Here is a 206,473-nt window from a genome sequence, read left to right on the forward strand (position 1 = left end):
ATTTATTATTTTTGTTGATGACCTTTCCTTTGAAGAAGACGACGACGCTTTCAAAGCTTTAAAAGTAGTTTTGGAAGGCAATGTAACAGCTAGAACGCAAAATGTCGTGGTTTATGCTACTTCTAATCGACGGCATTTAATTCGAGAATTTTTTGCAGACAGACCTCGACCAAGTGATAATGAAGAAGTTCATGCTTGGGATACTATGCAGGAGAAACTTTCTTTTAGCGATCGCTTTGGCTTAACCTTAACTTTTGAACCAGCAGATCAGAAAACTTATTTAAAAATAGTACAACATTTAGCTAAGCAAGCTGCGATTAAATTACCACCCGAAGAAATAGAACAGCGGGCGTTACAATGGGCAACTCGTCATAATGGCAGGTCAGGACGTACTGCACGCCAGTTTGTAGATTTCTTAAGTGCAGAGTTGGCAATTTAAATTTAATTTTCGAGTTAATCCAAAGTCGCAACCCTAAAAGCAATGTGTTAAAGATAACATTCACAAAAAGTTCATAAAAATTTCTATCCCAGGTTAGTATTAAAAATTTGTCAACTCACGTAAGGTATTATAGTTTCTTTCAACAAGAATGAGCCATAACTGCCTTGAAAAACGGTGTCATCCTCAACGCAAATTACCGAAAATACCAACGCTACTTTGTGGCTATCGTTGCTAATGCGATCGCTTTAATTTCCACATGGTTGTTACAACCTATACTTACGCCAACGCTGTTTGCTTTGTTTTTTGCCTCAATTACAGTTTCTTCTTTGTATGGTGGAAGAGAATCTGGACTACTAGCTACACTATTAGCAGGAATTACCTTCAGCTATTTTTTCGTTCCGCCATTTTTCTCCTTAGAATTTGCCTCAACACGAGAAGTTTTTCGGTTAATTATTCTGTTATCAGTAGCTTTGTTATTGGCGTTTGTCAGTGCAGCTTTGCGAAGTGCGAAGTTACGAGTGGAAAAAAATTTCCAAAAGCTGCGGGAAACTCAGCAAATGTTTGAAAGTTTTATGAATCATAGTCCGGCGACGGCATTTATTAAGGATGAAGCCGGACGTTATATTTATGTTAATCAAACACTTGAGCGAATATTCGATCGACCGTTAAAAGATTATCTAGGAAAAACTGATTTTGATTTTTTTTCGGCAGATATGGCGCAACAATGGCGCGATAATGATTTAGCTGTTTTAGCTGCAAATCGGGCGATCGAATTTAGCGAAACTGTCTTACTAAAAGATGGAGAACATATCTACACTTCATTCAAATTTCCCTTTCCCGATGCTCAAGGGAGAAAGTTACTGGCAGGAATGTCATTAGATATTACTGAATCCCAGCGCATTAAAGAAGCATTGCATGAAAGTAACGAACGCTATCGGTTATTAGCAGAAGGTTTGCCACAATTTGTTTGGATTTCTGAAGCTAATGGTCAACTGGAATACTGCAATCAATATTGGTACGAATACACAGGTTTAAATAAAGAGCAGACTCTTAATTCAAGTTGGAGTACAGTTGTTTATCCTGATGATGTAGAAAGATTAACTCAACGATGGAATACCGCCGCAGCGTTGCAAGAAAGCTACGAAATAGAGTATCGTGTTCGCCAAAATAATGCACAATATCGCTGGTTTTTAGGCTCTGTTGCTCCGATTCATGATTATCGCGGTAATGTGATTAAATGGGTGGGAAGTGCGATCGATATTCACGATCGCAAACAAGCAGAAGCGGAACGGACAAAACTTTTAGCTGCCGAACAAACAGCACGTCAAGAAGCAGAACTAGCAAAAACTCAAGCAGAGGTAGAACGTTCTCGACTGCAAGAATTTTTCCGCAAAGCACCAGCATTAATTGCTGTAACTAAAGGACAGGATCATATTTATGAATTTGTAAATACCGCTCATCAAGAAGTAGTTGGTCGTTCGGAAGCAGAATTAATTGGTAAACCAATAAAAGCAATTTTCCCCGAATTGCGGGGACAGGGATTTTTTGAAGCATTAGACGAAGTTTATCAGACTGGAATTCCTTTTCTAGGCAATGAAATGCTTGCAGAATACGATCGCTACCATAACGGCACAATTTATCAAGGTTTTTTCAATTGTGTTTACCAACCTTTGTGGAATACTGATGGTGAAATTGAAGGGATATTGCTTCATGCAGTAGAAGTAACTGAACAAGTATTAGCTAGACGGCAAACTGAGGAATTACTGAGACAATTAGAATCGGAAAGAGCACTTTTAGAAGCAGTTTTACAACAAATGCCGGGAGGAGTAATTATTGCTGAAGCACCTTCTGGTAGGCTAATTTTAGGTAACAAACAAGTAGAAGAAATTTGGCGAACGCCCTTTATTCCTTCTGATAGTGTTAAACAATACCGTCAGTATCCCGGTTTTCATATTAATGGTAAATTGTATCAATCGGAAGAATGGCCTTTAGCTCGTTCTTTGGTTACAGGCGAAATTATTACAAGTGAAGAGATTAAGATATTACGAGGTGATGGAAGCTATGCTTTTATTGAAGTGAGTTCCGCACCAATTTGCGATCGCGCTGGTAAAATTGTCGCAGGCGTGGTAACTTTCCACGACATTACTGACCGGAAACAAGCAGAGAAAGAGCGAGAACAACTGTTAGCAAGAGAGCAAGTTGCTAGGGAAGAAGCGGAAGCCGCCAACCGCACCAAAGATGAGTTCTTAGCAGTGCTTTCTCATGAATTGCGATCGCCCTTAAATCCGATTTTAGGCTGGGCAAAATTATTAAGAACTCGGCAAATGGATCAAAACAAAACTGCTCAAGCATTAGAAACTATTGAGCGTAATGCTAAACTACAAGCGCAGTTAGTTGAAGACTTATTAGATGTTTCCCGAATTTTGCGCGGCAAGCTCAGTTTAAACATAACTGCTGTGGATTTAATCACTGTAATTGAAGCTGCGATCGAAACAGTTCGTTTAGCAGCAGTCGCCAAATCTATCCAGATTGAAACAATTTTTGCCAAGGATGTTGGCTTAATTACAGGCGATACTAACCGACTGCAACAAGTAATTTGGAATTTGCTTTCTAACGCCGTTAAGTTTACCCAAATTGGCGGCAAAGTAGAAATCAAATTAGAAGAAGTTAATCATCAAGCCCAAATTCAAGTAACTGACAATGGTAAAGGAATTAAACCAGAATTTCTCCCATTCGTTTTTGATTATTTCCGCCAAGCTGACAGTAGCACGACTCGCAAATTTGGCGGTTTAGGGTTGGGATTAGCGATCGTCCGTCAAGTAGTAGAATTGCATGGGGGAACTGTATTTGCAGCCAGCGAGGGAGAAGGTAACGGCGCAACTTTCACTGTTAAATTACCCCTATTAAACAAGGTAAATAAAATTATCAGTACGGAAAACAATGGTTCTTCCACAATTAATATTAATCCTTTGCCTCTAGCAGGGATGAAAATTTTAGTAGTAGATGATGAAGCAGATGTCCGACAATTAATTAGTTTTGTTTTAGAAGAATATGGCGCAACAATTACCGTAGTAGCATCAGCAAAAGAAGCCTTAACAGCATTAAAGCAATCCCTGCCAGATATTTTAGTTAGTGATATTGGAATGCCCGGAATGGATGGTTATATGTTAATAGAAAAAGTGCGTTCTTTACCACCAGAAAAAGGGGGAGAAGTTCCAGCGATCGCACTGACCGCCTACGCCGGAGATATTAATGAGCAAAAAGCACTTTCAAGTGGCTTTCAAAAACACATTGCTAAACCCGTAGAACCAGAAGTATTAATGCAAGCAATTACCAGTTTGGTTAAACCTAATAATCTCATTCAAAATATCCTTTAAAAAGGAGCGATCGCATATTAAAAAGGTACATGATGGCGCTGTCTTCACTCCTTATCTAGGAAAGACCGCGCCATCACGAACGTGAAAATTTATTAAGTATTATTGCTTGTCAGTCATTTTTGCGATCCCTCTAGAAAAATAACGGCTCGAATTGATGCAAAAGCTGTTCCGAGGTGCTACAATACTAAAAGAGAATTAAATATCGGTTGCAGCATTTGTTTTTAGTATTAACTAGTTTCTACGTTTTTCCATTGACAGACTTCTCTCCGAAATTTCACTCTCCACACCCCTTAAGTTTTGGAGTCAATCTATGTCAATCTATGTAGGCAATCTGTCTTACGACGTTACAGAAGCTGATTTAACATCTGTATTCACAGAATATGGATCGGTAAAGCGAGTTCAGTTACCTATTGACCGCGAAACAGGTCGGATGCGCGGCTTTGGTTTTGTGGAAATGGGTGCCGATTCTGAAGAAGCGGCTGCCATTGAAGCACTTGATGGTGCAGAATGGATGGGTCGTGATTTAAAGGTCAATAAAGCAAAACCTCGTGAAGAACGCGGTGGCTCATTTGGTGGTGGACGCAGAAATAACAACTTCTCCCGCAGCTACTAAACGCTAATACTAAATAGTATTTAGTATTAGCTCTCAAAAATAGACCATTAATAAGTCAAAAGGGTTCAGGAATTTATGTCTGACCCTTTTTTACTTTTAACTGCGAATAACTATGCAAAAGATGCTGAGGGATTTAGTTTAACCGGGAACCATCTGCACAATTAATGAGCCTTTATCTAAGGACTGAACTTTACCCGCTTGAGAGAGGTCTGTAACTATTCTCTCTAACAAGTCTAAGGCGCGATCGCGATTTTGATGTTCCCGTCCTCGTAAACGTACCTGAAATTTTACGGAATCACCTTTTTCTAACCATTCGATCGCTCTATTAATACGTAAGGTATAATCCGATTCACCAATATTAGGACGCAACCTTACTTCTTTAACAGTGGTTTTAGCACTAGATTGCTTACGTTTTTTCTGTTGATACAAATGCTTACCGTAGTTCAAAATTTTCGCCACTGGGATTTCTTTGCCCTCAGAGACGATCACCAAATCAAGCTCTGCACTTTCAGCAAGTTGCAAAGCTTCCTTGGTGTCTATTAAACCACGGTTCTGGTTCTCATGGTCAATTAGAAGAACCTGCGGGGATCTGATTTGCCGATTAATCAATTGTTTTGTAGCTATAATAATCTCCTCGTAAACTAGAAATAATTTGACTAACAATACTATATTAACAAAAGAATTACCAAAATGTCATATTATTCAAAAATAAATATTCAATTTTCTCTAAAAGCTCCCAATATTCAGCATAATTATATAATATCGAACCAAGATTACCCACCGGAAAGATAAATTAGTTACAATGTGGCAACCAAAAAGGAACTTTAATAACCATTTTCAGCTGTAATCCCATTAAATCGCTCAACAAAAAGTCATTTGAATAAACTCCAGTTCTTCTTGCAATACTGAAGTATGTATCCAGCCAACATATCCGCCAAACTGACAAACTTCGTGGCGATCAAAAACATAAACGTAATGAATATTTAGCTTATTTACAAACAATCTAATTGTACTTTTAGGGAATAAATTACGTTTTTTAAATTTACAATAGTATAAAGGAGTTTAAAAGCTGCAATTTTATTTAAAATTTAAGTTTCTGGTAAAAGCCTGAAATCTAGAATTTTTACCACAGATGAACACAGATGTATAGAGAAATTTTCTACTTTCGCAAAAGGTTTAATTATCAAGCTAACAATTTCCTAATTCCTTCAGACATTGATTTAGCTGTACCGCCGCGACGCACTAAAATTAATTCTGCACAAATACTAACAGCAATTTCTTCCGGCGTTAAAGCACCAATTTCTAAACCTATTGGCGCGTAAATATTTTTTAGTAACTCAGGAGATATTCCCGCTTCCTGCAACTTTTGATAAACTAGTTTTACTCGCTTTTCACTGCCAATCATGCCGATATATTGGCAGGGAATCGCACGATTTAACAGAATTTGCAAAGCTTCCAAATCATAAATATATCCTCGCGTCACCAAAGCTACGTATAACTGAGAAAATGCGACAAAATTATCGATAATTTCAGTAATTGGCTGGGTTAAAATTAAATTAGCTTGGGGAAATTTTTCTGCATTAGCAAATTCCGTTCTGTCATCTTGAATCGCAATTTCAAAACCAATCAAATGAGCAAATTTTGCTAATTGTTCCCCCACATGACCTGCACCTATAATTAGTAAAGTCGGTGGTGGGTTAATTTGTTCAATAAAGGCATTTTCTAATTCAGGAATTGGCGAAGAGTTATCTAATAAATATGGTTGTTTGTCAGGAGTGAAAGGAGTAATTAAAGTCACGGATTGACCAGCTTTAAGTAATTGTAGGATGTTTTGGGAGAGTGCGATCGCACTTTCCCCAGACCAACGTTCCAACCAAACTTGCATCCTCCCCCCACAAACACCTTGAGTTTCCCGTTGCGGCGCACCAGATAAATCAATTTCTACAAATTGTTTTTCGCCAGTTTCTAACACCTGCATCGCCTGACGAATCACCTTAGCCTCTCCCGCACCTCCGCCAATAGTATTAATAATTGCACCATCAGCGCCAATAATCATTTTTGCTCCTACCTCTCTAGGAACCGAACCTTTAATATTAGTCACAGTCGCTAAAACTGCTGAACCTTTTATTAGCACTTGTGCTAATTGCTGATAGCACTCAAAACTCATTGACAAAAAACTTTCCCATAAAACTACTTCCAAAAAGTCCGTTGTTCCCACTTCAGTAGGAATTGCGCTAAAGCGCCAACAACAAACTAAAAATTGGACTTCGGAAAACATCTCCAAAGTCCAATTAAAAATAAGCTTAAAAAAATGTCCTAAATGAATTACATTTGACCAGTAGCTTCTGCCTTAGTCAAACTACCATCGCTATTTTTGTCGAGTTGCTTGAACTTTTTCTCAGCATCTTCCTTGTTGAGTTTGTTAGCAGAAACAGCTTTTTCCGAGTAGTAAGTGACAAACTCTTCAGAACTAATTTTACCTGCTTTATTAGCGTCAATTTCTTCAAAAGCAGCGGCGGAAATAAACTGAGATGCACCAGTTTCGGGAGTGCTAGAAGCAGTTGTAGTATCAGTAGACGCAGCAGGGTTTTCTGTGCTAGCAGTTGTAGTATTAGCAGGAGTCTCAGTGCTAGCAGTTGTAGTATCAGCAGATGAAGTAGAAGGGGTAGCTGCTACGGTAGATGTAGCGTTGCTAGCAGTGGACTCGGCAGCGGGAGTGGCAGTGGCAGTATTAGCCGAAGCATCTGCTACAGGAGAAGCAGCAGCGGGAGTGGGAGAAACTGCTACTGGAGGGGTTTCGGTTTTCTGACCACAGCTGGACAATAAAGTAGCAGAAACAACCAAACCAAACAATGCCGTACCGACAAAAGAAACTTTACGCATCATATAATTAGCTTTTTTTCGCCTGGAATATCCTTAGTTGAAAAGCTTTAAGGCATGAGAATACTCACAAGCATTTTTGTGCCTCAAAGTCCAATAATGAATTAAAACATAACTTAACATAATTTATCAAATATATATATTTTTTCTAAGTAACTTTACTAGTCCTATAAATAAATCGTATAAATTGCCAGAGAAAAAGCAGACAAAGCCATCTTTATCAGCATTGTTTAGCTTTATTTAATGGGTATATGCTAATTCGCCAGCAATATAAGTTGCCTGAATCGTTCTTTCATCACCAAGCATCATCATCGCAAATGCTTTTTCGGCAATTTCCGCTTTAGTTTTAGCGGGTGGAGTTTGGGAATTACGTAATGCCATTAAAGGAGTTGCTTGTAAATCTAAAACGATAAAATCTGCTTCTTTTCCGACATCAAAATTACCGATTTTATCTTCTAAACATAGTGCTTTAGCACCGCCCAAAGTTGCTAAAAATAAGGCTTTAAAAGATGAAAGTTTTTTCTCTTGTAACTGCACTATTTTATAAGCCTCATTTGCAGTTTGTAACAGAGAAAAACTCGTTCCACCTCCGACATCTGTACCTAATCCAACTTTTACCGGGTTTTCTTTAGATTTGGCTTGAAAAAGTTTAAACAAACCGCTACCTAAGAATAGGTTAGAAGTAGGACAAAAGGCAATAGCTGATTTAGCTTCAGACAATCTTTTAAATTCATCATCTCGCAATTGGACTCCGTGAGCAAAAATTGATTTTTCTTTGACTAATCCGGCTCGATCGTAAACATCTAAATAACCTTTACTTTTCGGAAAAAGCTGAGCAACTAACTCAACTTCTTTCGCATTTTCTGATAAGTGCGTGTGTAAATAAACATCAGGAAATTCCTCTAATAATTTTCCTGCTACTTGCAGTTGTTCCTCTGTTGAAGTAACTGCAAAGCGAGGAGTAACAGCATAAAGTAGTCTACCGTTTTTATGCCATTTTTGAATGAGTTTTTTACTGTCTTCATAAGAACTTTCAGCAGTATCCCGCAAAAAACCTGGCGCATTGCGATCCATCATTACTTTACCCGAAATCATCCGCAAATTGCGGCGACTTGCTTCAGTAAAAAAAGCCTCAACTGATTGGGGAAAAACCGCAGCAAAAACTAAAGCTGTAGTTGTACCATTTTTAATTAATTCATCTAAAAAGAAAGAGGCAATTTTTTGAGCATAATCTCGATCTTTAAACTTTCCTTCTACAGGAAAAGTATATTTATTTAACCATTCTAAAAGTTGTTCGCCGTAAGCAGCAATCATTTCCGTTTGGGGAAAATGAATGTGAGTATCAATAAATCCTGGCATGATTAAGCAGTTGGAATAAGCAGTTATTGGCACGATTGCATATTTATCTTTTAGTTGTTGATATTCGCCCAATTCTTTAATGTAACCATTTTCCAAAATCAGTAAACCATCAGGAATATAGCGGGCGCTTTTTAATTCATCGGTGACAAAAAAGGGATCTTCGATAAAATCAAGAAAAGCTCCTCTAATGGCTTTCAGGGATATACTATAAGGTTGCGTTTGTGTGGAAATAGTAGACATATTGTGATTCAGTTAACAATAATTATTTGGCAAGGGATTGGATAATTTACAATATACCACTGATGAAGGAGTGTGTTTAAAGTAACAATTTTCAGTCAAACAAAGAAGTAGGATTAAAAATTTGTAATCTCAATTTTTTCGGGAGAAGTTTCAGGTAGTTGAAATGAGCAAAAATAAGGATGATTTGAGAGAAATAGAATTAACTAGGCACACAGAACCGCCAGAGGAAGCAGAATTAAGTGGATGGCAAGGTGCGATCGCCAAATTTTTCCAATTTAGAAAGTACCATACTAACTTTCGCACGGAAATATTAGCAGGGCTAACCACATTCATGACAATGGCATATATTTTAGTGGTTAACCCATTAATTCTTTCCGATGCAATTTTTCTCAGTCAACCGAGAGATTTATTTGCAGAATTAGTTGTTGCCACCGCTATTTCTGCCGCAATTGGTACTTTAATAATGGCATTATACGCCAACTATCCATTTGCAATGGCACCAGGGATGGGATTGAATGCTTTCTTTGCCTATTCTGTAGTTTTAACCTTAAAAATTGACTGGCGATTAGCGTTGTCAGCAATATTAGGTGAAGGGCTAATTTTTATTGCTTTAACTCTTACTAGCGTGCGACGGCAAATTGTTAACGCCATTCCCTTAGTAATGAAATCTGCCACATCGGTAGGGATTGGTTTATTTATTGCTTACATTGGATTATCAGGCGATCCAAAAGTGGGCGGCGCAGGAATAATTGTAGCTAATCAAGCTACTAAAACAGGTTTTGGTAACTTAAAAGAACCAGCAACTTTAATGGCAGTTCTCGGTATTTTTATTGCCGCTGCTTTTATTGCGCGACGAATTAAAGGTGCGTTACTTTGGGCAATTTTAGCAACGGCATTATTGGGGTGGATTTTAGGTGTTACTCCTTGGCCCCAAGGAATTGTCGAAATCCCCACATTTCCTAAAGATTTATTTGGGCAAGCATTCAGCGGAATTAGTCAATTGAATGCGAACAATTTTCTGGATTTTATAGCAGTTTTGCTAGTGTTTTTATTCGTGGATTTGTTTGATACAGTTGGCACTCTTGCGGGTGTAGGATTGCGGGCAGGTTATGTTAATGAAAGAGGCGAAATGGATCGAGTAGATGAAGCTTTGCTTGCTGATGCAGTTGGCACAACAGCAGGGGCAATTGTGGGGACTTCTACTGTTACGACATTTGCCGAATCTGCTGCTGGTGTCGAAGTAGGAGGACGTACAGGTTTTACTGCTTTAATTGTGTCCTTGTTGTTGATTGCTTCAATGATTTTCATCCCGATTTTTAAAGCAATTCCGCCTTACGCTACCACACCTGCGTTAGTAATTACCGGGGTGTTAATGATGTCTGCGATTAGTACTATTCGTTGGGGAGATCCAGCAGAATCAATTCCGGCATTTTTGACAATCTTTTTGATTCCTTTAACTTATTCGATCGCCACTGGTCTAGCAGCAGGTTTTATCAGTTATCCACTAATTAAAACCTTCCAAGGGAAAGTGCGGGAAGTGTCGATCGCCACTTGGATTTTAGCTGCCGTATTCGTCGCCAGATTTGCGTTTATGTCTAGCAAATTCGGTTGATTTTACTGCACTTTTAATCCATATTTCCGAAAGGTATTCATCACCGATTCTACTTGTTTTGGGGTCGGTGATTCAGTATTTTTTAGCTGATATTCATAACCCATTTGTTCCCATTTGTACTCGCCCATTTTATGAAATGGTAGGATTTCGACTTTTTCCACACATTTTAAAGTAGAGACGAATTTGGCTAAACCTTCGACGTTTTCCACATCATCAGTGAGGTTAGGAACTAATACAAAACGAATCCAAGTAGGTTTGTTAATTTCGTTGAGATGTCGCGCAAATTTTAGGGTTGGTTCAATGGAAACCTTAGTAACTTCGTGATAGATTTGTGGGTTAAAAGATTTGATATCTAGTAATACTAAATCGACGTAATCTAAAACGGGAATTGAGGCGTTAAAATCGGGAAAACCAGAAGTATCTAAGGCGGTGCGAATTTCTAACTCTTTACATCGGCGAAAGATTTCCCGAACAAATTCTGGTTGTAGTAATGGTTCACCGCCACTGATGGTAACTCCGCCGCCGGAAAAGTTCATGTAAGAACGATATTTTTGGATTTCGGAGATTATTTCATCGACGGTGATTTCTTGACCTCCGCAAGGGTTGCGAGTGTCGGGGTTGTGGCAATATTGGCAACGTAATAAACATCCTTGGGTAAAGATAACAAATCTGATGCCGGGGCCGTCAACTGTGCCGCAGGTTTCTATTGAGTGAATGCGACCTTTTTGGGTGGAGTGGAGGTTGGGGAGTGGTGGGTGGTGAGTTGAGATCATTTTTTTTGAACCGCGAAGACGCGAAGGGCGCGAAGGAAGAGAGAAGAGTTTTAAACCGCAGATGAACGCAGATAAACGCAGATGTGGGTGTACTGTAGGATGAAGAGATTTTTTATTTTTTGAACCACAGAGACGCAGAGGACGCAGAGGAAGAAGGAAGAGAGAAGATAGAGACAGATAAAATAGTATTTACCCACAGTAAACTTATATCTTCATCTGTGTTCATCTGTGTCCATCTGTGGATATCTGTGGTTCAAAATCAAAGTCTTTGCATCCCACAGTCAACCTATATGTACCATCTGCGTTCATCTGCGGTTAAATAATTAATAAGGTGAGAAATTCCCACCTTATTATCAATTAAACGTGCTCATGGAAAGTCCGACTAATCACATCCAACTGTTGTTCGCGAGTTAACTTAATAAAGTTCACTGCATAACCAGAAACTCGAATTGTTAATTGCGGATATGCTTCTGGATGTTCCATTGCATCAAGCAAAGTTTCCCGATCGAAAACGTTAATATTAACGTGATGACCGCCATCATGGAAGTAACCATCTAACATTCCAACTAAGTTAATAGTTTTTGCTTCTTCGGTTTTTCCTAATGCTTGAGGTACGATCGAGAAAGTATAAGAAATTCCATCTTGGGCGTGTTCGTAAGGTAGTTTAGCAACCGAAGCTAATGAGGCGATCGCGCCTTTTGTATCTCTTCCGTGCATGGGGTTTGCGCCTGGTGCAAAAGGTTCGCCAGCTTTCCTTCCGTCGGGTGTACTTCCGGTCTTTTTGCCGTAAACTACGTTAGAAGTAATGGTGAGAATTGATTGAGTTGGAACCGCATTTCTGTAAGTCTTTTGTTTGCGGATTTTGTTCATGAAATTCTTCACCAAGTTGACAGCAATACTATCAACGCGATCGTCATTATTGCCGTATTTGGGATAGTCTCCCTCTACTTCATAATCTACTGCTAAACCTGTTTCGTTGCGAATTACTTTGACCCTACTATATTTAATAGCAGAAAAAGCATCAGCGACGACCGATAACCCAGCAATACCACAAGCCATTGTCCGCAAAATATCGCGATCGTGCAAGGCAAATTCTAGCCTTTCATAGCAATATTTATCGTGCATATAATGGATGACATTTAAGGTATTGATGTAAGCTTTCGCTAACCAATCTGTCATCAAATCAAACTTCGCCATTACCTCGTTATAGTCTAAATATTCTGAGGTAATTGGTGCTAAAGCAGGGCCAACTTGCTCGCCAGCTTTTTCATCTTTTCCGCCATTAATTGCGTAAAGTAAGCATTTGGCTAAGTTAACTCTCGCCCCAAAGAATTGCATTTGTTTGCCAATTCGCATTGCGGAAACGCAGCAAGCAATACCGTAGTCATCGCCGTAATTTGTCCGCATCAAATCGTCATTTTCGTATTGGATCGAACTCGTATCGATCGACACTTGAGCGCAGTATTTCTTAAAGTTTTCCGGTAAACGAACTGACCACAAAACTGTTAAGTTTGGTTCCGGTGCAGGGCCTAAATTGTAAAGTGTATGTAAGAAGCGGAAGCTGTTTTTCGTAACTAAAGAACGACCATCTTCACTCATACCACCTATTACTTCTGTCACCCAAACTGGATCGCCAGAAAACAGCTGATTATAAGCAGGATCGCGTAAGAAACGCACCATCCGCAATTTCATTACAAAATGGTCGATTAATTCTTGGGCTTCTACTTCGGCTAAAGTGCCTTTTCCTAAGTCGCGTTGAATGTAAACATCGAGGAAAGTCGAAACTCTTCCTAATGACATCGCTGCGCCATTTTGTTCTTTAATTGCACCTAAATAAGCAAAGTAAGTCCACTGTACAGCTTCTTTGGCATTGGCAGCAGGACGGCTAATATCAAAACCGTAGTTAGCTGCCATTTCTTTAAGTTCTTTTAGCGATCGAATTTGTTCGCTAATCTCTTCTCTTTGTTGAATTACTGTTTCTACAATCGCATCAAATTCTAACGAATTCAATTGTTCTTGTTTGTCGGTGATTAGGCGATCGACACCATACAATGCTACTCGACGGTAATCACCAATAATCCGTCCCCGACCATAAGCATCAGGCAAACCTGTAATAATACCAGAGTGTCGCGCTAACCGCATTTCGCGAGTATAAGCATCAAAAACGCCATCATTGTGAGTTTTCCGATACTTCGTGAAAGTCTCAAAAGTACCTTCATCTAGTTCATATCCGTAAGCTTCCAAAGACTTTTTCACAACTCGAATTCCACCAAAAGGCACGATCGCCCTTTTCAGCGGTTTATCAGTTTGGAAACCAACAATTTGTTCTAAATCTTTGTCGAGATAACCGGGCGCATGAGCGGTAATACTGGTAGGAACTTTGGTATCAACATCTAAAATACCTTTTTCCCTTTCCTGTTTCATTAAATCGCAAACTTTCGCCCATAAATTTGTTGTGCGTTCAGTCGCATTAGTTAAAAAGGAAGCATCTCCAGTATAAACCGTGTAATTCTTTTGGATAAAATCTCTAACGTTTACTTCTTCAGTCCATTTACCAGAAGTAAAACCTTGCCATTCTTCACGAATTTCTTTGCTGTTTTGAGTGTCTGTAAGTGAAATGTTTTCTTTTACTGGAATTGCAACCATTGTAAAATTCTGTCGCTAAGACAGGAGTACGTAACTTGTTTGATGAAGTGGGATTAATTGCGATCGGAAGAGTTAGTTTTTAACCGCAGATGAACGCAGATGTAGGCGTAGCCTTCCCGTAGGGTACGCAGATGTATATGTAGGTTAATTGTGGGGTGCAGGAACTTTGATTTTTACCACAGATGTCCACAGATAAACACAGATGAACACAGATATTTCTTTCTTCTCTTCTTCTCTTCCTTCGCGCTCTTCGCGTCTTACGTGCTACGCACACGCTACGCGAACGCGGTTCAATAAAAAAAGCTCAGGCTAATACATTGATTCTCATCGGACAAGGGTAAAGGGAAGAGAAACTTTTATCAATCTACACTTCCCAATCCCCCATCCCCTAGCGTAGGACAGGCATCTTGCCTGTCAGTCAACGCTAATCACTAGAACACAGGTTGCGGATCTGGCTTCACATCCGCTACACCAATTACATGACCATTTCCATTAGTTGAAAACAGACTTTCATCAACCACTGGCGCACCTTCATAAGCATCTTCCAACAGTTGTTTCAAATCAGTAATTAACGGATAACGAGGGTTAGCACCTGTACATTGATCGTCAAAAGCTTGATCTGCCAAATGTTCTAACTTAGCGTAAAATTCCGCTTTGCCTTCCATAATTACTTCTTTGATCGCTACTGGAATATCTAACTGACGTTTCAAGTCTTCCACTGCTGCAATCAAACTGTTAACTTTCTCTTCTTCCGTTTCTCCAGGTAATCCTAAATAACTAGCAATCCGAGCATAACGCCATTTCGCATTAGGATATTTGTACTGCGAGAAAGTAGCTTGTTTGAATGGTGAATCGGTTGAGTTGTACTTGATAACATGAGAAATCATCAAAGCATTAGCTAAACCGTGAGGAACGTGGAAGACTCCTCCTAATTGGTGAGCCATTGAGTGACAAATTCCCAGGAAGCTGTTAGCAAATGCCATGCCTGCGATCGTCGAAGCATAGTGCATTTTTTCCCGCGCTTTTGGATCGTTTGCCCCATTTTTGTAAGCACTTGGTAAATACTTAAAGATTAACCGAATTGCTTCTAATGCCATGCTGTTGGTGTATTCCGAAGCTAACACGGAAACGTAAGCTTCTAAAGCGTGCGTTAACGCATCAATTCCACCGTAAGCTGTTAGTTTCTTGGGCATATTTAACACCAATTCGGGGTCAACAATTGCCATTGTTGGTGTTAAAGCATAATCTGCCAAAGGATACTTGATGTTGGTGCGGCGATCGGTAACAACTGCAAATGGTGTTACTTCTGAACCCGTTCCTGATGTGGTAGGAATCGCAATCATTATTGCTTTATCGCCTAAAGGTGGCAACTCATAAACCCGTTTGCGGATATCCATAAACCGCATTGCCAAACCGTCAAATTCGATTTCTGGATGTTCGTACAACAACCACATAATTTTGGCAGCATCCATCGGTGAACCACCACCGATCGCAATAATTACATCAGGTTGGAAGGTATTCATCAGTGCTAAACCACGTTGCACTGTTTCTAAAGAAGGATCGGGTTCGACATCATAAAAAACATCATATTTTAAGCCGATTTCATCCAATGTTTCTTCTAAAGAATTGGTAACTCCCAAGTCATACAATGGTTTGTCGGTAACAATAAATGCGCGGCGTTTTCCGGCTAATTCTCTAATTGCTACTGGCAATGCACCATACTTAAAGTAAACTTTTGGTGGAACGCGGAACCACAACATATTTTCCCGTCTTTCCGCAACAGTTTTGATGTTTAGCAGATGTTTTGGTTCTACGTTTTCACTAATTGAGTTACCGCCCCAAGTTCCGCAACCTAATGTTAATGATGGATCGAGACGGAAGTTATACAAGTCTCCGATCGCACCTTGCGAAGATGGTGTGTTAATCAAAACACGGGCAGTTTGTACTTTGTCTTCAAACCATTTGATATGTTCAACATTGGAAGGTGAAGTATACAGAACTGCGGTATGTCCTCTGCCTCCAAATAATACCAATTGTTCGGCTTTTTCTACCGCATCTTCATAGTCTTTGGCTCGATACATTGCCAAAATTGGCGATAACTTTTCAAAAGCAAAAGGTTCATCTGTACCGATTTTCTCAACTTCACCAATGATTACTCTGGTATCTTCGGGTAATTTAACTCCGGCTAATTCTGCTAATCTGCTAACAGGTTGTCCGACAATATCCGCGTTTAATCTTCCGTTGACGATGATTAATTTGGCAAATTTTTCCCGTTCTTCTGGAGTTAGGAAATATGCACCGCGATCGATAAATTCTTGACGCACTTCGTCATAAACATCATCTACAACAATTACTGATTGTTCGCTGGCGCAGATCATGCCATTATCGAAAGTCTTACTCAGAATAATCGAAGAAACTGCCATTTTTAAATGAGCAGAAGAATCGATTAATGCGGGGGTATTTCCGGCACCAACTCCTAACGATGGGTGCCCTGAAGAATAGGCCGCCCGTACCATTCCGGGGCCACCTGTAGCTAAAATTAAGTTAATGTCAGGATGCTGCATTAACGCTTGAGAAAGTGGCACGGTAGGTTCATCAATCCAGCCAATAATATCTTCCGGTGCACCTGCTGCAACTGCTGCATCAAGCACGATTCTTGCTGCTTCGATCGTGCAATTTTTCGCTCTTGGGTGAGGAGAAAAGATAATCGCATTACGGGTTTTTAAGGCAATTAAAGCTTTGAAAATTGCGGTAGAAGTTGGGTTAGTTGTGGGAACAATACCCGCCAAAATCCCTACTGGTTCGGCAATTTTTTGAATCCCAAATGCTTTGTCTTCTTCAATTACGCCGCAAGTTTTATCAGCTTTGTATTTGTTGTAGATAATCTCCGATGCAAAGTGATTCTTGATTACTTTGTCTTCCACTACCCCCATTCCCGTTTCGACAACTGTCATTTTTGCTAGGGGGATACGTGCGGTATTAGCTGCTAGTGCGGCTTTCTTAAATATGGTGTCAACTTGTGCTTGAGTGTAAGTCGCGTATTTTCTTTGTGCTGCTTTCACTCGTTGGATAAGTTGCTCTAGTTCTTCATTATTCGTGACTTTCATGGCTACCTCTGGGCAATGTCTCAAATCTAATTGATTCAATCTTGAGAGTTTTGTATTGCAGAAAACCTTTGAGATTAGAAAATACTAAGTAATCAGTTTTTAGTATTACTGCTTTTGCTTGATTCGGCTATACATCTAATTGAAAGATTTCCTTAAAATTTAGCTGGTGTCTTTTGTAGTGCTTGATGCAATCTCTTTAGTTGATATCTGTATAATACATTTCATCCTGTTTTCATAACTTCCTCTGATTGGTTCACCCAAAAGGATGAAGCCAAAGCGAATTTTTGAGAAACAAAAGTGAATAAAACTACTGTGGACAATTGGTTCTTAATTGGCAAAAGCGAACCTACTATACTTTATCTTCCCACCTCAAGGTTACAGCTAATTTTTCTGATTTCTTAAGAATTTCAATTACCTACTTGAATGAAGGGTAAAACTTTCAGTTTTTAACATCTCCAATGCAATAATCTTACTAATATTCGACTCTGTATTTGGCTAGTTGCAATTAAACTTTTATTCATCATTAAACCTTTTGCAACCTTTACTGCTTCTTGATTTATTCTAGCAGATTTCATTTTTTTCGAGGGCAAACACTGTGAGCAATAAAAGATACTTGCGGTAAGTTAATTACTGGTTGATTGTATTAGTTAGTTGCTTCTTTTGGGAAAAGCAAGTTGAACTTTTTCAGTTGAGTTTGGGAAAATATCTACGAAAACTATTTTTCATTTCCTATCTATTTAACTCGCTGCATTTATTCTATCTCTCTTGATTTAAACTTGCTGCCAAGTCTACTCCCTAAGAATGAGTCTTCAATATTACAAAAATGCAGAATTTAAATGGGAAGATTACTGAACTGTTAAAGTGCAACTAACTACACAAAATCAATTTTTTTACTTGTATTCTCTTACCGTTCTCTGGTAAGGGGTTGCTTTGTTTGCTGAGTGATTTTGTTAGGTAATTCTGAACAGTATTTTAGTGGTGCTTTACACTTTGACTATACTCAAAGGCTGAAGGGATGCCAGAATTAAGACGATCGCACCCAGTTAACATAACGTAATATAAGCCTAAAATAAAAAAAGGTGTTATCGGAAAAGTTACTATGTATCTGACCTGGCTGGACAGTAATTCTTGGTTAATTGAAATTGGTGGTAAGAAAATTTTAGTTGACCCTTGGTTGGTGGGGCCGTTAGTATTTGGTAATCAGGAATGGTTGTTTAAAGGTTCGCGGAAAAGCGATCGGCAAATTCCCGAAAACATTGACTTAATTCTACTCTCTCAAGGCTTGGAAGACCACGCCCACCCAGAAACTTTAAAACAACTTAACCGTAACATTCCCGTTGTCGGTTCTCCCAGTGCCGCTAAACTAGTACAAGAGTTGGGTTATCAGCAAGTAACCGCCCTAACTCATGACGAGATTTTCAACTTAAATAATAATGTAGAAATTAAAGCGGTTCCCGGTTCTCTCATTGGCCCAACTACTGTAGAGAATGGCTACTTATTGAAGGAGTTAGAAAGTGGTTTTACTGTATATTATGAGCCTCACGGTTCCCATTCTCCAAGTTTAAAAGAAGTTGCGCCAATTGATGTAGTAATTACCCCAATAATCGACCTAGCTTTACCTTTAGTTGGTTCAATTATTAAAGGAACAAAGAGTGCTTTGGAAGTCGCCCAAATGGTTAAACCACAAGTAATGTTACCCACAGCAGCAGGTGGTGATATCGAATTTGATGGGTTACTGCTAAAATTCTTAAAAGCTGTGGGAACTACAGAAGAGTTTCGGGCGAAGTTGGCGGAAAATAATTTGGCAACTAAGGTTTTAGAACCGCAACCAGGCGATCGAATTGAAGTACCTTTAGAACGTCGAGTTACTAATAGTTTTGCAGCTTAATTTATTATCTGTGTACTCTAATTTTTTTAGGGTACGCAGATGTTGGCAAAGTCTTCCTGAAGGGTACAGATATATAATTTTTTGAACCGCAGAGACGCAGAGGACACGGAGAGAAAAAAAGGAGAAGTTCAATAATTTCGACTTTCTTAGTTATAAAGATTATTCTTTCCCAGTCCCCAGTCCCTAGTCCCCAGTCCCCAGTCCCCATTTTTATAAAGGTAATTTACTGATGAATATTGCGATCGTTGGTTGTGGTTATGTCGGGTATAATGTTGCCCGTCTTTGGCAAAAAGATTTGGGTTTTTCGGTGACTACAACTACAACTAATCCTGAACGAGTTAAAGAATTAGAAGCTGTTTCTCAAAAGGTTTTTGTAGTTCGAGGAAATGACTCGGAAGGTTTGCAGAAAGTCCTAGAAAATCAGGAAGTTGTCTTGTTGAGTGTGGGCGCAAAGGGAGCAAATACTTATGAAGAAACTTATCTACATACTGCTAAAAATTTAGTTCCGCTTTTACAAGCAAATTCCAGCATCAAGCAACTTATTTATACTGGAAGTTACTCGGTTTATGGCGATCGAAATGGTAAGTGGGTAGATGAATCAATGCCGCTTTCACCTACTACCACAAATGGGGAAATTTTAGCGGAAACTGAACAAGTTTTACTGTCAGCATCGAATGATAATCTTAAGGTTTGTATTCTCAGATTAGGCGGTATTTTTGGGCCTAATAGAGAACTGCTAAAAATATTTGGGAGGGCGGCTGGTACGACTCGTCCGGGTACTGGCGAGGATACTACAAATTGGATTCATTTGGATGATATTGTGGGTGCGATCGAATTTGCTAGAAAGCATCAATTATCAGGTATTTACAACTTAGTAAATGATGCTTATTTACCTAGCCGAGAATTGCTCGATCGCTTATTTGAAACACATAATTTACCTAAAGTTTCTTGGGATGCTTCCCAAAAGAGTAACCGTGCTTACAATGCTAAAGTATCCAATCAAAAAATCAAACAAGCAGGTTATCAATTAATTCATCCAGAGATGAGTTTTTAATTAAGGTTCTGGCGGTTAAAACCGCAACTACACAAACAAAGTCCGCCTACGCGGACTGTAAAACCTGCGTAGGCAGGTTTTGTCTGTATAGCCTACGACTTTAGTCGTTGAGGCTATCTCATTCCCCACTAATTTGCAAAAAAACAGTCCTTTTCCTCGGCCCATCTAAATCAAAAAATAATACAGATTGCCAAGTTCCTAAAGCTAATTTTCCTTCGATAATAGGCACTACTTCGCTAGTACTTAAAGTCATCGACATTAAGTGAGAATGGGCGTTCATTGGTTCATCTTCTGGTACAACTCTTAGGTGTAGATCGTTATGCAAATACTTATCTGTTTCTGGTGCTAACTTTCTTAAATATACTTTCACATCTTCCAGCAATCTTTCCTCATTTTCATTAATAGCTAAAGCTGTGGTTGTGTGGCGCGAAAAAACTAAAACTTGACCGTTTTTTATCCCTGTATGTTGTAGGAACTCATTAATTTGAGGTGTAATATTAAAAATGCTAATTCCTTCGCTGGTTTCTACTTCAATTATTTGATGGATAATCGGCATAGAGAATTTATGTCACCGTGACTACATAGTTATTATCGCAGTGCTTGGTCACGGAAATTAATAATTAAAGTGAATTTGTCAGCTGAAGTCAGGAATTTTTGTAAAATGGGTAATAAGCGATCGCACAACTAAAATGTTTACACAAGTGTTATAGAATTCCGTTTTTTGATTATGGCTAACCAAGAAAGACTGCGCCAAGAATTAATTAGATTAGATGGACGTGGATACAAAGCTTTCCAAGATATTCAAGGAAGTTACGATTTTGCTGATTTTACTTTAATAATCGATCGCGTACAAGGCGATCCTTTTGCTAGCCCCAGCAACATTCGCGTTAAAGTTCCAATGACAGTCGCTAAATTTCCAGAAGAACTTTACCAAACTAAAAGCCGAGAAATCGCTTTACGAGATTATTTAACTCGCTATTTTGATGTTTGTACTCAGAAATTTAAGGAAAAAAGAGGTACAGGAAATAGTGGTTTAATTTCTATTTTACCAGTCGGTCAAGAAGTTTTAGAACGTAATTCTGTAATCATAAATAGCGAATTTGTCGAAGTACGTTTTGTGGTGGGATTACCTGCTGGAGGACGGAGAATTTTAGGCTATCAAGCGATCGAAATGCTGTGCGATCAAGTACCGCAACTTGTCAATTTAACACTCAAATATCCGAGGTTAGATGCCAAGAAAATTCAACGTCATGTAGAGATTGTTGAAGATGCAGATTGGTTAAGACAGGAATTAGCAAATAAAGGTTTAGTGGCTTTTGTTGCTGATGGGGCGATTTTACCTCGGCGTAGTGGAGTTGACGATCGACCTTTGGCGGAGAGTGCGATCGCTTTTCAATCCCCAGAATCTTTAAAAGTCGCATTCGATCGACCTAATCAAGGTTCAATTACTGGCATGGGAATTCCCGCAGGTGTTACCCTAATTGTCGGTGGTGGATATCACGGCAAATCTACCTTATTAAGGGCGATAGAAGTAGGAATTTATAATCATATTCCCGATGATGGTAGAGAGTTTGTAATTACTAATCCTGATGCAGTGAAAATTCGGGCAGAAGATGGCAGATCCGTTGCTAATGTTGACATTTCACCGTTTATTAGTAACTTGCCGCAAGACCGTTCAACCACTAACTTTTCCACCACAAATGCCAGTGGTAGCACTTCCCAAGCGGCGAATATTATGGAAGCTTTAGAAGCAGGTAGCAAAGTATTACTAATAGATGAAGATACAGCCGCTACAAACTTTATGATTCGCGACCATAGAATGCAAGCATTAATTGCCAAAAATCAAGAACCAATCACCCCATTTATTGATAAAGTTCGGCAATTGTACGCTGACTATAATGTGTCTTCAATCTTGGTAATGGGCGGTAGCGGTGATTATTTTGAAGTCGCAGATACAGTGATTGCCATGCAGAATTTTCAGCCGCAAGATGTGACAGAAAAAGCTAAAGAAATCGCCAATCAATATGCTAATCAAAGACAAGCTGAAGGCGGAGAAAAGTTTGGTCAAATTATGCCCCGTATTCCCATTCGTGAAACGATCGATCCTAGTTATCGCCAGAAACAAGTAAGATTAAAAGTTAGAGATGTTGATGAAATGGTATTTGGCGGCGAAGATATTGACTTATCCGCGGTAGAACAAATAGTGGATAAAGCACAGTCTAGGGCGATCGCAGAAGCGATGGTTTATGCAGTTCGTCAATATGCCAATAAAACTGCTACTTTACCAGAAATTCTCGATCGAATTATGGCAGATATCGAGTTGCGAGGATTGGATATTTTGACTCGTTTCCCGCAAGGAGACTTGGCATTTTTCCGTAAATTTGAGTTAGCAGCGGCGATTAATCGATTGCGATCGCTAAACTGCCAAAAATCAGAGAAAGCTTTAAACTCGCCAAAATAACCAAAGTTCACCCGAAAGTGTGAATCAGCCAAGAGCAACTTCAGGCTTTAATAAAGTACAGTAGATGCACCCTGATGACACCCCTCGCAAGTAAACAATAGCTTGCAAGGGGTTTTTTGTTTAGTAGGGGCGAAGCATTCTGGCAATAATTTCTCGGTTTGAACCAAAGATCGTTTTCAGAATGCTTCGCCCCTACAAGATATAATTCTGAAGCCAATTGATTTGATATCACACCAAACCTTACAGTTTAATTACAATATTTACTAACAACTAAATATCTTGCCAATATTGAATTAAGCAACATTAGTGATTTTTACTCAATAATTATGATCCAGTTCTTCCGTTTTGTACGCTTGACTTCCCCATTATTAGCAGTTCAAAGCCTAGCTTTGATGTCAATTCAAGTTCTAGCTGTTTCCTTTACGCCAACTGTAAAAACTCAAAATTCTCCAGAAATATTGTTAGCAAATAACCTGAGAGTTTTGCAGGTAATTCCTCAATTAGACGGTAATGCCTATTTAATGGGTAATGGTGGTACCTTCATCGGTTTAGTTTCTAGCGATCCCACAGCTGATAATTCTATTTGCAATCCTTCTGGCCCTTATGGTAGTGAAGATGGCATATTAAGTATTAGAAACCGTTCAGGAAATTTAGGTAGCTTGTACTCTGAAATAAGTGCCTATAATAGTTATGCCAACAATCCACCCATCTTAATTTATAAAGGAAAAAGGATAGTTTATTTGACTAAAAATAGAGAGTTAGACGAAACTCTCGATCCAGATCTACTATTGGATACTTTATGTCCTAGAAATTCTCTATAAATCAAACTTGGGTGGAATTTACCACCCAATGTTTAACTACTATGACTCTGAAAATATGCCTTTTACTTACAATCGTACCATTCGTTTTCAAGATACTGATGCAGCTGGTGTTGTTTACTTTGCCAATGTTTTAGCAATTTGCCATGAAGCTTATGAAGAATCCTTAAATGTATCTAACATCAATCTTCAGCTATTTTTTAGAAACAATGATTTTGCGATTCCCATTGTTCATGCTAGTGTAGATTTTTTGCGACCGATGTTTTGTGGCGATCGCATATTAATCAACCTATCCACTAACCAATTAAACCTCCAAAAATTTGAAATTAACTATCAAATTCTCACCCCAGAAAAGGAAATAATATCTAAAGCAATTACCAAACATATTTGTATCGATCTAAATACGAGAACCAGAAAAGAACTACCATCAGAAATCATTCATTGGTTACACAAAACTGATTCGTTGTAAGGACTTCAGTCCGATAATTTTGCTGTAAAAGTTGGCGATTAATCTTTCCCTGTACACTACGGGGCAAACTTTCTACAGCAATCCATTTTTTAGGACACTTAAACTTACTCAACTTATCTTCAATAGCTATTTTCAAATTACCAATATTAACATTAGAAGATTTAGGAACATAAATCGCAGTAACTATTTCACCCCATTGAGAATCAGGTAAACCAATTACACAAATATCCTCAACCATTTGAGTAGAAAGAATTGCCGCTTCTACTTCATTAGGAAATACATTTTCCCCGCCAGTAATGATTTTATTACTGTTACGTCCAACAATTTTTAAGTCTCTATTCTCATCAATAAATCCTAAATCATCTAGTTGAAACTCTTCTTGATTGGCAAACAATTCTGGATAATAACCTAACGCTAAAGAATCTGCTTTAATACTAATTGTCCCTGTTTGATTTGTTCCTAATATTTCCCCATTTTCACCTTTAATGACTACTTTGGCGTGAGGAAGAACTTGACCGATCGTATTATTTCCTGCTAAAAATTCTTCCGGTTTAAGGGTGGCAATTTGAGATGCAGTTTCTGTCATTCCATAAGTAGGGGCTAAGCGAATTCCGTAATTTCTAGAAGTTTCTAAAAGTTCTAACCAAGCAGGTGCGCCGCCTAAAAGTGCTGTTTGAAATCGAGATAACCAAGTAGTTAAATCAGGTTTTTCTAGTAAGCGTTGCAATTGAGTAGGAACCAAAGATATAAAAAATTCTTCGGGTTGAATCTCATATCTTTCCCCATTTTCTAGCAACTTTAAAGTAGAAATCACCAACTTACCACCAGTAGTAAAAGAACGCATAAATTGCATTAATCCACTCACATGATAAAGTGGTAAAATACAAAATGAGTTGACTTGTTCTAGACTAAAATATTGCTGAAATCCTCTAACTGATGCCATTAAATTTTTCCAAGTGTGCATAGCAAACCGGATTTTTCCCGACGTTCCACCTGTGGGAATCATGATTAAAGATGATGTAAACTTAGGGGTGAATTCCCTAGTGTCTTTTTGAGTTTTTTTATAGTCAATTTCTGGCAAATTCCCCCAAATTAAATCCGGTTTCACTAAATTAAAAACCTGTTCCCATTCAGCCTTTACCCAATTAGGATTACATAAAAAAACCTGACAATTAGCAGCAGTAGCAGCAATAAAACTGGCGATTAATTTTATTGGTTCTCGTTCAGCAATGATGATTTTTAGGGGTGTTTTTAAATTATTATTTTGAGTAAGTTCTGCATATAACTGTTTAGTCAATAAATAAAATTCACGGCTATCAGAACCAATTAGCCAATTATCATTAGCACCTTTCTCTAAATATACTAAAGGGTTTCCCATAGAGATGCTAGCCATGTTTTTTCATCTTCCTTAAACCAGTGGTTAATGCCAAAACCTAAAGCGCGATTTTTTGGGGAAAGTTCACTAGCTAATTTTAACGCAGCTTGTCTACCAATAGTAGTTTCAAATACAGAGGAAAAGACGACATCTAAGTTATTTTCTCGGCAAAATTTACGTAGGAGAAATGGCGAACCCACAATACAAGGTTTAATCACAAAAATTCCCGGCCAACCTAGCTGATAACAAGTTTTTAATTGAGTAACGGTAGCTACTGATTCATCTAATGCTAGAGGTGTAGAGTATTTTTTACTTAACTCTAACATGGCTTTTTCTTCACCTACTGCTAAGGGTTGTTCTAAAAATTCGATTTGCCAATAATCGCAGGTTTCTAGCCATTCGTTTGCTGTTTTAAAACTCAGTCCACCATTAGCATCTAATCTCAGTTTTGCTTCTTTAGGTAAGGCTTGAATTAGTTGTTGAAAAATGTCTCTTTCTGCGGCAATTGGTAAAATACCTATTTTCCATTTAAAGGTGCGATACCCTTGTTGCCAAAGATTCTGCCATGTGTCTAAGGCTGCTTCACCTGTAGGTAATAAACCACTAAATTTGAGGTTTAAATTGAGTTTTTGGGGATGTTTAATTGCTGACCAAGCTGACTGAAAACCGAATTGAGAAGCGGGTAATCGATCGGGAATTGAAAAAATATTTTCTCTGGTAATTTCCTTCCCTAGTTGGGAACAAAAATCTAAAGCTGCGGTTAAGGTTTCTGAACCAAACCAGGGAAGGGGGGCAATTTCTCCCCAACCTATTGCGCCTGTTTCATCAATTAATTTTAAGATGATTCCCTCTCTAGTTTTCCAGTTGCCGTGACTGGTAGAGAGCGATCGCACAAAGGAACGTTGATAGGGACGAAATTGCAATCGATAAACCATTAAAAACCCGGAATTACAAACCCTAAACCTAACAACAAACCACTCCAAAAATGAGTAGTAACTGCAATAAACTTACAATTACTAACTTTTTCTGGTTGATCGTGAAATTCAGCAACATGGCGAAATAGTTTCACCGCAAATGGTAAACTAATGAAAGTTAGCAAAGTCCAAATTGGAAAAATTTGCCAACCTACAAACATGATAGTTAGCGCATAAATGCTACCACCAAACCAAGGTAATAATTGCGAAGCTTTACTAGTACCAAGTCTGACAATTGGCGATTGTTTTCCCGCAGCTATATCATCTGCAACTTGATGAAAATGGGAACAAAATAAAATCAAACTAGTGGTAATTCCCACAATTACCGAAACTGCTATACTAGTGATAGAAAAGGTTTTTGTTTGGCTGTAGTAAGCTGCTGCTATTGCTAAAGGGCCAAAACAAATAAAACAGATAATTTCCCCTAAACCTTGGTATCCTAAACGAAAAGGTGGCCCTTGATAAGTGTAACCCAAAATACAGCAAAGAATGACTAGGCCAATTACAGTAAAATCACGTTGTAGCCAAGCGATCGCTAATATTCCCAAAATCCCTAAAGCTAAAAACCCGTTCCCTAACCAAAAAATTAACAATTTATTACCTGTTAAATTCACTAGAGAATGAGCTTTATTTTTATCAATGCCTGTTTCCGAATCAAAAACATCATTACTGAGATTAATCCAGGCCACAATTAAAATAGCTGATATTAAAAAAGTGGCAAATACTCCGGCATGAATTATTTTGGTTTCGCCAAAAGCTACAGCAGTACCTACCCAAATCGGGATAATGGCAACGCTATACATAGGTGGTTTAATTGCAGCGTACCACAACTTACTGTTTGTCAACTCGATCGAATTGGTAGTCATCAGACAAAATCAATTTAGGTTTCACAAGTTTAATCATTTTATGATTTTAATGGAGCAATGGTAAACTCAATTTGGAGCGTTTACCATGCAAGCATCAGCAAAATGCCTCCCGCCTAGCAATGCTGGGAACTTGAGGCAGAGAGCTTAACTTACTAGAGATACGCTCACAAATCCGGTTTTGGCAACCAAACTTTAAAAAAATTTGCAAACTTTTTTATCCATGCCAATCATACAGCATCATGCAAATCTGATTCAGGATTGTCAGGAACTAAATCAGTTTCTTTCTGCTTGTAAACAAACATTAAGTGAAAAAAGACCATCCAAAATAGTCAGTATTTCCTGGGAAGCAAAATCAATCGATCCCCTGGCAGTACTAGATAAAATTTGTCATCCAGGGGAAATCCATTTTTATGGGGAAAAAGCGAAACAAGGGGAAGCGATCGCTGCTTTTGGCACAGCAATCAAGCTGAAAATATCGGGAAATAATCGCTTTTTTCAAGTGCAGCAATTTATCGAATCATGCCTGACAAATACCACAGCGATCGGAGCCTTAGATTTACCATTTTCTGGCCCCCATTTCTTTTGTAACTTTACCTTTTTTGACGAAGATAATCACCGAGATTCCCCATTCCCCTCAGCAATGGTATTTCTTCCAAAATGGCAAATATCTCGTCAAAAAAATCGCTGCATAATTATTAGTAATATTCTCGTGAATCGGAATTTAAACATAGAAAAAACCTGTGAAAACACATGGCAAAAATACCAGGAAATTAACCTAACCAAAAGTTTTAAAATTTCCCATTTACATGATTATAAATTCGCCTTGGAAACCCAGGATGTTACCGATAAAAGAAACTTCAATTTATCAGTATTATCAGCATTAGAATTAATTCAGCAAGAGCAAATTAGCAAAATTGTTTTAGCTCATGCGATCGATGTCAAAGCACCCAGACCTTTTAATCTAATCGGTTCCCTAAATAACCTGCGGCAAAAATATCCTGACTGTCATGTATTTTCCCTCAGTAATGGCAAAGGTAAAAACTTCATTGGTGCAAGCCCGGAAAGATTAATTAAAATCCAAAATCAAGAATTAGAAACAGATGCTTTAGCTGGCTCGGCACCCAGAGGTAAAACTTTAATAGAAGACGCTTATTTTGCTGAAAAATTACTCACCAGTCAAAAAGATAGATCCGAACATGAAATTGTTAGTAATTTCATTGTTCAACGCTTATCAAATTTAGGTTTAAACCCACAAAAACTGCCCATTCCCAGCTTATTAAAGCTCTCCAATATTCAGCATTTATGGACACCAATTGTCGGTAAAATACCCATATCAATTCATCCCTTAGAAATCTTGGCTGAACTACATCCTACCCCCGCTGTTGCTGGCGATCCAAGAGACATTGCCCTGCAACAAATTCGTCGTTATGAAAACTTTAACCGTTCCGTTTATGCAGCACCATTAGGCTGGATAGATCATCAAGGAAACAGCGAATTTATAGTAGGAATACGTTCGGCATTAATTGAAAGCGATCGCGCCAGACTTTGGGCAGGTGCAGGAATTGTTGCTGGGTCCGATCCGGAAAAAGAACTAGCAGAAATCCAGCTAAAACTTCAAGCTCTTCTCAAAGCCTTAACTTAAAAAATCTCCCCTCTTCCTCTGCGTCCTCTGCGGTTTATTAAATATTTCCATGTCCTTAGACTTTCGTAACACCAACACACTCTGGGCTTCCATTATTACCGAAACCTTAAAACATCTCGGATTAACCACAGCCATTATTTGTCCAGGTTCGCGTTCTACCCCCTTAACTATCAGCTTCGCTCAAGAAAAACAAATAGAAACCATCCCCGTTTTAGACGAAAGATCGGCAGCATTTTTCGCTTTAGGGATCGCCAAAAAAACCAACTTACCAGTAGCATTAATCTGCACTTCTGGAACTGCTGGAGCTAACTTTTATCCGGCAATTATCGAAGCGAAAGAAAGCCGAATTCCCCTATTGATTTTCACAGCCGATCGCCCTCCCGAATTGCGAGACTGCCATTCAGGACAAACAATAGATCAAGTAAAAATGTATGGCAATTATCCCAACTGGCAAACCGAATTAGCTACCCCATCTTTAGAAATAAACATCCTCAATTACTTACGACAAACTATTATCTTTGGGTGGGAGCGATCGCTTTTCCCCACTCCCGGCCCAGTTCATTTTAACATCCCATTTCGTGACCCCCTCGCCCCCATTCCCGACAGCAATACTAATTACTTAAAATCCTCACTTTCCCTAGAAAACTTCTTCGATTCCCTCCAAATAAAACAGGTAGAATTACCAAAATATACTTCATATTCCATGTTTCCTTATTTACAAGAATGGCGAAACAGTGAACGAGTAATAATTATTTGTGGTACTGCCAATCCCCCATTACCGCAAGCATATTGTCAGGCAATTTCTCACCTTTCCCAAACCTTAAAATCTCCCGTCATTGCCGAAGGACTATCGCCATTAAGAAACTATCACCAACTAAATCCCTATTTAATTTCCACTTATGATGTAATCCTGCGAAATCAACAAATTGCCAAGCAACTAACAGCAGAAATCGTCATTCAAATTGGCGATTTACCCACCAGTAAAGAACTGCGAACTTGGTTAGAAACAACACAACCAAAAAGGTGGATAATTGACCCCAGTCATCACAACTTTGACTCACTGCACGGGAAAACAACTCATTTAAGAATTTCCGTAGAACAATTAGCTAATTATTGCCAACTAGAACCAAACGTTAAAAGTAAATATCTGCAAATTTGGGTTGATATTGAAGCCAAAGTTAGACAAAACATTAACCAAGAAATGATAACTAGAGAAAACTTATTTGAAAGTAAAGTTGCTTGGTTAATTTCCCAAACTTTACCACCAGAAACCCCAATCTTTATTGCTAATAGTATGCCTGTACGAGATGTGGAATTTTCCTGGCAACCAAATAACTCACACATTCAACCTTTTTTTAATCGAGGTGCAAATGGTATTGACGGCACTTTATCCACCGCTTTAGGTATTGCTCATCGGCAAAAAAGCAGCGTTATGCTAACAGGAGACTTAGCTTTATTGCATGATACAAATGGCTTTTTATTGAGAAATAAATTTGTCGGTCATCTAACAATTATCCTGATTAATAATAATGGTGGTGGAATATTTGAAATGTTACCTATTTCTCAATTTGAGCCACCATTTGAAGAGTATTTTGCCACACCGCAAGACATAGATTTCGCTCAACTTTGTGCCACTTACAATGTGGAATACGAATTAATTACTTCTTGGCAGCATTTACAGCAAAAATTGAACCCTTTACCCGAAAAAGGAATTCGAGTTTTAGAGGTACGCACAAATCGTAAAGCTGATGCTAAATGGCGACAAGAAAACTTAAGGAGATTTGCTCAAACTATTGAGAGAGAGTAGAGACGTTTCATAAAACGTCTCTGCTTCTTTCCTCTCTTCTTCTTCCTTCGCGCTCTTCGCGTCTTACGTGCTACGCACACGCTACGCGAACGCGGTTCAAATATAATAGTTTTTGTAAAACCGCAGAGACGCAGAGGAAACAGAGAGAAGCGGGAGAAAGGATACAAAAATTTATACTTTGGGTAACTTTGCTTGTTGAAAAACTTGCTCTGGAGTAAGTTCTAAACCGTCGAAAAGTGGATCGACTACTTGCATTTCCCCTGTGTAATTCCGTGGTCGAGAATCAGCATAAAATACAGTAATACTTCTTGTTTGATAGTCAACTAACCAAACTCTTTGCACTCCTGCTTCTAGGTAAGCGATCGCATCTTCCACCAACTCCCGAAAATCTTTTTCCCCAGGCATAATATTAATGATTAACTCTGGTGCGATCGGGCAAATATCATCTTTCAACAATTCCACAGGCAGATTTTCGTAACTAATAAAGCTTAAATCTGGTATTGATAACCAATCTTCACCATTACGACTTAATTTTATTGCCCATTTTATCCCTACTTCTCCTAATTCATCGCCCCATAAACTGATCGTTTTGTATAAGGTGCCAGTCACTCTAGAATGAAAAAGTTTCGGCAACATTTGTGTTACAGTTACTACTTGTTCCTGAGACTCAACTTTGCTTTCTGTTACAGGCAAAGACACTTCCTCCATCGCAGGAATAGGCTCTATATTGTAACCTCCTACTTCCAAATTTGACTCAGCAATTTCCTCATTTTCAGTTACTAAACTTTCCTGATTATCTAACTCCAAAACTTCCGGTTTATCCTCCAATAAAACACCATTTTGTATAGTTTCTTCAGCAACTTCAACTTTGGGTAACTCTGCAACTACTCCATTTTCCGAAAATTCTTCTTTGCCATTTTGTTGCTCGCTTACCAATGCCGAAGTTCCATTTTGAATTGGTTCTTGTATTGCCACAACTGCGGGTGACTCGGATAAGCGATCGCTATGTACTGTTTTAGCAACAGAATCTTTTGCAGAAGTATGAACTAATGGCGTATTCTTCTCTTTTTCTACTACTTCTTCCGCCTCTTTCCTTACTTCTACAGGTTTAACTTCTAAAGCTGGCGACTTAGGATTCTTCGCAGACTCTTTCGGCTCTTTCTTAAATTGAGACACTATCCATTGAATTAACTTTTGTCCTCCATTCAAATTCACTAATAAGAACACTAAACCTGTACCACCAAAATATAAACCAATCACTGCTCCTGCTAATAAACTTTGAGTTAAAGGATCGGTAGAAGGTGTTAAAACTGCTCCCAAAACTACCGCAGCAATCATCACATATCGCCAGCCAGAGAGCATTTGTTTTGCAGTGACAATTCCGATAAATCCTAAGATAATTTGAATTACTGGAACTTGAAAAGCTAAACCTGTACTTAATAACAGTAACAAGACAAATTCAAAGTACCTATCAATTGACCATAACTGCTCTACAACATCTTCCCCATAATTGATGAAAAAATTAATTGCAGCTGGAATTAATAGGGTATAAGCAAATACTAATCCAGCTAAAAATAGAAAACTAGAACCTAAAACTACTGGCCCTAAAATCTGTCTTTCACCACGAGTTAGCCCAGGTAAAATAAATAGGATAATTTGGTATAAAATAAACGGACTAGCTATTAACACACCGCTATATCCGGCAACTTTCAAAGATACAAAAAAGAACTCTCCAGGAGCCAATTGCAGAAATTTAATTCCTTGAGCCGGAACTTCTAACAATTGGACAATGGGCTTGACAAATACGAAACAACCTGCCATTCCCAACGCCACGGCAATCAAGGAATAAAAAATCCGTTGGCGTAACTCCTCCAAATGGTCAAATAAGGACATTTCCACTTCATCGGGGAGTTCCTTTAGGTATTGCTCCCGATCGCGATCGCTCTCAGCTGCAACTTTGCTACTGGCTGTTTCCTGAAAATCTTGCTCTACGGTACTTAACTCTGATAAAGGCATTGCGGGTTCTTTCTCGTCCAAAGCTTTAACTTATTTTATCGATCTTCCACAACTATGGGGCGCTTCCGCCCCGGAGAAACTTGAATCGAAAATCCAAATTCCCCAATCCTCGATCGATTGATTCTTATGAAAATTTATGTAACACTGCTCCGAAATGAGCGATTTGTCTAGTGAAGTTAGGACTTTAAATAATATGTTGCCAAATTCAGATTTAGCACTTATTAAGTTAAAATCACACAGAGAACTCAGACAAATTAACAAAAAGCTAATCAAGGAGTAGTCAAATGTTCAAAATTTGTTTGTACATGAAAGACAGCCATGAACAAAAGTCAAAGCAACAAATAATTGAATTTAACAGAATTCCTAATATGGGAGAATTTATCGATCTTGGTTATAATCTTTACCGAGTTTTTTTAGTTTGTCATAGCCCTTATAATACTGAATACCAAGCCACAGTAGCAGCAGTAAAAACTGAATGGCATAGTTGTGAGACATTAATCGATCAAAGCCAAAGATTATAATAAATACGATGGTTTAATTCTACCTTGTCTCTCAGATAAATATGAAATATCTGAAGTATGTATGAAGGAGAAAATTTTAATTCATCCTTCATACAAACGATCGGAATAATCAATGATTTTCCAGCCTAATTTTTCAACTAGGGATGGAATGACTGATGACCGTATTTAGTGAGCATTTGTGCTGTTTCAGGATTGTACAACCGTAAATAATTCCAGTAGTTTTCAAATACGTGCTCAACGTATCCCTTGGTTTCAGGAAAAGGAATGTATTCCACAAATTCATCTGGATCTGTAAGTCCTAACTGATCGATCCATTTAGACACATTTCCGGGTCCAGCATTGTAACTGGCAACTGCTAACAAAGAGTTATTTTTGTAAGTGTCATGGGTATGATCTAAATACCAAGTTCCTAACCTGATATTGTCGTTAGGATTTTCCAAGTTGTAATCTTTTACGCTGATTTGTTGAGCCACCCATTTCCCTGTAGTAGGCATGATTTGCATTAAACCTACTGCGCCAGCAGAAGAACGAATCTCCGTTTCAAATCGGGATTCTTGGCGCATTAAAGCAGTGACTAACAAAGGGTTTAATTGATGCTTTTGCGACCAAGCTTTTGTATAGCCCAAAAATGGGAAAGGATAGAGGGTGTGCCAATAAATTGGTTGTTGTTTAAAAGCGGTAATTTCTGCTTCTTCTTCGGGAGTATCGCGCCACCAACTCAGGCTTTCTATTTGATGAATTCCGCGAATATTTTCTCCCACAGCTAAGAGCAGAATTCCATCGGTGAATTGTTCTGCTACTGTGGGTTTAATGAAGTTGTCGAACTCAGTTTGCCAAAGTGTCCAAGCATCTCGATCCTGACCTAATTGATGCAGTTCTTGTAATGCTGGCGATCCAGTGGGTAACTTCGGTCTTTCTTGAGGACGAATTACTTGAGGTAACTTTTGGCGTACTGTGTTAAAATCCCCGACATCTAAGCCCAACATAGAAGCAGAACGCCAAGCGTAGAAAGACCCAGGATATTTGGAAAGCACAAATTCAAAGGCTGTTTTGGCATCTTGAGAACGTCCTAAACGCATTGCCCATTTGCCTACCCAAAAACCAGCTTCTGGGGCTAATTCATGGTCAGGATTTTGTTTAGGAATTGGTTCGGCCCACCGCCAAGCTGATAGGTAATCGCCTGTTTTAGCAATTTCTTTAGCTGCTTTCCAACGAAATTCGGTTACGGCATCAGAACTACCATATTTATCTAATGCTAATTTTCGCGTTTGAGCAGCTAATTTAGTATTTCTTAAGTTGTCGAGAATTTTGGCTTTTTCTAATAAAGCTTCTCCTGCATGATCGGGGTGTTTTTCGATCGCCCGATCCAGATAAAATATCGCATCCTCCGGCTTACTACTCAACTGCGCCATCCGAATCAAAGCTAAACCTGTATCTCTAGCTTCTGGGAATGTATTAATTAATCTTTGATATCCAGCGATCGCACCACTTCGATCGCCTCCCAATTGCCTTCCCCGTCCCGAACGGTATAAATTCATCGCTGTCGGTGGCGCACTAGCATAAGCTAATCCCGCCTTCTCATACAGTCTTTTTTCCCAATAGGTAAAAGCGATCGCTTCCCAATCTTTTGCTGTTAATTGATCGCGATAGTTATTTACTAATTGATCCAGCGCCCGACTCACCACTTTGTCATCGTGAGAATAATGCAATAATATCCTCCACAATGCCACTTGTTCCGGGTCTTTTTTCAAGCGTGATTCAACTATTTCTAAACTCCGGGGATGATTGGGAAATTTCTCGATCGCTAGATCCCAAAGTTTAGCATCCTGCCGCCCTAAAACAAATAGCGCCTCCGCTGCTACCGGACTATCGGGATATTTTTCCAGCAATTTTTTCCAAGCAGCATTAGCTTTCTTTTGATCTTTAACACTTTCATAAGCCTGTGCTCTTTTGAGCATCACATGAGCCGCTAAAACTGGATATTCTTTTTCTAAACCTTCTAACCAATCCAGTGCTTCCTTACCTTGCTGACGTTCAATTAAATCACTCGCCAACAAATAACGCGCCCGACTCCGATCGGGCGTTTGTACAGGTGCAAATGTTATTACTGGCGTAGAAGAATTCTGTGCAATTTCTATTAATTTGGTAACTCGTTGTTCTGGTGGTAAACTAACTAGGGGTAAAATTTCTGACTTCGGCTCTAACTGGTTAAACAACTGATGCTGCAACTGACCAGTCGTTGATCTAGACTGTTGCCAATCGCTCCATTTGCTTGTTATAACACCAACTCCTATGAGTAAAGCTGACATTCCTACACCAATAGCCATAGTAATTGGGTGGTTTCTCAGTCGCTTTCGCATCTTTAGTTCTCGCAGCCCACAATCACAGCATCTTGTTTTGATTCTATTATCCAAAACACAAGATGGAGTAAGTCTACATGATAATGGTTTGTTAGGGTAGGGAGTAAAGATACCTCAAGTTGATCGATACTGGTACAGGTACTAATTAGGTGGTATAAGCAGAATGGAATTTCGAGCTAGCGATACTCCGCGTTTAGATTGGTCTGGAGATGGACTGGCAATTGGATTTTTTGAAGATACGGTAGAGTTAACCGGGGATCTAGCCGATCTAGATCAAAAATTTTCTGGTGTCTTACAAGAATTAATTGCGGAAACTGAATTTAAGGGCAAGCTCAACACTAATGCGGCAACTCGCATCGGTAGCAATAGTCCGGTTCGTAAGTTAATTTTAGTAGGCTTAGGTAAGGCAGAAGAATTAGAATTAAATACCTTAAGGCTAGCAGCAGCAGCTATTGCTCGTTTAGCTAAAAAGGAAAAATGCAAATCTCTGGGAATTAGTCTACCAGTGTGGCAAAATAACCCAGATGCAACCACTGGTGCGATCGTCGAAGGAGTCGAATTAGCTCTCTACCAAGATCATCGTTTTAAATCCGAATCAGAGGATAAAGTTTTACTTCTCGAACAAGTAGACTTAATCGGATTAGCTGGTCAAGAAGCGGCGATCGATCGAGCTAAAAAAATTACTTCTGGTGTTAAGTTAGCACGGGAATTAGTCGCCGCCCCAGCTAATGCGGTTACACCAATAACTTTGGCAGAAACCGCCGAAAATTTAGCCAAGGAATACGGTTTAAATGTAGAAATTCTGGAAAAAGAAGATTGCGAAAAACTAGGTATGGGAGCTTTTTTAGGTGTAGCCCAAGCTTCCGATTTACCACCTAAGTTTATCCATCTTACTTATAAACCAGTTGGCACTCCGCGGAAAAAATTGGCAATTATTGGTAAAGGTTTAACTTTCGATTCTGGTGGTTTAAATATTAAAGGCGCAGGTAGTGGCATCGAAATGATGAAAATTGATATGGGTGGTGCTGCTGCTACTTTTGGGGCGGCAAAAGCGATCGCTCAATTAAAACCAGATGTGGAAGTTCACTTTATTTCTGCGGCTACAGAAAACATGATTAGTGGTCGTGCGATTCACCCAGGCGACGTTTTAAAAGCCTCCAATGGGAAAACTATTGAAGTTAACAATACCGATGCAGAAGGACGTTTAACTTTAGCAGATGCCTTAGTATTTGCTGATAAGTTGGGTGTAGATGCGATCGTTGATTTAGCCACTCTCACAGGTGCCTGCGTCGTTGCTTTGGGCGATGATATCGCTGGTTTGTGGAGCCTTGACGACAATGTAGCAAATCAGTTATTAGCAGCTGCTCAAACCACAGGCGAAAAAATCTGGCGAATGCCAATGGAAGAAAAATACTTCGATGGTTTAAAATCGATCGTCGCCGATATGAAAAATACTGGCCCGCGTGCAGGTGGTTCCATTACCGCGGCTTTATTTCTCAAACAATTCGTCAAAGAAACACCTTGGGCACATTTAGACGTAGCTGGCCCAGTTTGGACAGAAAAAGAAAGCGGCTATAACAACGCTGGTGCAACTGGATACGGTGTTCGGACTCTAGTGAATTGGGTGCTTAGTTAATTAATTTAGGGTGGGCTATGCCCACCTTGTTGTTAAACTTGCTACAGATAAACAAAAATTTAGAAAAAATTTTATCTAAAAATAATTCCAAACCACAACTTAATTAAATGCTAATCTTATCAGTAGCGAATTTCTGGAATATCAACCTGACCACTACTGACCTCATAGGTAAGTAAATTAATAGGGTGCAGATCTGATTAATAATCACTCAGTTTGATTTCTCAGTGAAGGACTCTTAAGTTTTACACTTCTACCCTCTTGCCTCAACTTTTAGTGCAACCAAACCCAACATTAACTCTTCAGCTTATGAAAAACTTCCCAGATTTTTCTAAACAAGGTTATCAAGTGCAGAAAGAGTTAGGCCATAATCGTTCCTGTGGTCGAGTAACTTATTTAGCAGTTGATACAAAAACTTATCTCCCTGTAGTAATTAAACAGTTTCAGTTTGCCCAGTTAGGTGCTAGTTGGACAGACTACGAAACAGTGGAAAAAGAAATTCAACTATTGCGTCATCTGGATCATCCCAGTATTCCCAGCTATTTAGACTCTTTCCAAACTCCTGCGGGTTTTTGTTTAGTGCAAGAGTACAAACAAGCACCATCTTTAGGTCAACCGCGTTACTTTAACCCCAAAGAAGTTAAAGAAATCGCTATTGCTATTTTGGAAGTTTTGGTATATTTGCAACAGCAAAACCCACCAATCATTCATCGGGATATTAAACCAGAAAATATTTTGGTCGATCGCCAAAATGAATTCAAAGTTTACTTAGTAGACTTTGGTTTTGCTCACATTGGTAGCGGAGAAGTAGCCATTAGCAGCGCCGTTAAAGGTACACTAGGCTTCATGCCACCTGAACAATTATTTAACCGTCAATTAACAGAAGCTTCAGATCTCTACAGTTTAGGTGCTACCCTAATTTGTCTGTTAACTCAGACAAAATCAACTCAAATTGGTAACTTAATCGACGATCATTATCAGATTAATTTTAAGCATTTGGTATCGCAACTAAATCCAGAATTTATTGAATGGTTAGAAGAAATAGTTGCACCAAATTTGAACGATCGCTTTAACAATGCCGAAGATGCCTTAGAAGTACTGCAATCTATTGACGCAGTGGTTCACGATTCTACCAAAGAAGCTAACACCACCCTAAAATTCCACAGAAAAGCAATTCCAGTACTAGCTTTTGGAGCCTTTTCTTTACTCAGCTTTTCCTTAGCAACTTATTCCAAAGTCACCACAGAAAACCACAAACTTAAACGGCTAAACGTTCAACTTAAAGATCAAGTATACAACAGCAAACAATCAATGATCGATTTGCTGTTAAAAACCCGTCAATGTCCCCAATGCGAATTAGGAAATACCTACTTAGTAGGGGCTAATTTAGAAAATGCCGCCTTAAAAGGCGCTTACTTAGTAAATGCTAACTTGGAAAATGCCAACTTAGAACGCGCTTCTTTAGCAGGTGCAAATCTCCAAGAAGCTAATTTGAAGGGCGCTAATTTAGAAAGTGCTAATTTAGGTTACGCCAACCTATTATCCGCCAAAATAGAAAACGCTGATTTAAGAAATGCCAATCTTTGGGGAGCTAAGTTAGACGGTTACGTTAACTTTAGAAGTGCCAATTTAGAAGGCGCAAATTTAGGTTATGCTCACCTTATAGGTGTGTACTTCGGCAATGCTAACTTGAAAAATGTTAGCCTTTGGGGTGCTAATTTAACAGGGGCTTTCTTAGGAGGTGCGAAGTTAGGTAATGCTAAGTTAAAAGACGCAAACTTAGCAGGTGCAAACTTAGCCGATGCTGACTTAGATGCTGCTTATTTAGAAAATGCAAAACTGGCAGGTGCAAAACTATTAGGGGCGTATTTGGAAAACGCAGATTTAAGCAAAGCTGACTTAGATGGTGCGGATTTGCGCGGTGCTAATCTCAAAGGTGCTAACTTAAGTGGCGCAAATCTCCGGGGCGCAAATCTCCGGGGCGCAAATTTACAAAATGCCAATTTGCAAGGTGCAAACGTCCGCGAAGCTAATTTAAAAGGTGCAACAATGCCTGATGGATCGACATATAAATAAGTTGCATTTTCTGTTTAATTAACTTTTTAAAAGCATCCTTTGAGGATGCTTTTGTTTTTGAGAATTACGGAAATTCGGGTGGGAATTGGGCAAAACTGTTTCTCACAAAAAATTATGAAAACAGAACGTTGGGATGACGAAAGATTAGATCGTTTGGCTCTCCCGTTACAGCGTCAGCTTAACGGGAGAGCCAGCAGTTAGCACATCAACTGTTAAGTTAAGTGATATAAGTCGTCGGTAATCCTGCTGCTACTGGAAAGAACCTTCTTCTACAAGGAGGAGTGTGTCAAACTGGATTTAAGGCAGCCTATTTTCAGTCGCGATTTGAGTTGGTGGTGTAATTCCTTGACAGAAGCGACTTACACTTAAGTGTATATAGATGTTTTTTGTGGCTGAACTAATTTGGCAAATAGCCGACTTAATTTGCAATTAGTTAGGATATTGCCAAAAGCCTGTTTTAATCGCCCCTTGTACACCCTTAAAGGAAAATTAAAGTTATGGGATTGTTTGATCGCATTAGCCGAGTAGTCCGAGCGAATCTTAATGATGTAGTCAGTAAGGCTGAAGACCCGGAAAAAATCCTCGAACAGTCAATTATTGATATGCAGGAAGACCTAGTGCAGTTGCGTCAAGCAGTTGCTCAGGCGATCGCTACTCAAAAACGCACCCAACAACAGTATAATCAAGCTCAAGCTGAAGCGAATAACTGGCAGCAACGGGCACAACTAGCTTTAAGTAAAGGTGATGAAAATCTGGCTAGGGAAGCATTAGTCAGGAAAAAATCTCAGAGTGAAACTGCTACTGCACTGAAAACTACTTTAGATCAGCAAACGGGACAGGTAGATACCCTGAAGCGTAATCTGATTGCTTTGGAAAGCAAGATTTCTGAAGCCAAGACGAAGAAGGATATGCTCAAGTCTCGCATTGCTGCTGCTAAGGCGCAGGAACAGTTGCAAAATGCAGTTGGTAAGCTGGGTACCAGCACGGCAATGGGTGCTTTTGAGCGCATGGAAGAAAAAGTATTAATGATGGAAGCTCGTGCTCAGTCCGCGCAAGAGTTGACTGGTAGCAATTTAGAGCAGCAATTTGCGGCTTTGGAAGCTGGTAGTGATGTTGATGATGAGTTGATGGCAATGAAGGCTCAGTTAACTGGCTCGGCTCCTAGCCAAGGGGCTTTGCCTGGTACTGCTCAATCTAACACTACTTCTTCAGGTACTCCATCAAATTCCGCAGTTGATAAGGATTTGGAAGAACTAAAAAGACAAATGGATCAACTATAAGTTAATCAGTTGTTTAACACATAGAAGTTTAGCCTGGGTAGATTGCAAATTCTACACCAGGCTTAATTTTATTTTCGTTACAATTTTGTTATTCTAAAATCTTCTCTGTTAATTTTGCCTGAATCCCAAATCCCAAATCCCCAATCTAAAATCGAGTGGCTTGCCTTATGCTCAATGATCTTTTTCCGTTTAGCTTTTCTGTAAATAGTACTGCGATCGCTGGTGCTGGTCTATGGTCGCTAGCTTTATATTTAGCTTTTTGGCAATTGAATGAATGGATTATGGAGCAATTGAAACGCTGGTTCAATTTTGCTGAACGCAGTCTCTATACTTCAGAAGCCGAATTTGAAAAAACTCGTCGGGCTAGGGAATCTCAAAACGCTTTTTACGCATCTATCTTTAGTATTATTCCTTTTTTACTGGCTGGTGGAATTTGTAATTATGGCGTTGAAGTTACTTTAGGTAGCAGTTGGGCAATTAGTGTGGGAATGTTGGCTTGTGTTGGTTGTGCAATTTATGAATTGGGTCGTCGAGATGGGATGAAGTAATACATCCCGATCCAGGGGGAAGAATTTTATAATATATATATATTTTGAGAGAATAAAAATGTGTTAGTTAAGCAATTATTTTGCTAGTGGTTAACTTGGGGAAATTTTCTGGATTGACCAGTAAGTTATGGAGTATAATTTAGCCAAGAGCGAATAAATTTAAGGTTCTGACTCAATTGATTGTTTAATTTGCGATCGCTAACCACTAAGCTAACTTTAAATTCTGAGCACCCCAAAAATTAGCAAAAATTTTCCTAGTTTTCTTTGCTTGTTTATTCTCTGAAAAAAGGTTGGATTTGATACCATTTTTTAATGTAAAAAGCTGATTTTCCTTGAGTGATTAACTAGCGCACCAAGGCAGAAATAATTCAGCAATTGAAAACTTTTTAAAAGCTAAATGAAAAAGCCTTCTTTGCTTCTGCTTTCTGACTTCTAGAACTAGTAAATTTCTGCCTAACCTAACAAACTGGTGATTAAGAATTCTTTGTTTAATCGGTAATGGCAAGCTGTTTATTAGGTAGGAGAAACCCAGGAACAGAGAAAATTTTCCAAATCTATTGAAAAACCTCTTTTATATTATGAAAAAACCGCAAAACAAACAACTTCCGAAATGCCCAACTGGGATTAAGGGACTAGATGAAATTACTGGTGGTGGCTTACCAAAAGGCCGCCCTACGTTAATTTGTGGCTCAGCTGGCAGCGGCAAAACTTTGTTAAGTGTTGAGTTTTTAGTGCGTGGTGCAACTGAGTTTGGCGAACCGGGCGTATTGATGGCTTTTGAGGAAACAGAGTCAGAATTAACTGAAAATGTAACTTCTTTAGGATGGGATTTAGTGCAGTTAGTTAAGGAGAAAAAGCTATCGATCGATCATGTTTACATCGATCCCCATGAAATCCTCGAAACTGGTGAATATGATTTGGAAGCTTTGTTTATTCGTTTGGGGTGTGCGATCGCAGAAATTGGCGCAAAACGAGTAGTTTTAGACACGATTGAAACTCTGTTTATGGGGTTATCTAATGCTAGTGTTGTTCGAGCAGAATTAAGACGCTTATTTTGCTGGTTGAAAAGCCAAGGTGTCACAGCAATTATCACGGGTGAACGTGGGGAAAATAGTTTAACTCGTCAAGGATTGGAAGAATATGTTTCTGATTGTGTGATTCGTTTGGAACAAAGAACTGCTGAGGAATTGACAACTCGCTATTTGCAAATTGTGAAATATCGGGGGTCTAGTCATGGGTCAAATGAATATCCGTTTTTGATTGAAGAAGATGGAGTTTCAGTACTACCAATTACCTCGATCGGATTAAATCATCAGGTTTCTAATGAGCGAGTTTCTACGGGAATTGAGCGATTAAATACGATGTTGGGTGGTCAAGGTTATTATCGGGGAAGTAGTATTTTGATTACGGGAATGGCGGGAACGGGTAAGAGTACGATCGCAGCTTATTTTGCCCAAGAAACCTGCCAAAAAGGAGAACGCTGTTTATATTTAGCTACAGAAGAAGCACCACAGCAAATTCTTCGTAATACCCTCTCCGTTGGGATTAATTTGAATCAGTTTATAGAAAAAGGTTTGTTGCAATTTGAAGCGGTACGTCCGACAGCTTATGGTTTAGAAATGCGGTTGGTAAAAATTCACAATTGGGTTAAGGAATTTCAGCCGCGATCGCTAATTATTGACCCGATGAGCAATCTAAATTTAAACGGAAATTCACAGCGAACCAAAGCCTTTTTCATGCGTCTGATCGACTTTTTAAAATCCGAGCAAATCACCGTTTTGTTAACCAATCTTACAGCAGGTGGCACAGCTTTAGAACATACAGACATTGGTGTATCATCTTTGATGGATACTTGGTTGGAAGTTCGGACTACAGAAACTAATGGAGAAAGAAATCGACTGCTTTATATTCTCAAATCTCGTGGTATGGAACATTCTAATCAAGTCAGAGAATTTCTCTTAACTAGTCAAGGTATAGAATTAATTGATGTTTACTTAGGTCAGGGTAATTTTCTCACTGGAACTGCCAGAATTGCCCAAAAAGCGAGAGAAGAATTAGAGCAAATTAATCGCCAGCAAGAATTTGAACAAAAAAAACGGGAGTTGGAAAGTCAAACTGAAATATTGCAAGCACAAATTGCGGCACTGCAAGTGCAACTAAAAACTCAGTATGAAATGTTAAATTCCATGACTAAACAAGCGGAAAATCATCAACAAAGATTGGTTGAGAATCAAGAGGTGATGATGAAGTTACGTCAGGGCGATTAAGTAATATCATTTGCCCCAATAATTGATACAAATAGAGTAGGGGCGGGTTTAGCCAAAAGCCTGGATAGCTAGCCATAAGATTGAAATCAAAACTCGCCCTTTCTCTTGCATCTATAGCAAAGATTTAGGTAATCAGCAAACGGAGAGAAAATAATGACAGATAGCTGTTCTGAACAAAGTAATATTTCCGACTCCGAATTTTGGCAACTCCGATTATATGTAGCGGGACAAACGCCGAAATCTCTGACTGCTTTTGCGAACTTAAAAAAAATTTGTGAGGAGTATCTTCAGGGACAGTATCACATTGAGGTAATTGATTTAGTCACACAACCCCATCTCGCTAAACAAGACCAAATTGTTGCTTTGCCGACTTTAGTCAAGAAATTACCTCCGCCGATTAAACAGATAATTGGTGATTTGTCGAATCAAGAAAAAGTGTTGGTTGGATTAGAGATCAATGGCATAAAACCTAACCAGCAAATTATCAAAAATTAGGAGTAATCCTCATGGTTAATGAAGAAGAATCCGAACGGGATATGACCGCAGCTTTTGAAAATGCGCTTTTCCAGGGAGATGAAAGATATTATGTGTTACGCCTTTATATTGCGGGAACAACGCCCCAATCAATTCAGGCATTACAAAACATCAAAAAAATTTGTGAAGAGTATCTCAAAGGGCGTTATGAATTAGAGGTAATAGATGTTTATCAAGCTCCTGAATTAACTGTTCCAGGCAACATTTTTGCCATTCCTACTTTAATTAAACAGTTACCGCTTCCTTTACAAACATTGATTGGCAATTTATCTAATACGGAGAAAGTTTTAGTAGGTTTAGATATTCATCCCAGACAACATCAGGTCTAAGGAAATTATGGAAGACCAAGAAAATACAATTGTTAAATTACACCAAATCGTAGATGAACTGCAAGCGGAAATAAGAACGCTTCGGGAACAAAAAACTATTGCTCAAGAAACATTACAAGCAATTCATCTTGGTGAAGTTGATGCTGTTGTTGTTAGTACCGATCGAGGCGAGCAGGTTTTTACCCTTCATGGGGTAGATTACGTTTATCGGCTTTTTGTGGAACAAATGGGAGAAGGATCGGCTACAGTTTCCTTGGAAGGATTTATTTTGTATTCTAATCAGAAGTTTGCCAAACTTTTAGGCTATCCTTTAGAAACTGTCATCGGTTCTCGGTTTACAAATTTTGTCGCTCCTCAAGATTTAGCCAAGTTTGAGGCTTTTTGGCAACAGTCGCAAAATCAGATAGAAATAAGTGAAGAATTATCGTTAATTAGTAGTCAAGGAAATCAAATTGCAATTCAGTTGTCTCTGACGCAATTAAACCTGGGGAATGTTTCTATTTACTGCTTGATTATTACTGATTTAACTGAGTATAAACGCAATGAAGAAGCTTTGCGGGAAAGTGAGGAGCGTTTCCGCAAATCATTTATTGATTCTCCGTTTCCGATGATTATCTATGCTGATAATGGAGAAATTATCGAAATTAATCAAGCTTGGAGGGAATTATCTGGTTATAGTATCAATGATATTCCGACAATGGGGAATTGGTTAGAGTCTGCTTTTGGAGAAAATCCAGATATAATGCTTTCTTTAGTGCAGCGAATTTACGAAATCGATCGCAAAGTTAACCAGGGAGAATATATCATTAAAACTCGTTGGGGAGAAAAGCGAGTTTGGAACTTTCATAGCTTACCTTTAAGTAAACTTCCTGATCAGAGAAGAACGTTTATTTCAATGGCGATCGACGTTACCGATCGCAACCGCGCCGAAGAATTATTACGTCGAAATGCTTTATATGATGCCTTAACAGGTCTACCGAATCGCATTTTATTAATGGATCGAATTGAACAAGCTATTCAACATTTAAAACGAGATCAAAACTATTTATTTGCCGTTTTGTTTTTGGATTTAGATCGGTTTAAGTTAATTAATGATACTCTAGGGCATGAAACAGGCGATAAAGTATTAATAGCCTGTGGCAAAAAGTTTAGTCAATCTGTCCGTTCTGGTGATACTATAGCTCGTTTGGGCGGTGATGAATTTATTATTTTGCTTCAAGATCTTAACAGTAGGGAAGAAGCAATTCAGATTGCAGAACGCATTCTAAATTGCCTGAATTTACCAATTTTGATTCAGGAGCAACAACTTTTTATTACTGCTAGTATGGGGATTGCTTTCTCTTCCAAAAAGATCGTTCATCCCACAGAAATTTTGAGTAATGCAGATTTAGCAATGTATGATGCCAAACATATTGGTAAAGCTTGTTATCGAATTTTTGAGCCAGCTTTGCACCAGCGAACTACTCGAAAGTTAGAGGTAGAAAAGATGGAATTAGAAGTGGCGCTGAGTGAAGCTTTGAAACATAAAGAGTTTATCCTTTACTATCAACCAATTTTCTCGTTAATCACCTCAAATTTGGTGGGTTTTGAAGCTTTAGTCCGCTGGAAACACCCAGAGAAAGGGTTAATTCCACCTAACAAATTTATCTCTATTGCCGAAGAAACTGGGTTAATTATTCCCCTTAGTGAGTGGATTTTAGCTGAAGCTTGTCATCAAATGAAAGCATGGCAAGAACAATTTGAAAATGCAGCTTCATTAAGGATAAGTGTTAATGTTTCAGGAAGACAGTTAAAAGAATCAAATAGTATCGAAAAAATTGATGAAATCCTCACTGCTACAGGGTTGAAAGGTAGTAATCTCAAACTAGAAATTACTGAAAGTTTGTTGATGGAAAATCGAGAGTCTTTCCGTTATTTTCTCAAGCAGATGAAACATCGGGGAATTGAGTTGAGTATTGACGATTTTGGTACTGGTTATTCTTCCCTGAGCTATCTGCATCGTTTGCCTTTTAATACTGTAAAAATCGATCGCTCTTTTATCACTAATATTTATAGTGAAGAAAATTCTATCAACATTGTACAAGCTATTATTACACTGGCTCATCAATTAAGTATAAATGTGATTGCTGAAGGGATCGAAACTGAACAGCAATTCCGAATATTACAAGGATTAGGTTGTGAATTTGGACAAGGCTATTTATTTGCTAAACCTTTGGATGTGGAAGCTGCTCAGGGTGTGTTGATGGCAATGGTTAATTCTTCTATATCTTAGGCATTAGAAGTTATGCAGTGTAGACCAAGAAACCCGGTTTTGTATTCTTACCCTGACGATAAAATAACATAATTACGATAGAAAACCGGGTTTATGCTTACTTTAGATATGGGGGGATTTTGGCAAAATCTTGGATTTTTTTCCCCTGCTACCCTGATATTTTAACTAGTAATTTCAATGTTTAAGAGCTTACTAACCTAATCGGGTGTATCCACTCTTGAGCGCATCAACCGGGTTAAGAATTGCCAGATCTGGATTTCCTTCAACTACTGCTACTAAATCATTTTGTCTACCTAAATTGCTGTTGGAAGTTGTGTAAATTAGGTAATTTCCTGTGGAACCTTCTGGCACTAAAATATATTGCGCTGGTGTCCCAGCCAAAACAATCGTATCTTTGCCATCCTCAAAGTTACGAATTAAAGCATAGTCATCACTACCACTATCCTTGGAATTAAGATAGAAAGCTTGCACGCCTGCAAAAGCTGTAGTGGTTTGAAGACGACCATAACCTAATACAAATTCATCTGCTCCTGCTCCTCCAATTAGGGTATCAATTTCGCCAGAACCATTACTGGTAGTTCTAATATCATAAGTTTCACCGGAATTGTCTACAACTACACTTGTAAGACCAATTCCATAGATTTGGGTTTTTGTGCCAAAGCTAGTCACAACATCACTAGCAGAAGAACCGTTAAAAAAGCCGATTCTTCCTTCAGCTTGTCCTACTTGTTGGTAATGATCCAAACCAGATTCGTAAGTGCCTAGTCTTACAGCGTTAGCGACATCTAGATTGCTGAGAATATAGGCTTTTTCGTTAAAAAACGTTACTGGATTTGGGCCTTCAATAGGAATACCAGAACGTCCTTCAGCTTCGCCTACTAGAATAAAGTGCTGCAACCCGGATTGGAAAACTCCATTGTTAACTGCTTCCGCTACATCTGGGTTTCTTTCTAAGTATGTTGCTTCGTTAAAAGCTGGAGAAATTAATGTCCGACCTTCTGTGATTCCTACTGTTCGGAAGTGAGCTAGACCAGATTCAAATACTTCGGCTTCAACTGCTTCTTTTACATCAGGGTAATTACTTAGGTAATAATCTTCGTTGAAAATTGCAAAACTCATCTTAATGTTTCCTCAAAAATATCTTTTGTTGCCAGAGTATGGCTCATTTAAAATGATAATATTTGTATTTTGTCAATATCGGTAGAATTAATTAAAATAGACATAGCTTAATAATTTGAATAAAAAAAGTATATTTTGGAAAAATTTTACTTAAATTTGCTAAGATAAAAATAAATTTATTTTTATTTTTCTAATTACAAGTTTTTTTAATAGTCTTTGGGCCAACTTTTTTATCTTAATCAAAGGATTAGGTATTTTTTGCTCGACTTTTGGATGTGAAACCTGCTAAGGTTGATTGATAGAAAGAATTAATTCTTCCTGAACGATTTGGGCGATTTTTTCCGCTGCGCCTGATTGACCGCGGACGGCACGAAGGCGATCGCTAATTTCCCTTAATTTCTCTGGATGTTCTAAATAATCTACAACCATCTTAGCTACTTTTTCTGGTTGTAGTTTTCCCACTAATTCCGGGACAATTTCAGCTTTTGCCCAAATATTAGGCCAAGCAAATAATTTTTTATTTTGTAATACTAACCAGTTAATTAGTTTAGCGAAGATTGAACCTAAAACTGGTGCATTTGCTAATAAACCGGGTAAGCCATCCCAACTTCGCATAGCATCTAATTGTTGGGTGGGAATTAAGACAAACATTGGCACTGCTAAAGCACCTAATTCTGCGGTGTTAGCTCCTACTGTGGTAAGACAGATATCGCATTGAGCTAATGATTTGTAGGCGGGAAATTCAGTACATAATTCTACAGTTAAACCGCTTTCAGTTTTGAGGAAATATTGGTTTGTTTCTGAAGGAAAGACTAATTTACCGCTTGCCCAACCTTGGTTTTTAATGATGGGATTTTCTTGGGGATCGGCAAATTTAGCTAAGGTTTGAATGTCTAAAGTTTGGGCTACGAAAATGATAAATTTTGTGGTGGGTCTAAGGGTGTGGATTTGTTGGGCGATCGCTAATCCCAAAGGCACACCTTGAGCCAATTTAGCAGGTTTCGATCCCGGCAACAACCCAATCAATTCAATCTTGCCCCTCTGCCCCTCTGCCCCTCTGCCCCTCTGCCCCTCTGCTCTCTGAACTTCTGCCATTAAATCGCCAACTACAGTAATTTTATCGGCATATTTCTGGGGAGAATTGGCGATAATTTTCGGTGTCATGGCGGCGAATCTGTCAATCCACTCATGCCAACGTGCGTCCCATTCGGCGTAAATTACGGTGCGATAATTTAAACGTTTGCCGATAATTACGGTGTAGAATTGATCGCCACCTAAAAAGAGAACTACACCGTTTTTGCGCCAATCCCAATTTTCGGCGGTTTTGCCTGTTAAGAGAAAGGAAAAAAAGTGTTTTGGGGATTGGATGCGATCGATCTCTGGGTAACTTTGGGCAATTTCTACTTCTTTGCCGCTGGCGTTGGGACAGGGGGATAGGATCAGGGAGATGCGGATTTTTGTGCGATCGTTTCCCAAAAGTTGCCGTAAAGATTTTACCACTGGACGCACCCAAGTCGCCAATTCTCCGGGGCCATTAGAAAGGATTAAAATATCAGATGGTTGGATAAACATTATTTAATTTTAAACAAATAAGTAGGCGGTGAGTTCTTCAGAACTCACCGCCTAACTAACTCGATATAAAATATCTGTTAGTAACTTTAGGTTACTAACCGAGTGAGAAAAAGCCGTCTGCTGAAGTAGAAACGGTAGTCAAAGGAGTATTTACTCCTTCCACAATACCAACAATATCTCCAGTGTTGGTAAAGATACCCAGATTTACACCATTTGTTTGTTGGATGTAATTATCGATCGAACCTATTAACTGGATAGTGTCAAGACCTCTTTCAAAACCTTTAATTAGAGCATAGTCAGAGTTGCCACCACCTACATATAATGGCACTGGGTTGGGATTTGTTTGGTTTCCTCTGAGGGCTAGCAAGAAAATATTGGCTTGTGCGCCACCAACAAGAGTATCGATCTCACCAAATCCGTTGCTTCCTAGCACGTAATCAAATGGGTTTGTAGCGGCAGATAAAGTTATATACTCAACGCCTGTTATTTCAACTGCGGTTTCACCAAAACTGGTGACAACATCATTACCTGGAGTACCAGTAAAGAAAATAACTCGGTTTTCAAACTGTCCGAAGGTAAGGTAATGCTCAAAACCAGAATTAAAATTCACAACACCAGTTACAGGGTCAGGAACACCGACTACTGCTGCTACATCTGGGTTAAAAATGAGATAATCCCGTTCGTTGAAAAATGTAGGCGATCGTCCTTCAAATTGCCCGTATTGTAGGAAGTGATCGTACCCGGAACGGAAGGCTCCTTGAAAAACTGCTTGCGCTACGTCAGGGTATTTTAATAAGTAAGTTGTTTCGGAGTCAAAAGTGCCTATGGGAGAGAAACGTCCTTCGTCGGCACCGGATAAGGCGAAATGTTCTACTCCAGAACGAAAGAACCCTGAGGCTACAGCATTTGCTACATCTGGATATAGTGCTAAATAGGCTCCTTCATTAAAAAACGGTGATACTGAGGTGCGACCTTCGTTGACACCGTAACGGGTAAAGTGTTCAAACCCAGAAATGAAACCTCTGGGCGTATTTACAGATGCGTTAACGTCTGGATAAAAAGCTAGATAAAATGGTTCAGAAAAGTGATTGAAATAAGCCATGCTTCCTCACACTCAAATTAACTAGTTAAGACTTGCTAAAGTTTATCCAAGCATACTCTGGCTTTAAAATACCTGATTCTAGATTATTTAGGGGTAATTGTGATGAAATATACCACAGCCTCTAGAATTATTCAGGTTTAACCAGTAAAATAGCACTTTCAGATATGAATGGTAAACCCTAACCAGAGCAAGTTAGTTTTGTAAACCTAGATTATCATAGCTTAAAGAAATCTTTGATTACAAATAATAAAATCTTGATTATGTTATTTTACAGTTAATGTCTAAAACTAGCAATTTGTCAATAGTAGAATAATCAAGAAAGCAGTTTGGCTTATATTTGAGTTTGATGATAGTTAAAACTCCTATTAAATTGTCAATAAATCATCCAGGGATAGGAGTTTTTAACCCAGTATAAAGACTGTTATCGATCGGGTCAATGGATTGCAGATTCGGGTTATTTCCCTCAGTGCCAGCACCCAAAATAAATATATTATCTTGAGCATGATTTTTAAGACAATTATAAGTCTTTTCGATCGACCTAATTAACAATTTTTATATAATCGATGGGAAATTTTCTTTTAAATTAATCAATAGTTACAAAAAAATTTTCTGATTTAGTTATAATTAACAAATTTTTTACGCCAAGAAATTAAGGTGAAAGCGCAAAAAAAAAGTAACTACTTCGGAAATTGTCAAGTTTTGTAACAAAAAATTACAAAATTTTTATCAATTTGTATCGGATGGGGGCCAAAAGCCGCATTTAGTAAGCATTTTTTGGTAAAACCAACTAATGTGCCTGTTTTAATGCTAGGCACTGAGACTTAGATTTCAGCGAGTCTGGGGTCTTGAAGTTGGGTGAGATGCCATTTAAGCCCGCTGCCCAACCGCCAAGGATTAGCTGATTAATGATTGATGACTAGCTAGCCCAAAATAAGGAGCCTAACTGAATGTTTACCCACGTCAAGTCCACCATTCGACGCATTACACCAGACAACCTCATGGGGCGGTCTTTACTCAAGGTGGTCTATGTCGTGCTTGAGCCGCAATATCAGAGTACACTATCAGCGGCAGTCAATTCGATTAACAAAAATAACCCTGATTTAGCAATTGAAATTAGTGGTTATTTAATCGAAGAGTTGCGCGATCGAGAAAACTACGAGGATTTTCAACGCGATATTGCTGATGCTAATGTCTTTATCGCTTCGTTGATTTTTATTGAAGATTTGGCGGAAAAAGTTGTTGCAGCTGTGGAACCACATCGCGATAATTTAGATGTCGCAGTTGTCTTTCCTTCGATGCCACAAGTGATGCGCCTAAATAAAATGGGCAGCTTTTCAATGGCACAGTTGGGACAGTCGAAAAGTGCGATCGCCCAATTCATGCGGAAGCGTAAAGAAAAGTCAGGTTCCGGTTTCCAAGATGGAATGCTGAAACTGTTGCAAACCTTGCCTAAAGTCCTGAAATATTTACCAATGGATAAAGCGCAGGATGCGAGAAACTTCATGTTAAGTTTCCAATATTGGTTAGGCGGTTCTGCGGAAAACTTGGAAAACTTTCTGCTAATGTTAGCAGATAAATATGTCTACAAAGGCGATCAAAAACTAAAATTTCAAGACCCTGTTACTTATCCCGATATGGGAATTTGGCATCCAATGGCACCGACAATGTTTGAGGATGTCAAAGAATATTTCAACTGGTATAACAGTCGGAAAGATATTTCTGCCGACTTAAAAGATCCTTTAGCTCCTTGCGTTGGGTTAGTGCTACAAAGGACTCACTTGGTAACTCGTGATGATGCTCATTATGTAGCAATTGTCCAAGAATTAGAAGCGATGGGTGCAAGAGTTATTCCGGTGTTTGCGGGAGGTTTAGATTTTTCCAAACCAGTTGATGCTTACTTTGGCGGAACGGTGAATGGAACTGCTGCTTCTGCAATAGTAGATGTAGTAATTTCCTTAACAGGTTTTGCTTTAGTTGGTGGGCCAGCTAGACAAGATCATCCGAAGGCGATCGACTCACTAAAAAGGTTAAATCGTCCTTATATGGTGGCGTTACCTTTGGTGTTCCAAACTACGGAAGAATGGCAAGATAGCGATTTAGGTTTGCATCCAATTCAGGTGGCGTTACAGATAGCAATTCCTGAGTTAGATGGTGCGATCGAACCGATTATTTTGTCGGGTAGAGATGGGGCGACTGGAAAGGCGATCGCCTTACAAGACCGAGTTGAAGCAATTTCCCAACGGGCATTAAAATGGGCAAAATTACGCCGTCAACCCAAACTAGATAAAAAAATTGCCATCACCGTTTTTAGCTTTCCACCTGATAAAGGAAACGTGGGAACCGCAGCATATTTAGATGTTTTCGGTTCAATTTATGAGGTAATGAAAGCCCTCAAACATAACGGTTACGATCTGCCAGAATTACCAGAATCACCCGAAAAGTTGATGCTGGAAGTTATCCACGATGCCCAGGCACAATATGCCACTCCCGAATTAAATATTGCCTATCGGATGTCGGTGCCGGAATATGAAGAATTAACACCTTATTCTGAAAGATTGCACGAAAATTGGGGCCCACCACCCGGACATTTAAATAGTGATGGACAAAACCTCTTAATTTACGGTAAAGAGTTCGGAAATGTCTTCATTGGCGTGCAACCAACTTTCGGTTATGAAGGCGATCCAATGCGGTTGTTGTTCTCCCGTTCTGCCAGTCCTCATCATGGTTTCGCCGCTTATTACACCTATCTAGAACAAATCTGGAAAGCTGATGCGGTGTTGCATTTTGGCACTCACGGATCGCTGGAATTCATGCCAGGAAAACAGATGGGAATGTCGGGAGATTGTTACCCAGATAATCTCATTGGTTCGATTCCCAATATTTACTATTACGCTGCGAATAACCCCAGCGAAGCAACAATTGCCAAGCGTCGGAGTTATGCCGAAACTATCAGTTACCTGACACCACCTGCGGAAAATGCCGGACTTTATAAAGGGTTAAAAGAACTAAGCGAATTAATCGGTTCTTACCAAACTTTAAAAGATACCGGACGAGGGATTCCGATCGTGAATACGATCGCGGATAAATGCCGTTTGGTGAATTTGGATAAAGACATTGAATTGCCAGAAAAAGATGCCAAGGATATGTCTGCTGAAGAACGGGATAATCTCGTCGGTTTGGTGTATCGGAAACTGATGGAAATTGAATCGCGGTTGTTACCTTGTGGGTTGCACGTAATTGGTAAACCGCCTAGTGCAGAGGAAGCGATCGCAACCTTAGTAAACATCGCCGCCTTAGACAGAAACGAAGAAGAAATCCTCAGCTTACCCCGAATTATTGCTAACAGCATCGATCGCGACATTGACGAGATTTATGTTAATAGCGACAAAGGCGTTTTAGAAGACGTTCAGCTATTACAAGAAATCACCCTTGCCACTCGCGCCGCCGTTGCTGCTTTAGTCAAAGAACAAACCGATGCTGATGGCAGAGTTTCCCTAGTTTCCAAGTTGAATTTCTTCAACATGGGTAAAAAAGAACCTTGGATCGAAGCATTACAACAAGCAGGTTATCCCAAGGTAGATCCCGAAGCAATTAAACCCTTGTTTGAATACTTGGAATTCTGCTTAAAACAAGTTTGCGCTGACAACGAATTAGGCGCATTGTTAAAGGCATTAGAAGGCGAATATGTATTACCGGGACCCGGTGGAGATCCAATTCGTAACCCCGATGTTTTGCCAACAGGTAAAAACATTCACGCCTTAGATCCCCAATCAATTCCTACAGCAGCAGCAGTGAAAGCTGCCAAAGTTGTTGTTGACAGATTGTTGGCAAGACAAAAAGAAGAACTTGGTAGTTGGCCCGAAACAATTGCCTGCGTACTTTGGGGAACAGACAACATCAAAACCTACGGCGAATCTCTCGCCCAAATTATGTGGATGGTGGGTGTAAAACCCGTTCCTGATTCATTAGGAAGAGTGAATAAATTGCAACTAATTCCTTTAGAAGAATTAGGTCGTCCCAGAGTTGATGTTGTAGTCAATTGTTCCGGTGTATTCCGCGATTTGTTCATCAACCAAATGAATCTGCTAGACCAAGCAATTAAGATGGCAGCAGAAGCAGAAGAACCATTAGAAATGAACTTTGTTCGCAAACACGCATTGCAGCAAGCAGAAGAAATGGGAATTAACTTGCGTCAAGCTGCAACTCGCGTATTTTCTAACGCTTCCGGTTCCTATTCTTCTAACATCAACCTAGCAGTAGAAAACAGCACTTGGGACAGCGAAGCAGAGTTACAAGAAATGTACCTCAACCGCAAATCTTTCGCCTTCAGTGCTGATAATCCAGGGATGATGGAAGAGTCAAGAAAGATTTTTGAATCTTCCTTAAAAACTGCGGAAGTAACTTTCCAAAACCTCGATTCTTCCGAGATTAGCTTAACTGACGTTTCCCATTATTACGATTCCGACCCGACAAAAGTTGTCGCTAAGTTGCGCGGTGATGGTAAGACACCAGTATCCTACATTGCTGATACCACAACCGCCAATGCACAGGTGCGGACACTATCAGAAACCGTGCGTTTAGATGCGCGTACCAAACTGTTAAATCCTAAGTGGTACGAAGGTATGCTTTCTCACGGTTATGAAGGTGTGCGGGAACTCTCCAAACGTTTAGTAAATACAATGGGTTGGAGTGCGACTGCTGGCGCTGTGGATAACTGGATTTATGAGGATGCTAACAGCACTTTCATCAAAGATGAAGAAATGCGTCAGCGTTTGATGAACTTAAATCCCCATTCTTTCCGCAAAGTTGTAACTACTTTGTTGGAAGCGAATGGTCGTGGTTATTGGGAAACAAATGAAAGCAATTTGGATTTATTGCGCCAGTTGTATCAGGAGGTTGAGGATCGAATTGAAGGCGTAGAATAGTAGTTGTAGGGGCAGGTATTTTGCCTGCCTCTATCAATTCCAGGTGTTCGATCGCATGAGGTTTAAAAAAGCTGTGATAGGGAAAATAGAAGTAAGAATTGAGATTCTACAAGAAGGTGATTTATATATAGGAATTTGCCCAGATTTAAATGTTTCTAGTTTTGGGGAAACGATCGAAGAAGCCAGACAATCTGTTCAAGAAGCTTTAGAAGCGTTTTTCGAGGAATGTGAGGTAATGGGTACGTTAACAGAAGTTCTTGAAGAGTCAGGGTATGTGCAACGAGATGGGAACTGGCTACCCCGAAAGCCGATCGCATCGGAATTAGTTGCGATCGGGTGAGTACAGTATATCTTACCCCCACTATTTAGGAACCCAAATTCCCATTTTTTCAAACTCTGTATCTTCTAATTCTCTACCTGCTTCAATCGCACTAACTAGAAAATCTAAATTTTTTACCCACCATTTCGATTCAGTATTTTCATTTAGCTTCTTGTTGATTCTTAATAAGCAAAATAATACCTCTTCACAAATTTTTTCAACTTGCTCGTTAAGTGATTTTGCTGGCGATATACCTTTATGAACATACTTACTCCGAGCATCATAAATCTTGTCAATTTCTGTTTTCTGAGCTTGAAAATCTTTACCAAACTTTTTATAAGTTACAATTGATACACGGCTAACTATTGATTTTGTTGCAGAATCTTTTTCCCCAAATATTAGATCTAAAGCAATTACAAAATGTAAAAACGATTCATCTATTCTTTCCTCCAAAAAGTGCCTTTTTGCTTTAGAAACAAATAAAGTAAATGTTTTAAGAGATGGAGAAATAACTGTATTTGCACCAACATCAAAATTTGATTTTAATTCACTGGCAATCTGAGGAATCTTTAAATCTGCACCTGCTAATACCAATTCTCCATAAAGATGCGCTTAATATTTCGTAATTATTTTTCCTGAAATCCTTGATAGACATAGTAAGTCGTGCAAGAAGTATTAAGCGCATTGTTACAGAGAAATGGTATAACTCAAGAACGGATTTTATATTAATTTGAATTGAAGAAACGTAACCGTAACTTCCCCCACCAATGTTTAAAAAGATACTCAATTTTTCAGTTAGAGGAAATTGTTGAAAGTTTCTTTCATGTAAATAAGGAGCACCTAACGCTATAAATAAGTGCTGTTCATCCAAAAAGCTTTTCCAAAAATCTTCAAATAAAGCATAGCTAAGGTTAGTAAAATAAGCATTACCTATATGTTTATAAGTATCGGAGGCAGAATAAAATTTTTCCTTAAAACTTATAAAGTTTATGACTTTTGTCGAGAAAAAATTTCTACAAATAGCCAACCTATTTTGTAGGTTAGATTGATATTTATCGAAAAAATTTGATTTTGCTTTTTTGCATCTATATTCTATCTTGCTTAGATCTAACTGGGAAATTTCAAAAGAACCTAATTTCAAGTAAAATTTGTCAACCAAAAGATCATCTGGTTGTTTGAACTTTGGAAAAATATAGTATTGCGTTAAATCAGCATTAGTTACCCAAGATAAAATTTCATTAAAAGAGTCTACTGGAAATTCATTCTTTTGCTTATGTAAAGAATATAAGCATAAAATAATTAGTACAATATCTCTACTAGCCTTATGATTTTTTGCTTCTAATTCTTTTTGAACTCTTATAATTAATGAATTTAATGTAAGCTCATTTTCCTGATACCACAAATCATATCTAGGTAATAACATCTCCTGATTTGAATCTATGGCTTCCTGAGAATCAATAGCCTTAATGGATTTATAATCTAATAAATCTTTAGGCTTATTTATAATTAAGCTTCTCAACAAATTCTCAAATGATTCTTTTGGTGGTAATGGCATAGGCAACTATAATACTCTTGAATTAACGTATTTTCCCCTAATTAAATTATAAAGACAATCTTAAACTTAGGCAAACTAACCGTAGCTGCCTAAAAAGTGCGATTACAAGACACCTATGTTCAGAAATAGACAAATTACTTCCTTATTACTGGATGGGTTTGTCTTCTATACATATAATTTGGAGGAAGAGATCAAATGTCTCCAACCAAGAAGTTGTTAGCTAAAATCCTAATGGGTTCATCTGATGCTAACATACCTTTTACTCAACTGTGCCAACTCCTAGTTAACCTTGGCTTTGAAAAACGGATTCGGGGTAGCCACCATATTTTTAGTAGAGATGGTGTTGAAGAAATATTAAATCTTCAACCCAAACGAGGAAAAGCCAAAGCTTACCAAGTTAAACAAGTCCGCGAAGTAATTCTGAAGTATCAACTGGGGAACCAAGATGAAGATGCGTTATGAAATTATTATTTACTGGAGTAACGAAGATGAGGCATTTATTGCCGAAGTGCCAGAATTACCAGGTTGTGCTGCTGATGGTGCAACTTATCAAGAAGCTTTGCAAAATGTAGAAATTGTGATGCAAGAATGGATTGAAACTGCTAAAGAATTAGGTCGTCAAATTCCTGAAGCAAAAGGTAGGTTGATGTTTGCTTAGTTGGTTAATTAGGAAGTGTGTTAGCTCAGAAAAGTGAACCTATTTCTAGCATTCCTAGAAGTCATGCAGAGTTTAAAAATCGGTTTGAGCAGATGCTAAGAAAATATGAGGGTTGGACTTTTAGCGATCGCCTAGAATTGTGGCGCTTTTGATCGATCGCACTCACTAAGTCGATGCTAACGTAGCATAGAGATGCGATCGCTCTTAATGATGAACATATAATCCAATCAATTAAAAGGGTTTAATACACTTAGTCGATCGATGCGTCTGAAATCATCAATATTACGAGTTACCAAAGTACATCCCTCTACGAATGCACAAGCTGCAATTAGGGCATCTGCTAAACCAACCCGATAATCGCGGCGGATTTCTGCTGCATAATTTAATATTGATTCTGTTAGTAAAACACAGCTAAGTCTCCTCAAGAATTCTCGCATTTCATTTGCTTGTTCTTCTGTCAACGCCGGGTAACAAAGCAACTCTACCCAACTGATCGGGCAGTACAATCCGGCTGCATTTCCTGCTTGAATTTCATCAAAAATTGGCTGGACTTCTGGTTCTGCGTTGAAGTAGTAAATCAGAATGTTAGTATCAAGTAAATATCTACTCATCCCATTCCTTTCTAAGTTGTAGCTGGAATTCCAAAGCATCTACACGCTTCGGCAAAAATCCCCGCCATCTATCTAAATTTTGCTGTGGCAATTGTTGGCTGTTATCCTGAGTTTTAGTTGTTACCCGTTGACGAGTTAGGGCTGCTAAATCTTTTAAGAGAAGCTCTTGTTCTTCAGGTGTTAAACTTTGAGCCTGACTGAGTACTTCGTTATAAGTAGCCATACAGTTTTTAGGAAGCTTTTAATCTGTTTATTATACAATAATTATACTTTTTCAGCAATCCGCATCATCTCTGCCAGAAAAGCCACTCGACAAGAAAGGAAAACCTTATATGATTATCTCACCGAAACGCCTTGAAGAATTAAAAAATATCCCAGAAGAAACCATTGATACATCTGATATTCCTGAGTTAGATGCTAATTTTTGGTCAAAAGCAAAGCTGGTGAAACCGATTACCAAAACAGCTATTTCTATCAGGATTGATAGCGATGTTTTAGATTGGTTTAAAAGCCAAGGGAAGGGTTATCAATCTTTGATGAATGCTGTTCTTCGCTCTTATGTTGAACATCAGAAGGATTAAGTAGATGCTAAAAAAATATGAGAGTTGTACAGAAGCGCGATCGCCTAGAACTGTGGCGCTTTTGATCGATCGCACTGACTAAGTTGATGCTAACGTAGCAAGAGATGCGATATGCCTACGGCAGGCTACGCCAACGCTCCCGACGATGAATGAGGATCTAACCCATGTCTACATCACAAACAACAGATTATTTCAACTTTACTAAGAACAGTTTATAAATAATGAAGGAGGTTAACAAGAAATTATGCAGACTTTCACATTTCATTCTCAAGTAAACTCAGATGGGATATTACGTTTAGAAATTCCTGTTGACACAATCAACACAGAACTACAAGTTACCGTTAAAGTTGAACCTGTTTCTAGCACTCCCAGAAGCCATGCAGACTCTAAAAATCGGTTTCAGCAGATGCTAAAAAAATATGAGGGTCGTACTTTTAGCGATAGTGTAGAACTGTTGCGCGAGGATCGATCGCGGTGAATAAATTTGTTGTTGATGCTAACGTAGCAATTAAATGGGTGCTGCCTGAAATTCATACTGATAGCGCCCTGCGTTTATTAAACAATAGTTACACACTTTTAGTCCCAGATTTCTTTTTCCCAGAAATAGGAAATATTTTTTGGAAGCAAGTCAGGCGTGGTGAGATGAGTTTAGCAGAAGCCCAAGAAAAATTTGCTGAATTAAGCCTAGTTGATTTTAAAATTTGTGCTTCTTTACCTCTAATGCCACTAGCTTTAGAAGTTGCAGTCCGAATTGACCAAGCAGTTTATGATTGCGTTTATTTAGCTTTGGCTGTCACGAATCAATGTCAGATGGTAACGGCTGATGAACGGTTTTATAATGCACTGCAAGGCGACGCACTAGCAAATCATCTGCGCTGGGTGGTAGACGTGCCATAAAAGTGCTAAATTTGCTGACTTGTCTATTCATATTTAATACTTTAACGATAACCCGAAACACTGCCAAAAGGAACACTTTGCTGGTGTGAATATCATTAATTGCGATAAAGTATTCCTTAAATCCAACTACATCAAAAACAAAATGAATCAAGGCATTTATGCTCAACAACTTGAATTGTTTGACTTATTTAAACCAACTTCTCTGATTGTTGGCGAAACCAAATTTACATTTGTAGACCTATTTGCTGGGATTGGCGGTTTTAGAATTCCTCTAGAAGAATTAGGCGGAAAATGTTTAGGCTATTCCGAAATAGATAAAGAAGCAATTAAAGTTTATCAAGCAAATTTTATTAAAGATGCTAATTCAGAAGAAGTAAATTTGGGAGATATTACCAAATTGAGTCAACTTCCTTTTATCGTAGATCTATTAGTTGGTGGAGTTCCCTGTCAACCTTGGTCTATTGCAGGTAAATTACAAGGTTTGGATGATCCAAGAGGTAAGCTATGGATGGATGTATTTAGAGTAGTAAAAGCTAATCAACCTAAAGCATTTATATTTGAAAATGTCAAAGGTTTAACCGAACCAAGAAACATCAACAGCCTAAAATATATAATTAATAATCTAACCGCATCTGGTTATGTGGTTAAATACCAAGTACTCAATTCTTACGACTTTGGATTACCTCAAGATAGAGATAGAACCTTTATTGTTGGGATTAGGAATGACCTAGAGAAATGCTGGGGATTTATCTTTCCTAAACCTCTAAATAAACAGTTAAAGCTGTATGATGTGATTCCGGGGATTCAACAGAGTAATTTTATTAAGAAAAAATTCTCGCCCAAGGTTTTATTTGATGGAAAAATTCCAGCTTCGAGAGGGAGATTTCAAAAAATAGATGAATTAAATGATTTCTTCTTGTTTAGTGATATTAGAGATGGACATACTACAATTCATTCTTGGGACTTAATCGAGACAACAGCAAGGGAAAAATTAATTTGTCAGACTATTCTGAAAAATCGCCGAAAAAAAATTTATGGAGATAAGGATGGTAATCCTTTAAGTTTGCTTGTTTTAGAAACACTGATTCCTGAGTTAAAGCTAGAAGAAATTGATAATTTAGTTGCTAAAGAAATTCTGCGAATCGTAGAAGGTCAAGGTTATGAATTTGTTAATTCTAAGATATCTTCCGGGATTAACGGAATTTCTAAGATTTTTTTACCTCATGCAGATGCGATCGCCACTTTAACCGCAACTGGAACTAGAGATTTTGTAGCAACAATCTCGATAGAATGTCAAGAACCAGAAGCATATAAGCAAACATTTATTAGAGAAATATACCAAAAGAAAAACTTTCGACCTCTAACAGCACAAGATTACGCCAGATTACAAGGTTTTCCCGGATCTTTCAAAATTGCTGAGAATGAAACTACAGCAAAACATCAGTTTGGTAATGCTGTTTCAGTTCCGGTTATTTACCATTTAACCAAAGCTTTACTAGAAGTAATTTTGTAATTTGTAGGTTAATTATGCCAGCTATTAGCGCAGAAAAACGGGAAATGATTAAAGGATATATTGAAGGTTTTATTCAGGGAATCTTAGATGAATATAAAGGGCGCATTATTGAAAAATCAACTACTGCAATAGAATACTTATCCCGTACTTCCACAAAAGGAGAATTGAAACCTTTTCAAGCGGCGTTAATTCCACCAGAATTAATACGTATAAATCAATTTGAGCGAGGTTTAAGTACCAGATTAGGAAACTCTTTGGAAGAATGTGCTCGCTTAATTGCTCTTGAATATCATCAAGATGCACGTCGAGGATATGATGTAACAGCAAAGGTAAGTATTGCAGCTTTTGCAGAAGCGGAACGCCAAAAAGAATATTATGAATCTGCTGCTAATAGAGGACAAGCTAAACCATCTTTTGAGCAGATGATAACAGCAGTACTTAATGCTAGGCGAACAGATGATTTAGTAAGCAAAACTGTACGTGCTGACATTTATATTTTGGCTGATAATGGAACAGAATACTTATTTGAAATAAAAGCTCCTAAACCGAATAAAGGACAGTGTTTGGAAGTTATCCAGCGTTTGTTAAGATTTCATTTACTGCGGGGTGCAAATCGTCCCCAAGTACAAGCTTACTATGCCATGCCTTATAATCCATCTGGCTTAACAAAAGCTGATTATAAGTGGTCACAAGCAAGAAGTTATCTACCTTTTAATGAAGCTGTAATTATTGGAAATGAATTCTGGAATATTGTAGGTGGAGCGACTGCTTATGAGGAGTTGTTGGAAATATATCTAGAAGTGGGAAGGGAGAAAAGTAAATATATGTTGGATGCGTTAGCTTTTGGGTTTTAAAGAAGTCGCGTATACTCTCACAAAACAATTATTTCTAGCATTCCCAGAAGTCATGCAGAGTCTAAAAATCGGTTTGAGTAGATGCTAAAAAAATATGAGGGTTGTACAGAAGCGCGATCGCCTAAAACTGTGGCGCTTTTGATCGATCGCACTGACTAAGTTGATGCTAACGTAGCAAGAGATGCGATCTGTAAATCCTCTATATCCTAATCAAAATCGTCGCTATTTATATACATCTCCACGAGAACCAATAGTCGTAACAACATATAGTTGATTCTCCGTATCTTCTCTAAACAATACGCGATATTTACCCACTCGCAACCGTAACTCAGGACGACCTTTTAGTGGCTTAATATCAAGTACAGTAGGATTGCTAATTAAAGTATCTAAAGCATTTATAATCCGAATTTGGTCATCTGGTTGCATCCGTTCCAGATAACGCTGCGCTGCTTTCAGGAGAATATAATCAGTCAAATTTTTCTCCTAACAGCCTTTGTTTTAGTTCTTTTGAAGATATACCGCGATCGCGCCCTGCCAAATAATCTTCCCAAGCTGCTTCGCTTTCTGCTATTTCTTCAGTTGTCATTACTTCATCATCTTCTTCCACTTCTTCAGAAACGTTGACTATGGTTTTTAATTCTTCTAATAACCTGAATTTGTCTGTAAGAGTTAGACTTTTAACTTGAGTGAGTATGTCTTCATAAGTAGGCATAATGCTCTAGCTGGAAATTTTATAAGTTGAATCTATTATACTTAAACATTGACCACGAAAGCAGATGCTAAAAAATATGAGGGTTGCACTTTTAGCGATCGCCTAAAACTATTGCGCTTTTGATCGATCGCACTGACTAAGTTGATGCTAACGTAGCAGGAGATGCGATCGCTCTTGATGATAAGGAGCAAACCCATGTCAACATCACAAATAACAGATTATTTCAACTTTCTCTCCCCTGATGATATTCGGCTCAAAGGAACAAGAATTGGCATCGAAACCATACTTTATGAATATATCGATCGCGGTCATAGTCCAGAAGAAATTGCCCAAACCTATCCCTCACTTACCTTAGAACAAGTTTATGCCACAATTCTCTATTACTTACAAAACAAAGAAACTATCAGCAATTACCTGAAAAATTGGATAGAACATGGTCACAGAATGAGAGAACAACAGCGCCTAAATCCTCCACCCGTCTCGGAAAAACTTCGGCAATTAAGAGCTACTAGACAAGCCCAAAAACAAACCAATGGCTCTAAAATACCTAATTGATGAAAACGTCAATCCTCTATATCCTAATCAAATCAGACGGCGAGAACCAGATATCGTTATCCAAGTAGTAGGAGAACCCGAAACACCACCAAAAGGCACACTCGATCCTGAAATTCTTTGCTGGTGTGAGGATCGTCAATTTGTACTGGTCACTAATAACCGTACTTCGATGCCAGTTCATTTGAACGATCATATTGCACTAGGTCGCCATATACCAGGGATTTTTATCCTCAATCCTAATTTAACTATTGGCGAAAATTTGGAGGAATTGATTTTAGCTGCCCTCGCTTCTGAGGATGATGAATATCAAGACCGAATTGTTTATTTACCTTTGCCATAAACTGTTTTGTTTATCGGTTTAAGCAGATGCTAAAAAAATATGAGGGTTGTACTTTTAGCGATCGCCTATAACTGTGGCGCTTTTGATCGATCGCCGTGACTAAGTTGATGTTAACGTAGCAAGAGATGCGATCGTATTAATAAACTTCACTACGATGAGCAATAATAGCGACAATTACCAGTTTTCGTTCATCATTGATTGAATAAACTACTCGATAATCTCCAATTCGATATCTATAATATCCAGCTAAATCCCCCTTAAGAGCCTTAATATTTGGATGACTGCGAGGATTAATTTTGAGCATCTCAAAGCATCTATCTAACTTGCGTTGCAATTGAGCCGATGCTGCTTCAAAAAACTCTTGCGCGTCAGAACTAACGACAACTGTATATAAATCAGTATTTTCGTTTGAGTTGGTCAACTGGAATCACCTTACCTGCTGCTATATCTTTTTTCGCCTTGGCAAAACTTTCTTGAAAACCAGGAATTTGCAATAATTCTTCCGTGGCTTCATTACTGTCTCGCTCTAATAAATAGGCTAAAAAGTCAACAGCTACAAGAAGTTTTTCTGCTGACAGTTGCTCTACATATTCCTTTGCTTGTTCGCGAATGTCTGTAGTATTCATAGTGACTAAGCAGATAACTATAACCTATTGTAGCTGAGATGCTAAAAAATATGAGGGTTGCACTTTTAGCGATCGCCTAGAACTGTTGCGAGAGGATCGATCGCAATAACTAAGTTGATGTTAACGTTGTGTAGGCTCTCTCATAGTTATAAAATCCAAGTCTGTATTTGATTAGTTATTAGGATTATCATCTTGATTACGTTGATTAAGTAGCATATCTAAAAGCCGATTTGTTTCCCTTCTTAAGCCGACAATTTCTGCTTGCTGTTGCTCCATTCTTTGAAATAAGCGATCGCGTTCTTCTCTCGCTTCTGCTGCGGCATTAGCTAATGCTAGAATTGAACGAGCATTACTTTCTACCAGACGAGCGTTATTTTCTACTATGCTTGCCAAACGATCTAATTTTTCATCATCCCAACGTTCTGTAGTCATAATTTTCGTTAATAATTATAGTAAGCTGTTACGTATTTAAATCACTTATTAAGCAGTAGGGTGCGTCAGACGGTAAAGCCTGATATAGAAAGGAAAATATCCCCTTCTGACGCACCCTACAATATGACTTTTAAAGGCGTAACAGGTTAAGTAATATTGTAGCTGAGATGCTAAAAAATATGAGGGTTGCACAGAGGCGCGATCGCCTAGACTAAAACTATGGCGCTTTTGATCGATCGCCATGACTAAGTTGAGGGTATCTGCTAAACCAACCCGATAATTACGGCGCATTTCTGCTGCACAATTTAAAATCGATTCTGTTAGCACAACGCAGCTAAGTCTCCTGAAGAATTCTCGCATTTCATTTGCTTGTTCTTCTGTCAAGGCAGGGTAACAAAGCAACTCTACCCAATTGATCGGGCAGTAATGTTTGAGGAGTTAGGAAAGATTAGCGATCGCTAAATCCAGCATTTCGGAAAGTTGTTGGCGCTGGGTGTCGGAAATGCCTTGAAAAGCTTCTTCGCGCAATTCCACAGCAATTGGTGGTAGGACAAATTTTAGCTCTTTTCCCGCATCTGTTAACCAAATTCGCCAAACTCTGCGATCGCGGGTGTCTCGTTCTCGGCGCACTAATCCGCGCTGTTCCATGCGATCGAGCACTCCTGTCAAAGTCCCTCCCACCTGTTGCAATTTTTCGCCTATGCTAGAAGTCGCTAAGCCGTCCTCCTGCCATAAGCAACACAACACAACCCAATGAAAGGGGGTTAAACCGTAAGGCTCCAATCGCTCTTGAAATTTACGTGCTAGCAGTTGAGATAATAGCTTGATTCGGTAGCCCATACCGTGCGGTGCCAAAACCTCTTGCCACCCCCTTGATAACTTCTGTTCCGCAGATGGAGTAGGCATTTAATTTAGCCTCCTAAGAATTACTTAGTGTGCTTAAATTAAGAATACGATCCATTTTAACAAAAGTCAAGCAAAACGCGAACCGCAACCAAACTGGTTAATTGCTGAAAAAAATCTAAAAGAAAATACTTTGGACTACACCAAGAGATTAAAGTCAAATTAAGTTAGATAAGTTTTACTTAAGTAGGTCAAGAAAATGAAATTAGTTTCGATCGCCAGAATAGCACTAGCAACTACTGTCGCTTTAACATATTTTAGTTTAGCAGAATCAATTGAGGCTGAAGAGACTGTTAAGAAAGACAACAATTTTGTCAATTTGTCCCAGCAAAGTAGTGGTAATTTTGAGTCAAAAAACAAACAAAGATATGATTACGATCGGGATAGATACCGAGATAGATACGATTGGGAGCGAAACCGGGATCGGTACGATCGAAACGATCGTTACCGATATTATGATGATATTAACAGACTTTATCGCCAAGTTTTAGGACGGAATGCTGATAATGAAGGATTAAGAACCTGGTCAAGACAGTTACAAAGAGGTCGTTCATTGAGTGATATTCGTCGCGAACTTGCCTACAGTCGAGAAGCTGGAGCTAGAATTAATGATATTTATCGGCGAGTTTTAGGGAGAAATGTAGACCGAAATGGTTTAAGAACTTGGCAATCAGAATTAGCTAGAGGTAAAAGCTTGCGTGAAGTCGAACGATCGATCGAACGCAGTCCAGAAGCTAGACGGAGAAGGTATTAAAAATTACACAGGCTAAAAAACCATGAAAGTTAAAAGTTTTACTAATTTACTAATATCTACTTCAACTTTTGTGGTAGGACTTAGCTTAGCCAACCCAGTTGAAGCACTCGACTGCGGTTGGCAAGAAATACTTTCTCCCATATTAAGAGGAAACCGAGAAAGGGAACGTCAGAGCCATTTAGGAAAACTTTCTGACATTGAACAGATTAATCAAATTTACATTGAAGTATTAGGGAGAGAAGTTGATTTTCCAGGGATTATAACTTGGACAAAAGAGTTAGATCGCTACAGGACTATTTGTGATATTCGCCGGGATATTGCTTATAGTCGAGAAGCCGAAGCAGCGATTAACCAAATGTATCAAGAAGTTTTAGGTCGTAACGTAGACCGAAAAGGTTTAGAAATCTGGAAAAATGTGCTAGCTAAAGGTACAACTTTGTATCGAATTCGCCTATATTTAGAAAAATATAAGGAGGAAATGGAGAAAAAATCCCAACCAAATCAATCATAATTTTCTTAAACCAATTTCTAAGCCAAGGCAAACTCCAGTGAGAAAATTTAAGTCTAGATTTTCTATGCGATCGCTAACTTGATGATAATGAGGATTTCGCAGAAAAGCTGTATCGGTAATCATCATCGATCGATAACCATTATCCCAAAAAGAAGCATGATCGCTCAAGCGAGTTTGCCGTACCATTTTACCTTTATTTGGCACAGGCAACCATTCCGCAGGAACACCACTTTTGCGGATATTTCGGCTCAGTTTAATTAAATCAGGAATAGTAGTTAAATTGCCAATTAAAGCAATAAAATTACCTGTATTTGGGTAAAACTTTTCCAATCCTGCTGGGTAACGTTGAGAGTTAGGAGCATGATTACAATAACCCAACATTTCTAAAGAAATCATCAGCCGCAAATGTTGTTTTTCTCGCCTTAATTTAGCCGCATATTCCTGACTACCAAGTAAGCCATATTCTTCCATATCAAAAGCAACTAATCGCACGGGATATTTCAAAGGTTTAGCGGCAAATACTTTCGCCAATTCCAATAATACAGCAACACCTGTGGCGTTATCATCTGCACCCGGACAATTTGGCACAGCATCATAATGTGCGCCAATTAAAATAGGTGGAGACTTTTCTTTGTTCCTACTTAAAGGTGGTAGATTTAAAATCAAATTTTGATGTGTTTGACCTCTAATAGCAAATTCATGAGTTTCCACATCACCGAATTGTTGGAATTGTTCGCGGATATATTGCTGCACGAAAAAGTGACCTGCTGAGGAGAGGTAGGGATCGCGATCGCGTACAATTTGAATTAAATGTTCTTGCAATCTTTCTGTTAAATTCATAAGTTGCTTCTCCTGAAGATTCTCGCAGATTGGAAATCTGGGGCTACACAAACTAAGTCCACCTGCGCGGACTTAGATTTTTGTTTATGATTGCTGAAGTTAACTGAGGTAGACTCGGAGATCGATCGCACTCTCGATACTCCCCATCTTCCAAATGCAAAATTACCAACCGCCCATCATCATAACGCCAAATTTCAGGAACACCTAAAGCTGTGTAAATGCCTAATCTATTCATTGAACTACAATAAGCTGTTACGCATTTAAATCACTTATTAACGAGTAGGGTGCGTCAGACGGTAAAGCCTATGTAGAAAGGAAAATATCTAAATCTGACGCACCCTACAATATGACTAATCTATTCATTGAACTACTAGTAATATCAATTTCAATTACTAAATCAGGAGGTGGTTACTGTAAATTATATGTTTTTGATTTTAACTCATCAAACTTCGCCACGCAATTGTTTATATCCTCCTAAAAACACCAACCAAACTACTACAACTAACCAATGAATAATTACTGGCAACCATAGAGAACCACTTTGTTCATAAACAATACTACAAACTATTCCTAAAACTGCCGCTAATAACAAAAAAACCGGATTAAAAAAAGTTTTGCGTCCGGTAGGAAAGAAAGTTACTGCATTTAGTGGATGATAAATAACAAAAAGCACTAAACTAATAATTACCCAAAAGCAGACTGTTGCGATCGTCCTATTTTCTTGAGGATGAGGAAGTAACAAAACTCGGAAAAATAGCTCTTCCGAAATACCAGGAAAGAACAGAGAACCTGCTATGATACTTAAAATTATTTTCTTTGGTGCTTTCATATTCTCAACTTTCAGGAAATTGCACCACAAACCAACAGGCAAGCAAAAGAGAGTTAGTATAAGTAACAATGCCGCAGCAATTAGCCAAGCCTTAATGGTCGGGAAAGTGAAAAAAGCCACATTAATTCGCCAAACCAGCTGATGAAAAAGATTTAATAAATCTAAAGAAAACATCAAGGGAATCTCCTAATGGTAAAGTGAGAAATAAAAATCAATTGACATTAGTTAGTTAATATAAATTAAATGGAAAAACAATCATCATCCGAAAGAGTCAGAGCGCACGTTTTTATTACTGGAAACGTTCATGGAGTAGGTTATCGCCTAGCTACTTGGGACAAAGCAAACCAATGGGGAATCGGTGGTTGGGTGGAAGAAATACCCGATGGACGGGTAGAAGCTGTATTTGAAGGAAATAAAGAACTTGTCGAAGCAATCATTCGTTGGTGTTACCGAGGGAGTCCTGATGCCGTAGTCAAAACTGTTACCACTAAATATGAAGAACCAGAAGGATTAAAGGATTTTATTATCCGGCGACCCAGCGACGTTAATATTAAAAATGAACCGAAAGAGATTAAAGTTAAAACTATTAATGCGATTTTATTTGTACATGGTGTAATTCCTCATGATTGTAACTTTTCGGAAACAAAATTATATGATTTACTTTGGGAACCAGTTAAGAAACATTATAATTTATCCGAACGAATTGATGAGATTATTTCAGTAAATTGGGGTCATTATTTAGCAGAGACAAACGAAGCAAGACTAGATGAGACATTGAGTAAAGCAGAAGAGTTTATCGCTAAACAAATTAACTTCCGATCGCCACCCCACAACACTACTAATAACTTTAGCTTACAACCTTGGTGGCGATCGCTAGTTCAACCCCTGCAAAGCCTATTATTTTCCCCAGAAATTGGTGCAGCTATTTACTATAATGGAATCGCAGGAAAAACAGCATTACAACTAGCAGTTTATCAACAAATCGTAGAATTCCTCGAAAAATATCGCCATCAAATAGAGAAAAATTTATCTAGAGAAGAAGTAAGCATTAAAATTAGACTACACGCGATTAGTAGCGGTTTAGGTGCAAGTATCGTTAACGATTTCTTGCATGGTTTATTTTTCCCAACTGGAGAACGAATTAGGAATTATCCTGAACAAGCTAAAGAACCAATAATTGCCAGCAGTCATATTTTAGCAGAAGAAAAGCAAGAAACAGTAGAACGCTATTTATTTTGGTGTACTGCTGCTCAGAAAAAACATTTAGAACTAGGATCTATTGTGAGCATGGCATCCCAACTTCCAGTTTTATTCCTAAGTTCACAACGGGTAATTAATACCTTTGCTAATCAAGAAACTTTATCGGTTGATGAAATTGGCATTCCTCAGCAAAGCCAAGAAATTATTTGGAAAGTTTTTTATGATATCGACGATCTCTCAGCATTTTCTATCAGTCCTTTATTTGGTAATCATCCAGCAATTGAAGATATTGCTATTCAGATGAGTAATAATTACAGTAATTATTCCAGTTATTGGGTAAACGGAATAGTTCATACTCATGTAGCAGAACTTTTAAATCGTAGAGTTGTGAGTTAAAAAATCATGACAAAAGAATCACAAACAAACCTAATTCGTGTTCATGTTTTTGTTTCAGGAAGCGTTCAAGGCGTAGGTTATCGCTATTCTACTTACAATCAAGCAAAACAGTTAGGTGTTAATGGTTGGGTGCGTAATTTAGCCGATGGTAGAGTTGAGGCTGTTTTTGAAGGAGAAAAAGCCGCAGTCGATCGAATAATTCTTTGGTGTCATCAAGGAAGCCGTTCAGCGGTAGTGAAAAACGTCGCCGTTCAATCCGAACAACCTCAAGGTTTAACAAATTTTGAAATAAAAGGACGAGATTGGTAGCTAAGAATGTAACTTATTTAACTGATTTTTTAGCTCAAATTAATAATGTATGGAAATAGAGTAGTTACTTCACTAAAAATTAATTTAAGTTAAGGAAAATATCCGAACATATTTTTTTGAAACTATGTCTTCAAAAATACCACTTTATTGGCAACTCACTTCAAACTAAAAATACGTGGGTCGATCGCTATTTTTGGAGTGACCGTAGGGAGTCATCAATGAATAAACTAGATGAATACTACAAAGTACTGGAACTAGAACCTGGAGCCTCCTTAGAAGAAATTCACCAGGGGTACAAAGATTTAGCTATGGTGTGGCATCCAGACCGTTTTCCCAACCATCCACGACTGCAACAAAAAGCTCATAAAAAGTTACAACAAATCAACGAAGCTCATCAACATTTACGTTCACATACTTACACTTCCGTTTCTCTGACTTCTCCAGCTAATCCCGATTACCAAAATCCCCCTTCTTCCTCGATTCAAAAAAACGGCAGCCACTTTCACCAACAACCTAAAACCCAACCAAAAACCGAAAATATGTACCGAAATAGAGATGACTGTTCACCGTTCAGTAATTTCAATCGTAAAGATATGTTTGTGTGGTTAGACTAGAATTCTCCTAGAGTATTTATAGTTTTAATTCTCTTAAATAATCAATCATGAATCTGGCATCGCTACTGAGATTAAACCGCACAATTCGTGTCATTGGTTTCGATGATGCACCTTTTCAGCGTCGCCGAGGAAGTCGTGTAGCGATTTCTGGAATTGTCTGTGCAAATACCCGTTTTGAAGGCATGATTTGGGGGTATGTTCGACAAGATGGTTGGAACGCTACCGACACAATTTGTAAGTTACTTATTGGCAGCAAATTTTTACCACAATTACATATTTTGCTACTAGATGGTATAGCTTTTGGTGGCTTCAACATAGTTGACCTGCCACTACTTTCCCAGCGACTAACACTTCCTTGTGTTTCCGTTATGCGCCATATCCCAAACTTGAGCGCAATGGAAACCGCCTTGCGTCGTCTTCCCCAACCAGAAAAACGCTTAAAAATACTGCAACGTGCAGGTACAATTCATGCTTTTCCACCTTTTTATTTCCAAGTTTGTGGCGAAACTCCAGAAATTACCACTGCGGTATTGCAAAGATTGACAGACTGCGGTAACGTTCCAGAAGCCCTGCGTCTTGCACATTTAATTGGTGCAGCTGTCATACAGGGCGAAAGTGGAAAATCCGCTTAAAACTGCTAGTAAGTTGTATTTCTTAAAAGTATATTTCCGAAATATTAAAAAATATTAAGTATGGTCAAAAACTGAACAATTGATAATTTTTTGGGGCATCTTTAGTATAATTAGTACAGCCATTTCCAGAGCAGAAGTAGTTTTTTCATCTCTAACAGTAGTTGGTAGGTGCGATCGGCAAAATCACCCACAACATTAAGGAGAAAGATCTATACTTAGTCACATCCTAAGTAGTAATTTTTTCTATTTTAAAGGAATTCTACTCTCATGACTAGAAGCCAAATTATTACAGCTGAAGAAGCTAATTTAACTAACTGCGAAAGAGAACCTATTCATACTCCTGGTTCAATTCAACCTCATGGAGTGCTATTAGTCTTGCAAGAACCCGACCTGACCATCTTACAAGCTACTGCAAACACTCATAAATTTTTCAACATAAAAGCTGAAAAATTAATTAACAAAAATTTGAGTGTACTAATTGAAGAAGCACAAATAAGTCATTTAAAAACCTGCTTATCAAGTGAAGAATTACAATCTTTTAATCCGATTAAATTATCTATAAAAACTAGCCAAGAAACTGCTTATTTCGACACAATTATCCATCGAATAGATAAAGTATTAATTTTAGAACTAGAACCAGCAATTTCTACAGATTATCTTCCATTTTTCAGCTTTTATCATTATATTAGAACAGCTGCTTCCAAGATTCAAGAGTCACCCACCCTACAACAACTATGTCAAAACATAGCCACAGAAGTACGGCATCTTTCTGGGTTTGATAGAGTCATGGTATACAAATTTAGCCCCGAAGGTCATGGAGAAGTAATAGCCGAAGATAAACGAGAAGACTTAACTACTTACTTAGGATTAAACTATCCAGCCTCAGATATTCCTAAACAAGCAAGAAAACTATATTGCTTAAATTGGATTAGATTAATTGCTGATGTTAACTATCAACCAGTACCGATTATATCTAACAATAACCCTATCTGCGATCGATCTATAGATTTAAGTTTTTCTGGATTAAGAAGCGTCTCTCCTTTACATATAGAATATCTACAAAACATGGGTGTCGGTGCTTCTATGTCCATATCCTTAATGAAAGACCAGAAACTTTGGGGACTCGTCGCTTGCCATCATTACGCACCAAAATATATTAGTTACGAAGCTCGGACAGCTTGCAAATTTTTAGGACAAGTAATGTCCGTAGAACTCTCCTCAAAAGCTGATAACGAAAATTACGATTATCAAATTAAACTAAAATCCCTGATTTCGAGATTTATCGAATATATGTACAGGGAAAAAAACGTAGTAGATGGTTTACTGAAACACTATCCCAACTTATTAGAATTAGTCAGCGCCGAAGGAGCCGCAATTTGTTTAGAGCAGGAATGTAGAATCATTGGTAAAACGCCATCATTAAGTGAAATTAAAAGCTTAATCGAATGGATAGATACCAACTTTAAACAAGATATTTTCTATACAGATTCCTTGCCAAAACTGTATCCACCAGCAGAAAAGTATAAAGATGTTGCTAGTGGCTTAATTGGAATTTCCCTTTCCCAAACCCAGAGTCATTATGTTTTATGTTTCCGACCAGAAGTTGTGCAAACAGTGAATTGGGCAGGTAATCCCAATGAACCAGCAGAAATCACTAGAATTATGGAAGATGGTACTTTACGTCTTTCGCCTCGCAAATCCTTTGAATTATGGAAAGAAATCGTTAAATTTAAATCATTACCTTGGCAACAATGTGAAATAGAAGCTGTACAGGAACTCAGAAATGCCATTATTAAAATAATTCTCCGTCAAGCAGATGAACTCGCTAAATTAAATGCAGCTTTGCAAAAATCAGAAGCCAGAGAACGAGAAAAAGCGGCTCAATTAGAACAAGCACTGAAAGAACTTCAACGTACCCAAACTCAGTTAGTGCAAAGCGAAAAAATGTCAGCTTTGGGACAAATGGTGGCTGGGATTGCTCACGAAATTAACAACCCAATTAACTTTATTTATGGCAATTTAAGTCATGCAGATGAGTATACCCAAGATTTGCTCGACCTGCTAAGTTTATATCAGAAATATTTTCCTACACCGGGAGACGAAATCACCGACAAAGCAGAGCAAGTAGAATTAGATTTTTTGGTGGAAGACTTGCCAAAACTTTTGGCTTCTATGAAACTGGGAGCAGAACGCATTCGGGAAATTGTTTTAGCACTGCGGAACTTCTCCCGACTTGATGAAAGTGAAATGAAGTTTGTCGATATTCATGAGGGAATAGATAGTACTCTGTTAATCTTGAGTAATCGCTTAAAATCTAGTCCGAATCGTAATGGAATTGAAGTGTTCAAAGAGTATGGGAAATTGCCAAAAGTAGAGTGTTATGCTGGTCAACTTAACCAGGTTTTTATGAATATTCTAGCTAATGCAATTGATGCTCTAGAAGAGGGAATGGAAAACTCTTCATTAGTAAGTTGGGACGAAGAAGATTCTCCATATTCATTACCTACGATCGCAATTCACACCAAAGTAGTTGATAATCATTATGTAATGATTCGGATTGCAGACAATGGCCCCGGTATTCCCGAAGAAATGCAAAACCGATTGTTTGACCCATTTTTTACCACGAAAAGTGTCGGCAAAGGTACAGGTATCGGATTAGCAATTAGCTATGCCGTTGTCGTCGAAAAACACCAAGGTAAACTTACCTGTAATTCTGTCAAAGAAAAAGGAGCAGAATTTATTATTCAGATTCCTATAAAAGCAACTAAAACTATTGCTTAAATTTCATTAATTTTGAAGACTTTAGTCTTGTTATTTAGCAAAACAACGACTAAAGTCGTCACTACAAACTGGGATAACTTATGCACAAACTTACTGCTAATTTGTCACTCTGCATTGCTATTTGGTTTTTGTTTGCCTCTACTACAAATTATAAAACTCCTCCCTCCTCGACTAAATTAACTACAGTGGTAAAACCCATTATTAAAAAACCTAAACTGATACCCAAACCTTTAACTCAAAAGCCAATTAAAAAGCCTTTAGTGAACCCCTTTCCTCGCCCCGTACCAATTCTTATGTATCATTCAATAGGTGTGAAGCGGAGAAACAACTTATTTGTAGCACCCGATAAATTTGCTCAACAAATTAAACATTTGCATAAAGCTGGTTATCAAACTATTTGTTTTCAAACTTTAGAGGAACATTGGAAATCAGGAAAACCTCTGCCAGCAAAACCGATTTTGCTAACTTTTGATGATGGCTATAAAGATAATTACACAATTGCTTTTCCCATTTTAAAAAAGTATAGATCTAAAGCGACAATATTTGTAATTTCTAATTTTGTCGGCGATGCCAATCATCTTTCCCAAAACCAAATCAAAGAAATGATTAAATCTGGTTTAATTGATATTGGAGCGCATACCAAAACTCACCCCGATTTAACAACTATACCTAGCGCAAAAATGTATCGAGAAATCTTTGGCTCCAGACAAATTCTCACTAAATATACAGGTAAACCAGTGATTGCTTTTGCTTACCCTATTGGTCTATACAATTATGAAGTTGTGAAAGCGACTGGAGCCGCCCGCTACAAATTTGCTGTCACTACTAAACCGGGATATGCTCATGCTAAACAAGGCTGGTTGACTTTACATCGAGTGCGAATTAATGGCGATCTTAGTTTAGCTGCATTTACCCGAATGTTTCCTTGAGTCACAGTGATTTTGGTAGGTCAGTTGGGGACTGGGGACTGATAATTAGTTATCAGATTTCGCTAAGTTGGCAAGTCTAATTTTTCTGTTGTTGTGGCTTTTTCTATGGCTGCTTTTTCCAAGGCGGCATTTTCTAAGGCGGCGGTTGTTAATGCTTCGTCTAAAGTTTTTCTGGCGGCTTCGGCTTCTGTTATTGATTCGCGGAATTGAATGTTAACTTGGGCGAAGTTTTTTAGGGCTTTTAATCCTTCTTTAATTTGTTGAATTTGTTCGATGCTGACTTCTCCGGCAAATAATAAATCAATTTGCGATCGCGCTTCTTGTGCCGCTGGACGTAACTCCTCAACTCGCTGGCGTAAACTAGCAAATTGGGTTAACACTTGCACCGCTTGTACTATCCCGGAATCTTCTCCAGTGCTATCTTTTAAATTGACATTTCCTTCAGCTTTAGTATCTTTTACCAAAATTAACTGATCTGGGCTAAAACCATCTTTTAAGTCTATGCTTAATTCTCCTGTATCCATTAATTCTAGTAATTTTTCTATAGCTGCTTCGCGATTTTTTTTGGTGTCATTCTTACCAGGTACAGTCAAAATTACAGTGGGATCTTCAGCTAAAGTATATTGCGGCATATTCAATCTCCCTCTATAGCGCAATTGCTCAAAACATCTATTTTTATTGCTTTAATTATACTAAATAGTGGCTAATAATGAATTATTTTTTTACCGCGTTAGCGCAGCGATTCACAATAGCGAATTAGACGCGAAGAGCGCGAAGAGAAGAGGAAAAAGTTTCAGGTGATAACTAACCGGAATTTGCTGTGAATATGAATTAAATTTTAAATTTAATCAGGTTGGTTGAATAGATATTACAATAGTAAATCAGCTTTTTTTCTAGTATCTGCCAGCGGGAATAGAAGGGTTTCATTCATCAGATAGAGATATTGTAATGAGCAAATCTGAGAACTTTATAACAATTGGAATCAGAATTATAAAGCTCTTTTGATTATGCGAGGAATCAATCAAATTAAAACAGCAGCTTTGCTGGGATTACTTAGTGGGCTATTAGTTTTAGCTGGGTATTATCCGATCGGTAACGAACAAGGACTTTACTTAGGTTTAGCTTTTGCGGCATTCACCAGTTTTAGTTCTTGGTATTATTCCGATCGCGCCGCACTAATGGCTTACCAAGCACAGCCTCTTGTCCGCGAACAAGCACCCGAACTCTATGATTTGGTGGCTTCTTTGTCAGCTAAGGCGGAAATTCCCATGCCGAAGCTGTTTTTTGTGCCAACTAAATCTCCCAATGCTTTCGCTACGGGGAGAGATCCCGAACACGCAGCCGTAGCAGTCACCCAAGGAATTGTCGATACTCATCCCCCCACCGCTGAAAGGATTCGCCGTCTTTTAGAAATCGCCAAACAGCAGCAAGAAACGGCTACTCCAGTCACAGCTTAATCTCTCAGATCTGCGACTTCTTGAAGAAGTCGCGGATCTAAAATAAAAAACTTCACGACTCAACTTTGTCTTTGACGGCAAAGTAACGGTGTTTATTCGTATTTTCATCGTCTGCTTCCGAATAGATTAAGCCTAAGCTTTCTAGTTTTTGCAGATGTTCGCGGGTGTTTGTCCGAGAGAGTTGGGCGATCGCCATAATCTCTCTTGTCGTCAAACCGGGATGCTCAATGATAGCGTTTAGAATTTTATCGCGGGTCTTCATGATTACCAACTCAAACAGTCGCCTCACTTAATGACGATCGTGAGGTAAATATTGTCCAGTACTTTGACGTAAAAAAATCAGGGAACTTTTAGTACGAGCAAACAGTAATACCGTGAAACAAGTTTAGCGTCACCAACGCCAATTTCAATCTCCTACAGATAGGAATATGTCTTCATAAATTCTCTGAGCCAGAACCTAGATCAGGATTTCTCCGTACTCTTTAATTATCAGGACTAGCGAAACGAAGACTGGGTAAGAAAGCCGCCCATTAATATGGGGGTTTTCCGCAAAGATGAACACCCTTCCCTGAATATAACTAACTGTTAAGCTTGTAACAGTTAGAAAGAATTTTGCTCAGTTGCAGGGCTTTAGCCCCAGAGTTGAGTCATGTTAACTCAATTTGAGTAGCTGGCTGCTAAACATTAGGTTATGCGACAGCTCGCATCAAAGGAGTATCAAGATTAATGGCAATTAAAGACCAGCCTCAACCTCCTCGTTCTCGCCAGATAGGGAATATTTTATTGCTAATTTCTGGTTTATTCCTCCTGGTGAACTTATTTTTACCAAATTTGTTTAGCCCTTCAGTACCACGAGTACCTTATAGCTTGTTTATCGACCAAGTGCAAGATGGGAAAGTGACAAGGGTTTCAGTTGGACAAAATGAAATTCGCTATCAACTGAAACCGGAAGGCGAACAACCAGGACAAGTGCTAGAGACTACTCCGATTTTTGATTTGGAGTTGCCCAAACGATTGGAGGAAAAAGGGATTGAGTTTGCTGCTGCCCCTCCGCCGAAAAATGGCTGGTTTACTAGTCTTTTAGGGTGGGTGATACCACCACTGATTTTTGTTGCCATCTGGCAGTTTTTCATTAGTCGCAGTGGTGGCGGGCCGCAAGGTGCGCTCTCGATCGGTAAGAGTAAAGCTAAAGTCTATGTGGAAGGCGAGTCGGCGAAAATTACTTTTGCTGATGTCGCTGGAGTAGAAGAAGCCAAAACTGAGTTAGTCGAAATTGTGGATTTTCTGCAAAATCCCGGTCGGTTTCGCCAAATTGGGGCGAGAATTCCCAAAGGCGTACTCTTAGTTGGACCTCCGGGAACAGGTAAAACTCTCTTAGCTAAAGCGGTGGCTGGGGAAGCTGGTGTTCCGTTCTTTAGCATTTCGGGTTCTGAGTTTGTGGAACTGTTTGTCGGCGTTGGTTCGGCAAGGGTGAGAGATTTATTTGAGCAAGCGAAAAAGCAAGCTCCCTGTATCGTATTTATTGATGAGTTGGATGCGATCGGGAAGTCTCGCAGCACTGGCGGTTTCTACGGCGGTAACGATGAAAGAGAACAAACTCTGAATCAGTTACTCACGGAAATGGATGGTTTTGCCGCAGGTGACGCGACGGTAATTGTTTTGGCTGCGACTAACCGCCCAGAAAGTCTAGATCCGGCTTTGTTACGTCCGGGACGTTTCGATCGTCAAGTTTTAGTCGATCGCCCTGACCTGTCCGGTCGGCAAGAAATCCTCAGTATCCACGCCCAAAAGGTGAAGTTGGGCCCTGATGTTAATTTGAAGGCGATCGCCACTCGTACCCCCGGTTTTGCTGGCGCAGATTTGGCAAACTTAGTCAATGAAGCGGCTTTGTTGGCGGCGCGAAATAAACGGGACGCTGTGGCACAAGAGGATTTTAATGAAGCGATCGAACGGGTTGTTGCAGGTTTAGAAAAGAAAAGCCGTGTCCTCAACGACAAGGAAAAGAAAATTGTTGCTTACCACGAAGTTGGTCACGCTTTAGTCGGTTATCTGATGCCTGGTAGCGGGAAGGTGGAGAAAATCTCGATCGTCCCCCGTGGAATGGCAGCTTTGGGTTACACGCTCAAATTGCCCACAGAAGACCGCTTTTTAATGGATGAAACTGAACTGCGGGGCGAAATTGCCACTTTGTTGGGTGGACGCGCCGCTGAAGAAATTATCTTTGGTAGCATTACCACTGGTGCTTCCAATGACTTACAACGGGCAACAGATTTAGCCGAGCGTATGGTGACATCCTACGGCATGAGCAAGGTTTTAGGGCCTTTGGCTTATGACAAAAATCAGCAATCTTTCTTGGGTAATGCTGATATGATGAATCCGCGGCGCATGGTTTCTGATGAAACTGCTCAGGCGATCGATCAAGAAGTCAAAGACATCGTAGAATCTGCCCATCAGCAAGCTTTACAGATTCTCAAGCAAAATCGCGAGTTGCTGGAAAGTATCTCCACGAAACTTTTGGATACGGAAGTGATTGAAGGTGATGATTTACACGATTTACTCGGACAAGTTAACCCTATCGATCATGCTCCTGTTCATGCTTAAGATTTTTTAGGTAAAACTTAATACTTGTACGAATCGGATTTCGCGAAGAAATCCGATTTTTTTGGCGTGATTTTAATTTAGCTTTACATTATTTAACAATTCTGTTACACTTCTTAACATAAATAGATAAAAAGACGGAGAGGTTAACTAGCCTCTAAACTAATTCCAATGTTTCATCATCTTTGCCATAACCGTTAAAAACTGAGTGCAGCATAATTCACTCAGTTTTTTTTGTGTTAGAGTAAAAAATTTAATATTTAATTAATAACGTTAGTTAAATTGTAGATTTCATTCTTTAGATAGAAGTTTTGCGTCTAATTTATTCCTATGATAGAAGTTAAAAATTTAAAACTGTTTTTCAAAATTTGTTACTGCTGCTGAAAAAATTTAAATTAGCTAGCAGCTTTGTGTACTTTAGTCAAGACAATTGATGATGCCACATATTTTATTAGTTGATGATGAAGAAGCCTTACGAGAAAGTCTCACTTACACTTTACAAAAAGAAGGTTATATGGTGACGACGGCGAGTGATGGAATGAGTGCAATTAAACAATTTCATAAAGAAGTACCAGATATTATTTTGTTAGACTTAATGCTGCCAGGAATAGATGGCATGGAAGTATGCTGGCGATTGAGAGCATTTTCGGATATTCCGATAGTAATGCTCACAGCTAAAGACCAAGATATTGATAAAATTTGGGGTTTAGAAGCAGGTGCAGATGATTATATTACAAAACCGTTTAGCACTCGCGAACTATTAGCCAGAATTAAAGCGGTTCTCCGTCGTCGTACAGGTGAAGAAACGGAAGATGCTAACTCTATAGCAGGGGAGCAAGGGAGCAAGAGTTAAGGCAAAATTCAATCAGAATTTGTTGATTTATATAGCGATCGGGATCTGTAAATTATGATCAAAAAATAAGGAGGTGGATAGGTAATTAGAATTAAATGGAATTCAATTCATACTAAGTTATTTACTACTTATTTAGCATTAACGGCTTTAGGTACATCAGTTTTAGCAAGTTATATTCTGTTTTCTTTTCAAGCTTATTTTATGAGGACTAGGCAATCAGATTTAGATGCCTGGACTTCTGCTCTTAGTGAAAGTGTGGCTGATTCATTAGAAAAAAATAATGTAGAACGGGTAGACATAATTGTAAAACGTTATGGTTCGCCAGATTCAATTACTTTGAGAATCTTCGATCCGCAAGGTCGGTTATTAACAACTTCTGCGCCTGATATTGACAAAAAAATAACTAATTGGTTGGAGTTTCCTGGGGTGAGGGAAGCACTGCAAAATCAAATTGTTCAAGGGAGAGCAAAGGGTATTCTATCTCAGGACGATCGCTTATATGCTGCTAAACCAATAGTTCGCAATGGTCGGTTACTAGGAGTGCTGCGAATGTCCATTACTATTGAACAGTTCCAGCGCCAGTTTGAAAAACTAATTTTGTCAGTTTTACTCACATTAATTGTCACAGTATTACTCTGTGCTGTAATTAGTGAATGTTTAACGCGGAGTATTGCTCGACCAATTCAATCAATGTGTAATTTTGCGGTGCGAATGGGTGGTGGTCATTTTGGAGATAAATTAACTATTCGTCAAGATGATGAGTTGGGACAATTAGCATTTGAATTAAATCGCATGAGTGAAAGATTGGCTTCGCTGGATAGTGAAAGGCGGTCTTTTTTAGCTAATGTTTCTCATGAATTGCGAACTCCGGTTAGTAATGTTTTTGTGACTTTGGAAGCTTTAGCAAGTGGTGCAGATGAAGAAGCGGAAATACGCGATCGCTTTATTAGTACTGCACAAGAAGAGGTAAAACGGTTATCTCGGTTAATTCATGATTTACTAGATTTAGGAAGATTAGAAGCGGGTGTAAGTCAACTAGAAAAAAATGTTTTTCGCTTAAAATCTTTGATTGAACGTGCTGTAAGAGCCGTAGAATTACGATCGCAATCTAATCAGGTGGGAATTACTTTAGATGTACCTGATGTGAAAGTAAGTGGTGATTCGGAAAAACTTTTACAAGCTTTGTTAAATATTTTAGATAATGCGATTAAGTTTTCTGTGGCAAACTCGGAAATTTCGATTAATGGACAGATAGAAGCGAATACAATTATTGTCAGAATTAGTGACCAAGGACCCGGTATTAGTGAAAGTGATATGCCGCATATTTTTGAACAGTTTTATACTGCCGATCGCTCTCGTTCCGGTAATGGTACAGGTTTGGGTTTGGCGATCGCAAAACGCATTGTCGAAGCGCACAATGGGACGATTACTGCTAACAGCAACTCGGATCGAGGAGCAACTTTTGCAATTCAGTTACCGATTTATAAAGCTTAGTCTGAAATTTTATCTTGTCCAAGATTTTAGAGTCAACTATTGAGGCACTTTTATGATATAATGTCGCACGCAAAGTAATTTTTAGCACAATAGTAAATAACAGTGGCTCTAGGCTAGCAGAATTCACTAATCCTTATAAAATCCTTATTTTTCTGCTCTAAAGTTCTTTGTAAAGATGCTTTAGAAAATGCTTTTTTAAACTAGGAAATTTTGTCATGCTCGGTTTTTACAGTGCTACAGGCGATCGATCTGACTCAGTGCAACTCTCTTTATGTCATTACAAAAATGCTTCTAACAAGTTACAAATTTTGCGAATTGCAAATGTCCCTAACTGGTATTTTGAGAAAGTTGTTTTTCCGGGAGAAGCTTTGTTATTTCAAGCTCCAGTCCAAGGTGTGTTAGAAGTTCATACTAGTTCTAAAGTAACGACAATTTTGGCAGATAGTATCAACTGCGATCGCTTGCGGGTAGAGTAAAAACTTTGTGTTACATCAGGTAACATTTTCGCTGAAAAAGAATACAATGTGGTTGAAAATTATGCCAGGATAGTAAATATCTCTTAGAGGTATAATTGGTATGAAAATCCTCTTAATAGAGGATGATGAAGCTACCGCCAGAACATTGGCAAAAATACTTACCGACCAAAACTATGTAGTTAACACCAGCAACAATGGAGAAACAGGATTAGATTTAGTCAAATCTTATGAATATGACTTAATTCTGTTGGATTTGGTGCTTCCTGGTTTGGACGGTATCAATTTTTGTCGTCAACTTCGTTCTCAGGGATATCAAATTCCGGTTTTGATTCTGACTGCGAAAGATAGTAGCAGGGATCGAGTGATTGCTTTAGAAGCAGGTGCGGATGATTATGTAGTCAAACCCTTTGATTTACCAGAGTTGTTGGCTCGCATCCGCGCTTTGCTTAGGCGAGGAAGAGAAATTGCACCTGTAGTTTTAAGTTGGGAAAATTTACAACTAAATTTACATAATCAAGAAGTAAGATACCAAGGTGAATTAATTCATTTAACTCCCAAAGAATATGGTTTACTAGAATTGTTTTTGCGAAATCCTAGCCGCATTTTTAGTCGTAGTGCAATCTTAGATCGTGTTTGGTCTTTAGGAGAATTCCCCGGTGAAGAAGCGGTGAGAACTCAAATTATGGGACTGCGACAAAAGTTAAAAGCCGCTGGGATAACTAATGATGTAGTTGAGACTATGTATGGTTTTGGTTATCGTTTAAAACCTGCATCAACAAAAGTAGATTCTTCAGCAAAAGTTAAGGGTAAACAAAAGAAGAAAAAGCCTAGTCAACAGGAAGAGTTAAAGTTAATGAAACCGCAAATGTCGCTAATTGAAAGTGAAGTTTTGGTGGGATTAGCTCAACTATGGGATACTTTTCAGGAGACATTTTTAGCAGATTTAGAATTATTTGAAGAAGCGATCGCTCAATTGAGCAGTGGAACTCTGGAGAGAGTAGTAAAAGAACAAACCAGAATGCAAGCTCATCGTTTTGTTGGTTCTTTGGGATCTTTTGGTGCGCTCAAAGCCTCAGAAATTGCGAGAAATATTGTACAATTACTAGATCGAGAAACTCTAAATAATTTAGATGATGCTATATACTTTCGCCAACTAGTAGAAGCACTTAGAGAAAGTATTTCTCAACACCAAGTTAATAACTCAATAATCAGTAATACCATTAGTTCCGAAAGTTCATTAAATTCAGTTTCCTCTAATGATAATCCTCATAAATTATTGGTGGTTGATGATGATTTAGAATTAACCAGTAAACTTATTAGAGAAGCGAAAAATAAGAATTTACAAGTGCAAGCAGTCAGTGGGTTTGCAGCTGCTAGAGAAACGATCGCCACCGAATCCCCAAATATAATACTGCTTAATCTTGGCTTAGCTAACAATGAAGAAAATGGACTGGGATTTTTAGCGGAACTAACTTGTAATTGTCCGGGAATTCCCATTTTAGTGATTTCGCAACGGAGCCAATTGAGCGATCGCATTGCAGTAGCACGCTTGGGAGGAAAAGCATTTTTTCAAAAGCCGATCGCTATAGAAGAACTATTTCAATCACTGGCTCAAATATTACAACAAAATAACCGAGAAGATGCCAAATTATTAATTGTTGATGATGATAGTTCTATGTTAGCTAATCTCTCGCTCTTGTTGTCACCTTGGGGTTTACAAATAACAACTTTAGCAGATCCTAAAAAGTTTTGGGAAATCTTAGAGGAATCAACCCCAGATCTATTAATACTAGATATAGAAATGCCTGGTTTTAGTGGATTGGATCTCTGTCAAGCAGTGAGAAACGATCCGCGATGGAGCGAGCTTCCTATTCTATTTTTGTCGGCTCACCAAGATACGGAAACAGTGCGTCAAGTCTTTGCTGTAGGAGGTGATGATTATGTAAGTAAACCTATTTTAGAACCAGAATTAATTGCTCGTGTCCTGAATCGATTAGAACGGTTCCATCATGGCAAACTGAAAAGGCAGTCTTTTAGGCTGTAATTATTGTTATTCACTTTTTTGGCAGTTTAATTATTATGCGATCGGCAACTTTTCCCAATAAAGTATTCCAATACTATCAACAAATATCCTTGCATTTCGTGCTAATAGCTTCATTGTTATTGCAAATTGCATTTTGGCTCACTGTAGTTTTAGTTATTCCGCTTTCCGGCTTTTTAGACCAAGTAAATCAGAATGTAGAAAAAGCAATTTGGCTTTTTGTTATTGCCGGAATTTCAATAACTACCGGAGAATTTATTATTGCTTATTGGGTAACTAAACAAATATTAAAATTGAAAATTTCTGCCCAAAAAATAGCTAACGGAGATTGGGAACAAACTATTAAAGTCGTTGGAGTGAGAGAAATTAAAAACTTGGCTGACTACTTCAATAGCATGGCAAAACAACTACAGATTTTGTTAGCAGATTTGATGAATTTAAATACAGATTTATCGCAAAATGAACGCCGATTAATCCAATTTTTAGAAGCTTTACCCTTGGGTTTATCAGTACAAGATACTGAGGGAAGTATTGTTTACCATAATCAAATTGCAAAGCATTTAACAGGTAAACAACTGATTCCTTATGTGTCAATAGATGAATTTACGGCAACTTATGAAATTTATCAGGCGGGAACTAATCAATTATATCCTACAGAACAATTACCCTTTATGCGAGCATTACGGGGAGAAGTTGTTGCTGTAGAAGATGTAGAAATTCGTAATAATGGCACAGCGATTCCTTTAGAAGTACACGCTCAACCAATCTTTGATGACCAAGGTAATATTATTCATGCTATTATTACATTTCAAGATATTAGCGAACGCAAAAAAGCAGAAAAAGTTTTAGCCGACTATAATCATACTTTAGAAACACAAATTGCTGAACGTACTCAAGCATTGAGGGAAAGTGAAGACCGATTTCAAGCTTTCATGAATAATAGCCCTTTTACAGCATTTATTAAAGATGAAACTGGTAAGTTAATTTATATTAATCGCCAAACTGTACAATATGGCAATAAAGTAGTAGAACCTTTGGGAAAAACCAGTTTAGAAATATTTCCGCCCTTAGTCGCTAGAGAAATTGACGCTAATGATTTAAGTGTAATGGCTACAGGTAAAGCGACTGAATTTGTGGAAACAATTCCTAATGAATTAGGCAAGAAGATCGACTGGTTGGCAATTAAGTTTCCTTTATATGACGGGAAAGGTAACAAATTTTTAGGGGGAATTGCTGTTGATATTAGCGATCGCTTACGCCTAGAACAAGAATTAGCCAATTCTCAAGCTAAACTGAATGATATTTTGAACAATGCTAGTGCTTCGATCTCTAGTTTTCGGATTTATCAAAATTACACTTGGGAAGCAGAATATTATTCATCTGGTTGTGAAACTGTATTTGGTTACAAGGCTGAAGAATTAATAGCAGATAAACAACTTTGGGTATCAAGAATATTACCAGAAGATTGGCAAACAGTGATTATTCCCTGCTTTCAAGGAATCTTTAATCAATGTAATCAAACTGTTGAATATCGGTTTTTACATAAAGATAATTCTTGGCGTTGGATTAGAGCCGTGTTCACTTCTCGGCGTGATGAAAATGCTAATTGCTGGATTATGATTTCCGTGGATACTGATATCACCGAGCGTAAAGAAATAGAACAGCAATTGCAAGCTGTTTCCGATGAATTAGAACATCGGGTAGGACAGCGAACCGCTGAACTTGCTGAAACTAATCAACTTTTAAAACGAGAAATTCAAGAGCGCAAACAAGCAGAAGAAGAATTAAGCCGCAGTGAAGAACTTTACCGCAATTTAGTAGAACTACAAACAGATGTTATTGTGCGTATTGACTTAGCAGGAAACCTAACTTTTGCTAATCGATCTGCTTGCCAAAGCTTTGGTTTTGAAATGCCAGAATTTATCGGTGAATCCCTAATTCAATTTGCTCATCCTGACGATCTAAAAGACGTTTTATCAAACATGGAAGCGTTGAAATTACCACCTTATCATTTGACAACAAAAGAGCAACGTGGTTTTACAGTTAACGGTATTCGTTGGTTACAATGGGACATTGCAGCAATTAGAAATGAAGCGGGAGAAGTAATTGAATTGCAAGCAGTAGGACGCGATATTACTAACCGCAAACAAGCCGAAGAAGCTTTAGCAGCAAGCCAACGTTTTATTGAAACAATTGCTGATACAATACCTAATTTGCTCTATATTATAGACCCCATTCAAAAGAGCTTTGTTTATTTAAATAAACAGTACGCGAAATTTTTTGGTCGTTCTACAGAAGAAATCAAACAAGCAACGAGTTTCTTTACTGAAGTCACTCACCCAGAGGATCTAATAAAAATATTTGAAATCTGCGAACGACTAAACCAAGCTGATGATGAAGAAATTGTTGAAAATGAATTTCGGGTCAGAAATGCTGATGGTGAATGGCGTTGGTTACATACAAGAGATATAATTTTCTCTCGCACTGCTGATGGTTTACCAGAGCAAATTTTAGGTACGGCAATTGACGTTACTGTTGCTAAAAAACTGGAAGAAGCAAGAATGCAAGCAGAACAACAAATTCATTTTCAAGCCAGTTTATTAGATGCTGTACATCAAGCAGTAATTGTTACTGATTTGTCAGGCACAATTATTTATTGGAATCGTTATGCGGAAACTATGTATGGTTGGACAGCAGAAGAAGCGGTAGGAAATTCTATTGTTGAGTTTGTTCCTGCACCTAGTTTACAACAGCAAGCTAGTGAAATTATGACTCAGTTACTATCGGGAAATAGTTGGTCAGGTGAATTTTGGGTACAGCGAAAAGATGGTACAGTTTTCCCCAGTATTGTTATTGATTCACCGATTTATAATGAACAGAGAGAACTTACAGGAATTATTGGGGTTTCAATTGATATTAGCGATCGCGTCTTAGCCGAAGAAGAATTAAAGCGCACTAAAGCTCAATTAGAAGTAAGAGTTGCTCAAAGAACCGCTGAATTAATTATAGCCAATCGACAATTACAACATGAATTAAACCAACGTCAGCAAGCAGAAATTGCTTTACAGGAAGAACTCCTAGAACGTAAACGAGCCGAAGTAGCTTTACAACAAAGTGAAGCTTTATTTCGTTCTTTAAGCGAATCTGCACCAATCGGAATTTTTAAAACTGATGCTGAGGGTAATTGTATTTATGCAAATCCCCGTTGCCAACCGATTTCTGGGATTAGTGTTGAGGAAGGTTTAGGTAGTGGTTGGATGCAATCTATTCATCCTGATGACTTAAATAATGTTCTAGCTCAATGGCGAGAAACTACAGCCGAACAACAAGAATTTGCTATAGAAATTCGCTATTTTCATCGGGATGGTACAGTCAGATTTGGGCGGACAAAAATTGCTCCAATTATTTCGGAAACAGGGGAAACAATTGGTCAAGTTGGGACGATTGAAGATATTACCGACAGTCGAGCGATCGAACAAATGAAAAGTGAATTTATTTCCATTGTTAGCCATGAATTACGAACTCCTTTAGCTTCGATTCGTGGCTCTTTGGGGTTAGTGGCTGCGGGTGTATTAGATGACGATGCAGAAGCGGCAAAACAAATGTTAGAAATTGCGGCTATAGAAGCCGATCGCGTAGTTCGTTTAGTCAATGATATTTTGGATTTGGAACGTTTAGAATTAAATAAAGTTACCCTGGATCGACAATGGTGTGATGCTTATACTTTAATGCAACAATCTGTGCAAGCATTACGACATCTCGCCGAAGAAAACCAAATTACTCTTCAACTAGAACCACTCTCTATCCAAATTTGGGCCGATCGCGATCGGATTATTCAAACTTTAGTTAATCTGCTCAGTAATGCCATTAAATTCTCGCCTCCAGAAAGCACCGTGACAATTTCTGCTCAAGAGCAATCAGACAGAATTTTATTTCAAGTCCAAGATTGTGGCAGAGGTATTCCAACCGAAAAATTAGAAACTATTTTTGGACGTTTTCAACAAGTTGATGCCTCTGATTCTCGTACCAAAGGTGGTACAGGGTTAGGATTAGCTATCTGTCGCAATATCGTGCAGCAACATGGTGGCAGAATATGGGTAGAAAGCGTTTTAGGAGAAGGCAGTACTTTTTATTTCACTCTACCAATACCTTGGGAGTAGAAAAATATGACAAGCAAATATATCCTATTAATTGATGATGAAAAACGCCTGAGTTCTGTAATTCAAATGTGCTTACAAAAGTTAGGTGGTTGGAAAGTATTAACTGCGGAATCAGGCCGGGAAGGACTAAGCAAAGCTGAAACTGAAAAACCTGATGCGATTCTGTTAGATTTAATGATGCCAGACATGGATGGTATGGCAGTACTTAGGGAATTACAAGCTAACCCGAATACTGCGGAAATTCCCGTTATTCTACTTACTGCTAAAGTCCAATCTGCAAATCAGAATCAATACGCTCAACTGAAAATTGCTGGCGTAATTGGCAAACCCTTCGATCCTCTGAAATTGGCTAGCCAGGTTGCCCAAACTCTAGGTTGGCAAGAAGACTAGTAAACCTCATAATTTCCTTATTTTTTTTTCTTACTCTAATTTATGGAGAGTACACAACGTAGAGGGTTAGCGAAAGCTAACCTCAACAAACCCCTTTAACCCCCCCTTTTTTAAGGGGGTGTTATTCCTAGAAATTAAAAATCAAATTTATTTAACAACTTAAGATAAAAATTTGTTTTTCTAGTTGCTTGCTTTCGGGTGGCAGCTTGTTTGGCTAATTTAACTAGATGCGATGTTTAAGGATAAAAAATCGTGGTTACTAAAACTAAACGAATTCTGATTGTTGATAGAGAACCCTATCACCAAAAGATCGTACAAACTTGCTTAAAAACTATGGCAGGATGGGATGTTATATTAGCAGCATCAAGTTCAGAAGGCTTACGCATGGCGGAGTTAGAACAGCCTGATGCTATCCTTTTGGAGGCAAGAATGCCGCAGATTAATGGTGTCGCTTTTTTGAAAATTTTGCGATCGAATCCAGCAACTAAGTCAATACCTGTAATATTTTTAACTATAGAGCCAAGTTTAACAGAAAGAGCTAAATTCCTCCAGGTCGGAGCAGTAGGAGCAATAGCTAAACCTTTCGACCCAATTACACTAGTAACGAAAATCACTGAAACTCTTGGTTGGACTAGAGAAGATTAAAGAAGCCATCATTTCTAGGTGCTACAATGATTAAATTTTTGTAACAAAAAATCTGATTTCTTCTAGTTAGTTGCGATTAATCATTGACGAAAGTTACTAAAATACGGAAAATTAATTTAAATGTTAAATTAATCAGAAAACTTCTGCAAAGGCTTGAGATAGGTAGTTACTCAAGCCAAATGGGTTCATCAGTAAGGAACTGAAGGAGTAAGAAAATGAAAATAAAGGATTTCGCAACTCCTCTACAAGCGATCGCCATCATAATTATGATGGAAATTTTTACCCTTTTGGGTGGACAGTTGGATGCAACAATTAATCAAAATAAGTGTAACTTTAGTTATTTTGGGATCGGTTATAACACAATTTTTAGTTCTGGTTTCATCGTTTTTTTCTTAGTAACTACTTGGTGGTGGCTTCAGGAATATCGTAAATTTACGCCAAATTTATCCCAAAATAAATTTTCTAATAAAAGTCAAATAAAAATTAGGAAAGCTTTTCGCAGAAAAGTAAGACAAGCATTACAAGAAAGTGAAAGTCGCTTCCAAGCTTTTATGGATAACGGCCCATTGCTAGCTTGGATTACTAATGAAAACGGTCAGGTAGTTTACTCTAATAAAAATTTAGCCCAGTGGTTCGGCAAAGAATTAGAACAAATAATTGGCAGAAACATCGCTGAATTACATCCAAAAGCACTAGCCAAAGCACACTTAGAAAATATCCGCGAAGTTATTAGTACCAAAAAAGTTCTCCAAACTAATGAATTAACTTACCGTTCAGATGGTAGCTGTGCTGAATTGTTAGTATATAAATTTCCCTTAATTAAAACTAGAGATCGGAGTTTAGTCGGAGGAATAGCAGTTGATATTACTGAAGAAAAACAAGCAGTAAACGTTGTGAAGTTGCAATATGAACAAGAACGATTACTGGATATTATAGTGCAGCATATTCGCCAATCTTTAAACTTGAAAGAAATTCTCGGAACTACAGTAACAGAAATTCAGAAGTTTCTCAATTGCGATCGGGTAATGATTTCTCGCATTAGTTTGCAAAATTCGAGTGCTGAAGTAATTGTAGAATCTCGCTCTCCCAATTGTCAGTCTCTTTTAGGCTGGAAAATTAAGAACAATCAATATCAGCAACCAACTGATTATCAAGTCCCCGAAAATCGCTTAAATCAGGTTAATGATATTAATCAAAACCTGTTACATCCCTTTGATGTTCAAGCACAATTGACAATTCCTATTTGGCAAAACAAACATATTTGGGGTTGGTTGATCGCTCATAGCTGTCAGGCTAAAAGACAATGGAAACCTCAAGAAATTAGCTTACTGCAACGTCTCAAAAATCAATTAGAAGTGGCAATTCACCAATCGGAATTGCATTACGAATTACAACAATTAAATGCTAACTTAGAGCGTCAAGTACAAGCCAGAACTTTAGAGTTTCAACAAGCTTTGACTTTTGAAGCAACACTTAAACGTATTACTGATAAAGTACGTGACTCTTTTGATGAAAGTCAAATTTTACAACAAGCAGTTGAGGAATTAGCGAAAGCATTGGAAGTTAACTGTTGTGAGACAAATTTGTATAATTTAGATCAAACAACGGCTACCATTCGCTATCAATCCATTAGTAATAGTAGCTGTCTGCATCAAATAAAAAACATAAATTCGAGAGAAGAATCAACAATTTATCAACAACTTTTATCCGGTCAACATTTTGCTTTTTGCTATTTAAAAACTAGCGGTGAAACCAAAAGTTATGCAATTCTAGCTTGTCCAATTGTTGACGATCGAGGCGTATTAGGTGACATTAGGCTATTCAAGCCGGAATTGTCCAGTTTTAGTGGTTTGGAACTCCGACTGGTGCAACAGGTAGCAAATCAATGCGCGATCGCCTTACGTCAATCTCACTTGTATCAAGCAGCGCAAAAACAAGTAGCAGAACTAGAAAAATTAAACCAACTAAAAGACGATTTTTTAAGTACAATTTCCCATGAACTACGTACACCTGTATCTAACATTAAGATGATTGCTCAAATCCTAAAAATTGCATTAGCAAAACCTGAAAACTTGTGCGATCGATCTCAGGAAATAAATCGTTATTTGCAAATCATCAAAGAGGAAAGTCAAAGAGAAATGAATTTAATTGACGACCTCTTAATATTAACACAAATCAGTGCTGACACAGAACCTTTATTTTTAAATACAATTCAGCTACAAGCATTAATTCCCCATATTGCAGAAATATTCAATGAAACAATTTCTCAGCAACAACAAAAACTCTACATTAATATTCCAGAGAATTTACCCGCTGTAACAACAGATACCAACTTTTTAGAAAGAATTTTTATAGAATTACTTAATAATGCTTGCAAATATACTCCTCCAGGGGAAACAATTACAGTTACCGCTAAAGCACTTAAAGACAAATTACAAATCAGCATCAGCAATACCGGAGTAGAAATCCCCTTAATCGAAAAAGAGAGAATCTTCGACAAATTTTATCGAATTCCTAGCAAAGATCCTTGGAAACAAGGAGGTACAGGACTAGGTTTAGCTTTAGTAAAAAAACTCATAGAACATTTAGGAGGAACTATTGAGTTAGGTAATAATAATGGAGAACTACAAACAACATTTTTGCTGTCATTTCCTTTAGTTGCTAGACTTCCGAAAAACAGCTACCTTTCTGAAGCGATTGCTAGCTGAAGTCCCTTAATTCTACTTCGATCGATCGTTTACTGGGTAACTTGACTAAACATTACAAAGGTGAGGAACTCAGCTATAAATAGAATCATTACAATTAAGATGTAATACATCTCCCAGAAGAATGATTTTTTTTATTTTCTTTGGGGAGATCGAGAAATTTTCCGCATAAAGTCGTAGTTTTCCTATAGTACGATCGAAGTATTTGGGCAAAAAATCTAGGTTTTCCGCCATAAACTTTGACCCCAATGCTTCATCGCTACAAAAGTTCATCAAAACAAAAATATGTAGTATATACTTCTTACTTAGTCCTTAAGGCAGGTGAAAAAAAATAGAAATTTTTGTTAAACAGATAATGGGTTCAAATTTAATACTAGCTTTCGGGGAGATGTAGCAAAGTTGAGACATTCTCCACAAAAAGTAGTTGCATAAAATAATTACCAGAATTCCGTTAACCTTAAGGTTTGGTAACAACTTTTAGTAACAGAGGTAAACAAAATGTCAGTTGGAAAGTCTCTTAATTTCTCTACTTCCGAACAAATGGCTTCAGCTACAACCAGGATAAGTGAAGTTCAATCGGTTCGCTCAGAACCTTATGTAAATAAACCCGATTTTTCCGATATTTCTGCTAGCTCATTATATATAATCCCTACGACATTCTTCACTTTTTGGTTGATGTATCTGATTGTCTCTACCGATCTATTAAAGTTTGCTAAACATAAAATTTCTATCATTAAAAATCTGGAACAGGTTCCTTGTAAAAATTGTCGTTACTTTACTAACAATCCTTATTTGAGATGCGCGGTTAATCCTGCTATTGCGCTGACTTCAGAAGCAATTAATTGCTCAGATTATTGTCCAATGAATAAGTGAAAAGTTATATTCTTAGAACCATTGTAGAGACGTTGTATACAACGTCTCTACAATGTTTTTTGGAGATGTCTATAGAGCAGGTTTCGGTGAAGCAAGAATCTCCCGTTACAGCGTAGCTTAACGGGAGAGTGTCAAAGCACCAGATTGGGTATATGTAGCATCAGTGAAAGAGATTTTAGCAGAACGCAAAAGTTATACACCCAATTTAGAAGGCGAAGTACCAGCCATAGTTATCGAATTTTTATCAGATAAAGATGGTAGCGAATATTCTTTTAAACGCACCTATCCTCCGGGAAAATGGTTTTTTTACGAACAGATATTGCAAATTCCCATTTACGTAATATTCGATCCAGACGGCGGTTTACTAGAATATTATCAGCTAGAAAATCGGCGTTATGAATTACAACAACCTGATGAAAATGGTCGTCATTGGGTTGAAGCAATGGGGTTATTTTTAGGAACTTGGCAAGGAACCAAAGAAGGAAGAACAGGATATTGGTTAAGGTGGTGGGATAAAGATGGTAATTTGTTACCTTGGGCGGTAGAAAAAATTGAACAGGAACGCCAGGAAAAAGAAAGGCTGATTGCTTATTTGCGATCGCAGGGTATCGATCCCAATAATTTGCCTGGTATTTAACAATAATAGGACTTACGCAATCTCTGCCTGAAACTTAGATCCCCCCTAGCCCCCCAATACCTCATCTACACTCAAAACCACATCAGAAAAACTCAAAGGCGAAACATCTTTACCTCTCCTAAATTGCCGAATTTCTGCATAATTATTTGCCAAAGGTTGACGATAAACTTCAATCAATTCTTCTGCTAAACTTACTATCCAAACTTCCACAATACCCGCTGCTGCATAAAGAGGAATTTTCACTTCTCTGTCATATTCAATAGTTGTATCAGATACTTCAATTATTAATAAAACTTCCTGTGGTTGGGGATGTCTTTGAGAATAAAAATCTGTACGAGGGATCAGCAAAGCAATATCAGGTTGCGGTTCTGTTCTTTCATTTAATCTTACTGGATTTTGGATAGATAATATAGCACGATCGCCTAACCTGACTGAAAAAAGCCTATTTAACCGATTTACACAACCTGAATGAGGGCTACCAATTGGCGACATTTTAACAATTTCTCCTGCAATCAATTCTACTCGATCGTCTTCACCTAAAATCCCAGCCTCAGCCATTCGATAATATTCATCAACTGTAAACAACCTTTTTTGCAACTGAACAGACATAATCATTTCCTCAAATTTTCAATGAGTCTGTTGTTCCTACTTCAGTGGGAATTGCGCTGAAGCGCAACAACGTACTTTTATTTTAAAATTAAAACACAGATAAAATGTTTATCTGTGTTTATTTGCGGTTGAAAAACCACTGGATTAAATTAGCGATCGCACAAACTTATCTAACCGATCCATCCCTTTATTAATAGTATCCAAATCGGTAGCGTAAGATAAACGAATGCAATCATCTGCACCAAAAGCAACACCGGGAATCGCTGCGACTTGATGAGATTCTAAGAACTTATCGCAAAATTCTAAAGAAGCTAATCCCGTTTTGCTAACATCAATAAATAGATAGAAAGCACCATCGGGTTTGGGACAAGTTAAACCTGGAATTGCGCTGACTCTTTCCAACATTACTTGACGACGTTTGGCGAAAGCTTGGCGCATTTCTTCCACACAATCTTGGGAATTTGTTAAAGCTGCGATCGCACCATATTGAGCAAAAGTACAAACATTAGAAGTACTATGACCTTGCACTGTACTACAAGCTTTAATTACCTCCACTGCTCCTGCTAAATATCCAATTCGCCAACCAGTCATTGAGTAAGCTTTGGCAAAACCATTACTAATAAAAGTACGTTGGAAAATTTCCGGCCCAAAAGAACCAATGCTAACTTGTTGAGCATCATCATAAATGATTTTTTCGTAAATTTCATCGGAAACTACGAAAATATCTTTCTCTACCACCACCTTTGCTAATGCTTCAATTTCGGCGGGAGTGTACACAACACCAGTAGGATTAGAAGGAGAATTCAACACAAACAATTTCGTTTTTGGCGTAACTGCGGCGCTGAGTTCTTCGGGAGTAATTTTATATTGATTTTTCCCATCAGTTTGGATAATTACAGGTACACCACCTGCTAAGATCACCATTTCGGGATAGCTTAACCAATAGGGTGCGGGAATAATTACTTCATCTCCCGGATCGATTAAAGCTAACATCAAATTGAATAGAGAATGTTTACCGCCATTAGTAACAATTACATTCTCCGGTTTATAATCTAAACCATTATCTGTTTTTAGCTTATTTGCGATCGCTTCTCGCAGCTTAGGTTCCCCAGCAGCAGGGCCATATTTCGTCTTCCCAGCATCCAACGCTTGCTTCGCAGCAGCTTTAATATGTTCTGGCGTGTCAAAATCTGGTTCCCCGGCGCTAAAACTACAAACATCTATTCCCTCAGCCTTCATCGCCTTAGCTTTGGCGGAAATAGCTAACGTAATCGAAGGCGTAACTTGACTAACTCGTGCTGCCAACTGCATGACTAATCGTTTCCATTGCGGCAATTTTCTAGTTTCTCAGACTAACTCACGATCGCTCTCAGGATTTGTGATCTTTTTACCTTTTTGTGTTGGGGATTGGGGACTGGGGATTGGGGACTGGGGACTTGGTACTGGGGACTAGGGATGTTGTTTGATTGTAGGGGCGGGTTTAGCAAATAAGTTTGTACTCACAGCAGAAGAGTTAACAACAAAACCCGCCCTTACAGAATTTTGTAAGGACGGGTGATTTGCGAGAATCAAGGATTGTCTTCTAAACCCGCCCCTACAATCAAACACAACCTACAAGTCCCAGGTTGTTTCCCCATTGCAATGGTAAGGGCGGGTTTTGTTGGGAGGTGATTTGCGAGAATCAAGGATTGTCTTCTAAACCCGCCCCTACAATCAAACAAAATCCCTAATCCCCAGTCCCCAATCCCCAGTCCCCAATCCCTCAAAGCCCATTGCCGATTAAAATGAACGGTGCCCAGTAATAGGGATGATTTAACTTCGAGGTTTCTGTTTGTGCAACAGCTTGGGCGGTGGTAATTCCTCGTTGTTCACCAAAGGCGCGATAATTTCCGGTAATTAGGGCGATTTGTGCTTGGCGTAAGGCTTCGGCTTTGGAGATGTTGCCTTTTTGTAAAATGCTGTAAAAGCCGTTAATTAAAACTTGCGTGCCACCGTCGGAAACGGGCCAAAGTGACGCTATTGCGGCTCTCGCGCCTGTGCGTTGCATTTGGAAGCCAAAACCAAGGATTTCTTCTCCATTTCCCAATTTTCCGCCTACACCTGTTTCGCACGCACTGAGCACGATTAAGTCTACTTTCGGTAATGACCAAGATTCTACATCGCGGAGGGTGGCGCGATCGCCATTGCCAAACATAATAAATGAATCTTCTGGATTTCCGACTACAAAAGCGGCATGAGTCGCCAAATGTACCACCGAAAAATCATTCATCATTAAAACTGAATCCCGATTAAATTGCCCATTCAAAAACTTAGTAGTTCCGGGAATAGTCGCCGCCAGATTTTCTACTTCTTTACCTGCAAAAGGTAAGCCAGAAAATTCAAATTCTTGCTCGCCAACTTTAAAGCTATAGTTTCCTTCGCTAAAAGCACCTGCAAAAATTTGCATTTTCCCTTGAGGTTTCGTGTTGAAATCAGTCAAACTAGCCGCAGTAATATAATTAATTCCGAAGCGTTGTACTAACCATTGTTTTCCGTCATGCAAAGCGGCTAAAGGAATATAACGCAATTGTCCATCTGGGGCATAAATAATAGTTTGCGTTTTCGCTTCGGCTAAGTCATTTTCGATCGGTTTAATTAACCAATTATACAATTTATTAGCTACCGGAGTTACATTGCTTTTAGGTTGTTTTAAACTTTGGTGAAACTCGGCAATTGCTCGATTTAGTTCTTCCCGTTTGACAGTTACAGTGCGGCGAATTGGTGGCGAGTAAGGTGTAACTAAAATCAGTTCTAGGCGATCGTCTAAAATGAACGGATAAAGAACTACTGCACTTTGTTGTAGCCGTTGCAAATTGTCTCTTAAACTGTTGAAATCTTTCAGGTTGAGATTTTCGCCGCCTGTGACTTGGCGCAGTTCTCCTACCAATGCTTTCACCGTTGGACTTTTCAGAAATTCGGTAAATTCTTTAGTAATTTCTTGTTCAACTTTTCGCAATTCTATAATTCGCTGTTGTTGAGCAGGGGTTCTTTTATCAACCGGAATTTTTTGTAATTCAGTAAGTTCTTTACCTAGTTTAATTCCTTTGTTGACGATCGCATCATACCCCTCTTTTACTTTTTGTTCTTGCGGTGTATGAGAAATTCCTCTGGCAGTTTTTTCATTTCCGCGCACGTTGCGAAGATAATTATCTAATTCTTGCAATTTTAGTAAATCTAAAACTTGGTGCGCTTCTAAAATTCGGTCTTTTTGTAAGAAGAGATCGGCTAGTTTGCGATAATCTTGAGCAATAGTTTCGATGTAAGATTGTTGATGTTCTTTGGGAAGTTCCTTAATATTTTTCCGAATCGTTTCTCTGGCATTAACTGATTCTTTAAAAAAGACGATCGCTAATTCTGGCTGATTCTGTTTTTCTAGTAAATATGCGATCGTACTAAGCGTGTGTCCTTCACCTTCTTTATTACCAATTTCTTGAGCAATTACTAAACTTCTCTGTAAGTAATTCCCAGCTAATTCGTATTGTCCTTGCTCAAAGTAAAGTTTTCCGATCGCGTGAAGAGTTACCCCTTCTGCACGCCTCCTATTGAATTGCTGATAAATAGCTAAAGCTGGCTGCAAAAAGTCTAATGCTAATTGGTATTTTCCTTGCTTCAAGTAAACAATTCCAATACTATTATATGTTGTTGCTTCCAGAAGTTTTTGGGTATTTTGGTTCTTAACTTTTTTCAGGACTGTTAATGCTTGTTGATGGTAATTCAAAGCTGATTCATATCTGCCTAATCTGTAGTGAATATTGCCGATCGCATTTAGCGCATTCACCTCACCAGCAATATCCCCAACCATACCATCAAAGGTAAGTAATGTGGGTCTTCTGGCAGTTTTTAAAGCATCTTCATAAGACTTTAAAGCTAATTCGTATTGTCCTAATACCTCATAAATCCGCCCAATGTTAGACTCAATTCCTTCCCAATGCCCTAAAATTTCCTGTTGAATTGGTAAAGCTTTCTGATAGTAATCTAAAGCTAATTTATATTCTCCCAAACTGCTGTAAACTCTTGCCATCCAGAGGAAAGTTCTTAACTCCGTTTCCCGATGACCAAGTTTTTGGGCAATCTCTAAAACTTGCTCCAATCTTTTTAAAGATTCTCGATATTGACCTCGATTGGCAAACTGAATACCTTGCTTATAGTAAATTCCACTCATTAAGTTAAGGCTGGTTTTTTCTCCCGATCGATCGCCCAATTCCCGATAAAGTTCTAAAGCTTGCTGATAGTAATTTAACGCTTGTTCATCTTCTTCTCTCTTCTCATAAACTTCCCCAATTTCAAAGAGACTTTTCGCCACTCCCGGTTTATCTTCTAACTTTTGATAAATCGATAAAGCTGCCTCAAAGGTTTTCAATGCTCTTTCATACTTCCCGTTTACATATTGTGTTATACCTTCTTTCAAGAGTCGATCGGCTTGTAATTTTTCTCGCGTTTGAGCAAAGAAAATTACTCCTCCTTCCGGTTTAAAAGTAGTAACTTTACCCGACTCGAAACCAATTTTTACCTCGTCAAAATTGACAGATCCACTCAAAGGGAGTTTACTAATAAGAGTCACTTTTTCAGCAGAACTTTCCACCTCTTGACTAATTGCTAAAGCTTGCTGATATTGCTCTAGAGCCGCTTGATTTTGTGCTAAATTTTCGTAAACTAATCCCATCTGAATGAGAATCACTCTTTCCCAAGGGCGATTGTTTTGTTGGCGAACAATTGCCAAAGCTTTCTGATAAGATTCTAAAGCGAGTTGATATTGTGCTTTGAGGTATTGTCCTTGTCTAAAGTAACTATTTCCTGCGGCAAAGAGAACGACTGCTTCACCTTCTAGCCTGTTGATTTGCACGATCGCTTTTTTTGTTTCATCTCTGCCAAATTCCGTAATGAGAATTGCCTTTTGAGCAGTGATATCTTCCTCAGTGCGATCGCTAATTTCCTTTTGCAATGCCAAAGCTTGCTGGCGATATTCCTGCGCCTTTTGAGTTTGACCTAACTTTTCATAAACTGCGCCAATACTGTTAAGAATTGCTTCTCGATCGGGCTTTTCATAAGGTATTCTCAGCCGACGAAAATATTCTTCTTTTCCCCACTGACGGATTAAATGTTCTTGAGTTAAATAGTTTCCTTTGTTTTTGGGATCTTGGGCGATCGCTAAAGCTTTCTGATAAACTTCTAAAGCAGCTTGATACTGCCCTAAGTTTTCGTAACTTTTCCCGATCTGAATCAGCAAAATTGGTATTTGAATACGAAGATTATTACTGCTGTTTTCCTGTTGGGAAATTGCCAAAGCTTTCTGATAAGATTCCAAAGCAGCTTTATGTTCTCCCAAAGCTGTATAAACTGCTCCCATACTTCTAAAAATTCTCTGTTCCTGCTGATAGTAAGTTCCCCCATCTGTTACTCTTCGCCAACGAGCTTCTTCGCTTTCATTGCTTGCCATTTCTGAGCGAATAATTTTACTAGCTTCCTGATAGGAATTCAAGGCAGCTTGGTATTGTCCTAGAGTTTTATAAATATCCCCCATATTAGTGAGAGTATCTTCTTCTTTATTGTTTGAAGAGCCTTGCCAGCCTTGTTTCTTTCTAGCTATTCCTACTACTAATTCTAGTCGTCTTCCTCGTTTCTCCATAGCAGCAATTTCTTCAGGAGTCTTCAGAGGTTCAAAAATAGTAATTGGAGTATTAATTGGCTCTCCTTCTCCTATTTTAATCAACCCATTAGCAATTCCATCTTCTAATTTTATCCCTTCTCGATCGATATTAATATTAGTGCCGTAAGCTACGCGAATAGTGTGAGGAATTGGCTCTTTGGCCGCAATTTCCTCTACCTCTCTTCTAATTTTCAAGCTTTGTTTGTAACTGTCTAAAGCTGCTGAACTTTGTCCCAAAGTTTCGTAAATAGTCCCCATTTGATTGAGGATTACCCATTCCCAAGGTCGATTATTTTGTTGGCGCACAATTGCCAAAGCTTGCTGATAAGATTCTAAAGCAGTTTGGTATCGTCGTTTGAATGCGTGAGCTTCACCATTTCTGTAATGAATTAGGGCTTCTCCTTCCAAAAAAGTTATTAAAGTGGGTCTTTTTTTTGGTGTATTGTAAGTAATCAGAATTGCTTTTTTTATAATATCTGTAGGCCATGCAACATGAATATTCATCCCTTGTCTAATTGCTAAAGCTTGCTCTTGATGCTCTTGGGCAATTTGCGAATAACCTAAGCTACGGTAAGTATAGCCCATATTATTAAGGACTTTTTCTTCCAGAATTCGATCGCCCAATTCTCGCGCAATTGGTAAAGCTTGTTTATAATATTCTAAAGCAACTTCCGGCTTTTCTTGCCCTTTATTTTCATAAGTAAATGCGATCGTATAAAGGATTTTCGCTTCTAAAGGTCGATTCGCAAAGCGATCCGCCGAAGCGGAATCGCCAATCTCCCGCACAATCCCTAAAGCTTGTTCATAAAAATCAATTGAAATTGGTCTAGAATCTCTTTGGCGATCGAATCCCCAATCGTAATCTTTACCAATATTAAATAAAACTGTTGCTTCTCCAATTTTATCCTTAACCTCACGCATAATTGTTAAAGCTTGCTCGTAAAATTTCAGAGCTTCTTCTTCCTTATCTAATGCGCCGTTAGTCATAGCAATGCCGTTAAGACTCCAAGCCTCACCTTTGCGATCGCCAATTTCGCGCATAATAGTTAAAGCTTGTTCGTAATATTTAATAACCTCCAAATACGGCTTGAATTCTTCCGCTTTCTTAATCTGTTGGTAGTAACGTTTAAATTCGATGTAATCTAAGTAAGTATCACCAATTTTTATTAGGGTTTTTGCTTCGTTTTGGCGATCGCCTATTTGTCGATAAATATTTAATGCTTGTTCAAAAGACTGTAAAGCAGTTGGAAATTGACTAGTTTTATATTGTTGATTTCCTTGCTGCAAGAGTCGATCGGCTTCTGCTTTTGTATTAGTAGCTGTTTGCGCCATTAAAGCAGATTTTAGAATTAACTTACCCTGATTAATCGAAAACTGCTCAATCACTACAACAGTAGCTAAGCAAGATAACCCTAGAATTAACTTATTTGGCGGTTTCCTTCCCCATAGCTTCCCTTTACGCATTTGTATTTTCTCCAGAATTGAATAAATTATTATTACTTTAATTTAAATATTTCTGGACTGGCAACACTTATACACTATCTAATTAAAAGCTATCTTTAACACATATTTTAGCCAAAATTGTACAGATGAATTTTGAATAAAACTGTGATAAGCTCCTGTCCGAATGGTTGGGGAAAAAGCGGTGAGAGGATTAAATCGTCTGTGGATTGGAATTATAGTTGCATTATTTGGGTTAATTACCTATTGCACTAACACAGTACAAAACCCAATAACAGGGGAAAATCAACGCATTCAACTTTCACCACGTCAAGAAATTGCGTTAGGTTTACAAGCACGACAACAAATGGCAGCTAGACATGGTGGTTTATATCCTAACAGCTTGCTACAACAATATGTCAAACAAGTAGGGGAAAGAATAGTCCAGCAATCAGATGCTTCTAAATCTGGCTATCCTTTTCAATTCTATTTATTACGAGATCCCCGCACAATTAATGCTTTTGCTTTACCTGGAGGACAAGTTTTTATTACTGCTGCTTTGTTAAGTCGCCTTTCTTCAGAAGCGCAACTTGCTGGCACTTTAGGACATGAAATTGGTCATGTTGTAGCCCGTCATGGTGCAGAACATTTAGCCAAACAACAGTTAGGTGCAACCTTAGTTACAGCGGTGGGAGTAGCAGCAAGTGACAGCGAACAAAGGGCTAGACAAGCGCAAATTTTAGCCCAAGCTGTGAATCAATTAGTAAGTTTAAGATATGGTAGAGATGATGAATTAGAAAGCGATCGCTTAGGTCTTCGTTTCATGACCCAAGCAGGTTACAATCCTCAAGGAATTGTGGAATTAATGCAAATATTAGGTTCGGCTCGTCAAGGTGGTCAATCTCCCGAATTTTTCAGCACCCATCCTAATCCAGAAAACCGCATTCAACGCCTACAGCAATTAATTTCTCAAACTTATCCTAATGGCATTCCCCCACAATTAGAATCAGGAAAAGGGAATTTTGCTAAATACGTAAAACCTCGTTTGACAGGAGGGTAAAGGCTAATATCTGTGATGAAAAAACTAATCGATTAACCAAATCTTGTAGAGACGTTATATATAACGTCTCTACAAGATTTAGGATTAAGGATACTATGGGTAATTAGTGAAATACCCCCTTGTTTGATCGATTATCAACTATGAGCCAGGATTGGGAGAAAAGTACTTATTGTACTTATCAGATTCACCATTATAGCTATCAGCATCCGCTGGCGCGGCTTTCCTACGGGTAATATTGGGCCACTTCTCGGCATATTCCTGGTTGAGTTGCAACCATTTTTCTGCCAGCATATCGGTATCTGGCACAATGGCTTCAGCGGGACACTCTGGTTCACAGGCGGAGCAATCAATACACTCATAGGGGTTAATGACCAGCATATTTTCCCCTTCGTAAAAACAATCGACTGGACAAACCTCTAAGCAATAGGCGTATTTACATTTAATACAGGCTTCGGTGATCACATAAGGCATATTGACTCTCCTTGTTTCTGTAAGGTTAAACTACTTGGGACAATCGATAGATGAATGAATCTTCCTCTGCGGTACGACCACCGCATTCCAGAACGGACTGGGCAATGGCTAGGGCGGCTAGTGCATCGCGCTTGGCTAAACCTTGTAGGGCTTTAACAGCAAATTTCAACGCAGCGAAAGGATTACTGCCGACTTCCTTGGCTTGATAAGTCTTCACCAAGCTTTCGGTCAAGCTGCGAACTTCATCGGCATTTTCTCTCGATCGCTTACATACTTCGGTTACGATCGTGTTAATCTCGTCCTCGCTGGCTTGTCCGTCCACTAGAGCCGCGACCACCGCGAGTTGAATGGTAAATACAGTACTTGGCTTTAACATTTCTACACGCTCCTAAACGTATAGTCTTAAGCTTCGTTCAAGGTTGCCAAAATCCAAAAATAGTCGCCATCATCCCTCCTCTATTTTGATGAGGATGTAGCAGATTATAGAGTGTATTGAAATACGAAATACACCACTCTTTTAGAGATTTATCACTTACGATAAATGGCAACATTCCAATTATACTTTTTTTAAAGAAAAGACAATTAAAAAGCTTATTAACTTTTATTAAAAACCATTAAATTGTATTGAGGCAATTTACATCTTATTGATTTAAAAACTGTTAACTGAGAATCGAACTCACTTTAAATTAATAACTAACTCAAGTTGCTAGTTATAAAACTTTAACTCCCTCGCTGCCGCTAAAAACCCGGTTTCTTGTATTAGACATCTCCAGAAATTAGGAGATGCCTAATAGTTTTGAGCAGCAATTTAGGACAGACTATTCTGATTTCCCTGAATTTGATTCAGGAGTTCTTAGACTGCGATACGGAACACTTTGTACATTGCGGGATTCACGTTGAGAACGATCCTGTGTAGCCCGCGACTTTAGTGGCCGGGGCATCTTTTCCAATATCCTCTATGCGATCGTTACATCTTGCGACAAATAAACATCTTGAATCGCATTAAACAATTTCACACCTTCCTCAAAAGGACGTTGAAATGTTTTCCGACCTGAAATTAAACCAGTACCACCTGCACGTTTATTAATTACCGCAGTACGAACAGCTTCGGCAAAATCATTTTTTCCAGAAGCACCACCAGAATTAATTAAACCTGCTCTGCCAGAATAACAATTCAGCACTTGATAACGAGTTAGATCGATCGGATGATCGGAAGTTAAATCTGAATAAACTCGTTTATCTGTTTTCCCGTAAGTTTTCGCCATTGCTTGAGCTACTGCATGATAACCGTTATTACATTCTGGTAATTTTTGTTTAATAATATCGGCTTCAATGGTGACACCTAAATGGTTTGCTTGTCCAGTTAAATCTGCGGCAACATGATAATCTTTATCCTGTTTAAAAGCATTACTTCGCAAATAACACCAAAGAATTGTTACCATTCCTAATTCATGAGCACGCGCAAAAGCTTTACTTACCTCTTGAATTTGTCGGGTTGATTGTTCCGAACCAAAATAAATTGTTGCGCCAATTGCTACCGCCCCTAAATTCCAAGCTTGTTCTACTGATGCAAACATTACTTGATCAAATTGGTTCGGAAATGTCAGTAATTCGTTGTGATTTATTTTCACAATGAAGGGGATTTTATGGGCATATTTACGGGACATCATCCCCAAAACACCGAGAGTAGTAGCAACGGCGTTACATCCGCCTTCAATTGCTAATTTGATGATGTTTTCTGGATCGAAATAAATAGGATTTGGTGCGAAAGATGCGCCCGCAGAGTGTTCAATTCCTTGGTCTACAGGCAGGATAGAAATATAACCAGTATTGGCTAAACGACCTGTAGAATATAATTGTTGCAGACTTCGCAAAACTTGGGGATTGCGATCGGTCCCGGCAAAAATGCGATCGACCCAATCCGACCCAGGTAAATGTAATAAATCCTGAGAAACTTTCGCTTTATAATTGAGGAGGTCTTCTGCTTCTTCTCCCAGCAAAGATTCAATAAAACTGGGTGTAGATAATGTCGCTGTCATAGCACTTTCCTCAAGACTTCTCTATTTGATTGTGGCTATGTTTTAGCCTAGCGTATGTCTCTCTTAAGGTAGACTATATCTCTTTTTTTTTTAGGATTTAAACAAAAAGTTTGTAATAGGCGCTTCAGCGCAACTCCCTCTAAAGAGGGAACAACAAGCTTATACGGTGTGTAATTTTTTATTCAACCAAATTTTGTCTTTAGCGTGAATATAACGCGGATCTGGGTTAATTGCGATCGCTCTTTCATAAGATGCGATCGCATTTCCATAAGCTTGCATTTCTGCTAACAACAAACCCCGGTTAAACCAAGCTTGATGATAATCTGGTTTAATCGCTACAGCTTGATCGTAAGCTGCTAAAGCTTCGGCATAACGTTTCATCCCACAAAAAGCATTTCCTCGGTTATTCCAAGCTTGGCAATAATTCGGATTAATCGCTATTGCTTGCTCAAAAGCTGCTAAGGCTTCGGTATACTTTTCATTTTCACACAAAGCGCAACCTTGACCGTCCCAAAATTCTGGTTTTCGATCGTTCTGCTCAAAAATGTTCATAATATTTGGGGTAATTTCATTACAGTTCCATTGTGCAAAATCTTTCGCTATTCATGGGGTGCGGTTTTTTCACCTACAAATGTTCGGGGGATTGGGTAAATAGTATAATAAGGTTCTGGAAAATTGCTCAATCTTGATTTTCAACGCAGATGAATGCAGATGTGGATAATCATTTATGGTTTTGGCAATAACTAATGCTTTTGTTACTTTGGGAGTGGCAGACTTTCCCAAGGTAATTGATTTTTATCGTCAGTTTCTTAATCAAGAACCTCAACCTTTTATTCCCAATGTTTATGGGGAATTTCTGTTGACTGGTGGGTTACGTTTGGGAATTTTTCGACCGAAAGCAGAACATTTTTTGGAGTTTAGTAACTCTGCTCAAAGTGGCATGAGTTTGTGTTTAGAGGTGGAAAGTTTAGAGAATGCGATCGCTCATCTCACCACAATAGGATATCCACCACCAGGGGAAATTACCATCGCTTCTCATGGTAGAGAAATCTCCGCTTATGACCCTGCTGGTAATCGCTTAATTCTGCATCAATCAACCAGTTAATTAGGTTTGATAAATTAATTTGGCAAAGCTATAAATGCTAATAATTAACAACAGAAATGCTACCACTTGAGTTAACCTGGGATAAGTTGAAGGTGTCATCGACTCCCTAACTATCACCGAGACAGATGAACAAACTACATAACTTAAGCTTAAGCCTAAATAAGGCCACCTCTCCGTAATTCCCCAAAGTCCTAGTAAAGCTATGGCTAAAAGTAGCATAATTATCTCTACAAACCTGGGAGGATCGTATTGAGTCGAAAGAAATAAACTATTCCACCAAAATTGCCAAATCCGCATATCGATTTCTGATTCTTTGAATTTAAAATTTTTGCCTTTTTCTGAAACTTATTAGTAGTTAGTTCGGCTAAAGAGTCAAAACTAACTACTAACAATTAATTTGACTCAAAATGCGAACTTATTCCGTAACTTCTAAACCGAACACCCGATTAAAAGCTTTTTCCACCTTATAACCAGAATCAATTGATTCTAGAGGATCTTTCCGCAAACGGTGACGCAAACATAAGCGAATTACTCGACGAATGTCATCCACCGTTACTTGGGTTCTTCCCTCTAAAGCTGCTATTGCTTTGGCGGCGCGATTAGTTACAATATCACCACGTAAGCCATCAACGTCTAATTCAGAACAAACTTCGGAGATTTTTACCCGTAAATCGTAGTCAATTTCTACTGACGGTAATAACTCTTTGGCTTTCAACAATTTTTGTTGCAAAGCTTCTTGTTCTTGGCTATATTTTTCGGTGAATGTTGGTGGATTTTGGTCAAACTCGGCTCTTTGTTCCACAATTTGAACCCTTAAAGCAGGTTCTTTAACTGTGCGAATTTCGGCGTGCATTCCAAAACGATCGAGCAACTGCGGACGCAACTCACCTTCTTCCGGGTTTCCTGAACCTACCAAAACAAAACGTGCTGGGTGACGGATGGAAATTCCTTCCCTTTCTACAGTATTCCATCCCGAAGCCGCCGAATCTAGTAAAACGTCTACTAAGTGATCGTCCAACAAGTTGACTTCATCAACGTAGAGGATACCACGATTCGCTTTCGCTAAAAGTCCCGGTTCAAAGGCTTTTACACCCTCCGAAAGTGCCTTTTCAATATCGATCGTACCGCAAACCCGGTCTTCCGTTGCCCCTAAAGGCAAATCAACCATCGTTACCTTCTTTTGCGCTACGGGAATTTCCGCTTGTTGCATCACCCGTTCTCGCACCGCATCACTCATGAGATCGGGATCGGTAGGATGGCTGTTGAAAGGATCGTCAGCTACCACCTCAATCTCTGGGAGTAAGTCAGCCAAAGCGCGAATAGTGGTAGATTTACCAGTACCCCGATCGCCCATAATCATCACACCGCCAATGTAAGGATCGATTACATTTAATAGCAGTGCTAATTTCATCTCTTCCTGACCAACAATCGCCGTAAACGGGAAAACTACCCGTCTCGTGGCTGGTTTAACATTATTTGTGCTAGCTGTAGCAGTCGGACTCAACGCCGTCACCTCAAAATTGCTGAATTTGTCATTTGTCACTTGTCATTTGTCATTTGTTATTTGTCATTTGTTAAACTCTTGACCAATGACCAATCACCAATGACCAATGACCAATCGTTTTTCATTGTGCCATAGAGTAAGGCTTTAAAAACTTAGCTTTTGTGGGTTTCTGGATCGAACTTGGTGGGATGACGATCTAGTTGTTCTTCCACGTTCGTTGATTGGTCATTAACTGGTAAATGGTTCCAAGATGGCATTACAGAAGTATTATCTGATTCCGTGGTGGGTAGAACGGCGGTTTTTTCCTCAAAATCAGGTTCTCTGACGATTTGATCCAGATTAGTCCGATCGAGCTTTTGAATATCGCTCAATATAGCTAACGCTGATTGATAGCGATCGCTAAAATGATACTGCACCATCCGATCCAAAATTACTGCCAACTCACCACTAGTTTTCGCTAAATGTTGCCAATTCAAATTCCCCGTTTCTATATCTTGCAATAACAATAAATCATGAGGTTGAATTCCAGTCAGTGCTTGAATACAAATCATTCCCAAAGCATAAAGATCGCTGGCGGGGCGAGGATGTCCTACTAATTGTTCTGGTGGTGCATATCCTCTCGTTCCGATCGCCACCGTTTGACTTTCCGTTTTCCCCCCTTCTGTCGGTAACATTTGCTTCACCGCACCAAAATCAATTAACACTAACTTGCCATCAGAAGCACGTCTAATAATATTTCCCGGTTTAATATCTCGGTGAATTACATGATGCTGATGAATAAAATTTAAAATCGGCAAAACATCTTTTAGTAAATCGATCACTTGTATTTCTTGCCACCGTCGATCCACATATAATTCTTCACTCAGCGGGTTGCCTTCCACATACTCTTCTACTAAATAGAACTCGCCTTCTTTTTCGATATAATCTATCAAAGTGGGAATTTGTTCATGCTGCCCTAAAACTTCTAAAATTCTGGCTTCAGTTTGAAATAAACGTCGTGCTACTTCTAAAAATTTTGGATCTCTTCTCGCTGGCATTAAATGTTTAACTACACAAATTTCACCTGCGGGATTTTCTGAATCTTTTGCTAAATAAGTCCGACCAAAACCACCTTGACCCAACACTTTAATAATTTGATACCGTTCACTAAATTTGGGAGAAATTGCACTCAAACTCTTCGGAGAGCATAAGGGGGCAGTCGCCACAGTTGTTTCGCTAGTATTATGAGAATTTTGCACAGTAGTAGCAAGATTTCCCTTATACATAGTGGATAAAAGCGCAATTGTTTCTTCTTGTTCTTTTACCCAATTGAGCATTTTTTCCCGTTCTTGCTGCATTCGATAAGCAGCAATTACTACCACACTTCCCCCAGTAGTCACCATACTTAATGCTGCTGGGACTAAAGGTATCCATCCCGACGACAACCAAAAACCATAAGAAATGCTACTTAAAACTCCGAAAGCGCCTACTCCCGAAATTCCTAAAATCAAAGGATGGCGCAATTTCCAAGCACCTACCCCGCCAATAATTGCCCAACTCCAAATCCACAAAGCTTCTGCCCAATTAGGCCAATACCAAGGTAAAGTTCGATTATCTAAAACTGCCCTAATAATTTGGCTGACAATTTGAGCATGAACTACCACTCCGGGCATTTTATGTTGTTGGTTTTGGGCGGCGCTATAAGGTGTATAAAATGCGTCGTCAATACTCGCAGCTACGGCACCAATTAACACGATCCGATCGCGTATCCATTCCCCAGGAACTCGATCGTGCAAAACTTGAGTTAAAGTAACTTGTCGCGCCACATTTTCCGCCGAATGATATTTAAGCAGAATTTGATAACCTGCCACATCAGCCCCTTGATAACCACCCGCATTACTATCTAACCTGGGAAACACTACAGGCTTAATTTTTTTGCCATCTGCGGTTTTTTTACTGCTGCGAAATCCTAATGCTCCCTCTGGAGTTGCTTTAAAAGATTCTATACCTTCAAAAGCCAAATATCTACTAGCTAACTGATAACTGAAAGCTGAAAAAGTAGGACATTTCCCCTGTTCTTTTCTGGCAAATAACAAAGCTCTCCGAATTACACCATCGGGATCAATTATTAAATCGCTAAAGCCTACTTGTTTCGGGGATAATGCTTTTGGGGGTGCGACTCCGGGACTGTCAGCTTCACTGAGTTTGCAAATGGCGATTAGGCGATCGCTTTTCTCTAAATACTTAACTAACTTTTCATGTCCCGGTGGTACTGGTAAATCTCGGTAAATATCTAAACCAATTACACGCGGTTGATGTTTTTCCAGTTTCGTCAATAACTCAGCCATTTTTCCATCAGGAATCGGCCATTGACCAAGTTTTTGGATATCTTCCTCAGTAATTGCTACTACTAATAAACGAGGATCGGCATTTTTTGGAGAGAGGGATTTACCATTAGGATCTCTTGTCGCAAATCGCACGAACTGATCGTAAGTTCCTAACTCCAAAGCTTCCATTTTTAATCCTAAACGCAGCCCTGGTATAGAAAAAGTCACCCCTTGACGCAATCCAAGTATTAATGCTGTTACACCAATACTTAACAGAATTACAGGTTTATAGGTTATTGGCAAACTATTGGGACGTTGCCAATAAGACCATAAGTGACGCAATTTACCAGAGAATTTAGCTAGCACTGTAGTTTGGTGCAAAAAGAGTGAGAGCAAACTGAGTATGGATGAAAATTTGAGTCAAAAAATATCGCCTTGAACTTTCATCCTAACGTAGTGGAGCCGGAGATGACTGAGATGGAACTAACATTGGCTGAGGATTGGAAGTTGCATTTGTTACAGGATTTTTCACTGTACCATTAGGCATAATCGTTGCTTTAAAAGTAGCACCCGTCAAGTCTACCCCTCTATTTCCAGCAAATTTGGCTCTGAACAAGTTAGTATCTGTAAGATTGGCGTAACTAAGATCAGCATCATTTAAATTAGCCCCAACTAGTACCGCTAAGGTTAAATTAGCACCCCGAAGACTAGCACCACTTAGGTTAGCACCAGCTAGCATACTATTTCTTAAGTTAGCATTGCTTAAGTCGGCTCCACTCAGATTCGCGTTACCGAGATCCACATTACTTAAGTTCTCCCCACTTAAGTCACACCCGGAACATTCTTTTGTGTTTAATAGTCTTTCTACCGGATCGATTTCTTGTGCAGAAATTCCTAATCCTAAAATTAAGGAACTCAACCAGGGTAGAGTTAATAAAATGTTTCTGTTCATCAGCAAAACTCCAATCTACCTTGATAATAGTAGCCTATTGACTTTTAAATTTTAGACTGGTGATTAAGCAATTTCAATTATTCATAGTTAAGGGTAGGAGCGAAGCATTCTGGTAGATATGACCCACCGACACTTGACAAATCACCTTTGAAGATGTCATTAATGTGTGAAACTCCAGAGTTTATAAACTAAAAGAAAAATAGTTTAGGAGCAAATAAAATGAGTTACGAAATTTTTGACGAACAAAGTTACTTGGCAAATAATCCTGATGTGAAATCGGCAGTTGCCCAAGGATTTTTTGCTTCAGGACTGCAACATTTTCAATTAATTGGTTTAACTGAAGGTCGCACTGCTGTATCACCTTTCTGGGATGAACAGAGATATTTAAATGCTAACCCGGATGTCAGAACAGCTGTAAATAATGGAGTTTTTGCGTCAGGTTTACAGCATTATATTCTGTTTGGTGAAACGGAAGGAAGACCAGGTGCAATTAATGTAGATCCCGTTCCGGGATTTAACGAAAATTATTACTACGCACTATATCCTAATGTGTCGCGGGCAGTTGCTTTAGGACAAATTAGTTCTGCACAAACTCACTACATTCGTAACGGCAGATTTGAAGGATACACAGCGTTCTTTTCGGGAACTAGCGGTGATGATATTGTTACCGGGTTGGGACCTTCAGGAAGTGCTATTGTCGGGATTAATGTAGACATTAATGCCAGAATTACAGGTCAACCAGACCCAATTCCCACAAGTGTAGGATTTGGTGAAATAGATGTTTTAATTGGTAGTAGTGGATCTGATAGTTTTGGTTTAGGTTTTGGTAGAAGTACCTCTAACACAACAATTCAAAGGTTTTATGTCGGTCAAGGAAATAACGATTATGCTTACATTATCGATTTTGAACCAGGAAAAGATAGTCTCCAATTAGCAGGTTCACCAAATGAATATACTACTACTGCTGGTGCTTTTGGTTTCACCAACAACATTACTGGAGGCGTGAGTATTTTCACAAATACGGGAGATTTGGTTGCGGCGATCGAAGGTGTAAGTTCTTTGCAACTTACAGGTCAAGATACTAATGCGGGAATTTTCTTTTTAACTTAAATATAGCGTTTCTCCTTTGGATGCGGTACATTTGGGGGCGGGTTTTGATTGGTATATCTTTCACACTGTAGCAATGTTCTATCATCCTTAATCCAATGGCAATTTGGGGGCGGGTTTTGATTGGTATATCTTTCACACTGTAGCAATGTTCTATCATCCTTAATCCAATGGCAATTTGGGGGCGGGTTTTGATTGGTATATCTTTCACATAGCAAGGATTTCAGCTAAACCCGCCCCTACAATATGTATACCTCACCATTATGAGAACTGCTATAGAAAACCGAGAAAGTTTTGAGTTTTGAATTAACTCAAAACCCAAAATTCAAAACTCAAAACTCTCTTGCTTCCTTGCTATCTTTGAATCCGTGGTGGTTGATTTGGTATGGGAGTCACTGTAGGCGGAAAACCTGGTCGAGTAGATGGGAAAGTTTGATTTGGTCTGTTTCTAGCTTCTGGACTTCTGGCAATGTCACGGCGAACATCATTTAATGAGTCACCGGAAGCAAGACGATTTCTCCAAGTTCTTAATCCGCTAGGATCGACATCGCGACCTAAGATTTCCCGGTAGATTTGATTAATTTTGTCTCTGGCTTCTTCGCTGTTAGCAATTTGAGAGCGAACTTCTGTAACAGAGGTACCATCTCTTAATTCGTTAGACCAAGTTCTGTAACCTTGTGAATCAGGTTCGCGACCTAAAACTTCGCGGTAAATTCGGCGAATGTCTTCTTCATAATAGTTGTTGTCGCGGCGACCATATCGATCGCGATCGTAACGGTCATCATAACGATCTCTGTAGCGATCGTTATATCGACCCTCAAGATCGGTTCCTCTCAAATTCGCGTTATCTAAAACTGCATTGCGCGTCACCGCATCCCTAAGATCTGCATTTCTTAAATCAGCACCTCTCAAGTTAGCATCTCTTAAATTAGCGCCTCTAAGATTTGCATTTCTCAGGTTAGCATCTTCTAAATCAGCACCTTGTAAATCAGCATTTCTTAAATCCCGACCACTGAGATTTGCGCCTCTTAAATTACAGTCAGGACATCTACCAGTATTGATTAATCGGCGGACATCACTATAATTTTGAGCTTGTGCAGAATAGGAAAAACCCAAGGTAGCAAGTAACAAACTGGCTGTAAGAATTCGTAATTTCATGTTCCCTGATCTCAAATAAAAAAAGCGTTTTTAGTGAGTTTTGTTGATCCTCAAGTTACGATCTATCTTTGAATCCGTGGTGGAGATGACGGGACGGCAGGAGAGAAAGTAGAACCTGAGTTTCTTCTGTTGTAATCTATTCTTGGCGAGTTATTTCTTGAAGGTGAATATCTCCTTGTTGGTTGTTGATAGTTGTCAGCTGGTGAATATCTCCGTGAAGGAGTTCTGTTAGATGGTGAGAGAGTAGCAGGAGGAAAGTTTCTATTCGGAAACCCAACCGCGGGTGTGGTATTTCTGGGAAAGTTTCTATTAGGATATCTGACCGCGGGTGTAGTATTTCTGGGAGAGTTTCTATTAGGATATCTGACTGCGGGTACATTGTTTGTGGGAAAATTCCTCACGGGTGCAGAATAACCTCTTGATGGCGAGACTCTGGTGGGTGGGTAAACTGTTGTTGGTGGCGTGTATCTTCTGGGTTGTGAATAGTTGAAAGATGGATTGTAGTAACGAGGATAACGTCTATTTCTCAGAGAACGAGCTTCGGGACTGTTTTCAATGTCACGCCGGATTTCGGATAAACTAGCACCAGCAGCTAAACGGTTTGTCCAAGTTCTAATTCCATTCCGATCGGCATTTCGACCTAGTACTTCTCGGTAAATTTGATTGACTTTCGCGACTGCTTCATCACTGCGAGCAATATCACGCCGAATCTCGCGTAAAGAGTCTCCGCTTCTGCGTTCTCCTAACCAAGTTCTTAACCCGCGGTAATCAGGATCGCGTCCAAGAACTTCGCGATAAATATCACGGATTTGATCGACTGAATAGTAATAGTTGTATCCTCGACGATAGCGCCTTCCGTAGTACCGATCGCCATAATCGTAATATCGATCGCCGTAATAGGGATTTCGATAATAGCGATCGCCATAATACCCAAAAGCACTGTAGAAGGGATCGTAATAATTATCGTAATAATCGCCAAAAAACAAACCCCAAGACCAATACAATGGACTGTAAGAAAAGGGTTGAATTCCAAATTGAATGTACAATTGTTTGGCGTTATTGTTGGGTAAGCTAGACCTTGATAAATCGACTTTGATTGGTTTGGCTTTAGCTACTGTCTGTTTAACGTTTTCTATAGTTTCCGCAGACAATGGCTGAGTTAATCCTAAACCAATGAGTAGGGTAGTAGTTGCTATAGTTTTTAAGTTCATTTCTCTGTTCTCTAGTTACTGATATGGTTTTTAGTGAAAAGGTCATGGTTGTTGGCTTAATAGCCGATCGAGCGATCGCGCCAACTATTCCTCACACTTAATTTTCTTTTTCTCGTACTCTCTAAATTTAGGATTACACTCTGATCTGACTGTTGTCATCCTACTTTAGTTCCTTTATAGATGAGCAGTAATTCTATTTTGCCATCAATTAAATAAGGGCTGGTATAAGCCAGCCCTTTAAGCACCCAGACGGAATATTGCATCCGTCCCACTGTAATAACAACCTTATTTTGACTACTGGCAAAACTTAATCAGAAAGAATTTCTGAGTTTGCCAGAGTTGATTAGCCTGTAATTCTTATTCTGTCACATTCTGTCCAGGGATTACTTGTTAGTGAAAACTTAGCTTCAGGAGAAAAATAAAAGTTTACAAATTTAGCCAGTTGGCGATCGCATCAGTAGATTTAACAATGTGCATTCCCGCATCTGCGAACTTTTGAAATGCTGCATTTGCTTGTTCGGTAAAATCAATTACTCCCGGAATCACCACTGGGGAAGTACAATCTTCTAATAAGTATATTTTTTGGCTAAGTTTGGGATCTTGAACTTTAATTTCCGTCAACAAGTCCTCAACTGTCCAAGCAACGCAGTGACTTTTCGCCTGTCCAGCCACTATTACCGCATCAAATTCCCACAGTTGCTTGATTAAGTTAACATTTTTCTCGGCAATAGGTTGACCATTAATATCTTCTAAAACTTCAGCGCGTAACACTGAGTAATTTTCGGTTAAAGGGTTGTTACCTTTAAGCTCAAAAAGCGTTTGGCTACACCTAGCAATATTGTGAAAAAATATCGCTTCTTCCACTGCGGAAACTAAGGCGTGACCAATACCACCTAACATAGAATGATAAGGCCAAACTGTCAGAGGATATTTGCCATCTGCACTCAGTTTTTTCACATAATGAAAAGCGTGTTGTTGTAATTTTTCGTAGTCGTTATTGGTGACATTGTAAGCAACTGCTGGGTTAACTTGCCAAACTCCAGCTTGCACATCATCTAGGGTAATAGTTGTTGCTGGTGCAGGATGTTTTCCGGCTGCATTTACCCAAAATATAGCATGAAAAATTTGCATGGCAGTGTGGGTGTCCATTGTGGGTGCGATCGTACTAATTACCCCCAAATTTCGGTAAATAAACTCACATAATCTCACATTATCCTCAACTGCACCTTTCCCAGAATTTCCCCCCACAAATAACTCAAATTCGGGAATACAAAATGTATTTTGAGCATCAATAATTAATAAACAAATCCGCTTTTCATCTACTAAAACAGGTGTAATATTATGTTCTTTCGCCCAACTTTCTGCCGCAGCTGCTCTCTCTTGGTAAGGTACTCGCCAAACCTCTCCCACTTTGTTACTATCAAAATGAACCGGAATCGGTAACTCTTTACTTATTTGTGTAGTTGTCATTTCCCACTCTCCGATTTATTAACTATATTCCGTAGGGTGCGTCAGAACTAAAATTTATTGTAACTCTCCTCAAATTCTGCTATCTGACGCACCCTACTATATTCCGTAGGGTGCGTCAGAACTAAAACTTATTGTAACTCTCCTCAAATTCTGCTATCTGACGCACCCTACTATATTCCGTAGGGTGCGTCAGAACTAAAATTTATTGTAACTCTCCTCAAATTCTGCTATCTGACGCACCCTACTATATTCCGTAGGGTGCGTCAGAACTAAAATTTATTGTAACTCTCCTCAAATTCTGCTATCTGACGCACCCTACAAATTAACTCTAACTGGTTTCAAATTATCCAATTTTAAATCAAAGTTTGGTGGAACACAAAAAATATTATTTGATTCAGCTTTCCCAAAAACATTTTCAGGATTGTTAAAATAGTTGTTTGGCTGATAAATGGGGGTTTTATGCCAATACATTTTATAACCGCAATCAGCCAGGAAATTAATTAAACTTTTATCATTTTTCGGTTGATAGTTAATATAAAGAATTGGCTGTAAAGCTTTAATTGTATTAATTGCCCCTTGCAAAACAGCCAACTCCATTCCCGCAACATCTATTTTAATTAAACGACAATGAGGTAAATTTAAGCTATCAAGGGTAATAGTTTGAGCCAATTCATTTTCTTCATCTTCACTAATATCTAATTTACTAAAATCATGAGGTTTACTATAATCTAAAACAGGCAGACTAATCGCAGAAAATGTATCGCTAACTGCCACATTGTAACAGTAAGTATTAGTAATACTATTTAAAGCTAAGTTAGCACAAAGATTTTGAAAAACTACTCTTTGCGGTTCAAAAGCTAAAACTGTTCCCTGTTTCCCAACTGCTTGAGCTAAATAAACAGTTTGAACACCGATATTTGCCCCAATTTCTACTACTAAATCTTCCGGTTTAATGATTTGTTGTAAAAGTTCTATTTCTCCTTCTTTGTATTCTCCGTAAGCTGCCAAAGATTTACCTATACCTAAATCGTTAACATTATAAAGTAAAACTCCGTGACGGCATTTTTTTAATTTATTAAATCCATTAGCAGGAAGTAGAATTTGTTCAGCTAAGTTATTTTCCATAGTTTTATTTTGCAACTCTGCTATCAATTTTTCTAACTCTAAAGCTACTCTTTGAAATACGGGATGCCAATCTCCTAATTTAGTTTGGCGAAATAAACGTAGAGTTGGATACCAAGGGTTATTTTCTCCTTCTAACATCCATCGCCAATCAGCTACTTTCGACAACAAAATCCATACAGTTTTGCCCATTGCGCCAGCTAAGTGTGCAACTGATGTATCTACACATATTACCAAATCTAGCTGGTTGATTACCGCCGCAGTATCAGCAAAATCATGAATTTTTTCCCCGATGTTTTGAATTTTATCAGTTAAATTTAAGGCGGTTAAATCCTGCGCTTTCGCACCTTTTTGTAAACTATAAAAAGCAATTCCGGGAATGTCTAAAAGTGGTAGAAAATCTATTAAGCTACAGGAACGATTGCGATCGTTCGTATTACCTGGATTTCCCGCCCAAACTATGCCGACTTTTAGGTAAGTTTCTGGGGGTGATTCTAAAATAATCGTGGTGTTTTTTGGCGGGAATAAATAGGGAATATTTGTGGGGATTGTTTCGGCAGTAGTACCCATTAAATAGGGTAAACTCATGGTTGGCGCACAGTAATCATATTCTACTGTTGTTCCCGATGTTACTATTTGCTGAATGCCGGGAACAGTGCTAAATAATCGGTATAATTCCTCGTAGCAAGCTAATGTGATATGTGCGCCTTGTTGAGCAATTAAAGGGGCATACCGGATAAAATGAATGTTATCACCAAAACCTTGTTCGCAAAGGAGGAGAATTTTTTTACCTTGTAAATCTCCGCCGTGCCAAACTGGTTGAAATGAGGCTATTTTCTGATATTCTTTAGTGTGCCAACGCCATTCATATTCGGCGAATCCTTGGGCAAATTCTCCTTCGATCAATAAACTAATTCCTAAGTTTTTATGGGCTTCAGCGAAGTTAGGATCTAAGGTTAAGGTATACTGTAATTTAGCGATCGCTTCCCCCAACCTATCTTGATATTTAAGAGCGTTAGCATAGTTATAATGTGCTTGCACGTAGTTAGGATCTAAGTCTAAAGCTTTTTCGTAATAGGCGATCGCTTCTTCTGCTTTACCCTGAGTTAACAACACATTACCCAAGTTATTATAAGCATCAATATAATTAGGATTTAAACTTAAAGATTTCTGATAACAAGCGATCGCTTTTTCTAAATTCTTCTCTTCCTCAAAAGCGTTACCTAAATTGTTATGCGCTGCTGCATATTCGGGATTTAATTTAATTGCTTGTTGATAACAACTAATCGCCGCTTCCAGATAACCTTCTTCTTGCAAAACTAACCCTAAGTTATTATGAACTTCGGGAAAGTTAGGTTTTAAAGAGATGGTTTTTTGGTAATGGATTTTCGCTGTTGCTAAATCCCCCTTAGCTTTAAAAGCATTACCCAAATTATAGAAAGCTTCTGGGTATTTTGGATTTAGGGTGACAGCTTTTTGATATGCTGCGATCGCATCTTCTAGCTGATTCTTTGCTAAAAAGCAATTACCCAGATTATTATGTACTTCGGCTAAATTGGGATTTAAGTAAACAACCTTTTGGTAATAGGTAATCGCTGGCTCTAAATTACCATTCATTGCCCAAAGATTAGCCAAATTTTTATAAGCTTCCCAATCTTGAGGATTTAAGTCAATAGACTTTTGGTAAAAAGCGATCGCCTCTGCAAAACTATTTTCCATCTTACCTCACCTTGACTACGAATCTTGATATTCTGTCAATAATTGCGGTATGTAATCATATCCATCTACTCCGATTTGGCGGAGAAATTGCGATCGATTTTTTTCCAGCACACCTTGGAAAGCATCAGCACCAATTTGCCCTTTAATAATTGTAACTAACCCCGCTGCTTGTCGCCATTGCGGTGAAGAAATGCGCTCTAAAAGATACATTCCTATTGTACCAAAGTAAATCGCTTTTTCGGTTTCTTGTAAACTATAATTAGCTTCAGCCAAATAAGCCAAGTTCAATCCTTGTAAATACAAATCTCCCGAAATCCCCGATGCTTGATAGCCAGTTTCCAAATAAGAAATAGCCGCTTGAGGTTGAGATAAAACAATATAAGCAATTCCCAAACTAGTATAACAAAAAGCCTTACTTTGTTGGATGGTATATCCAGCCAAATAGCTATCACTTAACCTTTCTAATAACTCTAAACCTTGCTGTAAATAATTAATTGCTCCTTCATAAACTTCAGTGTTTAAACGATCCAATTCTTGAGCTTGAAAAACTTCGCTGTAACCGAGATTTGCTAAAGCGTTGGCTTCTCCCAAGCGATCGCCACTTTGCCGACTTAAAATCAACGCCCTTTGACTGTAACTAATAGCTTCCGGGTAATTCTTTTGCGCTACATAAATCCGGCTAAGGTGATTAAAATTCGCAATTTCACAAGCTCGATCCTCCGCAGAACGAGCGATTACTAAAGCTTGTTCGTGGAAAGAAATTGCCCGATCGTACTGTCCAATTGCTCCTAAAGAATAGCCCAACAAAGTGAGAATTCGCGCCTTTTCCTGCGTACCCTCAACCCTTCGCAAAGGTTCATCTAAATAACTAATTGCCGATCGCAAATAATCCCCACTAAAAGAAGCAAAAATTCCGCCATACAAAGGAAAGTATTGCTGTTGCGCGAAAGTTCGCAGAATTTGCAAAGTTACTTGAAAACAACCATTACTTAAAATACTTCTTGCACTAAAACTACTAGCCAATTGCGACCAAATTAACGCGAAAGTTATAAAGGTAGAAATCGAAAGCTTTGCCCCAAATTTAGCATCATAAACCTGTTTTTCAAACCAGTTAACTAAACCTCTTTGTAAACATTGTAAAATTACCGCTAATTCCACAAAATCCGCAACTTCTACAGTTTGTTGCCAACTAAATTCGGTAATTGACTGATTTAATGCTAAACTTTGAAATACCGCTTTGGGAAAAGGATTATCTAGTAAAGATGCCCATAAACTCCAAGGGCCACTTTCCCCAGGAACACCTTCAAAACCTAATTTACCTCGACCTCGATCGTAAATCCAGCTAACTAAATGTTCTTGTAACTTGCTCCAAGATTTTAAACCCTCACTTAACCCTAAAGCTAGTTGTTGAAGTTGTTCATTTGTTTCAGGATTAGAAACGTTTTCCGCTGGTTTTTGCAGAGAACTTGCTAACTGCTGAATTTGGTCTAAATTTAAAGGTTGGGCTTGATTGGGATCGATCGCCTGCAACACAGCAATTAATCGATTATCAGCTTCAGTATTAATAATAGAATTTGTCGCCGTAGCGATCGCCGAAGCCACCCGATTTTCCTGCTGATACCTTTCCCATTCACCTTCAATTGTTTGCAGTGCCCGCAAAATTCGAGTCGCTTTTGCTTGCTTCAATTCATCCGTAGGATTGTCAATTTCCGACTGGTTAGCGTTAACGCGATCGGTCAAACATTGCTCGAAAATTTCCCCAGTTCCCGCCGCAATACCACGCAGCAACATCTGATAAACTTGTTGCTTCGAGCGAATTTTTCCCTTCAAGGTAGTTTGGACAATCTCATCAATTAAAGCGAAATAGCGATCGCGCAGAGAAAGAGAGTCGGACATAAGTTTGTGCAATCGGGGTCTTGCTTTAAGATACCTCGAAAATGGGAATTTCTGGCAGAACTAACTCAGCAATTTCCAAAAAAGTTCATCAAATTGACGTACCACCGTCACAATTTTGACAACTCAATCAGCCAATATAAAAATAAGTTTCGTATTGCTCCTCACACACACACTAACAGAACAAAGCCTGGAGTTCATGCCTCCAGGCTCTTTTATTTTAGAAAGCAAAAGGCAGAAGATAAAAATTCTCCCTGTTCCCTGTTCCCTTAACCAACTAAGTTGCTAACATTTTCGTCACTTCTGCACTCATGAAAGCAATATCAGGATCGCGTTGAATCGCTCGATAATACTGCTTTTCCAATTTAGTACCTTCTGAGCATGGTTGGATCAGAACTCGTGCTTGTTCTAAAAGTTGATTAGCTTCATTCAAAGTCACAGGTTCCTTAGAAGCCAAAAACTCATCAATCTGAACAATAAACTGAGAGATAGGACGCAACCAGCTAAACCACTCATCGCCAATCACCAATTGAAAAAACTCGTTGTTTGACTTAATGCGTCCGTGGAACTGTTCATATTCAATTCGTTCAGAATCGAGTAATGCCTTGTGAAGACGCAACAGAGTTTGTCGTAACTCACGCAGGCGTTGCAGTCTTGAATTTAACAAAGGATCAGTTGAAGTCATCTAGCAGCGAACTGAGTAAATACTTTTCCCATCTTGACACATTGGCGATCGACAGTGGGCAAATTACCCAGGCGCTTACAGATTTTAATAGTAGTTTTAATTAGCTTAGTTTCATTAAAGTTTTGCTTTTTACTCTTTGCCTTTAAAATAAAATAGCAATCTTACTGATTCCAGATCAGTAAATATTAATACAAAATAGTAATTATAAAATAATAGACTAATCGATATGGCTTCACTAGAAAAGCGCCGCTATACTCCAGCATGGTTAATTTTAGCTTTAGGTACTCTCCTATCAGTTGTTGCTGCCATCACAGTCGCCAAATGGGAGAAAGAAGCTCACCGCGCCGAATTCAAAAACCAAGCAGATAAATTAGCTACTGCTCTACAACAAAGTATTGATACTAACTTGGGAATGCTCCGTGCTACTGAAAGTTTTTATGTTGCATCGGAAAAGGTCGATCGACGAGAATTTGCTACTTTTGTACAAAATTTTCTGACTAGATACCCGGGGATTTTAGCATTTAGTTGGTCGCGTCGGGTATCAGCAGCAGAGCGACAAAGTTACGAGCAACAAATTCGCGCCGAAGGTTTTCCTAACTTTGAAATTATCGAACGTGGAGCCCAAGGACAAATGGTGAGAGCCCAAGAGCGCCCAGAATATTTTCCCGTAACTTATATAAAAGCTAGACAAAGCCAAGCCGGAGCTTTAGGCTACGATTTAAATTCTGAAGATTCGCGTCGTATTCCTTTAGAAAAAGCCAGAGATACAGGCAAAATGGCGGCTACAGAAAGAATCAAAATTTTTACGACAAAACAACTAGGATTTTTAACATTTCAGCCTATTTATCGCCGAGATACTGATTTAAATACTTTAGAATCTTCCCAGAAGAATTTCCAAGGAGTTACCACAGCAGTTTTTCAAATTTCTGATATTGTCAAAGCTGCTTTAGTCGGATTACAGTTAGATCATATTGACTTTTATTTGTTGGATAATTCTGCTCCTGCTCAAGAGCGTTTTCTATCTTTTTATCAATCCAGCAAAAAAAGAGTAATAGCTGATATTAATCACGAATTTTCTGACAAAACTAATACCGGGTCTTTTTGTTACCACAATTTCTGTACTCGTAACCTGATTGTTGCCGATCGCCAATGGACAATTTTCCTAATTCCCCAAGCAGAATATATTGGCATCCAATCTTTTTGGCGAGCCGGAGTAACACTGTTTAGTGGCTTACTTTTGACTGCGATTGTTACTGCTTATTTACTAAGTTCATTACATCACACTTCCGAAGTGGAAAAACTTGTTTTTGAACGCACAGTTCAAGCCAAGCAACTTCGAGAAACTTTGCAAAGTTTAGAACAAAATATGGAAATGCTGGACTTAGCTAATGATAGCATTATTATTCGGGACTTAGAGAACCGAATTAATTATTGGAATCAAGGTGCAGAAAGACTTTATGGCTGGAAAAGATCTGAGTGCATTGGGCAGTACACTCATGTTTTATTACAAACCATTTTTCCCCAATCTCGTGAAGAAGTTTTCCGCGAATTTTTAGCACAAGGATATTGGGAAGGCGAGTTAATTCATACTAAGCGAGATGGCACACAAATTACTGTAGAAAGTCGTTGGACTTTGCAAAGAGATGACAGGGGAAATGCGATCGCCATGCTGGAAATTAACAACGATATTACCCAGCGCAAAGAAGCCGAAGCAGCCATCCATCAACTAGCAGCCAGAGAACGGGAAAAAGCTAAACAATTAAAGCAAACATTAAAAGAATTACAAAAAACTCAAACCCAACTAATTCAAACCGAAAAAATGTCTAGTTTAGGTCAACTAGTCGCCGGAGTAGCCCATGAAATTAATAATCCAGTTAACTTTATTTATGGTAATTTAGCCCATACGGATGATTATATTCAAGAAATACTAGAACTGCTACATCTCTATCAGAGATATTATCCAAATCCAGTATCAGAAATTCAGGATTATTATGAAAACAGTGAAATAGATTTTCTAATTGAAGACTTACCAAAAATCTTATCCTCTATGAAAATTGGCGCAGAAAGGATCAGGCAAATTGTCTTGACTCTTCGCAATTTTTCCCGCTTCGATGAAGCAGAAATGAAAGCCGTAGATATTCATGAAGGCATAGATAACACTTTATTAATTTTACAAAATCGCTTGAAAGCTAAACCGAATCATCCCGAAATTGAAGTAATTAAAGAATATGGAAACTTGCCCAAAATCGAATGTTACGCCGGACAACTTAATCAAGTATTTATGAATATTATTACTAATGCGATCGATGCCATAGATACTTACAACGAACAGCGTTCCACCCAGGAAATTGAAAGTAATCCTAGTATTATTAAAATCTCTACCGCTGTTATTGGCGAAGAAACACCAGAAAATCCTCAGCGAGTTTTAATCAAAATAGCTGATAATGGCCCAGGTATGACTTCCGAAGCGAAAAAGCGACTCTTCGATCCATTTTTTACCACTAAACCAGTAGGAAAAGGTACAGGTTTAGGTTTATCTATTAGTTATCAAATCGTAGTAGAAAAACATGGAGGTATGCTAAATTGTGAATCGGAATTGGGACAAGGTACAGAATTTTTTATGGAAATACCTATGAATCAACAAAAGAAAAATTATCATGATAAGTAAGTAAATAAAGTTACCTCTGCCAAATTAATATCCTAATAACAAAAAATTCGCATAACCTGACAGTCAAAAATGAAAAATATAGTTAGAAATGTATCATGAGCCAAACTTTCCCGATCGAGCGCACCCTAAAAACTTTCAATCAACTGCAAACTCAATTCAATCTGCAACGTAGCACAGACGATCGATTTTTTACTGAATGGTTAAATATTGACACTGAACTAACAGAAAAGGAACAACAAACACTTGATGCCATTCAACAAAAATACTTTTACCAACTCTCAGATAATCAACTTGGAGAAGAAACCATTAAACTAATTGTTCTCTCTCCCTTGTTAGATTTAGCTGGATTTTTTGACCCTCCCTTTCGGTTTAAAACTGAAACAACAGTTCAAATTACCGTAGAAAGCGACGATCTAATTTATCGAGGGCGTATCGATGCACTCGTTCTGCAAGAAAAGCTTTGGATTGTAGTTATAGAATCCAAAGAAACCAGTTTTTCTTTAGAACTTGCTTTACCACAAACGTTAGCTTATATGCTAGCAAATCCCAATCCAGAAAAACCTGTTTTTGGCATGGTAACAAATGGCGGAAATTTTATCTTTGTTAAACTGCAAATCCAAGAATTTTCCCAATACGAATTATCTAATGTATTTTCGCTTCTTCCTCGGCGCAATCAATTATATGATGTGTTACAGATTCTTAAACTTTTGGGGCAAATTGCGATCGCATCTTAACCAAAAAACTATTTTTTTCGCACTCAACAGCCCTTACTAAAACTCAAACCTCAATCACCATCACCATTTCAGACCATTGAGACTCAAGTCACAACCACTAACGCTTACTGTCACCCAACATCAGTGATAAAAACATTATATTCACATAATCTAGAACGATCGAGCTAACCATGCTCAACTCGTCCTAGCACCTGTCGTGTCTCGTGAGTGGGAAAACTCGATCATGTTTGATGCTACTCAATTTATTATCGATCGCTTCGTCCAAGAACTACGAGAAGGTTATCGGCGAACTTATGGAGGCTGGAAACCAGACTACGCTGATATCATTGCTTGGGCGGGAAACATGGCATTAGAAAATATTGCCAATAGTGATGCTCTTTATCACAACGTCGAACACACCATTTTAGTTACTTTAGTAGGACAAGAAATCATGCGGGGTAAGCACATCCGCGAAGGTGGAATATCCTGCGAAGATTGGCTACATGGCATCATTTCTTTGTTATGTCATGACATTGGTTATGTAAAAGGTGTTTGTCGTCAAGATAAACCCCTAGACAATTTATACGCCACTGGAATCGCTGGCGAAATGGTCAAATTAAACCCTGGATGTTCCGATGCTAGTTTAGCTCCTTATCACGTAGATCGAGGTAAACAATTCATTCAAGAACGCTTTGGCTATCACAAATTAATCGATGCTCCAACCATACAACATAATATTGAATTAACTCGTTTTCCAGTACCCAACGATGAAGATCATCAAGATACAGGAAATTGTCCCGGTTTAGTTCGCGCCGCTGATTTGATTGGTCAATTAAGCGATCCTAGATATTTGAAAAAAATTGGCGCACTTTACTACGAATTTGAAGAAACAGGCATGAACCAAAATCTCGGTTATCGTCATCCCGGAGATTTACGCCATAACTACGCTAAGTTCTACTGGAATGTAGTTTATCCCTACATCGATCAAGCACTTAGGTATTTAGAATTAACCCAGGAAGGTAAACAAGTTTTGGCAAATCTTTACGCTAATGTCTTTGTTGTGGAACATGAAATGTTTTCTGCTGAAGCAGCATGATTTAACTGACAATTATCTCAATTAGTTATTGAGACAGCAAGGGTGCAGGGGGGGATTTTTTTCTAATAATTGCTCAAATAGCAAATTTAATACCCACAAGTTTAGTCTCAATAAGTTATCGATCGACTAACAAAATCTGACAGAGATTATTAGGAGTAAATCACCATGACTTTTAAAATTCTCAGTTTAGATGGCGGAGGAATGCGGGGAATTATTTCGGCTCGTATTCTCCAAGAAGTAGAAAGGCAAATTCAGGAAAGTAAAGGCTTAGCTTTACACGAATATTTTGACATGATCGCTGGTACTTCCACCGGATCGATCTTAACCGCTGGAATTGCTAGCGGCAAAACCAGTCAACAATTGATTAACCTTTATAAAACTACAGGAAAAACAATTTTTCCTCCTCGACTACTCCCACCTTTTTTACAGGAAATATCTGATTTATTTTGGCCTTATAAATATAGCCACGAAGGACTGGTTAAAGTTTTAAAAGCAGAGTTGAGTAACCGAAAAATTAGTGAATTTGAACAGCCAATCCTGTTAATTCTTGCTTATGATTTGCTGTATCGAAACACTACTTTTTTTACTAATTGTCATCCCGATCTTGGCGATCGCTGGTACGATGATACACCCCTTTGGGAAATTTGTGTTGGCTCATCTTCCGCACCAACTTACTTCCCTCCCTATCAGTTAAAATCCCATAATACACAAAAATTTGGTAAATGGTCTTTTCCTCATATTGATGGGGGAGTCTCTGCCAATAACCCATCTTTAGCAGCAATTAGTTTAGTTTTAAGGATTAGCCAAAACCCCAATGTTCCCTTAGAAATTAAGCAAAAATATAAGCTGAACGATCTGCAATTAGAAGAAATTACTGTCCTTTCTGTAGGTACTGGGCGCAGTGGAGAACCATATCTTTATGAAGAAGCAAAAGAGTGGAAACCTTTAGATTGGGCGCAAAAAGTTGTTGATGTATTTATGGAACCTACAGCGGAAATTGCTACAACAATTTGTCGGCAACTTTTAGGAGGATATGACTCAAAACGTTATTTAAGGTTGGAATTTGAATTAAATGAAAGATTCCAAGCTAAAGAAAACGAAACTTATAAAGATACTCGTGAATTAGTCGGCAAAGATCGGCGAATTAATCGATTTACCCAAAAGAAACTCAGTGAAGCAATTGATGATGCTAGCGATGAATACATCAAAGATGCACTAGAAGCAACAAAAGCATACATTGAAAAAGGTCATACCTATTATACTAGAAACGATCGCGGCCCTTTAGTCAAAGATGCGATCGCCAACTTCCTAACAAACAACGAATCCCCAAATTCATAGTTCGTAGTAACGACTTCAGTCGCATTATCATACCTGTAAAACCTGCACCCAATCTCCCACATTTACCAAAGTTTCCCCCACAGGTAAAACAGCTAACCCATTAGTTTGTGCCAAATTAATTAAATTTGCCGAATTCTGACTCCCACCAGCCAAACTAAATTCATATTCCCCATTTACCAAATGTAATTGTCCCCAAAAATAACTCTCTCTTTTCCCATCAGATTTAAAACTATGTTGACTTTTAGCTAACACAAACCTGGGTTGCCAACCCTGAGAAATTCCCGAAAGTTTCCTAATTGCTGGTTGCACAAACCGCCAAAAAGTTACTAAAGAAGAAACCGGATTTCCCGGCAACCCAAAATACAGAATTGATGATGGCTTACTCGAATCATTAAACCTAGCAAAAGTCAAAGGTTTCCCCGGTTTAACTGCAACAGCACGAATCTGAATTTCTCCACCTAATGAAGAAAGAATTTGATCCACAAAATCATAATCTCCTACCGAAACACCACCCGAAGAAATCACTATATCAGCAGATTCTAAAGCTTGAGAAATGGCATTTTTTAGCAGTTCTCGATCGTCAGGAATAATCCCCAACATTTGCGGAATTGCACCAGTTTGACTTACCAAACTTGCCAAAGCATATTGATTTGAATCTACCAATTGACCGGGTTTTAATGGTTGTTCAGGAGTTACCAATTCATCACCTGTAGAAAGAATTGCCACTACAGGACGGCGATAAACTGGGATTTGCGTACATTGGGCAGAAGCGAGAACAGCAATTTCCGTTCCACCAATGCTAATTCCCGGAGAAAGTAAAGCTGTTCCCGCTTGGGAAAAAGTACCTTTTTTCCGCACAAAAGCTTGAGGTTTTGGGGAATTTAAAATAGTGACAAAATTACCCTCTCGCTGAGTTACTTCCTGCATGATTACCGTATCCGCACCTTCGGGCATCATTGCACCTGTAAATATTCGCGCCGCTTGTCCGAATTGAATTGATTTTTGTGGGGTTTTTCCCGCAGAAATTTCTTCAATAATCTCTAACTTTACAGGTTTTTCTGCATTAGTTTCAGCTACATCTGTGTAACGAACAGCATAACCATCCATCGCGGAATTATCCCAATGGGGAAAGTCTAACTTACTGGTAATTTCTTGGGCAAGAATTCGCCCGGTTGCTGTTAAAAGATCGACAATTTCTCTATCCCTTTCTGAGTTGAAGGGATGCACCGCATTGAAAATAATTTCTTCTGCTTGTTGAACTGGTAGCATTTGGAGATTTTAGATTAACTGGGAAAAGCTCAAGTTTTAGTTTTTTTTACCACAGATGAACACAGATGAACACAGATGAACACAGATAAGATTTTAGATATAGTTACTAAAAATACTGTTTCTCTACCTTAAATATTATGCTGACTCAAATTGTCTCTGAGCGTTTTCCGCGAGTAAAGCTTTGGCGGAGGACTTTGGCTTTTTTGATTGATTTTTTAGTGATTTGGATGATTGGTGGGCTTTTCGCTGCTATATTGCCGATTTTACCGTTTTTTATCCTGTTTTTGGCTTTTTGGTTAGCTTACAGAGTGGTGTTGGTCAGTCGGAATCATGGTCAAAGTCTGGGTCGTTATGCTTTGGATGTGACTTTGGTGGATAGCAGGTTCAACAGTGTACCACAGTTGTTAATATTATCTAAGCGGGAAGGTATTTTGGGTTTGGCTGCTGCTTTGGCGGCGATCGGTCTCAATGCAATTAGCCTCAATCCTGCTGGAATTCTGCTAGTGATTCCTTTGGTGGTAGATTGCGGTTTTGCTTGGACTGAAGATAGCCGTCGCGCTTTTCACGATCGAGTTGCGAAAACTCTGGTGGTCGGTAGCCGCAGAGGTTATTCCTTAGATTTAAAAGTGAAGCGTCTAGTTGCTGAACTTACCCGAAATATGAAATGATAGATATTTGTGTTTAATTCTGCCCAGACCTTAGAGTTTGTAAAATTATGGCTAAAGGTGTTCGCATCATTGTGACATTGGAATGCACCGAATGTCGCACTAACCCGGAAAAGCGATCGCCCGGTGTTTCTCGGTATACCACAGAAAAAAACCGTCGGAATACGACGGCGAGGCTAGAACTGAAGAAGTTTTGCCCCCACTGTAACAAACATACCGTTCACAAGGAAATCAAATAGTCATTAGTCATAGTTACCTTTAACTAGCGACCAATGACCCAAGGATCTATTGCCAAGGAAAATTGACCATGACATATTATCGTCGTCGCCTGTCTCCGATTAAGCCTAGCGAACCCATCGATTACAAAGATGTGGATTTGCTTCGCAAGTTTATCACTGAGCGGGGGAAAATTCTGCCCCGCCGAATTACTGGTTTAACCGCTAAGCAGCAAAGAGATTTGACTATTGCCATCAAGCGGGCAAGAATTCTGGCGTTATTGCCATTCATTAACCAAGAAGGGTAAACCGAAAATAAATGAGTGATGAGTGATGAGTTTCGCAGATTAAAATGCTGTAAGGGCAGGTTTTGTAGATAATTTGTTGATTATCAAACATGGATAATGGCTAAACCTGCCCCTACAACTCAAAACTCAAAACTCCCAATATTTGCAGTCTGGGGATTTTGGCAATTGTGGAAAAGGGAAGGCTGGTTGAATTTAGATTACATGGAGAACGGCGTTTAGCCGTTGCGGAACGTCCAGATGGCAAAACTAACTGGATTGTAGTTGACGATCGCGGTCAATCTTACAATATTCATCCCCGGCAAGTCAGTTACGAAATTAACGGTACAACATACCAGCCGAAAGAAATTCCTCAGTTTCGCCAAGAAGTAGAAACCTATCTCGACCCAACGAGTTTAGAAGTGGCTTGGGAGATTTTGGCAGAAACCGGAGAAAGCGTCAATATTCCAGGGATGGCAATGTTGCTGTTTTCTGAGCAAACTCAAGCTCAGTGTTATGCAGCATATTACCTGCTTTCGGAAGACAAGATTTATTTTAAGCAAAAGGGCGATCGCTACGAACCACGTTCAGCAACTTTGGTGGGAGAAATCAAACACCAAATCGAAGTTGGCGAACAACGGAAACGGGAGTCAGAAGAATTTTTGACCTTGGTTCAGCAAGTAATCGCTGGCAATCAATTAGAATCGTACAGTAGCGTCCGTGAGGCATTTTCCGAACCTAGATATCGTAATCGAATCGATGCGTTAGAAAGGTACGTCATACTAGGAGAGGAAGCTACTGGGCGCTCGTTAGCCCAAGAAACGTTGGCTGCTCTAGAATTACCAACAAACCCACAAGCGGCTTTTGATTTGTTGGTGAAATTGGGATTGTGGAGTTACCATGAAAACCTGTTTCTCCGGCGCAGCCAGATTCCTGTTCACTTTTCAAATAAGGTGCTTGAAGTGGCGCAGCAGCGTATTGATACTCCACCCCCAGACCCAGATGCCGATCGCTTGGATCTCACCCATCTCAAGGTTTATACCGTTGATGACGAGAGTACCAAGGAAATTGATGATGGTTTGAGTTGGGAAAAACTTCCCGACGGTAGGGAACGTTTGTGGATACATATTGCTGACCCTAGTCGCTGGGTAATGCCGGGAGATGAGTTAGACCTGGAAGCAAGACGGCGCAGCACTACGTTATATTTGCCTACTGGGATGATTCCCATGTTTCCCACTGAGTTGGCAACTGGGCCAATGAGTTTGGTACAGGGGAAAATTTGTCACGCCCTCAGTTTTGGGGTAATTTTGAATGAAACTGGGGAAGTGCAAGAGTACAGTATTCATCCGACGATTATTAAGCCTACCTATCGTCTCACTTACGAAGATGTGGATGAGATGTTGGATTTGGCAGTTCCAGCGGAACCGGAGTTAGCTGCGATCGCTTCATCAGCCCAAATTAGGCAAGCTTGGCGACAGTCCCAAGGCGCAATTACGATTAATTTGCCCGAAGGACTGATTAAGGTGGAAGATGACGAGATTCATATTCACGTTTTGGATGATTCTCAATCTCGTGTGATGGTCGCGGAAATGATGATTTTGACCGGGGAAGTAGCCGCCCGTTATGGTCAAGAACATCAGCTAGCTTTACCTTTCCGCAGTCAACCACAACCAGAATTGCCTTCAGAAGAAGAGTTACTGGTACTTCCGGCTGGCCCCGCCCGTGCTTGTGCGATGCGGCGTTGTATGCCTCGCAGTGAGATTAGCATTACTCCGGCACGTCACGCTAGTTTGGGGTTGGATACCTACAGTCAGGTAACTTCTCCAATTCGTCGTTACAGCGATTTGTTGGCGCATTTCCAAATTAAAGCGCATTTGCGGGGCGATCCTTTGCCTTTTTCCGCAGATGAGTTAAGGGAAGTAATGATGAGTGTGTCAATGGTGACGCAAGAAGCAAGTTTGGTGGAACGGCAAACTCATCGTTATTGGGCGTTGGAGTATTTGCGGCGTAACCCCGGACAAGTTTGGCAAGCGTTGTTACTGCGCTGGTTGAGGGAAGATGATGGTTTGGGTTTGATTTTGTTGGAAGATTTGGGTTTAGAGTTGCCGATGGGCTTTAGGCGATCGGTTCAGTTAGGCGATCGTTTAGATGTTCGCGTCAGCTACGTCGATCCCCGCCAAGATGTGATTAAATTTGAAGAAACCAGCGATCAAACAGCACAAGCAACAGCTACTTAACAAAATTTATGAGACAAGCTTTGGTTTTACAAAGTTACTAAGCAAACGCAGAAAGAAGCTATCCCAGCAACCTTCTGCGTTTTGTTTTTATATTAAACATAATTCAAAATTATCCCACCTTTGCTATTTCTTCCTTTTCCAACCAAACATCTTCACTTTCTTCTATAAAACTAGTGATAAAAAACTCTACTTTAATTAATCCAAATTCTATTAAATCGCCATCTTGAAGCAAACAAGGTTCTAAACTAGATAACCGTTTATAATTCACTTTAGTACCATTTCTGCTACCAACATCTTTAATAAAAAAACTCTTTCCAGCTTCATGACCTAAAATAGCATGACTACGAGAAATTGAAAGTTCCGCAATAGGGATAGAACAATTTAATTTACTACGTCCAATTATCCATTCTTCAGAATGATCGACAATTTGAACAGTTTCTACATGGAAAAGGTTAGTTACTAAAAAAGTTGAATTCTCTGTATTGATAGCCTGAATATAAAAAGGCGCAACTTCACAACGTTTAGGAGCATTTAAAATTGGCTCAATAACTGTGGTTAATTGCTCAAGATCATTCCGACAATTGGCTACTAAAGAACGCAAAAAAGAAGTATTCTTTTCCAAAAACTTGAAAGCTTTATCTGTATTTTGGGTTGGATAAGTTAAGTTTGAAAGCATACCAATTCTCAACGAAATATGCCAGAAATAATACACAAATGCACCTTTGCACAACAGGTAAAGCTATTTCAACCTTTAGGTGCAACAGTATAACTAGAGATGTACTACATTCTAAAAGTTTTCACAATTACTAAAAGGTCAGAATTTACAGAAACTTTAAATACTATTACCTTATTCAGGACTTTTGTAAAGATTGTGCTAAGAACAATCTAGATAATTACGCGGTTATTTATGGTAATTATTCAACGGGAAATTCGCCAATCTGGGTAAATATAGTGGCAATTGGCCAAGACATTGGTAATACTTATTGAACAAAGCGTTACCATTATGCCAAGTTTATACGTATTGCTGCCATTGATCCTGAAACTAGACTTCAGACAGCTATTTAACTGGCATATCAGATCTCGCGCTCAGCCAAAATGCAGCGAATAAGCTGTTACGCATTTAAAAGTCATATTGTAGGGTGCGTCAGATTTAGATATTTTCCTTTCTACATAGGCTTTACCGTCTGACGCACCCTACTCGTTAATAAGTGATTTAAATGCGTAACAGCTTATCATTTGATATAAGGTCATGATTGGGTTTTTCTCTGTGCTAGCCATCTCATGTCATCCTCAAATTCTCGCTTCCTAAAAATAGAAATTACCGCCAATTCCTCTCATCCAGAACTCTTGGCAGGTTTGGAGGCTTGGTTAAGCTTGGGTTTGCTGACTGATGTCCAAGTTAAACAAATATCTCGGCAATACCTGACTTGTCCTTTACCAGAAGTAACAGAGACAGCAACCGTTCCTGCCGCAAAAAGCCGCAATCAATCAGATTTTGCGATCCCTGTGGCAGCGGAAACAGCAACTCGCAGCACAAAAGCGACTACTCAGGAACCAGCAAACAGAGTTAACCGCATTTTACAGTCACTCATGGCTGAACTTAGCGTTAGGTGGCTGCTGTTCTTAGGTGTTTTCATGGTGGTAGTTTCCTCTGGCTTGTTGGCGGCTACCCAATGGGAAAAGTTTCCCTCTTTTGGACAGTACGGAATTTTACTGAGTTATACTTTGATTTTTTGGTTAGTCAGTTTTTGGGCGGGTAAACAAAGTAATTTGCAATTAACAGCCCAGACTTTGCAAGCGGTAACTTTGTGTTTAGTACCTGTGAATTTTTGGGCGATGGATGGTTTTCGCTTGTGGGGAAATATCTGGGAATGGCTAACAGTAGCAATTGCTTCGGTTACGCTTACAGGAATTACTATTTTAATTTTAAAAACTCAGCGTTACTCTCCTAATTATTTGGGATTGATTAATTATTTAGGATTAAGTTATTTGCACTGGGGTTGGGGATTTTCCGGCTTTCCCTTGATTGCGGTTTATTTGGGAGTAGCATTTACTAGTTTGGCAACGGTTTATACTTATCGTGATTGGGTAAGTCGAGAAGAATCAGCTGAGACTAATCAGTTAGCAATTGCTAATTCTCAAAGAGTAACGACAGCGGTAATTTATGGCATAGCAGTTCTGTTAATTCGGGCAATTTTCTTAACTAGACCTCCGGTAGAAATTACTCAATTAGGTTTAGCAATAGGCATTTGTGGCTGGCTTTTGGCTTGGCTATCGCAACAAAGACCAAATCCTTTGACTTCTGCCCCACCTTTTTCTCAGGTAAATTGGGAAGTAGTTGGGGGAGTTTTATTGTTTGTAGGTTGGGCGGTTTCGGTAATTGATTTTCCCGGACAAGCTTTAGCCGTTAGTGGCATTGGTTTATGGTTTTTCGATCGGCGTTTAAAACGATTTTGGCGCAAGTTTGATTTAGCAGCTTTTCTATTAGTTGGTTTTCAGTCAATTTGGTTAGTTTGGCGTTTAGTTCCCGATCGCATTCAACAAGTTTTAGTTAATACGGCACTTCAATTAACTGGTGCGGAAAGTTACTCTTACACTTTGTTGGGTGTGGTGTTATTCCCTTACGTAGTTTTTATTGTGGGAGTGACTAATTGGTTAGAAAAACGTCAGAAACCTGAGTTGGTTAAGTTTGGGGAAGGAATAGCTTTAATTTTAGGTTTGACTTTGACTATTATTAGTTTACTGAATCCTTTGTTGCGATCGCTAAACCTAATCTCCTCTACCATCACCCTAGCAGTTGTCACCCAAAAACGCCCCCGCACTTTTTTAATTTACCTAACTCACATTTTCGCTTTACTAACAATCACCTCATTTGTTGACTATTTACTACCTAATTTAAATGTCAATATTTGGATGGCAATTTTGCAAGGTTTAATGGTAACAGAATGGATATTTAGTATCAGCAATCTCCCAGTCCCCAACACCCAACAAATTTGGCAACGCAGTTCGTGGCATTTAGGCTTAAGTTTAGCAGCTTTAACTTATGTAATTCCCTTAAATGTTTATCAGAGTAATTCTATTCCTAGTTTACTATGGTTAATTACACCTTTGGCGTTGACTGGTGTAGCAACTTGGGGCGAAAGTTCGCGCCGAGAATTAGCTGCTGGGTTAAGTCTAGCTGCGAATATTTTGGCGCAAGTTTTGCTGTTTCCTTTCCCTGAAACCAGGTTATTTGGTTTAGCTTTAGCGACAATGCTGATGTTTGTAAATACCCGCTATTTACAAAACCTATTATCAGCAGTAATTACTATTGGTTTTGGCTTAAGTTTCTCAGGACAATTGCTTTGGGATAGATTTTTAGGATTTCCCAGAAATTCGATACCAGCTTGGTTGATTGCTTTGGGAGTAGTTATTAATTTATTATGGTTATGTCGCGGTTTTCTCCTTCGTAAAAACAATAAATTATCTGGACTTTACGCCCAAGCAAGTGATGGTTGGGCAAGTAATCTTAGTATTTTAGAATTATTACTCCTAACCTTCCATTCAGCAAGTGTTTATTCAGGATTTCTTACTCCTTCAGTTCCGGTTTTAATCGCCATAATTCTTACCTTTATTGCTATTGCTTATCGAAATTGGCAACAACCTACTAATTTGGCAATCTTTGCTTTAGCTTGGAGTTTGGAACTTTTAACTGCCGAAATTATTGGTTTTACCGATCGCTCTTTAATCAATTTAAGCATAGCTAATATTGCATTAGGTTTAACAACTCAACTTCTAGGTGATTGGTGGCGACGCAAAGTTGGTGCAGAAAGATTCCCTGTTAGTTTGCATCTTGTTCCGTTAATTTATGGAATTTTAGCAGGTGTTTTACGTTGGGGTAATTTTGCTAGTTGGACAGGTTTAAGTTCAATGGCAATTTCTTTAATAGCTATTGGGGTTGGGAGAAGGAAAGCAGAATTTAAACCTCTACTTTATTTAGGTTTATTCGGTGTTTCTGCGTCAGCTTACGAACTACTACTTTATCAGCTTTCACAATCAGAAACAGGAGGTTTTGGCGATGGTTTAATTGCAATGGCGGCGCTTGGTACTGGTATTATGTACGCTTATCGGGTGTTATCTCCTTGGTTGTTACGCTATTTACCAATTACAACCCAAGAGTTAAAAAGAATTGCCCATTTGCATTGGGTTTGGAGTAGCTTTTTATTAATGTTTGCGATTATCAATCCAATTCAAAGCGGCAGATTTATCGGCTTAGGTGTAGGTTTATTTTTAGTTCAATATGCCATTTTACAAGGACGGAATAATCCTAACTTAAAATTAGCAGAAAGTTGGGTTTATTTGGGACTTATAGAAGCGGCGGCGATTAGATTTTATTGGCAAGGTACGCCTGTAGAAGTGTTATTTTCCGATCCTTTGAAACCTTTTCGGGTGGCGATCGCTTGTCTTGTGGCATACTTTTTCTATATCTTACCTTGGTCAAATTGGGGTTGGCCTAAAAGACCTTGGTTAATAGCAGCAATTGTTTGGCCTTTAGTAATTATTTGGGAAACTAGCACCGTTGTCCATCCTGTTAGTTTACTAATTGCTGCTGGATTTTATACTATCATTGCTTGGCTCGATCGCCAAATCCGTTTTAGCTACATTAGCGTCGCATTAATTAACTGGACTTTGTGGCGTTGGTTCTTAGATTTACAACTCACAAATGCTTTATGGTATGTTATTCCTGTAGGTTTAACTTTGCTCTATATTGCCCAAGTCGATCCTGATTTAAATCGACCAGAACAAAGAGAAAATCGTCATTACCTACGCTGTTTAGGAATTGGGACAATTTGTTTAGTTTCCCTCTGGACAGAAGAATGGACGGGAATAGGTTCTGGTATCTTAAGCATAGTAGTAATTTTCGCGGGATTAGCTCTCAGAGTTCGCGCTTTTCTATATATTGGAACTATTACTTTTTTAATCAATGCCTTTAATCAGTTAGTAATTCTTAACTTCCGTTACTCGTTTTTCAAATGGTTAATTGGTTTAGTAGTTGGGATTGTTTTTATTTGGATAGCTGCTAACTTTGAAACTCGTCGCGAACAGCTAACCACTTTATTAAGAAACTGGATTACTGAGTTACAGAACTGGGAATAATTTACATTAAATCTACCAATGACTAACAATATTCAGGTACAACCAAAATTAGAATTTATTCCACCAAACTTCAATCCTCTAGTTTTTCAAGCTTGCAAGTTTGTGTTGCCGATATGGTTGCGATCGCGCACTCCCATAGCTGAAATTAAAGCCGAAAACTTAGAAACTTTAATTGATTTATACAAGCAATTTCAATCAAATAAAATTCGCTTTTTAATTGCATTTCGTCACCCTAGCGTTGACGATCCTTACTCTTTAATGTATACGTTAAATAAACTACTACCAAAAGCAGCGAAACAGCAAAATGTATTATTAGAAAAACCAACTCACGCACATTTTATTTACGATCGCGGAATTCCCCTTTGGGCAGGTTCTTATATTGGTTGGCTTTATTCTCAATTAGGTGGAACTCCCATCCATCGAGGTAAGTTAGATCGAGTAGGTTTACGTTCAATTCGTCAACTATTTGTTGATGGACAATTTCCCATGATGGCATCTCCAGAAGGCGCAACGAATGGACATAATGAAATAGTTAGTCCCATTGAACCAGGAATTGCCCAAATGGGTTTTTGGTGTGTAGAAGACTTGTTAGCAGCAAAGCGTTCTGAAGAAGTTTTAATTGTGCCGATCGGCATTCAATATTACTATATAGATCCGCCTTGGGAATCTTTAGAAAAGTTGCTAACTCAATTAGAAACTGATAGCGGTTTATCGGGAAATTCTGGTTTTGAATTTATCCCACCAGATGAACTGAAATTTATCAGTGACAGAGAAGCACTTTTGTATAAAAGGTTGTATGGTTTAGGATTTCACATACTAGAGTTAATGGAGAATTTCTACACTAGGTTCTATCATAAAAATTTGCCCCAAATTTCCCCCTCTTCAGTGACTAACTCAAGTGAACTTTTATGCGTCAGATTACAAGCATTATTAGATACAGCTTTAAAAGTAGCAGAAGAGAGTTTTAATGTTCCTACTAAGGGTAATGTGATCGATCGCTGTCGCAAATTAGAACAAGCCGGATGGGATTGGATTTATCGTGAAGATATCAAGAATTTAGAAAAACTATCACCTTTAGAAAAAGGTTTAGCCGATCGCATCGCTGAAGAAGCATCTCTGCGAATGTGGCACATGAGATTAGTCGAAAGTTTTGTCGCTGTAACAGGTAAATATGTTTACGAAAAACCTTCTGTAGAAAGGTTTGCCGAAACAACTTTACTACTGTGGGATATGCTAACTCGCATCAAACAAGGTAATCCTTTTAAACGTCCTAAATTAGGTAAACAAAGAGTGGAAATCGAGATTGGAAATCCCCTTTCAGTTTCCTCTCGCTGGGATAGTTATAAAGCTAGTCGTCGTAAAGCAGTAAACGATCTCACGCAAGATTTACAAACAAGTTTAGAGAAATTGATCTGATCGTTAAAAATTCTTAGAACTCTTGTTTATCTTCGCTGCAAATGATGTCTAGGCGCAATACCAGGATTAGTTATGGCAGCTAATTTTTCCTGGGTAATCTCTTCTGCTTGAGTAGGTAATTTTTCCGCGGAAGCGATCGCTTGAAAAATTTGCTCTTCAATTGTTTCCGTAAAACCTTGATTATTAAAATTGTATTCCACTACTAAAGAACTAGCTGCCGGATTAATCCTAACATAACTAACAAAATCCAAAGCTTGGATTAAATGCTGAAGATTATTCCCATATTCGGAATCATTAACTAGTCGAGAAATGCGAATGCGAATCCGTCCCGGTATTGAGTGAACCACCCGATAATTTAGATTTTCCTGCACCTCTTTTGTTAACACTGGCATAAGTAACTCCTGTCACTTACTAAAGAATTCAGAATCTAAAATTCAGAATAGCAAAAACTCTGGATTCTAGATTCTGAACTCTAAAAACTTTTACGCTTATCTTGGTACTAAATGCCGCCGAGGGCCAACACCCGGATTAATTACTGCTGCTATTTCTTCGGGAGACATTTGTTCAATTTGCGCGTGTAGTTGTTCAACTGTGAAATTGTAACCTTGTTCAGACGCAATATTTACAAAGGTTTCTGGATCGTCTGTAGCTCTGAGTTTTGCTTTTAAAGCATCATCTTCTTGAATAGCTTTAAAAAAGCGTGCTGCACATTCTTGTGACATAAATTACCTCGCCTTTGTTAAATTTTGGAGCAAAAAATCTTCTTGCGATCGCTACTTACTAGCAACTCAATTGTTAGTCTAGGTACTATTTCCTACCTTAAAGTTGGCAAAAATTAAATGAGAGATATTTGTCAGGATATGTGAAAAAATTAAAAATTTCACTAAATCTTGACATAAGTTAAAGATTTTAGTATCAAGCGTCACTTGCCAACGAGCAACTTTATGCTTTAGATCCCCGACTTCTTGAAGAAGTCGGGGATCTAAAGGATCTAAAGTGGATCTGGACACAAGAACATTTATAGTGATTGAAGTCGGGTTATTCTTAAAATATTGTGAAAGCGATTACACTTCTTGGCTCCACTGGCTCAATTGGTACTCAAACACTCGATATCGTCTCCCAGCATCCTGACAAATTTCGCATTGTTGGGTTAGCTGCGGGACGGAATGTGGAAATGTTGGCGCAGCAAATTCGTCAATTTCGACCGGAAATAGTGGCAATTTGCGATGAAGACAAACTTCCAGAATTGAAAGCGGCAATTGCTGACCTCGACCCCCAACCGATTTTGTTAGCTGGGGATGCGGGAGTAATTGAAGTTGCGCGTTACGGTGACTCGGAAGCGGTAGTTACCGGAATTGTTGGCTGTGCTGGCTTGTTACCGACAATTGCTGCTATTGAAGCAGGGAAAGATATCGCTTTAGCTAATAAAGAAACCTTAATTGCTGGGGGCCCAGTTGTTAATCCTTTGGTGGAAAAACACGGGGTAAAACTTTTGCCAGCAGACTCGGAACATTCGGCAATTTTTCAATGTTTGCAAGGAGTTCCTAAAGGCGGTTTAAAGAAAATTATTTTAACAGCTTCCGGTGGTGCGTTTCGAGATTGGCCTGTTGAAAAATTAGCAGAAGCTAAAGTTTCTGATGCTTTGAAACATCCTAATTGGTCAATGGGTCGGAAAATTACCATTGATTCTGCTACCTTAATGAACAAAGGTTTAGAAGTAATTGAAGCGCATTATTTGTTTGGGTTGGATTATGATGATATCGAAATTGTCATCCATCCCCAAAGTATTATTCACTCATTAATTGAGCTACAAGATACTTCGGTTTTAGCACAATTAGGTTGGCCTGATATGCGTTTGCCTTTGCTTTATGCAATGTCTTGGCCTGAGAGAATTTATACAGATTGGGAAAGATTAGATTTGGTAAAAGCTGGCAGTTTAACTTTCCGCGAACCAGATCATAAAAAATATCCTTGTATGCAGTTAGCTTATGCGGTTGGTCGTGAAGGTGGTTCGATGCCTGCGGTTTTAAATGCGGCAAATGAACAAGCTGTAGCTTTATTTTTGGATGAAAAGATTGGCTTTTTAGATATTCCCAAGTGTATTGAGTGGGTTTGCGATCGCCATCGCACAGATCATCAACAAAACCCCTCTTTAGATGACATTTTAGCAGCAGATAAATGGGCAAGACAAGAAGTTTTGACAGCGAGTAAGTTAGTTAGTCAAAATCAGCCGATTGTTGTATAAATAGCTTCGAGTTGTAGAGACGTTGTATACAACGTCTCTACAACTACCTAGCTTTGCATCAGGAACTATATCTAAATTAATGTCAAACAATCGACTCAGTATCAGCATCCTTAATCGCTTGTTTTAGTCGTACTAAACGCCTTTGTCTATTATCATTTTCTAACTGCATCGTAATGTTTTCTAATTCCAGGGTAGCTGCTTCCATCGCTAACCGACTGCGGCGCAAATTAGCTAATAATCTCTTAGCTGTTTCAGTATCAGGAATGTGAGGTTGGTTAGTCATGGCAAATTCCACTCAGTTTTTACTTCTTGAATGCTCCGCGTCATCGCTGGAATTTCCATTTGGATACGTTCAATTGATTGGTTTACTAAGTTTAGCATATCAGCCGTTATCGCTGGTTGAGCCTCAGCAATGCGTAACTGAAAATTAGACAACCGAGAAAACCAAGGTGTTGCACGTTCAGCTACACTTTTCAGTTCATCCAAAAATTGTATTGTGTCACTCGTTTCTCCCAGTAGTTCAAAGAGGCTCAATTCTGCTGCTGTTGCTGTATCAATGATATCTAACAACTGACGTTTTAACTGCCAGATAGTTTCCTCAAGTTCGTTCGGAAATTTTGCCATACCTGCACATTCCTAATAAGTCCCTAATCATTGATCTTTACCACTAAATCACATAATCGCTTCTTTTAAACCTGAAATTACTCAACTCTTATAAGAAGCTACTGAGTTGATGGGATAATATTAGCGGTCGCTTTTATCCAGAGTAAAATGGGGAAAAGCGATCGCTAATTGCACAAAACTTTTGCAGCAACAATCAAAGGTAACAATGCAAATTACATTAAGTCCAGAACAAACCCAAATTCTTGAAACTTTGGTAAAACAAGGGCAATATTCATCCTTGGAAGAAGCAATTAACACAGCCTTACTGTTATTAATTGACGATCTTACTCAATCAGATACCAACAACAATCCAAACTATTTAGCTTGGGTTGAAGAAACTCGGAAAAAAATTGACATCGCCAGAGAACAGGCGCAACGCGGTGAAGTACTAAATGCAGAAGATGTACTAGCGCAACTTAGAGATAAGGTGAAAAAAGCCACAGATGTTACAATCCTACCGGAACAAATAGCAGAACGAGAAGCCTGGTTATGCTTGTCAAGGCATCAACTAAACAATGCCTACAGTCAGGAAGACGATTACCCACTCGATGCAATTAAAATCGCAAATCCCGACTATGCAGGAAGCTGATGTCGTTCTCACCCCAATTCCTCAAGCTGACGGAACAATCAAGAATCGTCCAGTCATTCTTCTTCGGGAGTTTTTAACTTCTTAAAGCTACAGAAAAAAGCAATTGAAATTGCAGAAAAACTAAGCCAAAATACTGATATGCTAAAATTAAATATAGTCTAATTCTGAACATTTCAAATTTCGCCTTCATACCTTTATACTAAGTATTTGAAAAATCAAAATGTCCACAACTGTAATTCTATTAATCGCCGCCTTAATTGTCACATTCTTAGTATTTACCTGGTTAATTAAAGTTGTCAAAGCCACCCTTCAAACTGCCCTTACTATCGCCATAATTGTTTTAATCTTACAACTAATATTTGGCATCGGCCCCACTCAACTTTGGCAAAAAATCATTGAACTTCCTCAACTAATTTGGCAGCAACCAAATCAATAATTAACCGCAGAAAACAGTAAATAAAACAATAACATCTGCGTTTATCTGCGTTCATCTGCGGTTAATTTCTCTTATTTAAACCTTTCCAGTCAACTTGGCAAAAGCAGTTTGTACAGCTGGAGGCAATTGACGCAGAATTTTACCTTTTTCTCTGTCAACTGCTACCAAAGTCACCCTGGCTGTAACATATAATTCTTCGCCATCTAAAGACTGAATTTGGTTATCCCAATTCAACCTTACACCATCGACTTCTGCCATTTTTGCTTTGACAACTGCGGTCATTCCTAATCTTAATGGTCGGTGATAACGAATCGAAAGTTCGACAACTGGTAAATCGCAACCTAAAGCAACTAAATCAGCAAAATCAACGCCGATCGATCGCAAACATTCTACCCTAGCTTCTTCCAACCAAGCAAGATAAGAACCATGCCAAACAACCCCACCATAATCAGTATGATGTGGTTGCACTCTTACCGGATATTCAAACCAATAGCCTGGTGTTAACTGAAGCAAGTTTTGAATAGCAGTAGTAGGAGGAAGTTGGGGATTTCTTTCTTCTGACACAGTAACTCTTTTCCTTAAAAAAACACTCTTCCAATCAAATTGTAAATCGAAAATTAAATTCCCACCCTTCTGCCTTAAGTAGGGGCGGGTTTTGTTGTTCATTCTTTTGATATGATTACAGACTTATTTACTAAACCCGCCCCTACATTTTCCCTTCGTTTCCTTCTGCCTTCTGCTCTCTGTTCTCTGCCTTCTTCAACGTGGTTTAATTACTTTTGGCGCAGCAATAGCAGGAACTTGGGTAGGATCGATCAGGAACTTATCTGCATTATAAACCCCTGACCAAGCTGCTAAAAGACGTGCCGCTAATCTTAACAATTCAGCTTCTGAATTAACTCCCCAAAGTTGCTTTAAAGGTAAATTATCTGTCGGTTGTTTTCCTAATGCTAAGCGCCATGCTACAGGCACGCCTGCTATACTATTGAATGTGCCAGATAACGCACCTGCGATCGCACTTGTCACCTGTGCTTGCGGACATCTGGAAGCACGCATTACTGAAAGCTGTAAATCTTCAATCGTACTTAAAAAGCAGTAAAAAGCTAACGCCACCGGAGTATTAGGTGGTGTCGTTGTACCGCGAGGAATTAAAGTTTTTAAAGTAGTTGCTAATCCCGCACCTGCGGCTAATAAATCTTCCACTTCTCTAAGTTGCTGAACTAGGGAAGTTTCCACATCTAAGTAATTAATAGTTTCGCTAATTAAGGTAGCTGAATTTAGTTTTTCTTTTAAGGCTTTAGCGATCGCATATCCGATCGCTAAAGTACCATCTTTCAACACCGAATCATCTTGCCAAACATCAGCTACTTGTTGCAAATTCTGCCTTAACTTCGCCTCATCCTCATGGAAAAATAGCGCCACTGGTACTGTAGAAATAATTGCTCTAATATCACCACTAACTCTTTTAATACCCGGATAAACAGGAGTATTAAATTTTGACAGATTAGTTTCCTGTACAACTATTTCCTGGCATTCTTCTAACTGATTCTCATTAGTTGATTCTGAAGCTTCACACCAATCAACTAAATCTAACTTCCCATGTCTAATCAAACCTTCCGTACCACGTACCACTAAACGTCCTGTACTAAAAGGTTGCTGACTTTGTTGTTTTGTGCCTAGTTGCCAACGATCGCCATAAGCACCAACAATTTCTCCAAAAACAGTGCCTAAAAAAGCACCTCGGAATCTGCTTAAGAGGGAGTATCGCATCAATCTTATATTTAATTAGCAACTCTTAGGAAGACAATGAGCCGATTTTAACTCATTTATCTCCCGACAATACCTATCTTTTGCCAGAAGTTTAACTTGATTTTTCCAGTTTATCCTGAAACTAGACCAAAATTGGAGATCAATATCTGGAAAATGTTTGATGCTAGCAAAATACTCAATACCCAAATTGATGCAATTTTAGAACATTGGGAAACTGCCGTTCGCCAAGACTCCCGCATAGAAAGTTCAGCTGAGTTATCAGCAACCGCACTAAAAAATTCTATGCCAATCTTGTTAAGAGGAATGGCAAAGGCGCTAGCTCATCAGGGAAAAGAGAGTTATGAAACTGTTGCATCTGCTAGCTTAGAACATGGTAAAACTCGTGCTAAAGAAGGATACAATCCCGCAGAAATTGCCTGGGAATACAAAATCCTGCGCCGAGTTATTTTTTCAGTTTTAGAACCTCAGCTTCTCCAAGGTTCTCCCAAAGAAATTTTAAGAACAGTTCGTACCCTGGATGCTGTTATTGATGAAGCAATTTCTCAGTGTTATACAAGTTATGTGCAGCAGCGAGTTAAAGAGCTAGAACAGTTAAGAAGTCAGCTGATTATGACGAATCAAGAACTAACTCGATTGCTACGTACTAGTAAAGATAGTTTAGCTTACATGGCTCATGAATTAAAAACACCTTTAACTTCAATTATTGGTTATTCAGACTTGTTTCTTCGCCAACAACAAAAACCCGTAGATGTACAAGCAACAGTGCCAAATCTGCGGAACATTGAGCGAGTGCTGCAAGCTGGTAGATTATTATTACGCTTAATTAATGATGCTTTAGAATTGTCTAGCTCTGAGGCTGGTAAAATTCAATTAAATCTCGCTTGTGTTGATGTTAAACAAGTAATTAAAGATGTAGTTGCTACCATTGAACCACTTGTTCAAGCGAAGAATTTACAATTAAAAATAGATTACGATCGCGCTCCCACCCAAGTAGTAACAGATATCTTTCGTCTCCAGCAAATCTTAACTAATCTTCTCAGTAATGCCGTGCGCTACACCAATGAAGGTTTCATTAAATTAGAATGTTTCACCCATTCTAATAACTATTGGTCGATCGCGATCGCTGATACAGGAATTGGTATGGCTGAAGAAGATCTAACTCGAATCTTTGAACCTTTTATCCGAGCCAGTTCTAATACTCATCGTCGAGATGAAGAAAGTACAGGTTTAGGATTAGCAATTGTTGCTCGACTAATCAAACTTTTGCAAGGAGAAATCAAGGTTGTCTCTCAATTAGGTGTTGGCTCAACCTTTACAATCACCTTTCCCTGGAAAATATAGAAGTATCTTGTTGTGCTTCAGCACTCTCAATAAGAGCGATAAATCGCAACAACCTACCTATTTAACTTAAGTTAATTACGATCCTTTTAAATGGTTGACTAACGCAATTAATCCCAGCCAATAACTTTGGGCACCAAAACCGCTAATTTGTCCAACTGAAACTGGCGCAATATAAGAATGATGGCGAAATTCTTCCCGTTTGTAAATGTTACTTAAGTGAACTTCCACCGTGGGAATGGCTACAGCAGCGATCGCATCTCGAATCGCCACACTAGTGTGAGTGTAAGCACCAGCATTAATTAACAACCCTTGATGCAATCCCATTGCAGCATGAATCGCATCAACCAACGCCCCTTCATGATTAGACTGCAAAGGCGAAACTTTCACTTGTAATGCTTCCGCTTCCCGTTCTAACAGCTGGTTAATTTCATCCAAACTTACAGTCCCATAAACTCCCGGTTCGCGTTTTCCCAAGAGATTCAGATTGGGCCCGTGCAGTACCAATATACTAAGCTTTTGCAAATGTCTAGATTTTTATCAGGATTAACGACGACGATATGGTTCTTCTACTGGTATGGGAATCGGTTCCGGTTCTGGTTCTGCTTCTGGGCCTAGAACCAAATCCATAATTTTGCGTGCCCATTCTTTCAATGTTTCCAGTAGTTGTTCTATAAAGTCCATTGAACCGATGACTCCTTCAATACTATTTAGTCTTTGGCTCTATGCCAGGGAAGACCCGGTGTTAACTTTGTTTTTATCTTGCTCAAACCCAGACAGTTTTCAGTATACAGCTATACTAAATACTCTTTACCTAGTAAAAAATAGGTAAAATCTGTTTTAAGCTGTTTCCTTCATGATAACCAAAAATTCAAATAGATTAAGCTTTATTAATAATTTCTCAATTTTGGCGACAAAAGTTGTCGTCGCAGGCGATCGAGAGCCGTACAAGCACTAACATGACGAATCAAAGCCCGGTCTTGCAGGGAATTAAAGCGATATTCAAAGCTCTGCACTAAATTATTTGGCCCAGCCAACCCGATATAAACTAAACCAACGGGCTTAGTTTCCGTTCCCCCACCTGGGCCAGCGATACCTGTGATACTCAGTCCCCAAGTGGTATTCAGACGCGATCGCACACCTTGAGCCATTTGTTGAGCTACCAGATCGCTCACCGCCCCCAACTGAGTCAAAACCTCTGGACTAACACCCAACAGCGAGATTTTCACTTGATTATCGTAGGAAATCACCCCGCCCAGAAAATAAGCCGAACTACCAGCCACAGAAGTCAGCATACTTCCCAAACCGCCCCCAGTGCAGGATTCAGCCACAGAAAGAGTTTCCCCCTTTTCCTGTAACAACTGACCAACTACAGAAGCCAAAGAATCCTCGTCAGCACCAAAATAATTTAACCCAGCGATTTGGCGAATTTCCGCTTCTACGGGTTGAATTAAGCGATCGGCTTCTTGGGCAGATGGCGCTTTTGCCGAAACGCGCAACTTTACTTCTCCCTTGCTGGCATAAGGAGCCACCGTTGGGTTAGACAGGTTAAGTAAATGGTAAACCTTTTCCGCCAAAGCAGATTCAGCAATTCCCCAAAATTTGAGATGGCGACTGTAAATAATTTCCTTTCCCCAACCTTGGCTTTTGAGAAAAGGAACCGCAGTATCCTGCCACATTTGCCGCATTTCCAAAGGCACTCCGGGAAAAGTGAAAATAGTCAGATTTGGGCGAGGTTGCCAAATCATACCGGGTGCAGTACCCAAACGGTTCGGTAGAATATCCGCACCTTGGGGAATCAAAGCTTGCTTGCGGTTGCTGGGAGTCATTTCGCGACCCCGACGGGCGTATTTTTCGGTAATATCGGCAATTATTTCTGGTTTTTCTTCTAGAGAACTGCCGAAAAATTGGGCGATCGTTTCCGTCGTCAAATCATCAGGAGTTGGGCCCAAGCCGCCAGTGAAGATGAGGATTTGCGATCGCTCACTAGCAACAGCTATTACTTGTTTTAACCGTTCGGGATTATCACCCACCACCGTTTGGTAATAATGAGGAATTCCCAAATCAGCCAACTGCTGCGCCAAAAACTGGGCATTCGTATTTAAAATATCTCCCAGCAATAACTCAGTTCCCACACAAATAATTTCCGCAGCCATGCTTTTTGTTTCATCCTTCCTTCTTCATTCTGACGACCTGTTGCCAGACTTTCCCAGCTGGATAGATTAGCAGCAAAGTCGCGCCCAGCAAATAAATTTTGCCAAAAGGTATGCCAGCAAAAGCCAGCGCCAGACTACCCGCCCAAATAGTCAGAGAATAGATAAATATCACCGTCATTCGGTGAGACAAACCAACTTCGAGTAACCGATGGTGTAAATGGCGTTTATCCGGTTTAAAAGGCGACTTACCGCGACGTAAGCGATCGAGAATTACCGCTGACATATCCAAAATTGGCACCGCCAAAATCAAATAAGGTAACACCACAGAAGTCACAGCCGTAGTTTTCACTAAGCCAATTACCCCAACACCAGCCAAAGTAAAGCCGACAAAATAAGCCCCCCCATCACCCATAAAAATTTGGGCGGGGTTAAAGTTATAACGTAAAAAGCCGATTAATCCACCTGCGAGGGCAGCGGCAATTAACGCTGCGGCTGGTTGTCCCATAAATAGACACACAATCAGCATTACTACCGCTGCAATTGCCGAAACCCCAGCCGCCAATCCATCTAACCCATCAATCCAATTGGTTGCATTTACCATGCCCACCAACCAAATTACAGTGATGATTAAGCTAATCCAAGGCGGCAAATTCACTAACCCGATCAAGGGCATAGAAAGGAAAGCGATTTGAACACCAGCTTTCCAAGCTAAACTAGCCACAATTACTTCCACAAGTAGTCGAGTAAAAGCAGATAAACCAAATAAGTCATCTGCCAAACCGATCAGGAAGAAAGCTAGACCCCCGATAGTGACTCCCCAGATTTCATATTCTTCGCTAGGAGGTAGAATTGCGCCTTTAGCGTCTACAAAACCTCCAAACCACCAAACGACTAGAAGCGCCGCTAAGGTACCCAGAAAAATGGAAACGCCGCCTAAGCGCACCATTGGACGTTGGTGAACTTTACGTTTATCTGGTATGTCAAATAATCCGCTTTGCAGGCCAAATTTTCTGACAATTGGCGTACTCCAGAGGACGACAAAAGCGGAGACTAGAAAGGCAATCAGATGATACAAGTAAGGCATCTGAAATCAGTAGGAGTTCGACAAATAAGCGTCAGGCAGAGTCTACTACATTTCAGAGCTTCACGGTTCCAGGGTTTGTCTACCTCAAGCAGAATCAGAATAACTTATCTGCTGTTAAACCATTGCTGGTACTGGAATCGAGAGATGAGGGTACAAGGGGAAGCGATCGCATAACGATGCTACCCGCAAGCGACAATCCTGAGCGATTGCTTCATCTTCTGGATTTAGCAATCGATCGGCAATTATATCGGCAATTTCTGTAAATTCAGCGGTTCCCATTCCTCTTGTGGTCATCGCAGGTGAACCTAACCTTAAACCGCTGGTAACAAAAGGCGATTGGGTATCAAATGGGACTGTATTTTTGTTAGCCGTAATATTTACCCCACTAACTAATTGATCGGCAACTTTGCCAGTCATGTTAATGCAGCGTAAATCTACTAACATCAAGTGGTTATCTGTCCCACCAGAAACAATCTTAAAGCCCCGATTTATTAATTGATTAGCCATCGCCTTGGCATTTTCAATCACTTGACCCGAATAAGTCTTAAATTCCGGTTTCAAAGCTTCTCCGAAAGCCACTGCCTTCGCCGAAATTACGTGCTCCAATGGCCCACCTTGCGTCCCCGGAAAAACCGCTTTATCCAACTGTTTACCTAGTTCTGGGTCACGAGTCATAATTAAACCACCTCTTGGCCCCCGTAAGGTTTTGTGAGTCGTGGTTGTTACCACATCACAATAAGCGATCGGGTTAGGATGATGTCCGGTCACGACCAATCCGGCAATGTGAGCAATATCTGCGAGTAAATAAGCTCCTACCGCATCCGCAATTTCCCGGAATTTGTCAAATTCAATAATTCTCGGATAAGCTGAATAACCGCAAATGATTAATTTTGGACGATGTTGTTTGGCTAAGTCTAAAATTTGGTCATAGTCTAACTGCTCAGTTTCCTGACTTACGCCATAGTGAAAAACTTTAAACCATTTTCCAGAAACGTTGACTGGCGAACCATGAGTCAGGTGTCCCCCGTGAGACAAGTCCATCCCCATAATTGTGTCACCTGGTTGCAGTAAAGACAGGAATACCGCAAAATTAGCTTGAGCGCCAGAATGAGGTTGAACGTTAGCATGAGCCGCACCAAACATTTGTTTGGCTCGATCGATCGCGATCTGCTCAATTTGGTCAATATATTCACACCCACCGTAGTAACGTTTCCCAGGTAGACCTTCAGCGTATTTATTGGTTAAAACTGAACCTTGCGCCGCTAAAACAGCAGCCGAGGTAAAGTTTTCACTGGCAATTAATTCTAAGTGATCGCGTTGGCGCTGGAGTTCTTTTTGAATTAATTCTGCAACCAAAGGATCGGTTTGGGCTAAAAATTCTAAGTTAGTTTGTGTCACGAAGCAAATTCCCAGAAAATTTCCATATTGAATGCAAGGCGTATTCGATCATAACGCCGTTTGGTTAATAGTTAAATTTATGCTGCAAGTTGTTAAGCTCTGTATGTTTCTACACTTTCTGGCAAAAAGCTTGACATAAAATAAATTCAGTGCAGTGGGGATCGCTGGAGTTGTAAAATGCTAGTTATATTAATGGAAGATCAAGTTATTGCTCCACAAACAGTCTGCCAAAGCTGTTTACTAGCCGATCGCAGTGGTCAACCTCGCTGGAGAGGCGATCGTCTCTCTTGCGGTCATGCAGTTCGTAAACTGTCCGAGAATCAACCCGATCAGTACGAGTGTCAAATGGGCTTTCGGATCGCTAATATTCAGTAGGGACTGGGAGAGTTTTACGTTGTAGGGGCGGGTTTAGCAGAGAAATTTGGACTCACAACAGAAGAGTTAACTACAAAACCCACCCTGGAGAGAGTTTTGCGTTTTCCCCTTTGCTCCCCTGCCTGGTTCGCAGGTCATTTCAGTTTGGATGTAAGCAACTGCGTTATGCTGAACTTATGTTCACGTTTACAGGAGAACGCACTAATGGCTTGGCGGGGGACGACAACGGTTGCCGATCGCATTTTTGCTAGCTTACCCTATCTTTTACCCTTAATCGAAGGATTAGTATTTGGTCGAGCTTTGTTTCAACAATTTCCAGTTTTGCAAATTTTGCTGGTTGTACTCCAACCAGTATTGATTGTTTATAGCATCATTGCTAGTTCTTTCTTCGGGTTCGGTTCGCTAATTGTGTTTTTACTTTTGTTCTTTTTGGTGGTGAGGAACGAAAGAATTGCTCATTTTATTCGGTTTAACACCATGCAAGCAATTCTGATTGGAATTGTCTTGTCTCTATGCGGTTTGATTTTACAGTACGTTTTAGCTCCGATTTTAAGCAATGCTCCCTTCGTGATGGAAACTCTCATGACTACGATCTTTTTAGGAGTTGTTGTCGCATTTTTCTACTCAGTAATTCAATCCCTGATGGGACGCTATGCTGAGATTCCCACCATTTCGGAAGCTGTTTATATGCAAGTCCGTTAATCGTTTTCGTTGCTTTGAGAAACATTGATGGAACTTATGATTGGTCTTTGAATTACTGTGTTAGTTAAGTAACCAATTCCTTCAATTTCCACACGGACGCGATCGCCTATTTGTAAAGGCCCAATTCCCGAAGGAGTACCAGTTAAAACCACATCCCCAGGTAATAAAGTCATCACTTGGGAAATATAAGATACTAATTGGTCGGGACTAAAAACCATTTCCTCCACAGAAGCCGATTGTACGGGCTGTGGATCGTCATTAACAAAAGTCTGCAATCGAGCGCCAGGAGTCAATTCTCGCACAATCCAAGGGCCTAAAGGACAGAAGGTATCAAATCCTTTGGCTCTTGTCCATTGATTGTCTCGCTTTTGTAAATCCCTTGCCGTGACATCGTTAGCAATGGTGTAGCCCCAAATTTTCGCCTGTGCTTGTTGTGGTGTGCAATCGATGGTGCGATCGCCAATAATTAAAGCTAACTCCCCTTCATAATCCATCCTTTCTGTTTGCGGCGGATACCAAATTTCCGTTTCCGTCGGAATCACCGCAGTTGATGGCTTCAGAAAGATCAGCGGTTCTTTCGGAACCTCTGACTCCATTTCAGCTGCGTGTTTCACATAATTTTTTCCCACAGCTACCACCTTTGAAGGCGCACAAGGAGCCAAAAGCTGATAACCGTCTGGACTTAACTCAGTCTCAGTTGGTTGACCTTGTAACCAAGGCGGTGCATCCAGAACAATCACACTGCGGTTTAGTTGCAATAAACCGTAGTAAATCTGTCCTTTGGAAGTTTGAACCCGAACGTAGCGTTTTGCCATAACTATGACAGATATCCTCAAAAAGTCACAATTCAAAAGTCATTAGGCAGAAGTTTAAATCCTCAGAGCGATTGTTTACTAATTTCTTTTACCTTTTGCTTTTGCTGTTGTGCAGGGTAACACCAAAACACACAATTATTAATTACTTTTTTACACCAGTTTGAAGTGGATTTGAACAAAGCAGGGCGTAGCACCTTCTTCAATACTGACGCAAACAATACCCCTACCTTGGCTCAGTACCATCATCAGCCAGTAGTTTAGATTTTGACACTGCTACGCCTCCTTTTCCAAGCTCACAGCCAAAATCAACTAATTTTCCCTAGAAAATTTCTTCCCCCATGTTACCTACCACTAATCACTCTAAAATTTTGTAACAAAAACTACAGTTTTACTTTTTTTTCCAAAATCTCAAGTTAGTCTACGGATAGATACATAGTTCGCACCGATACCGTACTAAGGATAAATACTTATGGTTTCCTCATCATTACGACCTTTAGAAGCTCCCTCTCCTGCTCATATCTGTCCCTTTGACCAAGCTTGCAGCTACTTAGATCAAGCAGCAAAAGAGTTACATTTAGATCGAGGTTTGTTAGCAGTTTTAAGCCACCCCCGCAAAGTAGTCACAGTTTCCATTCCTGTAAAACTGGATAACGGTGAAGTGGAAGTTTTAGCCGGACATCGGGTGCAACACTGCGATGTTTTAGGCCCATACAAAGGTGGAACTCGCTACCACCCAGATGTTACCTTGCGGGAAGTCTCAGCTTTGGCAATGCTGATGACTTGGAAGTGCGCTTTAGTAGGTATTCCTTACGGTGGTGCTAAAGGCGGAATTGCCCTTGACCCCGCACGCTATACAGTGGTTGAATTAGAAAGGATTACCAGGCGTTATACTACCGAATTAATTAAAGATATTGGCCCTGCTATTGATATTCCTGCACCAGACGTAGGTACATCTGCCAGGGAAATGGCGTGGATGATGGACACTTACTCGATGAATGTCGGTCATGCAGTCCCCGGAGTAGTTACAGGTAAACCTATTTCCATTGGTGGTTCTAGAGGCCGGGAAATGGCAACCGGACGGGGTGTAATGATTATTGTCCGGGAAGCTATGGCGGAACGGGGGAGAAGCTTGGCGGGTGCAAAGGTAGTTATTCAGGGTTTTGGTAATGTTGGTGGTGCAGCAGCGGTGTTGCTGCATGAAGCGGGCGCGAAAGTAGTTGCTGTTTCTGATGCTACTGGCGGAGTTTTCGATCCTGAAGGTTTGGATATTCCAGCTTTAAAAGCTTATTCTCTACAAAATCATCGCAGTGTAGTTGGTTTTCCGGGTGCAAAAGCGGTTACTAATGCTGAATTATTAGCGTTACCTTGTGATGTGTTAATTCCAGCGGCTTTGGAAAATCAAATTACTGAGGAAAATGTTCATGAAGTGCAAGCACAAATTGTGGTGGAAGCTGCTAATGGTCCTGTTACTTTAGTTGCCGATCGAGCTTTAGAAAATCGTGGTGTAACTGTGCTTCCAGATATTTTAGCTAATGCTGGTGGTGTGGTAGTTAGTTATTTGGAATGGGTACAGGGACTTTCTTACGTTTTTTGGGATGAAGAAAGGGTGAATAAAGAAATGGAAAATTTGATGGTTCATGCTTACCATCGAGTTATTCAAGAGTCCAAAGAACGGCAAGTTCCTTTGCGAGTTGCGGCTTATACTTTGGGTGTGGGTCGTGTGGCTCAAGCTTTGGCAGATAGGGGTTTGTATCCTTAAATTTGCTGGTTTTTTGAGTTTTAGATTCAGGTGAATGAGTTGTTGCGATCGCGCTTTTTTGTGTGGAAGGTGCGATCGTTTTTTCTTCTCTTTCTTCGCCTGCTTTCCGTCCTTTGCGCTTAAAAAAATCGTAGAGATCTTCTCTTCTCTAATTTTCACATTTAAGGCAACTCAAAATTATCACTAAAAGGATTGGTAAATCGCACTCCCTCGACGATCGCTCTTTACTTCCTTCCCTTTTTGTTGTAACATTTAAATAATAGAAATGTTTGCCAAATAAATATTGTGCGATAGTTCTTCCTCGTCGAAATCATAATAACATAAAAAAATTAACCTAGTCAATAGCTTTACCTATTATTTTTGCGAATAAAACAGGAAGAATTAGCCTTTAACTTTTGCTCTTTATCCATCAGATAGCTACCTCTGTTTCTGGGACAAATTTAATTATGTAGTTGCGGTAAAAGCTGTTTCCGCTTCTTTGGGTAACTCAATAGCCACAAAGTAAGCTGCTGGATATAGATAATCTTCACCTGATTCGTCAATAATTCGGACTAGGTTATGTTTAGCGGCATGGGAATCTGGGATTATCTGATATATCTTTCGGACTTCTAATGAAGCGGAGTAATTTTCATTTTTGATGCAAAGGACAAATTGAATTTCACTCTCGTTCGGATTCATCTTGATTCACCTAAAATATATTTTATTTTCATTTCTTTTTTTCCAATCCCATGAGCTTCATACCAATGTATTTCAGCTTCACAGATTGTGCCATCCTCAAGGCTAATGGTAGCAATTCCTTTTAATTTCCTCCAACGTCCAGAACCATAAGCTTTTCGCAAGCGTTCAACCTCACGAATTGAATTACCAACTGCAATTATTTCAATATCGATGATTTCTCCAATGATTTCAAAATTCACTCAATTTTTCTAATAAATTGTCTAATTTAGATTAACCTATTTTCTGGAGTCCTAATAACTTTAGCTTTAGGAACATCCGTTTCAGTCCCGCTGCCAAATTTTGATAGTATTGTCATCGCTACCACTAGCAAGAATCTGTCCATCCGGGCTAAAGGCGACAGAAACAACTGAGCCAGAATGATCTTCCAGAGTTTTAACACATCGCCAATTCATGCCTTGGAACAAAACTTTTTGTTTGAAAATCTCTGTATATATGAGCGCATATTTTCCCACATATACTTGACACTCTCCCGTCAAGCTGGCGCTGTGACGGGAGATTCTTGTTTCTTAGAGCAACGCTTTTTAGCATGATTGCTAAAGAGTCTTACTTGCTCTCCACAAGCTTTAAATTCGGTATGTCCTACCGTATTTGATAAAGGAATAAAAATTGCAAGTGCGATCGCCCAAAAACACTTTAGCGCCCAAGCGCAACAACGTACAAAAGAGCGATCGCACTCTGGGAAAAAATGCGATCGCTCTTCTCAAATTCACCTAGAATTATTCAGCGTGTTGACGATACCAATAGATCGTCTTTTCCAAACCTTCGCGGAAGTCTGTTTGGGCGACAAAACCAAAAGATTGCTTTGCCCGTTCCACATCTAAACAACGGCGAGGTTGACCGTTTGGTTTATCAGTTTGCCAGACAATTTCGCCTTCAAAACCCATCAATTCGCAGATTAATTCTACTAAATCACGAATGGTAATTTCATAACCAGTTCCCAAGTTTACGGGTTCAGATTCGTTATAAAATTGAGTTCCCATCACAATTCCTTGTGCCGCATCTTCCGAGTAAAGAAATTCTCGACTAGGACTACCATCACCCCAAACAGGCAGTTGTTTATCTCCCCGTTGTTGGGCTTCGTAAACCTTACGAATTAAAGCCGGAATTACGTGAGAACTTACCGGATCGAAATTGTCTTCCGGGCCATACAAATTTACTGGTAATAAGTAGATGCCGTTAAAACCATACTGTTGGCGATAAGACTGAAGTTGCACTAATAAAGCTTTTTTGGCAATCCCATAAGGTGCATTAGTTTCTTCAGGATAACCATTCCAAAGGTCGTCTTCTTTGAATGGTACGGGAGTGAATTTTGGATAGGCGCAAATTGTGCCGACACAGACAAATTTTTCCACTCCTGCTTGATAGGCAGCATGAATTAATTGCGTGCCCATCATTAAGTTGTCGTAAAACAATTCGGCTGGTTTAATTAAATTTAAACCGATTCCGCCGACGTGCGCTGCTAAGTGAATTACGATATCTTGTTGATCGACTGCTTTTTGACAAGCTTCTAGCGATCGCAAATCGTAATCACGAGATCTTGGCACTGTAATCTTTTGCAAATCTGCACCAGATGCACACAATTTTTGCACCACTTGGCGGCCCAAAAAGCCCGCCCCGCCAGTGACCAAAATTCGTTTATCTTGCAAATCTAATCCTGTCATAATGTTGACCCTCTGCTGTCGGGGCTAAAATTGCTTACTCAATCAAAGCAGCTGCATCTTGGCGAATGGTAGCAATATCTGGTGCCGCATTGTGTTTATGACCATTGGGTAATTCCAAACCTAAAGCTTGCAGATCTGCTTCTACCATTAACTCTACTAATTCTGGGAAAGTTACGGAAGGTTTCCAGCCTAATTTTTGTTGAGCTTTAGTGGGGTCGCCAATTAAGATATCCACTTCCGCAGGACGCAGATAACGTTCGTCAAACTCTACATAATTTTGCCAATCTAAATTGACATAGCCAAATGCTAAATCTAAAAACTCTCTGATTGAGTGAGTTTCTCCAGTAGCAATTACATAATCATCAGGTTGGTCTTGTTGCAGCATTAACCACATAGCTCTGACATAATCCTTAGCATAGCCCCAGTCACGTTTAGAATCGAGATTGCCTAAATAGATTTTCTTTTGTTTTCCGGCGACAATCCGAGCAACTGCCCTGGTAATTTTCCGGGTCACAAAAGTTTCGCCACGACGGGGACTTTCGTGATTAAACAGAATTCCATTACAAGCAAATAAATTGTAAGACTCGCGATAATTCACAGTTTGCCAGTGACCATAAACTTTAGCGCAAGCGTAAGGACTTCTAGGATAAAAAGGCGTAGTTTCCTTTTGGGGAATTTCCTGTACTTTACCAAACATTTCTGAAGAACCTGCTTGATAAAACCGAACTTCTATCCCGGTACGATGTTGGTAGTCCCGAATTGCTTCTAACAAGCGTAAGGTTCCCATTGCCACGCTATCAACTGTATATTCAGGAGAGTCAAAGCTAACTCTGACGTGAGATTGGGCTCCCAAGTTAAAAATTTCTACTGGTTGAACTTCTTCCAAAATGCGGCGCAGTGTAACTCCATCAGTTAAGTCGCCGTAGTGCAGAAATAACCGGGCTGACTCATTATGTGGATCGACATAGATATGATCGATCCGATCGGTATTAAAGGTCGAAGTCCGGCGAATGATCCCGTGAACTTCATAACCTTGTTCCAGTAAAAATTCACTTAAATAAGAACCATCTTGACCAGTAATACCAGTGAGTAGCGCCCGCTTTCTGTTAGTCATCTTCTCAATTTCCTTTCTCTTTCTTTGAAGGTGTTTTACTCCTTCACTAAGTTAACCCAAACTGTTCGGGTAAATTAACAAATAAATATGTAAAATTTGCAAAACTTTGGTGTAGTTCTTAATTTTTCTCAGCTTAAGGATTAAATCTCAGAGTTTTTACATAGAAGGCGGAGAGAATAGTTACTCATTTTGCCCCTACTGTTGGTAAGGATTGCTGAAAGGGGAAAAGGAAAGATTGGGACTTTTCCCCTTAGACTGTTAATCTTTTCTCCTCTCGATCGAGAATAAGTTCAACAAATTTTTCAGTAAGCACCGTTATTCGTCGGAAACAGCACTACACCAATAGTCTTGAAGACTACCCAGAAATCTAACAGTAGATGGCGATTATTGACATAGTAAACATCAATTTTCACTCGGCGATCGTAAGGAATATCATTACGTCCCGAAACTTGCCAAATCCCTGTAATTCCTGGTTTGATAGTCAATACCTTATCGATATATCTCCCGTACATAAACAGTTCATCAGGTACTAGAGGTCTTGGGCCGACAACGCTCATTTCTCCTTTTAAAACGTTCAAGAATTGAGGAAATTCATCCAAACTTGTTACCCGCAAAAACTTACCAATTCGGGTAATTCTGGGATCGTTTTTTAGTTTGAAATTATCTGCATATTCTTGGCGCAGTTCTGGGTGTCTAGCCAACATATCCTGCAAAATTTCATCGGCATTTGTCACCATAGTGCGGAACTTAATACACTTAAAAGGTCGATGATTTTTACCAATGCGTTTCTGAAGATAGAAAATTGGCCCAGGGGAACTAATGGCGATCAATAAAGCCAAAACCAGGTAGATCGGGGAAAATAAAATCAGGACAGCTAGAGAAAAGACGATATCAAAGCTGCGCTTGGCAAGATCCCGATAAACCATTTTTACAGATTTTTTTCGGTTGTTGCCTTTGAGCAGGAGTGGCTGGAAACTAAGCTTCCTCAACCCCCGAAATAACTTGGGGGAGACAAAAGGGCTTTCGGCAGTCATTGTACTCCTTACACTACTTCACACCACACACAGTCCACATCATAAAGCCTTAACATACATTAAGACGAGGAGATGGGCAATCTTAGTGAGGAAAGGGAGAAGGGAAAGCTAGTTAACTCAAAACGGAAAACTTTCTGGGAGCTTGTTTTGCTTTTGGTGATAACAACGATCGATATATTCCAAATAACGCTGTTGAAAGATGTCTGGAGAGAAGTTAGCGGCGTGCGATCGAGCCACTTCAGGACTAAATTTCATTTCATAAGTTACAAAGGTCTTAACGGCATCTGTTATCGCTGTGACTGATTGCTCGGCAAATAAGATCCCAGTTCCACTTTCAGGATGTTGGCGAATATCCCGCACCGTTTCTAAAGTACCTCCTGCGCCAAAAGCAATCACTGGTGTACCGCAAGCTTGTGCTTCCACAGGTGCGATGCCAAAATCTTCGTAAGCGGCGTATAAAAAGGCTTTAGCATTAGCCATATACTTTTCGACTACGGCATCTGGTTGAAAACCTAAAATTTGGACATTAGGCTGTGCTAGTTGGCGAATTTTTGGTAATTCTGGGCCCGTACCGATAACGATTAAAGGTAGTTTTAGTTGATTGAAAGCTTGAACGATTAAACTGACTTTTTTGTAACTGACTAAGCGGGAAACAATTAAGTAATAATCTTCTTTGTTTGTTTGGTAGGAAAAGCGATCGATATTCACAGGCGGATAAATCACTTCTGCTTTGCGGCGATAATAGCGCCAAATTCGACTAGCAGTATGCTGGGAATTAGCAATAAAATAATCAACGCGATTAGCAGTTAAAACGTCCCACTGGCGTAATCTATGCAACAAATATCTGGTGATTATTCCCGGAATACCTTTACCCATAAAACTATGAGCCAGATAATCAAAAGTCAAATCCCAAGCAAAGCGCATGGTGGCATGACAGTAGCAAATATGTAATTGTTGGGGAGTGGTAATTACTCCTTTGGCGACAGTATGGGAAGAAGAAAGAATAATATCGTAGTGGCGTAAATCTAATTGTTCGATCGCCAAAGGTAAAAAAGGCAAATATTTTTGCACCCCATTTCTCGCCAAAGGGAAATACTGTAAAAAAGTCGTACCTATAGAACGGCCAAATAAATAACTTTCTGGGTTAGTAGATTCAAAATCAATTAAAGCATAAACCTCAGCATCAATGCACTTTAAAATTTCTCTAACAACTAGTTCTGAACCCCCAGTAGCTTTGGGTGTCAACCATTCATGAACCAGAGCATAAGTTAAGTTGTTAGCCATTTAATTGTTAGTTGAAAGCATAAAACTAGAGAAGCACCACAGTAAGAAATAGATGAGCAGACTAAATCTGTTCATCTAATCACAGTTATATTGATAAATTCGGGCACTCGAAACAAGGGCTAAAGAAAAATATATCCAGTAACCAGTTACGGAGCAATTTTTCACAAGCCAGCTTGTTTAACCAACAAGTCCTTAGAGCGATTTAACGTTAACCGACTCCTTGCGGAGTCGGGAGTAAATTTAAGGATTTGTGGTTTGTGCAGCCAAACGCTGCTTAAGTTCTTCCAACGCAGAAGCCCAACGTGGATCGGGTTGAACTGCATCATTGTTAGAAGTATAAGTCTGCGTATTTCCACCACCAGAGGAACGACGCGACTTTTTATTCCGACGTTTACCTTCACCAGAACCACCAGCACCAACATTACCAGTATTGGGTTTGGGAGTGGTGGTAGCTGTTTGTTGTTGGGGTGCTGCTTCCTCGTCACTTTGACCTTTAGTGCGAGGTAATGCTTTTTCGATTTTCAAAGCACTGTCTTTAAAAACAAAACCGTTAAACTTGCCAATGATTTCATCAGCTTGTTCGTCATTTTGGACAGTGACGAAACCGAAACCGCGGCATTTCCCGGTTTTCCGGTCTTTAATCACTTTGGTAGAAATATTGCTACCAGCTTCGGCAAAAACAGCTTGTAATTCTTGGCGATCGATTTCTTCTTTCGGCAAATTACCTACATACAAACGAATTGACATATTAAAAATCCCTCCAGACTTTGGTTCAAACAAACTTGCTTATCAGCGCTCCTATCTTGCTGGTTGAGGAGAAACTGGATTGACAAATGCTCACACAAAACTACTTCTGTGTCCTTGTGGTCAATTACCATTAAACAACTCACCACGTTGAAAAAACGCTGGGTTTCCCATTCGGTGCCCAAAATTTTACACCTAACTTTGCAGCATAGAATTCGACATCACCCATCTGATAATCAGATGTTTGGCTCGGATGTTGCTTTTCTAAGATGTTAACGCCATTCATTAAGGTATCACGACCAACGATCAGTAACCAGTTCTGTGGACAGATTTCCGATTTTAACTTGGGATCTCTCACAGGTGAAACACCGTTACCCAGAACTCTCGTCCTTTTGATAAGCACCGTTTCAAATTGTACCTGTATCCTGAGCAATGCTGCGGAAAAATGTACAAACAAAAACCAGCCTGTGCTTTTCGGCTGGTTCAGCTTGCTGTGTTGGGAGGAGGAAATCCTGATACCAAGGCTTTCAAGCGATATTAATTCAATTAAGAAGGTTGCTTGAGTCAAGTCTTTGGTTAAGAAGTTCCTGTAAATAAATGTAACATTTACTCCAGTATTCCGCAACTTTTCTTTACAATTGAGCCAAGTTAGGCTTGATATCAAATTGCCTGGGAGCCTTGAAGCCTTCTGCTTTCTTCAACTAGCCGCCTTGATAAATTATGTAAGCACCCCAGAGGGCAGTTGCTAATGCCAAAATAAAAGACCATATTGGGTGGCTGCTGTGAATGGTTGCGCCAGTTTGGGTAGTTAAAGTTCTGACATCTAGCCAAGGGGTAGCGCCACGATGAAACCAACCTGTAATGGTGATGTTGCGGTTTACCATTTCGCTAGGATTGGACGATCGGGGAAAAAGGTTTCCTACAGGGCCAAACCAAGAGAAATAGTGTAGTTTAATTAAACCTGTCGCGGTTTGTAAAATTAGGTCTTGACAAAGCCAGTTACTTACGCCGTAACGACCTAAAAGTTTTCCTTGCCAAATAATTTGTTGAGTGTCTGTTGGGAGAGTTGCAGGATTGGCTAGTATTTGAGGTAAGTTGGTTTCTTGGGGTTGGGATGGGATTTTGCGATCGGGAAAAAAGGCATTAATTCGGAATAAAATCCCCAAACTAATACCAATTAAAAGACAACCGTAAATTAGTGACCAATCTCCCCACATCCAATCTAGTAATATTTGTGTTAGTTTGAGTCGATGACTAATTGCACCAATTAGCCAAAGTGTACCGCCTAAAGCTAACCCTAACAAGATGCCAAAATAAGGTGAACCTTGTAAGATAAATTTAGAAAATTTGCCTTTTGGTGCTGGTTCTGTCAGCAAGTTGAGTTCAGTTTCTAACTTCCAATATTGAGCATAACGAGCTAAGATTCGCAATCTTTCTCCTAAGAGAAGATGGGAGTGGTTAATTGCTAGCCAACGCCGATAAGGATTGAGGTAATCCCAAGTTAAAATCGGTTCTAAGGGAGTCACAGGATAAAGACTACCCAGCATTATTGCTTGTGGAGTTCCTACTAAATTTAACGGGGAAAAACCTTCTAATAAATAACTGGTTTCTCTTTGTTTTTGAATGTTTTCGGCAATGCCAATGCAGGTTTTTATTAAAGCGCGAGTTAGTGCGTTGGGATTGCCTGTAATTTCGCAGGCTAGACGATCGCTAAAGTTAATTCTAGCTCTAGATAACCATAATATCGGCCACCGAAAGCACCAATATAAGCCGTAAGCTAAAGCAGCGATCGCACCTGCAATAAACCGCACGTAAGAATTTTCATGATCGTCAGCAGATTGGCTAAATTGATAATAAACAGCGTAAGGTAGTAAACTAACTAACACTCCCCAAGATAAAAAGGCGAAATCCCAATAAAGGATCTGCCCTAATTGAGTCGTATAAACTACAGCAATTTCCTCATCTGTTAGTTGTTCGAGTAATCCTCGACTAACAACTATTCGCGCCGTTCGGCGCAAATTTCCATAAGTCAAAACTATTGGTGCATTATCAGATACAACCAATAATTTAGGCATTGGTAATTTTTTTTCTCGGCAAACTCGTTGCAAAACTCTTGAAGCTTCCGGGCTTTTTTCAGCTAGAGTTGTTAAAGGTAATGGTTCTAAACGGCTGAAGAATTTTAAGAGAATATCCATCAGCCAAGGAGTTGCTACAATCAGCCCTACAATAATACTTACTGTGATTGGTGTTACGTAGCGAAGAGGGCCATAATAATCATAGTCATAGTTATAAGAAAAGCTGAGTTTGAGAGAAATTTGATTAATGTTACTGATGAGAAATCCTGCCGTGTTACTGATTACCCAAAATAAGGAAATGACGATCGCGATCGTGCTTAATCCCTCCACTCCCCAAAGCTGAGTTAAATCAAACCTAAAACCTAGATTTACTGGCAATTTTTGCCACTTTTTCGCCCTTTCTGCTTGCTTCCATTCTGGTTTATAGGCAGGAATATTTGCGGCTTCTGGTTGATTATTACTAGCTGATTGAGGTTTTAAGATACTCTTTTGAGAAACTGGATTTACCGAAGTTTTTGGTTGTACCGCAGATTCTCTATTTGAGGGCGATTCTATTTTTTTAGTTGGTTTGATCGGTTGATTAATCGGCGTAAAACCAGTCAAATTATTAGGCGTTGATTTAGGAGTTTTATTTGGTAACTTTACAGGTATTCTTTGGGTAGTACTTGGCGGTGGTAATTGTTCTAAAGGAACAAAACCACTGTCAGAAGTTTGGGGAATAGAAGTTGTTTTTCCTTTAGTTGGTTGGGGATAATTTTTCGTGAAATAATCCAGTTTGTTCACAGCCCATTCTTTAACTTTAGAGTTAGTGTTTTCACTTAACTCTTGAGTTAAATTAATTGCTTTTTCTATCTCATTAACGCCTTGATATGCGGCAACCAAACCCATCTTTGCTTTAATGAGAATGGGTTCGCTGAGTTCAATTTGGCAGACGTTTTCTAAATGCGCGATCGCAGATAGGTAATCCTTTTGCTTTAAAGCAGCTAATCCAGCTTCTAAGGTAGATTCAGGAACAAATGCCATAGTTTAACTTTTCTCGTTGACTCGGCTTTTCCCAAGATACCCAGATTTTAACCCTCAGCTATCAACTAAGCAGAAATAGTTAGAAAAATTGACCTATTCTCAAATTCAAAAATCCGGTTTCTGCGGAGATTGTCTCCCAAACTGGGTACTTACATCCAGAAACCGGGTTTTACAAATAGAGGTTTTGAGTGATATTTTTTACAACGATTCCGGTTCTTGTCCGGCAACTACTGGCGCAGTATTATTTAACTTTAGTTCTGGATGATCGCCGAGTACTTGTTGTAAATTCCACTCATTTTTAAACAACAATACTGGTCTTCCCCAACTATCTTTCACCGTAATGGTGTTAAATAAACGCCCCACTTTTTCTAAAGCTTCCCAGCCACCAGCTACCCAACGAGCGAGGCTGTAAGGTAAATAATCTAGGCTAGTTTCTACGCCATATTCATTTAATAACCGGAATTGGACAACTTCCAATTGTAATTGACCGACTGCGGCTAAAATTGGGTCGCGTTTTGCTTCATCAGCGGAGTACATAATTTGGACTGCGCCTTCTTCCCGTAGTTCGGAAACACCTTTGCGGAACTGTTTAAATTTAGAAGGGTTGGGATTTCTTAAATAAGCAAATAATTCGGGAGAAAAACAAGGGATACCTTCGTACTCTAATTTTTGACCTGTGTAAATGGTATCTCCGATCGCAAACACCCCCGGATTATTCAAGCCAATCACATCACCCGGATAAGCTTCTTCAATTGATTCTCGATCTTGAGCAAATAATTTTTGTGGTCGAGAAAGGCGTACAGTTTTACCACTACGCGCATGACTAACGACCATATCTTTTTCAAATTTTCCCGTACAAACCCGAATAAAAGCAACTCTATCTCGGTGTTTCGGGTCCATATTAGCTTGTAGCTTAAACACAAATCCCGAAAACTCTGGATAAGTTGGGGGAATTTCACCATTCGTACTATTACGAGAACCAGGTTTTAAAGCATAATGCAAAAAGTTATTTAAAAACAGTTCTACGCCAAAATTAGTCATCGCACTCCCAAAAAATATGGGGCTCATTTGACCTGCGTGAACTGCGTCTAAATCTAAATCCGGCCCTAACTCTTGCAGAACTTCTAAATCTTCTTTCAGTTGATAGTAAAGGTCTTTTTCTAATAATTCCTCAATTCGCGGATCGCCCAAATCTACAATAGTATCTTTAGCTTCTCTGCTACCATGTGCGGTACGTTCAAAGAGGTGAATTTGCTGTTTTTGTCGATCGAAAACCCCTTTAAAGCGATCGCCCATACCAATAGGCCAATTTACCGCATAAATCTGCAAACCTAATTCCCGTTCAATTTCATCCAGCAATTCTAAAGGTTCTCTTCCCGGACGGTCTAACTTATTCACAAAAGTAAAAATCGGCAAACTCCGCATCCGACAAACTTCAAAAAGTTTACGAGTTTGTGGTTCCAAACCTTTAGCCGCATCAATTAACATTACTGCATTATCCGCTGCTGCTAAAGTCCGATAAGTATCCTCACTAAAATCTTGGTGTCCGGGAGTATCCAACAAATTAATCTGACAACCGTGATAAGCAAACTGCAACACTGTCGAAGTAATCGAAATACCCCGTTGCTGTTCCATTTCCATCCAGTCAGAAGTCGCCTTACGTTGTGCTCGTCGCGCCTTTACCGCCCCCGCTTCGTGAATCGCACCTCCGTAAAGTAAGAGTTTTTCTGTTAATGTAGTTTTACCTGCGTCTGGGTGAGAAATAATCGCAAAGTTGCGACGCTGTTCTACTGCTGTTTGGAGTTCTGTTTGAAGTTCTGTGGTCATGCTGGCTGGTAGTCAGAAATTACAGTTGGGCAAACCTAAAGTTTAGCAAATTACCAATACTAGGATAGCGAGAGAATCAGAAATATTTTCCTTCATTTCTGACAAGTGCGATGGCAGAGATCCCGCAAATTTGGTACGGGAATTTCTTCTGTTGGCTAATTGATTAGATATGATAACTTCAAATTAAGCATAGACCTGATTAGATCAGGGGTTACTTAAATGTACGATCAAACATACGATACTGACAAACGCAAGTTACTATCTGCACTGTGTCATGGTTCGATTTTCTTCAGCATTATAGGAGTTTCGATTGGTATTCCGATCGCAATTTTGTTAGTAGCCGATGACCCAGTTGTCAAAGATAACGCTAAAGAAGCCCTGAATTTTCACCTGAATCTTTGGCTATATGGGGCGATCTTCTGGGTTCTCCAAGTGATTTTGATCGGTTTCTTACTGTTACCAATTTTAGGAATTGTCAACTTGGTGATGCCAATTTTAGCCATCCTTCATTGCTTGAGTAATACTGAACAAGCCTACCGTTATCCGTTTATTTTCCGCATATTGTAGAAGGGACTGGGGACTGGAAAATAAGGAACTTCTGAGTTAAGAACTTTTCTGGTTCCTCTGCTCCCCTGGCTTTTTTCTGATAAAATAACCCTACGGCTAAATAGCGGTAGGGCTTTCAGGACAGTTAAACGCTTATCTTCTAGTGTCCCTAAATTCTAGGCTGGCGAAAGTTGGCTTTGTGACGATTTATCTAGTGTCTGTAGCGATCGCTAGTCTAGAATCAATTATTATAACGATAAAATTAAATTGGGAGAAATCCACCCGACGATAAAGCCTAATAAAGAAACACCAGCTAAAATAAAAAAAGCTTGCCAACCTCTAAATTCAGTCATTACCATATCTAGTCTAGCTCTTAGGGCAGTAGCGACTAAAAGAACTATATAAGCAACAAAATGAATCCAAATTATGATTAAAGCTGTAAAAAAAGCCATGCTAATTAATGTAATAAAAGCTCTGGTATCAGACTGAAAAGCCAAAGATATAAATTTTCTCAAGTTGGAAAGGGGTGAAGCAAGAGTTTCAGCTAACAGCAGAATTAAAGCGATCGCTAAGATCATTGCCCACCATTTACATTTAAAATAAAACACTACCCCAAATAGTTGACCATTACACAAACCCCATCCCAGCGTATTGGTATACAAACTCCAGCCTAAGATAATGTATGTAATAAAAAGCATTATTAGGGATAGCAAAGGAGAACTTCGGATCTTCTGCATATAATATAAAGTTTCTTCCAGCTGAGTTTAACAAAGCTTAGCTCTGAGGGCTAACACTTCCTTTAACACTATTGTCCGGCGAAAATGACCAACTTTGTCGTGTCCTCTGCAATTGCTTTCTGCCTTCTGTCTTCTGCCTTCTGCCTTCTGCTGTTGCAGAAACCGATAAACTTATGAGTAAATTTTGGTAAACATTTGTAAACTATTAAGAAGTGCTTTCCGATCGTCACCTATTTAGAGGAGTCATTAATGAGGCAACTTCTTATCGTGGAACGCTTCTGTCTAGCTGGACATATTTTATCGATGATTTTCGGATGGGCAGGGCTGCTGTATGTTTTACCGCGTCCAGAACTGATTGCCAGTTTACCAAGTTTAGGACAAACCTTCTTTGGGCTAAGTATGGCTTGGGGTGGGGTAATCAATATTATTCTGGGGGCGATCGCCGTATCAATTTTTGCTTATCGTACCTGGGGAATTTGGCCTTGGTTAAGCTTCATGTTTCCTGCCATGCTGATTTCCGTTAGCAGTGAATTGCTAGGCACCAGTACTGGATTTCCTTTTGGTGATTATCATTACCTGAATGGATTAGGGTATAAAATTGGGGATTTAGTACCGTTTACAATTCCGATTTCTTGGTTTTACATGGGGATTGTTTGTTATGCGATCGCTCGTGCCGGAATCAGATTAGCAGAAAAACCCAGCTTTCTTCGTCAACTTGGTGCGATCGCTCTTGGAGCCTTAATGTTCACCTCCTGGGATTTTGCCCTCGAACCAGCAATGAGTCAAACGATCGTACCATTCTGGTATTGGGAACAAGCCGGAGCATTCTTCGGTACACCTTACCAAAACTACGCCGGATGGTATGGCACCAGCTTTTTATTCATGAGCGTAGCTGCAATTTTCTGGAACCTCAAGCTGGGCGCAGGAAAGCAAAACTTAACCAGCAATTTCACTCAAAATCAATTAAATTTCCCCCTAGTTATTTATTTAAGTAACTTCGGATATGCTGCCGTGTTAAGCTTAGGTTCGGGTTTCGGAATTCCAGTTTTACTGGGCGTATTGGTAGGAGTGATTCCCACATTGGCACTTTATCAGCTAGCACCTAACGCCAAAACTAAATTTGCTACTGAAGAATCAGCTACCATCAAAACCGAAATTCCAGTGGCGGCGGTAAAAGTAGGAATCAAGTGAATCAAGATTTTTTCATAGTGGCGGGTGCTGTTTGTTTTGGGTTGTTACTGTTACAAGTACCAGCAACATTAATTCTGCTTTCCCGCCTCTTCAAAGGGCCTTTTCGTCAACCTCCCGTTTCTCCCCTTTCGCCAACTCCCGATCTTGTCGGCGCAGTCAGCGTGGTAGTTCCCACCCTCAACGAAGCAAAGCGAATTTCTCCCTGTTTAGCTGGATTAAGTCAGCAAAGCTACGAAGTTAGAGAAGTTATTGTTGTCGATAGTTACTCTCAGGATGCTACCCCTGATTTAGTCAAAGCAACTCAGGAGAAAGACCCAAGATTTCGGTTAATTAATGACGATCCTTTACCCAAAGATTGGGTAGGAAGACCTTGGGCTTTACACAATGGTTTTCTCTACAGTTCTGAGCAAAGTGAGTGGATTTTAGGCATTGATGCAGATACTCAACCTCAACCTGGATTAGTAGCAGGTTTAGTTAAAACTGCCCAAAAACAAGGTTATGATTTAGTCTCTCTCTCCCCCAAATTTATTCTGCAAGATCTGGGGGAGTGGTGGTTACAACCTGCTCTTTTAATGACATTATTGTATCGATTCGATCCGGCTGGAACGGCGAATCAAAGCCCGGAAAGAGTAATGGCAAATGGGCAATGTTTTTTGTGTAAGCGATCGGTTTTAGCCGCTTTAGAAGGTTACACTAGCGCCCGCAGTTCTTTTTGTGATGATGTGACTTTAGCCCGTTATGCTGCTTTTCAAGGTTACAAAGTCGGCTTTTTAGACGGCGCAAAAGTGATTAAAGTCCGAATGTATGAAGGGATGGCACAAACTTGGACAGAATGGGGGAGAAGTTTAGATTTAAAAGATGCTGCTTCTTTTTCACAAATATTAGGTGATTTATGGGTGTTGCTGAGCGTTCAAGCTTTACCTTTACTAATAGCACTCACTTACTTTTTGATTTCTCCCTTTTTCTCTCTTTCTGCTTTTCCCTTTCGGCTATTGTTGGGATTGAATTTATTTTTGTTGGCGATTAGGTTTGCTTTGTTGTTGGCGATCGCCCCCTCCTACGATTTCACCCAAAGCAAAACTAATTGGACTTTTTGGCTTTCCCCTCTAGCAGATCCCTTAGCTTTCCTGCGAATTTTGCTATCCTCACTGTATACGCCTACTCAATGGCGAGGAAGGATTTATGGAAAAATTCAGAAGGAAGAGAGCCAAAAAATTAATGCTTTCAGTAATTGAAAATCTTTTAATTACTTCAGCTATATGCTAAACAATCCTTCAGTTGTATACGGACTTTTGGGCAGTTTAGGCGCAGGTTTAGCAACAACAATCGGCGCAATGCCCATTTTTTTTATTAAGCGCATTACTGATAAAATTCAAGGGGCAATGTTAGGATTTGGGGCAGGAGTAATGTTAGCTGCTACCTCTTTTTCCTTGATTATTCCGGGAATTGAAGCTGCTACTTCTGCCACGGGAAATAAGGTAATTGCGGCTTTAATTGTGGCAGCGGGTATTTTGTTAGGTGGCGTATTTTTGTGGTTTACTCATCGCAACTTTCCTCACGAACATTTTATTAAAGGTTCCGAAGGAAATAATCCGAGTAATTTGGCGCGAGTTTGGTTATTTATTTTGGCGATCGCCCTCCACAACTTCCCTGAAGGATTAGCTGTAGGAGTAGGTTTCGCTAGCGGCGAAGTCACACAAGGACTAACTTTAGCTGCTGGAATAGGTTTACAAAATATCCCTGAAGGTATGGTAGTTGCCCTATCCTTAGTCGCTGAAAAATATTCAAAATTATATGCTTTATGGATTGTATTAATTACTGGTTTAGTTGAACCTTTCGGCGGTTTAATTGGTGCTGGTGTAGTTTCTTTAGCTGAACCCTTAATTCCTTGGGGAATGGCTTTCGCCGCCGGAGCTATGTTATTTGTAATTAGTGATGAAATCATTCCCGAATCTCACCGTTTAGGTTATGAAAAACAGGGGACGATCGGCTTAATGTTAGGTTTTATATTAATGATGCTTTTAGATGTAATCTTAGGTTGATGAAGTGAAAGTAAGTTTGATTGTGAAAAATGTTGCAAAATTGGGCTTTGAGTTAACTTCAAACTCTCAATTAGTCTAATTCTTAAACCTCATAAATAGATTAGTTAATCTAATCTATTTAGATGCTACTTATGAACCGATTTGCTCGATAATAAAGATTAGTGTAACCGGAAGGTAATAATTCAATGTCATCACCACCTTGCTGGCAAGAAAGAGAATTTAGTGGGTTAGAAGATACTCCAAAACCAGGAAGAAGAAGAAAATGGCAGCCGGAGGATTTAGCTGAAATTGAGCGACAATTTAGAGACAGAACCGCGAACTTATAGTATTTGTCAGTTGTGTCAAATCTTAGCCACTTCCAGAAGAATCCAACTGAGTGAACGCCACCTCCGTAGAATCTTGAAAAAAACTAAATGATGAAAAGGCGATCGCCATCCAACCATAAATTGTTATTATATCATCACCACAAGTACGGGAGAATCTACTTTTTCATTCTAAATATTGAACAATACCGCAAAAATCATGGAAACACTAGAAACTATATTTAATAGTCTTTTGTACCCTTTTAAAATACCATTCTTGGCATCATCTCAAATTTATTGGTTATATGTACTTTCAACTATTTTAGTAGCAACAATAATATATACATTTAGATTAGGACATCAAGACAAAGAGAAAAGTTTTCTAGAATACCTTTTTCCGAAAAGCATTTACTTACATCCAACATCTATTACTCAATACAAATACTTTTTTTTGATTGCTGTTTTTGAGATATTTTTTGTAGTACCAACTATAATATTTTTAGAAAAGTTTGCCAATATAACTTGCCAAATTTTGATACAATTTACAGGCACTAATACACCTCTCTTGGTCACAAATCACTTACTAGAACAGAATATAATCTTTAGCATTTTTGTAGCATTATTAGGTGACTTTGCTAATTTTTTATATCATTATCTAGCCCACAAAATTCCTATATTGTGGGAATTTCATAAAGTACATCATTCAGCCGAAGTTATTACACCATTGACTGTATATCGAATTCACCCAGTTGAGATGTTGTTAGGTAACATAACAATAGTTATAATCACCAGTTTAGGAACAGGTATCTGGATGTATTTGTTTGGAACTGAGATGAAAGAGATATTAATTTATGGGGTGAGTTTTGAGATTTTTATCTTTTATTTAGCTGGCTATAATTTACGTCATTCTCATATCTGGTTAGCTTATCCTCAGTGGATTAGTCATATATTCATCAGTCCAGCGCAACATCAAATACATCATAGTGTAGACCCCAAACATTATGATAAAAATTTTGGTTATATTTTTGGATTTTGGGATTGGATATTTGGTAGTTTATACGTGCCAACCAATTATGAAAAACTAAATTTTGGTTTAGCAGATGAAGAATCAAAATTTTTTAATAGTGTCGCCAATCTCTTGTTACATCCATTAAGAGCAATTTGGCAGCGAATCAGTAAAAAGTCAGCTTGATTAAATTGCCAATTCAAATCAATTTCAAGCTTTTGGAATTTTATCCAATTTAATTTAGTTCGATTTGCAGGAATACTGATTGTTTCAAAGGAGTTATTATGAGCAAAAAAGCATTAAATTCAAACTATGAAAGCGTTGGTTTTCTTGAACATTTAGATACTAGAATAGAAAGTGTTTATGCTCAAAACAAGTGTATTCATCAGATATTTGTAGAGCAGGTGGAAAAAACACCTGATGCAGTAGCAATATTATTTGAAAACCAGCAATTGACCTACCGCGAGTTGAACACAAAAGCTAATCAACTGGCACATTATTTGCAAGCGATGGGGGTAATTCCAGAGGTAATGGTGGGTCTATGTGTAGAGCGATCGATCGAACTAGTTATAGGAATCTTAGGTATTCTCAAAGCTGGTGGAGCTTATGTTCCTTTAGATCCTGCTTATCCCCAAGAACGACTAGCATTTATATTAGAAGATACGCATTTAAAAGTAGTTTTAACTAAAACACAATGGCTAGAAATACTACCTGTTATTCCCGCTTCAGTGATTTGTCTAGATGCAGAGTGGCAGAAAATTGGGAAACAAAGCCAAGAGAATCCAGTATGTGATGTGACATCAGAAAATCTCGCTTATTTAATATATACTTCTGGTTCTACTGGCAAACCGAAAGGAGTACAAATGCCTCATGCTAGTGTTTGTAATTATCTTGAGGCGATCGCCAAAATTATCCCAGTTAACAACAAAGATATTTATCTTCATATAGCATCTTTCTCATTTACTGCTTCAGTCAGACAATTATTTTTGCCTTTATCCCAAGGTGCTACAACTGTTATTGCTACCCGCGAACAAACCAGAACTCCTCTGAGTCTATTTGAATTAATCCAAAACCAAGAGGTAACTATCTCTGATGGTGTACCTTCCCTGTGGCGTTACGGATTAATGGCTTTAGAAAGCTTAGATCCAAAATACACAAAAGCAATTAGCCAATCAAAACTAAGATTAATAATTTTTGGTGGGGAATTACTACCCTATCAACTAATTAAAAAGCTACGTAATCTCTTGAAAAACAACCCCCGCTTTTTTAATATTCTCGGTCAAACCGAAAGTATTGGAAATGGTTTTTATCTCATTCCAGAAGACTGCAATATTGAAGAAGGATATGTCCCCGTTGGTCATCCTCTCAAAGACATTCAGCAGGTTTATGTACTCAATTCGCAACTTGAACCAGTAAAAATTGGCGAGACTGGAGAATTACATATTGCAGGTTCTACCTTAGCTCGTGGTTATTTAAATCGAACTCAAGCGAATGCCGAAAAATTTATTACTAATCCTTTTAATCCACAACAAAAACTTTTCAAAACTGGAGATGTAGCTCGCTACTCCCCAGACGGCAATTTAGAAATTCTTGGTCGCATCGACTTTCAGGTAAATATTCGCGGAATGCGCGTTGAACTAGAAGAAATCGAAGCTGTATTGAAACTTCATCCATCTGTTCGGGAAAGTGTAGTTAGCCTCAGAGAAGATATCCCCGGAGATCAGCGCCTTGTCGCCTATATTGTCCCTAACAATCAAGCCTTAGATTTAACAAAAATCCGCAGTTTTATCGAGCATAAAGTACCAGATTATATGGTTCCTAATGCCTTTGTGCTAATGGAGAAACTGCCAGTATTACCCAATGGCAAATTAGACCGAAATAATTTACCTGCACCAAATATCTCTGCTGATATTCGTAAATTTGTCGCACCCCGTAACCCACAAGAAGAACTGATAGCTAATATCTGGGCGGAAGTTTTAAGATTAGAAAAAGTAGGGATTTATGACAACTTTTTAGAACTGGGAGGACATTCTTTACTTGCCAGTTTAGTTATATCAAGATTGCGCGAAGCTTTAGCCGTAGAATTACCAGTTAGCGTTTTATTTGAATCGCCAACCGTAGCCAGTTTAAGTGAAAAGATAGAAAATTTATCCCAGCAAAATCAGCCCGATCGAACCTTACCAATATTAGAATCTATACAGCGTTCTGTTGAATTACCTTTATCTTTGATTCAACAGCGATTTTGGATTCTTGACCAAATGGAAGGAGCCAACGCAGCTTACAATATTACTAGAGCTTTAAGTTTAGTTGGTTCCCTGAATTTAACCGCACTTCAACAAGCAATACAGTCAATTATTCAACGTCACGAAACTCTACGTACTTCCTTTGGCATCAGAGAAGGAAAACCCGTGCAATTTATTGCAGAAACTTTGCCATTCACCTTAGTATTAGAAGACTTAGAACCACTACCAAAAGTTAAACGACAAGCAGAATTAGAAAGATTAATTACCACCGAATATACAGAACCTTTTAATTTAAGCCAAGCACCTTTATTAAGAGTTAAACTGATTCGCTTAGAGTCAGATTCCCACGTTCTGCTAGTGACAATGCACCACATCATCTCCGATGCTTGGTCTATGGGAATTTTTCTTAAAGAATTGTCGAGTTTGTATGTAGATTCTCCCTTACAAGATTTGCCAATTCAGTATGCAGATTACGCTTACTGGCAACGTCAATGGCTGCAAAATGATATTATTAATACTCAGCTAAACTATTGGCTAAAACAGTTAGCAGATGCTCCACCAATTATAGAATTACTAACAGATTATCCCCGTTCTGCTGTTCAAACATTTCGCGGTAGTATCCAGAGGTTTAAGTTGGGTAATAACCTAACAAACAAACTGAAAAAATTAAGTCAGAAGTCTGGTACTTCTCTATTTATGACTCTGCAAGCGGCTTTTGTGACCTTTCTTTATCGTTACACTGGTCAAGAAGATATCGTTATTGGCTCTCCCATTACCAACCGCAACCGTCCCGCCCTTGAGTCATTAATTGGGTTTTTTGTCAACACTTTAGTTTTACGGACTCAGTTAAAAAATAATCCCACATTTAAAGATTTACTAGCACAGGTAAGACAGGTTGCTCTTGATGCTTATGTTCATCAAGATTTACCTTTCGATCGATTAGTTGAAGTTCTTCAACCACAACGCCATCTCAGCCATACTCCGCTATTCCAGGTGATGTTTGTATTGCAAAATTCACCAATAGAAAAACTGAATCTGGCAGGTTTGGATGTAACGCAGATCGAATTAGATAAACCGACAGCAGGAGCAACTTTTGATTTAACTTTGTCCATGCAAGAAATAGACTCAGAACTGAGGGGAGCATTTGAATATAATGCCAACTTATTTGATGATGATACTATTGCTCGGATGGTAGAGCATTTTCAAATTTTGGTAGAAGCTATTGTTAATAATCCAGATGAGCGAGTAGGACAAATACCATTACTCACCGCAGCGCAACAAGAGCAATTACTTGTGGAATGGAATCAAACTCACACTAGTTATTCTCATTTGTGTATTCATCAATTATTTGAGCAGCAAGTAGAAAGAACACCAGATGCGATCGCTATACAATGGGAAAATCAACAATTTACCTACCAAGAGTTAAATAATCGAGCTAATCAACTAGCAAATTATTTGCAAAAATTGGGTGTTGGTGCAGAAACTTTAGTGGGAATTTGTTTAGAACGATCGCCTAAAATCATCATAGCTATGTTAGGAATTCTCAAAGCAGGTGGTGCTTATTTACCTCTAGATCCTACCTATCCTAGCGATCGTTTAACGTTTATGCTCGAAGATGCACAAGTCTTTTTGTTGTTGACAGAACAGCAACTATCAGGAAAACTCACCAACGTTAAACAGATTTGTTTAGATAGAGATTGGTCTGTAATTTGTCAAGAGAACCAACAGAATTTAAATTGTTATACCACCGCTAATAATTTGGCTTATATCATCTACACATCCGGGTCAACAGGTCAACCTAAAGGGGTAATGGTTACACATCAAGGAGTTGTGCGATTAGCAGTCAATACTGACTATGTAAAGCTGCAACCAACAGATGTAATTGCACAAGTTTCTAATACTTCCTTTGACGCTGCTACCTTTGAAATTTGGGGAGCATTACTCAATGGTGCAAAAGTAGCAATTCTGAACAGAGAAATCATTCTATCACCGCGAGATTTTGCCAGCAGCTTACAAACCGAGGGAATTACCATCCTGTTTATTACTACGGCACTATTTAACAAAATTGTTCAAGAAGTACCGTCAGCATTTCGACATTTACGCTACTTATTATTTGGCGGTGAAGCTGTTGACACTCGGCGAGTAAGACAGTTGTTAGCAGTAGATGAACCCCAAAAATTGTTGCACGTTTACGGGCCTACTGAAAATACCACCTTTTCTACCTGGTATCATATCCAGCAGATAAAACCAAAAGCAGAAACAGTTCCTATTGGTCGATCGATCGCTAATACACAAAGTTATATACTCGATCGCTATCTACAACCAGTTCCTATTGGTGTTACTGGAGAACTATATCTTGGTGGAACAGGATTAGCTAGAGGATATTTGAATCGTCCTGACTTAACATCTGAGCGATTTATTTCTCATCCTTTTGTGGAAAATGAACGACTGTATAAAACTGGAGATTTAGCTCGTTATTTACCAGATGGAAATATTCAATTTCTCGGACGCATTGACCACCAAGTAAAAATTCGTGGTTTTCGCATTGAACTAGGCGAAATTGAAACCGTACTGAGTCAACATCCCCAAGTTCAGCAAGTAGTAGTTATTGTTCGAGAAGATGAGCCAGGAAATAAATATTTAACAGCTTATATTGTTAATGAAAATTTGACACTTACTAGTAATGAATTACGTCAGTTTCTCAAAGAACAACTGCCTGAATATATGATACCCTCTGCTTTTGCGATCGTCAAAACTTTACCCCTAACTCCTAATGGTAAAGTAGACCGGAAAGCCTTACCAAAACCAGAGACAACAAATTCAGAACTAGAAGCCACTTTTGTTGCACCTCGTACTTGGCTGGAAGAACAACTAGCAGAAATTTGGTGTACAGTATTACATTGCCAGCAAGTAGGGATTTATGATAATTTCTTTGAGTTGGGGGGACATTCTCTCCTGTTAACATCTATCATTTCTCGCATTCGAGAAAAGTTGTCTATAGAAATTCCTCTGCGTTCTTTATTGGCAGCCCCTACTATAGCTGAACTTAGTCAAGTAATCACCGCTATTCAATTGGAGACAGAAAACGAGAGTGCAAGCTGTATGACATTTGACATTTTGCCACCTCTTGTTCCTCAAGTACGAAACACTTATGTTCCCCTATCTTTTGCACAAGAATCTATCTGGTATTTACAACACTTAACTCCTGAAAGTTGCGCCTACAACAGCTTTGTTACTTTACGTTTTACAGGCTCTCTTTCTGCAAATTTTTTAGAATCTAGCTTCAATGAAATTATTCGTCGTCATGAAATATTACGCACAGCTTTTACTATCATTGATGGTCAACCTGTACAAATTATTAGCCCATCCCTAACTATATCTTTGGAGATTATAGACTTACAAAACCTACCTCATACAGAAAGAATATCTGAAGCTCAGAGACTCGCGGCATTAGAATACGATCATCATTTTGATCTAGCTTCAGTTCCTCTGATTAAGACAAAGTTATTGCAACTAACTCAAGAGGAATATTGGTTAACAATAAATATGCACCATATCATCACAGATGGATGGTCATTAGGGCTACTATTGGAGGAGTTACGAATAATCTACACAGCTTTTGCCAATGGTTTACCTTCTCCTCTACCTGAATTACCTGTTCAGTATGCAGATTTTACCCTCTGGCAACGTCAATACTTTAATGAAAAAGTAATAGAAAAGCAGTTGGCTTATTGGCTAGAAAAATTGACCAATACCTCACAAATATCTAATGGTTTTTCTAACATTCCGCCACAGGTGAGTAACAGTATAAGTGCATCTGTTTATTCTATAGTTTTATCTGCCAGTCTTGTGGCATCAATGGAAACTTTCAGCCGTTCTCGAAAAGTGACTCTATTTATCATTATTATGACTGCTTTAAAAATACTGTTTTTCAAGTACAGTGGGAAAAAAGATATTTTAGTGAGTGCAACAGTTGGTAATCGTAATGGAGTTGAAACCGAAAAAATGCTCGGTTGCTTTATCAATGAGATAATTTTAAGATCCCATCTTTCATCTGAGGAAACTGGATTGATTTTTTTAGAACAAGTGCAAGAAACTTTTATAGAAGCAATTAACAATAAAGAAATTGCTTGTCAAACAGTTATTGATACTCTAAAAACCAAACAACCGCTTAATATCTCAGCTTCACTTACTATGTTACCTCCAGAGAATTGGCAAGATTGGATGTTAGATGTAGGCTTTGTATCTATTGAGCGCGATCGCAACTTGTGGGAAGAGGCAGTTCCTTTAGAACTTTTTGTTTCTTCACCTTCTGCAAATAATCCCACTATTGAAATTAAAGTCTTGTACAGCACCGAGTTATTTACACATGAAACGATCGAGTTTATGTTTAACTATTACCAGGAAATTCTGCAAAAACTCGTCCAAGATCCAACTATCCAGATTTCTGAATTTGAAAAGGATCTAATTAATTAATAATCACGGTTGCTATGTTAGATCACAACTCACCAGAATTAAAACAAAAACCCAGCTTTGCATCACCTTTATTTAAGTGGACTGAGTATTTCTCCCATCAGGAAAGAGAGATAACTCAAAGTATGAACGTTTTTATCTTAATCTGGGTTGGTCAGGTGTTATCTCTGGTTGGTTCTCGCATGACCAATTTTGCTTTAAGTATTTGGCTTTATCAGCATACTAATTCAGCCACCCAATTTACCCTCCTAATTCTCTCCACAACTTTACCTACAATTATTATCTCTCCCATTGCTGGAGTAATTGTCGATCGCTTTCCTCGGCGCTGGATTATGATTATTAGTGACTTCTGCGCTGGTTTGTGTACCTTAACTATTGCCTGGTTATTTATCAATAATCACCTAGAAGTTTGGAGTCTGTGCTTAATTAGTGCTCTTAGCTCTAGCTTCAGTGCATTTCAAGCCCTTGCCTATTCTTCAGCCACTACATTATTAGTACCTAAAGAACAACTTAGTCGTGCTAGTTCCATGACGCAGATTAGGCTAGCTATTGCAGAAATTCTCTCACCTGCACTGGCAGCGGCACTGTTAGTAACTGTGCAAATTCCCGGAATTGTTGTCATTGATTTGGCAACTTTATGCTTTGCTTTGGTTTGTTTATTAGTGGTGAAATTCCCCGAAGTTAAAACCAAAGAAGCTAAAACAGAGGAAGTTGGTTTATTCTCTTCATTTTGGCAAGAATTATCCTTTGGATGGCATTATTTTATCGATCGCCCTGGACTAATTGGCTTAGTCCTTTTTGTCGCCATCACCAACTTTCTCATTGGCGGTGTTGAAGCTCTCACCACACCTTTAGTGCTTTCCTTTGCTTCTACACAAACACTAGGTACAATCTCTTCCATTGCTAGTTCTGGAATGTTAGTTAGTAGTTTCATTATGAGCTTATGGGGGGGACCACAACGCCAGATGAATCTTATATTTAACTCAATGTTTTTTTTCGGTATATTCTATGTCCTAGCTGGCTTACGTCCTAACCCCATTCTGTTTACTATCTCTGATTTCTTTATATTTTTTATCGTCCCCATTGTTAATGGTGCAATCCAAGTAATTTATCAAAAGAAAGTTGCTCCAGAAGTACAAGGAAAAGTCTTTGCCTTTCGCATAGCGGTTACTCAAGGTTTTCTGCCCCTTTCTTTTCTGCTGGCAGGACCACTAGCCGATCGACTATTTGAACCATTCATGCAAGCTGATGGATTAGCAGCAAATACTATAGGACAAATAATTGGTATTGGGCATGGTCGCGGCATTGGTTTAATGTTTGTCATCATGGGTCTATTTAGCATCTTTTTCACCTTCATTTCCTACTTGTATCCCCGTCTACGTCTACTCGAAGATGAGTTACCAGATAGTTCCGGCCTTTGAGTTTTCCATTAATTCTACTTCCTAAAATTGATAAGTAGTCGTACAAAAGAAAACGATACTGTAGCCATGATTACCCAGCGATTATCTTCAGACAATTGTCTTTCCCGCATTAGCTACTGGCACAGGTAAATTTCCCCTTGAGCAAGCAGCCAGAATTGCCGTTACTGAAGTTCAAAGGTTTTTGAATAACTACTTCAATGTTGAACAGGTTAAATTTGTTTGCTTAGATGAACAAGCTTACCAAGTTTATTCACAAGCGATCGCAGAAATTATTGGTCTTCGTTCCACAGAACAATTAGATCGCTCGATCGCAGGTTCAACATCTGTTGCATTACCAGCCTAAATATAAAGATGTAAGATTGCAGATTTCTTCAGCAATCTTACATCTTTATATAATGCAGTAAGGCAGAAATAACTTATCAGTTGAATCAGCTGAAAAAAAGATAAAAAGCTAACTATAAAAGCTTCTTTCCTTCTGCCTTCTTACATTAATCTACTCTTTCTAATTGCCAGAGAATTTGATTACCCTCTCGCCGCACTCTTGATACTACCCAGTTACGCCACACCCAGTTGTCGCCTCGACTAGTAACGGCGCTGGTGTGAATATCCATTAAGTCTGCTAATTCGGAACTGGTGATTAGGTAGCCTTTGGTGGCAATTTCATCAGCAATATGCAGAACTTCTACTAAATTACGTAGTTGCGTGACCCTAGCTTCACCAGACAAACTTTCTAGTGTCTCAGCCGTAGAAGAAATAGTCGCATCGGTCATAGTTAATTTGAATGTAGAAAGGTCAGGGGGTACTTCACTGGATTGTAACGTTATGTAACCAGATTGGACTGTTGTTGCCGAACTAAATGTTTCTAATGTTGGCGGTTGTTTAAGTGTTGGAGTGCCTCCCAAGGAAAAGTTCCGGGCAATTTCGTCGCAGCGTTCATTCCCGATGTTACCAGCATGACCGCGAACGTACTGCCAGTTAATTTTTGCCGTGTTTAGTCGATCGAGCGTTTCCCAGAGGTCTTGATTGAGTACAGCTTTCCCTTGCGCGGTTTTCCAGCCTTTGTTTTTCCAACCGTTTACCCATTGAGTAATGCCTTTTTTTACATATTCGCTATCAGTATAAAGAGTTACGGGTTGTTTTTGCTCGGTTTGGCTGAGGAATTCTAAGGCGGCGATCGCAGCTTGTAATTCCATGCGATTGTTAGTAGTGAGAGCTTCTGCGCCCCCCATTTCATAAACGGAGTCATCTGCAAAATAAACTACCACGCCCCAACCGCCAGGGCCAGGATTGCCGCTACAGGCTCCATCGGTGTATATGCTTTTAATTCGAGGAAAGGAAGACATCAAAATTTTCGGAATTCTTCGTTAATGCGATCGCTATCAGAACACAACTAAGTCGCTAAGTGCTAAAACTGCGAAATTATTTTATTACACTTCCTGAAGTTGAATCCGATCGCCTGGATTAGTTCCCTTTGCGGTTCTCAGCCAAGCAAACGATCGAACTCAAATTTTACGGTAGGTTGCTCAAGCGATCGCTTCTGGAAATCCGCTTGCTTAGTCATTGCGATCGCTCCTATTCCTATTCAAAGGCGGCACCCAGATTCGAACTGGGGGTGAAGGTTTTGCAGACCTCTGCCTTACCACTTGGCTATGCCGCCATCTTTTGGAATTCCTAGTGTATCAAACTAATACTTCTTTAGCAACTCAATTATGACTGAATTTGGCTACCATCTCAAACGGGACAAAAAAGCATTTTTTTCGCAATCAGAATTCTAAAAAATTATCCTGCTCATTCTCTATATTACTTAAGAAGTAGATTAGATCTGTCTTCTGGCTGTTGAACTACCTCGTAGACATCCCCGTTAATCGAGTATTTGTAAACAAATGTAACAATATTGCCGTCATAGCGGCTTGATGTCTTGACACCACAAAAATCAAACGATAGTCTGATACACATACCCGGGTAGAACAACTGAAATGAGTCAATTATGCAAGACAAACAAAAGGTTACGTTGTATCTTTCACCAGAGCTGCATCGTCAACTCAAAATAAAAGCCGCTATTGACTCAGAACCGATGTCAGCGATTGCTGAAAGAGCCATCATCTTCTACTTAGACAATCCAGAAATTGTGGGAGAAATAGAAGCTGCTCAGGGGCAAACGCATCGGGTTTACAGTTGTCCGGAGTGTACGGGTTCGCTAGTTATGAAGCAAGGGGAGTTAGCTTCCCTGAAAAAGCAGCCAGGTATATTGCCAGAAGAGGAGCTTTCCTCAGTTGAGAAGGTAACGGTGACAGAGGAATCTACTCAACAGGGAGAAGCTGAAGAATTAGTTCCTTGCTAAAGTCGATAAATAAATAATGACATTATTGCCCCAAGCAATAAGAGCAGGAAATAATTACTCTGGTACTGTCTGTATCGTCTCTTTAATTCGGTTGATATAAGTAGGTCGTGGCGAAATGAAAGAAGAGCTCAGCATCCTAGTACAAGCTCAATATCCTCTGATCTACCTCGTAACCTCCGAGGAAGAGCGGGCAGAGCAGGCGATCGCAACCATCGCGCAGATGAGACCCCAAAGAAGGGTGTTTGTGTGGACAGTAACGCAAGGCATGGTGGAATTTGGACAACCACGCAGCGTGCAGCACAACACAGTTTCACCGCAAGCGGCGATCGAGTGGGCAATGAATCGGCAGCAGCGAGACCCCCAGCGAGATTCTAGTATTTTCATCTTCAAAGATCTGCATCCGTTTTTCAACGATCCACAGACAACAAGATGGCTGCGGGATGCGATCGCCAGCTTCAAGGGAACTCAGAAATCCATTATCCTGATGTCCCCGGTGCAGACCATTCCGATCGAGCTGGAAAAGGAAGTTGTGGTTCTAGACTTCCCGCTACCGGACATGGCAGAACTGAACCAGGTATTGACACAGCAGCTAGAGCAAGGTGGACGAGGCAGAAAGGTAAGTACGGAAGCTAGAGAAAAGCTATTACGTGCTGCCTTGGGTCTAACCAAAGATGAAGCGGAAAAAGTTTACCGCAAAGCTCAAGTGACAGCTGGTCGCCTGACCGAAGCAGAAGTTGACATCGTACTTTCTGAGAAAAAGCAAATTATCCGCCGCAACGGGATTCTGGAGTATATCGAAGAAGATGAAACGATCGATGCGGTAGGTGGTTTAGAAGAACTGAAAAAATGGCTGATGCAACGCTCGAATGCTTTCACCGAGAGAGCAAGAGAGTATGGTTTACCCCAACCAAAAGGGATGTTAATTCTCGGAGTACCTGGTTGCGGTAAGTCACTGATTGCCAAAACTACCTCGCGTCTTTGGGGTTTGCCGTTGTTGCGCCTCGATATGGGTAGAGTGTATGACGGCTCAATGGTAGGGCGATCGGAAGCCAATCTTAGAAACGCATTAAAGACCGCAGAATCGATTTCTCCAGCCATTCTATTTATTGATGAATTAGACAAAGCTTTCGCCGGAAGTGCGGGTTCTGCTGATTCGGATGGTGGTACTTCTAGTCGGATTTTTGGTTCCTTCCTAACTTGGATGCAAGAAAAAACTTCTCCAGTGTTTGTGATGGCGACAGCGAACCGAGTAGAACGTTTACCGGGAGAGTTTTTAAGAAAGGGTCGTTTTGACGAGATTTTCTTTGTAGATTTGCCGAACGCCGAAGAACGTCAAGAAATTTTCAAAATTCACCTCACCAAACGCCGTCGAGATGTCGCCCGCTTTGACCTCGATCAATTGGCAAAAGTCTCTGATGGGTTTTCTGGTGCGGAAATTGAGCAGGCGCTAGTCGCTGCAATGTATGAAGCGTTTGCCCAAGAAAGAGAATTCACGCAGTTGGACATTATCGCTGCAATTAAGGCTACGCAACCTCTATCTCGCACTATGACTGAGCAAGTTACAGCCTTGCGAGATTGGGCGAGACAGCGTGCCAGACCAGCTGCCGCCTCCGTTGCTGAATATCAGCGAATGGAGTTTTAAAAAGCTTTCTCCTGCTCCCAACAGGATGAAAGGCTAGCTTAAGCTAGCAATTTCTGACCAAAAAAAACAAAATGTTGTTGTTTGTTTTCTAGTTTCTCTAGGAGGAATCCCAATGTCTCACTTTAGCACACTGCGTACCAAAATCACCGACGCTGAAATCCTGAAAACTTCTTTGCGCGACCTGGGCATCTCTGTGAAGAACAATGCAGATGTTCGTGGTTACAATGGACAGCGGGTTCGTGCTGACTTGGTTGCAGTTCTCGAAGGCGAATATGATTTGGGTTGGTCTCGCAACAGCGATGGTACCTTTGATTTGATCGCTGACCTGTGGGGCGTTGCTAAGAAGCACAACCAAACCGAACTGATCAATTCTATCAATCAAAAGTATGCTGTGAACAAGACTTTGGCTGAAGTTAAGCAACGTGGTTTGCAAAACGCCAATGTCAAACTAGTAGTGCAAAAATAATTGCTCTGCGCGTTCCCAAGCTCACGGGTTAACGGCTGATGTTAGCCCGTTTCTCTACTCAACAGCAGATCAGATAGATGGAATTATATTGTGGATTAAAAAGGCCAGTCTAAAGACTGGCCTTTCTCGTTCAGGTACGTTGTTACGCTTTAGCGCCTTTAAGCAACTGCGGCAATAGCTTGGGGCCAACGACCCATTGCTTTGCCGACGATCGCCAATTCTTGCATTAAGGAGTCAAAGCGATCGGGCGTAAGAGACTGTGGCCCATCGGATAGCGCCTTAGCGGGGTTGGGGTGAACTTCGATCATTAAGGAATCAGCACCGATCGCGATCGCCGCTTTCGCCGTATCCGGGACATAAGTCGCCCATCCAGTACCGTGACTGGGGTCAATCATAATCGGTAAGTGAGTTAACTTTCGCAAAACAGGCACAACTGCCAAATCTAAAGTATTGCGGGTGTATTGACGGTCAAAAGTCCGAATTCCCCGTTCGCAAAGAATTACATTCGGATTGCCAGAAGCTAAGATATACTCTGCCGCCATTAACCAATCTTCAACGGTAGCGGACATTCCCCGTTTCAACAATACAGGTTTTTCTTGAGCGCCCACCTTCTTCAATAAAGAGAAGTTTTGCATATTGCGGGCACCAATTTGCACCACATCAGCGACTTCTGCAATTATTTCCAGTTCAGCAGCGTCCATGACTTCCGTAATGATCCCTAAACCAGTTTCTTGTCTAGCAGCTGCCAATAATTCTAAAGCACTTTCCCCGTGACCTTGGAAAGCATAAGGAGAAGTCCGCGGTTTATAGGCCCCACCCCGGAGAAACTGCGCCCCGGCAGCTTTAACTCGCCGTGCAGTTTCAATAATCATTTCCTCATTTTCCACGGAACAAGGGCCAGCCACTACTACCAAAGGATGCTGTAAACCAAAGTAAACCGTGCCATTAGGAGTAGAAACTGGTACTTCGCTGGCTTCTCCGTGACGGTACTCCAAACTCGCCCGTTTGAAAGGCTGTTCTACCCGCAGGACTTGTTCAATCCAAGGGCTAAGTTCCTGCAACTGTAAAGGATCTAGCTCAGCTGTATCGCCAACTAAACCGATTACTACTTTGTGCTTACCGAAAATTGGTTCTGGTGTCAGTCCCGAGTTGCGTAATTCTTCGCTAATGCGGGCAATTTCGCCTTCTGGTGAGCCGACTTTCATTACTACAATCATGGGAGAATTTCCTGTTAACTCACTTGGGTTTTACTTAAACTTAGGTAGCCGCTAGTTCTGGATGAAGGTGAAAGGCTAAAGTTTTCAGAGAAAAATCAAATTTTAACTCACTAAGCAGTGCCAGTACACTTCATCCTTAAGTACGGCCGATCATTTATAATCCTGGCAATTACTCGATTTTAAGGAAATTTTCGGTTTAGCAGGGCTAATCTCAGATTAGTTTTTCTGCTTTGCCGATCGCCATGCTTCCGTCAAACGTCCAAAATTGGTGGTAAACTCTCGCCAACCCAGAATACTTCCTGGTCTCTCTTCGTCCCAAGATGCTGAGATTGCGCCATAGCTTAACCCCAAAACACTTAAACCGAAAAAGCCCATGCTGACTAGCACGACTGCAATATTCGGCAGTTTGAACCAAGCATGAATTACCACAAAATAACTAATAATGAATGTGGAAATGCCAAAAACTGTAGGAATACCAGAAAATAATCCCATCCGCCGCAGCATTCTTTGGCTGACAACAGCTGGGATTTCTGTTTGCTCTTTAGCACTAGTTTTCGTTGCAGCTTGGCTTTTCGCCTCCACCACCTTTTCAGGTGTTTTTTTTGGCGTTTTTTTCCGATTCTTTTTTGGCTCAAAAGGTAAGCGTTCCTTACCTGATGAAGCATCCTGCGGATTACGACCAGATTCTTGATTGGATTTAGATTCCCCGGACATATTTTTTAACCACGAATGCCCAAGCGACCAATTAAAGCTTGATAGCGTTCTTTATCCTGTTTATTAATGTACGACAACAGGCGTTTCCTTTGACCAATCAGTTTTAACAATCCTCTTCTGGAGGAGTGGTCTTTCTGATTAGACTTCAGGTGTTCGCTGAGGCGGTTAATCCGTTCGGTTAGCATGGCAATTTGCACTTCAGCAGAACCTGTATCGGTTTCGTGGACTTGGTAATCAGTAATTAGTTGGTGTTTACGCTCTTGAGTCAGGGCCATGAATGAAATGTATTTTAATTAATTCAGCAGTCTACTATATTATCACAGCTGACTGATGGTTAATCAGTTTGTTGTAAACGCTTCAGCGTTATCGCACTGAAGTGCTTACAACGAACCTTAATGCCACACGAAGATTTTGGCTTCGTATTCACCTAAGTCGGTAATTAAAGTATCTTCGTTAACTTCTGTGTCGTAGTCGTAAGTCCATTCGTGCCAAGTTCCGTTAGCTGGAAAATTAGGAATTTGGTACTCGCCAAGGAAATTGTCAGAGAAATTGGCGACAACAACTATGCGAGAACCTTCGCCATTCCAACGGCAGAAAGCTAATACTCGATCGTCGGCATTTTCATAGAAAAAGTCGATGTTTTCTGTGTAAAGGGCATGATTGTTTTTGCGTAGATTAATCAATCCCTTGATGTAATTAAATAAGTCTTGGTTTAACTCATTACCTAATAAACTCCATTCAATTTTTGCGGGTTCAATAGTTTTATATTTGTATTCACCAAATTCTTCTCCCATCCACAACATAGGAATTCCGACAGCAGACATTACTAAAACTGCGCCTAATTTTCTGCGTTTAAATGCTGCCTCATCAAATATTTCTCTGTCTGCTAATTCTGCCATTACATGATTGTGGTCATGATTGGTTAAATAATTAACGACGTTTGTTGCACCCATAAAACCTTGGCGTTTGCAGTCTAAGGCATCTTTGAGACGTTCTAAATCGAAAGTGTCGCCGCAAATATGTTCGACAATACAAGCGCGAAAACTGTCATGCCAACAAGAGTCCATTGGGCCATCTATGTTGGTAATACTGGTAGTTTCAGGGATGTGTTCGGCTATGTTAATAAATGGTTTTGCACCAGCGGTTTTTTTGGCTTCTTGGGTAATCCAGTGCATAAAATCGTAGTTGGCAATTTGTCTTGCTGCGTCGTAACGAATGCCGTCAAGATGATATTCTCTTACCCAATATCGCACGACATCACCCATGAACCAACGGGCGGGATAGCATTGGTAATTTTCGTCATAGTGTTCGTAATTAAATTCTGGGCCCCAGTTATTATCGGGGTCGCGGGGTGAGTGATGGTACCAATAATCGTGGTCAATTTGGGTTAGGGGACTTGATGCTTCGGAATGATTATAAATCCCGTCCATCAATACTCTAATTCCTCTAGCATGGCATTCATCTATTAGGGATTTTAATTCTGCGGTTGTGCCATAGCTGGATTCGGTGGCGAAGAAGTAACGGGGGTTATATCCCCAGCTATAATCGCCGGGATATTCTTTAACTGGCATTAGTTCGATCGCATTAATTCCCAAATCACAAAGGTAATCCAATTTATCAATTACGTCTTTATATTTACCTCTGACATATCGATCGGGTTCTCCCCCAGAAAAGTCTGCTATGTGCATTTCATAAATTACTAAAGCATGATCTGGTGGTAAAGGTTTGTCATCATGTTTCCAAACATAAGTATCAACAATTTTTTCGCCGTCTTTAATCTGAACTATGCCGTTTTGAGTAGAATTATCTATGTCTGTGGCATAAGGATCGACAATATCTACCCATTGGTCTGGTTCTAAAAACCATGATTGAGATTGAACCCGAAATTTATAATGATAACTTCCATCTTTCAGTTCTACTTTGGTGCGAAAGAAACCATCTTTGCCTTTTTCCATTGGGATTTCTTTCCAGTTGGAAAAAGAACCGATTAAGGCTGCACCTTGGTTATAAGGAGCAAATAGTTTAAATTCAATTAAACTAGTCATAGTAATTATTTGGTTAGAAAATGCTTACAAGGGTATTCTCCAATTTAAATCTCATTTCTAAAATCAGCCGCAAGAAATAAGTTGACTTGTTGCGTATCCTTCTAAAGAGAGAACTAATTATTATTCAATTGCTTGACTTAACCAAGATATCGCACTTCTAATCCAATCTTCGGCGTTTTTACTTTTAGCGATTAAACCATCTTCACTGACAGCTTTTATGGCTTTTGCTACTTCGTTGTGAGTGTACCCTAAAGCTAACAAAGTCATTTCTACATCTTCGATGATTGCTGCGTCAGGGCCGGAGGGAATAGCTTTAGAGAGTCCGGTTTCTGTACGCCATTGAGATAGTTTAGTTCTTAATTCTAAAGCCATGCGTTCCGCGGTTTTATTGCCAACTCCGGGAGTTTTAGTTAAGGCGCGAATGTTTCCGGTAACAATTGCTTGGACTAAATCTGGTAATCCTAGTGTGTCTAAAAGTGCGATCGCCAGCGCCGCCCCAATGCCACTAACACTAATTAACTGACGAAATAAGTCTCTTTCCGCTGGGGAACTAAAGCCATATAAAACCGCTTGTTCTTCTTTAACTTGATAATGAGTAAAAACTTGAATTGTTGCGCCAACTTCGGGCAATTGCTGAGCGAAATATGAGGGAATTTGTAACTCGTAACCTATAGAATTCACCTCTAAAATTAGCGTCCAGCGATTGCCACTAACTTTAAAAATGCCTGCGATCGATCCTTTCAGATAGGCAATCATTTAAAGAAACCAAAGTAATATAAACCTTCCAAAATTCCGGCAGCGTAATATGATTTAGCTTGGTAACGGTAATCTGCCGGATTAATTTCACACCAGCGTAATAATTCCGGTTGGGCATTACCAACAATTATGCCCCTTTCTCGATCCATACTAAACAAAGCTATATCATTCCCTGAATCACCACAAACTACGGTTTGAGTAGGCGAAATATCCCAATGTTGACGGAGAAATTGCATTGCTGCGCCTTTATTACCGCGTCGGGGAATAATGTCTAAATCTTTGCTGCCACTGTAAATTAATCTTACATTTAAGCCGCGTTTTTGTAATAAATCTTCTAGCTCAGAAAGGACATCTGCTGCTACAATTTCTGCGAGAAAATAACTAACTTTGAAAGGGCGTTGTTCGGTTTCTGGTTGCGGAGTCAAATCAGCGAAATGAGAAGCGGTGTTAATTACTAATTCCCGATCCCAGCCGACCATCATTTTTTCTGACCAAGAGGGGTCTGGGTCATTATCGACATGGTAATAAATTTCTGTACCAACAGCAGTGACTAAAGCATCTGGGACTAGCAAATTTTTTTCTTCTGTTAGTTGTTGGTAGAGGGTTAGCGATCGCCCCGTAGTGTAAACAATCTTGGTATCATACTCTTGACGATGTTGTTTTAACTTTTGGTTAAGTTCTGCTAAAGATTGGTCATCGCCCACTAGAGTATTATCCAAGTCAGTAACAAATAAAAATTTAGCCATATTGACCTCTAGATGAAATATTACCTAAATCAAACATACAAAATGAAAAATTAAAAAAAGAGATTTGCACCTCAATTTTTAACTTTTCATTTTGATTTTTCATGTTTCTTTAGGTACGGGTTTGCCGATACCGTTATTGAAGCGATTGCGCTGCCTCTTGTGCTTGAGTAGCAGATTTAGTATTTCCCTGTTGTTTAAACAGTTCTGCTGCTTGTTGGAAATCCTTAATTGCGGCTTGATTATTTTTCAAATTGTAATAAGTCACACCGCGATTAAAGAATGCTTCCGCAAAATCTGCTCTCAGTTCAATTGCCTGAGTATAATCTTGAATCGCTGCTCGATCGTTTTTCATTCTATTATGAGCAATGCCGCGGTTGTAAAAGACTTTGGCATCTTTTGGGTCAATGCGTGCCGCTTCATTGTAATCAGCAAGGGCTTTTTCATGTTGACCTAAATCATCGTAAGCATTGCCCCGATTAGTCAAAGCCCTGGCATTATTGGGATCTATCTTCAATGCTGCGGTACTATCATCGATCGCCCCTTGGTAATCTTTTAAAAAATAACGGGCAATACCACGCTTGATATAAGCCTCAGCATAATCAGGCTTTAACTTAATTGCCTGAGTATAATCTTCGATCGCCTCTTTGTACTGCCGTTGTTCGGCTTTAATTGCACCTTGACGGTAATATTCCTCCGCTGAGATCTGCGATTCCCCTGGCTTGGGAGTAGTTTCCGTAGTTGGAGTTGCTTGACCGGGCGCAGGAGTAGTTTCCGTAGTCGGAGTTGCTTGACCGGGCGCAGGAGTAGTTTCCGTAGTTGGAGTTGCTTGACCGGGCGCAGGAGTAGTTTCCGTAGTTGGAGTTGGCGTATTTGTAGAGGAACCTGCGGGAACTTCTGGTGTTGCGGGAACCACTTGGGTTTCTCTAGGGGTAGAACTAGGAGAAAGGGAAGGCTTTTCCGACTCTCCAGAAGTTGGTTTCTCTAACTCTTCCTGAGTTGGATTGGATTCTCTCTGGGTAGGTTTTGTTTGTGCATTGACATCTAAACAGGAGATGCTACCCAGAAAAGTAACAATACCTAAAATTGTGATTGATTGGTGAATGAGTTTCATGTTTGTAACCAATCGGCTTGGTAGTCAGTATAAGCCTAGACTTGATTGAGATTAACATTGTTGCCCAATAGGATATCAGGGTTTAGCACTTTATTTGAGCAATGTTTGCCAAAAAATTTTTATTTGTTTGATTGGTAATCACATTGCGATCGAATTTACAATCTAAATTGCGTGTTGGTTACTTAATGTTAAATCTGCTAGTTTGACTTCTTGCTAGGGATAGATTTTTATCAGAATTGGGCTGGAATAGAGATAATATTTTGGTAAGCTTGAATTGTTTGTTGGGCTATTGCTTGCCAACTATAATTTTTCATGGTTAATTCTTTTGCTTTTAGTCCTCTTCGCTGAATTTCTGCTGGATTTTGAAGTGCTAAATGCAATGTTTCTGTTAGAGATTCTACAGTTCGATCGCACACCCAGCCAGCTTCCGCAGCCAAAATATCCGACCAAATGTAAACTCCGCGAGAAATACAAACAGGTGTTCCTGCTGCCATTGCTTCGACTACAGCAATGCCGAAATTTTCGTAATAAGATGGCAATACGAATAAGTCGGCATTTTGTAAGAGGGAAACTTTGCGATCGCCCGTGACAAAACCTGTTATCGTTACTTTGTTTGCTAAGGCAGTGGAAATTTGCGATCGAATTTTCGCCTCATATTCTGGATCTTGCGGATTCGATCCCGCCAACACAAAATGAAAATCAATCCCGGAATTTGCCAAATTTTGCAAAGCTGGAATTAGTAAATCCAAACCCTTTTTCGGATCGACTCTGGACATGAATAAAATTACCGGAGACGGCAAATTAGCAAATTCGGTTTCTGACTTTTCCAGAATTGGCAAATTCACCCCTAAAGGAATCACTAAATCTTTAGTTTTCACCCCAAATCTTTCGGAAACCTTAGCTTCTTCCAAACTAGTAAAATGAATCGCAGAAGCCCCAGCTAGATTAGGTTTTTCTAAGAAAGCAGCATAAATTTGTTTGAGAAACTTTTTCTTCTGTAAATCCGCCGGATCGAGAGTTCCCAAAGGTCGCAAAATATAAGGCAATTTTTGGTTTCTGGCAATAGTTGCTGCCACAGAACACACTGGAGAAAATAAAGCATGAATATGCGCTAAATCATAATTTTTGGCATTTTCATTTAACCATTGCAGCAAATCTAAAGAGAATTTGTATCTGCGAAATGGAGAACAACGAAAGTAACGAATTTGATAACCATCTTGTTCTACCGGACAATTTAAAGGCACATCTAAAGGCGGTTGTCCAGTATCTCCGTTACTATTTGTAGTCAGAATCGTGACTTCAATTCCAGCTTTTGCTAAAGCATTAGAAAGACCCAAAACCATCTGACTAGGGCCGCCATAAACTAGAGAAATAGAGGGAATAATTTGGAGGATTCGCATTTAATTGTTATCAGTTATTTGTTTGTAAAAATCTAATATTCGCTTAGCTAAAGCTTTATTGGTGTATTGATTCATAGCTTTTTCATAACCCAAGTTCGCCAATTTCTCTTTTAATTCTGGCTTGTCCATTAGGTTGATTAAACATTTTTGCAATTCCCCAACATTGCCTTCAGGAAATACTAACCCCGCCTCACCAATTACATTAGGAATTTCTCCCGAATCAGAACCAATTACCGGAACTTGGCAAGCCATTGCTTCAATTAAAACATGACCAAATTGTTCTTTCCAACCAGCAGCAGTTAAGGTTTTGAATTGATAAGTTGTTTGAGATGGTAATACTAAAGTGTGCATTAAATTGATGTATTGGTAAACGCGATCGTGCGGCACACTTTCCACCAAAATCAACTTTCCTTTAATTCCTTTTTCCGCCGCTATTTCCAACAAATTTGACTGCAAAGGCCCACGTCCTAATAATAACAATTTCCAAGATTTCTCCGCTAAATTTGCTAAAGCTTCCACTAATGTAAGTAAACCTTTTTCTTCCACAAATCTACCGACAAAACCGACGACGAAATCACCTTCTTGAATTCCTAGTTCCTTGGCTAATTCCGGTTGAGTTTGCGGCTTAAATAAACTTTCATCAACACCCAGTTGCGGCATAATTACCATTGGCCCTTTGTAGCCTCTTTCTCGTAGAATGTCTACCCCATCTTTGTTACCAACAACTATGCCATGAGTATTTTTAAGATTGTAAGACTCTAGTAATGAAATGGGAAATTTTAAGTTGTAAGGAAGATTCCACCAAGTAAAAAAGACATTTTTTGCCTTTAAACCCAGCAGTTTATTCAAAGTAATAAATTCAGCATAAGCTAAAGCTTTGGAACCTTGTTCAACTTGAATAATGTCTGGTTTAAATTCGCGTAACAAAGGAATCAAATCTGCGCCAAAAGTTAACAAACCTTGGTTGTTTTTGCTAAAATTAGAAATTGGTACTACCCGGAAAGAACCTTCTTGTAAAGGCTGAGTTTCAATTGTTTTATTTTGCACTCCTCCAGGTTGCCAAATTTTAGGAGTAACTACTGTGACTTCGATTCCTGATTCTAATCGAGATAATTCTCTTAATTTCTCGCGATTCAGGTCAACAATATAAGTATGGCTAGCAACTAGAATTCTCATATTTTTTGGATAATTTATTGTTGTTTTTTGTCTTAATAGAAGAACCTATTACTCTTTAACCAAATCTTGTTTGGTGTAGATTTGTCCTTTATTCCAAGTAGATTGAATTACTGTACCTAAAGCTTTAAAAAAGCCTAAACTGTAAAATCCGGCACGAGTAATAATTTTTAATGCTGAACCGCTTTTATGACAAGGTGGGCGACCTAGTACGTGACAATCAAATAAACGGTAAAATAGTCTTAATTGTTGGTCAATTGTGAGATTTTTCATGCCCATTAAGAAATGATTGTGGTAGAAAGTGAGTTGATATTTTAGCGATCGCGTACTAATATCATGACATCCACCAGTTTCTTCTCCCAAATGTACCAAATAAGCCTCTGGGTCATACCAAATTTTATAACCTGTTCTTCGCAATCTTAAACAAAAATCCGACTCTTCTCGCACCGCACTACCGCGAAATCTTTCATCAAAATACAACCCATGTTTGCTGAAAATTTCCCGCCGAAAAGACATATTACAACCTCTTGCCGTAATCACTTGTTGCGGTTTTGTTGTATGCACTAAATCAATGTAATACCAAGCAATTCCAGGGTCCATTGCTTGCGGTGGTAAATATTCAATTGTATAAGCTTCATCTGGTTTTTCTCGTTGGGAGTCTGCCAATTTCATGCGATCGAAAACTCTCCCCGCTACTGCCCCAATTTCGGGTTTTTCCATATAGTTACGGGCATGATTTTTTAAACAATCAACTGGCATTTCCACATCATCATCAATAAAGTAAATAATATCTCCAGTTGCCCGCCGAACTGCATAATTTCTCGCCCCTGGTAAACTTGCCCAATCTAGACGATACCAGTGAATTTTACCGTTATTAGCTAACTCTTCTAAATAAGTTTGAGTTTCTGGTTGATGGGTTTTAGTTTGATCGACTACAATGATTTCAAAATTGGGGTAGTCTTGTTTTAAGACATCTGCGATCGTTGCCCGCAAAGCTTCTTCACGTTGATATGTAGGAATAACTACTGAGATTGGAGGGAAATTCATGTTTTTATTTTCCTTTTACAGTTTTATAATTAGTTTAAGCTTGTTTTTTCAGCAATTTACCGAAAATTTTGCTTAAGAAATTATCCAAATAGATAAAGGCGATTACATAAACTGTTAATACAGCTATCGTAATCAGCAGTACGGGAAGAATTTTCAAGTAAGAGTTGAGATTAATTTGTTTAGTTAAATAGGGCAGTAAGACAAAATACAAAGGTTGATGTACCAGATAAATTTGGTAGGAATAGATTCCCATCAAAGAGAGTAAAGATAAACCTTTTGTTAACAACTTTGATTGGCTTCCCTTGTCAAACAACCAATAGCAAGCTATGAAGAAAAAGGGAGTAAATAACATATCAAAGCCCAGCATATATATTATATCTACTCCGGCAACAGCTAAAGCGGCGTAAAGACCTAAGCCAAGGACAAAAATAATGCTTGTTACTGTAAAATCTACCTTCCTAAAAGAGTTATGGTTATTGTAAATAAATCCCCAATACAAGCCTAAACAAAGCTGGAAAAAATAACTACCTAGAAAGTTATTTTGCAGGAAAACCATAAAAGTGTCGGAATCTTGGATAAAGATTAGACAGAGCAGTTTATTGAATGTGCCTAACGCGATGCCTAGCAGTAAAATTTTAGTTGGGTTATTTTGGCAGACTTTAAAGATTAGCGGTGTAACTAAATAAGCTTGCAAAATTACAAAGAAAAACCAGAAGCCCGGATTAAATACACGAAATGTTTTATAGCTTGCTACTCCAAAGAAAATTAATATCCCATCTGTAATTGATTTGATTTCGATGTCTTTGAATAAAGAATAAAGTAATAAAGTAACTAGTACTGCCAAAATATAGGTTGGGTAAAGTCGGACTAATCGCTTTTGTAACCAAGGAATCCAATTAGTAGTAATTTCACTTAGTTGATTCTTTTTCGCGATCGCAGCTAAAGCATAACTAGTATTAAAGCCAGCCATAACAAAAAAGATATCCACAGCGGCATAGCCTACTTTAGCGCCAAGGCTATCTAACAGGGAAACTAAAGGGATGCGATCGGGATAGTTTTGAAAAAAATGAAACAAAAGGATGCCTAAAATCGCTAACCCTTTCGTATAATCTATCCAATCCCAACGTTTTTTTGCTAAATTATTAGTAGACATAAAATTTTATACTTTACGACGTTTTTTCTGCTTATCTTTAATTGGTATTTCCGGTAACAATTTTTCCTTTTCTTGACGTTCAATTTCCGGCAATCTTACAAGTACACCAATAATAAACCAGTAATAAACTGCCACTGGGTCTGTATCTAATGGATACCAATAGGTGTTATAACTAATTACCAAAATGAAGACCCAAAAACTGGCGGCAAAACTGCGTAAATTCGGTTCCTTTACCGATCGATAAGTTTTGAAAGTGACATAGGTAATAGCAGTAACTAAGCCCAAAAATCCCATTACTCCCAAAGGCCCAAGTTCAAAGAGCAACTTAGGATAATAAGTTTCAATCAAAGCATCCGCACCATAAGCACGCGCCGAGTTAGTTGCCCTACCTATTCCTGAACCGAAAATGCCGCTTTGTCCCTTAGAAGTAAACTCAGCTTGATGAGCGATAAACTCAGTGGGAGGAGAAGCATTCCAACGCCCAACAAAGCTATCAATTCTTTCTTGGACTACATCAGGGAACATAGCCGAGCCAATAGCTGCTAAGACACCTATGCCGATCGCAATAGGTATAAAACGTTTCAGATTGGCTACTTGTCCAGTGAGAATTAACAAAATTATAAATACTACAGGAACAAGAGCCAGAGCAATTCTTTGACCAGAGATGAAAGAATTGATAATCACCACCCCCATACCAGCTAAACCCGCCATTCGCCAAAGAGGAGAAGGATCGCTAAAAGCAGTGGCATAAGTTAAAAAAGCATTAGAAATCAAGAACCAAGCCCAGTGCCAAGGAGAGACAAAAGTCCCAGGTAAGCGAATCATACCGACATCTGGGCTAAAGACTAGCGCCCCACCGACTAAACACCTAGCATCTAGAGTAGCCTTAAACAAATCTTCTCCAGATAGTCCCCTAGTTCCTTCACATCTACCGCTGCTGAGAAACTGGTATTGAATCAAGCCTAAGATACAACAGATCAGAGCTAGAACTACGTTGAGGCGAGTCAAAAATAGTAATTCTTTTTTAGTTCGGATCAGATAGTAACCACAGGTAATCAGAGGAAGATAACCCAATAGTGCTTTCAGACCCAATAAGCCCATAATGATAGGTTGACCATTTCTACAGGTTACTTTTACTCCTCGTGGCAAACTAGCACATAGGGGGGCAAATTGCTGCGGCAGGTTGACTGCTAAAAGAGTCAGAATAGATAAACCTAAAATAATAAAAAATGGGGTTCTGATAGCTTTAGGAATTATGAATAGTTGTTTTTTGCGACTATATTCTTGATAAATGCTAAATGCTGCCGGAATAAAGAAAGCATCTTTGGCTAATTGAAAGATGGCATTACCACCTGCTAGCGCATAGACCACAGTACCGCCAAAGGGCATATAGATTAGGAAAGCCCAAAGTGCTTGGCGGGGGTATTTCGAGGAAAGAACCAGAGAAGTAATGCCGAGAGTGACTCCCGCAGTAGCTTTTGGGCCACCGATCGGAAAAAGTAATAATCCTAAAAATAGGGAACCAAAAAAGGTAGAACTAGCCAAGCTAATAAATTCCTGTCTGGCTTTGGCTGCTTGGCGCTTAAGTGCTAGTTGCTCCTTTAAACTAAGTTGAGGAGTTTCGGGAGTAGCAGTCTGTTGTTTAGATTTTCGCTGAGATTTTAGTTTGGATTTTGACTTAGATTTGGGCTTAGGCATGATGGCAGTGAAATAGACTGCTGTTTGATTTTTGAGTTAGGAGTGCGATCGCTTTGCCAAAAGATCGCAAAATAGTTAAATACTTCCTTTAGATTGATGAATGCACCTGCGGATACTGTTATAGCACTCAGGACAAGACTCGACCAGTCAAGCCATTGCTAAATAACAGTCCTTAATTAAGACTGCCCAAATTCCCATCAACAATCACCAATTGATAAGGTAATAAGTAACCGAGAATTAAGAGATTTATGTTTGATGCGCTTGCCGATCGTTTAGAAAGTGCCTGGAAAAAGTTACGGGGACAAGACCGCATTTCCGAAAGTAATGTTCAAGAAGCTTTGCAGGAAGTGCGCCGCGCCTTGCTAGAAGCAGATGTCAACCTGCAAGTAGTCAAAGATTTTGTGGCTGAGGTGAAAACCAAAGCCCAAGGCGCAGAAGTAATTGCTGGGGTACGCCCTGACCAACAGTTTATCAAAATCGTTCATGACGAATTGGTAGCTGTGATGGGGGAAAGCAATGTTCCTTTAGCAGAGGCGAAAACCAAACCCACTGTTGTGTTAATGGCGGGTTTGCAGGGAACGGGTAAAACCACGGCTACGGCTAAGTTGGCTTTATATTTAAAGAAAGAGAATCGTTCTACCTTGTTGGTAGCTACTGACGTATATCGTCCAGCGGCGATCGATCAGTTGGTAACATTAGGTCAACAAATTGAAGTACCCGTTTTTGAATTGGGGAAAGATGCCGACCCAGTAGAAATTGCCCGTCAAGGGGTGGAAAAGGCAAAAGCGGAAGGTTTTGATACGGTAATTATCGATACTGCCGGACGCTTGCAAATTGACCAAGAGATGATGGCAGAGTTAGCCCGGATTAAACAAACCGTGCAACCTGATGAAACGCTGTTGGTTGTGGATGCGATGACGGGACAAGAGGCGGCGACGCTGACTCGGACATTCCACGAACAAATTGGGGTAACGGGTGCGATTCTCACTAAACTGGATGGTGACACCAGAGGTGGGGCGGCGCTTTCGGTAAGGCGAGTTTCTGGTCAACCGATTAAGTTTGTCGGTACTGGGGAAAAAGTTGATGCTTTACAGCCTTTTTACCCTGACCGGATGGCTTCCCGGATTTTGGGGATGGGTGATGTGTTGACTTTGGTGGAGAAGGCGCAGGAGGCGATCGATTTCACCGATGCTGAGAAGATGCAGGAAAAAATCCTCTCGGCTAAGTTCGACTTTACCGACTTCCTCAAGCAAATGCGATTGATGAAAAATATGGGATCTTTCGGGGGACTATTAAAAATGTTGCCCGGAATGCCGAAAATTTCCGATCAACAGTTGCGGGAAGCTGAGGTGAAACTCAAGCAAACTGAGGCAATGATTAATTCCATGACTCCCCAAGAACGACGGGAACCGGAATTATTAGCTTCTTCTCCCAGTCGGCGCAAACGCATTGCTAGCGGTTCAGGATACCGAGAAACCGAAGTTTCTAAGTTGGTAGCTGATTTCCAAAAAATGCGTGCTTTAATGCAGCAAATGGGACAAGGTGGAATGCCAGGAATGGGTATGCCGGGAATGGGTATGCCAGGAATGGGCGGCGGAATGAGTCCTTTTGGGAATCGGCAACCACCTCCGGGCTGGCGTGGTCACGGCGGAGGCGGTGGTAAGAAGAAGCCGAAGAAGGATAAAAAGAAGAAAGGTTTTGGTCAATTATAAGTGGGGACTGGGGATTGGGGATTGGGGACTGGGGACTGGGGGGCAGAGGGGCAGAGGGGCAGAGGGGAGGAGAATTCAAAACTTAAAACTTTCCAACTCTTCCTAACTCAAAACTCAAAACTTACCCAGTCCCTAGTCCCCAGTCCCCAGTCCCCATTTCCTTCATTAAGATTTACCCAATTGACCTACTTAGAGAAGTACAATTGTAGATTAGTCAGAATTGTGCAAATTAGTTTTCCAAAATGATCAAATTGCGATTGAAGCGATACGGCAAAAAGCGGGAAGCCAGCTACCGGATAGTAGCGGCACTGAGTACATCTCGTCGTGATGGCCGTCCCATTGAAGAATTAGGGTTCTATAATCCTCGTACCGACGAAACTAAGCTGAATGTAGAAGCGATCGTCAAACGACTCAAAGAAGGCGCTCAACCTACCGATACCGTTCGCAGCATCCTCCAAAAAGCTAATGTCTTCGAGCAGCTACGTGCCCCAGTTACCGAATAATAATGGTTCTCCTCAGTCCTTGTCAGCCACAAGCCCTGATTATCCCGGACTTGTGAAATTCCTCCTTGAGCCATTTTTGGAGTCGCCTAATTCTTTAAAGGTAGACTGCGAAATTTCCTCGACTAGACCAAGAGTCTGGATTCGATTGGCTTTTGAAGGGGAAGATAAAGGGCGGGTTTTTGGTCGCGGTGGACGCAATATTCAGGCAATCCGAGCGGTAATTGCCGCAGCAGCGAAATTAGCCGGACAATCGGTTTACCTGGATATTTATGGCGGGACACCAGCAGAACATGATAGTGGGCCACCAACTAGAGAGATGGGGCGAAGACCTTCTCCCCGTCACCCTAGTCCGTCGAGGTCTTCTCATAGACTCCGACCCCGCTAAAGTTACTATGTAATATTGAGGCGTTGTCAGAAGTAAAGGAATACAATTGCCTTAGTGGTAGTAAATTGCAAAGCCATAAGGAGGTGAAAGTTAAACAGTGGCAGAAGTCCGTTTGGGAGAAAATGAGTCAATTGACTCGGCGTTGAGACGCTTCAAAAAAAAGATTCAAAAAGCGGGAATTTTATCGGAAGTTAAACGCCGTGAACGGTACGAGAAGCCCAGCCTCCGTCGCAAGCGGAAAGCTGAAGCTTCACGCAAGCGCAGATACTAATTTATTTGCCGGAAATATTCGGGAATAAAACGATAAATTCTTAATTTCTGGAAAGGCAAAAATGACGCTCAACCACATCTTTAGTTATCTCAGATTTGACATCTGTGATGGCTGGCTTTTTGGGTGTAGCGTCTTTTTGCTTTGTCAGGGGATTAAGTATTGTATAAGGATAAGGTGATTTTAAACTGCGGGAAGATTTTTTCACAATGCCGGAGTCAACGACGATTCAGTTACCGACAAGAGAAAGTGCGATCGCACTCAGCGGAGTCAGAGAGGAAAATTTAAAGACTTTGGCGCGACAAACTGGGGCGACACTGGTATTGCGGGGACAAGATTTACTAATTTCGGGAACGGCGAATCAGGTGGATCTTTGTGGGCGGTTAGTGCGATCGCTCGAAGACTTCTGGAAACATGGTAAAACTATCACTAATGTCGATATTCTCACCGCCCGTCACGCTTTAGACACTCAACGTACCGAAGAGTTACAAGACTTACAGCGAGATGTCCTCGCCCGAACTCGTCGCGGTGAAGAAATTCGCGCCAAAACTTTTCGTCAACGTCAATATATCCAATCAGTTCGCACTCACGACTTAACCATTTGCATTGGCCCTGCTGGTACTGGTAAAACTTTCTTAGCAGCTGTTTTAGCAGTTCAAGCACTTTTAGCTAATGAATATGAACGGTTAATTTTAACTCGTCCCGCTGTCGAAGCTGGGGAAAGGTTAGGCTTTTTACCTGGAGATTTACAGCAAAAAGTTAACCCTTATTTGCGCCCTTTGTATGACGCATTACATGAGTTAATCGAACCAGAAAAAATCGCCAATTTAATGGAAAGAGGCGTGATTGAAGTTGCTCCTTTAGCTTATATGCGGGGACGCACTCTCAATAACTCTTTTGTCATTGTTGATGAAGCGCAAAATACCACAGCAGCACAAATGAAAATGGTGTTGACACGCTTAGGTTTTCGCTCAAAAATGGTAGTGACTGGCGATATTACCCAAACTGATTTACCATCTAATCAAACCTCTGGTTTAGGATTAGCTGAAAAAATTCTGCGAAATGTAGAAGGAATTGCTTTTTGTCACCTTTCTCAAGCAGATGTGGTACGCCATCCTTTAGTACAAAGAATCGTTACTGCTTACGAAAAGTACGAAAATAGTTAACATCAGGTTCGTTGTAAACACTTTAGTGTTTCTGAATTTCAAGAAAGAACGACTGAAGTCGATACTACAAACTTGATGTTTATTCTCACCAATTACCAATTACCAAAATCATTATGTCTGCTAATCTCAAAGAATTTCTCGAAGCTTGCGAAAATTTAGGTACACTGCGTTTAATTGTTACTAGCAGTGCGGGAGTTTTGGAAGTACGTAGCCCAATTAAAAAGCTTTTTTATGCGGAACTTCCTAAAGGTAAGTATGCGAATATGCACGCTGATGATTTTGAATTTCACTTGAATATGGACAAAATTAAACAGGTGAAGTTTGAAACTGGGGAGTCGAAACGGGGAAATTTTACTACTTATGCAATTCGGTTTTTGGATGAACAGCAAGAAGTTACTTTTAGTGCTTTTTTGCAGTGGGGAAAACCGGGTGAATATGAACCGGGACAGGTGGAAGCTTGGTTGGGTTTGCAAGAGAAGTATGGGGAGGTTTGGGAACCTGTTCCGGTGGAGGCAATTTAGTTTTTTGGGGAAAGGAGTATGGAGTTTTTGCGGAGGGGATAATTGATTTTTTTAACCACGAAGACACGAAGGAAACGAAGAAGATTTTTGAGAGGTTTTTGGGTTTTTTGTTTGGTTTTGTTGTGTGGTTTTTGGTGTGCTGAGGTTAAGGCGGGTACGCTGAACGATCGCTTTTCTCATCTTCCTAATTGGGATGCTAAACCTATTCTTTCAGCGGTGAAAGGAAGTGAGGATTTGGTTTATCCAGATTGGATGATGGGAACTTGGAATGTTAGTAGTACTTTGGTGGAAATGATAGCACCTTTGGCTCCTGATTTTGTTAGTCCGGGTTTTGAGGGAAATCGACAGTTTTTAAATCAACCTATCAATTTTTTAGTGCGTTTCGTTGGGGTGAATGAACAGGAAAGAGAAGTAAAAGGTTATCCTTTTTCTCAACTCAAAACTCAAAATTCAAAACTCAAGTCTTTAAAGGTGGTTGCCGATCGCACTTTTAACAGCTTAAATATAGGTAGGGCGGTTTTGGGCGATCGATCTATTGTTGCGGTAAAGGTCGATCGGGATAATCCAAATCAACAAATTACTTATTTAGCAGGAGAAAACCAACTAATTTCTTTAGTTACTAATCGCACCACTGAACAGCCTAATTCTGAACAGTTTATCGCTACAGAAATCTCTCAACAAATATTTCGGAGTGCCTCACAAGTTTATTTAAATGAAGTAGAAACAACTACTTTTTATCAAAGGCAAAAAGCCTCAAATGTACCAATTACAGCCGAACAAATCACCGCTATTTATCTATCTCCTCAAGATCCTAATTATTTTATAGCTGCTGAAAAACCAGTTGCTATATATAAATACAATTTGGAGTTTTACCCACAACAAGTATTGGAGTTGAGATGATGAAAGGTATTTTAAATCAAGTTATTACTGTTTTAGAATTAACTTTTTTCTTGCCACAATTACTGTTATTTTACTTAACAAATCAAAAGGAAATTATTATCAATGATGTACAAAAATGGGTGAGTGTATTTGAATGGAAAGAATCGTCTGATTTAGTAAATTTATTAACTCTAAATTCCCGAAATAAAGAGTTTCGCAATCTTTATTATTATCGAATTAGTAAAGGTAATCTACTAGCTAGAATATTCATGAAAATAGTTAAACCATTTTATCCAGAATGTTCCTCGTTGTTTATTGATCCTTCTTGTAATATTGGGGGAGGATTATTCATTCAACATGGTTTCAGCACTATTATTATGGCAGATATGGGCGAAGATTGTTGGGTAAATCAACAAGTTTCTATTGGTTATAAAGATAAAACAGGTCGTCCGAAAATCGGAAATAACGTTAGAATCACTGCGGGAGCAAAAGTTTTAGGAAATCTCACTTTGGGGAATAATGTCACTGTAGGGGCAAATGCAGTTGTTACGAAAAATGTTCCTGATAATTGCGTGGTTGTTGGTATCCCTGCTTATATTATTAAAAGAGATGGTTTGAAAGTTAAAGAAGAATTAGTTTAAATGGCGGAACAACCGAAGGTAATTTTTTTAGATGCCGTTGGCACTCTGTTTGGCATTAAAGGTAGCGTAGGAGAAGTCTACGGTAGCATTGCTCAAAGGTTTGGTGTAGAAGTTTCTCTCGAAGAGTTAGATCAAGCTTTCTACAACAGCTTTAAAAAGAGTGAGAAAATGGCTTTTCCCGGAGTTCCCTTGGAAGAGATTCCTTTGCGGGAATTTGAATGGTGGGAAGCTGTGGCAATTAACACTTTTCAAGAAGCAGGAGTTTGGGAAAAGTTTACTGATTTTGCGAGTTTTTTTGCGGAACTTTACGATTATTTTGCTACGGCTGAACCTTGGTTTATTTATAATGATGTAATTCCGGTTTTGGAACATTGGCAAAATCTGGGCATAACTTTAGGCGTGTTGTCTAATTTTGATTCTCGTCTTTACCCAGTTTTAGATGCTTTAGAGTTGACAAAGTTTTTCTCTTCTGTCACGATTTCTACGGAAGTTGGTGCGGCAAAACCGGAAGCGGAAATTTTTTATGCTGGGTTAGCAAAACATGATTGTTCTGCTGATGCAGCTTGGCATATTGGTGATAGTTTTAAGGAAGATTATCAAGGTGCAAAAGCTGCTGGTTTAAGGGCGATCTGGCTAAATCGCAACTAAAGGTGTAAAGTAGAAAATCGAAAATCGAAAATCCAAAATTGAAACTCTCTTGACTGATGCCTTACAAGTTACTGTTTGTCTGTTTAGGTAATATCTGTCGTTCTCCTTCGGCAGAAAACATTATGAAACACCTGATTAATCAAGCAGGTTTAAGTAAAGAAATTATTTGTGATTCGGCGGGAACTTCTAGTTATCATATTGGTAGTCCTCCCGATCGCAGAATGACTACCGCAGCTAAACTAAGAGGAATTGAATTAGTAGGGGAAGCGCGTCAGTTTCAGAGGTCAGATTTGGAAAAATTTGATTTAATTTTGGCAATGGATCGAGAAAATTATCGGGATATTTTAATGCTCGATCGCTCTCGCCAATACCAAGATAAAGTAAAACTGATGTGTGATTTTTGTACCAGGCATAATCTCAAAGAAGTCCCCGATCCTTACTATGGTGGTCCAGAAGGATTTAATCAGGTAATCGATCTTTTGTTAGATGCCTGTGAAGGTTTGCTTGACTACATTGTTACTCAGGAACAGTTAATTATTTCCTAATCAACTAAACGCTGTTCAATGGCAATCCTTACTAGCTCCGCTCGGTTGCTAGTTGCGGTTTTTCTGAGCAAATTACTGACGTATTTTTCAATTGTTCTAGGACTCAAATGTAGTTGATCGCCAATTTCTATATTCGATAAACCACGAGTAATTAATTCTAGGACTTGTCTTTCTCGTTCGCTCAAACTCCCAATGGTTACAGTTGTTTGGGCAGTTGTGTTAGCATTTCCTGATAATGTGGGTGTCTGGGTTCGTAAATGCCACTCGGTTTGCATAATTTGCGATCGCTCGAGTAAATTACGAATAATCGCTCCTAATTCGTGAATTTCAAACGGTTTGGGTAGATAGGAATCACACCCTAACTTATAGCCCCGAATTCGTTCTTCAGTAGAATTCTTTTCCGTTAAAAATACCACTGGGAGTAAACGAAATTCGGGACGTTGACGAACTTGCCGCACTAATTCATAGCCGTCCATTCGCGGCATCATGATGTCTGTAACCAGTAAATGAGGATGATACTTTTCAACTAACTCCAACGCAGCTTGACCATCCTCAGCTGCTATTACTGAGTAGCCACACATCTCTAAATATTCACTTACAAAAAGACGCATCGGCAGATCGTCATCTGCAACTACGATTATCAAGGACATGAGGGTAAAGGTGGCTAGGACACTTAACCAATAGAATAGGCTAAGTCTAAATCAAAGGTTATGGCTATCATATTCTCCTTTACGAAAAATGCTTAGGCAAAAGTTAACGAGATAGCTTTTATAACTACTAACATTCTAATGAAAGATGTTGCTTACTACTGACCAATGGGCAAAAACCAAGTTAAACAGAAACTTCAACAGGGCGAAGTTGTAATTGGGCCATTTATGAATTGTGCTTATCCGGCGTTCATCGAAATTTGTGGACACGCTGGGTTTGACTTTGCGATTATTGACCTGGAACATGGGCCTTTACACACTTTAGCAGCAGAAGATCTTTGTCGGGCGGCTGATTGTGTGGGGTTAGATGCGATCGTCCGAGTTCGCAAAAATGACCCCCCACAAATTCAACGTGCTCTCGATATTGGCAGCGCAGGTGTCCAAGTCCCACAAATTGAAACTAACACAGATGCCGCGGCAGTGGTACGTAGTGCCAAATATTACCCTTTGGGTACTCGTGGTCTTTCGTTGAATACCCGTGCGGGAATGTATACTGCCGCAGGTACAGAAATTATCGAAAAATTGAATGCAGAATCTTTAGTAGTGGTTCATGTGGAAGGAATACGAGGCGTAGAAAACTTAGAAGAAATTGTCCGCGTTCCTCACATTGATGTTGTTTTTCTTGGCCCTTATGATTTGTCTCAGTCGTTAGGAATTCCCGGACAGGTAGGTGACGATCGTGTAATCGAATTAATGAAACAGTGTGTCACCAAGATTAAGCAAGCTAAAAAAGCTGTAGGAACATTTGCCGATCGCCCAGAAATGGCTAAGTTATGGATTGATGCTGGGGTGCAATACATTGCTTTGGGTGTGGATGTGGCAATTTTTCTTCGGGCTTGTCAGGCTTTGGTGAAAGCAGTCAGAAGTTAGTTAGATTGAGTATGTTTGCTTACTGGAATTTCTCCATACCATAAATTGTGATTTTTTGTTGTCTATTGCACAACATTTTTTTGAGCAGCTTTTATAATAGGAACAAATGACCCCGAAAAATATAGGGGATCAACTATAGCAAGGGAAAATACTATGCAAACGTTATTAGGTTCAACGGAATTGCAATATGCAATGATGTTTACATTGCAAAAGATCGATCGCATCCGTTTAGAAGATTTCAAACCATTCTTTAACGACTTACCTGTAGATCCTTACATCAAAGGTAAATATCGCCAAAGAAGATTGTCGCGGTTTAAAGTTTCATCTGATGAAGTAGTGAAACTACCTCATGGTCATTTATTTCAAAGTAAAAACTATAACCCTTTAGTCGGCGATATGAAGCGAGAATATGCCGAATTAGATGATGGATTAATCCAGTTAGTTGAATTTAAAAAACTGCTATTTGCCTTTAGTGATTTTTGCAAATTAAACTCAGTAGCTTTAGAAGTAGGAGTGCATCAAATTCGGACAAGTTGTTCGCCGGATAATTTTGGCAACCCAGCACCGGAAGGGATTCACAGAGATGGCACTGACTTAATTGGAATTTTCGCAGTCGATCGAGAAAATGTTGAAGGTGGCGAAACTCATCTATATAGAAATCGCAAACAAGATCCGGTTTTCAAACAAGTTTTAAATCCAGGTGAGTTACTACTAGTAAACGATCGAGAATTCTTCCACTACACCACTCCGATTAAACCCCTAACTGAAGGTATTGGGACAAGAGATGTATTTGTATTAACTTGCCCGAGTTTGATTGAAGATTAAGGGGACTGGGGATTGGGGACTGGGGACTGGGGACTGGGGATTGGGGACTGGGGACTGGGGAGTGGGGACTGGGGACTGGGGGCTGGGGATTGGGGACGGGCAACGGCGCTGGGCCCCCGGCGGCGGGGCCCCGCCGCGCCGCCCCCCGGCGCGCGGGGGCGCGGGGGCGGGGGGCCGGGGGGCGCGGGGGCGGGGGGGGGGGGGGCGGGCGGGGGGGGGGGGGGGGGGGGCGGCGGGGGCGGGGGGGGGGCGGGGGGGGGGGGGGCGGCGGGCGGGCGCGGGGGGGGCGCCGGGG

At 39.4% G+C, this 206,473-nt stretch carries 182 protein-coding genes, 1 tRNA gene and 5 pseudogenes (1 of these 188 running past the window's edge); 96 read left to right on the forward strand and 92 right to left on the reverse strand.

Annotated features, from left to right (window positions below; translation table 11 throughout):
• From ACE1B6_RS27225 to ACE1B6_RS27235, 3 genes are all read left to right on the forward strand, one after another.
• Window positions 1–439: the end of an ATP-binding protein gene (locus ACE1B6_RS27225; RefSeq protein ID WP_413260612.1), read on the forward strand. 866 nt of this gene lie to the left of the window's left edge; 439 of the gene's 1,305 nt are visible here — the last part of the coding sequence; the start codon falls outside the window, past its left edge; its stop codon occupies window positions 437–439.
• Window positions 440–603: 164 nt separating this feature from the next.
• The gene (locus tag ACE1B6_RS27230) at window positions 604–3,816 is read left to right on the forward strand and encodes a hybrid sensor histidine kinase/response regulator (protein ID WP_413260438.1); all 3,213 of its coding nucleotides are present in this window, start codon (window positions 604–606) and stop codon (window positions 3,814–3,816) included.
• Window positions 3,817–4,126: 310 nt separating this feature from the next.
• Complete coding sequence (locus ACE1B6_RS27235) at window positions 4,127–4,429, forward strand: RNA recognition motif domain-containing protein (RefSeq protein WP_413260439.1); 303 nt, start codon at window positions 4,127–4,129, stop codon at window positions 4,427–4,429.
• A gap of 138 nt (window positions 4,430–4,567) precedes the next feature.
• Here ACE1B6_RS27235 and infC read toward each other — a convergent pair whose 3' ends face one another.
• The 4 genes from infC to guaD all read right to left on the reverse strand — a co-directional run bounded on the left by infC (window position 4,568) and on the right by guaD (window position 8,908).
• Window positions 4,568–5,092 carry a translation initiation factor IF-3 gene (gene infC / locus ACE1B6_RS27240; RefSeq protein ID WP_413260440.1) on the reverse strand — a complete coding sequence of 175 codons (525 nt, stop codon included), beginning with the start codon at window positions 5,090–5,092 and terminating at the stop codon, window positions 4,568–4,570.
• A gap of 520 nt (window positions 5,093–5,612) precedes the next feature.
• Window positions 5,613–6,596: an XdhC family protein gene (locus ACE1B6_RS27245; protein WP_459563116.1), complete on the reverse strand. Its 984-nt coding sequence runs from the start codon at window positions 6,594–6,596 to the stop codon at window positions 5,613–5,615.
• Window positions 6,597–6,754: 158 nt separating this feature from the next.
• Window positions 6,755–7,315, reverse strand: coding sequence for an EF-hand domain-containing protein (locus ACE1B6_RS27250; RefSeq protein WP_413260442.1), 561 nt, complete (start codon window positions 7,313–7,315; stop codon window positions 6,755–6,757).
• A 234-nt stretch (window positions 7,316–7,549) separates the two neighbouring features.
• On the reverse strand, window positions 7,550–8,908 hold the full coding sequence (guaD, locus tag ACE1B6_RS27255; protein WP_413260443.1) for a guanine deaminase: 1,359 nt from the start codon (window positions 8,906–8,908) through the stop codon (window positions 7,550–7,552).
• A gap of 163 nt (window positions 8,909–9,071) precedes the next feature.
• On the opposite strand from guaD, the gene ACE1B6_RS27260 reads away from it, so the two are divergent.
• Entirely contained in the window at window positions 9,072–10,520 is a 1,449-nt protein-coding gene (locus ACE1B6_RS27260; RefSeq protein WP_413260444.1) for an NCS2 family permease, read from the forward strand.
• Between the two features lie 2 nt (window positions 10,521–10,522).
• Here ACE1B6_RS27260 and pflA read toward each other — a convergent pair whose 3' ends face one another.
• The 3 genes from pflA to adhE form a co-directional block, all read right to left on the reverse strand.
• The gene (gene pflA, locus ACE1B6_RS27265; RefSeq protein WP_413260445.1) at window positions 10,523–11,293 is read right to left on the reverse strand and encodes a pyruvate formate-lyase-activating protein; all 771 of its coding nucleotides are present in this window, start codon (window positions 11,291–11,293) and stop codon (window positions 10,523–10,525) included.
• 357 nt (window positions 11,294–11,650) lie between these two features.
• Window positions 11,651–13,939 carry a formate C-acetyltransferase gene (gene pflB, locus ACE1B6_RS27270; protein ID WP_459563110.1) on the reverse strand — a complete coding sequence of 763 codons (2,289 nt, stop codon included), beginning with the start codon at window positions 13,937–13,939 and terminating at the stop codon, window positions 11,651–11,653.
• A gap of 431 nt (window positions 13,940–14,370) precedes the next feature.
• Complete coding sequence (adhE, locus tag ACE1B6_RS27275; RefSeq protein WP_413260446.1) at window positions 14,371–17,046, reverse strand: bifunctional acetaldehyde-CoA/alcohol dehydrogenase; 2,676 nt, start codon at window positions 17,044–17,046, stop codon at window positions 14,371–14,373.
• Between the two features lie 1,099 nt (window positions 17,047–18,145).
• Here adhE and ACE1B6_RS27280 point away from each other — a divergent pair.
• Entirely contained in the window at window positions 18,146–18,934 is a 789-nt protein-coding gene (locus ACE1B6_RS27280; RefSeq protein WP_413260447.1) for an MBL fold metallo-hydrolase, read from the forward strand.
• 229 nt (window positions 18,935–19,163) lie between these two features.
• The gene (locus ACE1B6_RS27285) at window positions 19,164–19,988 is read left to right on the forward strand and encodes an SDR family oxidoreductase (RefSeq protein WP_413260448.1); all 825 of its coding nucleotides are present in this window, start codon (window positions 19,164–19,166) and stop codon (window positions 19,986–19,988) included.
• A 118-nt stretch (window positions 19,989–20,106) separates the two neighbouring features.
• Here ACE1B6_RS27285 and ACE1B6_RS27290 read toward each other — a convergent pair whose 3' ends face one another.
• Window positions 20,107–20,544 (reverse strand): secondary thiamine-phosphate synthase enzyme YjbQ, encoded by a 438-nt coding sequence (locus ACE1B6_RS27290; RefSeq protein WP_413260449.1) that lies wholly within the window; start codon window positions 20,542–20,544, stop codon window positions 20,107–20,109.
• A 171-nt stretch (window positions 20,545–20,715) separates the two neighbouring features.
• On the opposite strand from ACE1B6_RS27290, the gene ACE1B6_RS27295 reads away from it, so the two are divergent.
• From ACE1B6_RS27295 to ACE1B6_RS27305, 3 genes are all read left to right on the forward strand, one after another.
• Window positions 20,716–22,449, forward strand: coding sequence for an ABC-ATPase domain-containing protein (locus tag ACE1B6_RS27295; protein ID WP_413260450.1), 1,734 nt, complete (start codon window positions 20,716–20,718; stop codon window positions 22,447–22,449).
• Window positions 22,450–22,775: 326 nt separating this feature from the next.
• A complete protein-coding gene (locus ACE1B6_RS27300; protein ID WP_413260451.1) occupies window positions 22,776–23,270 on the forward strand; it encodes a hypothetical protein in 495 nt (164 codons plus the stop codon).
• Window positions 23,271–23,325: 55 nt separating this feature from the next.
• Window positions 23,326–23,736, forward strand: a complete 411-nt coding sequence (locus ACE1B6_RS27305) for an acyl-CoA thioesterase (protein WP_413260614.1) — start codon at window positions 23,326–23,328, stop codon at window positions 23,734–23,736.
• On the opposite strand, the gene ACE1B6_RS27310 is transcribed toward ACE1B6_RS27305, so the two are convergent.
• Genes ACE1B6_RS27310 through menA form a run of 3 tightly spaced genes read right to left on the reverse strand, consistent with a single transcriptional unit; the run spans window position 23,702 to window position 26,951 of the window.
• A complete protein-coding gene (locus tag ACE1B6_RS27310; protein ID WP_413260452.1) occupies window positions 23,702–25,129 on the reverse strand; it encodes a 2-succinylbenzoate--CoA ligase in 1,428 nt (475 codons plus the stop codon). The genes ACE1B6_RS27305 and ACE1B6_RS27310 overlap by 35 nt on opposite strands.
• Window positions 25,099–26,046, reverse strand: a complete 948-nt coding sequence (locus ACE1B6_RS27315; RefSeq protein ID WP_413260453.1) for an o-succinylbenzoate synthase — start codon at window positions 26,044–26,046, stop codon at window positions 25,099–25,101. The genes ACE1B6_RS27310 and ACE1B6_RS27315 overlap by 31 nt, the downstream gene beginning before the upstream one ends.
• On the reverse strand, window positions 26,046–26,951 hold the full coding sequence (menA, locus tag ACE1B6_RS27320) for a 2-carboxy-1,4-naphthoquinone phytyltransferase (protein ID WP_413260454.1): 906 nt from the start codon (window positions 26,949–26,951) through the stop codon (window positions 26,046–26,048). The genes ACE1B6_RS27315 and menA overlap by 1 nt, the downstream gene beginning before the upstream one ends.
• A gap of 220 nt (window positions 26,952–27,171) precedes the next feature.
• On the opposite strand from menA, the gene ACE1B6_RS27325 reads away from it, so the two are divergent.
• Both ACE1B6_RS27325 and menD read left to right on the forward strand, forming a co-directional pair.
• Window positions 27,172–28,593: an isochorismate synthase gene (locus ACE1B6_RS27325; RefSeq protein ID WP_413260455.1), complete on the forward strand. Its 1,422-nt coding sequence runs from the start codon at window positions 27,172–27,174 to the stop codon at window positions 28,591–28,593.
• Between the two features lie 49 nt (window positions 28,594–28,642).
• Window positions 28,643–30,400, forward strand: coding sequence for a 2-succinyl-5-enolpyruvyl-6-hydroxy-3-cyclohexene-1-carboxylic-acid synthase (gene menD / locus ACE1B6_RS27330; RefSeq protein ID WP_413260456.1), 1,758 nt, complete (start codon window positions 28,643–28,645; stop codon window positions 30,398–30,400).
• 171 nt (window positions 30,401–30,571) lie between these two features.
• Here menD and ACE1B6_RS27335 read toward each other — a convergent pair whose 3' ends face one another.
• Together ACE1B6_RS27335 and tatC are read right to left on the reverse strand one after the other, a co-directional pair.
• Complete coding sequence (locus ACE1B6_RS27335; RefSeq protein WP_413260615.1) at window positions 30,572–31,108, reverse strand: Uma2 family endonuclease; 537 nt, start codon at window positions 31,106–31,108, stop codon at window positions 30,572–30,574.
• Window positions 31,109–31,618: 510 nt separating this feature from the next.
• A pseudogene (gene tatC / locus ACE1B6_RS27340) lies at window positions 31,619–32,416 on the reverse strand (twin-arginine translocase subunit TatC); the annotation flags it as partial.
• Between the two features lie 284 nt (window positions 32,417–32,700).
• On the opposite strand from tatC, the gene ACE1B6_RS27345 reads away from it, so the two are divergent.
• Window positions 32,701–32,937, forward strand: a complete 237-nt coding sequence (locus ACE1B6_RS27345) for a hypothetical protein (RefSeq protein ID WP_413260457.1) — start codon at window positions 32,701–32,703, stop codon at window positions 32,935–32,937.
• Window positions 32,938–33,074: 137 nt separating this feature from the next.
• Here the strand turns inward: ACE1B6_RS27345 and ACE1B6_RS27350 are convergent, their stop codons facing one another.
• Window positions 33,075–35,264 (reverse strand): transglycosylase SLT domain-containing protein, encoded by a 2,190-nt coding sequence (locus tag ACE1B6_RS27350; protein WP_413260458.1) that lies wholly within the window; start codon window positions 35,262–35,264, stop codon window positions 33,075–33,077.
• Window positions 35,265–35,460: 196 nt separating this feature from the next.
• Here ACE1B6_RS27350 and ACE1B6_RS27355 point away from each other — a divergent pair, with 196 nt between their 5' ends.
• The 8 genes from ACE1B6_RS27355 to ACE1B6_RS27390 all read left to right on the forward strand — a co-directional run bounded on the left by ACE1B6_RS27355 (window position 35,461) and on the right by ACE1B6_RS27390 (window position 46,236).
• Entirely contained in the window at window positions 35,461–36,933 is a 1,473-nt protein-coding gene (locus tag ACE1B6_RS27355) for a leucyl aminopeptidase (RefSeq protein WP_413260459.1), read from the forward strand.
• A gap of 306 nt (window positions 36,934–37,239) precedes the next feature.
• Window positions 37,240–39,006, forward strand: a complete 1,767-nt coding sequence (locus ACE1B6_RS27360) for a pentapeptide repeat-containing protein (RefSeq protein WP_413260460.1) — start codon at window positions 37,240–37,242, stop codon at window positions 39,004–39,006.
• Between the two features lie 497 nt (window positions 39,007–39,503).
• Window positions 39,504–40,286: a PspA/IM30 family protein gene (locus ACE1B6_RS27365; protein WP_413260461.1), complete on the forward strand. Its 783-nt coding sequence runs from the start codon at window positions 39,504–39,506 to the stop codon at window positions 40,284–40,286.
• A 167-nt stretch (window positions 40,287–40,453) separates the two neighbouring features.
• Window positions 40,454–40,834 (forward strand): hypothetical protein, encoded by a 381-nt coding sequence (locus tag ACE1B6_RS27370; RefSeq protein WP_413260462.1) that lies wholly within the window; start codon window positions 40,454–40,456, stop codon window positions 40,832–40,834.
• A gap of 578 nt (window positions 40,835–41,412) precedes the next feature.
• Entirely contained in the window at window positions 41,413–43,101 is a 1,689-nt protein-coding gene (gene kaiC, locus ACE1B6_RS27375) for a circadian clock protein KaiC (protein ID WP_413260463.1), read from the forward strand.
• Between the two features lie 153 nt (window positions 43,102–43,254).
• Window positions 43,255–43,596, forward strand: a complete 342-nt coding sequence (locus ACE1B6_RS27380) for a circadian clock KaiB family protein (RefSeq protein ID WP_413260464.1) — start codon at window positions 43,255–43,257, stop codon at window positions 43,594–43,596.
• Window positions 43,597–43,607: 11 nt separating this feature from the next.
• Window positions 43,608–43,964, forward strand: a complete 357-nt coding sequence (locus tag ACE1B6_RS27385; protein WP_413260465.1) for a circadian clock KaiB family protein — start codon at window positions 43,608–43,610, stop codon at window positions 43,962–43,964.
• Window positions 43,965–43,971: 7 nt separating this feature from the next.
• On the forward strand, window positions 43,972–46,236 hold the full coding sequence (locus tag ACE1B6_RS27390; protein WP_413260466.1) for a sensor domain-containing protein: 2,265 nt from the start codon (window positions 43,972–43,974) through the stop codon (window positions 46,234–46,236).
• Between the two features lie 192 nt (window positions 46,237–46,428).
• On the opposite strand, the gene ACE1B6_RS27395 is transcribed toward ACE1B6_RS27390, so the two are convergent.
• From ACE1B6_RS27395 to ACE1B6_RS27405, 3 genes are all read right to left on the reverse strand, one after another.
• The gene (locus ACE1B6_RS27395) at window positions 46,429–47,355 is read right to left on the reverse strand and encodes a hypothetical protein (RefSeq protein ID WP_413260467.1); all 927 of its coding nucleotides are present in this window, start codon (window positions 47,353–47,355) and stop codon (window positions 46,429–46,431) included.
• A 285-nt stretch (window positions 47,356–47,640) separates the two neighbouring features.
• Window positions 47,641–48,927, reverse strand: a complete 1,287-nt coding sequence (locus ACE1B6_RS27400) for a glycosyltransferase family protein (protein ID WP_413260468.1) — start codon at window positions 48,925–48,927, stop codon at window positions 47,641–47,643.
• Window positions 48,928–49,021: 94 nt separating this feature from the next.
• Window positions 49,022–50,029, reverse strand: a complete 1,008-nt coding sequence (locus ACE1B6_RS27405; protein ID WP_413260469.1) for a hypothetical protein — start codon at window positions 50,027–50,029, stop codon at window positions 49,022–49,024.
• A 947-nt stretch (window positions 50,030–50,976) separates the two neighbouring features.
• Between ACE1B6_RS27405 and ACE1B6_RS27410 the strand changes: the two genes are divergently transcribed.
• Both ACE1B6_RS27410 and ACE1B6_RS27415 read left to right on the forward strand, forming a co-directional pair.
• Window positions 50,977–54,954 carry a magnesium chelatase subunit H gene (locus ACE1B6_RS27410; RefSeq protein WP_413260470.1) on the forward strand — a complete coding sequence of 1,326 codons (3,978 nt, stop codon included), beginning with the start codon at window positions 50,977–50,979 and terminating at the stop codon, window positions 54,952–54,954.
• 55 nt (window positions 54,955–55,009) lie between these two features.
• Window positions 55,010–55,294, forward strand: coding sequence for a type II toxin-antitoxin system HicB family antitoxin (locus tag ACE1B6_RS27415; RefSeq protein ID WP_413260471.1), 285 nt, complete (start codon window positions 55,010–55,012; stop codon window positions 55,292–55,294).
• A gap of 21 nt (window positions 55,295–55,315) precedes the next feature.
• On the opposite strand, the gene ACE1B6_RS27420 is transcribed toward ACE1B6_RS27415, so the two are convergent.
• On the reverse strand, window positions 55,316–55,867 hold the full coding sequence (locus tag ACE1B6_RS27420) for a hypothetical protein (RefSeq protein ID WP_413260472.1): 552 nt from the start codon (window positions 55,865–55,867) through the stop codon (window positions 55,316–55,318).
• Window positions 55,821–56,828 (reverse strand): hypothetical protein, encoded by a 1,008-nt coding sequence (locus ACE1B6_RS27425; protein WP_413260473.1) that lies wholly within the window; start codon window positions 56,826–56,828, stop codon window positions 55,821–55,823. The genes ACE1B6_RS27420 and ACE1B6_RS27425 overlap by 47 nt, the downstream gene beginning before the upstream one ends.
• 195 nt (window positions 56,829–57,023) lie before the next feature.
• Here ACE1B6_RS27425 and ACE1B6_RS27430 point away from each other — a divergent pair, with 195 nt between their 5' ends.
• The 3 genes from ACE1B6_RS27430 to ACE1B6_RS27440 are packed head-to-tail and all read left to right on the forward strand — an operon-like array spanning window position 57,024 to window position 57,638.
• Window positions 57,024–57,290 (forward strand): type II toxin-antitoxin system HicA family toxin, encoded by a 267-nt coding sequence (locus ACE1B6_RS27430; RefSeq protein ID WP_413260474.1) that lies wholly within the window; start codon window positions 57,024–57,026, stop codon window positions 57,288–57,290.
• A complete protein-coding gene (locus ACE1B6_RS27435) occupies window positions 57,274–57,486 on the forward strand; it encodes a type II toxin-antitoxin system HicB family antitoxin (protein ID WP_459563111.1) in 213 nt (70 codons plus the stop codon). Before ACE1B6_RS27430 ends, ACE1B6_RS27435 begins: the two co-directional genes overlap by 17 nt.
• A gap of 17 nt (window positions 57,487–57,503) precedes the next feature.
• Complete coding sequence (locus ACE1B6_RS27440) at window positions 57,504–57,638, forward strand: hypothetical protein (RefSeq protein WP_413260476.1); 135 nt, start codon at window positions 57,504–57,506, stop codon at window positions 57,636–57,638.
• A 75-nt stretch (window positions 57,639–57,713) separates the two neighbouring features.
• On the opposite strand, the gene ACE1B6_RS27445 is transcribed toward ACE1B6_RS27440, so the two are convergent.
• Together ACE1B6_RS27445 and ACE1B6_RS27450 are read right to left on the reverse strand one after the other, a co-directional pair.
• Window positions 57,714–58,097: a type II toxin-antitoxin system VapC family toxin gene (locus ACE1B6_RS27445; RefSeq protein WP_413260477.1), complete on the reverse strand. Its 384-nt coding sequence runs from the start codon at window positions 58,095–58,097 to the stop codon at window positions 57,714–57,716.
• On the reverse strand, window positions 58,090–58,320 hold the full coding sequence (locus ACE1B6_RS27450) for a hypothetical protein (protein WP_413260478.1): 231 nt from the start codon (window positions 58,318–58,320) through the stop codon (window positions 58,090–58,092). Before ACE1B6_RS27450 ends, ACE1B6_RS27445 begins: the two co-directional genes overlap by 8 nt.
• Before the next feature lie 109 nt (window positions 58,321–58,429).
• Here ACE1B6_RS27450 and ACE1B6_RS27455 point away from each other — a divergent pair, with 109 nt between their 5' ends.
• The 5 genes from ACE1B6_RS27455 to ACE1B6_RS27475 all read left to right on the forward strand — a co-directional run bounded on the left by ACE1B6_RS27455 (window position 58,430) and on the right by ACE1B6_RS27475 (window position 61,942).
• Window positions 58,430–58,678 (forward strand): BrnA antitoxin family protein, encoded by a 249-nt coding sequence (locus ACE1B6_RS27455; protein WP_413260479.1) that lies wholly within the window; start codon window positions 58,430–58,432, stop codon window positions 58,676–58,678.
• A gap of 244 nt (window positions 58,679–58,922) precedes the next feature.
• On the forward strand, window positions 58,923–59,156 hold the full coding sequence (locus ACE1B6_RS27460; protein ID WP_413260480.1) for a hypothetical protein: 234 nt from the start codon (window positions 58,923–58,925) through the stop codon (window positions 59,154–59,156).
• Window positions 59,153–59,575: a type II toxin-antitoxin system VapC family toxin gene (locus ACE1B6_RS27465; protein ID WP_413260481.1), complete on the forward strand. Its 423-nt coding sequence runs from the start codon at window positions 59,153–59,155 to the stop codon at window positions 59,573–59,575. Before ACE1B6_RS27460 ends, ACE1B6_RS27465 begins: the two co-directional genes overlap by 4 nt.
• A gap of 142 nt (window positions 59,576–59,717) precedes the next feature.
• Window positions 59,718–61,088: a DNA cytosine methyltransferase gene (locus tag ACE1B6_RS27470; RefSeq protein ID WP_413260482.1), complete on the forward strand. Its 1,371-nt coding sequence runs from the start codon at window positions 59,718–59,720 to the stop codon at window positions 61,086–61,088.
• A gap of 14 nt (window positions 61,089–61,102) precedes the next feature.
• Window positions 61,103–61,942, forward strand: a complete 840-nt coding sequence (locus tag ACE1B6_RS27475; protein WP_413260483.1) for a TdeIII family type II restriction endonuclease — start codon at window positions 61,103–61,105, stop codon at window positions 61,940–61,942.
• Window positions 61,943–62,164: 222 nt separating this feature from the next.
• Here ACE1B6_RS27475 and ACE1B6_RS27480 read toward each other — a convergent pair whose 3' ends face one another.
• From ACE1B6_RS27480 to ACE1B6_RS27490, 3 genes are read right to left on the reverse strand one after another with little or no spacing between them, the layout of a single operon-like run.
• Entirely contained in the window at window positions 62,165–62,416 is a 252-nt protein-coding gene (locus tag ACE1B6_RS27480) for a type II toxin-antitoxin system RelE family toxin (protein WP_413260484.1), read from the reverse strand.
• Window positions 62,409–62,654 (reverse strand): hypothetical protein, encoded by a 246-nt coding sequence (locus ACE1B6_RS27485; protein ID WP_413260485.1) that lies wholly within the window; start codon window positions 62,652–62,654, stop codon window positions 62,409–62,411. Before ACE1B6_RS27485 ends, ACE1B6_RS27480 begins: the two co-directional genes overlap by 8 nt.
• A 41-nt stretch (window positions 62,655–62,695) precedes the next feature.
• Window positions 62,696–62,851 carry a hypothetical protein gene (locus ACE1B6_RS27490; RefSeq protein WP_413260486.1) on the reverse strand — a complete coding sequence of 52 codons (156 nt, stop codon included), beginning with the start codon at window positions 62,849–62,851 and terminating at the stop codon, window positions 62,696–62,698.
• On the opposite strand from ACE1B6_RS27490, the gene ACE1B6_RS27495 reads away from it, so the two are divergent.
• Both ACE1B6_RS27495 and ACE1B6_RS27500 read left to right on the forward strand, forming a co-directional pair.
• Window positions 62,850–63,209, forward strand: a complete 360-nt coding sequence (locus tag ACE1B6_RS27495) for a DUF433 domain-containing protein (RefSeq protein ID WP_413260487.1) — start codon at window positions 62,850–62,852, stop codon at window positions 63,207–63,209. The two genes, ACE1B6_RS27490 and ACE1B6_RS27495, sit on opposite strands and share 2 nt — an antisense overlap.
• Entirely contained in the window at window positions 63,187–63,549 is a 363-nt protein-coding gene (locus ACE1B6_RS27500) for a DUF5615 family PIN-like protein (RefSeq protein WP_413260488.1), read from the forward strand. The genes ACE1B6_RS27495 and ACE1B6_RS27500 overlap by 23 nt, the downstream gene beginning before the upstream one ends.
• Before the next feature lie 136 nt (window positions 63,550–63,685).
• Here the strand turns inward: ACE1B6_RS27500 and ACE1B6_RS27505 are convergent, their stop codons facing one another.
• From ACE1B6_RS27505 to ACE1B6_RS27525, 5 genes are all read right to left on the reverse strand, one after another.
• Window positions 63,686–63,970 (reverse strand): type II toxin-antitoxin system RelE family toxin, encoded by a 285-nt coding sequence (locus tag ACE1B6_RS27505; RefSeq protein WP_413260489.1) that lies wholly within the window; start codon window positions 63,968–63,970, stop codon window positions 63,686–63,688.
• Window positions 63,945–64,175, reverse strand: coding sequence for a hypothetical protein (locus ACE1B6_RS27510; RefSeq protein ID WP_413260490.1), 231 nt, complete (start codon window positions 64,173–64,175; stop codon window positions 63,945–63,947). The genes ACE1B6_RS27505 and ACE1B6_RS27510 overlap by 26 nt, the downstream gene beginning before the upstream one ends.
• A 171-nt stretch (window positions 64,176–64,346) precedes the next feature.
• Window positions 64,347–64,607, reverse strand: a complete 261-nt coding sequence (locus ACE1B6_RS27515) for a hypothetical protein (protein WP_413260491.1) — start codon at window positions 64,605–64,607, stop codon at window positions 64,347–64,349.
• A 48-nt stretch (window positions 64,608–64,655) separates the two neighbouring features.
• Window positions 64,656–64,934 (reverse strand): hypothetical protein, encoded by a 279-nt coding sequence (locus ACE1B6_RS27520; protein ID WP_413260492.1) that lies wholly within the window; start codon window positions 64,932–64,934, stop codon window positions 64,656–64,658.
• Window positions 64,935–65,045: 111 nt separating this feature from the next.
• Complete coding sequence (locus ACE1B6_RS27525; protein WP_413260493.1) at window positions 65,046–65,513, reverse strand: MarR family winged helix-turn-helix transcriptional regulator; 468 nt, start codon at window positions 65,511–65,513, stop codon at window positions 65,046–65,048.
• A 196-nt stretch (window positions 65,514–65,709) separates the two neighbouring features.
• Here ACE1B6_RS27525 and ACE1B6_RS27530 point away from each other — a divergent pair, with 196 nt between their 5' ends.
• Both ACE1B6_RS27530 and ACE1B6_RS27535 read left to right on the forward strand, forming a co-directional pair.
• A complete protein-coding gene (locus ACE1B6_RS27530; protein WP_413260494.1) occupies window positions 65,710–66,264 on the forward strand; it encodes a DUF4214 domain-containing protein in 555 nt (184 codons plus the stop codon).
• Between the two features lie 22 nt (window positions 66,265–66,286).
• On the forward strand, window positions 66,287–66,775 hold the full coding sequence (locus tag ACE1B6_RS27535; protein ID WP_413260495.1) for a DUF4214 domain-containing protein: 489 nt from the start codon (window positions 66,287–66,289) through the stop codon (window positions 66,773–66,775).
• Here ACE1B6_RS27535 and ACE1B6_RS27540 read toward each other — a convergent pair.
• The 3 genes from ACE1B6_RS27540 to ACE1B6_RS27550 form a co-directional block, all read right to left on the reverse strand.
• Complete coding sequence (locus tag ACE1B6_RS27540; protein WP_413260496.1) at window positions 66,770–67,615, reverse strand: M28 family peptidase; 846 nt, start codon at window positions 67,613–67,615, stop codon at window positions 66,770–66,772. The two genes, ACE1B6_RS27535 and ACE1B6_RS27540, sit on opposite strands and share 6 nt — an antisense overlap.
• Window positions 67,616–67,667: 52 nt before the next feature.
• Entirely contained in the window at window positions 67,668–67,850 is a 183-nt protein-coding gene (locus tag ACE1B6_RS27545; RefSeq protein ID WP_413260497.1) for a PDDEXK family nuclease, read from the reverse strand.
• 207 nt (window positions 67,851–68,057) lie between these two features.
• Complete coding sequence (locus tag ACE1B6_RS27550) at window positions 68,058–68,618, reverse strand: CPBP family glutamic-type intramembrane protease (RefSeq protein WP_413260498.1); 561 nt, start codon at window positions 68,616–68,618, stop codon at window positions 68,058–68,060.
• A gap of 69 nt (window positions 68,619–68,687) precedes the next feature.
• Here ACE1B6_RS27550 and ACE1B6_RS27555 point away from each other — a divergent pair, with 69 nt between their 5' ends.
• From ACE1B6_RS27555 to ACE1B6_RS27580, 6 genes are all read left to right on the forward strand, one after another.
• Entirely contained in the window at window positions 68,688–70,040 is a 1,353-nt protein-coding gene (locus ACE1B6_RS27555; RefSeq protein ID WP_413260499.1) for an acylphosphatase, read from the forward strand.
• A gap of 6 nt (window positions 70,041–70,046) precedes the next feature.
• Window positions 70,047–70,349, forward strand: coding sequence for an acylphosphatase (locus ACE1B6_RS27560; RefSeq protein ID WP_413260500.1), 303 nt, complete (start codon window positions 70,047–70,049; stop codon window positions 70,347–70,349).
• Between the two features lie 218 nt (window positions 70,350–70,567).
• Window positions 70,568–70,963 carry a J domain-containing protein gene (locus ACE1B6_RS27565; RefSeq protein WP_413260501.1) on the forward strand — a complete coding sequence of 132 codons (396 nt, stop codon included), beginning with the start codon at window positions 70,568–70,570 and terminating at the stop codon, window positions 70,961–70,963.
• Between the two features lie 47 nt (window positions 70,964–71,010).
• Window positions 71,011–71,595 carry an endonuclease dU gene (locus ACE1B6_RS27570; protein ID WP_413260502.1) on the forward strand — a complete coding sequence of 195 codons (585 nt, stop codon included), beginning with the start codon at window positions 71,011–71,013 and terminating at the stop codon, window positions 71,593–71,595.
• Window positions 71,596–71,862: 267 nt separating this feature from the next.
• Window positions 71,863–74,376: an ATP-binding protein gene (locus ACE1B6_RS27575; protein ID WP_413260503.1), complete on the forward strand. Its 2,514-nt coding sequence runs from the start codon at window positions 71,863–71,865 to the stop codon at window positions 74,374–74,376.
• An 80-nt stretch (window positions 74,377–74,456) separates the two neighbouring features.
• Window positions 74,457–75,305 carry a polysaccharide deacetylase family protein gene (locus ACE1B6_RS27580; protein WP_413260504.1) on the forward strand — a complete coding sequence of 283 codons (849 nt, stop codon included), beginning with the start codon at window positions 74,457–74,459 and terminating at the stop codon, window positions 75,303–75,305.
• Between the two features lie 62 nt (window positions 75,306–75,367).
• On the opposite strand, the gene ACE1B6_RS27585 is transcribed toward ACE1B6_RS27580, so the two are convergent.
• Entirely contained in the window at window positions 75,368–75,937 is a 570-nt protein-coding gene (locus tag ACE1B6_RS27585; protein ID WP_413260505.1) for a hypothetical protein, read from the reverse strand.
• A 375-nt stretch (window positions 75,938–76,312) separates the two neighbouring features.
• On the opposite strand from ACE1B6_RS27585, the pseudogene ACE1B6_RS27590 reads away from it, so the two are divergent.
• Window positions 76,313–76,675 (forward strand): annotated as a pseudogene (locus ACE1B6_RS27590) (M48 family metalloprotease); the annotation flags it as partial.
• 139 nt (window positions 76,676–76,814) lie between these two features.
• Here ACE1B6_RS27590 and ACE1B6_RS27595 read toward each other — a convergent pair.
• Complete coding sequence (locus ACE1B6_RS27595; RefSeq protein ID WP_413260507.1) at window positions 76,815–77,024, reverse strand: winged helix-turn-helix transcriptional regulator; 210 nt, start codon at window positions 77,022–77,024, stop codon at window positions 76,815–76,817.
• A 464-nt stretch (window positions 77,025–77,488) separates the two neighbouring features.
• On the opposite strand from ACE1B6_RS27595, the gene ftsH4 reads away from it, so the two are divergent.
• The 11 genes and pseudogenes from ftsH4 to ACE1B6_RS27650 form a co-directional block, all read left to right on the forward strand.
• The gene (gene ftsH4, locus ACE1B6_RS27600) at window positions 77,489–79,363 is read left to right on the forward strand and encodes an ATP-dependent zinc metalloprotease FtsH4 (protein ID WP_413260508.1); all 1,875 of its coding nucleotides are present in this window, start codon (window positions 77,489–77,491) and stop codon (window positions 79,361–79,363) included.
• A 433-nt stretch (window positions 79,364–79,796) separates the two neighbouring features.
• A pseudogene (locus ACE1B6_RS27605) lies at window positions 79,797–80,150 on the forward strand (response regulator transcription factor); the annotation flags it as partial.
• A 264-nt stretch (window positions 80,151–80,414) separates the two neighbouring features.
• A complete protein-coding gene (locus ACE1B6_RS27610) occupies window positions 80,415–81,707 on the forward strand; it encodes a HAMP domain-containing sensor histidine kinase (RefSeq protein WP_413260510.1) in 1,293 nt (430 codons plus the stop codon).
• A gap of 215 nt (window positions 81,708–81,922) precedes the next feature.
• Window positions 81,923–82,183 (forward strand): DUF1830 domain-containing protein, encoded by a 261-nt coding sequence (locus tag ACE1B6_RS27615; protein ID WP_413260511.1) that lies wholly within the window; start codon window positions 81,923–81,925, stop codon window positions 82,181–82,183.
• A gap of 100 nt (window positions 82,184–82,283) precedes the next feature.
• Window positions 82,284–84,227 (forward strand): response regulator, encoded by a 1,944-nt coding sequence (locus ACE1B6_RS27620; RefSeq protein WP_413260512.1) that lies wholly within the window; start codon window positions 82,284–82,286, stop codon window positions 84,225–84,227.
• 35 nt (window positions 84,228–84,262) lie between these two features.
• Window positions 84,263–88,384 carry a PAS domain S-box protein gene (locus ACE1B6_RS27625; protein WP_413260513.1) on the forward strand — a complete coding sequence of 1,374 codons (4,122 nt, stop codon included), beginning with the start codon at window positions 84,263–84,265 and terminating at the stop codon, window positions 88,382–88,384.
• A gap of 6 nt (window positions 88,385–88,390) precedes the next feature.
• Entirely contained in the window at window positions 88,391–88,774 is a 384-nt protein-coding gene (locus tag ACE1B6_RS27630; RefSeq protein WP_413260514.1) for a response regulator, read from the forward strand.
• A gap of 252 nt (window positions 88,775–89,026) precedes the next feature.
• Window positions 89,027–89,419: a response regulator gene (locus ACE1B6_RS27635; protein ID WP_413260515.1), complete on the forward strand. Its 393-nt coding sequence runs from the start codon at window positions 89,027–89,029 to the stop codon at window positions 89,417–89,419.
• A 215-nt stretch (window positions 89,420–89,634) separates the two neighbouring features.
• A complete protein-coding gene (locus ACE1B6_RS27640; protein ID WP_413260516.1) occupies window positions 89,635–92,127 on the forward strand; it encodes a GAF domain-containing protein in 2,493 nt (830 codons plus the stop codon).
• Window positions 92,128–92,622: 495 nt separating this feature from the next.
• Entirely contained in the window at window positions 92,623–92,997 is a 375-nt protein-coding gene (locus ACE1B6_RS27645; protein WP_413260517.1) for a hypothetical protein, read from the forward strand.
• Between the two features lie 130 nt (window positions 92,998–93,127).
• Window positions 93,128–93,634: pseudogene (locus tag ACE1B6_RS27650) on the forward strand (Uma2 family endonuclease); the annotation flags it as partial.
• A gap of 45 nt (window positions 93,635–93,679) precedes the next feature.
• Here ACE1B6_RS27650 and ACE1B6_RS27655 read toward each other — a convergent pair.
• From ACE1B6_RS27655 to ACE1B6_RS27665, 3 genes are all read right to left on the reverse strand, one after another.
• Window positions 93,680–94,243: a Uma2 family endonuclease gene (locus ACE1B6_RS27655; RefSeq protein ID WP_413260518.1), complete on the reverse strand. Its 564-nt coding sequence runs from the start codon at window positions 94,241–94,243 to the stop codon at window positions 93,680–93,682.
• Between the two features lie 144 nt (window positions 94,244–94,387).
• A complete protein-coding gene (locus tag ACE1B6_RS27660) occupies window positions 94,388–95,554 on the reverse strand; it encodes a pyridoxal phosphate-dependent aminotransferase (protein WP_413260519.1) in 1,167 nt (388 codons plus the stop codon).
• Between the two features lie 451 nt (window positions 95,555–96,005).
• Window positions 96,006–101,393 carry a tetratricopeptide repeat protein gene (locus ACE1B6_RS27665; protein WP_413260520.1) on the reverse strand — a complete coding sequence of 1,796 codons (5,388 nt, stop codon included), beginning with the start codon at window positions 101,391–101,393 and terminating at the stop codon, window positions 96,006–96,008.
• A 181-nt stretch (window positions 101,394–101,574) separates the two neighbouring features.
• Between ACE1B6_RS27665 and ACE1B6_RS27670 the strand changes: the two genes are divergently transcribed.
• On the forward strand, window positions 101,575–102,429 hold the full coding sequence (locus tag ACE1B6_RS27670) for a M48 family metalloprotease (protein ID WP_413260521.1): 855 nt from the start codon (window positions 101,575–101,577) through the stop codon (window positions 102,427–102,429).
• Between the two features lie 138 nt (window positions 102,430–102,567).
• Here the strand turns inward: ACE1B6_RS27670 and fdxA are convergent, their stop codons facing one another.
• The 4 genes from fdxA to ACE1B6_RS27690 all read right to left on the reverse strand — a co-directional run bounded on the left by fdxA (window position 102,568) and on the right by ACE1B6_RS27690 (window position 105,491).
• Window positions 102,568–102,900 (reverse strand): ferredoxin FdxA, encoded by a 333-nt coding sequence (fdxA, locus tag ACE1B6_RS27675; protein ID WP_413260522.1) that lies wholly within the window; start codon window positions 102,898–102,900, stop codon window positions 102,568–102,570.
• Window positions 102,901–102,925: 25 nt separating this feature from the next.
• Complete coding sequence (locus tag ACE1B6_RS27680; protein WP_413260523.1) at window positions 102,926–103,276, reverse strand: hypothetical protein; 351 nt, start codon at window positions 103,274–103,276, stop codon at window positions 102,926–102,928.
• Between the two features lie 580 nt (window positions 103,277–103,856).
• The gene (locus ACE1B6_RS27685) at window positions 103,857–104,939 is read right to left on the reverse strand and encodes a class I fructose-bisphosphate aldolase (protein ID WP_413260524.1); all 1,083 of its coding nucleotides are present in this window, start codon (window positions 104,937–104,939) and stop codon (window positions 103,857–103,859) included.
• 159 nt (window positions 104,940–105,098) lie between these two features.
• A complete protein-coding gene (locus ACE1B6_RS27690; protein ID WP_413260525.1) occupies window positions 105,099–105,491 on the reverse strand; it encodes a tetratricopeptide repeat protein in 393 nt (130 codons plus the stop codon).
• Window positions 105,492–105,666: 175 nt separating this feature from the next.
• Between ACE1B6_RS27690 and ACE1B6_RS27695 the strand changes: the two genes are divergently transcribed.
• On the forward strand, window positions 105,667–106,044 hold the full coding sequence (locus ACE1B6_RS27695) for a VOC family protein (RefSeq protein ID WP_413260526.1): 378 nt from the start codon (window positions 105,667–105,669) through the stop codon (window positions 106,042–106,044).
• On the opposite strand, the gene ACE1B6_RS27700 is transcribed toward ACE1B6_RS27695, so the two are convergent.
• The 4 genes from ACE1B6_RS27700 to ACE1B6_RS27715 form a co-directional block, all read right to left on the reverse strand.
• Entirely contained in the window at window positions 106,045–106,341 is a 297-nt protein-coding gene (locus ACE1B6_RS27700) for a hypothetical protein (RefSeq protein WP_413260527.1), read from the reverse strand.
• Window positions 106,342–106,459: 118 nt separating this feature from the next.
• Entirely contained in the window at window positions 106,460–107,548 is a 1,089-nt protein-coding gene (gene bchI, locus ACE1B6_RS27705) for a magnesium chelatase ATPase subunit I (protein ID WP_413260616.1), read from the reverse strand.
• Between the two features lie 152 nt (window positions 107,549–107,700).
• Window positions 107,701–110,220: a CHASE2 domain-containing protein gene (locus tag ACE1B6_RS27710; protein ID WP_413260528.1), complete on the reverse strand. Its 2,520-nt coding sequence runs from the start codon at window positions 110,218–110,220 to the stop codon at window positions 107,701–107,703.
• Between the two features lie 82 nt (window positions 110,221–110,302).
• The gene (locus ACE1B6_RS27715) at window positions 110,303–110,806 is read right to left on the reverse strand and encodes a pentapeptide repeat-containing protein (protein ID WP_413260529.1); all 504 of its coding nucleotides are present in this window, start codon (window positions 110,804–110,806) and stop codon (window positions 110,303–110,305) included.
• Window positions 110,807–111,025: 219 nt separating this feature from the next.
• Here ACE1B6_RS27715 and ACE1B6_RS27720 point away from each other — a divergent pair, with 219 nt between their 5' ends.
• On the forward strand, window positions 111,026–111,916 hold the full coding sequence (locus tag ACE1B6_RS27720; RefSeq protein WP_413260530.1) for a hypothetical protein: 891 nt from the start codon (window positions 111,026–111,028) through the stop codon (window positions 111,914–111,916).
• A gap of 351 nt (window positions 111,917–112,267) precedes the next feature.
• Here ACE1B6_RS27720 and ACE1B6_RS27725 read toward each other — a convergent pair whose 3' ends face one another.
• The 6 genes from ACE1B6_RS27725 to ACE1B6_RS27750 form a co-directional block, all read right to left on the reverse strand.
• Window positions 112,268–113,071 (reverse strand): pentapeptide repeat-containing protein, encoded by an 804-nt coding sequence (locus ACE1B6_RS27725; RefSeq protein ID WP_413260531.1) that lies wholly within the window; start codon window positions 113,069–113,071, stop codon window positions 112,268–112,270.
• Between the two features lie 62 nt (window positions 113,072–113,133).
• Window positions 113,134–114,282: a DUF4214 domain-containing protein gene (locus ACE1B6_RS27730; protein ID WP_413260532.1), complete on the reverse strand. Its 1,149-nt coding sequence runs from the start codon at window positions 114,280–114,282 to the stop codon at window positions 113,134–113,136.
• Between the two features lie 426 nt (window positions 114,283–114,708).
• A complete protein-coding gene (locus ACE1B6_RS27735) occupies window positions 114,709–115,752 on the reverse strand; it encodes a cysteine hydrolase family protein (protein WP_413260533.1) in 1,044 nt (347 codons plus the stop codon).
• 315 nt (window positions 115,753–116,067) lie between these two features.
• Window positions 116,068–118,593: an FkbM family methyltransferase gene (locus ACE1B6_RS27740; protein WP_413260534.1), complete on the reverse strand. Its 2,526-nt coding sequence runs from the start codon at window positions 118,591–118,593 to the stop codon at window positions 116,068–116,070.
• 15 nt (window positions 118,594–118,608) lie between these two features.
• On the reverse strand, window positions 118,609–120,489 hold the full coding sequence (locus tag ACE1B6_RS27745; protein WP_413260535.1) for a tetratricopeptide repeat protein: 1,881 nt from the start codon (window positions 120,487–120,489) through the stop codon (window positions 118,609–118,611).
• A 274-nt stretch (window positions 120,490–120,763) separates the two neighbouring features.
• Window positions 120,764–121,171 (reverse strand): hypothetical protein, encoded by a 408-nt coding sequence (locus ACE1B6_RS27750; RefSeq protein ID WP_413260536.1) that lies wholly within the window; start codon window positions 121,169–121,171, stop codon window positions 120,764–120,766.
• Between the two features lie 226 nt (window positions 121,172–121,397).
• On the opposite strand from ACE1B6_RS27750, the gene ACE1B6_RS27755 reads away from it, so the two are divergent.
• From ACE1B6_RS27755 to ACE1B6_RS27770, 4 genes are all read left to right on the forward strand, one after another.
• Window positions 121,398–123,839: a CHASE domain-containing protein gene (locus ACE1B6_RS27755; protein WP_413260537.1), complete on the forward strand. Its 2,442-nt coding sequence runs from the start codon at window positions 121,398–121,400 to the stop codon at window positions 123,837–123,839.
• 95 nt (window positions 123,840–123,934) lie between these two features.
• Entirely contained in the window at window positions 123,935–124,573 is a 639-nt protein-coding gene (locus tag ACE1B6_RS27760; protein WP_413260538.1) for a type I restriction endonuclease, read from the forward strand.
• Between the two features lie 223 nt (window positions 124,574–124,796).
• Window positions 124,797–125,648 (forward strand): Npun_R2479 family HD domain-containing metalloprotein, encoded by an 852-nt coding sequence (locus ACE1B6_RS27765; protein ID WP_459563112.1) that lies wholly within the window; start codon window positions 124,797–124,799, stop codon window positions 125,646–125,648.
• A gap of 165 nt (window positions 125,649–125,813) precedes the next feature.
• Complete coding sequence (locus tag ACE1B6_RS27770) at window positions 125,814–126,986, forward strand: patatin-like phospholipase family protein (protein WP_413260539.1); 1,173 nt, start codon at window positions 125,814–125,816, stop codon at window positions 126,984–126,986.
• A 27-nt stretch (window positions 126,987–127,013) separates the two neighbouring features.
• On the opposite strand, the gene ACE1B6_RS27775 is transcribed toward ACE1B6_RS27770, so the two are convergent.
• Window positions 127,014–128,255 (reverse strand): molybdopterin molybdotransferase MoeA, encoded by a 1,242-nt coding sequence (locus tag ACE1B6_RS27775; protein ID WP_413260540.1) that lies wholly within the window; start codon window positions 128,253–128,255, stop codon window positions 127,014–127,016.
• 137 nt (window positions 128,256–128,392) lie between these two features.
• Between ACE1B6_RS27775 and ACE1B6_RS27780 the strand changes: the two genes are divergently transcribed.
• The 4 genes from ACE1B6_RS27780 to ACE1B6_RS27795 all read left to right on the forward strand — a co-directional run bounded on the left by ACE1B6_RS27780 (window position 128,393) and on the right by ACE1B6_RS27795 (window position 131,656).
• On the forward strand, window positions 128,393–128,923 hold the full coding sequence (locus ACE1B6_RS27780) for an RDD family protein (protein ID WP_413260541.1): 531 nt from the start codon (window positions 128,393–128,395) through the stop codon (window positions 128,921–128,923).
• 47 nt (window positions 128,924–128,970) lie between these two features.
• Complete coding sequence (rpmG, locus tag ACE1B6_RS27785; protein WP_413260542.1) at window positions 128,971–129,159, forward strand: 50S ribosomal protein L33; 189 nt, start codon at window positions 128,971–128,973, stop codon at window positions 129,157–129,159.
• 68 nt (window positions 129,160–129,227) lie between these two features.
• On the forward strand, window positions 129,228–129,443 hold the full coding sequence (gene rpsR / locus ACE1B6_RS27790; RefSeq protein ID WP_413260543.1) for a 30S ribosomal protein S18: 216 nt from the start codon (window positions 129,228–129,230) through the stop codon (window positions 129,441–129,443).
• 167 nt (window positions 129,444–129,610) lie between these two features.
• Entirely contained in the window at window positions 129,611–131,656 is a 2,046-nt protein-coding gene (locus ACE1B6_RS27795; protein WP_413260618.1) for a ribonuclease catalytic domain-containing protein, read from the forward strand.
• A 109-nt stretch (window positions 131,657–131,765) separates the two neighbouring features.
• On the opposite strand, the gene ACE1B6_RS27800 is transcribed toward ACE1B6_RS27795, so the two are convergent.
• On the reverse strand, window positions 131,766–132,368 hold the full coding sequence (locus ACE1B6_RS27800) for an FHA domain-containing protein (protein ID WP_413260544.1): 603 nt from the start codon (window positions 132,366–132,368) through the stop codon (window positions 131,766–131,768).
• 569 nt (window positions 132,369–132,937) lie between these two features.
• Between ACE1B6_RS27800 and ACE1B6_RS27805 the strand changes: the two genes are divergently transcribed.
• Window positions 132,938–136,792: a hypothetical protein gene (locus tag ACE1B6_RS27805; protein WP_413260545.1), complete on the forward strand. Its 3,855-nt coding sequence runs from the start codon at window positions 132,938–132,940 to the stop codon at window positions 136,790–136,792.
• A gap of 18 nt (window positions 136,793–136,810) precedes the next feature.
• Window positions 136,811–138,208 (forward strand): 1-acyl-sn-glycerol-3-phosphate acyltransferase, encoded by a 1,398-nt coding sequence (locus ACE1B6_RS27810; protein WP_413260546.1) that lies wholly within the window; start codon window positions 136,811–136,813, stop codon window positions 138,206–138,208.
• Window positions 138,209–138,234: 26 nt separating this feature from the next.
• Here the strand turns inward: ACE1B6_RS27810 and ACE1B6_RS27815 are convergent, their stop codons facing one another.
• Together ACE1B6_RS27815 and ACE1B6_RS27820 are read right to left on the reverse strand one after the other, a co-directional pair.
• Window positions 138,235–138,600, reverse strand: coding sequence for an HMA2 domain-containing protein (locus tag ACE1B6_RS27815; RefSeq protein WP_413260547.1), 366 nt, complete (start codon window positions 138,598–138,600; stop codon window positions 138,235–138,237).
• A 96-nt stretch (window positions 138,601–138,696) separates the two neighbouring features.
• Window positions 138,697–138,930: a Nif11-like leader peptide family natural product precursor gene (locus ACE1B6_RS27820; RefSeq protein WP_413260548.1), complete on the reverse strand. Its 234-nt coding sequence runs from the start codon at window positions 138,928–138,930 to the stop codon at window positions 138,697–138,699.
• A 332-nt stretch (window positions 138,931–139,262) separates the two neighbouring features.
• Here ACE1B6_RS27820 and dxr point away from each other — a divergent pair, with 332 nt between their 5' ends.
• Window positions 139,263–140,453 carry a 1-deoxy-D-xylulose-5-phosphate reductoisomerase gene (gene dxr, locus ACE1B6_RS27825; protein WP_413260549.1) on the forward strand — a complete coding sequence of 397 codons (1,191 nt, stop codon included), beginning with the start codon at window positions 139,263–139,265 and terminating at the stop codon, window positions 140,451–140,453.
• An 82-nt stretch (window positions 140,454–140,535) separates the two neighbouring features.
• Here the strand turns inward: dxr and ACE1B6_RS27830 are convergent, their stop codons facing one another.
• Window positions 140,536–140,736: a hypothetical protein gene (locus ACE1B6_RS27830; RefSeq protein WP_413260550.1), complete on the reverse strand. Its 201-nt coding sequence runs from the start codon at window positions 140,734–140,736 to the stop codon at window positions 140,536–140,538.
• Complete coding sequence (locus ACE1B6_RS27835; RefSeq protein ID WP_413260551.1) at window positions 140,733–141,077, reverse strand: hypothetical protein; 345 nt, start codon at window positions 141,075–141,077, stop codon at window positions 140,733–140,735. The genes ACE1B6_RS27830 and ACE1B6_RS27835 overlap by 4 nt, the downstream gene beginning before the upstream one ends.
• A 205-nt stretch (window positions 141,078–141,282) precedes the next feature.
• Between ACE1B6_RS27835 and ACE1B6_RS27840 the strand changes: the two genes are divergently transcribed.
• Window positions 141,283–141,705, forward strand: coding sequence for a ribbon-helix-helix domain-containing protein (locus ACE1B6_RS27840; RefSeq protein WP_413260552.1), 423 nt, complete (start codon window positions 141,283–141,285; stop codon window positions 141,703–141,705).
• Between the two features lie 220 nt (window positions 141,706–141,925).
• Window positions 141,926–142,141, forward strand: a complete 216-nt coding sequence (locus ACE1B6_RS27845; protein ID WP_413260553.1) for a hypothetical protein — start codon at window positions 141,926–141,928, stop codon at window positions 142,139–142,141.
• Between the two features lie 75 nt (window positions 142,142–142,216).
• Here the strand turns inward: ACE1B6_RS27845 and ACE1B6_RS27850 are convergent, their stop codons facing one another.
• On the reverse strand, window positions 142,217–142,705 hold the full coding sequence (locus tag ACE1B6_RS27850; protein WP_413260554.1) for an acyl-CoA thioesterase: 489 nt from the start codon (window positions 142,703–142,705) through the stop codon (window positions 142,217–142,219).
• Between the two features lie 195 nt (window positions 142,706–142,900).
• A complete protein-coding gene (locus ACE1B6_RS27855; protein ID WP_413260555.1) occupies window positions 142,901–143,911 on the reverse strand; it encodes an ADP-ribosylglycohydrolase family protein in 1,011 nt (336 codons plus the stop codon).
• A 153-nt stretch (window positions 143,912–144,064) separates the two neighbouring features.
• Here ACE1B6_RS27855 and ACE1B6_RS27860 point away from each other — a divergent pair, with 153 nt between their 5' ends.
• Window positions 144,065–145,252: an ATP-binding protein gene (locus ACE1B6_RS27860; protein WP_413260556.1), complete on the forward strand. Its 1,188-nt coding sequence runs from the start codon at window positions 144,065–144,067 to the stop codon at window positions 145,250–145,252.
• 75 nt (window positions 145,253–145,327) lie between these two features.
• Here the strand turns inward: ACE1B6_RS27860 and aroQ are convergent, their stop codons facing one another.
• From aroQ to glyA, 5 genes are all read right to left on the reverse strand, one after another.
• Window positions 145,328–145,774, reverse strand: a complete 447-nt coding sequence (gene aroQ, locus ACE1B6_RS27865) for a type II 3-dehydroquinate dehydratase (protein WP_413260557.1) — start codon at window positions 145,772–145,774, stop codon at window positions 145,328–145,330.
• Between the two features lie 21 nt (window positions 145,775–145,795).
• On the reverse strand, window positions 145,796–145,933 hold the full coding sequence (locus ACE1B6_RS27870; protein ID WP_193983478.1) for a hypothetical protein: 138 nt from the start codon (window positions 145,931–145,933) through the stop codon (window positions 145,796–145,798).
• Window positions 145,934–146,139: 206 nt separating this feature from the next.
• A complete protein-coding gene (locus ACE1B6_RS27875) occupies window positions 146,140–147,405 on the reverse strand; it encodes a competence/damage-inducible protein A (RefSeq protein ID WP_413260558.1) in 1,266 nt (421 codons plus the stop codon).
• A 10-nt stretch (window positions 147,406–147,415) separates the two neighbouring features.
• Complete coding sequence (locus ACE1B6_RS27880; protein WP_413260559.1) at window positions 147,416–148,489, reverse strand: glycosyltransferase family 4 protein; 1,074 nt, start codon at window positions 148,487–148,489, stop codon at window positions 147,416–147,418.
• Between the two features lie 114 nt (window positions 148,490–148,603).
• A complete protein-coding gene (glyA, locus tag ACE1B6_RS27885) occupies window positions 148,604–149,887 on the reverse strand; it encodes a serine hydroxymethyltransferase (protein ID WP_413260560.1) in 1,284 nt (427 codons plus the stop codon).
• A gap of 177 nt (window positions 149,888–150,064) precedes the next feature.
• On the opposite strand from glyA, the gene ACE1B6_RS27890 reads away from it, so the two are divergent.
• Together ACE1B6_RS27890 and ACE1B6_RS27895 are read left to right on the forward strand one after the other, a co-directional pair.
• The gene (locus ACE1B6_RS27890) at window positions 150,065–150,262 is read left to right on the forward strand and encodes a hypothetical protein (protein WP_413260561.1); all 198 of its coding nucleotides are present in this window, start codon (window positions 150,065–150,067) and stop codon (window positions 150,260–150,262) included.
• A gap of 204 nt (window positions 150,263–150,466) precedes the next feature.
• Entirely contained in the window at window positions 150,467–150,964 is a 498-nt protein-coding gene (locus ACE1B6_RS27895; protein ID WP_413260619.1) for a Tic20 family protein, read from the forward strand.
• Here ACE1B6_RS27895 and ACE1B6_RS27900 read toward each other — a convergent pair.
• Window positions 150,961–151,779 carry a fumarylacetoacetate hydrolase family protein gene (locus ACE1B6_RS27900; protein WP_413260562.1) on the reverse strand — a complete coding sequence of 273 codons (819 nt, stop codon included), beginning with the start codon at window positions 151,777–151,779 and terminating at the stop codon, window positions 150,961–150,963. The genes ACE1B6_RS27895 and ACE1B6_RS27900 overlap by 4 nt on opposite strands.
• Before the next feature lie 469 nt (window positions 151,780–152,248).
• Between ACE1B6_RS27900 and ACE1B6_RS27905 the strand changes: the two genes are divergently transcribed.
• Entirely contained in the window at window positions 152,249–153,538 is a 1,290-nt protein-coding gene (locus tag ACE1B6_RS27905; protein WP_413260563.1) for a Glu/Leu/Phe/Val family dehydrogenase, read from the forward strand.
• 444 nt (window positions 153,539–153,982) lie between these two features.
• Here ACE1B6_RS27905 and ACE1B6_RS27910 read toward each other — a convergent pair whose 3' ends face one another.
• From ACE1B6_RS27910 to prfC, 11 genes are all read right to left on the reverse strand, one after another.
• Window positions 153,983–154,216, reverse strand: a complete 234-nt coding sequence (locus ACE1B6_RS27910) for a hypothetical protein (RefSeq protein ID WP_413260564.1) — start codon at window positions 154,214–154,216, stop codon at window positions 153,983–153,985.
• Window positions 154,213–154,455: a hypothetical protein gene (locus ACE1B6_RS27915; protein ID WP_413260565.1), complete on the reverse strand. Its 243-nt coding sequence runs from the start codon at window positions 154,453–154,455 to the stop codon at window positions 154,213–154,215. The genes ACE1B6_RS27910 and ACE1B6_RS27915 overlap by 4 nt, the downstream gene beginning before the upstream one ends.
• An 81-nt stretch (window positions 154,456–154,536) precedes the next feature.
• A complete protein-coding gene (locus ACE1B6_RS27920) occupies window positions 154,537–154,728 on the reverse strand; it encodes a WD40 repeat domain-containing protein (RefSeq protein ID WP_459563113.1) in 192 nt (63 codons plus the stop codon).
• 264 nt (window positions 154,729–154,992) lie between these two features.
• On the reverse strand, window positions 154,993–155,937 hold the full coding sequence (locus tag ACE1B6_RS27925; RefSeq protein WP_413260566.1) for a GDP-L-fucose synthase family protein: 945 nt from the start codon (window positions 155,935–155,937) through the stop codon (window positions 154,993–154,995).
• A gap of 34 nt (window positions 155,938–155,971) precedes the next feature.
• A complete protein-coding gene (gene gmd, locus ACE1B6_RS27930) occupies window positions 155,972–157,051 on the reverse strand; it encodes a GDP-mannose 4,6-dehydratase (RefSeq protein ID WP_413260567.1) in 1,080 nt (359 codons plus the stop codon).
• Between the two features lie 302 nt (window positions 157,052–157,353).
• A complete protein-coding gene (locus ACE1B6_RS27935) occupies window positions 157,354–158,085 on the reverse strand; it encodes an undecaprenyl-phosphate galactose phosphotransferase family protein (RefSeq protein WP_413260568.1) in 732 nt (243 codons plus the stop codon).
• A 117-nt stretch (window positions 158,086–158,202) separates the two neighbouring features.
• Entirely contained in the window at window positions 158,203–159,369 is a 1,167-nt protein-coding gene (locus ACE1B6_RS27940; protein WP_413260569.1) for a glycosyltransferase, read from the reverse strand.
• Between the two features lie 240 nt (window positions 159,370–159,609).
• Window positions 159,610–160,116: an RNA recognition motif domain-containing protein gene (locus ACE1B6_RS27945; RefSeq protein WP_413260570.1), complete on the reverse strand. Its 507-nt coding sequence runs from the start codon at window positions 160,114–160,116 to the stop codon at window positions 159,610–159,612.
• Window positions 160,117–160,255: 139 nt separating this feature from the next.
• A complete protein-coding gene (locus ACE1B6_RS27950) occupies window positions 160,256–160,681 on the reverse strand; it encodes a hypothetical protein (RefSeq protein WP_413260571.1) in 426 nt (141 codons plus the stop codon).
• A 133-nt stretch (window positions 160,682–160,814) separates the two neighbouring features.
• A complete protein-coding gene (locus tag ACE1B6_RS27955) occupies window positions 160,815–163,211 on the reverse strand; it encodes a M48 family metalloprotease (protein WP_413260572.1) in 2,397 nt (798 codons plus the stop codon).
• A gap of 198 nt (window positions 163,212–163,409) precedes the next feature.
• Window positions 163,410–165,038 (reverse strand): peptide chain release factor 3, encoded by a 1,629-nt coding sequence (prfC, locus tag ACE1B6_RS27960; RefSeq protein ID WP_413260573.1) that lies wholly within the window; start codon window positions 165,036–165,038, stop codon window positions 163,410–163,412.
• 219 nt (window positions 165,039–165,257) lie between these two features.
• Between prfC and ACE1B6_RS27965 the strand changes: the two genes are divergently transcribed.
• Complete coding sequence (locus tag ACE1B6_RS27965; protein WP_413260574.1) at window positions 165,258–165,605, forward strand: DUF4870 domain-containing protein; 348 nt, start codon at window positions 165,258–165,260, stop codon at window positions 165,603–165,605.
• 227 nt (window positions 165,606–165,832) lie between these two features.
• Here the strand turns inward: ACE1B6_RS27965 and ACE1B6_RS27970 are convergent, their stop codons facing one another.
• Window positions 165,833–166,321: a hypothetical protein gene (locus ACE1B6_RS27970; RefSeq protein ID WP_413260575.1), complete on the reverse strand. Its 489-nt coding sequence runs from the start codon at window positions 166,319–166,321 to the stop codon at window positions 165,833–165,835.
• A gap of 249 nt (window positions 166,322–166,570) precedes the next feature.
• Here ACE1B6_RS27970 and cruF point away from each other — a divergent pair, with 249 nt between their 5' ends.
• The 8 genes from cruF (at window position 166,571) to ACE1B6_RS28010 (ending at window position 179,342) form a co-directional block, all read left to right on the forward strand.
• Window positions 166,571–167,512: a gamma-carotene 1'-hydroxylase CruF gene (cruF, locus tag ACE1B6_RS27975; RefSeq protein WP_413260576.1), complete on the forward strand. Its 942-nt coding sequence runs from the start codon at window positions 166,571–166,573 to the stop codon at window positions 167,510–167,512.
• A complete protein-coding gene (gene cruG, locus ACE1B6_RS27980) occupies window positions 167,509–168,747 on the forward strand; it encodes a 2'-O-glycosyltransferase CruG (protein ID WP_413260577.1) in 1,239 nt (412 codons plus the stop codon). The genes cruF and cruG overlap by 4 nt, the downstream gene beginning before the upstream one ends.
• Window positions 168,748–168,771: 24 nt before the next feature.
• A complete protein-coding gene (locus ACE1B6_RS27985) occupies window positions 168,772–169,554 on the forward strand; it encodes a ZIP family metal transporter (RefSeq protein ID WP_413260578.1) in 783 nt (260 codons plus the stop codon).
• 185 nt (window positions 169,555–169,739) lie between these two features.
• Window positions 169,740–169,880, forward strand: a complete 141-nt coding sequence (locus tag ACE1B6_RS27990) for a hypothetical protein (RefSeq protein ID WP_413260579.1) — start codon at window positions 169,740–169,742, stop codon at window positions 169,878–169,880.
• A 196-nt stretch (window positions 169,881–170,076) separates the two neighbouring features.
• The gene (locus ACE1B6_RS27995; protein ID WP_413260580.1) at window positions 170,077–171,048 is read left to right on the forward strand and encodes a sterol desaturase family protein; all 972 of its coding nucleotides are present in this window, start codon (window positions 170,077–170,079) and stop codon (window positions 171,046–171,048) included.
• A 98-nt stretch (window positions 171,049–171,146) separates the two neighbouring features.
• Window positions 171,147–177,581 carry an amino acid adenylation domain-containing protein gene (locus ACE1B6_RS28000; RefSeq protein WP_413260581.1) on the forward strand — a complete coding sequence of 2,145 codons (6,435 nt, stop codon included), beginning with the start codon at window positions 171,147–171,149 and terminating at the stop codon, window positions 177,579–177,581.
• A 14-nt stretch (window positions 177,582–177,595) separates the two neighbouring features.
• Window positions 177,596–178,999 (forward strand): MFS transporter, encoded by a 1,404-nt coding sequence (locus ACE1B6_RS28005; protein ID WP_413260582.1) that lies wholly within the window; start codon window positions 177,596–177,598, stop codon window positions 178,997–178,999.
• A gap of 181 nt (window positions 179,000–179,180) precedes the next feature.
• A complete protein-coding gene (locus tag ACE1B6_RS28010; protein ID WP_413260583.1) occupies window positions 179,181–179,342 on the forward strand; it encodes a hypothetical protein in 162 nt (53 codons plus the stop codon).
• Window positions 179,343–179,487: 145 nt separating this feature from the next.
• On the opposite strand, the gene rnhA is transcribed toward ACE1B6_RS28010, so the two are convergent.
• Window positions 179,488–180,342 carry a ribonuclease HI gene (rnhA, locus tag ACE1B6_RS28015; RefSeq protein WP_413260584.1) on the reverse strand — a complete coding sequence of 285 codons (855 nt, stop codon included), beginning with the start codon at window positions 180,340–180,342 and terminating at the stop codon, window positions 179,488–179,490.
• Between the two features lie 243 nt (window positions 180,343–180,585).
• Window positions 180,586–180,656 (reverse strand) — tRNA-Cys (locus tag ACE1B6_RS28020).
• A 330-nt stretch (window positions 180,657–180,986) separates the two neighbouring features.
• On the opposite strand from ACE1B6_RS28020, the gene ACE1B6_RS28025 reads away from it, so the two are divergent.
• From ACE1B6_RS28025 to ACE1B6_RS28035, 3 genes are all read left to right on the forward strand, one after another.
• Window positions 180,987–181,340, forward strand: a complete 354-nt coding sequence (locus ACE1B6_RS28025; protein WP_413260585.1) for a slr0373 family blue light stress response protein — start codon at window positions 180,987–180,989, stop codon at window positions 181,338–181,340.
• 115 nt (window positions 181,341–181,455) lie between these two features.
• Complete coding sequence (ycf46, locus tag ACE1B6_RS28030) at window positions 181,456–182,982, forward strand: stress-responsive protein Ycf46 (protein ID WP_413260586.1); 1,527 nt, start codon at window positions 181,456–181,458, stop codon at window positions 182,980–182,982.
• 112 nt (window positions 182,983–183,094) lie between these two features.
• Window positions 183,095–183,448 carry a DUF1257 domain-containing protein gene (locus tag ACE1B6_RS28035; RefSeq protein ID WP_073595053.1) on the forward strand — a complete coding sequence of 118 codons (354 nt, stop codon included), beginning with the start codon at window positions 183,095–183,097 and terminating at the stop codon, window positions 183,446–183,448.
• A 158-nt stretch (window positions 183,449–183,606) separates the two neighbouring features.
• Here ACE1B6_RS28035 and aroF read toward each other — a convergent pair whose 3' ends face one another.
• The 12 genes from aroF to hpsL form a co-directional block, all read right to left on the reverse strand.
• A complete protein-coding gene (gene aroF / locus ACE1B6_RS28040; protein WP_413260587.1) occupies window positions 183,607–184,665 on the reverse strand; it encodes a 3-deoxy-7-phosphoheptulonate synthase in 1,059 nt (352 codons plus the stop codon).
• Window positions 184,666–184,881: 216 nt separating this feature from the next.
• Window positions 184,882–185,379, reverse strand: a complete 498-nt coding sequence (locus ACE1B6_RS28045; RefSeq protein ID WP_413260588.1) for a PAM68 family protein — start codon at window positions 185,377–185,379, stop codon at window positions 184,882–184,884.
• A 5-nt stretch (window positions 185,380–185,384) separates the two neighbouring features.
• Window positions 185,385–185,654, reverse strand: a complete 270-nt coding sequence (gene rpsO, locus ACE1B6_RS28050; RefSeq protein WP_413260589.1) for a 30S ribosomal protein S15 — start codon at window positions 185,652–185,654, stop codon at window positions 185,385–185,387.
• Window positions 185,655–185,771: 117 nt separating this feature from the next.
• Window positions 185,772–187,424 (reverse strand): alpha-amylase family glycosyl hydrolase, encoded by a 1,653-nt coding sequence (locus ACE1B6_RS28055; RefSeq protein WP_413260590.1) that lies wholly within the window; start codon window positions 187,422–187,424, stop codon window positions 185,772–185,774.
• A 120-nt stretch (window positions 187,425–187,544) separates the two neighbouring features.
• On the reverse strand, window positions 187,545–188,180 hold the full coding sequence (gene ruvA, locus ACE1B6_RS28060; RefSeq protein ID WP_413260591.1) for a Holliday junction branch migration protein RuvA: 636 nt from the start codon (window positions 188,178–188,180) through the stop codon (window positions 187,545–187,547).
• The gene (locus ACE1B6_RS28065; protein WP_413260592.1) at window positions 188,177–188,926 is read right to left on the reverse strand and encodes a sucrose-phosphate phosphatase; all 750 of its coding nucleotides are present in this window, start codon (window positions 188,924–188,926) and stop codon (window positions 188,177–188,179) included. Before ACE1B6_RS28065 ends, ruvA begins: the two co-directional genes overlap by 4 nt.
• A 133-nt stretch (window positions 188,927–189,059) precedes the next feature.
• Window positions 189,060–190,037 carry a tetratricopeptide repeat protein gene (locus ACE1B6_RS28070; RefSeq protein WP_413260593.1) on the reverse strand — a complete coding sequence of 326 codons (978 nt, stop codon included), beginning with the start codon at window positions 190,035–190,037 and terminating at the stop codon, window positions 189,060–189,062.
• Window positions 190,038–190,267: 230 nt separating this feature from the next.
• Window positions 190,268–191,437 (reverse strand): hormogonium polysaccharide biosynthesis glycosyltransferase HpsP, encoded by a 1,170-nt coding sequence (gene hpsP / locus ACE1B6_RS28075; RefSeq protein WP_413260594.1) that lies wholly within the window; start codon window positions 191,435–191,437, stop codon window positions 190,268–190,270.
• The gene (gene hpsO / locus ACE1B6_RS28080) at window positions 191,438–192,613 is read right to left on the reverse strand and encodes a hormogonium polysaccharide biosynthesis glycosyltransferase HpsO (RefSeq protein ID WP_413260595.1); all 1,176 of its coding nucleotides are present in this window, start codon (window positions 192,611–192,613) and stop codon (window positions 191,438–191,440) included.
• Window positions 192,614–192,661: 48 nt separating this feature from the next.
• Window positions 192,662–193,657, reverse strand: a complete 996-nt coding sequence (hpsN, locus tag ACE1B6_RS28085) for a hormogonium polysaccharide biosynthesis glycosyltransferase HpsN (RefSeq protein ID WP_413260596.1) — start codon at window positions 193,655–193,657, stop codon at window positions 192,662–192,664.
• Between the two features lie 34 nt (window positions 193,658–193,691).
• Window positions 193,692–194,810, reverse strand: coding sequence for an acyltransferase family protein (locus ACE1B6_RS28090; protein WP_413260597.1), 1,119 nt, complete (start codon window positions 194,808–194,810; stop codon window positions 193,692–193,694).
• A 6-nt stretch (window positions 194,811–194,816) separates the two neighbouring features.
• Window positions 194,817–196,508, reverse strand: a complete 1,692-nt coding sequence (gene hpsL / locus ACE1B6_RS28095; RefSeq protein WP_413260598.1) for a hormogonium polysaccharide biosynthesis protein HpsL — start codon at window positions 196,506–196,508, stop codon at window positions 194,817–194,819.
• 248 nt (window positions 196,509–196,756) lie between these two features.
• On the opposite strand from hpsL, the gene ffh reads away from it, so the two are divergent.
• From ffh to ACE1B6_RS28145, 10 genes and pseudogenes are all read left to right on the forward strand, one after another.
• The gene (gene ffh, locus ACE1B6_RS28100; RefSeq protein WP_413260599.1) at window positions 196,757–198,220 is read left to right on the forward strand and encodes a signal recognition particle protein; all 1,464 of its coding nucleotides are present in this window, start codon (window positions 196,757–196,759) and stop codon (window positions 198,218–198,220) included.
• Window positions 198,221–198,462: 242 nt separating this feature from the next.
• On the forward strand, window positions 198,463–198,723 hold the full coding sequence (gene rpsP, locus ACE1B6_RS28105) for a 30S ribosomal protein S16 (protein WP_413260600.1): 261 nt from the start codon (window positions 198,463–198,465) through the stop codon (window positions 198,721–198,723).
• Window positions 198,686–199,108: a KH domain-containing protein gene (locus ACE1B6_RS28110; RefSeq protein ID WP_459563114.1), complete on the forward strand. Its 423-nt coding sequence runs from the start codon at window positions 198,686–198,688 to the stop codon at window positions 199,106–199,108. The genes rpsP and ACE1B6_RS28110 overlap by 38 nt, the downstream gene beginning before the upstream one ends.
• 97 nt (window positions 199,109–199,205) lie before the next feature.
• Entirely contained in the window at window positions 199,206–199,379 is a 174-nt protein-coding gene (rpsU, locus tag ACE1B6_RS28115; RefSeq protein ID WP_073595038.1) for a 30S ribosomal protein S21, read from the forward strand.
• A 206-nt stretch (window positions 199,380–199,585) separates the two neighbouring features.
• Complete coding sequence (locus ACE1B6_RS28120) at window positions 199,586–200,542, forward strand: PhoH family protein (protein WP_413260602.1); 957 nt, start codon at window positions 199,586–199,588, stop codon at window positions 200,540–200,542.
• Between the two features lie 89 nt (window positions 200,543–200,631).
• Window positions 200,632–201,063: pseudogene (locus ACE1B6_RS28125) on the forward strand (ChuX/HutX family heme-like substrate-binding protein); the annotation flags it as partial.
• 87 nt (window positions 201,064–201,150) lie between these two features.
• Window positions 201,151–201,963: a DUF6816 family protein gene (locus tag ACE1B6_RS28130; protein ID WP_413260603.1), complete on the forward strand. Its 813-nt coding sequence runs from the start codon at window positions 201,151–201,153 to the stop codon at window positions 201,961–201,963.
• The gene (locus ACE1B6_RS28135) at window positions 201,963–202,583 is read left to right on the forward strand and encodes a serine O-acetyltransferase (RefSeq protein WP_459563117.1); all 621 of its coding nucleotides are present in this window, start codon (window positions 201,963–201,965) and stop codon (window positions 202,581–202,583) included. The genes ACE1B6_RS28130 and ACE1B6_RS28135 overlap by 1 nt, the downstream gene beginning before the upstream one ends.
• Window positions 202,584–203,231: an HAD-IA family hydrolase gene (locus ACE1B6_RS28140; RefSeq protein ID WP_413260605.1), complete on the forward strand. Its 648-nt coding sequence runs from the start codon at window positions 202,584–202,586 to the stop codon at window positions 203,229–203,231.
• 56 nt (window positions 203,232–203,287) lie between these two features.
• Window positions 203,288–203,776, forward strand: a complete 489-nt coding sequence (locus ACE1B6_RS28145; RefSeq protein ID WP_413260606.1) for a low molecular weight protein-tyrosine-phosphatase — start codon at window positions 203,288–203,290, stop codon at window positions 203,774–203,776.
• Here ACE1B6_RS28145 and ACE1B6_RS28150 read toward each other — a convergent pair.
• Entirely contained in the window at window positions 203,773–204,426 is a 654-nt protein-coding gene (locus ACE1B6_RS28150; RefSeq protein WP_413260607.1) for a response regulator transcription factor, read from the reverse strand. The genes ACE1B6_RS28145 and ACE1B6_RS28150 overlap by 4 nt on opposite strands.
• Window positions 204,427–204,591: 165 nt before the next feature.
• Between ACE1B6_RS28150 and ACE1B6_RS28155 the strand changes: the two genes are divergently transcribed.
• Window positions 204,592–205,353, forward strand: a complete 762-nt coding sequence (locus tag ACE1B6_RS28155; RefSeq protein ID WP_413260608.1) for an HpcH/HpaI aldolase family protein — start codon at window positions 204,592–204,594, stop codon at window positions 205,351–205,353.
• 153 nt (window positions 205,354–205,506) lie between these two features.
• The gene (locus ACE1B6_RS28160) at window positions 205,507–206,178 is read left to right on the forward strand and encodes a 2OG-Fe dioxygenase family protein (protein WP_413260609.1); all 672 of its coding nucleotides are present in this window, start codon (window positions 205,507–205,509) and stop codon (window positions 206,176–206,178) included.
• Window positions 206,179–206,473: the final 295 nt, after the last annotated feature.

It is taken from the genome of Floridaenema fluviatile BLCC-F154, assembly GCF_041929135.1.
GTDB classification, from domain to species: domain Bacteria; phylum Cyanobacteriota; class Cyanobacteriia; order Cyanobacteriales; family Aerosakkonemataceae; genus Floridanema; species Floridanema fluviatile.

Coding starts and splice junctions, on each gene's coding strand:
- ACE1B6_RS27235 (WP_413260439.1), top strand. CDS start 4,127: ATGTCAATCTATGTAGGCAATCTGTCTTACGACGTTACAGAAGCTGAT.
- ACE1B6_RS27245 (WP_459563116.1), bottom strand. CDS start 6,596: ATGAGTTTTGAGTGCTATCAGCAATTAGCACAAGTGCTAATAAAAGGT.
- ACE1B6_RS27250 (WP_413260442.1), bottom strand. CDS start 7,315: ATGATGCGTAAAGTTTCTTTTGTCGGTACGGCATTGTTTGGTTTGGTT.
- guaD (WP_413260443.1), bottom strand. CDS start 8,908: ATGTCTACTATTTCCACACAAACGCAACCTTATAGTATATCCCTGAAA.
- ACE1B6_RS27260 (WP_413260444.1), top strand. CDS start 9,072: ATGAGCAAAAATAAGGATGATTTGAGAGAAATAGAATTAACTAGGCAC.
- pflA (WP_413260445.1), bottom strand. CDS start 11,293: ATGATCTCAACTCACCACCCACCACTCCCCAACCTCCACTCCACCCAA.
- pflB (WP_459563110.1), bottom strand. CDS start 13,939: ATGGTTGCAATTCCAGTAAAAGAAAACATTTCACTTACAGACACTCAA.
- adhE (WP_413260446.1), bottom strand. CDS start 17,046: ATGAAAGTCACGAATAATGAAGAACTAGAGCAACTTATCCAACGAGTG.
- ACE1B6_RS27280 (WP_413260447.1), top strand. CDS start 18,146: ATGTATCTGACCTGGCTGGACAGTAATTCTTGGTTAATTGAAATTGGT.
- ACE1B6_RS27285 (WP_413260448.1), top strand. CDS start 19,164: ATGAATATTGCGATCGTTGGTTGTGGTTATGTCGGGTATAATGTTGCC.
- ACE1B6_RS27290 (WP_413260449.1), bottom strand. CDS start 20,544: ATGCCGATTATCCATCAAATAATTGAAGTAGAAACCAGCGAAGGAATT.
- ACE1B6_RS27295 (WP_413260450.1), top strand. CDS start 20,716: ATGGCTAACCAAGAAAGACTGCGCCAAGAATTAATTAGATTAGATGGA.
- ACE1B6_RS27300 (WP_413260451.1), top strand. CDS start 22,776: ATGATCCAGTTCTTCCGTTTTGTACGCTTGACTTCCCCATTATTAGCA.
- ACE1B6_RS27305 (WP_413260614.1), top strand. CDS start 23,326: ATGCCTTTTACTTACAATCGTACCATTCGTTTTCAAGATACTGATGCA.
- ACE1B6_RS27310 (WP_413260452.1), bottom strand. CDS start 25,129: ATGGCTAGCATCTCTATGGGAAACCCTTTAGTATATTTAGAGAAAGGT.
- ACE1B6_RS27315 (WP_413260453.1), bottom strand. CDS start 26,046: ATGGTTTATCGATTGCAATTTCGTCCCTATCAACGTTCCTTTGTGCGA.
- menA (WP_413260454.1), bottom strand. CDS start 26,951: ATGACTACCAATTCGATCGAGTTGACAAACAGTAAGTTGTGGTACGCT.
- ACE1B6_RS27325 (WP_413260455.1), top strand. CDS start 27,172: ATGCCAATCATACAGCATCATGCAAATCTGATTCAGGATTGTCAGGAA.
- menD (WP_413260456.1), top strand. CDS start 28,643: ATGTCCTTAGACTTTCGTAACACCAACACACTCTGGGCTTCCATTATT.
- ACE1B6_RS27335 (WP_413260615.1), bottom strand. CDS start 31,108: ATGGAGGAAGTGTCTTTGCCTGTAACAGAAAGCAAAGTTGAGTCTCAG.
- ACE1B6_RS27345 (WP_413260457.1), top strand. CDS start 32,701: ATGTTCAAAATTTGTTTGTACATGAAAGACAGCCATGAACAAAAGTCA.
- ACE1B6_RS27350 (WP_413260458.1), bottom strand. CDS start 35,264: ATGGCTATTGGTGTAGGAATGTCAGCTTTACTCATAGGAGTTGGTGTT.
- ACE1B6_RS27355 (WP_413260459.1), top strand. CDS start 35,461: ATGGAATTTCGAGCTAGCGATACTCCGCGTTTAGATTGGTCTGGAGAT.
- ACE1B6_RS27360 (WP_413260460.1), top strand. CDS start 37,240: ATGAAAAACTTCCCAGATTTTTCTAAACAAGGTTATCAAGTGCAGAAA.
- ACE1B6_RS27365 (WP_413260461.1), top strand. CDS start 39,504: ATGGGATTGTTTGATCGCATTAGCCGAGTAGTCCGAGCGAATCTTAAT.
- ACE1B6_RS27370 (WP_413260462.1), top strand. CDS start 40,454: ATGCTCAATGATCTTTTTCCGTTTAGCTTTTCTGTAAATAGTACTGCG.
- kaiC (WP_413260463.1), top strand. CDS start 41,413: ATGAAAAAACCGCAAAACAAACAACTTCCGAAATGCCCAACTGGGATT.
- ACE1B6_RS27380 (WP_413260464.1), top strand. CDS start 43,255: ATGACAGATAGCTGTTCTGAACAAAGTAATATTTCCGACTCCGAATTT.
- ACE1B6_RS27385 (WP_413260465.1), top strand. CDS start 43,608: ATGGTTAATGAAGAAGAATCCGAACGGGATATGACCGCAGCTTTTGAA.
- ACE1B6_RS27390 (WP_413260466.1), top strand. CDS start 43,972: ATGGAAGACCAAGAAAATACAATTGTTAAATTACACCAAATCGTAGAT.
- ACE1B6_RS27395 (WP_413260467.1), bottom strand. CDS start 47,355: ATGAGTTTTGCAATTTTCAACGAAGATTATTACCTAAGTAATTACCCT.
- ACE1B6_RS27400 (WP_413260468.1), bottom strand. CDS start 48,927: ATGTTTATCCAACCATCTGATATTTTAATCCTTTCTAATGGCCCCGGA.
- ACE1B6_RS27405 (WP_413260469.1), bottom strand. CDS start 50,029: ATGGCTTATTTCAATCACTTTTCTGAACCATTTTATCTAGCTTTTTAT.
- ACE1B6_RS27410 (WP_413260470.1), top strand. CDS start 50,977: ATGTTTACCCACGTCAAGTCCACCATTCGACGCATTACACCAGACAAC.
- ACE1B6_RS27415 (WP_413260471.1), top strand. CDS start 55,010: ATGAGGTTTAAAAAAGCTGTGATAGGGAAAATAGAAGTAAGAATTGAG.
- ACE1B6_RS27425 (WP_413260473.1), bottom strand. CDS start 56,828: ATGCCATTACCACCAAAAGAATCATTTGAGAATTTGTTGAGAAGCTTA.
- ACE1B6_RS27430 (WP_413260474.1), top strand. CDS start 57,024: ATGTCTCCAACCAAGAAGTTGTTAGCTAAAATCCTAATGGGTTCATCT.
- ACE1B6_RS27435 (WP_459563111.1), top strand. CDS start 57,274: ATGAAGATGCGTTATGAAATTATTATTTACTGGAGTAACGAAGATGAG.
- ACE1B6_RS27445 (WP_413260477.1), bottom strand. CDS start 58,097: ATGAGTAGATATTTACTTGATACTAACATTCTGATTTACTACTTCAAC.
- ACE1B6_RS27450 (WP_413260478.1), bottom strand. CDS start 58,320: ATGGCTACTTATAACGAAGTACTCAGTCAGGCTCAAAGTTTAACACCT.
- ACE1B6_RS27455 (WP_413260479.1), top strand. CDS start 58,430: ATGATTATCTCACCGAAACGCCTTGAAGAATTAAAAAATATCCCAGAA.
- ACE1B6_RS27460 (WP_413260480.1), top strand. CDS start 58,923: ATGCAGACTTTCACATTTCATTCTCAAGTAAACTCAGATGGGATATTA.
- ACE1B6_RS27470 (WP_413260482.1), top strand. CDS start 59,718: ATGAATCAAGGCATTTATGCTCAACAACTTGAATTGTTTGACTTATTT.
- ACE1B6_RS27475 (WP_413260483.1), top strand. CDS start 61,103: ATGCCAGCTATTAGCGCAGAAAAACGGGAAATGATTAAAGGATATATT.
- ACE1B6_RS27485 (WP_413260485.1), bottom strand. CDS start 62,654: ATGCCTACTTATGAAGACATACTCACTCAAGTTAAAAGTCTAACTCTT.
- ACE1B6_RS27495 (WP_413260487.1), top strand. CDS start 62,850: ATGTCAACATCACAAATAACAGATTATTTCAACTTTCTCTCCCCTGAT.
- ACE1B6_RS27490 (WP_413260486.1), bottom strand. CDS start 62,851: ATGGGTTTGCTCCTTATCATCAAGAGCGATCGCATCTCCTGCTACGTT.
- ACE1B6_RS27500 (WP_413260488.1), top strand. CDS start 63,187: ATGGCTCTAAAATACCTAATTGATGAAAACGTCAATCCTCTATATCCT.
- ACE1B6_RS27510 (WP_413260490.1), bottom strand. CDS start 64,175: ATGAATACTACAGACATTCGCGAACAAGCAAAGGAATATGTAGAGCAA.
- ACE1B6_RS27515 (WP_413260491.1), bottom strand. CDS start 64,607: ATGACTACAGAACGTTGGGATGATGAAAAATTAGATCGTTTGGCAAGC.
- ACE1B6_RS27525 (WP_413260493.1), bottom strand. CDS start 65,513: ATGCCTACTCCATCTGCGGAACAGAAGTTATCAAGGGGGTGGCAAGAG.
- ACE1B6_RS27530 (WP_413260494.1), top strand. CDS start 65,710: ATGAAATTAGTTTCGATCGCCAGAATAGCACTAGCAACTACTGTCGCT.
- ACE1B6_RS27535 (WP_413260495.1), top strand. CDS start 66,287: ATGAAAGTTAAAAGTTTTACTAATTTACTAATATCTACTTCAACTTTT.
- ACE1B6_RS27540 (WP_413260496.1), bottom strand. CDS start 67,615: ATGAATTTAACAGAAAGATTGCAAGAACATTTAATTCAAATTGTACGC.
- ACE1B6_RS27545 (WP_413260497.1), bottom strand. CDS start 67,850: ATGAATAGATTAGGCATTTACACAGCTTTAGGTGTTCCTGAAATTTGG.
- ACE1B6_RS27550 (WP_413260498.1), bottom strand. CDS start 68,618: ATGTTTTCTTTAGATTTATTAAATCTTTTTCATCAGCTGGTTTGGCGA.
- ACE1B6_RS27555 (WP_413260499.1), top strand. CDS start 68,688: ATGGAAAAACAATCATCATCCGAAAGAGTCAGAGCGCACGTTTTTATT.
- ACE1B6_RS27560 (WP_413260500.1), top strand. CDS start 70,047: ATGACAAAAGAATCACAAACAAACCTAATTCGTGTTCATGTTTTTGTT.
- ACE1B6_RS27565 (WP_413260501.1), top strand. CDS start 70,568: ATGAATAAACTAGATGAATACTACAAAGTACTGGAACTAGAACCTGGA.
- ACE1B6_RS27570 (WP_413260502.1), top strand. CDS start 71,011: ATGAATCTGGCATCGCTACTGAGATTAAACCGCACAATTCGTGTCATT.
- ACE1B6_RS27575 (WP_413260503.1), top strand. CDS start 71,863: ATGACTAGAAGCCAAATTATTACAGCTGAAGAAGCTAATTTAACTAAC.
- ACE1B6_RS27580 (WP_413260504.1), top strand. CDS start 74,457: ATGCACAAACTTACTGCTAATTTGTCACTCTGCATTGCTATTTGGTTT.
- ACE1B6_RS27585 (WP_413260505.1), bottom strand. CDS start 75,937: ATGCCGCAATATACTTTAGCTGAAGATCCCACTGTAATTTTGACTGTA.
- ACE1B6_RS27595 (WP_413260507.1), bottom strand. CDS start 77,024: ATGAAGACCCGCGATAAAATTCTAAACGCTATCATTGAGCATCCCGGT.
- ftsH4 (WP_413260508.1), top strand. CDS start 77,489: ATGGCAATTAAAGACCAGCCTCAACCTCCTCGTTCTCGCCAGATAGGG.
- ACE1B6_RS27610 (WP_413260510.1), top strand. CDS start 80,415: ATGAGGACTAGGCAATCAGATTTAGATGCCTGGACTTCTGCTCTTAGT.
- ACE1B6_RS27615 (WP_413260511.1), top strand. CDS start 81,923: ATGCTCGGTTTTTACAGTGCTACAGGCGATCGATCTGACTCAGTGCAA.
- ACE1B6_RS27620 (WP_413260512.1), top strand. CDS start 82,284: ATGAAAATCCTCTTAATAGAGGATGATGAAGCTACCGCCAGAACATTG.
- ACE1B6_RS27625 (WP_413260513.1), top strand. CDS start 84,263: ATGCGATCGGCAACTTTTCCCAATAAAGTATTCCAATACTATCAACAA.
- ACE1B6_RS27630 (WP_413260514.1), top strand. CDS start 88,391: ATGACAAGCAAATATATCCTATTAATTGATGATGAAAAACGCCTGAGT.
- ACE1B6_RS27640 (WP_413260516.1), top strand. CDS start 89,635: ATGAAAATAAAGGATTTCGCAACTCCTCTACAAGCGATCGCCATCATA.
- ACE1B6_RS27645 (WP_413260517.1), top strand. CDS start 92,623: ATGTCAGTTGGAAAGTCTCTTAATTTCTCTACTTCCGAACAAATGGCT.
- ACE1B6_RS27655 (WP_413260518.1), bottom strand. CDS start 94,243: ATGTCTGTTCAGTTGCAAAAAAGGTTGTTTACAGTTGATGAATATTAT.
- ACE1B6_RS27660 (WP_413260519.1), bottom strand. CDS start 95,554: ATGCAGTTGGCAGCACGAGTTAGTCAAGTTACGCCTTCGATTACGTTA.
- ACE1B6_RS27665 (WP_413260520.1), bottom strand. CDS start 101,393: ATGCGTAAAGGGAAGCTATGGGGAAGGAAACCGCCAAATAAGTTAATT.
- fdxA (WP_413260522.1), bottom strand. CDS start 102,900: ATGCCTTATGTGATCACCGAAGCCTGTATTAAATGTAAATACGCCTAT.
- ACE1B6_RS27680 (WP_413260523.1), bottom strand. CDS start 103,276: ATGTTAAAGCCAAGTACTGTATTTACCATTCAACTCGCGGTGGTCGCG.
- ACE1B6_RS27685 (WP_413260524.1), bottom strand. CDS start 104,939: ATGACAGCGACATTATCTACACCCAGTTTTATTGAATCTTTGCTGGGA.
- ACE1B6_RS27690 (WP_413260525.1), bottom strand. CDS start 105,491: ATGAACATTTTTGAGCAGAACGATCGAAAACCAGAATTTTGGGACGGT.
- ACE1B6_RS27695 (WP_413260526.1), top strand. CDS start 105,667: ATGGTTTTGGCAATAACTAATGCTTTTGTTACTTTGGGAGTGGCAGAC.
- ACE1B6_RS27700 (WP_413260527.1), bottom strand. CDS start 106,341: ATGCGGATTTGGCAATTTTGGTGGAATAGTTTATTTCTTTCGACTCAA.
- ACE1B6_RS27715 (WP_413260529.1), bottom strand. CDS start 110,806: ATGAACAGAAACATTTTATTAACTCTACCCTGGTTGAGTTCCTTAATT.
- ACE1B6_RS27720 (WP_413260530.1), top strand. CDS start 111,026: ATGAGTTACGAAATTTTTGACGAACAAAGTTACTTGGCAAATAATCCT.
- ACE1B6_RS27725 (WP_413260531.1), bottom strand. CDS start 113,071: ATGAAATTACGAATTCTTACAGCCAGTTTGTTACTTGCTACCTTGGGT.
- ACE1B6_RS27730 (WP_413260532.1), bottom strand. CDS start 114,282: ATGAACTTAAAAACTATAGCAACTACTACCCTACTCATTGGTTTAGGA.
- ACE1B6_RS27735 (WP_413260533.1), bottom strand. CDS start 115,752: ATGACAACTACACAAATAAGTAAAGAGTTACCGATTCCGGTTCATTTT.
- ACE1B6_RS27740 (WP_413260534.1), bottom strand. CDS start 118,593: ATGGAAAATAGTTTTGCAGAGGCGATCGCTTTTTACCAAAAGTCTATT.
- ACE1B6_RS27745 (WP_413260535.1), bottom strand. CDS start 120,489: ATGTCCGACTCTCTTTCTCTGCGCGATCGCTATTTCGCTTTAATTGAT.
- ACE1B6_RS27750 (WP_413260536.1), bottom strand. CDS start 121,171: ATGACTTCAACTGATCCTTTGTTAAATTCAAGACTGCAACGCCTGCGT.
- ACE1B6_RS27755 (WP_413260537.1), top strand. CDS start 121,398: ATGGCTTCACTAGAAAAGCGCCGCTATACTCCAGCATGGTTAATTTTA.
- ACE1B6_RS27760 (WP_413260538.1), top strand. CDS start 123,935: ATGAGCCAAACTTTCCCGATCGAGCGCACCCTAAAAACTTTCAATCAA.
- ACE1B6_RS27765 (WP_459563112.1), top strand. CDS start 124,797: ATGTTTGATGCTACTCAATTTATTATCGATCGCTTCGTCCAAGAACTA.
- ACE1B6_RS27770 (WP_413260539.1), top strand. CDS start 125,814: ATGACTTTTAAAATTCTCAGTTTAGATGGCGGAGGAATGCGGGGAATT.
- ACE1B6_RS27775 (WP_413260540.1), bottom strand. CDS start 128,255: ATGCTACCAGTTCAACAAGCAGAAGAAATTATTTTCAATGCGGTGCAT.
- ACE1B6_RS27780 (WP_413260541.1), top strand. CDS start 128,393: ATGCTGACTCAAATTGTCTCTGAGCGTTTTCCGCGAGTAAAGCTTTGG.
- rpmG (WP_413260542.1), top strand. CDS start 128,971: ATGGCTAAAGGTGTTCGCATCATTGTGACATTGGAATGCACCGAATGT.
- rpsR (WP_413260543.1), top strand. CDS start 129,228: ATGACATATTATCGTCGTCGCCTGTCTCCGATTAAGCCTAGCGAACCC.
- ACE1B6_RS27805 (WP_413260545.1), top strand. CDS start 132,938: ATGTCATCCTCAAATTCTCGCTTCCTAAAAATAGAAATTACCGCCAAT.
- ACE1B6_RS27810 (WP_413260546.1), top strand. CDS start 136,811: ATGACTAACAATATTCAGGTACAACCAAAATTAGAATTTATTCCACCA.
- ACE1B6_RS27815 (WP_413260547.1), bottom strand. CDS start 138,600: ATGCCAGTGTTAACAAAAGAGGTGCAGGAAAATCTAAATTATCGGGTG.
- ACE1B6_RS27820 (WP_413260548.1), bottom strand. CDS start 138,930: ATGTCACAAGAATGTGCAGCACGCTTTTTTAAAGCTATTCAAGAAGAT.
- ACE1B6_RS27830 (WP_413260550.1), bottom strand. CDS start 140,736: ATGACTAACCAACCTCACATTCCTGATACTGAAACAGCTAAGAGATTA.
- ACE1B6_RS27835 (WP_413260551.1), bottom strand. CDS start 141,077: ATGGCAAAATTTCCGAACGAACTTGAGGAAACTATCTGGCAGTTAAAA.
- ACE1B6_RS27840 (WP_413260552.1), top strand. CDS start 141,283: ATGCAAATTACATTAAGTCCAGAACAAACCCAAATTCTTGAAACTTTG.
- ACE1B6_RS27845 (WP_413260553.1), top strand. CDS start 141,926: ATGTCCACAACTGTAATTCTATTAATCGCCGCCTTAATTGTCACATTC.
- ACE1B6_RS27855 (WP_413260555.1), bottom strand. CDS start 143,911: ATGCGATACTCCCTCTTAAGCAGATTCCGAGGTGCTTTTTTAGGCACT.
- ACE1B6_RS27860 (WP_413260556.1), top strand. CDS start 144,065: ATGTTTGATGCTAGCAAAATACTCAATACCCAAATTGATGCAATTTTA.
- ACE1B6_RS27870 (WP_193983478.1), bottom strand. CDS start 145,933: ATGGACTTTATAGAACAACTACTGGAAACATTGAAAGAATGGGCACGC.
- ACE1B6_RS27875 (WP_413260558.1), bottom strand. CDS start 147,405: ATGGCTGCGGAAATTATTTGTGTGGGAACTGAGTTATTGCTGGGAGAT.
- ACE1B6_RS27880 (WP_413260559.1), bottom strand. CDS start 148,489: ATGCCTTACTTGTATCATCTGATTGCCTTTCTAGTCTCCGCTTTTGTC.
- ACE1B6_RS27890 (WP_413260561.1), top strand. CDS start 150,065: ATGCTAGTTATATTAATGGAAGATCAAGTTATTGCTCCACAAACAGTC.
- ACE1B6_RS27895 (WP_413260619.1), top strand. CDS start 150,467: ATGGCTTGGCGGGGGACGACAACGGTTGCCGATCGCATTTTTGCTAGC.
- ACE1B6_RS27900 (WP_413260562.1), bottom strand. CDS start 151,779: ATGGCAAAACGCTACGTTCGGGTTCAAACTTCCAAAGGACAGATTTAC.
- ACE1B6_RS27905 (WP_413260563.1), top strand. CDS start 152,249: ATGGTTTCCTCATCATTACGACCTTTAGAAGCTCCCTCTCCTGCTCAT.
- ACE1B6_RS27910 (WP_413260564.1), bottom strand. CDS start 154,216: ATGAATCCGAACGAGAGTGAAATTCAATTTGTCCTTTGCATCAAAAAT.
- ACE1B6_RS27925 (WP_413260566.1), bottom strand. CDS start 155,937: ATGACAGGATTAGATTTGCAAGATAAACGAATTTTGGTCACTGGCGGG.
- gmd (WP_413260567.1), bottom strand. CDS start 157,051: ATGACTAACAGAAAGCGGGCGCTACTCACTGGTATTACTGGTCAAGAT.
- ACE1B6_RS27935 (WP_413260568.1), bottom strand. CDS start 158,085: ATGACTGCCGAAAGCCCTTTTGTCTCCCCCAAGTTATTTCGGGGGTTG.
- ACE1B6_RS27940 (WP_413260569.1), bottom strand. CDS start 159,369: ATGGCTAACAACTTAACTTATGCTCTGGTTCATGAATGGTTGACACCC.
- ACE1B6_RS27945 (WP_413260570.1), bottom strand. CDS start 160,116: ATGTCAATTCGTTTGTATGTAGGTAATTTGCCGAAAGAAGAAATCGAT.
- ACE1B6_RS27955 (WP_413260572.1), bottom strand. CDS start 163,211: ATGGCATTTGTTCCTGAATCTACCTTAGAAGCTGGATTAGCTGCTTTA.
- prfC (WP_413260573.1), bottom strand. CDS start 165,038: ATGACCACAGAACTTCAAACAGAACTCCAAACAGCAGTAGAACAGCGT.
- ACE1B6_RS27965 (WP_413260574.1), top strand. CDS start 165,258: ATGTACGATCAAACATACGATACTGACAAACGCAAGTTACTATCTGCA.
- ACE1B6_RS27970 (WP_413260575.1), bottom strand. CDS start 166,321: ATGCAGAAGATCCGAAGTTCTCCTTTGCTATCCCTAATAATGCTTTTT.
- cruF (WP_413260576.1), top strand. CDS start 166,571: ATGAGGCAACTTCTTATCGTGGAACGCTTCTGTCTAGCTGGACATATT.
- ACE1B6_RS27985 (WP_413260578.1), top strand. CDS start 168,772: ATGCTAAACAATCCTTCAGTTGTATACGGACTTTTGGGCAGTTTAGGC.
- ACE1B6_RS27990 (WP_413260579.1), top strand. CDS start 169,740: ATGTCATCACCACCTTGCTGGCAAGAAAGAGAATTTAGTGGGTTAGAA.
- ACE1B6_RS27995 (WP_413260580.1), top strand. CDS start 170,077: ATGGAAACACTAGAAACTATATTTAATAGTCTTTTGTACCCTTTTAAA.
- ACE1B6_RS28000 (WP_413260581.1), top strand. CDS start 171,147: ATGAGCAAAAAAGCATTAAATTCAAACTATGAAAGCGTTGGTTTTCTT.
- ACE1B6_RS28005 (WP_413260582.1), top strand. CDS start 177,596: ATGTTAGATCACAACTCACCAGAATTAAAACAAAAACCCAGCTTTGCA.
- rnhA (WP_413260584.1), bottom strand. CDS start 180,342: ATGTCTTCCTTTCCTCGAATTAAAAGCATATACACCGATGGAGCCTGT.
- ACE1B6_RS28025 (WP_413260585.1), top strand. CDS start 180,987: ATGCAAGACAAACAAAAGGTTACGTTGTATCTTTCACCAGAGCTGCAT.
- ycf46 (WP_413260586.1), top strand. CDS start 181,456: ATGAAAGAAGAGCTCAGCATCCTAGTACAAGCTCAATATCCTCTGATC.
- ACE1B6_RS28035 (WP_073595053.1), top strand. CDS start 183,095: ATGTCTCACTTTAGCACACTGCGTACCAAAATCACCGACGCTGAAATC.
- aroF (WP_413260587.1), bottom strand. CDS start 184,665: ATGATTGTAGTAATGAAAGTCGGCTCACCAGAAGGCGAAATTGCCCGC.
- ACE1B6_RS28045 (WP_413260588.1), bottom strand. CDS start 185,379: ATGTCCGGGGAATCTAAATCCAATCAAGAATCTGGTCGTAATCCGCAG.
- rpsO (WP_413260589.1), bottom strand. CDS start 185,654: ATGGCCCTGACTCAAGAGCGTAAACACCAACTAATTACTGATTACCAA.
- ACE1B6_RS28055 (WP_413260590.1), bottom strand. CDS start 187,424: ATGACTAGTTTAATTGAATTTAAACTATTTGCTCCTTATAACCAAGGT.
- ruvA (WP_413260591.1), bottom strand. CDS start 188,180: ATGATTGCCTATCTGAAAGGATCGATCGCAGGCATTTTTAAAGTTAGT.
- ACE1B6_RS28065 (WP_413260592.1), bottom strand. CDS start 188,926: ATGGCTAAATTTTTATTTGTTACTGACTTGGATAATACTCTAGTGGGC.
- ACE1B6_RS28070 (WP_413260593.1), bottom strand. CDS start 190,037: ATGAAACTCATTCACCAATCAATCACAATTTTAGGTATTGTTACTTTT.
- hpsP (WP_413260594.1), bottom strand. CDS start 191,437: ATGCGAATCCTCCAAATTATTCCCTCTATTTCTCTAGTTTATGGCGGC.
- hpsO (WP_413260595.1), bottom strand. CDS start 192,613: ATGAGAATTCTAGTTGCTAGCCATACTTATATTGTTGACCTGAATCGC.
- hpsN (WP_413260596.1), bottom strand. CDS start 193,657: ATGAATTTCCCTCCAATCTCAGTAGTTATTCCTACATATCAACGTGAA.
- ACE1B6_RS28090 (WP_413260597.1), bottom strand. CDS start 194,810: ATGTCTACTAATAATTTAGCAAAAAAACGTTGGGATTGGATAGATTAT.
- hpsL (WP_413260598.1), bottom strand. CDS start 196,508: ATGCCTAAGCCCAAATCTAAGTCAAAATCCAAACTAAAATCTCAGCGA.
- ffh (WP_413260599.1), top strand. CDS start 196,757: ATGTTTGATGCGCTTGCCGATCGTTTAGAAAGTGCCTGGAAAAAGTTA.
- rpsP (WP_413260600.1), top strand. CDS start 198,463: ATGATCAAATTGCGATTGAAGCGATACGGCAAAAAGCGGGAAGCCAGC.
- ACE1B6_RS28110 (WP_459563114.1), top strand. CDS start 198,686: ATGTCTTCGAGCAGCTACGTGCCCCAGTTACCGAATAATAATGGTTCT.
- ACE1B6_RS28120 (WP_413260602.1), top strand. CDS start 199,586: ATGCCGGAGTCAACGACGATTCAGTTACCGACAAGAGAAAGTGCGATC.
- ACE1B6_RS28135 (WP_459563117.1), top strand. CDS start 201,963: ATGAAAGGTATTTTAAATCAAGTTATTACTGTTTTAGAATTAACTTTT.
- ACE1B6_RS28140 (WP_413260605.1), top strand. CDS start 202,584: ATGGCGGAACAACCGAAGGTAATTTTTTTAGATGCCGTTGGCACTCTG.
- ACE1B6_RS28145 (WP_413260606.1), top strand. CDS start 203,288: ATGCCTTACAAGTTACTGTTTGTCTGTTTAGGTAATATCTGTCGTTCT.
- ACE1B6_RS28150 (WP_413260607.1), bottom strand. CDS start 204,426: ATGTCCTTGATAATCGTAGTTGCAGATGACGATCTGCCGATGCGTCTT.
- ACE1B6_RS28155 (WP_413260608.1), top strand. CDS start 204,592: ATGGGCAAAAACCAAGTTAAACAGAAACTTCAACAGGGCGAAGTTGTA.
- ACE1B6_RS28160 (WP_413260609.1), top strand. CDS start 205,507: ATGCAAACGTTATTAGGTTCAACGGAATTGCAATATGCAATGATGTTT.